Origin of the sequence: Chitinilyticum litopenaei DSM 21440, assembly GCF_000428145.1 — a bacterium.
Classification (GTDB): Bacteria; Pseudomonadota; Gammaproteobacteria; order Burkholderiales; family Chitinibacteraceae; genus Chitinilyticum; species Chitinilyticum litopenaei.
In genome coordinates, this window is the sequence record NZ_ATZJ01000001.1 from 226,795 (window position 1) to 406,285 (window position 179,491).

The following is a 179,491-nucleotide window of genomic DNA, read 5'->3' on the forward strand; positions in this document are numbered from 1 at the left end:
CGCGGCGCAAGCTGCAGTCTTAGGGTATGAGCTTGCGGCCATTTGGGGGAGTGGCTTCTGGCCTTATATGGATTTGGGTATGTGGGGCTGGCGCTCAGGCTGCCGCCGGATAAGCGCAATTTGCGCTAAGCCTGCGGACCGCGGCTTTGCCAGAATGCGCTGACCCTTTCCAAACAAGGCAGGAGAACGCGATGATCCGCAAATGCATGGTGGGCCTGATGCTGGCATTGGCCAGCACGCTGGCGCTGGCCGAGGCGCAATTCGTGCGCACACCCTATGTGCCGAACTGGGACCAGATCCCGCTGGAAGAACTGGCGCGCCAGGCCGGGAAATACCCGACCTTCCACCTCAACGCCGATACCGGCGAGAAAGTGGTTGCGCTGAGTTTCGACGACGGCCCGGGCAGCGAAATGCCGGCGCTGCTTGATGTGCTCAAGCGCGAGAACGTCAAGGTCACCTTCTTCTGGCTGGGCAAGCACATGGAAGCCATGCCGGACGTGGTGAAACGCGCCAAGGCCGATGGCCACGCCTTCGGCAACCATTCCTGGGATCATCCCAAGCTGAGCAAGATGACCGGTGACGATTACTGGCAGCTGCAGCTCAAGCCCACGCAGGACGTCTTCCAGAAGCTGATCGGCTACGAGCCGCTGATCATGCGCCCGCCGTACGGTTTTCTGACCGATGCCCAGGTGGAAAGCCTGGCCCGCCGCAAGATGCACGCCATTCTCTGGTCGGTCACCTCGGATGACTGGTTCCTGATCCACCAGAACAAGGCCGACCCGAAGGCGGCCGAGGATCAGATCGTCAAGCGCACGCTCGATTACGTGCACCCCGGCGCCATCGTGCTGATGCATGATGCGCCGAGCAATATGCGCAAGCCCACCGTGGCGGCGGCGGAACGCATCATCAAGCAGCTCAAGGCCGATGGCTACCGTTTTGCCACGGTGCCGGAGCTGCTGGCGGTGCCAAGCGGCAAGTGAGGCGCGTGCAGTCCGCGGACGTCAGATGTTGGGTATCGGGCCAGAGCCCTTCATTGAGAAGGGGTGTGGCTTGATACCCTGTGTGTTTTCTGGCCCGGGCTCAGGCTAGCGGACGCGCAGCGTCGAGTGCGCGGCAGGCTTCGTCGTGCAGTTCGGCGATCGCCTGCAGCTTGGCGTGTGGCTGCCCCCGGCCGTACTCGGCGAGAAAATGGCAGCTGGCATAGTCGCTGGCACGTGCCGTGTAGGCCTCCACCCAGGCCTGGCGCTGCGGCAGCGCTTCGCTGCGTACCGGCCAGACCCCGGGGCGGGGCTTCAGCGCGTCAGGCATGCCGATGCGCCAGGGTTTCGGGCTCAGTCGTGCGCGAAAGCAGCGCTGGTGCCGGCACATGCGCACATAGACCGGATCGGCGGCCACGGCGGCAAACAGCGCCTGTGTTTCCGTCTCGTCAGGCGCGAAGGGGCGGTGCATGACCAGCAGACGCAGCCCGGCGTAGCTGCGGTAGACGCGGATCAGCCAGTCCGGCCTGGTCGCGAGGAAGGCATCAATGCGGCGCAGCGCCTGCTGCTGCTCGCCACCTTGTGCTGCGCGGGCCAGCCGGGCGACGAGCCTCGCCAGCGGTGTTGCCGCGATCAGCGCCACCAGCAAGCCCAGCACATACACCCACTTGGCCTGCGCCAGATAACCGGCGAGGACGGCCAGCGCACACAGCGCGGCAAAGCTGGCCAGCTTGCCGGCGAAAGGGCTGTCTTCAGTGAAATCGATATCGACGAACAGCGCGTCGGGGGCATTGAGGCAGATCGCCCCGTAGCTGTTGCGAGTCAGCACCACGTCGTCGTGGCGGCCAACGATTTCCTCGCGGATCGGCACACCGTCGGCGCCGTTGTATGGCATTTTGCGCTCACGCAGGGCAATCGCTTCGCCGCTGACCAGCGCCGCCACCGCGGCCTCGACGCGTTGCTGCGCAATGCCGGCCGCATCGGCCTCGGACAGGTCGGACCAGCCAAAACGGTGCACGGTATGGTTGCGACCGTTGTGGCGCAGGGTTTGGCGGGCTTCTGCCCAGTAGGCGGGAACGATCATCGTGTCTCCGGCGCACGCGGCCAGGCAGGGTGAAGGGGATGCAAAACGGCTAGCCCGGCAGGAACGGGGGCCGTCTCATTCTATTGATCCGACCCTCTGATGTTTTCACTCGTAGGAGCGAGCTTGCTCGCGATAAGCAATGCTTCGCGAGCAAGCTCGCTCCTACGGAAATTCATACTTCTGAAGGCCGGATCAATAGCCTCTGCGCTTGGCTTCGCGCAGGCTGCGTTGGCGGGGCTGCGTAAAAACCAATCAAACCTCAACAGAGCCTGGCCTTTCACCAGACGGATGATTGCAACGCATGAGCGCTGCAATGAGTCATCAGAGCAAAGTTGCCTGGGTATTGCCTCAAACCCATTTATGAAAAAGGGCTGTAGGGCAATACCCAGCGTTTACTTTTTCCTGCCACCCTGTTGCGCTGCAGCCGGTTTCGGCGGTGCGCGGCGCGCGCCGGTTTCGCGAACGGCTGGCTTGCCGCCATTGCCGCGCGCGACAGGTCGCGCACGATCCGGCGTTCCCGGCCCGCCGCCGCCGCGGGCATTGCCGCGCGGCGCCTTCATGCTGCGCTCGGCGGCTGTTTCCGGCGGAATCAGGTGGTTCGGGCTGTGGCCGATCAGGTCGCGCCGGCCCATATTGATCAGCGCTTCACGCAGGATGGGCCAGTTGGCCGGGTCGTGGTAGCGCAGAAAGGCCTTGTGCAGCGTGCGCTGCTTCGCGGCCTTGACGATCGCCACCTTTTCGCTGGAGCGGCCCAGTTTCTTCAGCGGATTGCGCCCGGTGTGCCACATGGTGGTGGCCATCGCCATCGGCGTCGGCGTGAAGGCCTGCACCTGGTCGGGGCGGAAGTGGTTCTTCTTTAGCCACAGCGCCAGATTGAGCATGTCCTCGTCCGTCGTGCCCGGATGCGCGGCGATGAAGTAGGGGATCAGGTACTGCTTTTTCCCCGCCTTTTCCGAGTAGTAGTCGAAGAGTTTGCGGAATTTCTCGAAGGTGCCGATGCCCGGCTTCATCATTTTCGACAGCGGGCCGTCTTCGGTGTGCTCCGGCGCGATCTTCAGATAGCCGCTGACGTGGTATTTGGCCAACTCCTCGACATATTCGGGCGACTCGGCGGCGAGGTCGTAGCGCACGCCCGAGCCGATGGTGATCTTCTTCACGCCCGGCACCGCGCGCGCCTTGCGGTAGAGCTGGATCAGGCTCGAATGGTCGGTGTTGAGGTTCTCGCAGATGCCCGGATACACGCAGGACAGCCGGCGACAGGACGATTCGATCTTCGGGTCCTTGCAGGCGATCCGGTACATGTTCGCGGTCGGGCCGCCCAGATCGGTGATGTGGCCCTTGAAGCCGCGAGTCTTGTCGCGGATGTCCTCGATTTCCTGCAGGATGCTCTCGTGCGAGCGGCTCTGGATGATGCGGCCCTCGTGCTCGGTGATCGAGCAGAAGGTACAGCCGCCGAAGCAGCCGCGCATGATGTTCACCGAGAACTTGATCATCTCCCAGGCCGGGATGTGGGCGTCAGCGTAGGACGGGTGCGGGTTGCGCGCGTAAAACAGACCGAACACGTAATCCATTTCCGGCGTGGTGAGCGGAATCGGCGGCGGGTTCAGCCACACGTCGCGCTCACCGTGCTGCTGCACCATCGCGCGGGCGTTGCCGGGGTTGGATTCCAGATGCAGCGTGCGGCTGGCGTGTGCGTAGAGCACCGGGTCGTGCACGACGGCCTCGAAGGCCGGGATGCGGATGACGGTGGTCTTGCGGGCCTCGCGACGCAAGGCGACGCGATCGGCCAGCGGCAGGAATTTGATCGTCTGCACACCCTCAGATTTGGCCTTGCCCTCGGGTATGTCCTGCTGCATCTCGTAGGGGTTGAGATGCGGGTCGATGCGCCCCGGGGTATCGACGGTGGTCGAATCGAGTTCTTCCCAGTTGCCGGCCGGTTTCCAGCCGTGCGGCGCAAGAAAGGCCGTGCCGCGGATGTCGCGCATGTCCCTGAGCTTTTCACCGGCGGCGGCGCGCTGCGCGACCTCGACCAGCGCGCGCTCGGCGTTGCCGAACAGCAGGATGTCGGCCTTGCAGTACACCAGCGCCGACTGGCGCACGGTGTCGCTCCAGTAGTCGTACTGGGCGATGCGGCGCAAGGATGCCTCGATGCCGCCGACCATGATCTGCACGCCGGGATACGCCTCGCGGCAGCGCTGCGAGTAGATGTTCACCGCGCGATCGGGACGTTTGCCGGCGACGCCGCCGGGCGTGTAGGCGTCGTCCGAGCGCGGCTTCTTGTCCGCCGTGTACTGGTTGATCATCGAGTCCATATTGCCCGACGTGACGCCAAAGAACAGGCGCGGGCGGCCCAGGCTCTTGAAGGCTTCCGCGCTGTGCCAGTCCGGCTGCGCAAGGATGCCCACGCGCAGGCCCTGCGCTTCCAGTAGCCGCCCGACCAGCGCCATGCCAAAGCTTGGGTGGTCGATGTAGCAGTCACCCGTCACCAGAATGATGTCGCATTCGTCCCAGCCGAGCTTGTCCATCTCCGCACGGCTCATCGGCAGGAAGGGCGCGGGCGAACGCGGGCTGACGCCGGCAGGCAGCTGGAAAATCGGGGAGGGTGTGGCGGAAACGACGGAATTCATGGCGACGATGAGCAAGGCTAATCGGTGATTGTCGCAGAATTGGCGTCAAATGGCAAAAACCCCTTTTACATCATGGGGATATGGCCTCATGGTGGCGCCGGGCCCCTGATCTGCCCATGCTGGTGCGCGGTGGCTTCCGGACCGAGGCGGGCGCGCAGCAGTTGCCCGACCAGGTCTTCGCGCTTGATCTGCGCCAGTGCCCTGTCCAGCGCCGCACGCTGTTGCGGGTCAGGCAGCTGGCCGACATAGGCACCGGCCTGCAACTCGCCCAGTTCGGGCGCGGGCCAGCCCTGCAGGCCGGTGGACAGGCCCTGCTTCTGGGCGGCGAGAAAGATCACGCTGGGAAAGAGCAGCGCATCGATCCGCTTGGCCTGCAGCTTGCGCAGGGCCACCGGCAGATCCGGCGAATAATCGATGCGGTGGTTTTCGGCCAGCCTGGCGATCACCGTGCTGGCCTGCGGCGAGTAGCGCGCCGCACTGACCAGTCCCAGTGTTTTGGCGGGATTGTCCAGAAAGGCAGCCAGCGGCTGGCCGGCAGCCAGCGGCTGGCCGGCAGGCGCCGGGCTGCGCTCGACCCAGAACTGCGGCAGGCTGACCATATGGATGAAGTTGCCAACCCGGTCGCGCTCGGTCGCGCGCACCGCGCCCAGCACCAGCGGCAATTGCCGGCGCTCGAACAGGAACCAGACCCGGCGGGTCGGGTAATCGCTGATCGCGATGGTGCAGCCGCTGAGCTGGCCCAGCCGTTCGTGCAGGGCCGGCAGCTTTTGCGCGGGGCTGGCGGAGAGCAGCGCCCGCACGTCGGCGGTGGGGTAGGCGGCTTCGAGCCGGCAGGCCGCCTGGGCGTGCCCGGCAAGCAAGCCGGACAGCAAGATCGGCAGCAATGGTTGCACGGGCTTCACGGCCGGCCTGTCCTTTCCTGGATGACTGCTGTCCAGTATCGGCGATGCGGCCGGCATCCGGCAAACACGCTGTGCCGGGCAGGCAGCTATAAAGAAGGGCCGGCCTGCCTCGCCGGCGCCCTCCTGATGGATGCCCGCCATGCTGCGCCAGTTCGGTTTTGCCCTGCTTGTGATCGTGATTGGCCTGCTGCTGGCCGGCGCCACGGCACTGCTGATTCCCGAGGCGGAAACCGGCAAGGCCTGGTCACAGCTGCTGGTGCTGGTGGTGCCGCTGGCCTTGTGCGTGTTGCTGATGCGCTATCTGCCGCTGCAGCTGGAGGCAAAATTCCTGTGCTTCATCGTGCTGGCGCTGTTTCTGCTTGCCGCGCGCGGTTACTACGACGACTACGCGCGTGCCGGGCCGGACAGCTTCCGCCAGCATCTCGACTGGCTGCTGTAGGCGGGTGACGTCCGTGATTCAGACCCGCTGATCTGCCGGGGATTTACTGGCCACCCTGCAGCATGCGGAATTGCAGCTGGATGTCGTCCTGACCGTTGGCGAGGAACAATTCGCCATCCTGGATGGTGGCGCTGATGCGCATCGTGCGCTCGGCCAGCCGGCCCAGCGCGGCGAACTGCTCGCCATCGAGCGCGGCCACGTGCAGATTGGCAAAGCGGCAGACCTGGCCCTCGATCTTCTTCCACCAGGTGTCTTCCACGCGGTTGCCGTAGGTATACACCCAGACTTGTTCCGCGCGCTGGCAGGCATGCTTGATGCGCTTTTCGTCGGGCTGGCCCAGCTCGATCCACAGCTCGATGTCGTCGGTCAGCGTTTTCTGCCACAGCGCGGCGTCGTCCTCGTCGCTGATGCCGCGGCCGAATTCCAGCGTGTCGCTGGCATGCCGGGCGAAGGCAGCCAAACGCAGCATCATGCGTTCATCGGTTTCGGACGGATGGCGGGCGATGGTCAGGTGATGCGTGGCGTAATAGCCGCGATCCATGTCGGAAATGGTGAGTTCGGCCTTGTAGACCGTTGCTTTGAGGGCCATGGCGGCGGGGGTGTCGGGAAAAGCGCGCAGTGTAGCACGCCGGCTTGCCGTGCTTTCGCCGGTGGCCGCTCAGCGCCGGCCCAGCAGCACCGCCGCCCACGGCGTGCCGGGACGGTTCAGTCGCCAGATCACCGCGTCGAGCAGGTAATGCGTGAGCTGCGGCAGCGCCAGCAGCGGCACCAGCCAGACCAGCATGCCTTCGGCCGCCGGGCGCAGCCACAGATTGAGCATGCCGAAGAGGTCCGGATGATCGCGCCAGACGAGGCGATCCCACAGTGCTTCCTCCATCCAGCCCAGCGCCAGCATCAGCAGCACCAGCAGCAGTGCGCCGGCCGGCGTGAACAGCCCGGCCAGACGCGCCCAGCGGTAGCGATGCACCGGCGGCGCCAGCATTTCCTGCCGACGGCCATAGAGCCACACCAGCGCCAGATAGGGAATGCCGTGCGACAGCACATTGGTCGCGGTAAAGGCCAGATCGTTGTCGAAGGCGACGATGCCGACGCCCCAGCTCAGCGCGGTGCCGAACAGCCACAGCTGCTTGGGCCAGTTGATTCCGCCGCCGGCCCGCCACTGCCGCGCGCTGCGCCACAGGTGCAGGATGGCCAATACCCCATAGAGGATGCCCGTACAGCCAGCGAGCCAGCTGGCCTCAAGGCGCAATACATCACCTGCGACAAACCAGTGGAAACTGCGCCCCTCGCTATGCCAGACCAAGAGCGGCCACAGCGTCGCCAGATAGATCAGCGTCTTTTCCTGGCGCAGCACGCCGGGCGTCGCCGCCTCGCCGCGCCGGTAGAGCATGAAGAAACCGTACTGCTGGCGAACGAAATGGAAGATGGCCAGATAGGCGAGCGCGCGCCAGAACACCATGGCGCCGAAACTGTAGAGCAGGCAGCCGGCGGCAAAGCCCAGGATGGGCGTCCACACGTAGAGCGCGCGGCGCGCGGCGAATTCGCGCTCGTCCAGATAGGTGCGGAACACCGTCGACCACACATGGCCGACATCGACGCCGACGATCAGCAGCAGCCACAGCCAGTCCGGCATGCTCGCGAGCCGGCTGACCGTATCCGGCAGCGCCAGCACCAGCAAGACCGGCACGAACAGCGGCGCAATCATCCAGGCCAGATCGAAGCGGGGCGAGGCGAGCCAGCGGCTGGCGGGGGCTGTCTGGGTCATGGTGCGGGTGAAGGGTGGCTATGCCGGCATTCTGCCAGAGCCCGCCCCGTTCGCCGCCATTGCCATGGCGCTGTGTCGTGCGGCTGTCGTCAAAAGCCGCTACCATCCCCCGGATCATCCTTCCGTCAGGAGTAAGCGTTCATGGCACTCAGCATTGCAATCCAGCGTGTTGACGGTGACGTCGGGCGTTATGCTATCCCCGACCCGGCGCAGGCACGCCAGTGGCTGGCCGGTCTGGACCCGCGCCGCCTGTTTGCCCGCCCCAATCTGGTCATTGCCGACGCGCATTGTGTGAGCCTGATTGCCACCAGCACCATTGCCTGGCTGACCCTGCACGCCACACAGGGCGAAGAGGCCTACTGGCAGGGCGGTCAGCAGCAAGCCTACATGACTGCCTGCACCGCCCTGTTCGGCCGCTCCGCCTACCTGGCCGAGCTGGAAACTGCCCGCTTGCGCTGGCAGCAGGGCGAGCCGGAGTATGGCGAGTATGAGGCGCTGGGCGAGCTGCTCTTCCGTGACGGCCTGGAATATTACGTGCAGGTGTCCGGCAAGCATCTGGCGGCGGCCGAGCAGCAGATGCTGCTCAACAATTTCTTCGAATTTCCGGTGTTTCGCGCCAACGACCCGGCCGGCGGCTACACCCTGCTCAACCCGGAAACCCTTACCCGCGCGCGCTTTTACACCAGCCGCGCCACGCAGGGCCTGCCGCCACACACCATCCACGCCAGCGCCATCGAATCCGATCACGGCTCGATCTTCTGAACGGATGGCTCTGCACGCATGGCCTGATCTGTTGGCATGGCAAAGGGTATTGCTCTGCAGCCTTTTGGGATAAAGGGTTCTGGGTCAATACCCTTTGCTGACCTGCCTGGGCAGCCAGCCGCGTACTCCGTCGGTATCCCTGCTTCAGCAACGGCACTGCCGGGCCTGGCCGCTTACCGCCGGCCCGCCACCGCGTTGATCGCGCCCAGCACCGAGGCGCCGAACTGGCGGCTGCGCTCGCCATTCCAGCCCACGCCGATCAGCGGGCGATTGGCGGTGTCCTTGAACGGCATTTCGACGGTGTAGGCGAGGCAGTCGAAGGTGTGGCCCACCCAGTTGGTCGCCAACGTCAGTGTTTCCGGGCCGAACTTGCCGATTTCATAACCGTGCTCGGTCTGGAAATCCGGCGAGAACAGCAGCCAGGCTGCCTTGAAGGCTTCCTGCAGCTCGTGCTGCTTCTTCGAGAACGATTCGTTGCTCTCGCAGCCGGCGACGAAATTGTGCGGAATCGTCTCGTCGCCGTGGACGTCGAGAAAGAGGTCGACGCCGACGGCCTGCATGCGCTCGCGCACCCACAGCACCTCGGGGCTGCGCTCGAGGCTGGGATTGCCCCACTCGCGATTCAGGTTCGCGCCCAGTGCATTGGTGCGCAGATTGCCGCGCACGCTGCCGTCCGGGTTCATGTTCGGCACCACGTGGAACACGCAGGATTCCAGCAGGCTGCGACCGATGGCGTTCTGCTCGTCGAGCAGACTTTCCAGCAAGCCCTCGACAAACCATTCGGCCATGGTTTCGCCCGGATGCTGGCGCGCGATGATCCAGACGTTTTTCTTGCCCGGCGCCGGGCGGCCAATCTGCAATAGGTCGAGATCATGCCCATCGGGCGTCACGCCCAGCGGCGCCAGTTCGACCCACGGCGAAGCAGACAGTGCGCCGCCGATCAGCTCCAGATGGCGCTCCCAGCTGTAGGGTTCGAAATACGCGTACCACACCGCGTCCGTCTCCGGCGTGTGGCGGATGCTCAGCGTCTGGCCGTCGAAATCGGTCTCGACGCGAAACCACTCGGCGCGGTCGTAGCTTGCCACCGCGTAGTAATCGTCCCAGCCGTCCGGGTAGGCGCTCTGCCCGGCGTTTTCGATGTTCAGCACGCAATCGACACCGCGTGCGCCGGTGAGCCGGAAATGGAACCACTGCGCGAAATCGCTGGCGTTGTCCGGCCGCAGCTTCAGGCGGATATTGGCGGGATCGGAGCAATCGACAACGTCGATGGCGCCGGAATCGAAACGGGAGGAAATGCGCAGCATGGGTAGTTGCCAGAAAAGACAGGAATCCGCCAGCCTAAGCGGGCGTGCAAGCACTGTCCAGCGCAGGTGCCGCTGTTGGCGGATTTCAGCGCGCCAGCGCCAGCAGCGTGTCCACGCTCCAGTGGTCATCGGCATGGCTGCCGTAGTGGGCTGCGATGACCTTGCCCTCGCCGTTGAGCAGAAAATCGGCCGGCAAGCCGGCGATGCCGTTTTCAATTTTGCCTGGCAGGCGGCGTGTCAGCAGCAGGCCGCGCAGGCCTGCCAGCATGGCTTGCGGATGCAGGGCAGCCAGCCAGTGCGATTCGACGCCGAATTGCCGGTAGAGCCGCTTGTCCGGGTCGGCAATGCAATCGAAGGGCAGTTGCGCCTGATACTGGCGCATTTCGTCCGCACTTGAATGAAAGACCGCAAGCTGCCGGATGCCGGCGGCGCGAATGTCCGTGTTGCGCGCGGCCATGGCGTGCAGGTGCAGATTGCAAATCGGGCAGCCTGCAAAGCGGCGAAACTGCAGATGGGTAAAATGGCTGCCCGGATCGGGAAGCGCGACGCTTGCGCCGCTGATGGCGTGCAGTGCCAGCGGGGCGAGACGGGTTCCGGGGCTGAGTTTCATGGTTTTACCTGTGATGAGGGCGCAGCAAGCGTGTCGCTAACTCAGTGATCGTCTGCCAATTATTGATCCGGCCCTCTGATGTTTTTACTCGTAGGAGCGAGCTTGCTCGCGATCTGCAAGGCTTCGCGAGCAAGCTCGCTCCTACGGAAATTCAAACTTCCGAGGGCCGAATCAATAGATGCTATTTCGTTCTTGGATTGGCATTCACGTTTTGTCTCATTCCTCGCGACGCCGAACAAAACGACGGCCATCTGGCCGTCGTTTTGCGATGTCGCTTACCCCAGGCTCGCCGCCTCATCGCAGCCCAGCAGAATGTTGAGGTTCTGGATGGCGCTGCCCGAAGCGCCCTTGCCCAGATTGTCCAGCCGCGCGATCAGCACCAGTTCGTCGCCCGAAGCGCTGGCGTAGGGCAGCACTTCCAGCACATTGGTGTTCGACAGCGTCTGCGCCGGCAGGAAGCCGCCGCGCACCAGCACGTCCTGCGTGTTGAGCGGCTTGGCGTGGACGAAACGTTCGTCCTTGTACCAGCTGGCGTAGCAGTCGGCGATCTGCTGCGCGCTGCCGTTCAGCTGGCTGGCGTGCAGCGGCAGGGCGACCAGCATGCCGGTGGGGAAGTGGCCGACGCTGGGCAGGAACACCGGCCTGGTCTGCAGGCCGGACCACTTCTGGATTTCCGGCAGGTGCTTGTGCGACAGGCCCAGCGCGTAGAAGGCGAACGGGTCGCCCTGGCCGCTTTCCTGTACTTCGATCAGCGCCTTGCCGCCGCCCGAATAGCCGGACACACCCATCAGGTTGACCGCTGCATCTGCCGGCAGCAGGCCGGATTCGATGATGGGGCGCAGGAGTGCGATGCTGGCGGTGGCGTAGCAGCCGACGTTGGCGATGCGCTTGCTGGCGCGGATCTTGTCGCGCTGGCCCGGCGCCAGTTCGGCAAAGCCGTAGACCCAGTCGGGGTCGATGCGGTGCGCGGTGGACGCATCGATCACGGCGGTATTCGGGTTGTCTATCATGCCGACGGCTTCGATGGACGCATCGTCGGGCAGGCAGAGGATGACGACGTCGGCGGCGTTGAGCAGCTCGCGGCGGTGCTCGACCGAGCGGCGCAGCGCCAGCGGCAGGCTCAGCAGCTCGATGTCACTGCGGCCGCTAAGCCGTTCCACGATCTGCAGGCCGGTTGTGCCGTGTTCACCGTCGATAAAAATGCGCGCCATGCTGTTCATCCTCGAAAAGACTGGGGAAAACCCGAAGGGTAACGGCGCACGCGCGGCGGGGCAACCGTGACGGCGGCCTGCCGGCCGACCATCGGGCTTGCCGGCGCGCGCTTATTGCTGCTGCTTGCCGTGGGTGAGCAGCTTGCCGTTCACGAATTGCGCGCTGATGACAAGGCCGCCGTTCTGCCAGCTGGCGGTTTCACCCTCGATGCCGAGCAGGCTGCCCGCCTCGCTCTGGGTGGGTTCGCCCAGAATGGCCACCACCTCGTCGCGGCTCATGCCGCTTTTGATTTTCTGGTAGTTTTCAGCAGTGATCTTGCTGCAGGCGGCGAGCAGCAGGAAGGAGGCAATGAGCAGCAGGCGCTGGAAGGACATGGACGGCAGTCTCGCGAAATGGTTGTTGAAAATCGACGGTGCAGTGGCAGCGGGTGCCGGGCAAGCCGGCAATGGCCCTGAGCAGAAATCCGGTAATGAGTGTTGCGCAGGCGGCGCGCCGGCTCATCAGCGCGAGCCGGCCAGCGACCTCAGTTCAGTGGCGACCAGTCGCTTACCGGCACGAAGTCATCCTGGTCCGGGTGCTTTTCGAACACGCTGCCGACCGGCGAATCGAGCAGGGCAATGATGGTCGGGTCGTAATTGGCGACCACGTTCACATCGACTTCGCTGTGATTGTTCGGGTTGTTGAGGAATTGCTCGTCCTCGCAACCGGAAAAGAAGCGCCAGCCGGAGTCACCTTCCTTCACCGGCTGCTCGCGATACAGGAAGCCGACCGGATAACCCTCGATGGTGATTTCGTCGCTGACCATGCACAGGCCATGGCCGGTGGCGCGTTTCTTGAGCATGCGCTCGTCAAGCAGGTAGTCTTTCATTGGGTATTGCCTTGTAGCCTATTGAGAGTGAGGGTTGCAGGTCAATACCTGCTTGTGTAGTGCGGCGTGGCTCAGGGTGGCGTTGCCATGGCGAAGACCGGCAGGTACATGGCGACCGCGCCCAGCACGGGCACGCCCAGTACCAGCAGCAAGCCAGCGGTGCTGATCCAGCGCATGCGGCTGCGAAACGCCGGAGCATGTTCGCGCTTCAGCGTCAGCACGAGCGCCGGGATCAGCAGCAGCAGCGGAAGTAGAAAGCATAAGGGCGTGGCGTCGATGAACAGGCGGGTCAGCAGTGGCAAATCGCTACCGAAGCCAGCGAACAGCTCTCGAAACGCCGGAACGACCAGCTGCACGACGATGGCGGCCAGCAAAGCCGCGGCAAACAGCAGCCAGTTGCCGACCAGCAGCGCGCGGCTGCGGCCGCTGGCTTCACCGCCGGCGGCGTCCAGCCGGGCCCGGGATGGGGTATAGGGATCATGAGCTTGCATGGCCGCCAGTCTGGCGAGCTTTCGGTCCGGATGCAAGCCGGGCGCTGGCCATGCCGTCTGGCGCGAAAGGGACAAGGGCCAGTGCGGCAGTCGCCATGCCGGCGTGCTGCGCCGCAATGATGATTTTTCAGCGGGTATTGCCTTTTGGCCCTTTTCGATAATGGGCTGTATGGCAATACCCTTCGTGCTTGACGGTTGGCGCATTGCCTGCGGCGCCACCGTACTGGACAGCGTGGCAACAGCGTTTATAACGAGGACACCGGCTGTAGCGCTGCACCGCAACAGCAACGCCAGCCCGGTTTGCCCTTCACGGAGTGTTCCGCCATGTCTGCCTCGTCCACCGCATCCCGCCTGCTTGCCCTGCTGTGCACGGGCACCTTGCCTGCCCTGTTGCAGGCCGCCGACCCGGCCGAGCCGGCGCCACCGGTGGAGCGCAGCTTTGAAACCGAGTTTTCCGCCAATCAGTCCGATCCCTTTGGCGTTATTGCCACCGGCGAGCTGACCGGCCTGCTGGCCGATGAATTTCCGCTGTATACCCGCCTGCAGCTGGGCTCGAATTACCGCGAGCTGCTGGTGCGCGCCGGCATGCCGGTGTTTGGCCAGCAGGGCTTGCTGGTCTTTACCGGACGCGGCCTGCGGGCGCGGCAGGACTATCAGTTTGGCCCCGCGCTGGCCGAGGCCTGGACCAGCGAATCAACCTTTGGCATCGACCTCAGCGGCAAGCTCTTCGGCTTTACCGCCGGGGCGTATGGCGGTTACAGCAAGGCGCCGGCCAAGGATCTGGGCAGTGTGGTGGTGGTGGTCGATGCGGACGACGCCTACCGCGAATACCTGCAGCCGCGGCGATTGTCGGGAAACCGCGATCTGTCCGGGGGCCTGCTGTTCAGCGGCGTGGTCAATTCGGCGCTGCGCACCGGCCTGAGTGTCGGTGCGCAGCGGGTTGAGCGGCAATTCAGCAGTGGCACCCAGGTCAGCACCGGCGCCACGGCCAGCATGGGCGTGGACTGGCTGCTGGGTGGGGGCAGCATGCTCAATCTGAATGGCAGCATCAGCCGTGATGCCTACGATGCGAGCTTCCGCCTGTATTACCCGCTGATCCGCCAGGTTTCGGCCTTCGTGCAGTGCAATGGCAACCGCTATCGGCCCACCGGCGACACGCAGACCGCCTGCGGCGTGGGTTTGCAATACCGCTTTGGTGGCGCGCCGGCCATCACCGCCTTTGACACCGAAACGTCGAACACCTTCAGCCGCGACGAGCTGCTCGACCAGATTCGCCAGATTCCGGTGTACGCCACGCACATCGCGACGCCGGTACAGGTCGACAGCTCGGAAAGCCCGACGCTGCTGACCGAAATCAGCAAGGGCGGTCTGGACGGCAATAGCCGGATCGAACCGCAGTCGGGCGACATCATCGTCACCACCACGGACGGCCTGGCCTGCGGCAGCCCGGTACGCTTCAGTCGCAATCTGGCCGGCAGCGAGTCCGGCCTGCCGCTGAGCCTGATCAGCACCAATCCGTCAGCCACGCCCCAGGTCATCCGCTTTGATACGCAGGGCTTGCGCCCCTATCTGCAGGGCAGCTCGGCGAGCAGCCCGGCCACGCTGCGCGCCGTGTTCGAGCTGTGCACGGTGACGCTGACCGGCCATGGCGAGCAGCTGACCATCAGCAGCGTTTCCGCCAAACCGAATGCTGCCGATACTCCGCCCACGCTGCTGCCGCCGCTGTTGAGCGTCAATGGCACCGATAGCCTGACGGCCAGCAACCGCCTGGCCGATCCGGACGGCTTGCGCAATGTCGAATACCTGCTGTTCTCGGCCAGCGGCGCCTTGCTGGCCAGCAATACCAGCGGCAGCTTCACCGGCCTGGCCGCCAACACCCTGTACCAGGTGCAGACCCGTGCCGAAGCGCTGAACAAGGCCACCGGTGTTTACAGCCCGGTAGTCTCGCCGCTGGGCTCGGCGCAAACGCAAGCGGCCAGCCCGCCGCTGCTTGCCAATGTGCCCGACCAGAATGGCCAGGTGGGCAGCAGCTTCACCCTGAATCTGGCCAGCTATGTGACCCCGACCAATGGCGATGCCATCACGGCCTATACGCTGAACGGCCCGCTGCCGTCTGGCCTCTCCTTCAACGCCGCTACCGGCGTGCTCAGCGGCACGCCGACCGCAGTGGGCGTGGCGGCCTTGAGTTTCAGTGCGACGGACAAGGACGGGGTGTCGAACAGCGACAGTTTTGTCATCACCATCGTCGCCGCCCCTGAGCCGCCGCTGGTGGCGGACGTCCCCAACCAGAGCGGCCAGGCCGGTACGGCCCTGTCGCTGAATCTGGCCAGCTATGTGACCCCGACCAATGGCGATGCCATCTCGGCCTACACGCTGAGTGGCCCGCTGCCGGCCGGGCTGAATTTCAACAGCAGCAGCGGCATCCTGAGCGGCACGCCAAGCACGGCCGGCTCGGCCACGCTGAGTCTGAGCGCCAGCGACAAGGACGGCGTGTCGAACAGCGACAGTTTTGTACTGACGATTGCACCGCCGCCGGATACCCCTCCCATCGTAAGCGCCATTGCCAATCCTTTGTACAGTTCCGGAACGTTCTCGCTGAATCTGGCGCCGAATGTCATTCCAACCAATGGTGATCCGATTCTCAGTTATTCACTGAGTGGTGCTCTGCCTGCGGGGCTGAGTTTCAATACGGCGACAGGTCTGCTTTCCGGTGTGATTACCGAAACCTCCGGAGCCAACTTTACTGTCAGTTTTTCGGCTACCGATAAAGATGGGCAGTCGAATATCGTGAGTTTCACCCTGCTCAACGACGATTGATTCTGGCAGCGGTTGATCGGGTTGCAAGCAGGTAGGAATGGATTCGTGCTGCCCCCGTTCATGCAAACCGCGGAAAACCACTATCAGGCTGTTGGTGCGAACCGTTTCAATGTCGTAAAGCGGCATGTGCGAGTGTGATCAGCCCCAGGGCAGAGCGGCTTAGCGCTTGTGGCAGGATGGGGCTTTCCGTCTTGCCCTGGCGCAGCAGCTCGCAGAAATGTGCGGTTTCGTAATTGAGCCCGCTGCCCTGTGGCGCCATGGCCAGTTCTTCGCGGCGGCCATCGGCGTGCACCAGCGTGGCGCTGGCCGGGTTCCACCATTTCTCAAAGATGACGATGTGCCCGGCACTGCCGGCGATCAGCGCCTCGCCCGAGCCACTCGTATCCAGCCCGCAATAGAGCTGGCTGATGCCGCGCTCGTGCCGGCTTTGAATGCTGGCAAAGGTATCGACGCCCCCTGCTTCCTCCCCACCCAATCCACCCAGCCGGCCCAGCGTCTGCACGTCCTGCGCAGCACCCAGCCAGTCGCAGGCCAGAAACGCGGCGTAGATGCCGATGTCGAGCAGGCCGCCACCGGCTTGCGCGGGGTCGAGCACGGCATGGCCGGCCGGCACGTTCGGGTTGGCAAAGCCGGCGCGCACGAAACGCACCTCGCCAATCGCGCCCGCCGCGATGCGCTGGCGGATTTCGCGGTAGAGCGGGAAAAACGGCGGCTTCATCGCTTCCATATAGAGCACGCCGGTGTCGCGCGCGACAGCCAGAACAGTGTCCAGCTCGGCCACACTGGTCGCCGCCGGTTTTTCGCACAAAACCGCGCGGCCGGCCTGCAGCGCGGCGATGCTCAAGGCCGCGTGGCTGGGGTGCGGGGTGGCGATATAGACGGCGTCGATGTCGCTGGCGAGCAGTTCATCCAGCGAATCAAAAGCATGGGGTATGCCGTGAGAGCCATTGAAGGCCATGGCTTTGCTGCGGGTACGGTTATATGTACCTGTCGCCATTGCCGCCGGAACATGCTGCAGCCCGGCCATGAAGCGGCCGGCGATGCTGCCGGTGCCGATAATCCCAAAACGGACGGTGTGCAATTCAGCCATGGCTTGCCCCGAGAAAAAACGCCAGCTTAACCCGCCAGCGCCACAGCAGCACAGGCGGGTTTGACCGTAGCAAACGCTCAGGCGCGGCTGAAACGCACCAGTGCGAGGCTGCCCAGCAGGTTCGGCAGGAACTCGACCTGCTCGCCCTGATGCAGCACGATCTGTTCGTCGATGCGCATGCCGAGTTTGCCGAGCAGCTTGTCGAAATCGTTCACCGTGCAAAAGTGGATGTTCGGCGTGTTGTACCACTCGTAGGGAATGGTTTCCGACACCGGCATGCGGCCGGTGAGAATCTGCCAGCGGTTTTCCCAGAAGCCGAAATTGGGGAAGGTGACGATCCCTGAGCGACCCACGCGCAGCATTTCCTGCAGGATGCCTTCGATATTGTGCATGGCCTGGATGGTGAGCGAGAGCACCACCTCGTCAAAACGCCCGTCCTCGAACTGCGAGAGGCCGTATTCCATGTCGGACTGGATGACATTCAGGCCTTTTTCGACGCAGCGCACCACCTGTTCGACATCGCGTTCGACGCCGAAGCCGGTGATCTGCTTGTTGGCCGCCAGCCAGGCGAGCAGCGTGCCGTCACCGCAGCCCAGATCGAGCACATCGCTGTGCGGGGCGATCCAGTCGGCAATCAGTTTCAGATCGGGGCGCAAGGAAGTTACTCCGCTCATGCTGCGATCTCCTTGGCGATGTTGTTCAGATAGGCGCGCATCACGCCGAAGTAGGGTTCGTCGTCCATCAGGAAGGCATCATGGCCATGCCGCGATTCGATTTCGGCATACGACACGGGGCGCCTGGCATCGAGCAGCGCCTTGACGATTTCGCGCGAGCGTTCCGGCGAAAAGCGCCAGTCGCTGGTAAACGACACGACGAGGAATTTCGCCAGCGTGGTTTTCAGCGCAGCCACCAGATCACCGCCGAAATGCCGGCCCGGGTCGAAATAATCGAGCGCCTTGGTCATCAGCAGGTAGGTGTTCGCATCGAACATGCCGGAGAACTTGTCGCCCTGATAACGCAGGTAGGATTCGATCTCGAATTCGACATCGAAGCCGTACTTGTACTCGCCGCTACGCAGGTCACGGCCGAATTTCTCGCCCATGCCGTCGTCGCTGAGGTAGGTGATGTGGCCGAGCATGCGGGCGAGACGCAGGCCGCGCTTGGGCACCACGCCGTGCTCGTAGTAATCGCCGCCGTGGAATTCGGGGTCGGTCAGGATGGCCTGCCGTGCCACATCGTTGAAGGCAATGTTCTGTGCGGTGAGCTTGGGCGCCGAGGCGATCACCAGACAATGCCGCACGCGCTCGGGGTGGCTGATCGCCCAGCGCATCGCCTGCATGCCGCCGAGGCTGCCGCCGATCACGGCGGCGAATTGTCTGATGCCCAGCCGGTCGGCCAGCCGCGCCTGTGTTTCCACCCAGTCGCGCACCAGAACCAGCGGGAAGGCCGAGCCATAGGGCTTGCCGGTCTCGGGGTTGATCGACGATGGCCCGGTGGAGCCATGGCAGCCACCGAGGTTGTTCAGGCCGATCACAAAGAACTTGTCGGTGTCGATCGGTTTGCCGGGCCCGACCATATTGTCCCACCACCCTGCGGCCTTGTCGGATTCCGCATACTTGCCGGCGACATGATGGTGGCCGGACAGCGCGTGACAGATCAGGATGGCATTGGACGCATCGGCATTCAGCGTGCCGTAGGTTTCATACATCAGCTCGTACCGCGGCAGGGTCGCGCCGCTGGAAAGCGTGATGGGCTGATCGAACACCGCCTTCTGGGCGGTGACGATGCCGACGGAATTGGAGCGGGTCATGCTGGCAAGATCCTTTCATCCTGAGAGAGTTCGTCAAGTGCAGCCAATACCGAGATGCAACTGACGTCCCTGACATCGAGTGAGGCAGGCTGTAGCAATTTGTAAGCGACGCCCCAAGGGTGCCACACGGTTGCATCACTCTGGCCAAAAAAACAAACGATTGGTTTACCAAGTGCAGCGGCAATGTGCATGGCTCCGCCGTCCGAGCAGACAACCTGATCTGCTAGCGATAAAGCTGCGATCAATTCAGGAAGCGCATGCGTTGGATAAGCCAAGATAGGCAGTCCGCTGCATTTTGCCATGATTCGTGCTGCCTTGTTGTCATCGCCAGGATGCAGGGGGTTGTCTTCCTCGCCTGGCGACCAAAGCAACAGCAAGCGCTTACCGCTGGTAGCCAGTAAGTGAGCAAGCTCGATGAAATGCTCTTCGGGCCAGCGTTGTGAAGATTTTCTGGCGCTGATGTGAAGAGCGATGAGCTTTGCATCAGAAGGGGCCTTTCCGGCGCAAGCAGCCAGCAGGGCACTCTGAGCGTGATCCCGTGAGCTAGGGTTGGGAAGGATCATTGCCGCAGGAGGTGTGCCACTGATTTTGAGTGGAGCCAGCAAGCGAAAGTTGCAGCATGCTTCATGCTCAGGGATAGCTGGCACGGCAATTGGCTGATCCAGATTATCGCGATTATCGCCATGCAGATCGAAACCGATGATATTCTTGCACCCAATCATCCGGGCAGTTCTTGCCATCCGGGCAATACCACTACGCCCTGCCAGGATTGCCACATCGTATTTTTCACGCCTTAGCATCCAGATCTGTCGGAGGCGCTGCCAGTAAATGCCCAGCGAGCTTTCCCCTGATGCGCGGTGCTTCGCTTTCGAATAAATGAACACACGATCAATGAAAGGATGGTTCTCAATCAATGGTGCATTATAGCTATTAGCGAATAGATGGCAGATTGCAGAAGGGTAGTGCTTCTTTATTGCTTCGAATAATGGCGTCGTGCACACCAGGTCGCCAATATTGTCACGACGGATCAGAAGGATTTTCATGCTGACTTTCCGCTATTCCTGCTAGTGACATGTCCGGCAAGCAGCAGGCCCGCCAGCACAGCCATGGCTCGCCAGTTAATCGACTCGACCATGCCGTGTACCATGTATTTGGCAATCAGGCCGATACCTGCAGCAGTACAGAGTGCGCACTTCGTGGCAAGCGCTTGTCGCAGGGCAAGTAACGTGGCACCGTAGAAATAGGCCAGCAGTACTGCGCCGATGATGCCACCGGCAGCAAGGGTTTCCAGATAATTGTTGTGCGGCCCGAGGTTGATAATCCAGCTGAGTGTTTCCCTTGGTACCGACCCGAGTGATTTTTGCCATTCCATATCGGTATTTGCCAATTCGGCAACGCCCGAGTGAAATGTTTTTTTTCCGAACCCGATGCCATGAAGCGGCGACTGCTGCCAGAGTTTGATTGCCGGAGTCCAGGTATACAGAACCCGGTCGTTTGTATAAGTCAAATTATCTAGCCGCGCTTTGAGCGGATTGTTGGGGACACTTAATAGAATGGCAAAGCCTATTGCGCAGGAGGCAGCCATCAATCCAACTGTTTTGAGGTTCTTTATGTTTACCAGCAAGAGCAAGCCAAGTGAGGTGCCGAGGGCCAGCCAGACCCCGCGTGCAGCAGTGATGAACATCAGTATTGACAGCAGCAGTGCACCAAACCAGCCAGCCATACGGATTCGCCTGTCGTCGGCAATCTTGCCCGCCATCATCAGGAACGGGAAGCTGAGAAGCAACCGGCCCCCCCATTCCCGCAGTTTCGGATAGGCGGGTATCAGCACGTGATCGGCCAGCGATAGGCGATACCAATCTTGTGCATACCGGCCGATTGCCAGCAGTGCAAGCAGTACGATGAACAGACCGAAGCGCCGTTGACTGGCACGCTGCTGGAAAATCACCGCATAGGGTATGAACATCTGCAGCATGATGCCCATCTCGCCTCTCCAGTCGTTCAGAGCGAGCGCAATTTGCCCGGACCAAGTGGTGGACAGCAAATTCCAGCAGGCAAATAGGAGCAGGGCAGCAAACAGATGGCTTTTCAGTAACAGCAGTTCCCGCCAGCGGGTCAGCCACAGATAGGGCAACAAGGTGACGATGCTGAGCACCAGTCCACCGTTGTAGAGCGCGTTCGCGTGGGGTAAAGCAAGCCCGGCGATCCAGGCATACAGCGCGAATTCACACAGGCCGTGCAGAATACGCGTAGTTCTTGTGGTGATTGGCACTTCAGTTGCAGGATTCATAAATGTGGGCAAGGTGCTGGGCGACAAGCGGCCAGTCATGATGGTTTCGCGCGTAGTCGGCGGCTTGGTTGGCGACGCAGGCCAGCTCGTCGGGGGCGCTGAGTAACTCCCGGATTTGTGCTGCGAGAATGGCGGGACTGCGTGGTTCTTCCATCAGGAAACCGGTTTCGCCATGCCGGACAAATTCGGGCAGACCACCCTTGCGGGCAGCGAGTACCGGCACACCGGCTGCCATGCCTTCCAGACAGACCATGCCGAATGGTTCTTCAAATTCGGACGGAACGACGAGCAGGTCTGCCGCCGGATAATGGTGCGACATGTCCTCTGGCTGTACGACGCCGATCCAATGCACCCGGTTTGCCAGTGGAGCCAGCAATTCACTCACTCGGTGCGCATACTGGGCTCGGGTATTATTACCTGTCACACGTTCTCCGATGATGACCAGATGAAGTTCTGGCAGGGTAGCACTGAGCAATGTGAATGCTTGTGCCAGGAGGAGCAATCCCTTTTCCGGTGAGATGCGTCCGGCAAACAGCAGAATCCGGCTGTTTGCCGGAAGTTGCGTTCGCCATTCGGGTTGCGGTTGTTTGGTCAGAAAGGCCTGCCGGTCAATGCCGTTGGTCAGAACGCGGATTGGCATTTCTGGGAGTTTTTGCCGATACCAGCCGGCCAGATACTGACTGACCGTGACCAGGCAGCACGCCCGCAGATCTGGCGCTGTTTCCATCTCGTTGTGCATGTGCAGCAGGAGGGTGAAACCTGGCAAGTGGCGAGCCAATTCGGAGTGCAGTTTGGGTGAATTGTGGGTATGTACGATGTGTGCACCGATGCGTCGGCAGTAGCGGGCTGCCCGGACGGCGTAGCCGCAAGGGTCAAGGCGAGTCCATTTCTGGAAAATACGTTTGTAGACCGGTGAAAGAGTGATCCGGTAAAAATGTACACCATCGCGTATTTCATGCTCCGGCGCGCTGTCATTCTCGCCCGTGCAGATGATGTGCGGCATATACTGCCCGCTGGCAGCCAGTTGGCGGCAGACTTGCCACATCCACCATTCGACCGCCGCGCCTTTTTTCGGGGGTATGTGCTGGATAGGCTGAGCAATCATCACAATATTGCGCATACCTCTCACCCTTTTTCCGTCATGGCAGCTAGGTGATTGCTCAGCTTGCGTGCACGTGCGAGCCAGGTGTAATCAAGCACAAGTGCTCTGGCCTGTTCCGCCAGCACGCTGGCCAGTGAGGAATTCGTTTGCAGCTGGCGGATGGCTGTTGCCAGTGCACCGGGATTTTCTGCCTCGAACAGATAGCCGCTTAGCTTGTGCTGCAAAACCTCGCGAATCGAGGGCAGATCGGCCGCGATGACCGGTTTGCCCATGGCCATGTATTCGAACAGCTTCAGTGGCGAAGTGTACCGACTGCCAATGCTGGTTTTCGACAGCGGCAAAATGCAGACATCATGTTTGGCAATCAGCGCGAACCGCTCGGCAGGCGGGATAGGCCCCAGAAAGTGCACGCGATCCTGGCAGCCTAGCGCATTGCATTCCTGCCGCAGTTCGGCGATACGCGGCTCGTTGCCGCCTGCAATATTCAGCATGGCGCCTTCGACCTGCGACATTGCGGCAAGCAGGGTCGAGATACCTTTCCACGGATGCAGGCTGCCCAGATACAGCAGTTGCAGAGGCGAATGCGGCTGCCATGCTTCGTCGCGCCAGCAAGTATTGGCTGCCGTCAGATCGACACCGTCGGGCAAGACATGGCAGGCCCGTATCGGGCCATAAGTGGCAGCAATGTCGTCGCACAACATTGAGGTCAGACCGAAAACAGCACGAGCCTGGCGGTACACCCGCTGTTCCCGTTGACGCAGCTTGCGATATTTGTAGCGTTTGAGCAGACCCATCACAGGGTGTTCTTCCAGATAGGTCTGAGCGAATACCTCATGGGTTTCAAAAAACAGCGGAGTCTTGATGCCCCGCGACAGCAGCCAGTCCGCCAGCTTCAGGTTGCGAACATAGATGCCATCCACCGGGTGCTTCGCCAGCCAGCGCCAGACTTGCCAGAAGAAGAGTTTCTGGCTGTTGATCGGGAAATACCATTGACGGCGGTGATCACGCAGACCGTGGCGGGTTACACGCGGGTGCAGCGGCCTGGCCAGAATGGCTGCCGGATCAAGCATGGCGCGAGGAGTGACCAGTTCGACATCCAGTCCGGCTTCGGCAAAGGCGTCGACATTCTGCAGGATCTGCAGTGATTCAACGGTATGGCCGGGCACGCCTTGTGGATCAATGTAGGCTAGCCGCATCGTTGCTCCAGTATGGTCAGCAGGCGTTCGGCAGATTGCTGCCAGGTGTAACGGTCGACAATGCGCTTGCGTGCCCACCGGCCCATGCGTAGTGCCTGCTCGGGCTGCTGCTGCAAGGTCAGGATGGCATGAGCCAGTGCGCTGGCGCTGCCCGGAGTGACCAGCAGACCGGACTGTTCTTCATTGCCGATGACCTCGGGAATACCACCAATGTGGCTGCCGATCACCGGAATGCCACACGCCATCGCTTCGGCGATAGTGATGCCAAAGGCTTCGTCGCCAATGCTTGGAAAGACTCCTGCATCAGAGGCCGCATAATAGGCTGGCAGGTCGGCGTGTTTTACCGGGCCGTGGAAGATCACCTGTTCCTGCAGATTAAGGCGCGCGCTTAATGCTTTCAGTGACATTTCCGCGTCGCCGCTGCCGATGATCAGCAAGCGGATGTCTTTGCGCCCGGTTTGTGCCAGTGCCTCGATGGCAATCCGCAAGCCTTTCCAGCCGACCAGTCGCCCGGCAAAGGCCAGCAGGAAATCCTGTGAGGTGATACCTAGCTGTCGTCGCATTGCGGTGGAATCGCCCGGTTGGAAGTGTGCGATATCGACGCCGTTATAGATGACTTCCGGAAAGCGTTTGTAGTGATGCTGGATTTGCCAGGCATTGAAATGGCTGCAGGCCACCCAAGCCTCAATGCGTTTGGCCAGCAGTCGGTCGCCCCGAAAAAAATCGGTGCCACCACTCATGAAGCAGAAACGTGTCCGTGATCGTTTGGGCATCAGCCACGGCCAGAAAAAATCGAAGGGCTTGGTCAGAATCAGCCAGTCGAAGTCCAGCTCAGTCACTGTTTTGCGGGCATTTCTGGCCAGTGACAGGCGCTCGATGATGCGCCGGAAGCGACTCCCCAGATTCGGAACCTGCTCACGCGGGGTAAACGCAAACCGGTGAATGGTGATGGCTCTGCCGCCCAGATCCGGGGAAATGTTTCCTTTGCCGCCAAAGACATGCACGTCATGTCCCAGGTCATGCAACGCCATTGCCAGTTGCCAGACTGCCGTCTGCACACCGCCGAACGACACGGTTGCGGTGACATCGATAAAGCCGATTTTCATGCCAGTTGCCCTAGGGATTCGTCCAGCATCAGAAGCTGCAGTATTTTTTCCGCCTGCCGCTCGTTGCCGGCGAGGTAGTCTGCGGTAAAGCGTTCAACTGCAGCAGCATCGAGTAGCCCTTGGCTATGGCGATGCAGGCGCTCGCCGAGGCCCGCGTAGCGTTCGCGGAGGTCCTCTCTTAACCAATTGGCAAGCGGCGGGTTGAAGCCCTTTTTCTTGCCATGCAGCGGATTCAGTCCGTTGGGCAGATCGCGCAGAAGCGGAGCAAGTGCTGATTTGGGCGGTGTGGTAAAGCGATCTGTGTTTGGCAGCGCCAGAACCCGACGGACAAAATGATGGTCCAGCAAGGGAGCTCGCCCCTCCTGTCCGTGTGCCATGGTGACGAGGTCAGCCTTGCGCAGGATGTATTCCGGGAGATAATTGTCCAGATCAAGTTCAAGCAGCTGCTCCAGCGCAGAGCCTCTGATGGGTGTTTCGCGCCAGTAGTGCGCATCTGGAGCCACGGTTGGCAGCAGCGCGGCCCTTTGCTGCGGGGTAAATCCCGAGAAACGCAGGGAGTAGGACTCCAGCCAGCCCAGGCTGGCCTCAACTGCCAGCTTGTTGCGCCCGAGCACATCTGCATGCCAGGGAAAAGGAAGGCGCAAATTCCCGCGCCAGGCTTTGCGTAGATGCTGCCGGTAGCGTTTATACCCAGCGAACAGCTCATCACCACCATCTCCGCAGAGTACAACCTTGACTGTTTTGCTGGCTTCACGAGCCAGATACCACATTGGCAAGGCTGATGGGTCGGCAAATGGCTCGTCCAGTGAGGCGATAATGTCTGGAAAATCGGCCGCGATGCGGTTGGGAATGACAATGCGTTCGTTGCGCAGACCGTAGTGTCGGGCAATGGCCGCCGCACCGTCGGCTTCATCCATGGCGCTGTTGGCAAATGACGCCGTAAACGTACTGAGTGATTGATGTCCGGTGCTGGCCAACAGGCTGGCAATCAACGCGGAGTCCATGCCGCTGGAGAGAAACACCCCCAGTGGCCGGTCGGCAATCGTTCGCAAGTCGACTGCTTTTGTGAGCTCTGCCCGAAAATCACCCGGCTCAGGCTCACTGAACCAATATCGCCTTTTCTCCAGCGTGCGCTGACCCAGTGAGTACTTCAGGTAATGCCCGTTTTCCAGCCGCTTCAGGCCTGTGAAAATCGTGCGCGGGGCCGGGATGTAGCGGTGAGCCAGGTAGGCGGCGAGCCCCTCCGGGTCGATCTTGCGCTCTGGAAGAAATGGAAGCACCGCCCGGACCAGCGAACCAAAAGCCAGATCCCCATCTTGGCCGTGCCGGTAAAGCAGTGGCTTGAGCCCCATCCGGTCTCGTGCCAGCCACACGGTGCGTGTTCGCCAGTCCAGAATCGCCAGAGCAAACATGCCGCGCAGGCGTGGCAGCAGTGCTTCAAAGCCCCAGTGCTCATAAGCGTGCAGGATGAATTCGGTATCCGAGCGGGTTTGGAAGGTATAACCAGCCTGCAGGAGTTCGCGAGCGTCTTCTTCCCAGCCATAGACCTCACCGTTGTAGCAAATCCAGATCGAGCCATCGGCGTTGGCCATCGGCTGGTCGGCTTCCGGGCGGGGGTCGCGAATCGAGAGGCGCGTATGCAGCAGTCCGTGACAGGCAGAGTTTTCATCACTGCGCGAGCCATTATCCTGCCAGCCGACAAAGTGACGGGCATCGGGGCCGCGTTGTGCCAGAGCGGCAAATACGGCCTCCAGGGCGGAGGGTGCGAGTGGCGATTGACCAAAAAAGCCGGCAACTCCGCACATTATTGCACCCCTTTCGGCATGAGGAACTGGATTGCCTTCCAGACGTCTTCGACTGGAATGTCGGCCATGCGGGCTTCCCGGTTCAGGCTGTGGTCGGGATGTTCGATCACCCGGAGCGCGGGATGTTGCTGCGGAGCAAGATAGCGCCCGGGGTGTGCACTATGGTAGAGCGCCACCATCGGAATCTGGAGTGCGCCGGCCAGATGGGTCGGGCCGGTATCGACGCCGACATACAGGCCCAGCCTTGCCATCAGTGCGGCACTGTGCCGGAAGGGGTAGCTGCCAGCAATCGATATGACATGGTTATTCGGATATTGTTGCGCCAACCGGCTAGCCAGCTCCCGGCTTTCCGGACCACCTAGCAGCAGGATGGGCCAGTCAGGGTAGTGCTGTTGCAGCAGGTCGATCAGTGTTCTGAAATGCGCTATTGGCCAATCACGGTACGCCTTGGAAGGAAAGCTCTGTAGTTGCAGTCCGATGATTTGTCCGCTCTGCAGATGGTGTGTGGCCAGCCAGGCATCTGACCAAGAAAATTCCTGCGGCGATACCTGATAGCCCAGCCGCCAGTCGCTGATGGACAGGTCCAGCGCTTGTGCGAGCAGCGCGCGTTCTTGTGCAGCCGGCATCAGCTCGGCTGGTGGCGTAATCCAATGCAGATGCTTGGTCGATTTCTCTCTGCCGAAAGCATAGACGTCATGTGCGACCCGACGGGCAAAGCGAATCAAGGGCATGTCGTTGCCATAAACCAGCGCCGTATCGTACTGGCGCGGCAGCAGCCACCCACGCATTTGGGCGGCGCGTTTGCTGATCCCGGCCAGCCGGTCGATTTCTGGCAAGCCCTTCAGTATTTCCAGTCTTTTGGGGTGAGCCAGTACGTCCAGCGTGCAGTCTGGATAACGTTGCTTCAGGGCGCGGAGCACCGGCGTTGCCAGCAGGGAATCGCCGTAGCGGGCAACAATGATGACGAGAAAGCGCCGCTTCATCGGGAAATGGCATCCCTGAAAATGGTTTCCATGCGGTCAAGCATGTGTTCACTGCCGAAACGTTGCCTTGCCCGGGCCAGCCCGGCTTCTCCGAACTGTGTACGTCGCGTTGGGTCTGACATGAAGCGTGCCAGAGCAGCTTCGAGTTCAACGGCATTTTCAGGGGGCACCAGCACGCCGGTCACGCCGTCAATAACGGCCTCCGCAATGGCCCCCACCGGAGTGCTGACCACCGGCAATCCGCAGGCCATCGCCTGCATGATGCTTTGGGGCACCCCTTCGCTGCCGTAGGACGGCAAGGTAAACAGATCCATTGCTGACAGCCATTCGGGAACATTGTCCTGGTTGCCGCAGAAATGCACGTTCGTCCAGCCAGCCTCACTCACACGGCGCGCCAGATTGTTTCGCTGCGGGCCATCACCAACCAGCAGCAGCTGCCAATCAGGGAAGCGCTGGCACAGATTGCTCCAGGCATCGAGCAGATAACTATGGCCTTTCCAGTTGCGCAGGGTGGCCAGAATGCCCAGCGTTGGGCGCTCGGGTAGTCGCAGCTTGGCGCGCATGGCTTGCCGGTCATGCGGCTGGTAATAATCCAGATCAATGCCGGTTGGAACCGAGGTCATCCGGTCCAGAGGAAAGCCGTTATCCTGATGCAGTGTGCGGCGCAGTTGTTCGCCAGTGGTGGCAATATGGGCAGTGGCAGACAGGTAGAGCCAGTTGGTCCCCGGTCTGCGACCCACAGGCGTTGACACATGGCGCGTGCGCACCACCGGCGGCATTCCGTAAACCGTGAGGCCAGCCAGCGCGATCAGCCAGGCGTCGGTCGAGCTGTGCGTGTTGATCACGTCGAAATCCTGTGCGTGCCGGGCCAGATACTGGCGCATGGCCCACAGGCTCCACGGGCGCTTCTTGAAAATCGGCAGCTCGACCACCGGAATGCCACGCTGTTTGGCGGCTTTGGCGATGTTCGAATCCGGGCAGGCAAGAATGGTCGCGGCGTGGCCGCGCGCGATCATGCCGGCGGCTTCCGTCAGGATGCGGATTTCCTGGCCGCCCCAGCCGCAGGAGGATTCGGTGTGCAGGATGCGCAGCGCGCGCGGCTTCGCCGGAGTGTGGCTCATGCTTCGGATTCCGTAGTCAGCAGGCGCGCGTACAGGGCTTCCAGCTCCTGTCCCATGCGCTCCAGGGTAAAGGGTTTGGCGGTCGCACGCGCGTTGGCGCGCAGATTCGGCCAGTCTGCTTTGTGCGCCAGCCAGTCGCTGATTGCTGCTGCATAGCCGTCAACATCCAGCGCATCGCGGACCCAGCCGTTCTCGCCTTCCGCAATCCATTCCGCCGCGCCACACATCGTGCTGGTGAACACCGGCAGTCCGCAGGCCAGCGCTTCGACGCAGACATTCGGGAAGGGATCGTACAGCGTCGGCAAAATGAGCGCATCGGCGGCACCATAAACCGGCTTCACATCGTTGACCGCGCCGAGGAAACGCACACGTTCGCTCACGCCCAGTGCTGCTGCCTGCTGTTCGTAGCGCTTGCGAGCCTTGTCGTGCCCGGCAACAACAATGTATACATCTTCAGCCCTTGCAATAACTTGCAAGCAGACTGATACCCCCTTGCGCTCATAGCCGGATCCCACGTAGGCCAGCAGCGGCGCATGTTGCGGAATGCCCCAGGCCTGGCGCTGGATATAACGGTATTTTTCCGCCACCTTCGGGCTGAAGGCCCCGGTATCGACGCCGTTGTAGATCACGCACAGCTTCTCATCCGGCACATGGAAACCGCTGGAAATCTGCTGTTTCACCAGTTTCGAGTTGCAGATCACCATTTTGAGCTTCGGGTCGGCAAACATCGCGACTTCCGCCGCCAGAATGTGGCGGTGAAAGGGGCTGTAGCCGCGTAGCCGGTTGGCCAGCGGCGTCTGAGTACGGGCGTACTGTTCGAGCCACACGGCATGCACACCGTCGCCGGCGCGGAAAATGTCGCAGCCGGGAATGCGCTCGTGGCTTTGCACCAGATTGAAACGGTGGAATTGCTGCTGCGCCGCGCGGGCAAAGGCTTTTTCGCGCCAGGCTCGGCCCAGATGGAAGGGGCGCAGCTTTTCGCAGTGCCAGTTGCCACCGTCTTCCCAGCTGCGCGCCAGCAGCGTCACATCGAGTGCCTGCCGCTGGTTCAGCGCCTGCAGCGCACGGGTGACAAAGCGCTCGGCGCCGCCGTGCGGGTTGTATTTCTGCCGGACAATCGCGAGACGGATCATCGACCCACCTCCGCGAGCAGCTCATCCAGTGCTGCCAGTACACGTTCTGGCACGATGGCGGTGAGGCAATCGCTGACCTTGCCGCCGCCGCAACCGTCCTGGCCGCAGGGACGGCAGGGGAAATCGGCGGTGAGCAGGCGATGCGGCACCTGCCAGGGTCCCCATTCGATATTGCCGGACGGGCCGAACAGCGCCACCGTCGGGGTCTGCTGCGCAGCAGCCAGATGCATGGGCACCGAATCAACGCCGACAAACGCTTTCGCCGCGCCGATCAGCGCGCCGAGTTCTTTCAGGTTCAGCTGGCCTGAGAGATCGAGCGCCACCGGGCGTACGAGCGCGGCGTTCAGTTGTGCAACCCAGTCCATTTCCGCCTTGGCCGGCGCGGCCGACAGCACCACCTGCTCGCCACGCGCGGTCAGCGCATCAATCAGTGCCGCCATATGCGCTACTGGCCAGGTCTTGAACAGCCAGCGCGAGGTCGGGTGGATCAGGATGAAGCGTTTGGCTTCGACGCCGGCTGCGGCCAGTTTCTGTGCGACGCTGGCATCCGCCGCTTCACCGGCGACAAATTGCAGCGCCTTTTTGACTGGCTGAATGCCGATGCGGCGCAGTGCGTCGAGGTGCATTTCCACCGTGTGGCGGGTATTGCCGCGCGGAATCGGGAACAGGTGGGTAAAGGATTTCTTCCAGGCACGCTCGGCCCACTTGCTCTCGCGCTGCGCCTTCGGGGCGACCGACAGCGCCGGCTTCAGCCAGCGGGCTAGCCGCGCACCGTGCCAGTGATCGGTGAGATTCACGATCAGATCGTACTGGCTGCCTTTCAGCGTCTGGAACAGCGGCCACCAGCGCTTGAGTTGCGCCAGCGGGTTCAGCGTGCGCCAGTCGCGGCCGATGGTGTGCAATTGGCTCAGTCCCGGATGCAGGCTGAGCATCTCGCGCGTGTCGTGGTACACCAGTGCGTCGATCTCGGCCTCGGGGTATTGAGCTGCAAGTTCCGCGATTACTGGGCTGGCGAGCAATACGTCACCGTGGTGGCGCAGCTTGATCACCAGCGCGCGCTTCACCTGCGGGCGCGGCAGCGGGCTGGCGACGATGAGGCGCTCAGACACCGTAGAAATCCTTGAACCAGACCACAAAGCGGCGCAGGCCCTCGTCGATATTGATCGGATTCACTTCGCCGATGACGCGGGTGAGCGCCGTGGTGTCGGCGGCCGTTTCCAGCACGTCGCCGTCCTGCATCGGCAGGAAGCGCTTGTCAGCCTCGCGGCCAAGATGCTTTTCCAGCGTGCCGATGAAATCCATCAGGTTCACCGGATTGCTGCCGCCGATATTCAGGATGCGATACGGCGCCCAGCTGCTGCCGTTGGCCGGTTTTAACAGGTTGAAATTTGGGTTGTTCTGCGGCGGCAAGGGCAGCAAACGCACGATGCCTTCGACGATGTCGTCGATGTAGGTGAAGTCGCGGCGCATCTGGCCGTGGTTGAACACGTCGATGGTTTCGCCGCGCATGATCTTCTGCGCGAAGCTGAAATAGGCCATGTCCGGCCGGCCCCAGGGGCCGTAGACGGTAAAGAAGCGCAAGCCGGTCACCGGCAGGCCGTAGAGGTGCGCGTAGGCGTGCGCCATGCCTTCGTTGGCCTTCTTGGTCGCGGCGTAGAAGCTCACCGGATGGTCGGTCGGGTCGGTCTCGGCAAAGGGCAGCTTGCGGTTGCCGCCGTACACGCTCGACGAGCTGGCAAAAATCAGATGGCCGACCTTGCCATGGCGGCAGCCTTCGAGAATCTGGGTGAAGCCGGTGAGGTTGGACGCGCTGTACGCCAGCGGCTGCTGCAGCGAATAGCGCACACCGGCCTGCGCGGCAAGATGCACGACCGCGTCGAAACCGCCGTCGCGGATCAGCGTTTGCGTCGCGGTATCGGCCACGTCTTGCCGGATGAAACGGTAGTTGGCCTGACCCTCGAGCCGCGCCAGCCGCGCGGCTTTCAATGCCGGGTCATAGTAATCGTTGCAGTTGTCGATGCCCGTGATGCTGTGACCCAGCGCCAGCAGGCGCTCGCACAGGTGCATGCCAATAAAGCCGGCGCTGCCGGTCACCAGAATGTTCATGGGCTACCCTATCTCGGTAGGGCGGCTTGTGCCGCCCGCTGCAAATCGCCGATTATATCAGCTTGCTCTGTTGATACCGCGTTTGCCGAACTATGACCACCCCTACACTGGGCGTCGCCCTGATTACCAAAAATGCCGCGTTGCGGCTGGATGAATGCCTCGCCTCGCTCGGTTTTGCCGATGAGGTGGTGCTGCTCGATTCCGGCAGCACCGACGAGACGCTGTCGATCGCCGAGCGCCATGGCGTGAAGATTCACCAAAGCGCCGACTGGCCGGGTTTCGGCATCCAGAAAAACCGCGCGGTCGCACTGCTGGAAACCGACTGGATCTTCCTGATCGACGCCGACGAAGTGGTTTCCAGGGAACTCGCCGCCAGCATCGTCGCGGCGATCGGTAATCCGCAGGCCGACGTGTACGAGCTCAACCGCCTCTCCTCATTCTGCGGCCACTGGATGCGCCATTCCGGCTGGTATCCGGACTGGATCGCACGGCTGTTCAAGCGCGGCAGCGCGCGCTTTTCCGAGGATCTGGTGCACGAAAGCCTGCGCTTTGCCGGCCGCGCGGCGCGGCTGGATGGCGAGCTGCTGCACTACTCGTACGAGAGCTACAGCGACGTGCTCAGGAAACTCGAACACTACTCCAGCCTCGGCGCGCAGCAGCGCCTTGCGCGCGGCGAAAGCGCCAGCGTCGGCAAGGCGGTGACGCGCGGGCTGTGGGCCTTTCTGCGCACCTACTTCCTGCGGCTGGGTTTTCTCGATGGCAGGGCGGGGCTGATGGTGGCGATCTTCAATGCCGAGACGGTGTATTACCGCTTTCTGAAGATGCAGATAAGGTGACCGTGTGGCACAAGCGCGGTAGGTACGAATAGCGAAGCGTATTCGTACAACATCGCGCATCCGGAGGATTACGCTTTGCTAATCGCCCCTACTCCGGCTGTCGCCAAAGCTGCCCGTTGAACAGGCGCCGCTGATTAATTTGAACCGCGTTCCGGTGCGCAACCCCCTGCGGGATTTGCGCACCCTAGCTTGATTCATTGCAGGGTATTGACCTGTAGCCTTTTCAAACAAGGGGCTGCATAGCCATACCTCGCATTTTTCTTACTTGCCCTGCTTCAGCTCGGCTTCGATCTCGGCGATGCGGTTCTTGAGTTCGACAACGAAGATCGCCAGTTCGGCGGCGATGGCTTCCTGTACGTCGACATCGGGCGGCAGCTGCTTTTGCAGCTCGGCGGTCGATTCGGGCGCGGCCAGCGCCATCACCAGGCTCAGCAGCGTGGCGGTGTCTTCACGGTCGAAATACGGTGTCCAGACGTCTTCGGCAAACAGGTGCATGCCGATCACGAAACCGAGGCTCCAGCCGCTGCAATCCGGTTTGCCGTTTTCATCGAAATACAGCACCGGGTCGAATTGCTCGACGGCTTCCTCGGCATTCAGCGCCTCGGCGGTTTCGTTGTAAAGCCGCAGGATCAGTGCGGTGATGACTTCCGATTCGGCCTGTGACTGGAATTTCGGCGGTGCATCCGGACCGCTGACGCGCGGCATCCAGTTCTGCGGATGCAGCTGTACCGGCGAAATCAGGATGGCGGTCAGAAAGCCGTGCAGCATGCTGACATCCAGGCCGTCCTGGTCCTGGTGGCGGGCAAGGAACTGGTCGAGCTGATCGAGTTCGGCTTCGGTGAGGGCGGGGCTGGCGGTGTTGGTCATGCTGGCATTCCTGGGCGGGTGGCGCGCTTGCCACGAATCGCCACAGGATACCGGCAAAGTGCGGAGCCGGCCAATCGCGTGCAGGGCAGCCCCGCCATGCTTGCCGGATGCTTTGTCGCCAATGCTCGTCAATACCCGTATTGACTTGCGCTTGGCTTCGCGCCCGGCTAGTTGGCGGGGCTGCGTAAAAACTAATCAAATCTCAACAGAGCCTGGGCGTTGTCCGCAATGGCAAGCGCACAAATGGCATGGCGATTGCTTTCGTTTGCTGACCCAATTGCGACGGAGCTGGTCAATATGAGCTTTGCCATCAGCAACGAGCTGCCAGCCTGGCGGCGCTATTACAGGGCCCGGCCGGATGAGGCCTTTTTTGCCGGCTTTCAGCAAGCCCTGCAGCAGGCCGCGTCCGGCGATGTTGCCGCGGCCCGCGCTGCGCTGGGGCCGGTGCAGGCCTTGCACGACGACTCGGTGGGTCGGCCGGCCGAGCAGCAATTGCGCTTTGCCAGCCTGTTGAACAAGGCCTACCAGGCCAATGGCCTGCAGGCGGCAAAAGCCTACCTGCAAAACCTGCCGCCGGCGGATCTGGCCGTGCTGCAGGAGGCGCACAGTCTGGCGGAGCCGATCAATGTCGCGTCGCTCAGCGAGGAAGGTGCGGCCAACCTGCTCTTGCCGGCGGGCTATGGCGTCGATCTGGATGGTGACCAGTTCTTCGACGTTGGCCTGGCCCGCACCGGCAGCTTCCCGCCGCAGGACGCGCCGGCCGGATTCGTCCAGGCCTGGGAGCAGGCGACGACGGGGCTGGACGAGGGCGATCTGCTGCAGCATGTGTTTACGATGCAGCTGAGCTTCTCCAGCATCAATCTCGAAACCGGGCGCACCACGCTGCGAGCCGATCGTCCAAGCAGCGAGCTGGCCAGCTACCGGGACAGCGTCGGCAATATTCTGGCGATGCTCGAACGTGATCGCCATACCCTGCCGGCGGGCCAGTACGAGCGCGAGGCGCCGTTCTATCGCAGGCTGCAGGCCTTGCTGGCCGCGGCCTGAGGATTACTTGTCCTGCTTCACCGGGCGCTGCCAGTTGGCCAGCGTTACCTGCTTTGCGCGTGCAACGGTCAGCTGGCCGGCCGGCGCGTCCTTGCTGATCACCGAGCCCGCGCCGGTGGTTGCGCCGTCGCCCAGCGTCACCGGGGCGACGAGGCAGTTGTTCGAGCCGACGAAGACATCGTTGCCGATGACGGTCCGGAACTTGTTCACGCCGTCGTAATTGCAGGTGATGGTGCCCGCGCCGATATTGCTGCCGCTGCCGATGGTCGCATCGCCGATGTAGCTGAGGTGGTTGACCTTGCTGCCGCTGCCGACGCTGGCCTTTTTCACCTCGACGAAATTGCCGATGTGCACGCCGTCCGCCAGCTCGGCGCCGGGGCGCAGCCGCGCGTAGGGGCCGATCAGGCTGCCCGCGCCGACGCTGGCGTCTTCCAGATGGCAGAAGGGATGGATGATGGCGTTGTCGGCGATCATCACGTTTTTCAGCACGCAGTTCGCGCCGATCTGCACATTATTGCCCAGCGTCACCTCGCCTTCGAACACGCAGTTGACGTCGATGCTGACGTCCATGCCGTGCGTAAGTATGCCGCGCAGATCAAAGCGCGACAGATCACGCAGTGTGATCCCTGCCTTCATCAGCGCGACGGCCTGATTGTGCTGGTGGATGCGCTCAAGCGTTGCCAGCTGCAGCTTGTTGTTGACACCCTCGGCCTCCCAGTGATCCTGCGGGTGGACGGTGGCGATTTCGATGCCATCACGCACGGCCAGGGCGATCAGGTCGGTGGCGTAGTACTCGCCCTGCGCGTTGTCGTTCTTCAGCTCGGCCAGCCAGCCGGCCAGCTTCGCGGTGGGCAGGGCAAGGATGCCGGTGTTCATTTCGCGGATCGCCGCTTCTTCCGGCGTCGCATCCTTCTGCTCGACGATGTGCGTCACGCGGCCTTCAGCATTGCGGACAATGCGGCCGTAGCCGGTGGCGTCATCCAGTACGTCGGTGAGAATGCCGAGCTTGCCGCCGTCGACCGCCGCCAGCAGCGCCTTGAGCGTGGTCAGTCGTGTCAATGGCACGTCGCCGTAGAGCATCAGCGTGGTGTCGCCCTGCACATGCGGCAGCGCCTGCGCGAGCGCGTGGCCGGTGCCCAGCTGCTCGGCCTGCAGCGCCCAGGCGAGGTCATTCTGGCCGGCAAATTCCTGCAGCACCGCCTCGCCGCCGAAACCGTAGACAACGGTGAGCTGGCGCGGCGCGAGCTGGCGCGCGGTGTCGATCACATGACCCAGCAGCGGTTTGCCGGCGATGCGGTGCAGCACTTTCGGCAGGCTGGAGTACATGCGCGTGCCGCGGCCGGCGGCGAGGATGACGACGTCGAGACTCATGACGGAAAGAATCCGGAGGAATGAATGCGGCGCATTTTAGCGCAATTGCTGGCGATTCCGGGCGGGTGTAATACCTACACGAGTTGTGCGGCCATTGGGCAGCGTCAGTTTTCGCGCCTACAATGAAAGGCACTGATTTCATTGCCGAGCAAGAAGGGAAAACCATGACGATTTCAATGCGCGTCATTCTGATTGCCTGCCTCGTTTCCGCGCTGGGTCTGGTGGCCGTGCTGCTCACCAGCAACGCCGGCCTGGAGGCCTGGCTCATTGCCCTGGCCACGCTGGTGGCGCTGGCCGCACTGCTGGGCTGGCAGGTCGCCCGCGCCCTGCGCCCCTATGCCGCACTGGAGTCGGCACTGGACGAGCTGGGTCGCGGCAGCGGCAATCTGGACCTGCGCCTGCCCGATGCGGAGAACAACAAGCTGGCGCGCGATTTCAACGGTTTCCTGGCGATGATGCAGGGCATCTTTCGCGATGTGCAGCGCGAAATGGAAGGCCTGGCGCTGGGCCTGCACGAGCTGACCGCCGTCACGGGGCAGATGACCAAGGACACGCGCACGCAGTCCGATTATTCCTCCTCGTCGGCGGCGACCATCGAGGAAATCACCGTCAGCATCTCGCACATTGCCGGCAATGCCAGCGACATGGATGCGGTGGTCGGCGAAACCGAGCAGCTCTCGAGCGAAAGCGCGTCCAGCGTGGGCCGCGTGGCCGAAGAGGTCGAGCGCGTCGCCGATTCCATGCAACTGCTGGGCAAGACCATGGATGAGCTGTCGCGCAGCTCGCAGGAAATCAGCGGCATCGTCGGCGTGATCAAGGACATTGCCGACCAGACCAATCTGCTGGCGCTGAACGCCGCCATCGAAGCCGCACGCGCCGGCGAACAGGGCCGCGGCTTTGCCGTGGTGGCCGATGAAGTGCGCAAGCTGGCCGAGCGCACCAGCCAGGCTACCGTGGAAATTGCCCGTCGCATCGAAACCGTCGGCACCGAAACCGCCCATGCCATGACCAGCATGAAAAAGACGGCCGAGCAGGTCAGCGCCGGTGTCGAGCGCGCCAATGAGGCGCGCAGCGCGATTCTCGGCATCCGCGACCGCATGGGGCAGGTGGTGGGCCTGGTGCGCGAGATTGCCGGTGCCACGCGCGAGCAATCGGAAGCGACCACCTCGATTGCCCACACCGCCGAGCAGATCGACACGATGACGCAGGCCACCGATGCCGCGCTGAATCATGCCAGCAAGAGCCTGAAGGGCATCGACGAGCGTGCCGGCAAGCTGCTGGAAATCGTCGGCCGCTTCAAGCTGGCCGATGTGGAAGTGCTGCACTGGTGGACGGCCGCCGGCGAAGCTCGGGCCGTTTCGGAAATCAAGACCCGCCTCAATGCCATGGGCCACCACTGGATGGACGTGCATGGCGTGGGCGACCCGATGGCCTCGCTGAAAACGCGCGTCGACAGCGGCAATGCGCCGACTGCGGCGGCCATTGGCGGTGTGAAGATCCAGAACTGGGCGAAGATGGGCGTCTGCGCCGACCTGACCCCGCTGGCCTCCGAGCAGCAATGGTCGCGCATCCTGCCGGCAGTGCTCGACAAGATGATGCAGGCCGATGGCCGCTATGTTGCCGTGCCGCTGGGGGTGGCGCGCACCAACATGATGTGGGTGAATGCCACGCTGGTGAACCGCGTCGGCGTGCGCCAGGCGCCCAGCGACTGGAACAGTTTCTTCGCGCTGTGTGAAAAGCTCAAGCAGGCCGGCATTCCGGCCATCGCGCACAGCGAGCAGAGCTGGCAGGTCGCCACCGTGTTCGAGGCGCTGGCACTGGGCCTGGGCGGCGCGCAATTCTATCTGGCCGCCTTCAGCAAGCTCGACCCCTCGGCGCTGACCGGGCAGACGATGATCCGCGCGCTGGAAACGCTCAAGCAGCTCAAGCCCTACTGTACGGTGGATGCCGTCGGGCGCGACTGGAATCTGGCCACCGCCGATGTCATCACCGGACGCGCCGCCTTCCAGATCATGGGCGACTGGTCCAAGGCCGAGTTTGCGCAGGCCGGCAAGGTACAGGGACAGGATTACTACTGCTGGCCGACCCCGACGCCGAATGGCGAATACAGCTTCGCCGCCGATACGCTGACCATGTTCCGCCAGGCCAATGCCAAGCTCGAAGCCGCCCAGCGCGACTTTGCCTCGCTCTTGATGAGCAAGGAGGGCCAGGAGGCGTTCAACTTCCACAAGGGCAACATCCCGGCGCGCACCGATGCCGACCTGTCGCGCTTCGACGACTATGCCCGCCAGTCGGCGCGCGATTTTGCACAGGCCGCCGAGAAACAGGTGCTGGTGCCATCCTGGGCGCACAATATGGCCGTGCAGGACAATGTGCGCGGTGGCTGGTTCGACGTGATCGGCCAGTACTGGGGCAGCGAGATGAGCGCGACCGAAGCCGCCCGCCGCATGGCCGAGGTGGCCCGGCGCTAGAATCGCGGTTGTGGCGGCAAATTGTCATGAAAAAGCCAGCGGGTATATGCCCGCCGGCTTTTTTGTGCTTAGGTTTTCGGCCTATACCTGCCGCAAGAGTTGCTTGTGGCGGCGCTCGCTTTAGTGGGCGCGGTAGGGGCTGATGGTGAAGATCCGGCTCATCGGCTCGGCACTGCCGGAACCGAACCAGCGATCAAAGATCTTGGCCGCCTCACCGGCTTTTTCCATGTCGACCAGTGCAGCATCGACTGCCGCGCGCAATTCCTTTTCATTCTTGCGCAGGCCAACGCCGATGATTTTGACGCTCAGGGCAAAATCGGACACTTCGTACTGGTCGCGCACACTGATCGGCAGTCGGGCCTGAAAGCTTGCCAGTACCGGGCCGTCGGCCACTGCGCCATCGATCTTGTTTTCCAGCAGCGCCTTGACGATTTCCGGCTTGTCTTCAAACTCGCTCAGCTTGGCTTGCGGATAATTCTTGCGCAGCATCTTGGCCGTGCTGGACGTGGCCGTTGCACCGAGTCGGGCGCTTGCGAGGTCGGAGTCCTGTTTGAACCGTCCCTTTTTCGCCAGTACTTTGTCCTCAGTGACAAAGTAACCGATGCTGAAATCGATTTCCTTTTCGCGATCACGGGTACGTGTCAGATCGGCGACCACCATATCGACCTGCTCCTGCTTCAGTGCCGGAATCCGGTCGTCGGATTCAAGCGTGATGAAGGTGGGCTTGACGCCCAATCTGCGCGCGATGCCCTGCGCAAATTCAATATCGTAGCCGCGCAAGACACGGGTTTTCGGGTCCAGTTGTGAAAACGGCGGGGAAGAATCCTTTACCCCGATCAGGATCTCGCCTTTTTTCTTGATGGACTCGAGATCGTTGGTGTTCGCATTGGCGAGAGAGGTAATGGCAAGCAAGCTTGCCAGCAGCAATTGGCGCATGTTGGTGATCCAGGCTTGGGCGTGTGGGCAGTAAAGGGGCTGGCGCTGCCAGTCGAATTCGAAGGCTGCGCCATGCCGGCAAGAGGGAAACTGGGCAGAGCCTAGCGAGCAGCCCGGGGTTTTGCAGGGCTGCACCAGGCGGATTTCTGCTGCAAGCCTGTTCCCGAACTGGTCGGGAGCAGGCTCGTTGGACTACGGCTGCTAAGGCTTAGTCGTTCAGTTCCAGCTCGAAGCGGAAGAATTCGCTGGTGCCATTGTCATTGTCGCTGACCAGCACGCCTTCGATTTCATCGGTATCGGCTTCGGTTATTGCGATCGATTCAAGCTTGGTAATCACAGCCTGGCCCTTGCGGGTCAGCAGAACCGAGCTCGGGGCCAGGTCGATAGTCTGACCGGGCACGAAGCTGTCGAGCGGAATCAGGCCAACGAAGCTGCCCAGAATCGCGCCATCGTTATAGGCATCGCCGGTGGCTTCCACCGAAGCGGTGTAAACCAGGCTGTTTGCTTGCGGCCAGAAATCACCACCGGACAGCCCGGCTTCAAAGTTGCTGATGCGCGGCAGGCTGACCTTGAACACATCCAGCTTGCTGACTTGTTCCAGCTTGCCTTGCATGTAGGCAATGAATTCGGCCTGGTCCAGACGGAAAATCAGGTTGCTGCCCGAGTTGCCGCGGTTGAACACGTAAGCGTGGCCGCCGGCGGTGGCCAGACCTTCGATGTTCAGGGTTTCTTCGCCGCTGAAGCCGCTGGCTGCGTACAGTTGCGCGTACAGCGGCTTGAGGTTGCGTTCCAGCTTGGTCTGCTGGTCAGCCGACAGCATGTAGCCCCATTCGCGGACATCAGCCTTGCTGCCCGAGCCCAGCACGATGCGCCAGTATTGCTTGCCAATACGCACCTGGGTCATGGCTTCGTAGTCCGGCTTGATCTTTTTCGGGATGCGGCCGTTGGCCTCAACCGGGTAATCCTTGATCAGCTGCTTGCCAGTGATCTGGAATTGGCGGTTCAGCTCGAACAGCCACGGCGAATCATCGCCGACGGCAAACAGCGAGCGGCCGCGCGCGCTCAGGCCAGATGCGGAGGGCAGGTCGGCATTCAGAACCGCCGGACTGATCTCCAGTTTGGGAGACGCATAGGCGGAGGCCATCAGCACGGCAGTTAGTGCGGGCAGCAAAATCGGTTTCATCATGGCAGTACGCTCACAAAGGGTATGAACAGGGAAACATTGCGCACCTTGTTTGCTGCGTGAGGTTCATTCCTGATGAAATGCCCATCCGTCAGTCTGTTAGGTCAATATATTTCACTTTTGTTACATGAAAAGTCAAGTTTTCGGCGTGGTTTTTTGCTTGGTAGTCAGTGGTGTTGATGCCAGTCTTCCGAAAGACTGACGATGCTGTGCGCAAGGCCTACCGTACGGCGCTTGTGAAAGCGCGCAAGGCCGCAAGGCTGGCTGAATGATGGCAGCCTGGAAGACAAGTTCAGAGGCAGGCATGGATTTGCCTGGCTTGCCGGTAATCAGTGACCGGCAACGACCATATTGTCGCGGTGGATCAGTTCGGGCTCGTCGATATAGCCCAGCGCCGCTTCGATCTGCCCGGTGGGCAGACGCAGGATGCGCCGCGTTTCCGCCGCGCTGTAGTTGATCAGCCCACGGGCGATTTCGCGGCCGTCGGTGTCGACGCAGGCGACGACCTCGCCGCGCAGGAATTCACCCTCGACGGCGGTGACACCGATGGGCAGCAGGCTGGAGCCGGCCTGCTTGACCGCGCGGATCGCACCGGCATCGAGCACCACGCGCCCGGCGAGCTGCAGGTGATCGGCGATCCACTGCTTTTTTGCCGCCAGCGGCGAGGTGTCGGCGGTGAGCTGCGTGCCGATGCGCTCGCCCGCGGCCAGGCGGGTCAGCACGTTTGCCTCGCGGCCGCAGGCGATGATGGTTGCCGCGCCGCTGCGCGCCGCGCGTTTGGCGGCGACGATCTTGGTGTACATGCCGCCGGTGCCGACGCTCGACCCCGCGCCGCCGGCCATGATTTCCAGCTGCGGGTCGCCGGCGATGGCGTCCTGCACCAGCGTGGCGGCCGGATCGCGGCGCGGGTCGGCGGTGAAGAGGCCGGTCTGGTCGGTAAGGATGATCAGCGCGTCGCCTTCGATCAGGTTTGTCACCAGCGCACCCAGCGTGTCGTTGTCGCCGAACTTGATTTCGGCGGTGACCACGGTGTCGTTCTCGTTGATGATGGGAATGACGCCGAGATTGAGCAGCGTCAGCAGCGTCGAGCGCGCGTTCAGGTAACGGGTGCGGTCGCGCAGGTCTTCGTGCGTGAGCAGCACCTGCGCGGTATTCAGATTGTGCTGGCGAAACGCCTTTTCGTAGGCTTCGCACAGGCCCATCTGGCCCACGGCGGCGGCGGCCTGTTTTTCGTGGATGGCGGTGGGTTTTTGCGACCAGCCCAGCCGCGCCACGCCCTCGGCGACCGCGCCGGAGCTGACCAGCACCACCTGCTTGCCCTGCTGCATCAGCTGGGCGATTTCGCTGGCCCAGCGCGCCAGCGCGTGCGCATCCAGCCCCTTGCCGTCATTGGTGACGAGGCTGGAGCCGACCTTGACGACGATGCGGTGGGCGGACTGGATCAGGCTGGGCGACATGGCGGATTTCCGGCAAAACGGGGTAGGAGAAGGCGGCCCGCTTCGAGCAACGGGCGACACCTGGCTGGTCGATGGTGCGGGCATTATATCGCGACGCTTGCCGACCGACGGCATTGCCAATACATTCCCTTGTATTGGCTCAAAGCCCTCGTCCTGTATTGGCCGGGTGGCTATACCCGTGGGGCTGTTGCCGATCCCGACCGGGCTTGATGCCCGGCAAACCGCGTGTCGCAATTCTTTCCTACACTCGTGCGCATGGAAACCGTCAAAACCCTTCCCGAACTGCCGCTGACCGAAGTGCTTGATCTGGCGCTGCAGGCTGGCCTGCTGGTGCACCTCTCCGGCGGCGACACGGCGCGCGCGGCTTCGACCATGCACCGCAGCGCGCTGGCGCTGGGCGCGGTGCGCGCCGATACCGTGGTCTCCTCGCTGAACATCGGCCTGACCATCGAGCGCGGCACCGAGCGCGAAACGGCGTTTCGCCGCGCGCCGCATGTCGGCGCCAATTTCACCAACCTCAGCGACATCGAGCGCTGCCTCGAGGCGCTGGAAGACGGCCAGCTCTCCGCCGACGCCTTTCGTGAAGGCCTGGCAGCCATCGCCCGGCACAAGCCGCATTACCCGCGCTGGCTGATGGCCATTCTGATCGGCGTGTCCTGCGGCGCCTTTGCCGCGCTGTTTGGCGGCGACGCCGGCGCGGTGCTGATCACCACGCTGGGTGCGGGACTGGGGGTGGCGGTGCGCTTCGTGCTGCTGGCGCGCGGCTTCAAGCCCGTGCTGTTCGCGATTGCCGCCAGCTTTGTTGCACTGCTGGTCGTCGGTCTGCTGCAGCGTTTCACCGCGACGCCGGACGCCGCGCTGGCCGCCTCGGTACTGTTTCTGATTCCCGGCGTACCGCTGATCAATGGTGCATCCGACATGCTGGTCGCCAATTACCTGAACGGCATGGTGCGCCTGACCATGAGCGCGATGATCGTGCTGGGCATCGCCATCGGCGTCAGCGTCGCGCTGCGCTTTCTGAGCTGAGGGAATCGACATGCAAGCCTGGCTGATCGAATTGTGGGCGGCGCCGGCGGCGCTGGGTTTTGCCCTCTTGTTCAATGTACCGCCGCGCGCGCTGCTGGCCTGCGGCGTGCTGGCGATTGCCGGCCATGCCGCGCGCAAGCTGGCGATGGATTTCGGCGGCGCCGACATCGTGTTCGGCACGCTGATCGCCGCCTTGCTGATCGGTTTCGCGGCCGAGTGGTGGGGGCGCCGCCAGCGTGATGTGCCGCTGATGTACGCGATTTCGGCGGCGATCCCGATGATTCCGGGCACCTTCATGTACAAGGCTGTGCAGGGCCTGCTGGGTATCGCCAAGCTGCAAGCCAACGCCGCCGGCGAGGCCATCCTGGTCAGCGCCGGGGTCAACATCGTCAAGGCCAGCATGATCGTGCTGGCGCTGGCCTTCGGCATCGCCGCGCCGCACCTGCTGTGGCCCAAGCACCAGCATCATTGAAGGTGTGAGGTGTGAGGCAGGGCCGGATTGCCTGCTGCGCAAATCAGAAAAGCCGTCAGTTCATGACGGCTTTTTTGCGGGGTATGTCGTTGAAGCTTATTGCTGGAAATGGCTTTGTGGAGATAGGTTGTGGCGTATTTCCACCCCTCACTCAGAACGAGCAGGCCAGCCCGATCGAGTAGCCGTGCACATTGTTGCCGAACATATAGCGCGCGACCAGCCGCGTGCGGGTGATCCAGATGTTGTAGGCACTGGAGTCCAGCTCGATGCCGGCGCCGACCGAAGACAGGTAGTCAAAGCCCAGCACACCGGCCTGGTCGCCGAAGTAGCGCGAATGTGATGCTTCCAGCACATAGCGGAAGGGCTTGCCCAGCAGGCTCCAGTCGCTGATCGGCGCGCGCCAGCGCGCATAGACATTCGCCGTCGACGAATCGGCGCGGCCTGCCATCGATTTGCTGCCGGCGATGGTTTCCAGATGGATGTAGGAGTAGCGGAATTCGAGGTCGATGTCGTGCTCGGGGCTGACCTTTTCGTAATCCAGCATCAGCGCGCCACCCAGGCCGCCGACCGTCATCTGGCCGCCATCCAGAAAATCGGTATTGAGTTCGGTATTCTGGTCCAGCCACCACTTGCCGATGCGCAGGTCGCTGGCGACCGTGCCCAGCGAAATATTCAGAATCGGCCGGATCACCCATTCACCGCTGTCGCTGAGCGGAAAATCCCAGCCTATGCCGCCCTGCAGCGTGCCGGAGTTCCATTTCAGCGGGATTTCGCGCGCATCCTCGCCGCGACTGGCGACAAACACCGGGTCGTAGCGGCTGTAGCCGATGGCGCCTTCCAGATAGATCGGCGTTTCCTTGCTCATCGTCGCGCCGCCGCCGAGCTGGCTCATGTTCAGCGAGGGGTTGCCGCTTTGCGCGTTGCTGATCGACAGCGAGCTCGACGCCAGGTCGGGAATCGCCGAGTAGGACATCAGCGCCAGCACGCCGTCGGCATGTTGGCGCAGGTTCACATCCCGCAGCCGGTAATCGGCGGCCGCGCTGCTGGCGGCCAGCGGGCTCAGCAGGCAGGCCGCCAGCACGGTGCGGGCAGGAAAGAGGGCGGATGCGGGCTGGGCCATGATGCAATTCGGGCGGTCGATCACGGCGGCAAGGATAACACCGCTCAGCTGACGGCATCCTGCGCGCCATCCGGCTCGTTGGCCGCAAGACACACCCGGTTGCGGCCGGCATGCTTGGCCTTGTAGAGCGCCTTGTCCGCACGGTTGAGCAGGGTGTCGATCGGCTCGTCGGGCTGGCGCGCCGCCACGCCCAGGCTCACGGTGAAGCCGAAGGCCGCCTCGCCGCTGCCCAGCGTCTGCTGCGCCACGGCCTGACGCAGCCGTTCGGCGATCAGCGGTGCGGCAACCTGGTCGGTGTCGGGCAGCAGCAGCGCGAATTCCTCGCCGCCCATGCGCGCCAGCACGTCGATATTGCGCAACTGCCCGCGCAGCACATCGGCCAGCCGCACCAGCGCGCGGTCGCCCGCCTCGTGGCCGTGGGTGTCGTTGATGCGCTTGAAGAAATCGATGTCGAGCATCAGCAGCGCCAGCGGCTGGTGGTTGCGCGCGCTGCGTGCGACCTCCTGCGCGGCGCGCTCGAAAAAGGCGCGGCGGTTCATCAGGCCGGTCAGCGGATCGGTGCGCGCGGTGACTTCCAGCTGGGTGATCAGCTCGGTGTTGTCCTGCAGCACGCGCAGCAGCTGGTCATTGGCGCGGCTGAGCGAGGCCGTTACCGATTTTTCCTGGCTCAGGTCGGTGATCAGTTCGAAGAACACCTGTTCCTGCTCGCTGGCGCGGTTCAGCGCAATGATCAGCGAGCGCAGGTGGTAGGGATTGCCATGCGGGTGTGTACCGGAAAACTCGAAGCTGGCCGGATTGCCCTGTTCGGCCAGCGCCAGGTAGTAGCGCAGCTCCATGCCTGCGGGCAGCCAGTGCTGCGGACGGCGCTGGCCGACCAGGGTATCGGGCAGCTGGCCCAGCAGGCGCGCCAGTGAGGCGCTCACATAGGTGATGCGGCCCTGGCGGTCCATCGTGCACAGCAGGGCGTGATCCTGCAGTGCGCGCAGCCAGCTGTTCTGGCGGTTTTCCTGCTCCTTCAGCCGGCGCGCCAGCAGCAGTTCCTGGGAAATGTCCTGCATGAAACCCTGCAGGCCGATCAGCGCGCCGCTGCTGTCGTGCAGGCAGCGGCGCTGACAGCGCAGCCGGCGCAGCGAACCGTCGGGCAGGCAGAGGTCGAATTCGCTTTCGCTGTTGCCTGCGTGCGCCAGCGCCTGCAGGTCGTCGCGCAGCAGGCGCTGCGCATCCCAGGGGGGCAAGAGCGTGGTATCCTGCCGGCCCAGCAGCGCGGCGCCCGACTCTTGTCCCAGCAGGGCCGCCCAGGCCGGGCTGGAGGCGCGATAGCGCAGCTGCAGGTCTTTTTGCCAGGCGGCCAGCGGCAAATCGCCGATCCAGGCGGCCAGCTCGTTTTCGGAAGGCATCCGGTGCTTGTCCATGCGCAGTCCTAGCCGTTCAGTTCCACCACATAGTGGTAGTAATCGCTGCGGAAATAGGAATAGGTCAGCTCGATCAGCTGGCCGCTTTGCATGGCGCTCACCCGGGTCAGGCGCAGCATGGGCTGGCCGACCGGCAGCCCGCAGCGCGCGGCCATGGCGGCATCACAATTGATGGCTGTGATTTCCTCGACGGCGCGCGCCACATGCAGCTGCTGGGCTTCCATGTACTCGTAGAGCGAGGCGCCGACCTGCAGCGGATCGGGCAACAGGCTGTGCGGCAGCGTGGAGCGTTCGTAGCCGATCACGATGTCGTTGGCCGTACGGATGCGTTCCAGTCGCGCAACCTGCTGGCCGGTTTGCAGGTTCAGCCGCCATTGTTCGTCCAGATCGGGGGCGCAGACGCTACGCGCCAGCCAGCGCGAGCCCGGCACGAAACCGCGTGCGCGCAGCATGTCGGAAAGGCTGGCCAGCCGCGACACCGGCTGGTCGATCTTGGGGGTGATCACATCATGGCCGTCGGCATCGCGCATGATCCAGTGATCCGCGCGCAGCTGGTCGAGCGCCATGGCGGCGTCCGCCGTGCTGATGGCCAGCAGCTCGGCAAAGCGCTGCGCCTCGGGCAGCGGTTCACCCGGCTGCCAGTAGCCGGCGCAGACGGCGATGCGCAATTTCTGGAAAAACTGCAGGGCGAGGGATTGCGGCAGTTCGGGGTCGGGATTGAGCGCGAGCAGTTTGCGCTCGGCAGGAGACGAAGCAGTCATGGGCAACAACCGGGCCGGGAAACAATGCTTGCAGGATAGGAGACTGCGGTGACATTTGTTGTAAAGCTGCATGCAAAATCGCTGTTTGTCTGCTTGGCAAGACACTCCGCCGCGCCCGGCCGGCGCCGGACCGGGCGGGTACAATGCCGGCAATCGCAACTGGAGAAACGATCCGATGGCTGTGCGCATCTATCACAATCCGCGCTGCTCGAAGTCGCGCGAAACCCTGGCATTGCTGCAGGAGCAGGGCATTAGCCCCGAAATCATCGATTACCTGAAAACTCCGCCCGATGCGGCCACGCTGCGCGAGCTGCTGGCGCTGCTCGGCATGGGCCCGCGTGAACTGCTGCGCAGCAAGGAAGAGGAGTATCGGGCCCTGGCCCTTGATGCTGATGGGCTGGATGACGATACCCTCATTGCCGCCATGGTTGTCCACCCGCGTCTGATCGAGCGTCCCATCGTCGTGCTGGACGAGCGCGCCGTGCTTGCCCGCCCGCCCGAGCGCGTGCTGGCGCTGCTGGGTGCTGCGGCGTCCTGATCACCGAGAAGCTGCGCGGCCCAGGTTCTGTTGCTGTTCGATAATTTTTCCTGATCAGCAAGACTTCTCAGCAAAACCCAAATCAACCACAGAGAACACCGAGAACACCGAGAACACCCGGAGCACGTCCAGGCAATTCTCAGGGTTTTGCTTCCTCTGTGCCCTCTGTGCCTCTGTGGTTCAATAGGTTTTGTGTTTTGTGTTTTGTGGTTTGCTGAGAAGGGTTTCTAGGCTCTGTTGAGGTTTGATTAGTTTTTACGCCGCCCCGCCAGCTTGCCGGGGCGCCTGGCAACATTTCGCGACACTTTTACCGCAAACGCGCGCTCGCCAACCCTTTGTCATCGCCTTGGCCGATAATCGCGCTGATTTCATTCAGGGAGCTCGCCATGCCCAGTCAAATGCAAGCTTATTCCGTCCGTCTCGAATTCAGCGGCGAAGCGCTGGTGCACGCCAATCTGTCCGGCGCGGCCTTCGTCAATCACGACCTGTGGGTGGCCGGCGACGAGGCTGCCGGGCTGATGCGGCTCTCCAGGCTCGACCCGCTCGCCGGCGAAACACTGCGCTACGGCAATTCGCGCTATTTCGCGCTGGCCGACTACCTGGCGCTGCCCGACGCGGCCGACATCGAGGCCGATCTGGAAGGCATGGCGTTTCATGGCGGCTATCTGTGGCTGGTCGGCTCGCACGGCCTCAAGCGCAAGGCGCCCAAGGCCGGACGCACGATCGCCGAAAATCTCAAGCGGCTCGCCAGCGTGTCGCACGACGGCAACCGCTGCCTCTTGGCGCGCATCCCGGTCGTCGACGGCCCGCACGGCAGCGAGCTGGCGCGCCGCACCGCCGATGGCCGCACGGCGGCCATCCTCAGCGGCAACGACCGCGAAAACGAGCTGACCGCCCGGCTGGCCGACGACGTGCACCTGGGCGCCTATCTGGCGATACCGGGCAAGGACAACGGCTTCGACATCGAAGGGCTGGCCGTGCACGACGACCACCTGCTGCTGGGCCTGCGCGGCCCGGTGCTGCGCGGCTGGTCCGGCCTGCTGGAGGTGCGCCCGCGCGACAAGGACGGCGGCCTGCGTCTGGGCAAGCTCGGCGACAGGCACCGTTACCGCAAGCACTTCCTCAAGCTCAGCGGCCTGGGCGTGCGCGACCTGCTCTGGGATGGCGACGACCTCTTCATCCTCGCCGGGCCGACGATGGTGCTCGACGGCGAAATCCGCGTGTTCCGCTGGGACAACGCCGCCGCCGCGCTGGCCAGCGTACCCGACGATTGCCCGGAAATGCTGTGGGAAGACGGCCCGCGCGAGGTGCTGAGCTTGCCGCACGGCATCGGCACCGACCGCGCCGAGGCCATCGCCCGCCTGCCGCAGACGCTGTTGCCCGGCGCGGCGAAATGGCTGGTGCTCTACGACGCCCCGGCGCCGGCCCGCTGCCCGGCCGAGCACGTGGTGCTGGCCGACCTGCTGCAGCGCGATCCGGTGGTGAAAAAACCGGCGCGCAAACCGGTCAGTGCCTGATATACCCCATTGGTGATGCGGCTGGAGGGTATCTTGAGAAAGGGCTTCAGGCATATACCTGTATTGTCGATCATGCTGATTGCCCCGGCGCTGGCTGCCCCGGCGTCGTGGTGGCTGTGGCAAAGCAGTCGGGACGGCCAGACCTTCTGCGCGCAGACCAGCCCTGGCCCGGGCTGGCAGAAGGCCTCGGGGCCTTACGCCAATGCCCGCTGCGTCAAGGAGTGAGGCGCGGTCGCGAGGCTGTTAAGCCGCCCACTTGCACCGCGCACGGCGCGTAGGCATAGTGCAGGTTTCTTGCAAAACGATGACGGCCCGATGAGCACGCCCCTCCTTCTGCTGCACGCCACCGCCGGTGCCGGCCATACCCGCGCGGCGCAGGCCGTCGCCACCGCGCTCGAGCAGGCCGGCAGCCCCGGCCATCGCGTCGTCGACACGCTGCAATGCACGACGGCGTTTTTCCGCAAGATGTACGCCAAGGCCTATATCGACCTGGTGCAGACCGCGCCGGGGCTGTGGGGCCACCTCTATGAACGCTACGACGTGGTGAAGCCGCCCAGGAGCAAGACCGCGCGCTCGCGGCTGGCCTTCGACAAGGTCAACAGCCGCGCCTTCGGCAAGCTGCTCGCCGAGGCGCGCCCGCAAGCCATCCTGTGCACGCATTTCCTGCCGCTGGAGCTGCTGTCCGACCTCAGGGGGCGCGGCAAGCTCGATACGCCGGTGCACGCGGTGGTCACCGACGTCAGCCCGCACGCCTTCTGGGTTTACCCGCACATCGACGTTTACCACGTGGCCACGCCGGCCGGTGCGCGCGAGCTGGCCCGCAAGGGCATAGACGCGCAGCGCATCCGCGTGTCCGGCATTCCCATCGACCCGATTTTTGCGCAGCAGACGCCGGCAGCCACGCAGCGCGCCGCGCTGGGCCTGCCCGAACGAGCGACCGTGCTGCTGTTGTCCGGCGGCTTCGGCGTCGGCCCCCTGCTGGCCATGCTCGATTCCTTCGGCGCCGATGATGCCGGGCTCAGCGTCGTTGTCGTCGCCGGGCGCAATGCCGAGCTGGAAGCCGCGTGCCGCGCCAGGGCCGCGACGATGGCGACGCCGGTGACCGTCTATGGTTTTGTCAGCAATATCCACGAGCTGATGGACGCCGCCGACCTTGTCGTCACCAAGCCGGGCGGGCTGACCACCAACGAGATTCTCGCCAAGGGCAAGCCGATGGCGCTGGTCGCGCCGATTCCGGGGCAGGAGCAGCGCAACTGCGAATACCTGCTCGAAGAGGGGGCCGCGGTGCGGCTCTACGACGCCGGCGACGCCGCGTGGTTTTTCCGCACCCTGCTCGACGATCACGCCAGAATGGCCGCGATGCGCGCCGCCTGTGCGCGCATCGCCAGGCCGCAGGCCGCCGCCGACATTGCCGCTGCGCTGCTGGCCGCCTTGCGGATGCTGCCGGCATGAGGGCTTGCGCGATTGCCCTGCTGCTGGCCTGCGGCCTGGCACAGGCAGCCGGGCAGAACATCGTTGACGATGGCTGGGCCACCGCGGCCGGCTACTGGTTTTCCGGGCGGCTGACCGGGGACAATCATCAGCCGGCCAAGGCCGATTCCGGCAAGCTCGATACGCTGTACCGCAGCACGCGGCTGCTGTTCGCCAGCAGCGCCGAGGGCGAGGTGGGCTGGTCAGTCGGTGCGCTGGCCTGGAGCAGCCGGGCCGACGATCACGGCTACTGGGCGCTGGCGGCGAACCAGAAGCTCGCGCTGGCTCCGGGCTGGCACGAGATCGGCAGCAGCGTGCCGCCCAGCAGCAAGGCGGGCCTTTTGGTGCACGACGCGCGCAACCGCTACGGGCTGATTTCCGACCTTGACGACACCATCGTCGTCAGCGACGTGCCGAACAAATTGCGCTTGCTGAAGAACAGCCTCAGCGTGCCGCCCGAATCGCGCGAGGCCGTCGCCGGCATGGCCGGGCTGTACGCGCGGCTGGCTGCCGGCAATCCGAACCCGGAAGCGACGCCGCTGTTCTATCTGTCCGCGTCGCCGAAACAGCTCACCGACGGCATTCGCCGTTTCCTGGCCAAGAACCGCTTCCCGCGCGGCGTGCTGCTGCTGAAGGAAGTCGGCCACGAAAGTCGTGACCCGCTGAGCGACCAGGAAGCCTACAAGCTCGACCGCCTGCGCGCCATCTTCCGGGCCTTTCCAGACGTGCGTTTCGATCTGTTCGGCGACGACGGCGAGCGCGATCCGGAAATTTACGCGGCCATGCAGCGCGAATTCCCGCAGCAGGTCGGCAAGGTCTGGATCCGCCGCGTTAGCCCCGACCCGCAGCGCGCCCGCTACCCCGGCCAGCAGGACACGGCCGCCTTGCTGGCTGGCAAGCGGCCTGCCGCTGAGTGATGCCGGATCCGGCCGGAGGCCCGCAGGGGGCGTGAATGCCGGCTGGGCGCCTTGCTTCAGGCCAAAAACAGCACAAACGGGCAGCGCAAACAAAACGTCAACAGAGCCTAATGCTCCAGAAACGAATACGGCTGAAACTTCTGCTGCAGGTATTGGCCGTGGCTGAGCAGGCGGTCGGCATCCTGGCTGAAGATGCCGACGGAGATTTCCGCCAGTTCGTCCTGCAGCAGCGCCAGCTGCTCGTCGAGCAAATGGGCTGCGGTTTTGCCGTCACGCAGCGGGTGCTGGCTGGCAAAGCGCGGCGGCAGGGCGAGGTAATTGTGCAGGGTGGCCGGCAGATCGCGGGTGACGGCGTTGCTCAGTTCCAGCGCGGCAGTGCCGGCCTGCGGCATGGCCTGCAGGCGTGGCGCCAGTTCATGCAGCTGGGCACGGATGGCTTCCAGCCGCGCCATCGCCGGCCCGGGCAAGCGGGAGGCGCATTCGCGGCACAGCACATCCATCGCCTCATCCGGCGGCAAACCCTGCAGCCGTGCCGGCAGCGGCAGGGTCGCCCGTGGCAGCAGCAGCCAGCCGGACAGGTAGGCGCCGAGCGTCAGCGGCAACCACCAGTTGCGGACCACGCCGGCAAAGAACAAGGCCAGCACGCACAAGGCGGCGATGCTGCCCGCAATGTTGCGCGGGCTGTAAAGGAAGAGCATCAGCCTGGGCATCAGCCTCATTGGTAGCCCCGGATTTCCTTGAATGCCGCCTGCAGACCGTGCTTGTTGGCATCAAAAACGCGTCCGCCCGTCGGTTGGGTCAGTGCATCCAGCTCCTCGCTGCGCGCCTCGCCGTAGCGCACGGCAAAAATGCGGATGCGCTGCCGTTCCGGGGGCAGGGCGGCAAACCAGGCAAGGAATTCTTTGGCGCTGAGCCCCTCGTTATTTTTGCCGTCGGTCATCAAAAGCAGGGTGTAGGTCCGGTCGGGGTCGCGATGCTGGCGCACTAGCGCCGCCTCGTAAGCGGCCTTGGCCGCCGTATAGATGGCCGTGCCGCCGGTGGTCTGCAACTGGCCGGCATAGTCGGAAAAGGCCTGCAGCTGCCGGTCATTGCGCTGGCGATCCTTGCCCAGCTCCCACACTTGCTGGTCTTCGACGTGATCGGAAAAACGCACGAGGGCAATGCGTTCACGATCACGCAGCCGGGCATAGCGGCCGGTCAGGCTGCTGTCGGCGCCCGCCAGTCCCTGCAGCGACTTGCGCAGCTGCTCGATGCGTTCACCCTGCATCGAGCCGCTGACATCGACGATAAAGGTGGAGTCCGCCGGGCGGCGCACGGCATGCAGATAGGCATCAAGCAGCCCGTCGATCACTTCCAGCCTGGCGGGAAACGCCAGCTCGAAATAATCCGTCTTGCTGCCGGCGGCCTGGACCTCGGGATGCACCGGCTGGCGATAGGTGCTGGCCGTCATGGCCTGCTGGAATTCCTTGCCGCGCAGGTAGGCCACCAGCCTGTCATAGTCGGCGCGCCGCTCTTCGCGCAGCAGCATGAAGGGGTAATCCGCCGTGATGACGCCGTCCTTCGGATAGACCAGGGTCAGCGGCTCGCTCAGTTTGGGCGCCAGCGCCTGCAGTACCGAGGCGTAATTGACCAGCCCGTCCAGCCGTGCTTCCTCGCGCACATAGGTATCGGCCAGCCAGCCCGAGGAGCCGGCGGTGACGGTTTGCGCCCTGGCAAAGCGGGCCTGGGCGGCAAAGTCGATATCGGCCAGTTCGAGCGCTTCGCCCTTGCCGGCCAGCGCGCTGGCCAGCCCCAGTACGGCGGCAAAACCGGTGTTGGAGCTGGCCGGGCTGGTCATCGCCAGCCGCAGCCTGCCTTCGCCGCAGGCTCGCGCAATATCGGCCCAGCTGGGCGGCCGCGCCGCGTCGGCCCAGCCAAGCGTGCGGGCGACCGAGGTTTTGATGCCGATGACGACCGGAGACAGCATCGTGCGCTCGCTGGCGCGGATTCTGGCCTTGGCCGCTGGGGTAAGCAGCGCATACTTGTTGCTGGCCAGCCAGGCGAAATCATAGGCTTGCCCTTCATCCTGCAGCCGTTCGACCGCATCGAGCGTGCCGGCATAGTGCAGCTTCAGGCGGATGCCGGTCGCGGCTTCGATCTGCGGCAGCAGGGGCTCGATGTCCTTCAGTTCCGAGCCGGCCAGTACGGTGAGTTCGGCCGCGGCGGCGGCTTCCTGTGCCGCCTCCTTGCCATCCTTGCAAGCGCTCAGCAGCAAAACACCCGCCAGGGCCAGTACGCCCAGCCATTTACGCATAACGATGTCCTCAGAGCCTGACCGGGCCGGCCAGGTCGTTGCCGGCGGCCAGTGTCTGGCGCACCGCCTCGCCGCGCGCACGATCCACATAGACCTGGGCGCGGTCGATTTCCTGGCGGATCAGCTCATTGTTCTTGCCCATGACGCTGATCGCCTCGGAACGGAACTTGTCCATCGCATCCATCGCACTGAAGGTCTGGTCGAACATGGCCTGCAGGCTTTCGATGCCGATCAGCGGGTTGCTGGCAAATTCGCCGGTTTTCTGCACATGCGTATTGAGCGCCCGCCCGCTCTGGTCGATCAGCTCGCTGATGGTGCCCGAGACGCCCTGCAGCATGTTCATTACTTCGATCTGGTTGCCGGTGGCGCGTGCGACAGTCGTCGCAACCGCCAGCGCCGACATGCCGGTGGTGGCGACGCGGCTGCAGCCATTGGCCATTTCGCGGCCGGTTTTTTTCAGCACCTCCAGCGCCAGATAGCCGTTCACCGTCACGGCCATCTGCGTCTGCATGTCGGTCAGGTTCTGCCGGGCATAGAACAGCACTTCCTGCTCCAGCGCCCGGGCGCGTTGCGCATCGCTGGCCTGCAGCGTGCTCACCTGAGTGGCGATGCGCGTGTCCAGCTCGCGCGCGAAGTGGATGGCGGCGTTGAGCTTTTGCATGGCCTCCCACAGCTTTTGCTTGACCAGTTCGATTTCGGCCACGTCTTTCTGCATGTCGTCACGGGCGGCATGCACCTGCTGCAGCGCCGTGCCCAGCTGGCTGCTGGCCGACTGGAATTTGCGGAAATAGGCTTTCAGCTTGTTGCCGAAGGGAATCAGGCCAAGCAGCTTATTCTCGGACAGCAGATCGCCCTGCTTGCCCGGATTCAGCTCGTCGAGCTGGCTGCGCAGCTGGTTGATGGCCTTGAAGGCCGGGCTGTTTTCCACGCCAACGAAATTGCGCTCCATGAAACGGCCCGTCATCAGATTGGCCGACTGGGCGATTTCCTCGCGGCCAAGGTGGAAGGCTGCATCGAGGCGCTGGCGAAAGCCATCGCTGCTCACGTCTTCGGTCAGCAGGCTATCGACAAAGCGGCCGACCTGCTCCTCGACGCGTGCTTTCAGCTCGGCCGGCAGGGGCGCCATTTCCGGCGCACGTTCGGCCGGCACCGCCGCGATCAGCTCGGGCGGGGTCAGCACCAGCGGTTCCGGGGCCTTCAGGGGCGCCATGGTGGAAGCATTCGTCATTGCCCTGTTCCTTGCTCAAGTTCGAAATAGTGGGGTATGGCCATATGACCATTGCTGGTATTGGGTTGTGGTCGTATATCAGTCAGGGTATTGGCTGGCGCTTATTGCAACCCCTGCGCGATGCCATCAATCAGCTTTTCCATGGCCGCAAAACCGGGCGGATCAATCACATCGACCAGTGTGGCCGGCGCCTGCAGTTTTTTCTGCTGCATGAACGCGGTGAAATGCTGCGGAGATGCGCCCCGGTAACCATATTCCGCGGCGAGGCGCTGCAACTCGGCATCGTGCTGCAGCGCCTCGCCCACGCGGCTGCCGGCTTCGCTGAATGGCACCAGAACGTGCTTGGTGAACACGGTTGGCAGCGGGTAGAGCAGCACCATGTCCGGATTCGGCTGCGGCAGGCGTGACTGGTATTCGAGGAATTGCGATTCATACACCATCACCAGTGGCGCCTTGCCCATTCCCATGCCGGTGTAATCGTCAAAAGGCCCGGCGGAGCTGGCTTCCTGGAAGCCCTGCTTCAGAAACAGCGGGGTCAGGGCGGGCAGCAGGCGGGCAATGTCGTCATCGGCATGCACGACATTGCCGTCATTGAGCACATAGCTCGCCAGCGCGAGGTACATGGCGGCGGAATTCGACTTGCGCACATCGGTGGACGAAATCAGTACCGCGCGGCCGCTGTCATACACCGTGTTGCCGTGCAGCTCGCGCCAGCGCGTACCACTGCCGATCAGCCCCAGCAGTCGCTGCATGTCGATGATGAAGTAGCTGTTGTCACGCCTGGCCACCAGCTTGTTGGCTTCCAGCACCGGCAGCAGCTTTTGCCAGGATGCCACCGCCATCGGCGTAAAAAAGGGCGTGTAGGTCTTCTGCGCGCGCGCGACCTGCTGCAGCTGCAAAGCGGCCGGGCTGCCGGCCGGGTGGCCAAAGTCGAAACGCTTCAGTTCGGGGTGCGCGGCCATTTCCCGCGAACCGGCCTTCTGCACGTCCACCTGCAGGCCGAGGCGGGCAAAGGCGGCGACCACGCGCGGGTCGCGATAGAAGGTTTCCTTTTCCGAGCCGATCAGCCCGCGCACTTGGGTGAGCGCCGGTCCGGCGGCGGCCTCTTCGGCGCGTTTGTCAAAGGCCGACAGCAGAATGCCCGCCACCACCGCTACCCCGAGGATCAGCGCCAGGACGGGGCCCATGTATCGTTTCAATCTGCCCTTCTTCGCAAGTTTCTTGCTGATTGGTAATTTGACGGGAAGTATGAAATAAGAAACATCTCAAAATCATGACGTTTTCATGACGGTGAGTACGAGGCAGGTGATGCCATGGACGGCCAGCCGCAGTCGCCCACGCGGCAAGGCGCGGGCTCCGGCGCAAACGCTGCGCGGACAGGCGCTGCCCGCATGAGGCGCGGCCCCGACGGACTTGCTGCCCGCTGCCCGGCGGCCGACGCGGGTCGCTGTTGCTCCGATGCCGCAATGCCGCACCGCCGCTAGGCAAGCCGGCTGCCTTGTGCTGAAGTGAATGCACTGCTCAAGGGGTGAACATGGATGCGCTGATGGATGTGATCGTGGTGGGGGCCGGCATGGCCGGGGTGACCTATGCCCGTACCGTCCACGATGCCGGCTGGCAGGTGCTGCTGCTGGACAAATCGCGCGGTTTTGGCGGGCGCATGGCGACGCGGCGCAGCGGCGAAAATGCCTGGGATCATGGTGCGCAGTACTTCACCGCCACCCATCCCGATTTTCACACCCTGGTGACCGACTGGGTCGATGACGGCCTGGCGGCCATCTGGCAGGGGCGCATCGCCGTCTGGGATGGCGAAACGCTGGGCGATGCCGGGCCGATGATCCGCTACGTCGGCGTGCCGGGCATGACGGCCGTGTGCAAGGCCATGGCCGCGCCCTTGCCCCATCATCTGCATACCACGGTGACCGCGCTGCTGCCCGAGGGCGAGGGCTGGCGGGTGCTGGCCGAACACGGCGAATGGCGGGCACGGCGCGTGGTGCTGGCCATGCCGCCGGCGCAGGCCGCCGCGCTGTTGCCGCCGGGGCACGACTTGCTGCGACATGCTGCCAATGCCGACATGCTGCCGGCTTGGACCCTGCTGCTGAGTTTTGCCGCGCCGCTGCCGCTGCCGTTTTCCGGCCTCTTCATCAACCGCGAGCCGCTGGCCTGGCTGGCCGACAATGCCAGCAAGCCGGGCCGCCCGGCCGGGCTGGACTGGGTGCTGCATGCCTCGCCGACCTGGTCGGCCGCGCATCTGGATCTGCCGCATGAAACGGTGGCCGAATTGCTGGAGCAGGCGCTGCTCAAGCTCTGCGCGCAGCTGGCGCCCGGCCAGCCGGTGCCGGAGCGCCTGAGCATTGCCGCGCACCGCTGGCGCTACGCCCGCCCGGCGCAGGCCGCGCAGGATGCCTTTCGCGAAAGCGGCGATGGCCTGGCGCTGATCGGCGACTGGCTGCTGGGCGGCCGGGTGGAAGGGGCCTTCCTCTCCGGCCTGGCGCTGGCGCGCCGGCATTGCGGCATTCCGGTGGCGCTGACCGAAGTGTTCTGAAGGCCAGAAGCCGGGCCAGAGTCGCGAAAACCCAAACCCGACGCAGAGGCGCAGAGAAAAAACAGACGACTGTTTTCGTGCCTTTCCTCCGCGCCTCTGCGCCTCTGCGTTGAGATTTGTCTGGTTTCTGGCGACGCGTGCTGGTGCTTCTATGGGTATAGGGTTGTAGCCGTTCTGGTTGATTGGCTGCAGCTCCATGGGTTGCTGGGTATCAGTCCGGCAGCGGCATGCCGAAGGCGGCCTGGAACTGGCTGGCCAGTTCCTCGCGCGTGAAGGCGTGATTCTGGCAGCCGCGCTGGGCGATCTTCAGGCTGCCCAGCAGCGAGGCCAGCCGGCCGGTTGTCGGCCAGTCCCAGCCTTGCGTGATGCCGTACAGAAGGCCCGCGCGAAACGCGTCGCCGCAGCCGGTCGGGTCGACCAGCGCCGCAGCGGGCACGGCCGGAATGTCGTGGCGCACGCCGTCGGCGTAGATGTGCGAGCCCTCGGCGCCCAGCGTGACAATCAGCGCCTTCACACGGCCGGCGAGTTCGTCCAGCGTCAGGCCGGTTTTCTGCTGCAGCATGGCCGATTCGTAATCGTTCAGCGCCAGATAGTCGGCCTGGTCGATAAAGGTCAGCAGCTCTTCACCACCGAACATCGGCATGCCCTGGCCCGGATCGAAAATGAAGGGAATGCCCGCTGCGGCCAGCTGCGCCGCGTGCTGCAGCATGCCGTCACGGCCGTCCGGAGCGACGATGGCCAGCTCGACGGCCTCCTTGACGTCCGCCACGCGGTTGCGGTGGCTCTCGCCCATCGCCCCGGGGTGAAAGGCGGTGATCTGGCAATCGTCGAGGTCGGTGGTGATGAAGCACTGGCCGGTGTAGTGCTCGGGCAGCTCGCGAATGTGGTCGCGGCGGATGCCCAGCTGGTCCAGGCGTTGCGCATACGGTGCAAAATCGCTGCCGACCGTCGCCATGACGAGCGGCTCGCCGCCCAGCAGTTTTAGGCTATAGGCAATATTGCCGCCGCAGCCGCCGAACTCGCGTCGCATTTCCGGCACCAGAAAGGATACGGAAAGCACATGCAGCTGCTCGGGCAGGATATGATGACGGAAGCGGTCGGGGTAGACCATGATCGTGTCGTAGGCCATCGAGCCACAGATCAGGACGGACATCGGGTTCTCCTTGTGAATGACGCGATTATAACGGCCGGGCTGCCATCACCTGCGAACATTGTTTTCATGGCGCGCTGAGCGCTGTGAGCGGGCGGGGCTGCCGTTTTTTTCCTGTGCTTACCGATTGTGTCCTTTGCCGTGAACCTCCAGCTTGATCCCTTTACCCTCGCCGTGTTTGCCGTCGCCTGCGCCTGCCTGGGCTGGGGGGCGCTGCAGCTGCATGCCATGGAAAGCCGGCACGAGCGCGATGGCGCACTGCCCACGCTGGCCTGGGGCATGGCGCTGCAGGCGCTGGCCAGCGCCCTGCTGCTGGCCGCCGGTTTGTGGCGGCAGCCCTGGTGCACGGTGCTGGCGCTGCCGCTGTTCGCTACCGCGCTGCTGCTGTGGCTGGCCGGCGTGCGCCGCATTTCGCGCCGCGCGCCCCGACTGGACTGGCTGGCGCTGCTGGTGCCTCTGGCGCTGCTGGCCGGGCTTGCGCATGCGCTGCTCTTCCCCGAGCCGCACTGGGACTTGCTGATCGCCGCCGCCACGCAGCTGCTGCCCATCGTGCTGCTGATCCGCGAGTTGCGCCTGGGCCGCGTGGCCGGCGAAATGAACGTCGTGCGCCGCGCCACCATTGTCGTGCTCGCCCTGCACGGCCTTGCGCAGTTGCTGCTGGCCGGCGGTGCGCTCGCCGGGCAATTGCCGCTGGCGCCGCCCGGGCCCTTGCTGCTGTGGCTGGATTTGCTGGTTTTCAATGTCTGCCTGCCGCTGTGCCTGCTGCTGCTCAGCGCCAATCTGCTGCGCGCCCGCCTGGGCAGCCTGGTGCGCCATGACGCGCTTACCGGGCTCTTCAACCGGCGTGGCATGGAGGAAGCCGCCCAGCGCGATATCCGCCGTGCGCGCAAGCGCGAAGTGCGGCTGGGCCTGGTCGTTTTCGGTCTGGAGCGCTTCCGCATGGTCAACGAGCATTACGGTTTTGCCGCCGGCGACGCCGCCTTGCGCGCCTTTGCCCATGAGCTGAAGGCCGCTGCGCCCGCCGGCTCGTGCACCGGGCGCATCGGTGGCGAAGAGTTCTGCCTGCTGGTCGAGCTTGATGGCGCCAGCATTGCACCGCTGCTCAGCCGGCTCGACCCGCTGCTCTCGGGTGTCGATGTCGAATTTGGCGACGCCGCCATCCGCCTGCAGGCCACGCTCGGCTCCGCCGTGCTGGGCAGCGACGGCGACGATTTCGACCAGCTGCTGCAGACCGCCCGCGAACGCCTCGCCGAACGCCGCAAGCGCAACTCCGTCCCGCCGCCGCCCCGCGACGGTGGCCGCGACAACTATACGGTGAGCGAAGCCACCATCAACCAGCTGCAACTGGCCATGCCCCGCCCGGCGCTGCCCTGACCGCATTCCTGCCAGCCCGGGTGGCTGGCCGGGAAGGCTGCCTGACTTAAACAGCATTGGGTATTGCTGTGAAGCTCATTGCCAGGAAAGGTTCTGGGTATATACCCCTGTGGTGCCGCTGGATGGCGCCGACACATGACCACGCACCATGCATGCTCTGGCCTTGTCATTCCGTCACCCCGGCATCGCCAGCGTCCGGACAAGCCGCTTCCCTCGTACGCCTTGCCATCGCCTGTTCGGCGATCTCCAGCACTCCGGACAGCGCTGCTAAACTGTGTTCTTTTCTGACGCGGGCCTTTGCTTCCATGAGCCATTCTTCGTTTGCTTGCCTGTCTGCTCATGCCGGTATCCGGATGCTGCCGTGCGGAGGCGGGCGATGAGCGGCGGGGAGGGGGCTGGCCTGCAGCTGTGGCTGTGCGGGGCGCCGCGGCTTTTGCTGGGCGAGGCCGATATCAGCGCACAGCTGCGCTATCGCAAGGCCTGGGCCTTGCTGGCGATTCTGGCGTGCGCAGCGCCGGCCTGGCAGGCGCGCGGCACGCTGGCCAGCCTGCTGTGGCCCGATCTGCCGGATGCCGCTGCGCTGGGCAATCTGCGCCAGGTGTTGAGCAATCTCGCGCGGGTATTCAATAGTGCTGGCCAGCCACCCTGGCTGGACATCGAACGGCAGCGCCTGCGCCTGCGCGTGCCGGCGTGCGGCTGGCTGGATGTAACGGCGCTGCTGGCGCTGGGCGAGGAAGAAAACGGCGGTGACGCGGCGCGCTGGGCCAGGCTGGAGCGGGTGCTGCCCCAGTGTCTGGGCGAGCTGCTGGAAGGCAGCATGTCGGCCGAGGGCGAGGCCTTTGCCGCCTGGCTCGGCAGTGCGCGCTTGCGCTTGCAGCGCGCCCGGCTGGCGGCGATGCAGCGCCTGATCACGCAGCAACTGGCGGCAGGACGTGATGCCGCGGCGGTGCTGGTGGCGCGGCTGCGCTGGCAGATTGATCCCCTGGGCGAGGAAAGCGCGGCCAGCCTGATGCGCCTGCTGCTGCAGCTGGATGACCGCCGTGGTGCGGAACAGGTCGCGGCCGAGCTGGAGCGCAATCTGCGCAGCGAGCTGGGCCTGCGTCCCGGCGAGCAGATTCGCGCGCTGTTGCGCGCATCGACGCCGACTGCGTTGCCGCAGGCTGTCGTGCCGGCAAGCATTACCGTCGAGCAGCGCACGCTGCTGTTGCTGTTTGTGGCGCTGCCGTCGACCGACGCCAGCGATGCCGCTGACGCGGGATTGACCACCCTGCTGGCGGCTCGCGCCCTGCTTGATGGCTTGCAGGCTGGTCCGCTTCCCCTGCGCGGGCGCGGATTCTGGGTGGCGTTTGGCGAACAGGATGGTGCCGAGCAGATGCTGGCGCGGGCCCTGCAAGCGGTGCGTGAGCTGTTGCAGGCCCTGCCGCAGCGCTTGTGCCTGGGGCTGGCGATTGGTCCGGTCATCTGCCGCGTCCTGCCCGACGGTATCGACTGGTTTGGTGCGGCGCCCGAGCGTGCCTGGCTGCTGGCGCACCGTGCGCAGCCCGGCGAGGTGCTGGCCGATGCCGAGCTTGCGGCGCGTTTGCCGGATTGGCAGGCCATCGGCGCCGGTGTCTGGCGCTGGCAGGCGCCGGTCGCCGTGTCGCCGCTCGCCGGCAAGGCGCGCTTGCCCATGGTGGCGCGCCAGCAGCAGCTGGATTCTTTGCGCGCGGCCTGGGCGCAAGCCTGCGCGGGCGCACCCAGCTGGGTGGCGGTAGTGGGTGAGCCCGGCGTGGGCAAGACCAGGCTGGCGCAGGCGCTGATCGAAGCGCTGCCGGCACAGTCCGCGCTGGTGCTGCACCTGCAATGTTCGCACGGCCAGCAGCGCCAGCCGCTGGCGCCGCTGCGTCGCGCCCTGCTGCAGGCGCTGGGCGATACGGCATGCGGCGGCGAGGCGCTGGAAGCGCGCCTGCTGGCGCGCTGGCCCGGTCTGGCCGCACCGGAGCTGGCTGGCCCGGTCTGGTCAACCCTGCTGCATTTCCTGCAGGCCGAAGCCGATGAGCAGGCGCTGGCCGATGGCCGCAACGAGCTGTTCTGGGCCTTGTGCCTGATGGTCGATGCCCTGAGCAGCCAGCAGCCGCTGCTGCTGTGGATCGACGACCTGCACTGGGCCGATCTCGCCACGCGCGAGTGGTGGTCGCACTACGCCGGCTTGCTGGCGCAGCAGCCGGTGCTGCTGCTGAGCACGGCCCGGCATGATCAGCCGCTGGCGCATCTGGCCGGTCCGCCGCAGCGGATCGAGCTGGCGCCGCTGGCCGAGGCCGAGGCCGCCGCGCTGGCGCGCCTGCATGCGGCGCAGGCCGAACTGCCGCCGCCGGCCGTGGCGCAAATTGTCCGCGACAGCGGCGGGGTGCCATTGTTTGTCGAATTTCTGACGCGCCGCCATCTCGATGGCAGTACGTCGCCGGCGCATCCGGCGCACGGTCTGCTGACCCGCGAAATGGACCGCCTCGGCCCCTTCAAGGCCGTGCTGCAGAGCGCCGCAGTGTTGGGCCAGCGATTTTGCGAACGCGATCTGGCGCGCCTCTTGCCCAAGGATGAGCCTGCGCCGGTGCTGGAACTGGCGTGTCACTACCGCCTGCTGCGTCCGGTGGGTGAGGGCTGCTATGAATTTCGCCATGCCCTGATTCGCGATGCTGCGTATCAGGGGCTGCCGCCTGGCGCCGCCCAGCGCCTGCACGGCCAGCATGGCGACTGGCTGGCTACCCGCTCCGGCGCGCCGGCCGCCGAGGTTGCCGGCCATTTCGAGCAGGCCAGGCGCTGGCCCGAGGCCATACGCTGGTGGCAGCGCGCTGGCGAATTGGCGCTCAATGCCGAATTTGCCGGTGATGCACTGGTCTGCTTCCGCCGCGCGCAGGGCTTGCTGCCGCACTGGCCGCAAGCCGGCGCGGTGCTGGCGCGGCAGCTGGGCTTTGCCGTTGGCAAGGCGGCGCTGCTCAGCGAGGGTTATGGTTCGGAGCAAGGGCATCGCCAGTACGAGGCGCTGGTGCGCGATCTGGCCGACGAACCGCAGGCCGGCGAAGACCTCTTTCGCGCGCTCAGCGGCCTCTACATGGGCGGCAGCTCACTCGGGCGCACCGAGGGGCTGATCATCGCCGAGCGTCTGCGCCCGCTCGCCGATACCCCGGCCAAGCGGCTGATGCTGTGCTTTGCCATGGGCAATTCGCTGTTCTGGCGCGGCCGTTTCGCCGAGGCAAAAGGCTGGCAGCAGGAAGGCATTGCGCTGGCCGCCAGCCTGCCGGCCGACGAGCGCGCGCGCTATTGGGGCGAGGATCTGGGCATCCTGCTGCGTGCCTTCCTGTGCTGGAATGCCTGGTTTCTTGGCGAGCCGCAACTGGCCGCCAGCACGGCGGCGGACGGCATTGCCCTGGCACGCGCCGGCGGCAAGCCGCACGCGCTGTGCTTCATGCTGGCCTTTGCCGCTGCCGAACGCTGGAGCGCCGACGATGCCGCCGGGGCCGCCGCGCACGCGCTTGAAGGGTTGACGCTGGGACGTCATCATGGCTTTCCGCTCTGGCAGGGCATCCATGGCCTGTTTGCCCTGTGGAGTCAGGCCCGCTGCGGCCAGCTGGCCGATCTGGCACCGGTGCTGCAGGCCGCCGCACAGTTCAGCCAGGCCTACCAGGCCGGCACCACCACGGCCCGCTGGGTGGTGATGTCCATTCTGCTGCTGCTGGAGCGCCGTACCGAGTTGCTGGCCCTGCTGCCGCAAACGCGGGCCGGCATCGCCCAGTATGAGGATGAATACTGCCTGTCCGAAGTGCTGCTGATCGAAGCACTGCTCGCGCCCGCTGGCGAACTGGCCGCACGGCTGCAGGATGAAGCCATCGCCCTGGCGCACCGGCAGGGCGCACCCGGTCTGGTGCGACGCCTGCAATGGCTGGCCGGTCAGTTCGCTGCCCCTTGCCGTGCCGATCACCAGGCCGTGTCTGCCAGCTGATGGTGCCTCTCGCGCAGAGTCAAGCTGCAACCTGATTAGGTAGCCAGCTCAGCAACTCGTCATGCCGGCGAAGGCCGGCATCCAGAGCGACGCTCGAACAGGCATTGCAGCTGGATTCCCGCTTTCGCGGGAATGACGAATTGTACTTTGCTGAGATAGCTACCTAATTAGGAGTCGCACAAGGCCGGCAATAACGATCTGCTCACGATACGCCTGCACAATCCGCGCCGGGGTCAGTTGGCGGAAAGTTTGACGCAGGCTGTGCCCCGCATGAGTGTTTTCCTGCGAGGTGCGTGTGATCAATCTGCTGGAGCGTGGCGCTGGCCGGGCTGCGCTGCCGTGGCTGGCCGCCGGGATCTCCGGCGTGCTGCTGGCAATGGCCTTTCCGCGCTGGGAAGGCGTGTGGCTGGAGCCGCTGGCCTTTGTCGCGCTCTTGCCGGCATTCTGGGCGCTGGAGCACTCGCGCCGGAGCTTCTGTCTGGCGCTGGTGTTTGCACTGGCTTACCAGCTGACGCTGCTGTTGCCGCTGATGTTCCTGCTCGGGCCCTGGGTGGGCCTTTTGCTGCTGAGCAATCTGCCGGCCAGCTGGCTGCTGCTGGCAGCCTACGGGCCATGTTACCGCCGCTGGCAGCGCACCGGCGTGCTGGCAGTCTGGCTGCCGCTGGCCGTACTGGTCGAATACGCCTTCAGCACCTGGTGGCCGAGCAATGCGCCCTGGTGGGTCAGCGGCGCCATTCTGGCGCGGCTGGAGCTGCCCGCGCCACTGGTGGCCTGGACCGGTGTCTGGGGGCTGAGCGCCTGGGTACTGGCGCTGAATGTGCTGTTGCGGGCCTGCTGGGCGCAGCCCTCGCGCCGGGCCGGCACCGTGTGGCTGGCCGTGGCGCTGCTCCCGCTGCTGCTGGCCGCCCTGGTGCGTTCCGGTGGCGGCGTCGCACCGCCCGTGGCCAGCCTGCGCGTGGCCACCATCAATCCCGGCCTTGCCTTTGGCGGGGACGACGGTCGTTTGTCGGCTGCGCTGCAGCAGAGTACTGCCGCCATGCGGGCCCGGCCCGACCTGCTGGTCTGGCCCGAGGCGGTTTATCCCGGCGCCCTGCTGGATGAGCCGGCGGTCCGCAATCGCGTGCTGACCCGCGTCGCGCAATGGCATACGCCCGTACTGCTGGCCACGATGAGCCTCTTGCCCTATACGGTCGAATATCCGCCGCCGCCCTACGCGGCCCGCGAAGGAGATGCCGCCGCGCGAGTGTCCGGCGCAGCCATGCTCACCCCGCCGCTGGCGCAGCTGATTCTTGCCGAGGATCCGCAGGCAGGCTGGCCCATTCGCGTCGATGCCAAGCGACAGCTCGCGCCCTTTGTCGAATTCCTGCCCGGCGCCGACCTGTGGCCCGCCGGCGCAGCCTGGCTGAGCCGGCTCTGGGCCGGCGAGCCGGGTGACCGCTATCTGTGGCTGAGTGCCGGTAGTACGCCCCCGCAGCCGTTTCACCTGCAGCATCAGGGCAGGGTGCATGGCGTTGGTGCAGTCATCTGCTTTGAGCTGCTGTTTCCGGAAAACGTGGCCGAACAGGTGCGCAATGGCGCCCAGAGCCTGGTCTGGCTGACCAACGACGAAGCAGCACGGCACGGCCACTATGCCTACCAGTTTGCCTGGTTCGCCCGTCTGCGCGCGCTGGAAAACGGCCGCGATCTGGTCCGCGTGAATACCGATGGCGGCGATTTTGCCGTCGATGCCGGCGGGCGCATGACGGCGCTGTCCCCCCGCCAGGCTGGCGGGCATGCGGTCTACACGCTCGGCTTGCGCGATGACCTGACCTTTTACAGCCGTCATCCGCGCTGGCTGCCGCTGCTGTGCCTGCTGCTGCTGGCGGCTTCACTCGCGGTCTTGCGCTGGCGGTCGGGCGTCGCGGCAGTGGCTCGATTATCCGGTCCGCAAGGGCCTTACCCTGGAGAAGAAAAAGCATGAAGCGCTCAGTAAACCGCTCGGCTCGGTCCTGCCTGCTGATCCTGTGCCTGCTGGCCATGCCTTTTGCGGCGCAGGCTGCGGCAGGCAAGTATGTCTGCGAAAACGGCAAGGAAGTCTGGAAAAGCAACGCCGAGCTGGAAGCCATGGCCAAACCCAAGCCCAACCCGTGCACGTACACGCGCAATGCGCCCCGGTCCGCCCAGCGCACCCTGTCGCCGGCGCTGGCCTCCCCGCTTGCGCCGCAGGGGGTTCCCCGGGAAGTGCTGAATCTGCAGCTGGCGCCACCGTCCGGCCCGCGCCAGCCGTGAGCGGCAGTCCCTTTACCCTGACTCATCCATTGCCGGAGAAAGCCAACCATGATGACCATCCGATCCGTCCTGTGCCGCCGGCCGCGCCGCGCCGCCTTGCAGGGGCTGCTGGCCCTTGGACTCGTTGCCCAGCCCCTGGCCGCGCATGCCTTCATCGATTACTCGAAGCTCCGCGATTCGAAGGGATGCCTGCTCCTGGAGAGGGTTGAAAAACAGAAACGGTGTAACGAGCCGCGCATGCGGCCAGCCTCGCTGGCGCCCGTCCCGCAGGCCAGCCGCCAGTTCAGGGCGCCGGACAATGTCCCGCCCGAGGTGCTCAACCTGCAACTCGCTCCGCCGCCCGCCCGCCCGCAACCCTGATCTTTGTGAATCCTGATTAGAAAGCTGTCTCAGCAAGCATTCACCAACAACCCGTCATGCCGGCGAAGGCCGGCATCCAGACTGCAAACGTTTCGTTAAACCTTCTGGATTCCGGCTTTCGCCGGAATGACGGCAACAAAGCTGAAGAGTCTTGCTAATCAGGTTGTGAATTAAGCCTTCAAGGAATCCATCATGCTCAAACACACTGCACTGCTGGCCATGACCGGCCTCTTGCTGACCAGTTGCGGCGGCGGCGGCGATGCCCCGTCCGGCGCGCCGACCCCCACGCCGGTTCCGACACCGCTGCCCACACCCGTGCCCACGCCGTTGCCGGAACCCTCTCCGCTGCTGAAGCTTGGCGCCGAAAACCGCTTTGCCGCCCCCGCCGTGGCGGTGTACGCCCCGATCTCGGCGCTGTATGTCAGTGGCGATCTGGTGAAGCTGCCCTCAAAAGCCGCGGCGCCGGCCGCGCGTGCGCTGCTGCGCAGCAAGCAGGCCATGCAGAAGCGCGCAGCGGCCAGCGCCGAGCCTGCCGTGGAAGTCGAGGTCGAGAAATGCGCGGTCAGCGGCGAGATCGTCATTGAATACCGTGGCGATGTCGCGACCGTCTGGTTCAAGGCCTGCCGCGAAACCCAGGCCATCGAGGGCGGCGGCACCGCGCAGACCGAGCAGACCGGCTGGGCGCGCTACAGCTGGATCGATGCTGTCGGCTATGACGAAGCCTATGTGCTGGAGGAGCAGACCACCTTCGCGGTGGATGCTGGCCCGATGTTCAGTTATGTGGAGAAGGTGCAGACCCGGGCGCGGCTTTTCCAGAAGGGCGAGCGACTGAAGATCGAAGACATGGACTTCACGCGGGAAGACCGCGGCAGCTGGGCCGGCGTGGCGTATGACTACATCGAGGCGGCGCAGCGCCTGCGCTTCGAGATCGATCCGCTCGGCGGTGCGATCCTGCAGGGGCGGGTTGGCGGCTGGGGTACTCATTTCACGGGCGGGCCCATGCTCAACGGCATGCTCGACGTTGCCACGGCTCAGCCGTTGTTCTTCGATGCCGACGATTTCCCGGTTGCCGGGGAAATGCTGCTCAAGGGGGCGGTTGGCACCAGCGCCCGCGTTGCACTGACCCCGAGTGGCTACCGGCTGCGCCTGAATCAGGAGCCGGAAGTGTCGCTGCCCTGGGAGTAATTGATTGATGGGTATGTGGCCACAGCATTTTCTCTTAAAGGGTTTTGGCTATATACCCTGTTAATTCTTCAGTTTTCCCGATTGGCAAGAAGGCTCGGCAAGCGGTAAAAACGTCGCTCCCGCGCAAGCGGGAACCCGGCAATGCCGCGTGGATACGGCATGCCCGCCTTCGCGGGCATGCCATGCTGAGAAGTCTTGCTAATCAGGTCTGTTTGAATCAGGTCTGTTTGTGTCCCTGTTTTCGCAAGTCTGGGCAACACAAGTCTTGATTGGCAGTCTGGTTCAGGCCGCCGGGTTCGCCGGCGTGATGGCCTGAAGAGGATGTTTACTGCAGCACGCCGTTGATTTTCAGCGCCAGCTGCACGCGGTCGGCGACGGCCAGCTTGTCAAACGCCGCGCTCAGGTGCGCCTTTACCGTGCGTTCGGTAATCGCCAGCTGGCGGGCAATGTCCTTGTTGGCGGCACCGCGGGCGGCCAGCAGCGCCACTTCGCGTTCCCGCTCGGACAAGGGCGCGAGAATGGCGCCGCGATCGACCGGCCGGGGCGGCTGGATGGCCTGCACGGCCTGCAGCAAGCGCTGCACCAGCGTGCGTCCCGCCCAGATTTCGCCAGCGGCAACGACGGCGAGCACCTGCTCCAGCAGTGCCGCCGGCCCGGCCGCCTGGCAATAGCCGCGCACGCCGCAGCGCAGCAGGCGCAGGCCTTCCTCGTCGCCGGGGCAGGTGGTGGCGGCGATCAGCAGGGTTTCGCCGCTGCGCGCCTGCCACCAGGCATCGTCCTGCCCGCGCACGGCCGGGGCGTCCAGATCGGCCATCACGAGGTCGGGCGGCGTTTGCGGCCAGTCCGCGCCGCTGCGGATGGCATAGCCGGTGGCGATGCTTTGCCAGTGGGCCAAGAGGCCGGGATCGTGGCTGAGCAGGAACAGGGTGGGCATCGGGCTTCTCAGCGTTCGGTGAGTGCGCTGGATTTGGCGCGCAGTACGGGTTTCATCAGGTAGCCCAGAATGCTCTTCTTGCCGGTCAGGATGTCCACTTCGGCGACCATGCCCGGCTTGATCGGCAGGCGCTTGTCGGCGCGTTCCAGATAAGCCTTGTTGGTCTTGACCTGGATCACGTAAAAGGCATTGCCCTTGTCATCGGTCACGGTATCGGCGCCGACCTGCACCACCTCGGCCTCCAGCCCGCCGTACACGGCGAAATCGTAGGCGGTGAACTTGACCAGCGCGGGCTGGCCGGGGCGCAGGAAGGCGATGTCCTTGGGCAGGATCTTGGCTTCCAGCAGCAGGCTGTCGTCGGCCGGGACGATTTCGATGATGTCCTTGCCCGGCTGCACGACGCCGCCGACGGTATTGGCATGCAGGCGCTTGATGATGCCCTTCATCGGCGAGCGGATGTCGGATTGCTTCACGCGGTCGGCCAGCGCCACGCTGCCTTCCGACAGGCTGTTGAGCTTGCCCATGGTTTCGGCGAGTTCCGAGCGGGCCTGGTTGCGGAAGGTCAGCTCCACTTCCTGGATCTTGCGGCTGTATTCGCCGATCGAGGACTGGATGCGCGGCAACTGGGCTGCTGCCGAGTCGCGCTCGCCGCGAAAGCGCGCCAGATCACGCTCCAGGCGCAGCAGTTCAACCTCGGATACCGCGCCGCTCTTGAGCAGCGGGCGGGTGGCTTCCAGCTCGCGCATGGTCAGGTCGTAGCTTTGCGCGGCCTGATCGCGCCGCGCGCGCACTTCGTTCATTTCCTGGCTGCGCTGGGCGGCCTGCTGGCGCGTCACGCCGACCATGGCGTCGAGCTCGGCCATTTTTGACAGATACAGCGATTCTTCCTGGCTGGCGATTTCCGGCGCTTCGGTCAGCACTTCTTCCGGCAGCGTGAAGGGCTTGCCGGTGGAAATGGCTTCCAGGCGCACTGCCTTGGCGCGCAGCGACAGGTATTGCGCGCGGTTTTCCTTCAGCGACGATTCAAAGCGCGTCGGGTCGATTTTCAGCAGCAATTGCCCCTTTTCGACCTGCTGGCCCTCGCGCACGCTGATTTCCTGCACGATGCCGCCATCCAGGCTTTGCACCACCTGCAGCTGGCGCGACGGAATCACCTTGCCTTCGCCCTTGGTGACTTCATCGAGCTGGGCAAAGGCCGCCCAGATGATCAGCATCGCGATGGCCAGCAGCGAGCAGCGCACCAGGATGCGTGCGCCGCGCGGATTCTGCTCGGCAATCACCCAGTCGGCATCGGTGATGAAATCGTCTTCCTGCCCGCGCTGCTTTTCATTGCGCAGCAGCAGATAGCGGTCGAACCAGCCGCTGCTGCGGGTGACGAGCGCGTTCCAGCCGCGCGCGAATCGGTTGTCCTGCTTGATGCGGATGTCCATGTCAGCCTGCCCGTCCGATGCGACCCTGCTGCAGGGCTTCGACCACTTGCGATTTCGGGCCGTCCGCGACCACCTGGCCGTGATCGAGCACGATCAGCCGGTCCACCAGCTCCAGCAGCGAGGTGCGATGGGTCACCAGCACCACGGTCTTGCTGGCGATGTATTTGCGCAGCCGGCCCTTGAGGCGTTCCTCGCTCTGGTGATCCATGGCGCTCGACGGTTCGTCCAGCAGCAGCATGGGCGGATCGTTGAGCACCGCGCGCGCGATGGTGACGGCCTGGCGCTGGCCACCGGACAGCGACTCGCCGCGTTCGCTGATGGCCATGTCATAACCGCGCGGGTGCGCATCGGCAAACTCGTTGACGCCGGCCAGCTCGGCGGCGGCGATGATCATGCCGTCGTCGGCAAAGGGCGCGCCCAGGGCGATGTTCTGCTTGAGCGACCCGAAAAACAGGATGGGATCCTGCGGCACATGGCCGATGGCGCGGCGCAATTCGGCCGGGTCGATCTGGCGCGTATCGACGCCGTCGACCAGCACCGAGCCCTGGTCGGGATGGTAGAGGCCAAGAATCAGCTTTTCGATGGTGGTCTTGCCCGAGCCGACGCGGCCGATCAGCGCCACGCGCTCCCCGGCCTTGATGCGGAAGGAAATGCCGGCCAGCGCGGCATCGTCGCGCCCCGGATAGGCAAAGTGCACATCGCGGAATTCGATGTCGCCCCGGAAGGTCGCGCGGTGCAGGAAGGTGCTCTCGGCGGGCCGTTCGACGGGCATCTGCATGTGGCTTTCGATGCCCTCCAGCGAGCTGCGCGCATTCTGGTATTGCATCAGCAGGCCCGCGATCTGGCCCAGCGGCGCCATGGCGCGACCCGACAGCATCGACGCGGCGATGATGCCGCCCATGGACATCTTGCCCTCGGCCATCAGGTAGACACCGACGATGATCATGACGATGTAGACCAGCTGGGTAATCAGCTGGGCAAAATTGATGGTGGTGCTCGACAGCAGCCGCAGCTGCCCGCCCTTTTGCGCCAGGAACAGCGTGGCGCGTTCCCAGCGACGCTGGAATTCGCCCTCGGCGGTGGCGGTCTTGATCGTTTCGATGCCGGTGAGACTTTCCACCAGCGTGGCGTTGCGCTGCGCCGTGGCGCGCTGGCTTTCCTCGACCATCGCCGCCATCTTGGCCTGCGCCAGCAGCGAAAACACCACGATCAGCAGCATGCCCACCAGCGGCGGCAGCAGCAGCCAGGGCGAAATCCAGATCAGTACCAGCAGGAAGATCAGCACGAAGGGCAGGTCGACCAGCGTGGCCATCGAGGCCGAGGCGATGAAATCGCGCATGGATTCGAAGGCGCGCAGATTGGCGGCAAACGAGCCGACCGAGGCTGGCCGCGCGGCCATGCGCAGGCCCAGCACGCGCTCCATGATCAGCGTCGAGAGCGTGATGTCGATGCGCTTGGACGCCACGTCGAGAATGTAGCCGCGCGCCGTGCGCAGCACGAAATCGAAACCCAGCACCAGCAGCGCGCCCAGCGCCAGCACCCACAGCGTGTCGAAGGCCTGGTTGGGCACCACCCGGTCGTAGACATTCATCGAATACAGCGGCACGGCCAGCGCAAACAGATTGATCATCAGCGCGGCCAGCAGCGAATCGCGGTAGAGACGCCAGTTGTCGAACACCACGCCCCAGAACCAGTGGCGTGCACGCACCTTGCCCAGTTCCGGCGTGCGCGCATCGAAGCGGAAGCGCGGGCGCACATAGGCGACGATGCCGCTGTAGCAGGCCGCAAGCTGCTCGGGCGTGTATTCGACGGCCGATTCGGCGGCCTCGGGAAAGCGCAGCTGGTAGTTGCCGCTGGCCGCGCGGCCCAGCAGCACGCAGGCGCGCTGGTCGTTGAGCAGCAGGATGGCGGGCATCAGCCGCAGGTCGAGATCGTCCAGCTCGCGGCGCAGCACGCGGGCGGTAAGGCCGGCACGGCTGGCGGCGCGCGGCAGCAGCGAGGGGCTGAGGCGGTTCTCTTCCAGTGGCAGGCCGGCCGACAGTGCTTCGCGGGTCCAGGGTTCGCCATTGAGGCGGGTGATCTCCGCCAGGCAATCAAGCAGCGGATCAAAGTGGGCCTGATGCTCGCCGACATGCCAGTCGAAGGCCTGCGGGCGGTAAGTCGCTTCGTTGCTCATCCGGTGTGCTTCTCTTTTTTGTTGCCCAAGCTTAACTCGCCACCCTCAGCGCAGCAATCACCCTTGCACAATCAGGGCAAAACCTTGCAAGGATTGAGTAAGTTTTGCGGGTCCAGCGCCTGTTTCAGCTGCCGCATCAGCGCGATTTCCACCGGATCGCGGTATCTGGCCAGCAGGTGGCGCTTGAGTTGTCCCACGCCGTGCTCCGCGCTGAAGCTGCCCTGCCGGCGCGCCACCTGTGCGTAGACGATGGCATTGATGCGCTCTTCCTCGGCGTACACGGCATTGCTGTGGTCGGGCAGGAAGAGGTTGTAGTGCAGATTGCCGTCGCCCAGATGGCCAAAGGCAATGATGAGGATGTTCGGATACGCCGCCTGCAGCGCCGCACCGCATTCGTCGAGAAAATCCGGAATCGAGGAAATCGGCACGCTGATGTCGTGCTTGATGCTCACGCCTTCCAGCCGCTGCGCCTCGGGAATCGATTCGCGCAGTGCCCAGAAGGCCGCCGACTGGCTCGGGTTCTGTGCCAGCAACGCATCCTCGAAGCCCAGCGTGACGAGTGCCTCGACCAGACGCTCGGTCAGCGCGTCGCTGTCGCCGCCATCGGCCAGTTCGACCAGCACCATCCACTCCGGCGCGGGCTGGAAGGGTTGCGGCAGTTGCGGGCAGTGGCGCGCCAGCAGGGTCATGCACGGCGCCGAAATCAGCTCGAAGGAGGTGATGCGGTCGCCCACGCTGGCCTGCAGGCCGCGCAAGAGCTCCAGCGCCGCGCGCGGGTGGGCGACGTGTACCAGCGCCGTGGCATGCGCCGTCGGGCGCGGATAGAGGCGCAATACCGCACGCGTGATCACGCCCAGCGTGCCTTCCGAGCCGATGAACAGCTGCTTGAGGTCGTAACCGGTGTTGTCCTTCCGCAGGCCGCGCAGGCCATTCCAGACCGTGCCGTCGGCCAGCACCACTTCCAGCCCCAGCGTCAGGTCGCGCATATTGCCGTAGCGCAGCACATTGATGCCGCCGGCATTGGTCGCCAGCGCGCCGCCGATCTGGCAGCTGGCGGCGGCGGCCCAGTCGGCCGGAAACAGGCGGCCAGCGGCGCGTGCGGCCTGCTGCACGGCGGCCAGCGTGCTGCCGGCTGCCACGGTAATGGTGTTGTTGTCCGGATCAAGCTGTTCGATGCCGGTCATGCGCGACAGCGACAGCACGATGGCTCGGCCGCTGTCATCCGGGGTGGCCGCCCCGCACAGGCTGGTGTTGCCACCCTGTGGTACGACCGGAATGCGGTGCTGGTGGCACAGGGCGAGCGTGGCCGACACTTCGGCGGTGGTGCGCGGGCGAACCACCGCCAGCGCCTTGCCCTGATAGCGGCGGCGCTGGTCGAGCAGATACCCATCCATGGCGCTGCCGGTGAGTACGCCGGCGGCGTCGGTCAGCGCAGCCAGCGCGGCAAGAAAATCAGCAGACATGCGCGTGCCCCGTGAAGTCCTGGCATACCCTATTGGATATGCCCTTCGATTGATTGATTGCAAAAGGCTTCAGTTGTATACCTGCAGAATGCTTGTTGCACTGGCGTGTGGGTTTACAGCCAGAAATCGCTGCGGGCAATGTGCTTGCTCAGTACGCGCTGGAAATGGCCGGGGTCCTTGGCGAAGGTCAGCGCGCCGGCAGCCGGCTTGTGGAAATCGTACAGGCGCGACACCCAGAAACGCAGTGCGGCGGCGCGCAGCATGGCCGGCCAGGCGGCGAGCTCGGCCTCGCTGAACGGGCGCACGCTCTGATAGGCGGCCAGCAGCGCACGCGCGCGCTCGGCATCGATGTCGCCATCGGCCGTCACGCACCAGTCATTCAGCGTAATCGCCACGTCGTACAGCAGCGTGTCGTTGCAGGCGTAGTAAAAATCGATGAAGCCGCCGACATGGTCACCATTCATCAGCACATTGTCGCGGAACAGGTCGGCGTGGACGACGCCGCGCGGCAACTCGTTGCGCGACCACTCGGCCTGGAACAGCACTTCATCGTGCAACTGGCGCGCTTCGTCGTCAGGCATGTAGCCGTAAACCTCGGCGGCGGTGTGCGTCCACCAGTGCGGGCCGCGCGGATTGTCCATGTGGCCGCTGTAATTGCGCGCGGCGAGGTGCATCTGCGCCAGCATTTCGCCCACTTCGCCGCACTGGATCGCGTTCGGCTCCTCGACCACCACGCCGGGCAGGCAGTTCACCAGCAGCGTGGGACGGCCATTCAGTTCGTCGACATACTGTTCGTCGAAATTGGCAATCGGTGCCGCCACCGCGATGCCATGCTGCGCCAGATGCGCCATCAGCTTCACGTAGTAATCCAGCTCGTCGGTCATCAGGGTTTCAAACAGCGTGAGCACGTAGCGCCCGTGGCTGGTGGTGACGAAGTAATTGGTATTGGTGACGCCAGCGGCGATGCCCTTGAGTTCGACCAGCGTGCCCAGGGCATAGCGCTTCAGAAAGGGTTGCAGATCGGCTTCGGTTACGGTGGTAAAAACGGACATGCGATTTCCAGATTGGGCGAGGGCCCGGCATAGACGGGTGAGGGGTGAACAAGGCGGCGTTCCGGGCGGTCCCGGTCAGGTCTGCTGCAGGCCGCTGCAGGGCGCAGCGTGCCTGTTTGTTCAGGGCTTAATGGGTATTGGCTTGTAGCCTAATGGCAGTAAAGGTTCTGGATGTATACCCTTCTTACCATTCAAAAAGCACCCAGCGCGGTACGCTCAGTGCCGGAAGCGGCTCATCACGGCGGGTGAAGTTGCCGGCACCGGCTTCATCCACCAGATAGTAGGGCTTGCCGCTCTTGGGGGTAATCTTGACCATGTACAGCCGCCCCTTGAGGCGGTATTCGGTCAGCGTGCGGTTTTCCTCGGTCACGATGCGCACTTCCGGCTCCGCTTCCTGCGTGGCCGGCGCGGTGTTTTCCGGCATCGGCGGCGGCGCGGCCGGATCATCGGCTGCCAGCGCCGGCAGGCTCAGGGCAGCGAACAGGGCGGGGAGTAGCAGTCGGTTCATGGTGCGATCCTTTGGCGGTAGCGGCGCGGTGCACAGGCCACGCTCACGGCAAGCAGCAGACAAAAACAGCGGAACAATCACGACCCAGGCGGTAATATCCGGGTGCGGCTTGCGCTGCACACAATTCTTACAACGAAGTATAGAGGTTTTACGCATGGCCACGCTGCTGCTCATCGACGGATCGTCCTACCTGTATCGCGCTTTCCACGCGATCCGTGAGCTTTCGGCGCCGGACGGCACGCCGACCAATGCCATCTACGGCTTTGTGAACATGCTGAAAAAGCTGCGGGAAACCACGCCGGCCGATTATATCGCCTGCGTCTTCGATGCCAAAGGCAAAACCTTTCGCGACGACATCTACCCCGAATACAAGGCGCAGCGCCCGCCGATGCCGGACGAGCTGCGCGTGCAGATCGATCCCATCCACCAGGCGGTGGCGGCGTTCGGCCTGAAAATCCTGATGGTCGACGGCGTCGAGGCCGACGACGTGATCGGCACGCTGGCCATGGCCGCAGCCGAACAGGGCATCGAAACGATTCTGTCGACCGGCGACAAGGACATGGCGCAGTTGGTGAACCAGCATGTGCGTATCGAAAACTCCATGAGTGGCGAAGTGCTCGACGAAGCCGGCGTGTTCGAGAAATTCGGCGTGCGGCCCGACCAGATTGTCGATTACCTGACGCTGGTGGGTGATACGGTCGACAACGTTCCCGGCGTGCCCAAGTGCGGACCGAAAACGGCGGCAAAATGGCTGGCCGAATACGACACGCTGGCCGCGCTCGTGGCGCAGGCCGACACCGTGAAGGGCGTGGTCGGGCAGAACCTGCGCGACAGCCTGGCATGGCTGCCGACCGCGAAGACGCTGGTGACGATCAAGTGCGATGTCGATCTGGCGAGCGAGCTGCCCGACGGCATTGCCGATCTCGCGCCGCACAGCGAAGACTGGCCGACGCTGCTCAATCTGTTCAAGCGCTTCAATTTCAAGACCTGGACCCGCGAAGCCGAGGCCAGGCTGGCGACGCCCGCCAGCGCCGCCATGAGCAGCGGCGACCTGTTCGGCGATGTGAGCGAGGCCGATGTCGCCCCGGTCGAAACTCCGGCCGCCGCCCCGCCTGCTGGCCCGGTCGAGCGCCATTACGTCACCATCCAGGACGAAGCCACGCTGGCGCAATGGCTGGCGAAACTGCAGGCCTGCGAGCTGGTGGCGCTCGATACCGAAACCACCAGCCTGGATGCCATGCAGGCGCGGCTGGTCGGCATGTCGTTCGCGGTGGCCGATGGCGAGGCGGCCTATCTGCCGCTGGCGCATCGCGGCCCCGATTGTCCCATCCAGTTGCCCTTCGATGAGACCCTGGCCAGACTCAAGCCGTGGCTGGAGTCGGCCGCACACAAGAAGGTCGGCCAGAACCTCAAGTACGACCAGCATGTGTTCGCCAATCACGGCATTGCGCTGGCCGGCATCCAGGATGACACGCTGCTGATGTCCTACGTGCTCGCCAGCCACCTGCGCCACAATATGGACGACCAGGCCGAGCGCGAGCTGGGCGAAACGACGATCAAGTACGAAGAGGTGTGCGGCAAGGGCGCGAAGGCCATCGGCTTCGACGAGGTCGAAGTGACAAAGGCGGCAGAGTATGCGGCGGAAGACGCCGATATTACTCGGCGTCTGGCCTATACCCTGCTGCCGCGCATCACTGACCGGCTGGCCTATGTGTACCGCGACATCGAGCTGCCCAGCCGCGACGTGCTCTATGCGATGGAGCGCCACGGCGTACTGCTCGACTCGGCGCTGCTGGCGCGCCAGAGCCACGAAATCGGCCTGCGGCTGGTCGAGCTGGAGCAGGAGGCCTACACGCTGGCCGGCCAGCCCTTCAACCTTGCCAGCCCCAAGCAGATCGGCGAAATCTTCTTCGAGCAGCTCAAGCTGCCGGTGGTGAAGAAAACCCCCAAGGGCGCGCCATCGACCGACGAAGAGGTGCTGGAAGAGCTGGCGAAAGACTTCCCGCTGCCGCGCGTGCTGCTGGAGCACCGCGCGCTGTCGAAGCTGAAATCGACCTACACCGACAAGCTGCCGCAGATGGTCAACCCGGCCACCGGCCGCGTGCACACCAGCTACAACCAGACCGTCGCGGTGACGGGGCGGCTGAGCTCCAGCGACCCCAACCTGCAGAACATTCCGGTGCGCACCGCGGAAGGCCGGCGCATCCGCGAGGCCTTTATCGCGCCGCCGGGGCATGTGATCGTGTCGGCGGATTATTCGCAAATTGAATTGCGCATCATGGCCCACCTTTCCGAAGACGCGAACCTGATGCGCGCGTTTGCGGAGGGTATGGACGTGCATCGCGCCACCGCTGCCGAGGTATTCGGCTGCACGGTGGATGAGGTCACGAGCGAGCAGCGCCGCTACGCCAAGACCATCAATTTCGGCCTGATCTACGGCATGAGCCAGTTCGGTCTGGCCAGCCAGCTGGGCATCACCCGCGAGGCGGCGAAAACCTTTATCGAGCGCTATTTCCACCGCTTCCCCGGCGTGGCCGAATACATGGAAAACACGCGCAACACCGCGCGCGAGCAGGGCTATGTGGAAACCGTGTTCGGCCGGCGGCTGTGGCTGCCCGAGATCAAGTCGCCCAACCCGATGCGCCGCGCCGGCGCCGAGCGCGCGGCGATCAATGCGCCCATGCAGGGCACGGCGGCCGACCTGATCAAGCTGGCGATGATCGCCGTGCAGAACTGGCTGGTGAACGAGAAGCTCGCCAGCCGGCTGATCATGCAGGTGCACGACGAGCTGGTGATGGAAGTGCCCGAAGCCGAGCTGGACCTGGTGAAAGCCGAATTGCCGCGCCGCATGGCAGCGATTGCCGGGCTGAACGTGCCCTTGCTCGCCGAAGTGGGCGTGGGTGCCAACTGGGAAGAGGCGCACTGAGCAAACGACGCACCCGTGCGGCACACGCTCGCACGGGGCAGTCTTTTTAAACCATGGTGCGCCAAGTGCAAGCCCTGTCAGCCAGCCGGATCCCCGCTGACAGGCAGGGCCGGTTTTGCAAAAGCCGCGCGCCCCTGTTTGGCTGTGGCCTCGCGGCAAACGCGGGTCTGCAAGCCTGATTCATCAGTAAATGCTGCATTGCAAATAGCAGTTGTACGCCGGCCATGCTGTTCTACAGTGAAATCCTGACGAAAATTGAAAAACAAGTCAGGTTTTCAGGGCAAGGAGTTTGGCATGCAGCACGCTCTTCCACCTTATTCCCGATTGCTGGCCAGCATGCTTGCCGGCTTTGCCGTCCAGAATGCGGCCATGGCGTTTTCCGCCAGTGACATCCGCACGGTTTCCCACATCGGTCAGCCCTATGTCGGCCGCATTGCCTTGCAGCTGGGGCCCGATGAACAGCTCAGCGAGCGGTGCATCCGCGTGATTCCCGACGGCGGGGATCTGCCCAGCATCGGGCAGGCGCAGGTGCAGCTGATCGAGCGCGACGCCGGCGCGACGCTGGTGGTGCGCTCCTACAATGCCGTGGGCGAGCCGATGGTGGGCTTCCTCGTCGAGCTGGATTGCGGCCAGATTCAGTGGAGCCGGCAATTTACCGTTTTTCTTGACCCCGCCCCGGTTCCCGTCGAGGCGCCGACGACGGCTGTCAATGTCAGCCCGCCGGTGGTCACGCGTGGCGGGCGGCTGATGAAGGAAGACACCACGCTGGCCGAGCTGGCGGCGCGCCGCAATCAGCCCGGTACGGCGGCCTATCGCCGTGATCTGGCCCGCCTGCAAAAGGCCAATCCGGACATCGGCGATCCCGATGCCACGATTCCGGCTGGCAGCCGGGTGGTCATTCCGGCCCGGCCGCGTCCGGCTCCGGTCAGCAAGCCGGCGACCAGCACGGCCAGTGGTGTGCCCGCCGGCCCCAGCCTGACGCTCAGCGAGCCCGGCGTTGCTGCCGGCAAGCCGCGCCTGTCGGCTGCGCCGATCAAGGATGCCAATTACATCGCCGAGCTGGAGCGCAAGGTGGCGCTGATGGAAGAGCTACAGGGCAAGCTCGAGCTTGAGGTGGCCCAGCTGCAGACGCGACTGAATGCGCTGAACGCCAGTACCGCGGCACTGGCCAGCGCCACGGGCCAGCTGGCCGTCGCCAGCCAGGCGGCCTCGCCTGCCGCGCAGGCCGCCGCGCCCGTCAAGCCAACGGCAGAGACGGCGCCCAAGGCCACGCCACGGTATCAGGCGCCGGGTATGGGGCAACTGGGCTGGCTGGCACTGGGCGGCGTGGTGCTGGGCGGGCTGATCGGTTTCTGGGTCTGGCGCATGCGCCGGCGGCGCCGTGAAGACTGGGATGACGACCAGATCGCCTCCAGCTTTGCTGCTGCGCGCACGGCGGTGATGACGCAGCTCGCCATGCGCGCGGCCCGCAGCAAGGATGAAAGACTCACGCAGCAATCGCAGTTCCGTCACACCATCATGCTCAACGGTATCGAAGTTGCTGACGCCGATGTGTCGCTGATGGATCGCGCCACGCTGCTGATTTCGCAGGGCGAGATCGATGAGGCGATCGAGGTGTTGCAGGAGGCCATCAACGAGTCGCCCAAGGATGTCGAGCGCTGGCTGATGCTGTTCCGCCTGTTCCGCCAGCAGGCGATGAAGTCCGACTACGCCATCCTCGCGCGGCGCTTCCTCAACCAGCCGCACGACCACGACGACTGGGAGCTGGTGCGCAATATCGGTGCGCGGCTCGATCCGGAAAACCCGCTGTACGAGCGGCCCGCCAGGGAGGCGGCGCCCAAGGCCGAGCCGCCCAGGGCCGAGCCGGATCTCGCGCTGGATGCCGAGCGTGCCCTCGCTGCGGCTTCGGGTGAAACACCCCGGGCAGCAGCGGCTGCCGCAGAAAAGGATGCGGAACTGATGGACTTCTTCAGCCATCCCGACACGCATTTGCCCGAGAAAAAGCCCTATGGCGAAATCCAGCCACCGGAAGCCATCTCGCTGGACTTGCCGCCGCTGGAGCTCGACACGCCCGACAAACCGGCCGAAGGGCGCTCGCCCATCGACCAGCTGGTCGACAAGAAATCCGGCTGAGACCGTTTTCCCGGAGCCACAAGGCGGCCATGTTAAACTGGCCGCCTTTTCCTTTGCCTGCCGGAGCCCGCCGTGAGCCAGCCCATGCCGTCCCGAGTCGTGATCGCCACCCGTGAAAGCCCGCTGGCGCTGTGGCAGGCCAAACACGTGAAGGCCTGGCTGGAGCAGCGCTATCCGCAGCTGCAAGTCGAGCTGCTGGGGATGACCACGCAGGGCGATCGCATTCTCGATGTCACGCTGAACAAGATCGGCGGCAAGGGCCTGTTCGTCAAGGAACTGGAAGCCGCCCTGCAGGATGGTCGCGCCGATCTGGCCGTGCATTCGATGAAGGATGTGCCCATGGTGCTGCCCGAAGGTTTTGCGCTGGCCGCCATCGGCGAGCGTGAAGACCCGCGCGATGCCTTTGTCTCGAACCGGTATCAATCGGTCGACGAGTTGCCCGAAGGCAGCGTGGTCGGCACCGCCAGCCTGCGCCGCGAAGCCCAGCTGCGCGCCCGCCGGCCCGATCTCGTCATCAAGCCGCTGCGCGGCAATGTCGGCACCCGCCTGAAAAAGCTCGATGACGGCGAATTCGACGCCATCATCCTCGCCGCCGCCGGGCTCAAGCGCCTGGGGCTGGCTGAGCGCATCGCCAGCCTGATCAGCGTGGATGACAGCCTGCCCGCACCGGGCCAGGGCGCGCTGGGTCTGGAAGTGCGGGCCGACCGGGCCGATTTGCTGACGCTGCTCGCACCCTTCAATCACGCGCCGACGGCGGCCTGCGTCACGGCCGAGCGCACGCTGTCGCAACGCCTCAATGGTTCCTGCCAGGTGCCGCTGGCGGCGTATTGCACCGTCGAGGACGAACACTTTCTGCGCCTGCGCGGCCTGGTGGCCTGGCCCGATGGCAGCGCCAGCGTCTACGCCGAATCGAACGGCACGCTGAAATCCGCCGCGGCGCTTGGCGGCCAGGTGGCCGACCTGCTGCGCACCGAGGGGGCCACGCCGATTCTGCACGCCCTGGCGCAAGGCGCATGAGCCTCGCCACCCGCCGCATCTGGGTGACACGTCCGGCCGGGCAGGCAGCGGTGCTGAGCGCGCTGTTGCAGGAGGCCGGTGCGGAGGTGTTTGCGCTGCCGCTGCTGGAAATACACCCGCCCGAGAATGCGCAGCCCCTGCAGGCAGCGCTGGCGCAACTGGCCAGCTATGATCTGGCGATCGCGGTCAGCCCTTCGGCCATTTCGGCCGTGCTTGCCGCCTTGCCCGCGGGCTGGCCGGCCACACTGCCGCTGGCCGTGGTGGGGCCGGGCAGCCTGCGCAGCGCCCAGGCTGCCGGCATACATAACCTTGTATATCCGGAAACCAGCTTTGACAGCGAGGGCTTGCTGGCCATACCCCGCATGAATGCCGTGGCGGGCCAGCGCATTCTGCTGCTGCGCGGCAACGGCGGGCGTGACTTGCTGCCGGATACGCTGCGCGCACGCGGCGCCAGCGTCGAGGTCGTGCAGGCTTATCGCCGCGAGCCGCCGCAGCTGACGCCCGGCCAACTGCTGCTGGAACTGCAGCGCGGTTGTGACGCCATGCTGGTCACCAGTTCGGAAGCCGCGCAACACCTGTTCCGGCTGGGTGGAGCCGCAGCGCGGCAATCGTTACAATCGCAGCTGTATTGCGTGCCGCATGCGCGCATTGCCGAAGCGCTGCAGGCCGAAGGAGCCGGGCAGATCCTGCTGTCGGCGACCGGCGATGCGGCAATGGTCGCGACCCTGCAGCAACATTTTGCCTGAACGCTTCAAGCGGCAAGCACTGCCTTTTACTGACCCTGTTTGACGACTGGAACAACCATGACGCAGGAACAAGCAAGCGATTCCCTGGCTTCCGCCCTGAAACCGCCGGCGCGCCGCAAGGGCGTCTCGCCCGCCATCGTGCTGGGTGGCGCGACCTTGCTGGCGGTGGCCGCGCTGTGGTTCAACCAGCAGCACGAGCTCAACCGCCTGCGCGAAGCCGTGGCCAGCCAGCTTGCCAGCGGCGTGAGCCAGCAGGCCGAGCAGCAGAAACTGCTGAAAGCGCTGCAGGAGCAGCAAGCCCGCCTCCAGCAGCAATTGCAGCTGGTGGCCGGCCAGCAAACGGCCACGGCCGGCCAGCAAGCCAATCTGACCGCGATGTACGAAGCACTCACGCGCGGCGAAACGCAGCGCGGTCTGGCCGAGGTCGAGCAGACGCTGAATTTCGCCAGCCAGCAATTGCAGCTGGCCGGCAACGTCAATGCCGCGCTCACCGCGCTGACTGCCGTTGACCAGAAGCTCGCGCAGCTCAATCGCCCGGAGCTGATTGCGCTGCGCCAGGCCATCGCCCGCGATACGGCCGCGCTGAAAAGCCTGCCCTTTGTCGATCTGGTCGGCCTGAGCGCGCGGCTGGACAACCTGACCAATCAGGTTGACGTGCTGCCGCTGGCGCTCAACGACGCCCGCTCGGCCAGCATCCCGGCCCCGGCGGTCGGGCAGGCTTCGAAACTCGAGCGCTTTGGCGCCGAGGTCTGGCATGAACTCAGCCAGCTGATCCGCATCCGCCGCCTCGACCGCCCCGACGCCGTGCTGCTGTCGCCCGAGCAGGCCTTTTTCCTGCGCGAGAACATCAAGCTGCGCCTGCTCGACGCGCGCACCGCGCTGCTGATGCGCAATGATGCCGCCTACCGTGCCGACCTGGCCGCCGCCCAGCGCTATGCCGAGCAGTATTTCGACGGCCAGACCCCGGCCGCGCGGCAGTTCCGCAGCGAACTGGCCAGCCTGCAGCAGCAGAATGTCGTCATCGAGCTGCCCACGCTGGCTGCCAGCCTCGCCGCCGTGCAGAACGCCCGCCTCGCCAGTGAAAAGGTGACGCCGTGAAAGCCTTGTTGTGGGTGATTGGCCTGTTTGCCCTGGCCGTGGGTCTGACCCAGTTTGCCGAGCTCAACACCGGTTATGCGCTGCTGATCGTGCCGCCCTGGCGCATCGAACTGTCGCTGAACCTGATGATTGTGCTGCTGGTGGCGACCGTTGCCGTGCTCTATCTGCTGGTGCGCCTGCTCGTCGAGCTGGGCGGCCTGCCCGAGCGCGTCAAGCGCTACCGCCTGCGCCGTCGCCAGGAAGAAGCGCTGAGTCTGGAGCGCGGCGCGCGCCTGGCCTTTTTCGAGGGCCGCTACCAGCGCGCCGAACGGCTGGCCGGCGAAGCGCTCAAGCTGTGTGACGACCGGGAAACCTATGCGGTCAATGCCCTGCTGGCCGCCCGCGCAGCGCATGCCATTCGGGATTTCGAGCGCCGCGACGCACTCTTTGCCGCCCTGCAGCAGAAACTGGGCAGCGAGCACCTCGCCACCGCCATGACCATGGCCGAGCTGTATCTGGACGAACGCCGCTATGCCGACGCCGATGTCGCACTGGCGCGCGCGCGTGCGAATTCGCCCAAGCTCACCGCCGCGCTCAAGCTCGAGCTGCGTCTGCGCCAGCGCGAAGAAAAGCACGATGCCGTCATCCGTCTGGCCGAGCAGCTGCTCAAGAGCGAGGCCATCGATGATGATCAGGCGCTGCGCCTGAAACGCCAGGCGCATCTGCTGCAATTGCGCCAGCAGACGCTGACGCTGCGCGAGCTGAAGGACTGGTGGAAAAAGCTGCCGGCCAGCGAGCAGCTCGACGCCCTGCTGGTGGGCGAGCTGGCGCGTGCCTATGTGGCGCTGGGCGAAGGTCACGAAGCACGCCTGCTGATCGAAAAAGCCCTCACCGACGGCGAATGGTCGAGCGAGCTGGCGCTGATCTACGGCCAGCTGGAACTGGATGACCAGGAACAGGTCGGCCAGCTGCAAATGGCCGAAGCCTGGCTCAAGCAGCACCCCGATGACGCCGACCTGCTGCTGACGCTGGGGCGCCTGTGCCGCCGCCACTCCCTGTGGGGCAAGGCACAGAACTACCTCGAAGCCAGCATCGCCGTCGCGCCGTCCGCCGTCGCCCACGCCGAACTGGCCGCCATGCTCGAAGGACTGGAGCGCGACGACGCCGCCAACCGTCATTACCGCGCCAGCCTGAGCCTGGCCCTGCAAAAGGGTGAAATCGGTGTCTGACGGGTATCCAGCTATAGCCATTTCCCTGATTGGGCTATAGGGCTATCCATTGCCGGGTATGTTGCCGGTTACTGCTGATCCTGTACTTTTCGACCGCCAGCAAGGGCGCCCGGGCCAACCGCCCCGGCGCCCTTGCTGTTTTCTGATCAAGGGTTGCCTGCGCAAATCCCGAGCAGAAATGCATAGTTGGACTGCAGAGCGTGATTCTGGTCGTGGCTCATGATTCGTCATAACGCGAAAGAAACTGGAAGGACTAATCCTGCTGATTATCAGTCACGCCCCCCCGGGGCGCTGCCGTTAATCAGTGGGGTGCTAATAGTGAGAAAACACTCAGGACGTGCCAATCAGTAACAGAAAATCAGGGGTAAAAATTATTTTTTCAGTCAAAGGATTTTTATGATTATTGCAGATTCACAACTCGCTCTGTCTGATGATGATTTCAAGAAGTTGGGTGGTCTTGTGGGGGCTGATCTGCCTGCTTCTTTTATTCTGCACTATAAATTCAGTAATGGTGGTTATCCTGAAGAAAATCATGTGAAAGGCGAGGAGAGTGATTTTTCGTTTCAGGGATTTTTTCCGATCAGGTATGGGCAACAAACGGTAGAGACTATTCATGCAGATATTCTCGAATGGGGTGTTGTCGATAAGTTCATTCCATTCGGATTTGATGATGGTGGAAATGTGTTTTACATTTCACTTGAGCCCTGCTTTGCAGGTAATGTTCTCCTGCTGACAGCGGATTCACATGATGTATTCAAAGTGTGCAACAGCTTTGATTTTTTTCTAAATGCGCTTGAATTTAGAGATGCATGATTTGCTGCATGAAAATTTCATGCCGATCCCTGGCAATGTTGTTTTATGCACCAGCGTCGCCGTTTTTTGACTGTACCGCAGTATATCGGTGTGCCACGCGCAGGTGCGACGTGCCCGCAGCACGGCACGGCTCCGTGTTGTATCGCAGCTTTGCCAACGGCGCACCGCTACAGTTTTTGCAACATGGTTGCGCAACCAGGTTGCATTAACTATCCTGAGCGCCTTTGCCGGCTTTCGTCCGGCCCATGCCTCAGGAGCGCCGCATGACCGATACCCGCTTGCCCGTTACCGTGCTGTCCGGATTTCTGGGCGCCGGCAAGACCACCTTGCTGAACCACGTTCTCGCCAATCGCGCCGGCCTGCGCGTCGCCGTGATCGTCAACGACCTCTCCGAAGTCAATATCGACGGCGAGCTGATTCATCAGGGCGGTTTCCGGCGCGGCGAGGAAAAGCTGGTCGAAATGTCCAATGGCTGCATCTACTGTACCCTGCGCGAAGACCTGCTGGAGGAAGTGGCCAGGCTGGCGCGCGAAGGGCGCTTTGACTACCTGCTGATCGAATCCACCGGCATTGCCGAGCCCATGCCGGTGGCGGAAACCTTTACCTTCCGCGACGAAGCCGGGCAGTCGCTGGCCGATCTGGCGCGGCTCGATACCCTGGTTACCGTCGTGGATGCCCACAACTTCCTGCGTGATTACGCCAGCAGCGCAATGCTGGCCGAGCGCGGCGAAAGCCTCGGCGAGGAGGACGAGCGCACCGTGGTCGATCTGCTGATCGAGCAGGTGGAATTCTGCGATGTGCTGGTCATCAGCAAGCCCGATCTGGTCAGCGCCGACGAGCTGGCCCGGCTGCAGGGCATTCTCGCCGCACTCAATCCGCGCGCGCGCCAGCTGGTGGCGCAGGATGGCCGCATCGACCCGGCCGCCATTCTTGGCACCGGGCTGTTCGATTTCGACGCCGCGGCCAATGCGCCGGGCTGGCTGGCCGAACTACGCGGCGAGCATGTGCCGGAGACCGAGGAGTACGGCATCAGCAGTTTCGTCTGGGAAGCGCGCAAGCCGCTGCATCCGCAGCGTTTCTGGTCGCTGATCCAGCGCGACTGGCCGGGCGTGCTGCGCTCCAAGGGCTTTTTCTGGCTGGCCAGCCGCCCCGATTTTGCCGGCAGCTGGTCGCAGGCCGGCGGCGCCTGCCGCCATGGTGCTGCAGGCCTGTGGTGGGCTGCCGTAGCACCGGAAGAATGGCCGGACGACGACGCGCAGCAGGCCGAAATTGCCGAGCGCTGGGATACCGATTTTGGTGACCGCAAGCAGGAAATCGTCATCATCGGTTGCGGCATGGACGAAGCCGCCCTGCGCGCCGAGCTGGATGCCTGCCTGCTCACCGAGGCCGAGCTGAATCAGGGCGTGGCCTACTGGCAGCGGCTCACCGACCCCTTCCCGCACTGGGCAGTGGCCAGCGCGGAGCCGGCATGACCGCCACGCTGATCCGCAACGCCCGCCTGGTCAATGAAGGCCGCATCACTGCAGCGGATCTGCGCATCCGCCACGGCCGCATCGAGCGCATTGCCCCGCAGCTGGCCGCCTTGCCCGGCGAAACCCAGTTTGATGCCGCCGGCGCGTGGTTGCTGCCGGGCATGATCGACGACCAGGTGCATTTCCGCGACCCCGGCGCGCCGCACAAGGGCAGCATCGCCAGCGAATCGCGCGCAGCGGTCGCGGGGGGCATCACCAGTTTCATGGACATGCCCAATACCCAGCCGCCGACACTGACACTGGACGCGCTCGCTGCCAAAAAGGCGATTGCCGCCGCCGCGTCGGTGGCCAATTACGCCTTCCATTTCGGCGTCAGCCACGACAATCTCGACACCGTGGCGCGGCTCGATCCACGACTGGTGGCAGGCGTCAAAGTCTTCATGGGTGCCTCGACCGGCAATATGCTGGTGGATGACCCGGCCAGCCTGGAGCGTCTCTTTGCCAGCTGCCCGACCATCCTGCTGGCGCACTGCGAAGCCACACCGCGCATCCGCGCGCGCGAAGCAGACTGGCAGCGCCGCTATGGCACCGCGATTCCGGCCGATCAGCACCCGCTGATTCGTGATGAAGAAGCCTGCTGGCAGTCGTCCAGCCTGGCCGTCGCTCTGGCGAAACGGCATGGCACCAATCTGCATGTGCTGCACCTGACCACGGCGCGCGAGCTGGCCTTGTTCGAGCCGGGCCCGCTGGCGGGCAAGCGCATCACGGCCGAAGTCTGCGTGCACCACCTGCTGTTTGACGACAGCGACTATGCCCGCCTCGGCCACCTGATCAAATGCAATCCCGCCATCAAGAGCCGTGCCGATCGCGATGCCCTGCGTGAGGCGCTGCTGGCTGGCCGGCTGGACATCATCGGCACCGATCACGCGCCGCACACGCTGGCGGAAAAGCAGCGCGACTACCCGCAGGCGCCCTCCGGCCTGCCGCTGGTGCAGCATGCGCTGCCGGCGCTCTTCGAACTGGTGGCCGATGGCGTGCTGCCGCTGCCGCTGCTGGTCGAGAAAACCAGCCATGCCGTTGCTGAACGCTTTGCGATTGCCGAGCGCGGCTATCTGCGCGAAGGCTACTGGGCCGATCTGGCGCTGGTGGAGGCGCTGCCACAGCCACAGGCCGTAGCGGACGAGCCGGTGCTGGCGCACTGTGGCTGGACCCCCTTCAGGCACCACCGTTTCCGCCATCGCGTGCGCAGCACCTGGGTATCGGGCCAGCTGGCCTGGCATGACGGGGTGCTGCAGAGCGGCTGCCAGGGGATGGAGCTGGAAATTGCACGCTAGCGATCGGCAGCAATGCCGGTTCGGCTACCTGATTATTGATCCGGCCCTCAGAAGTTTGAATTTCCCTAGGAGCGAGCTTGCTCGCGAAGCGTTGCTGATCGCGAGCAAGCTCGCTCCTACGAGTGAAAACATCAGAGGGCGGGATCAATAGTCAGCCAGCTCAGCAACTCGTCATGCCGGCGTCCCACGGGGATTCCCTGCGGTCAAGGCCGGCATCCAGAGCACCGCTCGAACAGGCATTGCAGCTCGATTCCCGCTTTCGCGGGAATGACGAATTGTTCTTTGCTGAGGTAGCTACCCAATCAGGTCTGACTATGGGTATATGGCTGCGACCTTTTTTGCTGATTGGTTGCAGTCATATACCTGCTAGGTCGGCAATTTCAGACCCACGCTGGTGATCTTCCCGCCTTCAATTTCGTGCACGGTCAGCGTCACGCCGCCCAGTGCCACGTGCTCGCCGATGGTGGGGGCGCGGCGCAGACTGGCGGTGATCCAGTCGGCCAGCGTCTGCTCCGGATCACCCGGTATGGCGCAGCCGCAGAACATCGCCACATCGCCCAGCTGCGCATCGCCGTGCAGGTAGAATTCGCCGAAGAAGCGCCGTGCGCTGAGCTGGCTTTCGCTGCGCGAGGCGGCAAAGCGCTGGCCCAGTTCCGGCAGCGCCGGCTCGTCGGCGGCCAGCAGTACCAGATCCCCGGCCTGCAGCACCAGCCCTTCCTCCGGGTGCAGCAGCATGCCGCGCCGCCACACGCCCAGCGCCTCCGCCAGCCCCGCGCGCACCGGAATCGCGGTGCTGGGCAGGCCGGCGACTTCGGCATTCGGCGCCACGCGATACTGCACCAGCAGCCAGTCGTTGTATTCGCTGCCATGCACCGCATGCTGGGCCAGCGGGTCGGGGTGGCTGGGCACTTCCACCTTCAGGAGTCGCGCCAGCCAGGCAATCGTGCTGCCCTGGATCAGCAGCGAGCTGACGACCACCGCCAGCGCGGCATCGAACATCAGCATGGCGTGATCCACGCCGGCCATCAGCGGAAACACCGCCAGCACGATGGGCACCGCACCACGCAGCCCCACCCAGCTGACAAACAGCAGCTCGCGCCAGCGAAAGCGCAGCGGCCACAGGCACAGCAGCACGCTCAGCGGCCGCGCCACCAGCATCAGGAACAGCGCAATCGGCAGCAGCAGCGGCAGCTCGGTCACCACCCGCGACGGCGTCGCCAGCAGGCCCAGCAGCAGGAACATGCCAGCCTGCGCCAGCCAGGCCATGCCATCCATCACCTGCAGGCTGTGCTCGCGCGCTTGCAGGGGGCGGTTGCCGATCAGCATCCCGGCACAATACAGCGCCAGAAAGCCGCTGCCGCCCAGCTTGGCCGTCGCGCCAAACAGCGCCAGCGCGCTGCCCAGCAGCACCAGCGGATAAAGGCTTTCCGGCAGGTTCAGGCGGTTGACCAGCCGCCAGATCAGCCAGCCGCCGCCGCCGCCGCACACCAGACCGATGCCGAACTGGCGCAGGAATTCCAGCCCCATCGCCCCTGGCCCCATCTGCCCCGAGGTCAGCGTGGCGATCAGCACGATCACCAGAAAGATCGCCATCGGATCGTTGATCCCCGACTCGATTTCCAGTGTCGCGCCCACGCGCTCGTTGAGTTTCACGCCCGAGCTGCGCAACAGCGCGAACACCGCCGCCGCGTCGGTCGAGCCGACAATCGAACCCAGCAGAAACCCCAGCGGCAGCGACAGGCCCAGTATCCAGGCGGCAAAGACGCCGGTCAGCCCGGCCGTGACGGCCACGCCGAAGGTGGCCAGCAGCAGCGCCGGTTTCAGTGCCACGCGAAAGGTCGAGAAGCGCGTGCGCAGCCCGCCATCGAAGAGGATGACCGCCAGCGCCAGATTGCCAACGGTGAAGGACAGGCCGAAATCGTTGAACACCAGCCCGCCGGGGCCGCTGTCGCCGGCCAGCATGCCCACGCCCAGAAACACCAGCAGCAGCGGCGTGCCCAGTTTGGCGGTCAGCGAGGTGGCAATCATTGCCACCAGCAGCAGGACACCGAAGAGCAGGGCAAGGGCATTGACGTCGGTCATGGGAGCGGCACGCGGTAAATGGCGGAAGTCGGCAAAAGTGTCTGGAAGTATATCGCTGCAGCCCATGGCCCGTATGGGCTTCGGGTCGCTACATGGTGGTGTATTGGCGCGTCGTAGCGCGTCTGGCAAAAGCCGGCAAGTGGCACGCTCCATGCATGGTAGGGCTTTCCTTTCCCAGGAGGCAATCACCATGCACATCCTCAGCAGCCAGCTCACCCTTGCCGGCGAGCATCAGCTTGAACGCAGCGTCAGCAGCACACAAACGCTGCAGACGGCCAGTGACCCGTTTGCCGCATTCCTGCAGCAGCGCCTGCAGGCCATGACGGCCCCCGCGCCGGCCAGTTCCCCGCCCGGCGCCACCACCGCCGACAGCGAAGCGGCGCGCCGCCGCTGCTTCCAGTCGCTGATCGCCCTGCTGTTCGGCGACCGCACCCCGTGCGGCTGCGCAGACGCGGCCAGCCCGGCTGGCCAGACCAAGTCCGCACCCGCCGCGCCGGCGCAGCTGGCGCAGGGGCTGGCGGGACTGCGGCTGGAAACGACGACGACCATCAGCGAAAAGGAATCGTGCAGCTTCAGCGCCAGCGGCGCGGTCTGCCTGGCCGACGGCAGCCGCCGGGAGTTCGACCTCGATTACGCCTTCAGCCGCGAGCGCAGCTACACCAGCACCACGCGCGCCAGCCTCGGGCCACTGCAGGACCCGCTGGTGCTCGACCTCGGCCCGGCCGGCAGCGCACTGGCGGAACAAAGCCGCGAATTCGACCTCGACGCCGACGGCAAGACCGAGCGCGTGCACCTGCCCACCGGCTACGCCGCCGTGCTGTTTCTCGACGGCAATGGCAACGGCCGCGCCGACGACGGCAGCGAGCTGTTCGGCCCGCGCACCGGCAACGGCTTTGCCGAACTGGCGCAGCTTGATCGTGACGGCAACGGCTGGATCGACGAGGCCGACCCCGACTTTGCCCGGCTGAAACTGTGGCAGGCCGGCAGCGAGAAGGTGCAGACGCTGCGTGAGGCCGGTGTCGGCGCACTGGCGGTCGACCACGCGGCGACGCCGTTCGCGCTGTACGGTGACGGCGAATTGCGCGGCCAGCAGCGCGCCAGCAGCGTGTGGCTGGGGGAAAACGGCGGTGTGGGCAGCGTGCGCCAGGTTGATCTGGCGGTGAAGAAAGAGGACAAGGGCTAAGGCCATACGGCCCCGCTTTGAGATGAATGCCAGGCACGCCGGGGTGATGGGAAGGCTTTCGGCAAGCAGCCATTAATCGTGGTGGCTGGATGTGTATTGCCATGTAGCCCTTTTAGGGTATTGCCCTCTGGGCAATACCCCTCTTTTTCTGACTGCCTTGCCAGCGCGGTACTCCATCACACTGGCATCCCATGGGGGCCTGCGATCTAAGCCGGTGGGATGGTACCTTGCTGAGGCTGCCGGGCTCTGTGGAGGTGTGGCTTGGGCTCCGGCTGGCGAAAAAGTGCCTAGCCGGATGTCTGGGCAAAACGTCGTTTTGGCTGTGTTGGGCCTGACATGGCATTGCACCCTGATGCGTTAACTGCGCCTTCCTGGTTGGCAAGCGCTCGAAAGCCAGGCATTTCCAAACTTCAGCGGGCCGGATCAATAAACCACAAAAGAGATATTAAAAAGTCTCTGTCAACATCCAGCCTCAGCCAGCCGCCTCTGGAACAGATCCGGCAAGCCTTTGGCGTCATTTCCGACGTGTTCAAGACCGTCGCGAATTCACCGGGACCCTTGCAGAGCATGTGGGCTGCGTGCGGCGCTCTGGGGCAGGTTTCCTTGGGGGCCAAACTTGGTGAGCAGATTGTGGTGGCCATCGCCAGCCGGAGCCACAACGGTACTGCCTTGCCGCAGCTACTGTGCTTGGGCAGAAAGCCTGCGTGACACCCGCGGAGATGGCTCAGGCTGGTCGCTCAGAATTTCTTAGTGTAATTGATACTTATAAAATACAGATTGGCTGCGTCATACCCTCCATCCAATGCCGGACTGCTGACACGGGTGGATTCAGTTCGACCATATTCGAAGGCGGCCCCTATGGTGGATGCATTATCCAGCACATATTGGGCACCTACGCCGAGTCGCCACGTATCTCCTACTGGAAGAACCAGTTTGCCATCGCTCTGCGAAGAGTAGAAACTCGAATCGAAAGCCAGACCAGTATTTAAGCGCAACTGAGGGGTGTACTGATATTGCAGGCCAACTGCGGCATGCCAGGTATCCACCAGATGGCCGGCAAGCTCTGCTTCTGCTCCGGTCAGAATGACCTTGCTGTCGCCAAATGCGCTCCAGTCTTGCCACCCTACATTGCCCAGAATAGCCAGCTTCGGATCAAGCTGATGATATGCACTCACCATCACTTGCTGCGGTGCATTGATCTGCGCGGTCATGGGGCGTGTCAGCAGCGGAGTTTTCAGATCAACGTTGTATTCGAATGCGGTCTTGCTGGTATATGCAAGGCCGAAACGGGTTGACTGGCTTGGTTCGTAAAGAACACCGAGTTTGCCGTTGAAAGCCCAGTCGGTATCTTTGATCTCATCCGTGAGCCGGTCGCCAGATTGCGAAAAAATCCCGTAATTTGCACCAATACCGAGACCAAGTGACCATTGATCGTTCAGCTTGTATGCCAATGTTGGCTGAATTGTCATGCCGATGAGTGTGCTTTCACGCAGCAGGGCGCTTCCTGACCAGTCGCCGAATTTCAGTCCAAGACCAAAATTGCCATACAGGCCGATACCTATTTTCAGGCGCTCATCAATGCTATGGCTGTAAAAACCGCTGGCACCAGGAAACCAGCCAATCACCGGATTGTCTGGATCGCGGCCGTTTTGCCGATCCAGGTGGTAATTGACGTCGCCATACAAGGCCTGTAGCCCCAGGGAAAACTGATCGCCTTTCAGGCGCGTCATTCCGGCCGGATTGAACGCAATTGTTCCCGCATCCTGTGCACGGGCGGCTTGCCCGGCGCCAGCCAGGCCAATATCTTCTGTGCCAACCTCATATAGATACAACCCTCCTGCCATCGCGTTCGCGGCGATCATTGAGATTGAAAAGGCAGCTACTTTTAGCATTATGACTTCCCTTGGGCGTGCAAGGCGAATTCCGCAAAAATCCTGACTGAATGTTCGGCAAGAATTGAGAAAATCAATGCACATGATCTTGAAAATTTGCGTGCATGATGATCATGCACGCAATATATTGGCTTAACGTAATTGCAGTGTGACTTTCGGGATCTTGCCATTAAAGCGCGATTTGGCTTCTGCGCCGACGGCTTCCACTACCGGTGTAGCCAAATCAATGCCAACATCAGCGGTTTCTTCTGCTGAGAAAATAATGGGATGGGTTCGCGGAATATCGCCTTCGGCAACCTTGCTGCCATTCACAAACAAGATTGCCTTGCCACCCTTGCCCAAGCCTCCACCCGCATAGTCAAATTCAAGCCGAACTGCATGTTTGCCAGGCGGTAAAGCTTCAGGGGACTCAATAGCAGTTTTCTCCAGGCCAAGGAAATTGTAGGCATAGCCAACCTTGCCCTGATTGGCGTACATTGCCCAGCCGCCAAAACGGCCGCCTTGTACGATGATGGCGCCCTGCGCGCCAGACTCGGGTATTACGAGCTCGGCATCGATAGTAAACGACCGATTCTTTACGTTAGGAAAAGTGTTTTCCGTCATGAACACCATGCCTTCGCTCAGGGTGATTGAAGTGCGATCCCCCATCAGATCCGGACGGCCAGCCAGTTTCGGATTCACCCGTTCCACGCTGCGATCATCAATCGGCAGGACATGGTATTTTTTAGCTTCCTTCATGAACAGGGATTGAAGTTCGGCCAGTTTTTTCGGATTCGTTTTTGCCAGATCGTTGCTCAGACTGAAATCTGATCGCTCGTTGTATAGTTCCCACTGATCGTCCGCAAGAGACGCGCGCGGTTTGGTTTCCCAAGGCGCTTTATGCACAGTACCAGCAAGCCAGCCATCGTGATAAATGGCGCGATTGCCAAAAATTTCAAAGTACTGGGTGGTGTGGCGCTCTTTGGCTTTGGCATTATCGAAGGCATACATCATGCTCTTGCCTTCCATCGGAATCTGTTTCACACCATTGACCATTTTCGGCTCGGGCAGCTGGGTCGCTTCCAGAATCGTTGGCGCAACGTCCGTCACGTGAGTAAATTGCGAGCGGATTTCACCCTTGGCCTTGATCCCCTTTGGCCAGTGCATCACCATCGCATTGCGGGTGCCGCCGTAATTCGAAGCCACTTGTTTGGTCCAGGTATACGGGGTATCAAACGCCACAGCCCAGCCAGCGGCCATGTGCGGGTATGTTTCCGGCCCACCCCATTTGTCGACCAGCTTGACCATGTCCTCGACTTTTTCCGTTACGCCGTTGAAATAGGTCATTTCGCTATACATGCCATTCATGCCGCCTTCGGCACTCGCGCCATTATCGCCGACGATATATACAATCATCGTGTTGTCCAATTCACCGATCTCGGTCACGGCATCGACCAAACGTCCGACTTCATGGTCGGTCATTTCGAGGAAACCAGCGTAGACTTCAGCCTGACGGGTAAACAGGCGTTTCTCATCATCGTTCAGCGCTTCCCAATCTTTGATTGCCGCAGGTTTGGGAGCTAGCTTAGTGCCCGGTGGCACAATGCCTTTGGCGATCTGGCGTTTCAGTGTTTCTTCGCGCAAGACATCCCAGCCCTGATCGAACTTGCCTTTCCATCGATCTATCCATTCTTTGGGGGCGTGATGCGGGGCATGGGCAGCGCCTGGTGCGTAGTACATAAAGAAAGGTTTGTCAGGTGTGAGCGCCTGCTGTTGCTTCATCCATGTAATGGCGCGATTGGTCATATCGGTGGTGAAGTAATAATTCGGATCTGCGGGCAATTCTACTGGAATAGTCCCATCGACTAGACTGGGTGCCCAGTGATTTGTTTCGCCCCCGATAAAGCCATAAAATTTGTCGAAGCCCTGCCGAGTTGGCCAGCGATCAAATGGCCCGGAAATGCTGCCTTCCCAAGATGCGGTTTCGTGCCACTTGCCAAATGCTGCAGTGCTAAAGCCGTTCAAGCGCAGCATTTCGGCCACTGGCGCTACGCTATTTGGCACACGGCCAGTATTGCCTGGAAACGCAGTGGCGGTTTCCATAATTGAGCCAGTTTCAGCAGTATGATGGTTACGGCCAGTTTTGAGTGCCATGCGAGTGGGTGACGAGAGCGCGGTGGTATGGAACCGGTTAAAGCTCAGACCATGCTGTGCCAATTTATCCAGCGTAGGCATGTCGACAGGGCCACCAAAGGTGCTTGACGTGGCAAAGCCGACATCATCAAGCAAGATCACAATGACATTGGGCGCACCTTTAGGCGCAGTAATTTCAAAGCGCGCTGGTGCCTTGGCGTTGCGAGCATCAAGCTCCGTGTAAGTCGGGCGTGTGGGCTCTGCAATCGGTAATACCGTACGATCAAGTTTTGAATCTGTTGCCGCATGACTTGTACCGAATATTGTGGCAAGAACACCTACGAGCAGGGTTGGTGTGAATCTAGATGTAGTCATGACTGCCTCAAGTTGGTAAAAGTAAAAAGATTGTCTTCCTAAAACATGTGGCATGCAATGATCCCCATCATCCCTGTTGACCAAGATCCACAGCTTTCCCTGCCTGCACTGCCTGATGGTGATTCTTATGTTTTTCACACGATGATCAAGCCTGCCGGGGCACAGTGCAATCTGGACTGTGCATATTGCTTTTATCTGCATAAAGAGGACCTTTTGCAGCAGGATCACATGCCGCGCATGAGCGAATCCCTGTTGGAGGCCCATATCCGCCAATATCTTGCCGCACAGACTGGCCCGGAAGTCGTGTTTACCTGGCAAGGGGGGGAGCCAACGCTGATGGGGCTGGATTTCTTCCGTCGAGTAGTTGAGTTGCAGGCACGCCATCGTAAGCAGGGGCAGCGCATTGAGAATGATTTGCAAACCAATGGTGTCTTACTGGATGATGAATGGTGTGATTTTCTAAAACAGCACCGATTTCTGGTGGGTTTGTCGATTGATGGCCCTGCGGCACTGCATGATGCCTATCGCTATAGCAAGGGAGGTAAGCCAACATTTGATCGTGTCATGGCTGCCGTTGCACGTTTGCACAAGCACGACATCCGGTTTAATGCTTTGTGTGTGGTCAATCGTCAAAATGCGCGCAGGCCCATTGATGTTTACCGCTTTCTGCGTGATGAGGTTCGTCCCTATATCATTCAGTTTATACCTGCAGTTGAGCGAACGAATTTTAATGCTGTTGCACCAGGCTACTGGAACGCTGATGAATTGCCGTTGATGGGGGACACCAAGGCAAAACCAGGGCAGGTTGACTCTATTGTTACTGACTGGTCAGTTGACCCAGATGACTGGGGATATTTCCTGACACGTATCTGGGATGAATGGCTAAAGCGTGACGTCGGTCGCATCTTTGTTGACCAGTTTGAGAATGTGATCAGCCAGTTGTCGGGGGATGGTGCGCAGAAATGTGTAAGTGGGCAGTTTTGCGGCAAAGGACTTGCAATTGAGCATAATGGAGATGTCTACAGTTGTGACCACTTTGTATATCCAGAGTATCGGCTCGGGAATATCAGAAAAATCCATGAAGGTGACATGGCATTTTCCGAGCGCCAGAAAGATTTCGGGCTTGCAAAATATAAGACCTTGCCAAAATACTGCCGCGCCTGTCGCTATTTGTCCCTATGCTGGGGGGAGTGCCCTAAGAATCGTTTTATCAAAACGCCAGATGGTGAGCCAGGTCTGAACTATTTATGCGCTGGTTTGAAGAAATTTTACGGAAAAGTTCTGCTCGATTATCCAAGGGTCAGAGGCTGATGATTGATTGTGAAAAATGGGTTCATCAAATGGCCCAGTTTCTATCGCGCTGCCTTAAGAAACTTGCAAGTCAGCCCGCATGCCGGGCTGACTTAATTGGCGCCCAGTATAAATCCCAGGCTATTTCTGCAGCTCTCGCGTGAATTTTCCACCTCTTTCGGGATCTGCATGTTCGCTTCGGGATTAAGAATATCTCAATGCCAGCCTCCTTCAACCAGGCAAGCTGCCTCTGGGTTTGGACAAACCCTGTTTATTGCTCCGGCCCTCGGAAGTTTGAAATCGATTGGTTTTCAAACCGTTAGCGGCCAGGTATGAGCAGTTAAAACATCAGAGGGCCGGATCAATAGTGAGCATGAAGTTGGCGCGTGTACGTGTCTTGCAGATGGACTGATCCATCTTTTTTTGGTCGCCGACGGTGGCTTGTTTTTGTCCATTTGTGCTGAATCCGAAATGGCGATATTCGTTGGTTTTCAGCCACGCTTCCCGCGCTTTGATCGGGTGGCTGCAATCACTATATACATCCGGCAGGTGTTACTCCGATCCAGTATGGCATCGAAATGCAGGCTGTCCAGCTGGCAGCGCAATTTTTATGTAGGGGCTTGGCGGCGACCAGTCAATAGCCATGGCAAGCTCTGTGCCTGGGGTGTTCTCTGCTTTCATGCAGTGCTTTATGGCTGAGGAAACCTGAGCTTCGATGATCTGGTCCCCTTGAGCCAGATAACCGGCCTGCAATTTCCGCGACGGCAGTGAGCACGAACAGCGCTGTGAGCTTCAGCGCATTCCTGCGCTCAGGATGCCGGCGTGAAGAAGCGCCCGGCCAGTTCTTCCAGCCCCAGTTCGGCCAGCAAGGCAGTCAGCCGTTCGCTCGGCTGCTTTTTCGGTGCGCCCTTGTATTCGGCGATGATCAGCTCGTTCTTCATCGAGTGCTCCCAGCCGACCAGCTCGGTCACCGTCACCGCATAGCCGTGCGCCTCCAGCTGCAGGCAGCGCAGCACATTGGTGATCTGGCTGCCGAATTCGCGCGTGTGGATCGGGTGGCGCCAGATTTCCGACAAGGGCGCCGCGCCCATGCGCGCCTTGTTCTTTTTCAGCACGCTGGCGACCTCGGCCTGGCAGCAGGGCACCAGCACCATGTAGCGCGCCTTTTTCTGCAGCGCGAAATGGATGGCGTCATCGGTGGCGGTGTTGCAGGCGTGCAGCGCGGTCACCACGTCGACCTGCGCGGGCAGCTTGTCGGAGGTGATCGAGTCGGCGACGGAGAGATTGTAAAAGCGCATGCCGTGCTGGAATTGCAGCTTCTGCGCGAGCTTCATCGACGATTGCACCAGTTCGTCACGCGTTTCGATGCCGTAAATCTTGCCGGCGGGCGCACGATCCTTGAAGAACAGGTCGTAGATGATGAAGCCGAGGTAGGACTTGCCCGCGCCGTGATCGACCAGGGTGATGTCCTGCTTGCCAGCAGTCAGCTCGCTGAGCAGCGGCTCGATGAAATTGAACAGGTGGTACACCTGCTTGAGCTTGCGGCGGCTGTCCTGGTTCATCTTCCCCTCGCGGGTGAGGATGTGCAGCGCTTTCAGCAGTTCGACCGACTGGCCGGGGCGGATTTCGGGGTGATCGCTCATGGCGCGTCCGGTATGGCAAAACAAAGCCGCAATTATCCGCTAAAACCGGCCTGGCTACAGGCTGGCGTGCGTGCCGGCAATCGGCCGCCAGTCCGCAGGGATCAGGACAGGGCAAGCAGTTCGGCGCTGACCACGCCACCACCGCCCATGAACAGGCCGCCAAAAACCGCCATAAATGCCTTGTCGGCTTTTTCACCCTTGCTGAAATGCAGCTGGCAGGCCACCAGCAGTGCGGTAATGCCAATGCTGTACAGGCCGATTTCGAGTTGGCTCATGGTCGATTCACTCCGTAAATGATGAGGCCAGCACTGGAGTGTCGGCGGTGTATGAAGTTCCGTCGCCGTGGCAAGCTGGACCGCGTTACACGCCCGGCCGGCGTGCTGCGGTGGGCGGCGCCAGCGCCACATCCGGGTGGTCGGCGGCGTAGAGCTGGGTGCGCAGGCGCGGCAGCAGGAAGTCGATCAGCAGCCGGCTCTTGCGCGGCAGCGGGCGGCGGTAGGGGTGCACCAGATAAATCGGCGAAAAGTGGCCATGCCAGTCGGGCAGCACCGCCTGCAGCAGGCCAAGCTGCCGGTAGCGCTCGCCGACGAAGTGCGGCAACTGGCAGACGCCGTGCCCGGCAATCGCCGTCATCGCCAGCGCGGGGTTGTTGTCGCTGCAAAAGCGCACATCCAGCGGCACAGCGACTGCTTCACCGCCGCGATACAGCGTCCACAGCGGGTTGTGCTGGAAATCGTCGTTGATGAGCACGCGGTGCTGCTGCAGTACGGCCGGGCTGCCGATGGCCGGGTGCCGCGCCAGATAGGCGGGAGCTGCATACAGCCGCTCCATCGAGTAACCGACGGCGTGGGCTACCAACCGCTCGTCGCCGACGGTACGCGCGCGCAGGCAGAGGTCCAGCCCTTCCTGCACCGGGTCCTGCAGGCGGTTCAGCGCGTCCAGCCGAATCTGCAGGCCCGGATGCTGGCTGGCGAATTCGGCGAGCAGGTCGGCCAGCAGGTATTGCGCCATCGAGGGCGTGGTCGACAGGTGCAGCGCGCCCTGCAGCGTTTCCTGCACATCGGCCACATCGTCGCTGGCGCGGCCCAGCAGTTCGCGCAAGGCTTGCGCGTGCGGCAGCAGGCGCGCACCGGCGTCGGTGAGCGTCATGCGCCGTGTGGTGCGCAGCAGCAGCACGCTGCCCAGTTCCGCTTCCAGCTGGCGCAGTTGCTGGCTGACATGGCTTTTGGCGCAGCCGCGCTCGGCGGCGGCGGCGGTGAAGCTGCCCAGGCGCACCAGCGCTTCGAAGCTCAGCAGGGCATCGGGAGATAGGTTTGTTCTCATGTGAGAACAGTTTATTCGATTTCTGCCACTTATCGAGTGATTGTGCGCTGTATACCATGGAATCATCTGACGCACTGCAGCATCGAGAGCCATCATGTTGAACTGGATAAGTGAACTTGCCGCCTGGCTGATTCCCGAGCCGAACGCCGCGCCCCAGCCCCGCGACGATCTGTTTTCGCACGGCTGGCAATACCAGCAGCCACAGTGGTGGCAGGACGCGCCCGCCGAGGGTGATGACGCCGCCAGCCGCGAAACGCCGGGCCTGCATTGACCGGATTGGCAAGCCTTCCCGGCAAACAACAAGAACCTGCCTGATCAGGAAAATCTATTGCACCACAGAGACACAGAGGAAGCACAACCCTGAGGAATGCTCATCGCGTGCCCCAGCTTTTCTCTGCGTCTCTGTGCTTGATTCGGGTTTTATTGAGAAGCTCTCTTTCAGAACCCCTTTTTTCGTCATGCCCGCGCAGGCGGGCATCCAGAGCAAAGCTTGATTTCACACCCTCACCTGGATTTCCGCGTACGCGGGAATGACGCTTCTGAAGCGGAGACATAATCAGGCATTGAATTAGGGTATGTGCGCACAGCCCTTTTTCAGATTTGGCTGTGTCCCAATACCTGTTTTGGTATTGCCGATCTGCCCGGCCATGCGCGCATTTCTTGATCTGGATTAAAGCCCGTCCGCCCCATCCCCATAAACTGAGAATCATTGTTGTTTACATTCTCGGGGGCGCGCCATGCAACTGGCCGATCTCGGCGCCGGGCAAAGCGGCGTCATTGCGGGTCTGGGTCAAGGCGATCGCAGCTATCGCCAGCGCCTGCTGGCGATGGGCGTGATGCCCGGCACGCCGTTTGCCGTCGTGCGCGTCGCGCCGCTTGGCGATCCCTACGAAATTACCGTGCGCGGCTACACGCTGACCCTGCGCAAGCATGAGGCGGCGCTGCTCGAAGTCACCCTGACGGAGGCGGCATGAGCGGCGGCTTCAGCATTGCCCTGCTGGGCAACCCGAATTGCGGCAAGACCACGCTTTTCAACGCGCTGACCGGCAGCCGCCAGCAGGTCGGCAACTGGCCCGGCGTCACCGTCGAGCGCAAGAGCGGCTGGATGCGCGAAGGAACACTGCACGTTGAAGTCGTCGACCTGCCCGGCGTGTATTCGCTGAACGCCGCGCCCGACAGCTCGGCCGACGAGCAGGTGACGCGCGACTACATCCTTTCCGGCAGCGCGCGCTTCATCGTCAACATCGTCGACGCCAGCAACCTCGAGCGCAATCTCTACCTGACCACGCAATTGCTGGAGCTGGGCGTGCCCTGCCTGGTGGTGCTGAACATGGTCGACGTGGCCGAGCGCCAGGGCGTGGCCATCGACGCCGCGCAGCTGGCCGAACAGCTCGGCTGCCCGGTGCTGGCGATTTCCGCCAGCAAGAAGCGCGGGCTGGAGCAGCTGAAGAAAGCCATTTTCGCCCAGCAGGCCAGCAATCCCGGTTTGCGGCTCGATCTGCCGGAGAAAGTGAGGTATGCCGTCACGGCCATAGCCGATGCTTTGTCCGGTGTGCATACCCCGCAGAATCTGTCGCACGACTGGCTGGCGCTGAAGCTGCTCGAAGGCGACCATCTGGCCGAGACGCTGTGCCCGGCGCAACGCCAGCTGGTCGCCGACCACCAGGCCGCCCTGCTGGCCGAGTACGACCTCGACGCCGACATCCTGATCGCCGACGCGCGCTACCGTTTCGCCAGCCGGCTGTGCGCCGCCGTGCGCCGTGACCGCGGGCTGGTGTCGCGCCACGTCACCGAACAGATCGACCGCGTCGTGCTCAACCGCTGGCTGGGCCTGCCGGTGTTTCTCGGCATCATGTACCTGATGTTCCTCGCCACCATCCACGTCGGCTCGGCCTTTATCGACGTGTTCGACCAGAGCTTCGCCGCGCTGCTGGTCGATGAAGTCGGCAGCCTGCTCACCGCCTGGCATGCGCCGCAATGGCTGGTGGTGCTGCTGTCCACCGGCATGGGCGGCGGCATCCAGACGGTGGCGACCTTCATTCCGGTGGTCGGCTGCCTCTACCTCATCCTTTCCGCGCTGGAGGATTCCGGCTACATGGCGCGCGCGGCGTTTGTGATGGACCGCGCGATGCGCGCGCTGGGCCTGCCGGGCAAATCCTTCGTTCCCTTGCTGATCGGCTTCGGCTGCAATGTGCCGGCGATCATGGCGACGCGTACGCTGGAAACGCGCCGCGACCGCATCCTCACCGCGATGATGGCGCCCTTCATGTCCTGCGGCGCGCGCCTGCCGGTGTACGCGCTGTTCGCCGCGGCCTTCTTCCCGCGCAACGGCCAGACCATCGTCTTCATCCTTTACCTGATCGGCATCGCCGCCGCCGTGCTGACCGCCTTTTTGCTGCGCAAGAGCCTCCTGCCCGGCGACGGCGCGCCGCTGGTGATGGAGCTGCCGCTCTACCATCGCCCGACGCTGGGCACCGTGCTGCGCCGCAGTTGGGACCGCCTGCGCGATTTCGTCGTCAACGCCGGCCGCGTGATCGTGCCGATGGTGATGGTGCTGTCCATCCTCAACGCCGTGGGAACGGATGGCTCGTTTGGCCACGAGAACAGCGACAAATCGGTGCTCGCCAGCGTCGGCAAGACCATCGCGCCGGCCTTTGCGCCGCTGGGCATCGACGCCGACAACTGGCAGGCGGCCGTCGGGCTTTTTACCGGCGTGCTGGCGAAGGAAGCGGTGGTGGGCACGCTCAACACGCTGTACAGCCAGAGCGCCGGCGCCGCAGCCGATGAAGCGCCGCAGGCATTGACCGAGAAACTGGCTGACGCCTTTGCAACGGTTCCGGCCAATCTCGGCGCCATCGCCGACAAGCTGGGCGACCCGCTGGGAATCAGCATCGGCGACGTCAGCAATGCCGAGGAAGCGGCGAAGACGCTGGAAGCCAGCACCGGAACCTTTGGCGCGATGCAGCAGCACTTCCACGGCGCGAGCGGCGCGTTCGCCTTCCTCTTGCTGATCCTGCTCTACACACCCTGCCTGGCGGCGCTGGGCGCGATGAAGGTGGAGCTGGGCGCAGGCTGGGCAGCCTTTGCCGCCGGCTGGACGCTGTTCGTCGGCTACAGCGCGGCCACGCTGTTCTACCAGTTGAGCCATTGGTCGCAAGGCGCCGCGCACGCCGCGCTGATGCTGGGCGGGCTGGCGCTGGCCTGGCTGGCCGTGCTGCTGGCCGGCCGCCTCATCGGCCGTCACCCCCGCTGGCAGGCGGCCTGAGGAAAGTGAGGAGAAGCACATGGGACTGATCGAATTGCGTGACTACCTGCGCGGCCGCGGCGAGGTGTCCGCCGCCGAGATTGCGGCGCATTTTGGCGTGCAGATGTCTGCAGTCGAGCCGCTTGCCGGCGAATGGGCAAGGCGCGGCAAGCTCGCACAGTCGGGCAGCACTTGCAGCAAGGGCGGCGGCTGCTCGGGCTGCTGCAGCTCGCCCTCCGGCGCGTTTTACCGCTGGCTGGGCTGAGCGTCGGCGACGTCGCTGGCCTGGTCGGAAGCGGCATGATTCGCCAGCGCCACCGCGCCATTCACGCCCGCCGCGCCGACATCCCAGGCCACGCCGGCCGTGGTGGTCGCCACGCTCACCGCCGTTCCGGCCAGCCCCACCGCTGCGCCGCCGACCGCCACGGTGGTGGCGACGGCGCTGCAGGCGCTCAGTAGCGGGATGAGGACGAGAACGAGCAGGCGCAGGGGCATGGCGGGAATCCGGGGTGTGGGTGGCTGATAATAGGGGTATGTGGCTGAATCGTCTGTGAATGAAGGGCAGGAGATTGTTACCCTGTCGGGTAATGGAAAGTGTCATGCGCTTTTGTCACGGTACGGCCAGAGTTTAGCGCCTGCGGCGCGGGTGTTGATGCCGGGTGTGCCCGGCGGCACGTCAGGGGGCTCTACTGCACCCCACAAAGTCTGCGACTTTGCGGGGACCCCGCGCTTGCCAAGCCCCCCGACACCCCCAAGGCGCGCCCGGTGCCAGCAAGCCGGCATCGCGCGACGCTAGGCGGCAAAGCCGCCAGGCTCTGCGGTGACCGTCGCCCCGCTGCGCGGGGTGCCCTGCGATGCTCGTCTGCGGCAGCGGCGGGGGCAACTCGGGCTTCGCCCTCAAACACTCCCCCCGTCGAAACCCTGCCGCAGACTGCGCTTCTCGGCGACTGCGAGGGCATCCCGTACTATTGATCCGGCCCTCGGAAGTTTGAATTTCCGTAGGAGCGAGCTTGCTCGCGAAGCCTTGCTGATCGCGAGCAAGCTCGCTCCTACGAGTAAAAACATCAGAGGGCCGGATCAATAAAGGCATCGCGCTATACCCATGCAGTGATAAAGCTGTAGCCATTTTTTAAAAAGGCTACAGCTGCATACCCATCAAAAACAGTAGAAAGGCGCGGTGCTTTCCGGCCTAAGAACAAGCACTGCGGCCAATTAGCACGCCCCGTTGGCGCGGCGGAAACGCGCATCCAAACACCGCGCCGTAGGCGCTGAAATAGCTCCGAGCTTCCTTACCGCAAGCTCGCATATCGCCCAGACTCAATTTCCCAGATACCTCAACAGCCCCTGCGCCGCCGCGCGGCCGGTGGCGAAGCAGGCGGTGAGCAGATAGCCGCCGGTGGGCGCTTCCCAGTCCAGCATTTCGCCGGCGCAGAACACGCCGGGCAGCGCGCCCAGCATCCAGTTGTCGTCCAGCGCGGCAAAGCGCACGCCGCCGGCGCTGCTGATCGCTTCGTCGAGCGGGCGGGGGGCGAGCACCGGGATCGGCAGCGCCTTGATGGCCTTCGCCAGTTGCGTCGGGTCGTTCATCGCCTCCTTGCTGAGTAGTTCGCGCAGCAGGCCCAGCTTCACGCCGCCCAGATTCAGCTTGCTCTGCAGGAAGCTCGACAGCGATTTCGCGCCGCGCGGCGCGCCGACCTCGCGCAGCACTTTTTCGTATGGATAGGCGGGTAGCAGGTCCAGCGTCAATGTGGCCTTGCCTTCACGGGCAATACCCTCGCGCAGCGGGCGTGCAAAGGCATACACCAGATTGCCCTCGATGCCGCTGGCGCTGACCACGCATTCGCCGTTGCGCATCGGGCCGTCGTTGACGCTGGCGGCGACATTCTTCAGTGGGCTGCCGGCAAACTTATCGATAAAGAACTCGCTCCAGCCGCAATCGAAGCCGCAATTGGCCGGCGCCAGCGGCGCGACGTCCACGCCGCGTGCGGCGAGCAGGCCTTGCCAGGCCCCGTCCGAGCCCAGTTTTTTCCAGCTGCCGCCACCGAGCGCCAGCAGCGTGGCGTCGGTGGTGATGGCGATTTCGCCGTCCGGCGTCGCGAAGCGCAAGGCGCCTGCCGCGTCCCAGCCCAGCCAGCGGTGGCGCACGTGCAGGGTGACGCCGGCCGCCTTCAGCCGCGCCAGCCAGGCGCGCAGCAGCGGCGCGGCCTTCATGTCGCGCGGGAAGACCTTGCCCGAGCTGCCGACGAAGGTCTCGATGCCCAGCCCGTGTATCCAGGCGCGCAGCGTGTCCGGGTCGAAGGCGCGGATCGCGGCCTCCAGCGCCGCGCGGCCGTCGGCGCCGTAGCGGTCGAGCAAGGGTTCCAGCGGCTCGGAATGCGTGATGTTCATGCCGCCGACGCCGGCGAGCAGGAACTTGCGGCCCGGCGAGGGCATGGCGTCATAAACATCAACGTGCAGGCCGGCGGCGGCGAGCACTTCGGCGGCCATCAGGCCGGCGGGGCCGGCGCCGATGATGGCAATGCGGCGGGAAGGCGGGATCATGGGAGCTGGCCGGATACTAAAGCGGCATTCTAGCAGGCCGCCGGCAAACGCCTGCGTGCGGTTTGCCGGCGGCGGTCTTGCGGGCGGGGCTTGGCAGACTGGATGGGGCCATCGCCGCTTTCTTCGCGACTGCTGTCTGGCCGCAGCAGCTTGTCGCCAGCAGTGCTGACTACCTCCGCTTTCGCGGCCTATTACTGGCACACGCTGCCGACCAGGACAAACATCTTAGGGTGCGCAAATCCCGCAGGGGTTTGCGCACCGGAAACGATCCGCCCGAGCCGCAGCGCATGTTCAACGATCACTCCGCCTGCGCAAATCAGGATTTGCGCACCCTACTCGGCTGGTTTGCATCAGCAAGTATTGACATAAGATGTCCTTCCACTGCTAGAATACTTGCATTCACATTACAGGTCGGGGGCTGACGATGTTATGCATGCAGCGTTGTAGGGTGCCAGGCATCGCTTTGGCCAGTTTGCTGGCCGCTACGTCTTTGGTGCAGGCCGAGTCGCCTGAGTTGCAGCCAGTTACCCCGGAAAGCGTGGGGCTGGATTCGGAAAAACTCGCGAAAATGCTCGATTACCTGCGCTCTTCCGGTTTCGAGACCGAAAGTGTGCTCGTTGCCCGTCATGGCCAGCTGGTGCTGGCAGCGTATCACGCGCCGTTTCGTCCCGGCATGCCGCATCAGGTCAATTCGGTGACCAAGAGCGTTACCTCCACGCTGGTCGGTCTCGCCATCAGTGACGGCAAGCTCAAGCTCACTGACACCGTTGGCGATGTGTTGCCGCAGTATCGTGAGCTGCCGGGGGCAATAATCACGGTGGAGCAGTTGCTGCAGATGAAGACCGGCATGATCTGGATCGATGATGCCGGGAGCTCCGGTTCATCGACCTGGGAAACGAATCTGCAGCAGGGCGACTGGATTGCCGATTTCCTGCGCCAGCCGATGGATCCCGAGCAGCGTGGAACCTTCAACTACAATAGTGGCGGATCGGCTTTGCTGGCCGTGCTGGCGGAAAAGGCGGTCGGCCAGCCACTGCTGGATTATGGCCGCGAGCGGTTGTTCAAACCGCTGGGCATCGAGCAAATCCGCTGGGTGAGTACGCCGGATGGCACGGTGAACGGTGGCCGGGGTCTTTACATCGCACCGGCCGACATGCTGCGCTTTGGCGAACTCTTCCGGCAAAACGGTGAATGGCAGGGCCGGCAGATCATTCCGGCAGCCTGGGTACAGGATGCGACCAGTCCTAAACTGCCGGTCAGTGCAAACACTGGCAGCCCGTATTTCTACGGGTCGCATTGGTGGGTGGGCAAGGATCGCCTCTGGTTCAGCGCTCAGGGCTGGGGTGGGCAATACATCACGGTCTATCCACAGGATGACATCACGCTGGTCGTGACCTCACGGCGGCCCGATGCCGACCGTCATGCGGGCCCGATCGATTTCACCGCGCTGCGCGAATACTTTCTCACCCCCGCCGCGAATGGCTTGCCGGCCAAGCCGGCGGCGCAGGCAAACCTGCAAGCCAAGGTCGCTAGCTGGGCCAGTCCGACCGCGGTAAACCGCTTGCGCTCGCCACTGGAAAAACAGCTCAATGGCCGCAAGATCGATTTTTCCGGTGACTATTGGTTGTCCCAGTTGCAGCTGGAATTTCGCGGCGATGAACTGCTGCTCGGGGTAACTCCGCGTGATGGGGGCTACCGGCCCTGGCGCCAGCACGTCGGCCTGGACGGCAAGTGGCGCGACACGCCTCGCCCGGCCGAAAAAGACGCCAGCGTGCAAAGCGGCCCGGAATCGCTGATCAGTGGGCGTGCGCAGTGGCTGGATCGCAAGACGCTGTTGCTGGAAACACTTTGGCTGGATGAAAGCTGGTCATACAAGGTCCGGTTGCGGTTTTCAGGCAATAAGGTGCGTCTGGAGCGGGTGGATAGCCTGGAAACCGCGACCGGTACCTTGCGCTAGGATCGGGCAAAGGCACACCAGTCACGGCGATGCGCTCGGGGTGGCGGTTTTTCCCAGTCGTCACCTCGTGCGGCGCACTCTGTAGGGCGCAATCGCCGCAGGCATTGCGCCAAATGTGATGATGGGGGCAATAACTACCTTTCGGCGCATTGCCGCAACGCGGCGAATGCGCCCTACGCTGAACACAGCTACGTGCAGCCGGCCCGGATGACCTTGCGGAATTCGCGCCGGACTGCGCGCCTGAGTGGCGGTTTTTCCCAGTCGTCAGCGCGTGGCGGGCGGCGTAAGCTGGCGCTTTGTGTTTGCCGGCCCGCCCTCATGACTGCTCCCGCCCTTGTTTGCCGCCCCGTCGATTTCCGCCAGCCCGCCGATGCGGCGGCCTTTGTGGCGCTGCTGGATCATTACGCCAGCGACGCCATGGGCGGCGGTGCGGGCCTGTCCGATTTCGCCAAGGCCAATCTGGTGCCGCGTCTGGCGGTGCGTGACGATTTCTTTGCCTTCATCGTCTGGGCGGGCGACGGCCCGGTGGGGCTGATCAACCTGATCGAAGGCTTTTCGACCTTCGCGGCGCGCCCCTTGCTGAATGTGCACGATGTGGTGGTGCACGCCGACTGGCGCGGTCGCGGCGTGGTGGATGCGCTGTTTGCCGCGGCCGAGGCGCTGGCGGCGCAGCGCGATTGCTGCAAGCTGACGCTGGAAGTGCTCGAAGGCAATCCGCGCGCGGCAGCCGCTTACGCCCGCTGCGGCTTCAAGCCCTATGAGCTGGATCCGCAGTTCGGGCGGGCGGTGTTCATGGAGAAAAAGCTGGCCTGATCAATACCCCATTGGTGATTGCCGTGCAGCCCTTATGCTGAAGGGCGTGCACGGCAATACCCGGGTGCTTAAAAGCTGCGCATGCCCGAGGTGCCCAATTGGGATTCCCAGAACAGCGGGCTGGGGCGGCAGCTGTCGCCATTGCAGGCGCGGGTGCTCAGGAAGGTCGTTGTGCTGCGCTCGGGCAGGGTGATCGTTGCCGTGACGCCGGCTCCCCTGTCGCCGCGCCATTCCAGGAAGGTGTGGCCGGCGGGGAAGCGGCAGCTGCCGTCGTCGTTGCGCACCTGTGCCTGCAGGCTGAGCAGGTCTGGTTCGGGGGCAATCGGGCGCTGCGGATTGGGCACGAACTGCGCGCCACTCAGCGTGGCGATCAGCTGGCCATCCCGGCGGATTTCCAGCCGTTGCGGTGCCGTGGCGCTGCCGGTGTCGCTGCTGCGGCTGCGCACGCTTTGCACCGTGCATTGCGCATCGACGCTGTAGCGCACGATGTCGAAGGGCGCCTTGCTTTCGAAGGTGAGCTGGCTGGTGTAGTTGGTGCTGGGGCTGAATTTGCTGCCCAGGCGGATTTCGTAGCCGGCGGGGCGCTGGGCGTTGGGCGCAGCGCCCTGCAGCGTCCACGGCCCCCATTCCTCGCCGGGGGCGTTGCCCTGGGTCCACCATTTGGCCTGATACAGATTGCCGTTGTATGTGGCCTGGTCGCCGGTGTTGTAGACGCGCGTGCTGTCCCAGGCTTGCGGGCCACTGGCGGTCTGCTGCAGTTCCCACGGGCCGTAGGCATTGCCCGGCGCGTCGTTTTGCGTCCACCACTTGGCCTTGTAGACCTGGCCGTTGTAGCTGACGGTTTCGCCGCCGCTGTAGGTGCGCGCGCTGTCCCAGGCGGCAGGCAGCGGTGCGGCGCCGTTGACGCGCCCGATCTGCTCATCGTCCAGTGCCGGATAGCCGGCGGTGGCGCTGTAGCGCACGGCGATGCACCAGCTGTTGACGCCCGTCGGTGTTGGCGAGGGGATTACTGTCGGTGACGTGGAGGGGACTGTCGTCGGCACTGGCGTCGGCGTGGGCCAGTGCAACTGGCCACTGCTGTAACTTTCAAACGGAATCGGGCTGGGGCTGGGCGGGCCGGGTGTGTAGGTGCTGGCGGCTTCGAGTATGGGCAGCGGCTGGTCGATGCCGGCCGGCCGGGCCGGCAGTTGCGGGTGAGTCCCCGTGCAGGGGGCAGGGGTGGCAAAGGCTTCGCAGGCGAGCAGCAGCAGCGGCATGCAGAGCATGCCCGGTTTCAGTGTGGTCATTCCTCATCTTCCTGTGGTCTTGTGTGTGAGCCCGTCTGATGCGGGTGCTTCAGAGTGACACAGGCACAGCGCCGGGCAAGCTGCAGAAGCAGGCGCTGATGCGTGTGTCTGCATTGCGCGACAAGGGTTGGCGCGGCGCGTGGGGCGCAAAAAAACCGGGGCGGAAAACAGCCCCGGTTTTGCCTTCACTGCCGCGCAATCAGGCACAGCGTCGCCCAATTGTCGCGGCGATGGGCTTTGCCTGGCGCACCGGCCGTCCTACTGCCGCGTGCCCATGCGGGTATGCCACAGCAGCGTACTGGGGCGGCAGAGATTGCCATTGCACGCCCAGCTGCTCAGGTAATGGCCGGGCAGGTCGGGGCGCCAGTAACTGGCTTCGCCGCGCGCAATGCGTACCTTCACCGTCGTGCCGTAGCCCGAGTCCTGATACCAGTCCAGCACGGTCTGGCCGGGCTGGAACAGGCACTTCCCGTCCGGACCGAACATCGTCGGCAGTGCCGGTACCGGAATCGGCCGCGGCGGGTAGTTGCGGAAGTCACTGGCATAGACGCGCCCGATCGGCTTGCCGTCCATGCGCAGCTCCCAGTATTGCGGTGCGGCGTCGCTGCCGGTGCCAGTGCCGGGAATCGAGGTGGTAGTCACGGTGCAGCTTGCGGTGGCGATGTAGCGGACGGTGGTCACCGGGGCGTAGCTGCTGTAAGTCACTTCCAGCTGCGCTTCGCCATTGTTGCCGGTGACTTGCTGCACACTGGTATTGAAGGTGGCGGGGCGGCTGTTGCCTTGCGTGCGGTTGCCGGGCATGAAGTAGGACGGCAGCGGCACCACTTCAAAGGTATTGCCCGGCGTGCCCGACGGCACCGGCGTGCTGCTGGGAAGCGGGGTGGCGGTGGCGACGGGCGCCGTGCCGCGCAGTTCCCACGGGCCCCATTCCTCGCCGGGGGCGTTGCCCTGGGTCCACCACCTAGCCTGATACAGATTGCCGTTGTACGTGGCCTGGTCGCCGGTGTTGTAGACGCGCGTGCTGTCCCAGGCCTGCGGGCCGCTGGCGCTCTGCTGCAGCTCCCAGGGGCCGTAGGCATTGCCCGGTGCGTCGTTCTGCGTCCACCACTTGGCCTTGTAGGTCTGGCCGTTGTAGCTGACCAGCTCGCCGCCGCTGTAGGTGCGGGCCGCATCCCAGGCCGGCGCGCTGCTGCCGGTCTGGCCGCCGCTGCCGATCACCCGGTCGGTTTCGGCATCGTTGAGCGAAGGCATGTTTGCGGTGTTGCCGTAATAGCTGAAATTGCACAGCGGTGTCGGGTAGGCGGTGGGGGTGACCGAGCCCGTGGGTACGGGCGTGGGTTGCGCCGGGTAAGGGTAGGTGACCGGCAGTTTGCCGTCCGGGCCGGCCGGCAGGGCGGGCATCAGCGGGGTGGGGACCGGCGTGCAGGCCAGCGCCACGGCGCTGGTCGCCAGCCATCCGCCGAGCAGCAATGCTGCATTCAGCTTGGTGTTTTTCATTCCTCATCTTCCTTTTTTGTGGGTGCGTTGCCTCTGGCGGGCAACCCCTGCAGATTGGCAGAGCACATGCCAAGGTCAAGGAACAGAAGAAAGTGCTAATGCAGCTGTTTGCCGCGCACAACAGTGTCATGCGCGCCGGTCTGGCCGTGCCGCCCTTTCCGCCAAATCCGGCTTGTGTGTCGGTACGAATTCATAGGGTATTGCTGTGTGGCCTTTTGGGGTAAAGGGCTACGACTTGATACCCTGTGGTATTTGCCAGGGACCGGTTAGCTCGCATGCCAGTTGCCGCTTGGCTGGCGCGCGCAGCTGCTTGAGACGGTATTCCAGCCGCGAGGCGCTGCCGCGATCCGGGCAGCTCAGCACGGCCAGCAGGGCGCGCGGCGGGTGGCTGCGTGTGTAGCGGGCGCCAAGGCCGGCAGCGTGCATTTCGAAGCGTTTCCAGACATCGGTGCTGATGCCGGTGTAGATGCTGCCATCCGCGCATTCGAGCAGATATACAAACCAGGTCATGGGCGCACTATGCCATGCGGGCGGGCAGGGGCAAACCGGCCCGTTCCCGATGCGGCCTGGCCAAACAGCGCAGCTGGTCAGAATCTGTGGCGTGGTGTCGCTGTGTTGCGGGGGGGCTGTTTGTTGTGGCAGCAGCATTCGCTTTGCTGCGCCGCCGCAAAGCGCGGCCGGATTGCCTACACTGGAAGCCCTGCCGACCGCCGGATTGCGCCATGACCGTTTCTGCCACCCTGTCCGCCCAGAGCGCGCCCCCGCGTCTGCTCGCTCCCGCCGCACCGCGCCTGGTGGCGCAGGCCATCCTGGATGGCTTCAACCATCACTACCAGGTGTTTCGCGCGGTATGCCGGCGCGCCCAGGCGCATTTCGAGGCCGGCGACGCCGCCGCGCAGCGCGCGGCCGTGCGCGAGCGCATTGCGTTTTACGACACGCGCGTGGCGGAGGCGACCCAGCGCCTCAAGCAGGAATTCTGCGCCGACCATCTGCCCAATGAGGACTGGGCGCGCATCAAGACCGAATACATCGGCCTTCTGGCGGGCCACAAGCAGCCGGAGCTGGCCGAATCCTTCTTCAATTCGGTGTGTTGCCGCATCCTGCACCGCAGCTATTTCCACAACGATTACATTTTCTACCGCCCGGCGGTGTCGACCGAATATCTGGAGGCCGACCCGCCAACCTGGCGCTGCTATTACCCCACGCCGGCCTCGCTGTATGAGGTGCTGGCGCAGGCCGTCGGCGATTTCGGCTTCACGCTGCCCTTTGAAAACCTGCGCCGCGACCTGCGGCGCGTGGTGAGTGCCTTGCGCCGCCATCTTGGCCGCTTGCCGCGGCTCGGTTACGGCGCACACATCGAGGTGCTTGCCGCGCCGTTCTATCGCAGCAACGCGGCCTACCTGATCGGCCGGCTGCGCATTGGCGCGCTCGACCAGCCGTTTGCGCTGGCGCTGTACCGCAGCGGCGCGGGCGAGCTGTATGTCGATGCCGCGCTATTCGATCCCTTGCTGGTGCGCCAGCTGTTCTCGATGTCGCGCGCGTATTTTCTGGTGGACATGGAAGTGCCCTCGGCCGTCGTCGGCTTCCTGCACGACATCCTGCCGGACAAGTCGAGTGCCGAGCTGTACACGATGCTGGGGCTGGGCAAGCAGGGCAAGACGATGTTCTACCGCGAGCTGATGCACCACCTGCGCCATTCCAGCGACACCTTCCAGTTCGCGCCCGGCATCAAGGGCATGGTGATGATCGTGTTCGCGCTGCCCTCGTTTCCCTTCGTCTTCAAGGTGATCAAGGACGTGATCGCGCCGCCCAAGGAAGTCAGCCGCCAGCTGGTGCGCGAAAAATACCAGCTGGTAAAACAGCACGACCGGGTCGGGCGCATGGCCGATTCGCTGGAGTTTTCCGACGTCGCGCTGCCGCGCTCGCGTGTCGCGCCCGAGCTGCTCGACGAGCTGCAGCGGCTGGCGCCGAGCATGGTCGAGATCGACGGCGATTCGGTCATCATCCGCCACCTGTATATCGAATGCCGCATGCAGCCGCTGAACATCTGGCTCGATACGCACGAGGGGCAGGATCTGGAGGACAAGGTGCGCGATTACGGCAATGCACTCAGGGAGCTGGCGATCGCCAACATCTTCCCCGGCGACATGCTGTTCAAGAATTTCGGCATCACCCGGCTGGGGCGCGTGGTGTTCTACGACTACGACGAAATCGAGTACATGACCGACTGCGATTTCCGCCGCATTCCGCCGCCGCCGACGCCCGAATTCGAAATGAGCGGCGAGGCCTGGTACACCGGCAACAAGGGCGAGGTGTATCCGGAGGAATTCGGCACCTTCCTGCTCACGCACGCGCCGGTGCGCCGCGCCTTCATGAAATACCACGCCGACCTGCTCAGGCCCGAATTCTGGCAGCAGGCCAAGGCGCGCATCCAGGCCGGCGCCCATCAGGATTACTACCCCTACCCGCAGAACCTGCGCTTTCCCCGCTGAGCTTGCAAACCCGGGATTTGCTCAGTGGCCGGCAGGCTGCAAGCGCTTGACCGCGCTGGCCGGCGACCAGGCCAGTGGCGCGTTTTCTGGCTGGCGCTGGATTGCGCCGGCCAGCAGCTCGGCCAGGCGGTCGTGTTCGGGAGGAACCAGGTCGCAGGCGGTGTCGCCATACACGGTGGTCTGCAGCGGGCTGGCGCCGGCGGCCAGCAGGAGCAGCACGCAGCCGACATGCCCATTGGCGGCCGCCTTGTGCAGGGCTGTCCAGCCTTCTTCATTGCTGTTGCCCGGCTGGGCGCCATGGTTGAGCAGCAGGCGCAGGACGGCTTCATGCCCGGCGCTAGCGGCGAGCAGCAAGGGGGTGTTGTCGCGCAGGCTGCGTACGTCGGCCGCCACGCCGCTGACCAGCAGATGGCGGATCACCGCAACATGGCCGTGCAGCGCTGCCCAGTGCAGGGCCTGGTAGCCGTCGCGGTCCCGTGCGCCGATGTTGGCGCCCTGCTCGAGCAGGGTCAGCAGGGCCGCGACCCGGCCGCTGAAGGCCGCCTGGATTAGCGGTGTCCAGCCCTGTTCATCGCGGGCGTCCAGCAGCGCAGGATCTTGTGCCAGGCTGTGCTGCAGGCGGGCCAGATCGTCGTCGCGCACCGCCAGATGGGCGCTGCTTGCGCCCAGGCCGGCAGCCGCACCGTCACTCTCGCGCAAAGGAATGAAATCCCAGACATCGCCCGTGTCGCGCGGTTGCGTCAGCAGTTTGTAGCCCCAGGCGAGGTTCATCAGTTCGGCGCCAATGTCGGGTGGAAAACCCATGCGGTCGGGCTTGTCCATGATCAGCAGTTCGTCGAGGTAGTCGTTGAGTTCCGGGCTGCCCCAGAGGGCGACCAGCCGTTCCGCAATTCTGGGATAGCGGTCAGCGAGTGCTTGCGGATAGAGTTCTGCCAGCCCGGCGTGCTGCAAGAGCTGTTTGAGTTCGGCCATGTCCGGCTCCGCGAATATTCATGCAATGCATGAACTGTAACGGTTTAGCAGCCGGCAGGTCTGTTAACAACTACCAGCATCCACCAGGAGTAAAACCATGCAGTCGCGTATCAGCCTGATCACGCTTGGCGTCGCCGATTTGCCGCGCGCGCGCGCCTTTTATCAAGCCCTGGGCTTTCGTGAACGCCCGGAAAGCCAGGAGAGCGTGGCCTTCCTGCAGTTGGACAGCGGCGCCCTGCTGAGCCTGTACGGTCGCGCCGCGCTGGCCGAGGATGCCGGCCTGCCCGATGACGGCGGGGGTTTTCCGCGCTTCAGCCTGGCGCACAATGTCGCCTCGCCGGCTGAAGTCGATGCACTGCTCAGCGAGGCCGTGGCTGCGGGCGCCACGCTGGTCAAAGCTGGCCAGCAGGTATTCTGGGGTGGGTACAGTGGCTATTTTGCCGACCCGGACGGTTTTCTGTGGGAGGTGGCCCACAACCCCTTTCTCGACCTGACCGGGGTGTCGGCATGACGGCATTGCGGCGCATGACGGTGGATGATTTGCCCAAGGTGGCGCGCCTGTTCCGGCAGACCTTCAATGCTCCGCCATGGAATGACGAGTGGCGCGATGATGCGCATGCGCGCCGTTATCTGGCCGGCCTGCTGGCCAACCCGCAAGGGCGCTGCTGGGTGGCGCTGGACGGGGGCGAGCTGTGTGGTGCGCTGTTCGGTCACCGTCGTGACTGGTGGAGTGGCGACGAGTGCTTTATCGACGAGTGCTTTATCGTGCCGCAATGGCAGGGCAATGGCCTGGGACGCTGGCTGATCGAAGCGGTGAGCGCCGAGCTGATGGCCGAAGGCATCAGCCTGCTGTCGCTGCTGACGATACGCCAGCTGCCGGCGGCCGGTTTTTACCGGCATCTGGGTTTTCAGGCCCAGCCCGATTGCCATCTGTTCTGGAAGCAGCTGGCGGATCAAACCGGATAAACGCGCTGCGCAGAACAATCGCGCCACCCATCGTCGCGCGGATGAAGCATCCCGGCTGGCTGTCACTGTCATGAAAACAAGCAGAGCACCTTCGCAGGCCGGGTAAGCGTCCTCCGGCACAGCGCCAGCACCGCAAGGTGCTACGTTTTGCCGGCCTTTCGCGGCTGCAGGGCTGGGCGCGCGGGTGGGAGTGCACATGAACAAGGCCGTGCCCGCGGGCACGGCCTTGTTGTTGCGGTGGGCGCTGCTCAGGCGCTGAGCAGGCGGTAGCCGCATTCGCCGCAGAAGGCCGCCGCCAGATCATTGACGGTGCGGCATTGCGGACAGTCATGCGCCTTGTGCGCCGCGCCGGTTTCCGGCATCGGCGGCTCGACCGCGCTGGCTGCCGGCGCCGTGGTGCTGGCGGTCAGGGGCGGGAGGTCGGCCAAGGGCGCGGGCGGCGGTGCGCTGTCTGGCGCTTGCGCAAGCGGGTCGAGCGCGAGCGGTTCGAGCACCAGCGGTTCGAGCACCAGTGGGCTTGCGCTCACCGGGCTGGCGGCCTGCTTGGTTTCTGGCGGGATGGCGGCGGCAGGCGCAGGGGCTTGCACGGTAGCCGCATCCGGTGCTGTGCTGTCGGCCGGCGGGGCGGCGGGACTGGCATCGGCGGCGACTTCGGCAGGCGGGGTGGCCTCTGCCGGGGCTGCGGCCTCAGTCGAGGCCATTGCGGCGCTTGCCGCAGGTGCAGCGCTTGCGGTCGTGGCACCTGCTGCCACTGGCGCGGCTGCCGGCTTGGTCTTCACCTTGCTGCGCGGCGCGGCGTCTGCAGCTTGCGGCGCGGGCTCGCCTTCGGCACTCAGGCGCAGGGCGCGGGTATTGCGCTCGATCTGCACCAGCACCGGGATCAGCAGCGCCACGATAAAGGCGATCAGCGCGCCCAGCGCCAGTGTCACGCCGGAAATGCGCTCGGCCTGGGCGAGCTGCCGGGTGGTTTCGGTTTCGCTCAGATTGCGGCTGAAGCGGCTGAAATAGTACTCACTGAGCTGGTCGGCCGTGTTGTCGCTGGCCCGACCGGTTTTGCGGTAATGCTGCAGCCCCTCGGCCAGAAAGTCGTCCCAGCCATCCAGCAACTGGTCGCGACGGTTTTCCGGAATATTCACCAGCATGCGGATCACCTGCTCGGTGGTGATGCCGCGCACGGCATGGGTCTTGATGATTTCCAGAATCTGCTCGCCGTACTCGGTATTGAGCTTGACGATGATTTCCTGGCTGGCCACATCGCCCTGCAGGCGATCAAGCTGGCGCAACTCGCCTTCTTCCTGCTGCTGGCTGAAGTCCGGCACCTTGAAGGCGTCGCCGCTGCGTGAGGCCACATAGACCAGCGCACCGAGAAAACCCAGCAGGGCCAGAACGGCAAAGCCGATGGCGACCATCTGGCCGGCGCGCAGCAGCAAGAGGGTAAAGCCGGAGGCATGGGGGACGTGCGTTGTGCTCATGATGAGTCCGTAGTGATCAGAATATGGGGGACAGCCCGGCCGCCGGGGCCGGAGCAGCAAGGGGCGGGCGCTCAGGCGCCGCCGGGGCGACGGGTGTCTTCCTCGCGCTTGCACTCGGGCGCTTCCGGGCGCTCGAAGCAGAGCTTGGTGCGGCAGGCTTCCACCTTGAAGATATTGCTCTTGTTGGCGCACTCGGCGTAGCGCGCCGAGAAGGAGTTCTGCACTGGCGTAGCTGCTACCGGCGTGATCAGCGGAGTGGGTACCACTGTGGCAATGGGTGTGGCGGTCGGTTTGGGCACGCGGGTCGGTTTGCTGCTTGGCGAGGGGCGCGCCGTCACGGGTGGCTGGCTGGGCAGGGCGGAGACCACGGCCATGGCGCTGGCTGCCGGGCTGCTGGCCACGACGGCACTGCCGGCGGCGGCATGGCTGGCAAAGCCGGCCTTCGAGCCGCTGGGGCGCAGGATCTCGACGGGCGCGCTGGCAGCCGGAGCCGCCGCAGGCTGCGAGGCAGCCGGCGTGCTCAGCGTGCTGTAGGCAAAGTAGCTGCCGCCCAGCAACACCAGCAGGCCCATGCCCAGAGCGCCCAGCACCAGCACGCCGCTCTTGCCGGGCGATGCCGGCCGCGCCGTCGCAGCCTTGGCCGGCGTGGCCGGCACGGCGGTCGCGGCGGGGGGGATGGTTGCCGCAGCCCAGGGATCGGGCGTCTGCGCTGCCGCGGTCGCGGCCGGGCTGGCCTCCACGCTGCTTGCGGGGAGCATCTCCGCGCCTGGCTGTGTCACGGCAGCGGCCGTGGAGGGCGCACTCGCAGCCGTGACACTGGTGGCCGTCTGCAGCGGCTTGCCGCAGGCCAGACAGAATTTGCTGCCGGCCGGATTGCTGCTCTGGCAGGACGGGCAGGACAGGGTGAGCGCACAGCCGCACTGCTGGCAGAATTTGGCGTGGTCTTTATTGCTGTAATGGCATTGCGGGCACTGCGACATGATCGTGGGCGCGGAAGAATGGAACAATGCGCCACATTACAATAGCTTTCGACATGCTTATCAATGAGCTTGATCACAGCCGGGGCATTCTGTATTGAATTGGCGACGCCGGCAGTGCGCGCCTGTCATGCGGGCGGGAGGACGGGCTGGCACGCCACAGCACACAGCCATGGCCGGCGCCGTGCTGGATTTTTGCATGGGTATGAGTCTGCAGCCAATGGTGAGCATGAGCTGCATGGCAATACCTCGTGTCAATTGCTGGCACCCATCGCGCCGGGCCGGCCAGATGCCGAATCTGCCTGGGCAGATTCGGCCCGGCCAGCTGGTGCGTGGGTTCAGCGCGCAGCCGGGCTGGTGCGCGTCCAGAGTTCGGCCATGCGTTCAAGTTTGCGGATCAGGGTTTGCATTGCGGTTCTCCTTGGTGTGGTGCAGCCATTGTGCCGCCTGCCGGGCTGGCGCCGCTGCGTAAAACTACCCGCGCCGCCGGCCACAATTCCCGCGCGCTGCGGGTTGCTGCGGAAGTCCGGGGCGGATTTCGGGCACAATGGGCGCCGTCATTCATCGTGCCGCCAAGAGACGTTCATCATGCTGCAACTCGCGCTGCAAACCGAAACCCGCGCCAGCGGCCTGCCCACGGAAATCCAGCTGCGCCAGTGGGCCGAAGCCGCCCTGCAGGCCGGCGTAGCCAATGCCGAAATCACCTTCCGCATTGTCGATACCGACGAGGGCCGGCAGCTCAACCGTGACTACCGTGGCAAGGATTACGCCACCAATGTGCTGACTTTCACCTTTGACGACGACATGCCGGCACTGCCCGGCCTGCCCTTGCTGGGTGACATCGTGTTCTGTGCGCCGGTGGTCGAGCGTGAAGCCGCGGAACAGGGCATCAGCCTCGAAGCCCACTACGCACACCTGACGGTACACGGCGTGCTGCACCTGCAGGGCTTTGATCACCTGGACGACGACGAAGCCGAGGAAATGGAAGGGCTGGAAACGCACATCCTCGCCGGCCTCGGCTACGCCGACCCGTATGCGGCAGAGAAATAAGCCGGATATGGCATCAGTCTGGCGCGGAGCCTACATGCGATGCTCGCCTTCGCGCGCCTTCTTGATCACGCCCTCAAGCATGCGCTTGCTGTCTTCCTGGGCAGCCTTGTCCAGCGCGGCGCGTTCAGTTTCGCTTAATGGCGTTTGTGCGGCTTCGTGCTGCAGCTGCGCGTTTGCGGCGGGAACCCCGGCTGGCGCTGCGCTGGCCGCCAGATTCTGGCAATAGCTGACGGCTTCGGGCGAGTTGTTTGCCCAGGCCGTGACATCAAGGCGTGCATCCAGCCCCATCAGCAGTGCGCGGGTGGTCACCCGGTCATTCGCCAGGCAGGCGGCATAGGCAAATCGCGACTTGTTCCAGTCGGTGGGGTAGCGCTGAACCAGCGTTTCGAACGCCGGTTTCAGCTTTTCCCAGCGCAGCAGGCTGTTGCGAAACAGCTGGTTGTCGAAGTAGATCAGGCCCGAATAGATTTCCGCGTACAGCATCTGCCTATCGCTGGATTTGCGTGTGGCCCTCATGACCAATTCGTCCACTTGCGCGTAGCTGCCGCCCCATTTGGGGAGCAGGTCCACTGCGGCGATCTGGTAGAGCGGGGTGTAATCGGGGTAACGCCGGATGCCTTCATCCAGCAGCTCGGCAAGTTCACCGAACTTGTCCACGGCAGCCAGCCGGTTGGCCAGAATCATTTCCGTATACCACCACGGCGTATTGCGGACTTTTGCCGGCGCGGCGAGCAGCAGCTCGCGGGCATTGTTCGCATGGGTGCGGATACGTCGCCAGTTTTCCTCCGGCACATCCTTGGCCAGTTTGCTGCCACGCAATTCCCAGGCCTGCTGCATTTCGACCTTGGCGGCAAAAATCCATGCGGCACTGGAGTTGGGATAGGCCTTGCGCCAGCGGCCGGCCTTTTCCAGCTGGCGGCGGTAAGCGCTGTCGTTGTTGCGTGTCTGTTTCGCAAGATACTCAAGGCCATTGGCCAGCACGACCAGTGTAGGGGCGCCGTCGGGCGTGCGTACCCTGGGCGACAGGTAAGGGGTGTAGCTGGCTTCGGCGGCGGCAAAGTCTTCATTGACCAGCGCGAGTACCAGCCGCCCGGTCAGTGCGGTGCGTTCTTCGTTGGCGGTGAGCGCGCCGGCACTGGCGCTGCAGAGCAGCAAGACACCCGCGGCCATGAGGGATTTGAACATCGGCAGGACTCCTGGTGATTCTGGTGATTACAGCGTAATGCCGTCCTGCTTTTCCGCCGGATTGGCCCAGCGCTGGCACTTCTTGAGGTAGGACTGCCCGCCCGCGCTCCACGCATCCAGGCTCACCCTCGGGCCGAGTTCGGCCAGCAGCCTGCGCGCCACGGCCTGGTCGCCGGCGACACAGGCAAAGTAGGCGTAGCCGGATTTGTTCCAGTCGCTCGGATAACGGCGCAGCAGGTCGTCGAAGGCCGCGCGCATCAGTGGCCATTCCGCCTTGCCGTCGATGAAAAGCCTGCCGCGGTACTGGCTCCAGTCGGCGTACCAGTAAATGCGGGCATACATCGATTGCCCATCCTGCGCGCTGTTGCCGGCCTGTTTGGCAAACTGGGCCAGGGCCGCAGTATCCGCGCCGGCTTTGGACGTCAGATCGACGGTATGCTCGAAAAAAATCGGGTAATAAGCCGGATGGCGTCGCAGGCCCTCGGCAACCATCGCCGAATGCTCCTGTGCCGTATCGGAGGTGGCGAGGCGCTCGATATTGATCAGGCTTGAGTACCACCAAGGGGTATTGCGCACCGCTGCCGGCGCCTCCAGCCGAGTAGGGTGCGCAAATCCTGATTTGCGCACGCGGTGCGATCGTTGAACATGCGCCCCGGTTCGGGCGAACCGCTTCCGGTGCGCAAACCCCAGCGGGATTTGCACACCCTACCATCGGGTATTCCATCTCGATTTTCATGGGTATGCCACCGCATGCTTTTGCATGTAATGGCTATATCGGCATGCCGTTGCGGGTATTGGTTTATGGGGCCGTGGGGCGTGCGCAAATCCTGATTTGCGCACGCGGTGCGGTCGTTGAACATGCGCCCCGGTTCGGGTGAACCGCTTCCGGTGCGCAAACCCCTGCGGGATTTGCACACCCCACGATGTTTTTCCTTGCAGGTGGCGTGTGCCAATAATGGACCTTCCCTTCTCCGGGGCTGTCCATGTCGCGCTACCGCCGTTCACGCCTCGCCGGGGCAAGTTATTTCTTTACCGTGGTTACGTATCGCCGCCAGCGCATCCTCACCGATGCCGCCGTGCGGCGTGCCTTGCACGACGCGATTGTGCGGGTGCGGCAACGCTATCCGTTCGTCATTGATGCCTGGGTGCTGCTGCCCGATCATCTGCACGCAATCTGGACGCTGCCACCCGGCGATGCGGATTACGCCTTGCGCTGGCGCTGGATCAAGCGCCTGGTCACGCGCGCAGTGGCGGGTGACTATGCGCGCCCGGACTGGCGGACTGCCTCACACTGCGCGCGGCGCGAAGCGACGCTCTGGCAACGACGCTTCTGGGAGCATCAAATCCGTGACGCGGCCGATTACGCGGCGCATGTCGATTATGTGCATTTCAACCCGGTGAAACACGGCCTGGTGGCTGCTGCTGCGGACTGGCCGCATTCCACCTTTCACCGCTGGCTGGCGGCTGGTGCCTATCCGCCGGACTGGGGTGGCCGTTGAGCATGCACCACGGTTTGGGTGAACGGCTTCCGGTGCGCAAACCCCTGCGGGATTTGCACGTCCTGCTCGCTTTGAACATGTGCCTCGCTGCGGGTGCAATGTTTCGGTGCGCAAACCCCTTCGGGATTTGCACACCCTACCATCGGGTTTTTCATGAGGGGTATATGGTTTTATCCCCTTTTTTGATTTGGCTGTAAATGTATGGGTGGTTGGGTATTGCTTTTCGTGGCCGTCGGGGCGCGCATTGCAGCTGCGCGCCGGTCTGGCGTTCAGTCGTCCAGCAGCTGCTGGTACAGATACACCAGCACCCGCGCCAGTTCTTCCGCCGTTTGTTCCTGCGCGGTGTTGCCACCGTGGCCGCCGCCGTCGGTTTCCAGGAACAGCGCCGGCTGGCCGAGCGCGTGCAGCCTGGCGACCATCTTGCGCGCGTGCGCGGGGTGCACGCGGTCGTCCTGGCGGCTGGTGGTGAACAGCGCGCGCGGGTAAGGCGAAACGCTGGCCGGGGCGATGTGGTGGTAGGGCGAGTAGGCGGCGAGCGCGGCGCCCTCGGTTTCGTCGTCCGGGTCGCCGTATTCGTCGAGCCAGCTGGCGCCGGCGTGCAGCTCCGCGTAGCGCAGCATGTCGAGCAGCGGCACCTCGCAGACAACGGCGTTGAACAGCTCCGGGCGCTGCACGAGGCAGGTGCCGACCAGAAGGCCGCCGTTGCTGCCGCCTTCAATCCCCAGCCGTCGCGCGCTGGTGACGCCGCGCGCGATCAGATCCTCAGCGACCGCGATAAAGTCGTCGAAGCTGGTCTGGCGTTTTTCCTTCAGCGCGGCCTCGTGCCAGACCGGGCCGAATTCGCCACCGCCGCGGATATTGGCGAGCACGAAGGCACCGCCCTGTTCCAGCCACTGCTTGCCAAAATGATCCAGATAGTAGGGCATCATCGGCAGCGCAAAGCCGCCGTAGCCATAGAGTAGTGTCGGGGTATTGCCATCCAGCTCAATACCTGATTTGGCTACAAGGAAATACGGTATGGACGTACCGTCGCGGCTTGTCGCGTGGTGCTGGGTGACGGCAAAGGGGGCGGCGTCGAAGGCCGGCGGCTGCGCGCGCAGCAACTCGGGCGCGGCGTTGCTGGCGAGGTCGTAGCGGTACAGCCCGGCCGGGGTGAGGAAATTGCTGAAGTTGTAGACGAGCACGTCCGACTGCCAGGGCTGGTCGACGAATTCGATCACGCCGCTTTGCGGCAGCGGGTTGGCGAAGGCCTCCCACGCCTCGCCCGCGCGGCGGAAGGTCAGGAGCCGGCTCTGCACGTTCTTGGTGATGATCACCGCCAGCCCGTTCAGCGTGGCTTCCAGCATCACATAGCTTTGCTCTGGCGCAGGCGCAAACAGCAGCGTGGCGGCGCCCAGTTCGCCGGTATCGGCGTCGGCGCGAATGGCTACGAGGCTGCCAGCCGGATACCGGGTGCCCTGGTATTTCCAGTCCATGTCGAGCTTGAGCAGCAGTTCACCGTGGCTGAAGGCTTCCAGCTCGCAGCGCGGCGGCAATTTCAATTGGCTAATGTCGCCGGCGGCGTCGATGTGGAAATAGGCCTTCTGATAGAAACTGAGCGAGGCTTCGATGACGTCGAACGGCGTCTGGTCGGCATCGAGAAAGCGCCAGGCCGACACCATCATCGCATCGGGCTCCAGCGCCAAGAGCGACAGCGCGTCGCCCCAGTCCTGCCCGCGCTGCAAGAGCACCGCCTCGCGCGAATAGCCGGATTCGGTCAGCTGGTCGTCGTCCCAGGCCGGGCAGACGAACACCGAATCGGGGTCGCGCCAGGCGATGTCGCTCTTGCCCAGCGGAAAGTGAAAGCCATCGGCGACAAAGGCGCGCGCTTCCACGTCGTATTCGCGGCAGACGGTGGCATCGGAGCCGCCCGGCGACAGCGTGAGCAGGCAGCGCTCCGGGGCGAGCGTGCAGTGATCGACACCGTCGAGATACCAGTCGACCTGCTCGGCGGCCGCCAGGGCATCAATGTCCAGCACGATGTCCCACGCGGTCTGCGCGGCGCGATAACTGTCCCATGTCGTGCGGCGGTACACGCCGCGCGGGTTCTCGGCGCTCTGGTGAAAGTGATACAGCCAGCCGCCGTGTTCAGAACAATACGGAATCTGCCGCGTGTCGCGCAGCGTCGCGAGGATGTCGGCCGCCAGCGGCGCCATGCGCGGATCGGTGTCGAGCGCCGCGCGGGTCAGCGCGTTCTGTTCGGCGACCCAGGCGAGCGCGGCGGGTGAGTCGAGGTCTTCGAGGTGGCGGAAAGGATCGGTCACGGCGGCATCGCTGGCGGCAAAAGCGCGATTATCCGGCAGATTGCTGCCGGCAGGCCAATCACTTGGGGCGTCGGCGGGACATCAGCGGCGGTGTGCGCGTGCGTCTTGCCGCGCGGGGGACTTGTCCTGCAGGGCCGGGCACTGCACGCCGGGGGCGGGGCCGGCTGCGGCCTCGACAGGCTGGGTCGGCTCCGGCTTGCGCCACAGCCAGCTGCCGACCGCCAGCAGGATCAGTGCGACGGGGATGACGACAGGCCAGCGCCAGGCGGTGAGTACGCCGCACAGCAGCCAGCCCAGCAGCATGCCGGAACACGCCCAGCGCTTGCCCTTGCGGCTGATTTCGCCGCGCAACAGCCAGGCCTGCAGGTGCGGGCCGGCGCCGGGCATGGCGAAGAGCCGGGCCTGCAGCGCGGGCGAGGCGTGGCCGAAGGCCCAGGCGGCGATGATCCAGAAAATGGTGGTCGGCAGCACCGGCAGGAAGGCGCCGATCAGGCCCAGCACAAAGGCGGCGTGGCCCAGCGCCATCAGCGCATAGCGCAGCGGGCGGGATAACTGGCGGGCAGCGGGAAGCGGCATGGCGGCGCTCCGGAACAACCGGGGATTGCAGTATGGGCCAGTGCCGGCCGGCTTGCCAGCGCTGCCCGGTCAGCACGCCGGCCGGGCGGCTGACAGAGGCTGCCCACGATTTTCGCGCCAGCGCGCACGGCAAATCGCGAGCCGCTGCGAATCGTGCCGGATGACGGCACGTTGCCTGCAGCTGGGCGGCAAAGCGGTGCTTTGCCGCCCGTGCGTGCGCGGCGTGCAACACAATCGGCATGGTCTTCGGTTATTATTGCGGTTCCCCGACAACCGGATGTAAGCCCGCCCCCATGGACGATTCCTCTCCGCAGCAGCAGAAAGCCAGCTGGCTCGAACGCCTGACCCACTTTCTGCTGCGTGAACCGGAAAACCGTGGCGAACTGATCGAAGTTCTCCACTCTGCCTTTGAACGCCATCTGCTCGACAGCGATGCCCTTGCGATGATCGAAGGGGTGCTCAATGTCGGCGACATGCAGGTGCGCGACGTGATGGTGCCGCGCGCCCAGATGGACGTGATCGACATCGACACCCCCCCCTCCGAATTCATTCCCTATGTGATCGAGACCGCGCACTCGCGTTTTCCCGTCGTCGATGGCGACAAGGACAACGTGATCGGCATCCTGCTGGCGAAGGACCTGCTGCGCTATTACGCGCTGGATGCCGATTTCAACATGCGCGACATGCTGCGCCCGGTGGTGTTCATTCCCGAGGCCAAGCGCCTGAATGTGCTGCTGAAGGAGTTCCGCATCAACCGCAACCACATGGCCATCGTGGTTGACGAATACGGCGGCGTGGCGGGGCTGGTGACCATCGAGGACGTGATCGAGCAGATTGTCGGCGACATCGAGGACGAGTACGACGACGACGAGGAAGACAGCATCGTGCCCGACCGGCGCGGCCGCTGGCGCGTGAAGGGCGATACCGAAATCGCTGATCTGAACGCGGCGCTGGAAGCCAGATTCGCCGACGACACCTTCGACACCGTGGCGGGTCTGGTGATCGACCAGTTTGGCCGCGTGCCCAAGCGCGGGGAAACCATTGCCTTTGAGGGCTACCAGTTCCAGGTGCTGCGTGCCGACAGTCGCCGCGTGCATTCGCTGCTGGTCGAGCGCCTGCCCGAGCGGCAGACGCGCATGCCCGACGAGGTGGAAGACTGATGTCCGGGCGACGCTGGCTGCCACGGCGCACCTGGCAGCTGGCACAGTGCCTGCTGCCGGTGGGCGCGCTGGGCGTGTTTGCCCTGGCGCCGCTGCGGCTCGTCCCGCTGGCCTGGCTGGCGCTGGCCGCGCTGTTCGCCGGCTGGCGCCATGCCGGCGCTCCCGGCCGCGCAGCCCTGCTCGGCTTCGGTTGGGGTCTGGGGTATTTCCTTGCGACCATTCACTGGGTTTACATCAGCCTGCATACCTATGGGGGCATGATGGCCTGGCTGGCGGCCCTGTGCACGCTGCTGTTTGCCGCCTATCTGGCGCTGTTTCCGGCGCTGGCCGGCGCACTCGCCGGCTGGCTGCAGCAGCGCCGCCCCGGGTGGGTCTCGCTGGTGCTGGGCATGCCGCTGGCCTTTGTGCTCACCGAGGCGTTGCGCGGCTGGCTGTTTACCGGCTTTCCCTGGGCCGGCATCGGCTACAGCCAGCTGCCGCTGCTGGCTGGCTGGCTGCCGCTGCTGGGCAGTCATGGCCTGACCCTGCTGCTGGCGCTGGCGGTTGCGGCGACGCTGTGGCGCTGGCGCAGCGGCCTGCTGCTGGCGGGCGTCATCCTGCTGGCGGGCTGGGGCCTGGGCCGCGTGGCGTGGACGACAGCGCTGGGGGCGCCGGTCACGGTGAGTGTGCTGCAGGGCAATATCGCGCAGGACATCAAGTGGACGCGCGACAGCTATTTCCTCAGCCTGCGCACTTACCGCGATCTGCTGCAGCAGGCGCAGGGCCGGCTGGTGGTGATGCCGGAAACGGCCATCCCGTCTTTTCTGAGCCAGACGCCGCCCGAGTACCTGCACTTGCTGCGCCAGCTGTCGCAGGCCGACAACAAGGAGGTATTGCTGGGCATCGCACTGGATACCGAGCGCGCCGGGGAATACTACAACGGGGTAATCCGGCTGGATCAGCCCCTGGCGACGCAGTACCGCAAGAGCCATCTGGTGCCCTTTGGCGAATTCACCCCGGCGCCCTGGCTGTTTGGCTGGATGTACCGCTTCATGAGCATCCCGCTGGACGGCTTTTCCTCCGGTGTCGATCCGCAGCCGCCGTTTGCGCTGGCCGGCGGGCAGATTGCTGCGAACATCTGCTACGAGGACATCTTCGGCCACGAATTCCGCGTCAATGCGGCCAACGCCACGCTGCTGGCGAATTTCTCCAACCTCGCCTGGTTCGACGGCTCCTGGGCCGCCGAGCAGCAGCTGCAGATGGCGCAGGCGCGCGTGCTGGAAAACGGCCGCGAGCTGATTCGCGCGACCAATACCGGGGTCACCGCCGTGGTCGGCATTGACGGCCGCGTGCGCGCCCGCCTGCCCGAGCGGACGCGCGGCGTGCTCGAAAGCCGCGTCACGCATTACACTGGCGCCACGCCCTACCAGCGTTTCGGCGACTGGCCCGTGTGGCTGGCCTTATTGATCATGATGGGGGTATGCCTTGCCAGCCCTCTCCATAGAAAGCATGAAGACTGATACCCTCAAGAAAATCGCCCTCTTGCCACTGCTGCTGTCCGGCTTGTGCATGGCCGCCGTGCCGCAGCAGGCCCAATCGCGCAAGCCGGCGCTTGACCAGCCGGCCGGCACGCCGGCCATGCCCAGCGCAGCACCGCAGCGCGTGCTGGCCGTCGGCGACTCGCTGATGGGCGGCGTGGCGCAGATGCTGGCCTGGCGCATCAAGCGTGACGGGCGCCGGGAATTGCAGCTGCTGGATCGCCACAAGCTCAGCAGCGGGCTGGTGAACCGCAAGTTTTACGACTGGCCGGCGCAGCTGGAACGCCTGCTGGCCGAGCACAAGCCGGCCACCGTGCTGATCATGCTCGGCGGCAACGATGCCGGCATGAACATCCGCGACAATGGCCGCACGCTGAGCTTTGGCGGTGATGCCTGGCAGGATGCCTACCGCCAGCGCGTGAGCGCGATGATCGATCTGGCCAAGTCGCGCGGCGCGCGCGTGGTCTGGCTGGGCCTGCCGCCGATGGAAAAGGCCGACTACAACGCGCAGATCCAGCTGCAGAACAGGGTGTATGCGCAAGCCGCGCGCGAAGCCGGCATTCCCTATATCGACAGCGCCAGCCTCTTGGGCGACGACAAGGGCGGCTATGTCGCCACATTGTCCGAGAAGGGCAAGACGGTGAACCTGCGTGCGAAGGACGGCGTCCACCTTGCGCCGCGCGGCGGCGACATCCTCGCCCGCGCCGCGCTGGCCAAGCTGCCGCCCGAACAGGTGGCCGCAGTCAGCCCCTGACGGCTGGCTGGTCTCGGCCCGAGCCGCTCAGCCCAGCCGGCTGGCTGCCAGCAGGGCCGGCACATCGCCCTTGCGTTGCGAGCCGGCGTCGTCCATCACCACGAACAGCGCGCGCAGTTCCAGCGTGCGCCCGACAGGGCTGAGCACGATCTGGCCTTCGCTGGTTTCGCAGGCCAGCGCCGTGCCGATGCCGGCGTCGGCCAGCGCGATCAGCACATCGCGCCAGGCATAGCGGCCGCTCACCGCGATGCGCTCGCACTCCTCGCCCTCGCTGGAAAACAGCCCTTCGAGCACCACCTCGGCGCCCGGCGCCAGCACGGCGCGGGCGATGGCTTCCGGGTAGCCGTGCATCACGCGCACCACGCCGCTGGCGCCAAAGCGTTTCATGCGTTCGCGGTTCGGTTCCTTCACGCATTCGGCGACGATCAGCCCCTGCATGCCCTGGCTGCGCAGCCGGTCTATCGTGTCGAGCGTGTAGGAATCCGAGTCGGCGTCGGTGCTGTTGGCGGCAACCAGGATGACGGCGTGCGCAGCGCTGGCGCCTGCCGCGGTCAGATTGGTCTGGCTGGTGCCCACGCCGTTGATCCAGCGCACCTTGCGGTCGACCAGCTCGGAGGGAAACTGCTCGAAGCGGTTGCTGATCACCACGATGGGGCGGTTTTCCCAGTCGCGGTGGCGGCGCAGTTCGTCGATCAGGCGTTCGAGGTAGCGCACCGGGTTGTTGGCCGGCGCGCCGATGATGATCACGTGCTCGTGCATGGTGTGGTAGCTCCATTTGCCGTGCAGGCGGCGCTGGAAGTGGGACGACAGCAGCTGGAAGAATTCGCCGACCAGATTGCCGAGGATGAAGATCGAGCCGCCGTAGAGCAGGATGATCGTGCACCAGCGCCCAGCGTCGGTCTTGGGGAAGAGGTCGCCGTAGCCGACGGTGACGACGGTGGTCAGCGTCAGCCACAGCGCGTCGAACCAGCGCAGCTTCTCGATGTAGTGGATCAGCGTGGTGTGCGTGACCAGCAGCGTGAGCAGCCAGACCGTCCAGAACAGCACGCGCTGCGGCAGGCGGTGCTGCTGGAAGAGGCGGCCGCGCCGCAGCAGCCATTGGAATAGGGGCATCTCCGCCCTCCGGATTCGGAAACCGATGCGCGCATTATGGGCAGCGCGGACGGCACCGCGCCATGCTCATGGCATGGCCGGCCTTGAGGGTAGGCGCGACGGATGGGGCGGCTTTATGGGTATGTAGACATGGCCCTTTCTGGTAAAGGGCTGTGGCGGCATGGCCTATTGGGTATCCGGCTTGGCGCTGCTTGCTGCCCTGCTGCCTTTCGGCAACAGGACGATGCGCGTGCCGGCCAGCGCATCCTGCAGCAGCTGTCTGTCCCTGGCGATAAAGGCCCAGCACCAGGGCAGCAGCACCAGGCCGGTGGCGAGCCATGCCAGCGGTAGCCAGCCAGCGTCGTGACGCGCCAGCAGCCAGGCCGGCAGCACCAGCACATAGCACAGTGCAGCCACCACATAGCGGATCAGGCACTGGCGCAGGCTGGGCGCCTGGCCGTGGCGATCCTGCAGCTGGCAGCGCCAGGTGCGCATGGCCAGCGTCTGGCCGCTCTTGCGCCAGCAGAAGACGAAATAGAGGCCGGTGAGCCCGAACAGCCAGCCGAAATGCAGCGCCTGCGCCAGCCAGGACTGGCTCAGTGCCGTCACCGGCTGGCCGGTGAGCAGCTGGAACAGGCCGTTGAAGATGCCGGCGAGCACCAGCAGCAGTGCGCCGGTCAGCAGCATTTCGTAAATCAGTGCGGTAAAGCGGCGCAGCCAGCTGGCTGCGGGCAGGGTCGGAGTCGGAGAGTTCATGCCGGTTCGGTCGGGTTGCTCGGGGCTGGGCGGAATGGTCGGGTTGATCAATCAGGGGCGTGGCGCTGCGGTGGCGGGTGACCGGCCGGTCTGGAGGCGCCATGCCGGTGCCGGCGCACCTCGCGCAGGATGCGCTCGCGTTCCTCGGGCGGCAAGGCCATCAGCCGTTCGTAATTGGCGCGCGCGCGTTCGCGCTGCTCGGGCGTCAGCTCGGCCCAGCGCTGGATGCGTTCGCGTATTCTGGCCTGTTTTTCGGGCGGCATGTCCGGATAGCGCGTGGCCATGTGCGCCAGCTTGTCCTGGCGTTCTCCCGGCAGGCTGGCCCACTGGCTTTCCAGCGGCGCCAGCAAGGCCTTTTGCGCGGGGTCGAGGGCCTGCCAGCTGGTGGCTGCCAGCGCGGCGGGCGCCAGCAGTGTCAAGGCAAGCAGCAGACTCAGACGGGGCTGGGCGGGCATGCGCATCATGGCCTCGGCGAGCTCTGGCGCAACTGCTGTTCCAGTGCATCCGACAGCAGCAGGTCGGGATCGGCGTCGCTGCTGAGCAGCTCCGTTTCCCAGTTCTGCTCCTGGATGCGCTGCTGCCATTGCCAGCTGCCCAACAGTGCGGCGAGCAGCAGCAGGGCTGCGGCCCAGCGCCAGGGATGTTCATGCCACTGCCGGGCCAGCACCTGTCCCAGCACCGGCGTGCGCGGGACGCTGCTGGCGGCCAGCGCCTGCTGGCGGGCCCGGGCCAGACGCGCGGTGACGGCCGGGGGCAGTGCGCGCGCATCCAACTGCTGGCAGGCCTTGCGTGCCAGGGCTTCCGGTGCGGGTTCGTGCACGGATTTGTTCATAAGCTCACTCCATGGCGGTCGAGCCAGGCGGACAGGGCCGCGCAGGCGCGCGAGCAGTGGGTTTTCACGCTGCCTTCCGAACAGCCCATGACGCTGGCGGTTTCGGCCGTATCCAGTTCTTCCCAGTAACGCAGGATGAAGGCTTCGCGTTGACGCGGCGGCAGTTGCGCCAGGCCTGCTTCGATCAGCGCCATCGTGCGGTGCTGCGCGCTTTCTTCTTCGGGTGTGGCCGGCGACGGCGCGGCGTGCGGCAGCCAGTCCAGCGGATCACCATCGCTGTCGCCGTCGCGCTCGGCCGGGCGAAAGCTTGAAAACAGCGAAGTCCACAGATTGCGTACCTTTTGCCGCCGGTAATGGTCGCGGATGGCATTTTGCAGGATGCGCTGGAACAGCAGCGGCAGCTCGCCCGCCGGGCGCGCCGCATAGGATTCGACCAGACGCAGCATCGCGTCCTGCACCAGATCGAGCGCCTGTGCCTCGTCGCGGGTCGCGAAGCGCGCCTGCTTGAAGGCGCGCTGCTCGATGCCGGCCAGAAAGGCGGAAAGCTCATCCTGCGACGCCAACGGCTACTCCCTTGTTGTGCTTCGGGTTTTCGGTGTGCGGCGGATACTAGCAAACACCTATTGCGAGTGCGAGCAAAAACTTGCCAAGCCGGCCGGCATCCGTTAACTTGCGGGGTTCAACATCCATTCCAGATGAAGCGTTGCGCCCCTTATTCGGGGGCGTCGCGCACCGAAAGGCACCGCCCGCGCATTAACCGCAGTCGTCCTTCTTCGGGCCACAAGCCCGAGCCAAGGCGGCCAGCCCGGTAAAAATCAAGAGTCTGCGGCACTTGCCGACTGCCTGAAGTCACCGCTTCGCCGTGTTACCGCACGGCGGACTTGCCGGTTCGCTTGCCAGCGTTCCGGTTTCCCGACTGACTGGCTAAGCAGGTCGACAGATTCACAGTTCTGGATGGCAGAGGAGCTCAGTTTTGCCCTTTTTGTCATAACCCCGTGGTGAGGTGACCTATGGAAATTTCCGGTGCGGAAATTGTCACGCGCTGTCTGCAGGAAGAAGGCGTCGAATTCGTCTTCGGCTATCCTGGCGGCGCGGTACTTGAAATCTACGATGCAATTCACAAGCAGGACTTCTTCAAGCATGTGCTGGTTCGCCATGAACAGGCCGCCGTGCATGCCGCTGACGCGTATTCGCGTTCCAGCAACAAGGTCGGCGTTGCCCTGCTGACTTCCGGCCCCGGCGCCACCAACGGCATCACCGGCATTGCCACCGCCTATATGGATTCGATCCCGCTGATCGTGATCTCGGGCCAGGTGGGTACGCCGATGATCGGCTCGGACGCCTTCCAGGAAGTCGACATGGTCGGCTGCTCGCGCCCGATCGTGAAGCACAACTTCCTGGTGAAGGATGTGCGCGACATCGCCGCAACCTTCAAGAAAGCCTTCCACATCGCCACGACCGGCCGTCCGGGCCCCGTGGTGATCGACATCCCCAAGGATGTCACCATTCACAAGACCAAGTTCGAATACCCGCAATCGGTATCGATCCGCAGCTACAACCCGCCGGTCAAGGGCCATCCTGGCCAGATCAAGAAGGCGGCCCAGCTGCTGGCCGATGCCAAGCGCCCCTTCGTCTACGTTGGCGGCGGCGCGGTACTGGGCAATGCCAGCGCGGAAGTCACCGAGCTGGTCAAGCTGCTGAACCTGCCGTGCACCAATACCCTGATGGGTCTGGGCGCGCTGGATGGCACCGACGCCAACTTCGTCGGCATGCTCGGCATGCACGGCACCTACGAAGCCAACCTCGCGATGCAGTATTGCGACGTGCTGATCGCCATCGGCGCGCGCTTTGACGACCGCGTGATTTCGGTGCCGAACCAGTTCCTGTCGCAAGCCAAGAAGATCGTTCACATCGACATCGACCCGTCGTCGATCGCCAAGCGCGTGAAGGTGGACGTACCCATCGTTGGCGACGTGAAGAGCGTGGTCAGCGATCTGGTTGCACTGCTGAAGGAAACCGGCCAGCGTCCGAACGACAAGGCCCTGGCTGCCTGGTGGGATCAGGTCAACGAATGGCGCAAGCCCAATTCGCTGCTGTACACGCAGGATTCCGAAATCATCAAGCCGCAATTCGTGGTGCAAAAGCTGTGGGAAGTCACCGATGGTCAGGCCATCGTGACTTCGGACGTCGGTCAGCACCAGATGTTCGCCGCGCAGTATTACAAGTTCCGCCGTCCGCGCCAGTGGATCAATTCCGGCGGCCTGGGCACCATGGGCTTTGGCCTGCCTGCCGCCATGGGCGCGCAAATGGCCAACCCTTATGCGCAGGTGGCCTGCATTACCGGTGAAGCATCGATCCAGATGAACATCCAGGAATTGTCGACCTGCAAGCAGTACCACATCCCGGTGAAGATCATCAATCTGAACAACCGCTACCTGGGCATGGTTCGCCAGTGGCAGGAATTCTTCTACGGCAACCGATACTCCGAGTCCTATATGGATGCGCTGCCAGACTTTGTAAAGCTTGCAGAAGCATACGGTCATATCGGCATGAAGATCGAGAAGCCGGCCGATGTCGAGCCGGCGCTGCGCGAAGCCTTCAGCGAAAAGCTGAAGGATAGGCTGGTATTCCTCGATTTCATCACCGACCAGAAGGCCAATGTCTTCCCGATGGTGCAAAACGGCAAGGGCCTGAACCAGATGGATCTGCCGGAGCACATGCGCGGCATGCAGCAGGTGCCGTTCGAAAACAACCGTGACTACGGCAACCTGTGCTGAGGAGGAAACGAACATGCGACACATTCTTTCCATCCTGATTGAAAACGAAGCCGGCGCGCTCTCGCGCGTTACCGGGCTGTTTTCCGCACGCGGCTACAACATCGACTCGCTGACGGTGCAAACCACCGAAGACGTCACCATGAGCCGCATGACCATCGTCACGCACGGCTCCGACGACATCATCGAGCAGATCACCAAGCAGCTCAACAAGCTGGTGGAAGTGGTGAAGGTGATCGACCTGAACGAGGCCGATCACATCGAGCGCGAACTCATGCTGATCAAGGTGCGCGCCACCGGCAAGGAGCGCGACGAAATGAAGCGCATGGCGGACATCTTCCGCGGGCGCATCATCGATGTCACCGAAAAGAGCTACACCATCGAGCTGACCGGCCCCGGTGAAAAGCTGGACGCCTTCATCAAGGCGCTGGACCCGGCCGTGATTCTCGAAACCGTACGCACCGGCGCTTCCGGCATCGGCCGCGGCGAACGCATTCTCAAGATCTGAAATCGAGTGAGGAGTGAGGTGTGAGGAGCAAGGGGAAACCCGCCTCACCCCTCACCCCTCACCCCTCACACCTCAAGGAGTTTTACCCATGGCACTGAACGTTTACTACGACAAAGATTGTGATATCTCGATCATCCGCGGCAAGAAGGTCGCCATCATCGGCTACGGCTCGCAAGGCCATGCCCACGCCTGCAACCTGAAGGATTCCGGCGTTGACGTCACCGTTGGCCTGCGCACCGGTTCCGCCACCGTAAAGAAGGCTGAAGCCCACGGCCTGAAGGTTACCGACGTGAAGACCGCCGTTGCCGGCGCTGACGTGGTGATGATCCTGACTCCGGACGAATTCCAGTCCAAGCTGTACAAGGAAGAAATCGAGCCGAACATCAAGCAGGGCGCGACCCTGGCGTTTGCTCACGGCTTCTCCATCCATTACAACCAGGTTGTGCCGCGCAAGGACCTGGACGTGATCATGATCGCTCCGAAGGCTCCGGGCCACACCGTACGCTCCGAATTCGTGCGTGGCGGCGGCGTTCCCGACCTGATCGCGATCTTCCAGGACGCGTCCGGCACCGCCAAGCAAACCGCCCTGTCCTACGCTTCCGGCGTGGGTGGCGGCCGCACCGGCATCATCGAAACCACCTTCAAGGACGAGACCGAAACCGATCTGTTCGGCGAGCAGGCCGTTCTGTGCGGTGGCGCCGTCGAGCTGGTGAAGATGGGCTTCGAAACGCTGGTTGAAGCCGGTTACGAGCCGGAAATGGCCTACTTCGAATGTCTGCACGAACTGAAGCTGATCGTTGACCTGATGTTCGAAGGCGGCATCGCCAACATGAACTACTCGATCTCCAACAACGCCGAGTACGGTGAATACGTGACCGGCCCGCGCGTGATCAACGAAGAATCCCGCAAGGCCATGCGCCAGGCGCTGAAGGACATCCAGACCGGCGAATACGCCAAGCAGTTCATTCTGGAAGGCCAGACCAACTACGCTTCCATGACCGCAGCGCGCCGCAACAACGCCGCGCACGGCATCGAAGTCGTTGGCGCCAAGCTGCGTGCAATGATGCCGTGGATCCAGGCCAACAAGATCGTTGACCAGTCCAAGAACTAAGCGTCCTTGTGCTGCCGTACCCCTGTGTGCGGTGACCAGACAAAACCGGCCTCTGGCCGGTTTTGTTTTTGCGGTGGCGTGGTGCCGGAAGCCGTGCGCGAGTTACTTTCCGCCTTGGACAGGCTGCTGCCGGATTTCTTGCTGCGCTCGGGGGTATCCTGTAAATTCTGCAGGCCGTCATCCGACGGCTTTGCTTTTCTGGCGATGCGATATCTAGGTTCTGTTGACGTTTTGTTTGTGTTCCCGCTGAAGCGATTTTTGCGCCGAATCAAGGCGTTGCGAGCGCCGCATAACGGGTTATGTCAGCGAAGCAACAACGCAGAGTCGGCGCAAAAAGTGTCCAGCCGGATGTGTTATCAAAAAGCCGGTTTGGCTGTTTTTGGCCTGACCCTGCGTTGCAAAGCCCTCACATAGAATGACTATGCATCGGACTTCACGCCTTGTTTTAGGCCAAAAACAGCACAAACGGGCAGTGCAAACAAAGCGTCAACAAAACCTGAAACAACACTGGCGCTGGTTTTTGCTGCTGCCGGCGGCAATCCTGTGCGCGCTGGCCGTTCACCATCTGTACCACCACGACCCGGAAATTTACGGCGGGCCGTTTCTGCCGTGCATTTTCTACGAGCTGACCGGGTTTTACTGTCCGGGCTGCGGCGCCACGCGCGCCGTGTATGCGCTGCTGCACCTCGATCCCGCGCGCGCCTTGCGCAAGAATGCCTTGCTGGTGCTGGTCGGCCTGCCGCTGCTGGCCTTTACGCTGCTCAACCATCTGGGGCCGCGCCGCCTGCTGGCGCTGCGCGCGGAGGGCCGGCTGTGGGCGGCGTTTGGCGTGCTGGCACTGCTGTTTGCCGTGCTGCGCAATATTCCGCAGGCGCCATTCAATCTGCTGGCGCCGCATTGAAAGTGATTATTCTGGCTGGTATATGCCGCCAACCTTTTTAAAATAATGGCTGTAAAGCAATAGGGAGTAATGTATGGCATTTTGCCAGCAGTGTGGCGCCGATAATCGGCAGGAAGCCCGTTTCTGTGTGCAATGTGGCGCAACACTGACCGCACCGTCGCCAGCGGTGGCGGCGCACGATCCCTATGCGGCCTCGCCGGCCACCGTTACCGCCGCGCGCAATGCGTCGAAAACCTCGACGCTGGCCATCATCAGCCTGATTGCCGGCATTGTGCAGGTGCTGTGCTGCTTTGTGGGCGGACTGGTGGCGGTGATCTGCGGGCATCTGGCGCGCAGCGAAATCCGCAAGAGCGAAGGCAGCATTGACGGCGACGGTCTGGCACTGGCCGGGCTGATTCTCGGCTATATCGGCATCGCCTTCAGCGTGATTTATTTTGTCGGTGTCTTTGCCCTCGCTTTCTTTGCCGGGCTGAAGTAACGCAAAAGCCGCGCGCGCTCGGTTACACTGCAGTCATGAGTGACGCTGCCCGCTATCGTTTATCCCGCCTCTACAAGGTGCTGACCCACATCGACGACCGGCTCGGCGAGAATCTCTCGCTGGGTGAGCTGGCCGGTGTGGCCTGTTATTCGCCTTATCATTTCGACCGGGTGTTCCTGCGCTATCGTGGCGTTTCGCCCGCCGAGCATGTGCGCCGCCGCCGCCTGATGCGTGCCGCGCACCGGCTGCGGCATGAGCCGGATTGTCCGATCGGCGAAATCGCCTACGAGTGCGGCTACAGCAACCAGGCCAATTTCTCGCGCGCCTTCCAGCAGCATTTCGGCATGAGTCCGCGCGCCTGGCGCAAGGGTGGCTGGCGCAGCTACATGCTGCAGCAGGTGGCGGCTTTTTCCGATGCCGACCGCGCCAACGAGGCCGAGCTGGAAACGCTGCAGTTTCGCGAGCCGGGCCTGCGCGAAGGGGTGGCCGCGCGCATCCAGGTGCGCAAGCTGCCAGCCCAGCGCACCGTGTCGCGCCAACTGGTGGGCCTGCTCTCGCAGGACCTCAGCGCGGCCTGCCAGCAGTTTGTCGGCGAATGTGCCGAAGCGGGCCTGCTGGGCGAGGCGCCGGTGTTTGTCGGCAGTTTTCTGGAAGACCCCGGTTTTACCGGCCGTGCGCATTTCATCTATGAATTCGGCCTGCTCAGCGCCGCGCCGCTGATTCCGATGTCGCACGAATACCTGCTGCCCGGCGGTTACTACGCGTGTCTGGACTGGCAGGGCACCATGCCGTGGATGCGCTGGATGTATGAAGACTGGCTGGATCGCCATCCCGACTGGACGATGGACAGCCGTCGCCCGCATCTGGAATATCACCGCCAGGGTGACGACGGAGTGCGTCAGGGCACGCTGGCCATCCCGCTGATGCGCAAGACTTGATCCATTGCCGCTTTCTACGGGGTATCGGGCTGTAGCCTTTCAGGGTTAAGGGCTGTGGGGTTATCCATGGTGATGTATTGACCGGTTTGTGCCATTTTCCCGCACACGCCGCCTTGTTGCTGTTTTAACTGTCAGCATGCTGGCAAAATATCGCCATGCCATGTAATTGGCCCTTCCCAAGCTCTGACAGGAAATCCCCATGTATTGTCCTCATTGTGGCCAGCCGCACGGCAATGGCCGGTTTTGCCAGCATTGCGGCGGCAAATTGCCCGCCGAACTGCAAAGCGGCCTGTCCCTCACGCCGTCCGATTCACAGCCGGCGCCCGCTGCCGATCCCTACGCCGCCTCGGCTGCCAGCCTGCAGACCGTGAGCCTTGCTGCCGAAGATCCGCGCGACCATTTCGGCTATGCCGGTTTCTGGGAGCGCTTTGCCGCGCACTTCATCGACAATCTGCTGATTGGCATCGTGGCCTATGGCTTGGTGATAGTCATCTTCATGCTGGTTGGCCTGGGGGCCGTCACGCAGGGCGGCGAGGCCATGAGTGCCCTGGGTGTGCTCGCCATGCTGCTTACCTGGGTGATCCTGATCGTCGTGCCCTGGCTGTACTTTGCCAAGATGGAATCCGGCGAGCGGCGCGCCACGCTGGGCAAGCGTGCGCTGGGCCTGGCGGTGCAGCGCGACGATGGCGAGGCCATCGGTTTCGGGCGGGCAAGCGGGCGCTACTTCGCCAAGATGATTTCGGCCATGGTGCTGATGATCGGCTATCTGATCCAGCCATTTACCGCGCGCAAGCAGGCGCTGCACGACATGATGAGCGACGTGGTCGTGGTGCGCACGCGCGAGCGCAGCGGCGGGGCGCTCTGGGTGGTCGTTGGCGTGGTGGTGCTCTTCGTGCTGGTGGCCGTGATCGGCATTCTGGCGGCGATTGCCATCCCGGCCTACTCGGAATACCAGAAGAAGGCCTTGCTGCGCGGTGCGGAAGTCCAGCTGCGCGCGGCCAGCACCATGGTTGGCGAGTATTATCTCAGCAACGATGGCAAGCTGCCGGCCAGCCTGGCTGCCGCCGGCTATACCGCCAGCGGCACGGAAGGCGTGGCGCTCGAATTCGATGCGGACAACGGCGTGATTGCCGCGACCTTCAGCAAGGCCCGCCTGCAGGATGCGAAGCTGGAGTTTGTGCCCAGTCTGGACGACGAGGGCAATGTGCAATGGCAGTGCGAGTACAGCGGCCTGAGCGAAACCGAGGCGCCGAAAGATTGCCTTGACGCAGTGACTGCCCAGCAGCAGCGCGATGCCAGGGCGGCGGCAGACGCCGAGGCCGAAGCGGCGGCTGCCGCTGCCGAGCCGGAAACCGATTACGCGGAGGAAGCTCCCGTCAACGAAGGCGAACGGCCCGCCGTCAGCGAATAAGACTCAGCGACTAAGGCATCCGGCCGGCGTCGCCCTTTCAGGAGAGGGGCGGTGCTGGCCGGAGCTGCCGGCGGTGTGCGCAGAACGCAAAAAAGCCAAGGTTTTCACCTTGGCTTTTTCAGTATCCTGGTCGGAGTGAGAGGATTCGAACCTCCGGCCTCTACGTCCCGAACGTAGCGCTCTACCAGGCTAAGCTACACTCCGATTTCTCGTCTTGCGACTTGAGGGCTGCATTATGGTAACGCGGCCTCTGGCTGTCAAGCAAAATTCATGATTTTTTATGACAGCCAGTCGATTCAATCAGTTATGGCGGTCGATGGCGATGCGGGCAAGGCTGTGCAGCGCCCGGGTGAAGTCATTGTCCGGCAGGCTGGCCAGGCAGGCGACGGCCAGCGCCGCTTCGCTTTCCGCCACGCTGCGCGCATAGCCCAGCGCGCCGCTGCCTTGCACGGCGGCGAGCACGGCGTCGAAATGGTCGCGGCTGGCTTCAAGCAGCGCGGTGCGCACCGTTGCTGCGGCGGCAGCTTCGCCATGCCGCATGACGTGAATCAGCGGCAGCGTCGGCTTGCCCTCGGCCAGGTCGTCGCCGAGATTCTTGCCGATTTCCTCGGTCTGGCCGGTGTAGTCCAGCACATCGTCGATGATCTGGAAGGCGGTGCCCAGATGCATGCCGTAGCGGGCCAGCGCGTCTTCCGTTGCCGGGTCGGCGCCATTGATGATGGCGCCCAGTCTGGCGGCAGCCTCGAAGAGCTTGGCGGTCTTGTAGCGGATCACCTGCAGGTAGCCGGCTTCGTCGATATCGACATTGCCGATGTTCATCAGCTGCAGCACTTCACCCTCGGCGATGACATTGGTCGCGTCGGCCACCACCGAGAGGATGCGCATCGAGTCGCAGCTGACCATCATCTGGAAGGCGCGGCTGTAGAGGAAATCGCCGACCAGCACGCTGGCGGCGTTACCGAACAGCGCATTGGCCGTGTCGCGACCGCGCCTGAGGCTGGATTCATCGACCACATCGTCATGCAGCAGCGTGGCGGTGTGGATGAACTCGATGACGGCCGCCAGTTCGCGGTGGCTGGAGCCCTGATAACCGAGCGCGCGCGCGGTCAGCAGCACCAGCACCGGGCGCAGGCGTTTGCCGCCCGAGCCGACGATGTATTCGGCGATCTGCCGCACCAGCAGCACGTCCGAATGCAGCCGGTTGCGGATCAGCTGATCCACGGCGGGCATTTCATCGGCAAGCACGGTTTTGACGAACTCCATCGACACGGCGGATCCTCGCTGGCCTGCCGCAGCGCGGACAGGGACATTTGACAAAGGGTGCAATTTTAGCAGAAACGCCGTGGCGGCGCGTGCTCGCCGGCGCTCCGGGCAGGGGGTACGCGCCATAAGTGCTTGACGGCAATGGAACATGCGGGTAAATTTGCCGGCTTCCCGTATTCGGGAGAACGCTTGTCGCGAGTTCGGCAAGTGATTTTGGGTGACTCTTAACGGAGCTTGTTATGTATGCAGTCGTAAAAACCGGTGGCAAGCAGTACAAAGTTGCTGTCGGCGAAAAACTTAAAGTAGAACAGATTGCTGCAGACATCGACAGCCAGATCGTACTGAATGAAGTATTGATGGTGGCAGACGGTGACGCAGTAGTGATTGGTACTCCGGTAGTAGCCGGCGCCGCCATCAAGGCAACCGTGGTATCCCACGGCCGTGGTGACAAGGTACGCATCTTCAAGATGCGTCGCCGCAAGCACTACATGAAGCGTCAGGGCCATCGCCAGAACTACACCGAAATCCGCATCGACGCGATCGAAAAGTAATCTTCAGGAGCTAAGAACATGGCACACAAGAAAGCTGGCGGTAGTTCCCGCAACGGCCGCGATTCGGAAGCCAAACGCCTGGGTATCAAGGTATACGGCGGTGAGCTGATTCCGGCAGGTTCCATCATCGTGCGTCAGCGCGGCACCGAGTTCCACGCAGGTGAGAACGTTGGCATGGGCAAGGATCACACCCTGTTCGCCAAGGTGGATGGTTATGTGAGCTACGCCGTCAAGGGCGCGCTGAAGCGTCGCACCGTGACCGTAACTCCGTACACCGGCGAAGAAGCGTAAGTCGCGCTTTTCCCGGTTCGCGAGAAGCCCTGTCTTTCGAGATGGGGCTTTTTAGTTTTGCAATTCGGAAAATGCGCAGCCGCGTTACCCGATGACGTCGCTGCGGCGGCATGGGGTAAACCGGCTGGGCCGACCCTGGAGACATCATGAAATTTATCGACGAAGCACGCATCGAAGTGATCGCCGGCAAGGGCGGCAACGGCTCGGCCAGCATGCGCCGCGAAAAATACATCCCGCGCGGCGGCCCCGATGGTGGCGACGGCGGCAAGGGCGGCTCGGTCTGGGCCGTGGCCGACGAGGGCATCAACACCCTGGTCGAGTACCGCTTCGTGAAGAAATACAAGGCTGCCGATGGTGAATCGGGCAAGGGCTCGGACCGTTATGGCGCCGGTGGCGAGGACATCGAGCTGCGCATGCCGGTGGGTACCGTCATTACCGACAACGAAACCGGCGAGCTGGTGGCCGACCTGACGAAGAACGGCGAACGTGTCTGCATTGCCAAGGGCGGCAACGGCGGTTTCGGCAACCTGCACTTCAAGTCCTCGACCAACCGCGCGCCGCGCCAGACCACCCCGGGGCTGGAGGGGGAACGCCGCGAGCTGAAGCTGGAACTGAAGGTACTGGCCGACATTGGCCTGCTGGGCATGCCCAACGCCGGCAAGTCCACCTTCATCCGCGCGGTTTCCGCCGCCAAGCCCAAGGTGGCCGATTATCCCTTCACCACGCTGCATCCCAATCTGGGCGTGGTGCGCATCGATGATTCGCGCAGCTTTGTGATCGCCGACATTCCGGGCCTGATCGAGGGTGCATCGGAAGGCGCTGGCCTTGGCCACCGCTTCCTGAAGCACCTGCAGCGCACCGGCATTCTGCTGCACCTGGTCGATCTGGCGCCGTTTGACGAGGGCGTCGATCCGGTCGCCGAGGCCAAGGCGATCGTCGAAGAGCTGCGCAAGTACGACGAAGAGCTGTACAACAAGCCGCGCTGGCTGGTGCTCAACAAGCTGGACATGATTCCGGAAGACGAGCGCGCCGCGCGCATCGCCGCCTTCCTCGAGGGCTACGGCTGGCAGGCGGGCGACGACAGCGAATACGCGGCTTTCGATCCGGCCCGCCCGCGCCTGTTCACCATTTCCGGCATGACCGGCGAAGGCTGCCGCGAGCTGACCTACGCGATCGCCGATTATCTGGACGCGGCCAAGGCCAGGCTGCGCGAAGAGGAGGAGGCACGCAAGGCGCAGGAAGAAGCCGAACTGGCCGCGCGCCGCAAGCTGGTGTTCGAGGATGAAGTCGAGGACGACGAAGCCGGCGAGCCTGGCGACGAGTAAGTTCTGCAATCAACAAAAAAGGCCTGCGCAAGCAGGCTTTTTTGTTGGGTGGCATCCGCTCCGGTTACAATCCAATGCTTACTGCCTTGTTGGAATTGCCATGCTGCACCAGTTGCTGCTTGATTACCTCGTCCCATGCTGCCTGTTCGGCGCGGCCTTTGGCGTGCTGGCGTACTACTACTATCTGAACAAGCTGCACGATGTGGTGCGTGAATGCTATCCCGGCTTGCTGGAGTATGATCCGCACGATTACCGGGTCAATCTGGACCAGCCTTTCCAGGCTTTGAAGGATGTGCCGCCCATTCTCAAAAGCGGCGTCTGGAGGCAATTCCCGGAGCCGTCGCACATCGCCCTGTGCCATAGGGCCCGCATTGCCGACCGCACCTGGATGATCAGTGTCGCGGGCTTGCTGCTGCCCTTTTTCATCTGATCACGGCGGGGGTGGATACGGCTGGATGTATTGCCGTGCAGCCCCTTTTTTTTCAGGCTTTTCTCTGTATACCTGTTGTTCAGCGCACGCTCGGCGCTGCCATGGTGTCGATGATCGCCTCGCGCAGCGACTGCAGCAGCGCGTCGACGTCCTCCGCCCGTGTCGCCCACGAGCAGACGAAGCGCGCGCCGTTTTCATTGATGAAGCCGTAGAACACCCAGCCCTTCGCCTTCAGCCGCTCCTGCACGCGGCCGTCGATTCTGGCGAACACCGCGTTGGCCTCCACCGGGAACAGCAGCTCGATGCCCGGAATCTGCCGCAGGCCGTCGGCCAGTCGCGTCGCCATCGCATTGGCGTGCGCGGCGTGCTGCAGCCACACGCCATCTTTCAGCATGCCCGCCCACGGCGCCGACAGGTAGCGCATTTTGGAGGCCAGCTGCCCGGCCTGCTTGCAGCGGTAGGCAAAATCTTCGGCCAGCGCCGGCTCGAAGAACACGATGGCTTCGCCAACCGGCATGCCCTGCTTGGTGCCGCCCAGCGACATCACTTCCACGCCGGCCCGCCAGCTCAGCTCGGCCGGCGAGCAGTTCAGGCTGGCCAGCGCATTGGCGAAGCGCGCGCCGTCCATGTGCACATGCAGGCCGAGATGCCGGGCGTGCGCGCTGACTTCGCGCAGCTCGGCCGGCGTGTAGACGGTGCCGCTTTCGGTCGATTGTGTCAGCGTCACCACCTTGGGCTTGGGGTAGTGGATGTCGCTGCGCCGCGCGACCAGGCGGTCGATTTCATTGGCGTCGAGCTTGCCGTTGGCGCCGCGCCCCAGCAGCAGCTTGGTGCCGTTGGAGAAAAACTCCGGCCCGCCGCACTCGTCGGTTTCCACATGTGCCTGCTCGTGGCAGATCACGCTGTGATAGCTCTGGCACAGTGACGCCAGCGCCAGCGAATTGGCCGCCGTGCCGTTGAAAACGAAAAACACCTCGGCCTGCGGGCATTCGAAGGCCTGGCGGATCGCATCGGCCGCCTGCGCCGTCCAGTCATCCTGGCCGTAGGAGGCCTGGCAGGCATCGTTGGCTGCCAGTAGTGCGGCAAGGGCTTCGGGGCAGATGCCGGCGGTATTGTCGCTGGCAAAGTCATAACGCATGCGTTTCTCCTGTGCAGCCGGGTCGGCCCAATGACACTCATTGCGCATTATAGGGAGCAATCAGGCGGCGGCGGATCGGGGGAAACCGCAGTGCGATGACCTTATACTTAGGGGTATCTTCCCCTGGCCCTTCATTGAAAAAGGCTAGGGCTGTATGACTTTATGGGTATGGGCTTTGCGCCGCCACATGCTGCCGATAATCACGGCGATGGGCAGCAGGGCCGGGCCGCAAGCGCTGGCCAATTGATAAGGCAATCCACCTTCGCGCAGCAGCGCCGCGGCCAGTGCGGGGTCAAGCCAGTCCGCCAGCACGGAGTACAAAAATACACCGGACAGCGGCAAGATCAACAGGAGCATGCCGGGTCGGTAGCGTGCGGCCACGCCGGCCAGCAGAGTTGGTAACAAATTGACGGGTGACAATATGGCAATCGGCAGCACTTTATCGATGACCTCGGCCTGCGCGCTTGCGGGTAACAGGCTGGCCAGCAGGAATGCCCAGCCATGCCGGGTAACCTGCGGGCGACCAGACTCGGGCCGGATCACAGGCTAACCTGCTGGTAGCAGACCATTACCGCCCGGAAAAGCAGCAATGCGAGCACGAAGCTGACCAGCGCTGCACCGCGTTTCAGCCAGCCGGAGGGCTCGGGTGGATCGCCAAAGTCATTGCTTAAACGTTCACCACTCATGAAGCACAAAACCGGCAGCACGATGATGCCAATAAAGGGAATGATCAGATAGCGGCTCCACTTGCCCGGGCAATTCAGATCCTGCAAGCGACGCGGCGTGAACCGGTAAAACGCCACGCCGACCGGAATGCCGAATACCCAGAATGCATAGTCCAGCCATTCGCGCGCAAAGTGGCCGCCAACGATGCCGTATTGCAATAACAAGAGCATGGCGGAACACCATGCAGCCACGGCCAGCGACATGCCGAGCAGAAAACTGGCTGCGCCGATGCGTCGACAAACTGCTTTGTTTGACATTTCTGTTTATGACGGCGAAAGAAAACGGGAAGTTTAGCACCGACGCCTTGCTGCTTGCCTGCCTTTGCGGTGACCTGATTATGTCTCTCCTTCAGAAACCCTTTTTTCGTCATGCCCGCGAAGGCGGGCAACCAGAGCAACGCTTGATTTCACACCGTCATCTGGATTCCCGCGTACGCGGGAATGACGATTCTGAAGCAGAGACATAATCAGGTGCGGTGATACCAGCAAGAATCTGGCGCGGCTTTGTCACGATGTGGGCCGGAGCAGGCTCAGAAGCGCTCGCCCATGCCGACATAGCGCCACTTGCCCGGCTCCAGCGCGCCCAGGGCAAAGCGGCCGATGCGGATGCGCTTGACGCCGGTGAGTTCCAGCCCGGCGGCTTCGGCCAGCTCGCCCAGCCAGACCGGGGGCGGATTGCGCAGGACGATGCGCAGCTGCTTGTCGCCCTGGCGGGTGGCCTTGAAGGCGCTCAGCGGTTTTTCGCGGTGCCGGGCGACATTGTTAAGGCGCTCGATCTGCTCGTTGCTGAGCTCGTCGGCGACCCAGACCAGGTATTCGAGTTCGCAATCCTTGCCGATGCGCTGCGCCAGGTTCTTGTCCTGCGTCAGGACCAGCAGGCCGGTGGCGGCTTCGGCCAGCGGCACCGGCAGGTGCTGGTTGTCCAGATGGCGGCGCAGCGGGTAGATGCCGCTGTGGTCATTGGGCGAGTGGCGGGCCTTGGTCAGCAGCGGGCGCGCGCCTTCCAGCCAGTTGTCGCCTTCCACTTCGAAGCCGGCCGGCTTGTAAATGATGATGGTGACCCGGTCGGGCTGGGCGCGCTGTACTTCGGCGGAGAGCGTCACCTTCTGGCCGGGCTGCACGCGGCTGCCCAGCTCGTCGACCACGACGCCGTCGACCAGCACGCGGCCGGATTCGATCAGGCGGTCGGCCTCGCTGCGCGAGCAAAGACCGAGTTCGGCCATGTATTTGGATAAGCGGATGGATTCGGTTGTCATGGCGGTCTGGCTGAGGGTTGGGAATGTCACCACGGCGGCCCGCAGTGGCGCAGGATGAACAGGGCCTGATCGCTGGTGGCGCAGCCGGCTTGTCCATCGTCACCAAGCCCGGGCAAAACCCGGAGCAATCTGGTCTATGCAAAATCAGTGAATGGCAGTTTCGCTGCGTTTTCCGGCCCTGCCGTAAAAAACGCCCGGGCAGGCGGTGCGCGGCAGCCTGCCAGCAGCGTGATTATACCTCCCGGCAAGGCCAGTGCCGTTCACTTGCGCCGCGATAAATGCCAAACCCGATGCATGGGGGCGGGGAAGGCCGGCCGCTGTGCGTGTGGCGTGCCGCCTGGCCAGCTTTTCGGAAGGGTGCTGCTGATCCGGCCGCCAGGCTCAACCTGCGGCAGGTCAGCCGTCCGTCCTTGCCGCATGGGCAAAGAGCTGCTGCCTGGCCTGATCGGTAACGGCAATCACGGCCGGATGCCGCAGCTTGCGCTGTACGGTGATCGCGTAAAACTGTTCCTTGAGCTCACCGATTTCCCCGCGCGCTGCGACCTGGTATTCCGTGGCGATGGTGGCTGCCAGCACGGTGGGTACGACAAAAAAACCGGCGCCAGCCTTGCCGAAGGCCTTGAGCAGCGCGCCGTCGTCGCATTCCGCCACCACGCGCGGCCGCAGGCGCGAGCGCTCCAGCCAGGCTTCCAGCCGGGGGCGGATCGCGGCGTCCGGGCCGGGCAGCAGCAGCGGCGCCCCCTGCAGCGCCGCCGGAAAGTCGCCGTCCCAGTTGTGGCACAGCTCGGCCGTGCCCATCAGCGTCAGCGTGCTTTCGCCCAGCAGGTGATTGAAGCCGCGGATATTGGCGTCCGCCGGCAGCGGGCGGTCGGCGAGTACCAGATCAAGCTTGTGCGTGGCGAGATCGCCCAGCAGATTGAGCAGCTGGCCTTCCCGGCAGATCAGCCGCACCGGCTGCGCAGGCTGTTCCAGCTGCAGGGCCGGGCGCAGCAGCTGGAAGGCCACCGTTTTCGGCACCATGTCGCCGATGCCGACGCGGAATTCCTGGATGGCGCCTTGCGGGCCATGCGCAATTGCATCCTGCAGCTCTTCGCCCAGGCTGAACATCTCGTCGGCGTAGCTCTGCACCAGCCGGCCCATGTCGGTGAGCACCAGCTGGCGGCCTTCGCGCCGGAACAGCGGGTGGCCGATCTGCTCTTCCAGTGTGCGCAGCTGGCCGCTGATGGCCTGCGGCGTCAGGCACAGCCGCTCGCTGGCCCGGATGACACCACCGGATTTGGCGACAATCCAGAAGTAATGCAAGAGCTTGTAATTGAAGGGCTTCATTATTCAAAAGCTCCAAAAAACTGAATATAGAAACAAGAATATACGAATTTTATTTCTCGCGTGACGGCCATACAGTTAGTCCGTAACCCTTAGCCATATGACAAGGAGCTTCCGGTGAAAATCGAGATCAAGTGTCAGGATCAGTGCCTGGACGCGACGCTGCAGCGACAGATCGTGCGCCAGATCGAGTTCGGCCTCGGGCTGGTTGCCCCGCATGTGCGCAAGGTGACCGTGCGGCTGGCCGCCATCCCCGGGCAGCGCAGCGGCAATGGCACGCACTGCCAGCTGCAGATCGGCCTGCAACACTGGCCGGATCTGCTGATCGACGATGTGGCCGGCGATGTGCTGTTTGCCATCCATCGCAGTACCGACCGTGCCTGCCGCTCGGTGCGCCGGCTGCTGCGCCAGCAGCACGATTACCCGCGTGCCCTGCAGGTGCAGTACTGAGCGCCTTAACCGCATTTCCGACCACAAGGAGAATCCCGATGCGTCGCTACCCTGTAAACAGCAATGAAGCCATGAGCCGCCTGATCGCGCTTGCCCTGCTGGCCGATGGCGGACTGGACCGGTCCGAGCTTGCCGCACTGGCCGATTGCCGCGTGCTGCAGCGGCTGGGCATCAGCGAATCCCTGTTTCACCGGGTCACGCAGGAGCTGTGCGATGACCTGCTGCTCTACGCCGTTGGTCAGGAATACGGCCATCTGGAGCTGGGCCCGGAATGGATCGACCCGCTGCTGGCCGAGGTTGACGATCCGGCGCTGCAGGTCAGCGTGCTGCGCGCCATGCTCAGCGTGGTCGATGCCGACGGCTGGCTGGCCGATGGCGAAGCGGTGCTGATCGCCCGTGCCATGGCGCTGTGGCATTACGATCTTTTTGCGATGCGCGCCCGGGCGCCGCGTCACCATGCTGTCCACCACCCTTTCTGAAAACCGGGGGCCGTCTGGCCCCTCCAAGGATGACGCATCATGAATGCACTGATGGAAATCTGGCTGGGTCAGCCGGTCTGGCTGTGGCTGGCCTTTATCGGCATCGTACTGGCCTTGCTGGTATTTGATCTGGGTGTGCTGCACAAGGACGACCACGAAATCGGCGTGGCGGAAAGCCTGAAGCTGTCGGCCTTCTACATCACGGCCGGCCTGGCGTTCGGCGGCTGGGTCTGGTGGTATCTCGGCGCGACGTCGGGCATGCAGTACTTCACCGGTTTTCTGATCGAGAAAAGCCTGTCGCTCGACAATGTGTTCGTGATTTCGCTGATCTTCACCTACTTCGCCGTGCCGCGCATCTACCAGCATCGCGTGCTGTTCTGGGGCATTCTCGGTGTGATCGTGCTGCGCGCCATCATGATCGGCCTGGGCGCCACGCTGGTCGCGCAGTATTACTGGACGCTCTATATCTTTGGCGTCTTCCTGATCCTGACCGGCGTGAAGATGCTGTTTGCCGGCGACTCACCCACCGATCTCGCCAGCAACCCGGCGCTGCGCTTCCTGCGCCGCCACATGCGGGTGACGCCCGAGCTGCATGCCCAGCGTTTCTTCGTGCAGGCGCCGGCTGCGGACGGCAGCGGGCGGCTGGTGTGGTGGGCAACGCCGCTGTTTCTGGCGCTGTGCATGGTCGAGCTGGTCGATCTGGTGTTTGCGGTGGACAGTGTGCCGGCGATCTTTGCCATCACCACCGACCCTTTCATTGTGTACACCTCGAACATCTTCGCGATTCTGGGTCTGCGTGCGCTCTACTTTGCGCTGGCGGCGGTGATCCACCGCTTCCATTACCTGAAGTACGCGCTGGCGCTGGTGCTGGTCTTTATCGGTTCGAAGATTTTCCTGGGTGACTTCGTGTTTGATGGCAAGGTGCCCGCGCCGCTGTCGCTGGCGGTGACCTTTGGCCTGCTGGCTGCCGGTGTGCTGTACTCGCTCTGGAAAACCCGCAGGGATTGATCCTGGTCGCCGTGCTCCGCTGCCGCGGGGCACGGCAAGCCGCTGCGGATTCCCGTTCAGGCGCGGCGGTCCAGGGTCTGGCACCCCGCCAGCGGTTTGCCGGCCAGCGTCTTGTACAGGCTCCCCAGCCAGGGATGGCGGCCGCAGGCCGCGTGCAGGTCGAAGTCCGCCTGCCTACGCCAGCGCGGATCGCTCAGTGGCAGCTCGTCAAGCTCGGCCAGCCCCCAGTGGCCGCGGTCCTTGCCATCTTCCCGGTGCGCGGCCAGGCGCTGCGCGAAGGGGCTTAACCAGTCGAACACCAGGCGCACGGCCGGTGCGGCCGCGCTCCAGTTGCTCAACTCGCCCAGCAGGCTGAGCACTTCCTGGCGGCGCAGCTGCAGCAACAGGCCTTCGGCACGAATCAGCACGGCGCGGCCGGCGGGGGTGGGCAGCTGGCGCGTCCAGCCCGCGCGGCGCACATCGCAGCTGACCAGCATGCGGCCATCGCGTGCCTGCAGCACCCGTGCCTTCAGTGCGGTGACATCGGGCAAGTCGACATCGACCCAGTCAAAGGCCGGCCTGCCCGCAGGTGCCAGCCGGGCATGGGCGGTGTCCAGCCCGGCGCCGAGATTGATGCACAGGGTGGCGGGATGCCGGGCAAGAAAATCGAGCATCTGGCCATCGAGCCAGGCGCTGCGCAGGCAGCAGCGGCGCAGTGTCGGCACTTCGCGCGCCCAGCCTGGCCACAGCGCGCGCCAGCGGTAGGCCAGGCGTTCGGAAAGCGGATCGCGGAAATCCAGTTCCGGGCAAAGTTGCGCCGCGTGCGCGCGGGCCAGCAAGGGCAACAGCAGTGTCTTGCCGGGATGGTGGGCGGAGACGGTCATGGCGGGGCCCGAAGCGTTTTGATAAATAAATGATAATAATTATCATTTATTCATGCAAGAGGGCAGATGCCATCGGTGTGCGAGATCGGGGGGCAATACAGACGGAACATCATTCAACGCTGAGACGCAGAGGAAAGGCAAGCATGCCTGCCGGTTTGCTCTGTGTCTCCGCATTGGATTTGGGTTATTTGCCTGATTATGTGTTTTCTTCAGGAAGCAAGATTTTCAGCGCCTGCGGCGCGATGTGTTGCATGCCGGGGGTGCCCGGCTGCACGTCAGGGGGCTTGTCTTGCCAAGCCCCCCGACACCCCCAAGGCGCGCCCGGCGCCAGCAAGCCGGCATCGCGCGGCGCTAGGCGGCAAAGCCGCCTAGCTCTGCGGTGACAGCCGCCCCGCTGCGCGGGGTGCCTTGCGATGCTCGTTTTTCCGGGGGCGCGGGACAACTCGCCCTGCGGGCTCAGACACGTCCCGCGCCTGATCCTCCCCCTGCGGGGAAACCTGCGCTTCTCAGCGGCTTTCAGGGCAGAGCGTACTAATCGCCGCTTGTGTTACTCAGGCTTCCTGAAGGAGAGACATAATCAGGTTCATTTATGGTCCAGGATCTACATCCGCTGCGCGACCGGCTTGCCGGCCAGCACGCGCTTTTGCCCGTAGAGGCGCATCATGGCTTCGTACAGCGCCACGCCGCTGCTTTCGTAACCCTCGGGCGACAGATGCACCAGATCGGGGCGTGCCAGTGGCGGGTTTTGGCGGGCCCAGAGCTGGATGGCGCAATTGCCGCCCATGGCGGCGGCCCAGTCCCAGTACAGCAGGCGCTCCTGGCTGGCCACTTCGCGCTGGATCTGCTGCACGGTTTGCAGATTGGGGGCCAGGCCATACTGCGGGCAGCCGCCATTGCTGGTCTTGCCGCTTTTCTTGGCCGAGCTGGGCGCCCCCACCAGCAGGATGGCGGCGTCGGGCACGCTGCGCTTCAGCAGCCGCACCGCCGCCCGCAATTCGGCGCGGTAGGTGACGGCAACAAAATTCGGATCGAAGGCCTCGTTGGTGCCATAGGCGAGCACGATCAGGTCGGGCTTGCGCCACTTCAGCTGTGCCTGCAGCAGCTGCGGGTTCCAGTTGTGCAGTACGCGCACCTGGGCGCCGACGATGCCCAGGCTGTCGTAGCTGATCCCGGGATTGAGCCGGTCGAGCACGATGCCACCCAGTTCGCCACCGCCATCATCCGCGCTCAGGCGGATCGGCTGCGCGGCCCAGGGGCTGAACATCACGTTGCGTTCCGTCCAGCCGGCCTGCGCCGGGGGCGGCAGCTCGCGCGTATCGCCATTGGGCAGCGTCACCGTCCAGCTGCCGCCGGCGGGCGAGGCGCGCGTCCACAGTGACAGTCGCCACAGCCCTTCGGCCAGCGGCGCTTTCGGGGCGATTTCCAGCGCCGCGCCGGGGGCCGCGCGATTGGTGATGCCGCCGACGGGAAAGTCGCCGGGATTGTAGGTGCTGCGACTGATCTGCGTCTGCCACTCGCCCTTCATCCGCTGCAGCACCAGCGCCGAGCGCTGGTTGTTCACATGGCCGGGTGTCAGCCAGCCATAGCCGGCGTCGCCAAAGCGTGCCTGCAGCCGCTCGCGGATCGCGTGCGTGAAATACTCGCCGGCGGTATGCGAATCGCCCAGCTGCAGGATGCGCACGGTGTCGCTGCCGCGGCCGCTTTCCAGCGCGGCCAGCTGGCTCCAGACGCGGCGGACATTGGCATCGCCATAGTCCTCGATGTCCGGGCCGCCAGCCCAAACCACCGGCGTCACCGCGCCGGCCAGCAGCAGGGTCAGCAGGATGCGGGCTGTCATGGTGCCGCCTGCGGCAGCTGGAATTGCGCCAGGATGGCGTCGGCAATCCGCGTCTGGCCGGAACGGGTGAAATGCACGCCATCATCGGCGCGCATGGCGACCTTGCGGTCGCCCTCGATGCGGTATTTGTCGTAGCTCGTCGTGCCATTGCCGATCACCGGCAAGGTTGACAGATACGTGGCCTGGTTTTCCCTTGCAGCCTTTTCAAACAATTGGTTCAGGGTCGATACCCCACTGTTTATCTTTTCCTTGCCCATGGGCGGCGCGCCCACCCAGACCACTTCGATGCGATTGCCGCGCGCATACTGCAGGATGTCGCTGATGCGCGCCGCGTACTGCTGCTGCCAGCGTTCGGTGCCGAAGCGCTCGTACTTGCCGTCGAGAATCATGTCCCAGGTGTCATTCGCGCCAAGGAAGACCACCAGCGTGGTGATGCCGTGCTGCGGCGCCAGCGTCTTTACCGTTTTCGGCCAGTCGAAATAGCTCGGGTAAGTCAGCCCGGTACTTTGCCGGCTGGCATCGATACTGGCGATGCCGTAGTCGCGCTGCAGCTTGCGGATGGCGTGCGGCGCCACGCCCTGCATCATCGAGTCGCCGATGAAGAGCACCTTGTCCTGTGCCGTCAGCACGATGCGGCCATCGCTGGTGCGGCGGCCGCCATACACCGGCGGCGCCAGCGGCCTGCCTTCGGCAAAGCGCACCATGTTTGACGCCAGCGCCTGGCGGCCCACGTTCGATATCAGCTGGTTGAAGCTGTGGCTCATCGCCAGCGAAGGCAGCTGCGGTTGCTGCGGAGCCGGCGGCATGCCGTGCAGCAGGATGTTGCCCGCGGCGACCATGCGTTCGCTGAAGGCGTCCAGTCCGCTGCTGATCGACGCCAGCGGCTCCTGCATGCCCTGATCCAGCTCGGTGCCCATCTGCCCGAGCGGGCTTTGCGAGAAGGGCGCAAGGCCGCTTTCGCGATGGCGTGTCTGCTGCCAGTAGGTGTCCAGCGCCGTATGGCGCAGCCAGACGATCAGCAGCACGGTGCCGATCAGCGTGAACAGCACCTGGCGCGGACTGGGTTGCGGCGGAGCGGAGGTCAGCACCGGGGCTGGCGAAATCAGCAAGGGAAGCGTGCGCATGTCAGTACTGGTAATAGATGAAGGCCGGCACGCCGCTGGGGGCGAGCAGGATGATGCATTGCACAAGGCTGGCCAGCGGCAGTGGTTTGACATACCAGGGCATGCGCCGCAAGCGCGCCAGCAGCAAGGCGCGCAGCGCATTGCTGTAGCGCCAGAAGGCAAAGCACAGGCCGGCAAAGACAAAGCCGCCAACCACATTCAGCTGCAGCATGGGTTTGAAATTGCCCAGGCCGGCGAGATAGTGCAGCGCATCGCTGGCGCTGTCGGCGCGGAAAAATACCCAGGCCAGGCAGACGAAATGAAAGGTGATGACGAGCGCCAGCCAGGGCGGCAGCTGCGGCAGGCGCTGGTGGCGCGCGCGCAATGCCTCCCAGCCGTTTTGCGCGACCATGCCGCCGCCGTGCAGCGCGCCCCACACCAGATACTTGATGCTGGCGCCATGCCACAGGCCGCTGATCACCATCGCCGCGAACAGGTTGAGCTGCGTGCGCCACCAGCCGTGGCGGCTGCCGCCCAGCGGAATGTAGACGAAATCGCGGATCCAGCCCGACAGCGTCATGTGCCAGCGCCGCCAGAATTCGCGCAGCGACACGGCCAGATAGGGCTGGTTGAAGTTTTGCGGCAGGCGGTAGCCAAGCAGCAGCGCCAGCGCGATGACCAGCTCGGTATAGCCGCTGAAGTCGAAATAGATCTGCAGCGCGTAGGCATACATGCCCAGCAGCAGTTCCAGGCCGTGGTAGGCATCCGGATTGGCGAACAGCGGATTGACCCAGGCGTCGGCCAGCCAGCTCGCCAGCCAGATCTTCTTCGCCAGTGCCGACAGGATCAGCAGCAGCGCCAGATCGGCCTCCAGCACATGGCGCTGTTCGCCGGACTGCAGCTGGCGCAGCAGCCCTTCGGGGCGGCAGATCGGCCCGGCCAGCAGCGAAGGAAAGAAGGACAGGTAAAGCAGGGTGTCGAAGGGGCTCGCCGGTTTTTCACCATCGCGGCCGACGGCGACGAGGTAGGCGATCGCCTGGAAGGTATAGAAGGAAATGCCGACCGGCAGCAGGATGTCGAGCGGCGGCAAGACCCAGCCCAGACTGAGCCCGTCCATGACGGCCTGTACCTGGTCGCGGAAAAAGTCGTAGTACTTGAAGGCAGCCAGATTGCCGACGGACAGCACGATGCCGGCAATCAGCCAGTGCCGCCGCTTGGCCGGGGTCGTGGCAATGCGCTGCGCGCAAAGTGTGACCAGCGCGCCATAGACCAGCAGGATGGCGGCGAAGCGCCAGTCCAGCAGCGCGTAAAAGCCGAAACTGCCCAGCAGCAGTACCGTCTTCTGGGCGTGCACCCAGCGCTGCAGCCCCCAGTAGACCAGCAGGAACAGCAGAAAAACGATTGCGAATTCGGGGGAAAGGTAACTCATGAGGGGCAACGTCCAGCGCGGGAAGCTATTGTAGCCTTTGCCCATGCGGCGTGCAGCTGGGATGTGGGCGGCGCAACACCGCTGGTCGCGGCGCCACGACAATTGGTTGCTGACATAAGGCTGAAGAAATTATGATGCCGGCCTTTGGTCTTGCAATCCGTGCAAGCAAATTCCGCATCCCCTACCCAGGAGTTCGTCCCCATGCGCACCACCCTCCGCGCCGCCACCCTCGCCACCACCGCCTTCCTGCTCGCCAATGGCGCCCACGCCTTTGGCCTGGACAAGCTGGTCAAGGGCGCCGAAGTCGGCCAGCAGGCCCTGCAGGCCGCAACCCTCTCCGATGCCGACGTCAAGGCCGTTGCCGATGCCGCCTGCAAGGAAAGCGACGCCGAAAGCAAGATTGCCAGCGACAAGAGCAAGTACGGCAAGCGCATGGCCGCGATTGCCAAGAAAATGGGCAATGACATCAAGGGCCAGCCGGTGACCTACAAGGTCTACGAAGACAGCGAGGTGAATGCCTGGGCGATGGCCAACGGCTGCATCCGTGTCTACAGCGGCCTGATGGATCTGATGAGCGACGACGAAGTGATCGGCGTGATCGGCCACGAGCTGGGCCACGTCGCACTGGGTCACAGCAAGAAGGCCATGCAGATGGCCTACGCTACCGCCGCGGCCCGCAATGCCGCCGGCAGCTTTGGCGGCAAGGGCGTCAGCGACCTGAGCAAATCCGACCTCGGTGCCATTACCGAAAACCTGATCAATGCACAGTTCTCGCAATCGCAGGAACTCGATTCCGACAATTTCGCCTACGACCTGCTGACCGAGAAAAAACTCAACCGCGCAGCGCTGGCCAGCGCATTCCGCAAGCTGGAAAAGCTCGATGGCGGCCAGCACAGCATCATGAGCTCGCACCCGGCCTCCGCCGACCGCGCGAAGAACATCGACACCCGCCTGGCATCGGGCAAGTAAATCCGCCCATGGGTATTCCTGATTATGTCTTTCCTTCAGGAAGCCTGAGTAACACAAGCGTTGATTAGCACGCTCTGCCCTGAAAGCCGCTGAGAAGCGCAGGTTTTCCGGGATCAGGCGCGGGACGTGTTTGAGCCCGCAGGGCGAGTTGTCCCGCGCCCCCGGAAAAACGAGCATCGCAAGGCACCCCGCGCAGCGGGGCGGCTGATCGGGCGCGCCTTGGGGGTGTCGGGGGGCTTGGCAAGACAAGCCCCCTGACGTGCCGCCGGGCACCCCCGGCATCAATACATCGCGCCGCAGGCGCTGAAAACCATTCTTCCTGAAGAAAAGACCATAATCAGGCTGGTGTTGAGGCAAGGGCCGCTTGGGAGCGGCCCTTGCTGTTTCTACACTGCAGCATTTGCAAAGGAGTGTGCCATGTCCATCCGTTTGAACTGCCTGTTGCTGCTGCTGGCAAGTGGTTTGGCGCAGGCCGTGCCGTTTTGCCTGTATCCACTGCCGGTTAGCGAGGGCAAGCCGGCGCGCATGATCAATCTGACCGTGGTGCAGTATGTCGATCTAACCGACAGGGAGCTGAAGATCAGCTTTGGCGGCGGCAATCTCGGCAGCGGTCATGAAGTGAGCATCCCGCTGAAAAACCGCCGCGAGGGCGAGGCGCTGCTGGCGGCGATGGCCGATGCGTCCCGTCGCTGCGACCAGCCACCGGCCCAGCCCTGATGCCTCAGTAGCTGGCCGGAATCTGGCTGGGTATGTGCATGTAGCCCTTTTTGGGAAAGGGTTCCATTGCTATCCCTTGTGGTGTATTTCGGCAGCTCTGCCGGGCGGCGGATTTCGTCAGCGCCAGCGCTCCGTCAATGGGCGGGCGTGGAGGCCGGGTGCCTGCCTGTCGGCAAGGCCCGCAATGCTGCGGCACGTTCCTCCCCTCAGCGATCCGCGTTCCGGGCGGCTATCTGGGGTAAAATCGCGCTCCCGACGCCCGACCCGAATTCATGTCCGACCACAACGACCTTGCTGACCTGCTCGCGCCGGGGCTTGCCCCCGCCGACATTCCCGCGCTGAATGCCCTGATGGGCGCACGCGGCCTGCTGTCGGCCTTCATCACGCTGTTCCGTGGTGGCGAGGACGAGGTGCTGTTGCGCATTCTGGTGCTGCGCGAGATCGGCCTCAGGGCCGCCGCGCCGCGCTGGTCCAGCCAGGAGCTGCTCAACCATTTCGCCTACCTGAATGCCACCAAGCTCGAAACCGTGCTCAAGCGCTTCAGCAAGGATGGCCTCCTGGTGTGGGACAGCGACGATCAGCTCTACAGCCTGTCGACCACCGGCCGCGTCGTGCTGGCTGCCATTTCCAGCCTCACCCAGTTTGCCGAGGAAGACGCCGAGCTGGGTTACCTCACCGCGCAGGTGGCGGCCGGGCAGGCCGTTGGCGATGTGGCACCCGACGCGCTGCAGCACCTGCTGGCGCGCCTCAACGAATTGCATGCCGATTTCGAGGCCGCGCTCGAATCGCAATCCGAATTCCAGATCAAGGCCGCGCGCAAGCAGCTCGACAGCGTCTGGCGCTGGGTCGAAAAGGGCACCGAAATCATCCGCAGCGTGCTCGAAGACGAACATACCGGCTATGCCGAGCATCAGGTGGCGCAGGCGATCGCGCTGGCGCAGGCGCGCATGCTGCGCCTCACCAGCGTGTTCCACCGCCGCCTGAACGAACTCGCCGCGCAACGCGTGCACCTGGGCGAATCGGGGCTGACGTCCAGCAATATCGCCGACTGGCTGCGCAACCAGAGCCAGGACACGCTGGCCAATCTGGGGCGTGATCTGCTGAGCTTCCACCCCGAGCCCAGCTGCGTGGTGTCCGACGTGCTGCTCGACATCACCGAATTCGAGCTGCTGGAGCGCGAGCGCGACAGCCACGAGCTGATGGCGCTGCCGGCCTCGCAGGCGGCCCAGGAGGTCGGCGAAGTGGAGGCCGAACAGCTGCTCGCCGCCGATGCCTTTTATGATGATTTGCAGGGTATTGCCTCGGAGGTCAATATCTCCAAGGCTGTGCTGGCAGATACCTATGAAGAAACTGTTTACCGCCTCTCGCTGCTGTCGCTGCTGGGCGACGCCGAAGTGGCGCTGGAAAACTCGGTGGTCGCCGACATCGTGCGCCTGCCCTTCGCGCTGGAACTCGATGCCAGCGTCGAAACCCTCGATCACCCCGCCGTCGCCGCGATGACCCGCGGCCGGCTGCGACCGCTGTGAGACCCCCATGGATCAGGCACTGAACATCCTGCTGGCGAAGCTGCTGGCGCAGCGTTTCATCCCGCGCACCGACCCGCTGGCGCGTCGCGCGCTGGTCGACGAAACCTTCCGCGAAGGGCTGGAGCGCCGGCTGGACGACTGCGGCATGCAGTTGCTGGAGAACCCCTACGCGCAGTACATCGCCATTGGCCTGAAACCCGAGATGGAAGACTGGGTGTTCGGCGAGGGCGAGAACTGGCTGTCGAACAATATGGGCCTGCCGCGCGATGCGATTGCGCTGCTGGTGGTGGTCTGGGCGCTGATCATCCTGCCCAAGCGCGAGCGCCAGATCGCGCGCGCCGTGCAGGTCGGCGACACGCAATCGGACCTGTTCGGCGCGGACAAGCCGATCACGCACGGCGAGGAAGTCTCCAGCGGCGTGCCGGAAGACGCGATCTACGCCGACTTCGGCAAGAAGCTCGGCGGCAAGGCGCGCTTTGCGATGAATCTTGGGCAACTGGCCAAGCTGGGCTTCGTCGTGCGCCGCAACAAGATGATTTACGAGGGCCCGCTGCTGGATCTGATGCTCGATTACGCCAAGCTCGCCCCGCGCATCATCAATGGCGCGCTGGCCGACGTGCTGCAGCTGTCCGGCACGCAGCTGGCGCTGGACACTGGCGACGGTGACTGATTGCAAACACCTCAACGCAGAGGCGCAGAGACGCAGAGATAAAAATGTTCCCTGATCAGGTCGCCAGCTCGGCAATTCGTCATGCCGGCGTAGGCCGGCATCCAGAGTGACGCTCGAACAGGCATTGCAACTGGATTCCGGCTTCCGCCGGAATGACGAATTGCACTTTCTGAAGTTGCTGCCAAATCAGGTAAAAATTTGAAAGGTATGTGCATGAAGCCTGTTTGGATAAATGGCTCTGACGATATACCCCTGTATTCTCTGCATCTCTGTGCCTCTGCGTTAAAACGAATTTAGCCATCCCTGGCGAAGTAGACAAAAGCATGTTCCAGATTCGCGAACTTGAAATGATCCACTGGGATTTCTGGCAGGCCATCAAGGTGCCGCTGGATTCGCAGATCGTCACCATCGTCGGCCCGAACGGCTCCGGCAAGACCACGCTGCTCGATGCGCTGCGCACCCTGCTGGCGCTGAAGTGCTCGGGGCGGCGCGACTACAAGCGCTATGTGCGCAACAACCGCGCGCAGTACGCCTGGTTGCGCGGCGTGGTGAACAACCCGCAGCGCGCCGGCGGCGGGCTGTTTCCCTATCTGTTTTTTCCGGCCACCAGCGACGTGGTCACGCTGTTCTGCCGCATCAAGAAGCAGGGCGGCGACTGGGTGCGCCAGTATGCGATTGCCGAGGGCGACGTGCAGCTCGTCGACGGCGTGGAAAGCCAGCTTTCCTGGCTGGGCGTGAACGAATACCGCCGCAGGCTTGAAGCCGCGGGCCTGACTCCGGCGATCGCCGAGGTGCTGGCGCTGGAGCAGGGCGATACCGACAAGCTGTGCGAATACTCGCCGAAAGCCTTGCTCGATCTGGTGTTCCAGGTGTTCGGCGACAAGCAGGTGCTCGATTACTACCAGGAAGCCAAGCTGAGGCTGAAGGAAGCCGAGGATGAGCTGGGCAAGATGGAGCAGCAGCTCACCACGCTGGGGCTGGAGGTCGAACGCCTGCGGCTGCGCGCCAACAGTTTTGTCGAATGGCAGAGCCTGCACGCCGATGTGATCCGGCTGGAGCAGGACGTGATTCCGGCGCTGCGCTATGTCGAGCAATGGGACAGCCTGCGTGGCTACATCAACCAGTTCCGCGGCGCGCGGCGGTCCCTGCGCGAAAAGCAGAACGAGCTGGACGAGCTGGATCGGCAGTTCCACGCGCTGGATGCGCTGCTCTCCAGCGCGCACGGTGGCGAGCAGGCCGCCAAGGCGGAATACGATGAGGCCTTCACGGCGTTTCAGGCCGCGCGCGATGTGGCGCGCGATACCGAAAAGCTGCTGAAGGAAGCCGAGCGTCTGCGCGCGCTGGCGGCCAGTGAACACGGCAGCGACGCCGTTGCACTCGCCGACCAGCTGGCGGCACTGAAGGAGCAGGAGTCCCAGCTCAAGCTGGCGCTGCGCGACATGAAGACCGAGCGCGAGCAATTGTCCGAAACGCAGTTCGCCCTGCAGCAGGGCCGCGCGCCGTCGCCGGATTTCGTGCGCAGCCTGCGCGCCGCGCTGGACGAGGCCGGCATTGGCCACCACATGCTGACCGAGCTGGTCGAGGTGCGCGATTCCAGCTGGCAGGAGGCCATCGAGGCGCTGCTGGCGCCGTACCGCCACATCGTGCTGCTCAGCCGCGACGCGGACAAGCGCCGCGCGTGGGAAATCGGCCAGCAGCTGCGCTACCGCCACTTTATCGTCCCGGATGTCGAACCTGCGCCGCGCGCCAATGCCGGCTCGGTGCTGGAAATCGTCGACTTCCGCGGCCCGGTGCCGGCCTGGCTGACCGGCCTGCTCAACCGCACGCAGCGCGTGCGCTCGGTCGAGGCTGGCGCGCATGTCGATGGCGACTGGATCACCCGCGAGGGTTTCCACAAGGAGCGGCGCGGTGCGCGCGACATCAGCGTGCGCCCCGGCGACCATGCCTTTGGCGAAGCCGCGCGCCTGTCGCGCCTGACCGCGACCAGCCGCCGCCTGAAAGAGCTGAACGAGGAAATCCTCGACGAAGAAACCCGCCTGCAGGGCATCGCCGGCGAAATCAGCACGTTGCAGAAGCAGCTGATGGGCATGCAGGCCGTGGTGCAGCTGGCCGCACGGCAGGAAGAATTCGCGCTGGCCGCTGCGCGCTGGCCGGACGACGAGGCGCGTGCCCAGCAGGCCGGCGCCGCCTTCGCCGCCGCGCAGGCCGCGTGGGAAACCGCGCGCGCGCAGCAGGCCGACGAGCGCGTGCAGCACGGCCGGCTGGCCGACCAGCGCGAACGGCTGGCGAAGGTGGTGGCGCAGCAGCTCGAACAACTCACGCGCCAGCGCGACGAACAGAGCCGGCTGATGCGCAATCTGCGCGGTGCGAAGAAAGAACTGCCCGATGCGCTGGCGAGCGCCAGTGCGTTGCGCGAGCTGAAGGACAAGTTCAACAGCGTGCAGGCCGTGCGCTACCTGATCGAGCAGGAAAGGCAGCGGCTGGACGGCGGCGACTGGGAAACCGATCCCGCCATCCTCGCGCGCCGTGACAAGCTCGCCAACGACTACGCGCTGCTGGAGCGCGACGCGCTGCAGCACCGGCAGGATGCCGAACGCACCGGCCAGCTCACCGACGAAGCGCGCGGCGCCTACATCAACAAGCTGCGCGCCACCGTGCGCGCCTACGGCAAGAATCTCGCCAAGCTCGGCGAGCTGTCGGGCATCCACGTCGAAACCGAATTGCCGCACCTGGACAACGACGACCTGACACTGGCGCAGGCCGGCCTCACCGTGCGCTTCAACTTCGACCAGAAGGGCATGATGGGCCTGAACGACGGCGAGGCTTCGGGCGGCCAGCAGGTGATGAAGTCGCTGATTTTGCTAATTGGCCTGATGATGGACGAGAGCAATCCGTCCGGCTTCGTGTTCATCGACGAACCCTTTGCCCACCTCGACATCTTCAACATCGACCGCGTGGGCGGCTTCCTGAAAGCCACCGAGGCGCAATACCTGATCACCACGCCGCTGACGCACAACACCAATGTCTACGGGCCTTCCGAGCTGACGCTGACCACGCGCAAGAAACAGCCGGGCGAGACCTGGGCGCCGGTGATCATGCAGACCCGCCGGCGCGTGGCGGCGTGATGCTGCGACAGTTGATCCCCTTTTATTCGTTAGTAATTGCACAAGGAAATCCACAATGTGGCAAGCGTTTCTCGATACTCTGGATGCGCCAGAAACGATTGAGTATGGTGCGTACCAACGCGAAACCAAACCAGGGACCCCGCTTTGGCGCCGTCCTACCCGTGGAAAGAGGTTTGAAAATCTTTTCTCAGCGCTCTTTGGAGAGCAAGGGGCTAGGCGTGAATGCCTTGGCCGGGCTTCATACGCAAAGCGCTACGCGCAGAATGAAGAGCTTGCAATGCCTTACGTAGCTGCTTGGGTCCGCGGCTCCCCCCATGCCTTGCTAGTTCGCAGCAGCGCACCACATCCCGAAGTAACTATTGTAGAAAGTGCGCAAGTCGATCAGATCAACGCACAAAGCGAAGAAGAACTTACAAACTATCTATCTGACTTGTTTGGCAGAGGTGCTCACGAGTTTGGGGTTCGCTTACTCAAGGACCAGGAAGTATCTTTGCCATGAAAACGAGGGCTAGCCTTTTTATCGAGAGGACGGCGCCCGACAAGCCGGGCGCCGCCTCTATTGTCAAACGTTATGCCTGATGTGGTTCAACATACCCGTTGCTGAAAACGCAGCAGGCTGGCGGGTCGTACTGTGCACGGCCTATGAGGAAACGCCGTTGTGAGTGAAGTGCTGCCGCTGCTGGCATTGAAACTCGTGCTGGTTCCTGCCCTGATGGGCGGCATCAGCCTTGCCGCGCGGCGCTGGGGCAATGATGTTGCCGGTTTTCTGTCGGCGTTTCCGGTGGTTGCCGGGCCGATTCTGCTCTTGCTAGCGCTGGAGCATGGTGTGCAATTCGCCGCGCAGGCGGCGCGCGGCACCCTGGCCGCCGTGCTGGCGGTGATGGCCTTCGCGCTGGTGTATGTGTGGATGGCAAGACGGCGGGGGCCGCTGCCTGCCGCCACTGCGGCATTTGTGGTCTATGCGCTGGCGATAGTTCTGCTTTACCGGCTGGCCATGCCGGATAGCGTGCTTGTCCTTCTGGTGATTGCCGCCCTGTTGCTGGCGCCGCGGTTCGTCCGCTATTCCGGGGCTGCGCCCAGCGGCCTTGGCAGGCGCGCGATTGTGCTGCGCATGCTGGCGAGCGCCGGACTGGTCCTGCTCGTGACCTCGCTGTCCGCAACGCTGGGCGCGGGCTTGAGCGGCCTGTTCGCGATGTTTCCGGTAATGGCCGCCGTTTTGCTGATCGGCACGCATCTGCAACAGGATGCCGCGCAGCTTGCGGCCTGCCTGCGCGGCATGGTGCTGGGCTGGCCGGCTTTTGCCCTGTTCTGTCTGCTGCTCTGGCAGACCCTGCCCGCGCTGGGTGTACTGGCCGGATTCGCGCTGGCTTTCGGCGCGGCAGCTGCCTTGCAGTCTGTTCTTGGGTATGTTGCCAGAGCCCTTTAAGTCATTGATCTTTGGCTATATACATGCGGTTTTTTGTCGGGAAGGCGAACGACTGGTCTTGCTCCTTTTCTGCCTTTGCGCCCTCCGCACCGTTTTCCACGACAGTGGCGAACGGCCCTCTTGCCTCGCGCCGGCGACGCGCCTACTCTCATGGGCACAACAAGCAATACCCTTCGATGTTGCGACCAAGGATGAGGATGCCCATGAAACCCCTGCTTTTGCCCCTGCTGCTTGCGGCCGCGTTTTCGGCCGCGCATGCCGAACCGCTGTTTTCCGAAGACTTTGAAAGCGGCGATCTGAACGCCAAATGGGTCGGCCAGAATGGCGACGGCTCCGTACGCATGAATGTCACCCTTGTCGAGGACCCGCTGCGCCCGGGCAACAAGGTCGCACGTTTCGACAAGCCGGTGTTTGGTGGCGACATCTTTACCAAGCAGACCTTCCCGGAAGGCAAGTACATCATCAAGTTCGACTACCTGGGCATGTGCGGCAGCAACTGCGGCGGCACGGTGGGCACCACCACCGATTTTCCCGGCCAGGACAAGTGGATCGCCGGCACGGCGGCTTCGGGTTTTCCCAACCGCATCAAGGACACCAAGAAGTGGGAAAGCTACGAGTTGTGAATTCCGCCTGCGCGAGCCCATGCACCTGACCATCGAGCAGTGGGTGAATTCGAATGGCGCCGGTGGCGACATCTATTTCGACAATGTGCAGATCCTGCCGGTTGGCGGTGATGCCAAGGCAGAAGCCAAGCCCGCGGCTGCCGTGAATCTGGGCGAGCTCGCGCCGGCGCCGGCCAAGCCGCAATGGGTGGGTTATTACACCAGCTGGGCCAAGGGCGACAATTTCTGGGTCAAGGATCTGGAAGCCAATGGCGCGGCCAAGAAGCTCACCGTCATCAATTACGCCTTCGCCAATGTGGTGAACAACAAGTGCGTGATCGGCCAGCCCGATGACGATTACCTGAAGCCGATTCCTGCCGAAGCCACGCTGGATGGCAAGGAAGACAAGGGTGACAAGGGCCTCTTTGGCCACTGGAACCAGCTCAAGCAGCTCAAGAAGGCCAATCCCAACCTCAAGGTGGTGATCAGTCTGGGCGGCTGGACCTGGTCGAAGTTCTTCTCGGACGCCGCGCTGCCGGCCAACCGCGAAGCCTTCGTGAAATCCTGCGTCGACCAGTTCATCAAGGGCGACGTGGCCGGCGCCGACGGCAAGGTGGTTCCGGGCCTGGCCAAGGGTGTGTTCGACGGCATCGATGTGGACTGGGAATATCCGGGCAGCCAGGGTGATGCCGGCAATATCGTGCGTGCCGAAGACACCCAGAACTTCACCGCCCTGCTGCAGGAGTTCCGCAAGCAGCTCAACGCGGTGGACAAGAACCTGCTGCTGACCATCGCCGCGCCGGCGCCGTCGAGCAAGACCGCCACCATCGAGCTGAACAAGATCCACGCGCCGCTGAACTGGATCAACATCATGACCTATGACTTCTCGGGCGGCTGGTCCAGCGTCACCGGGCATACCGCCAACCTGATGGGTACCAAGAAGGACAGCGGCTCGGTGGATGGCGCGGTCAAGGATTACCTGGAAGCCGGCGTGCCGGCCAACAAGATCGTCGTTGGCGTGCCCTTCTACGGTTACGGCTGGGAAGTGGCCAAGACCGACAACAACGGCATGTACCAGCCGGTCAAGGCCAAGGCCAAGGGCAAGTTCGAGGCCGGCACCGACAAGTACGATCTGGTCAAGGCCAAGCCGGGCAAGGTCTTCCGCGACGATGCGACCAAGTCGGCGTGGAAGTTCGACGGCAAGGAAGTCTGGACCTTTGACGATGCCGAAACCATGAAGCTCAAGACCGACTTCGTGAAGAAGAACAAGCTTGCGGGCCTGATGGTGTGGGAACTCTCGGGCGACAGGACCGGCGAGCTGACCAAGCTGATTACCGACGAACTGGCCAAATAAGCCGCTGCGTTCGGAGCTATAACAACGGGAGCTGCGGCTCCCGTTGTTGTTTCCGGCGCAGCCCGGATCGATGACGAGCGTCGCCCCCTTTTTCACGGGAGGAATGCGATGAATACCCGGCTCTTGATCAATGGTCAGTTCCTGTCTGGCGAAGGCGCGGTCGAGGATATTCTCGACCCGGCGAGCGGCGAGCTCATCGCGCGCATCAACGCGGCCTCGCCCGAACAGATCCAGGCTGCGGTTGCCGCCGCCGGCGCGGCGTTTGCCGGCTGGGCGGCGACGGTGGCGAAGGACCGTGCGGCGCTGCTCTTGCAGCTGGCCGCCGCCATCGAGGCGCATGCCGCCGAATTCGCGCGGCTGGAGTCACTCAATTGCGGCAAGCCCTATCTGTTCGCGCTCAATGACGAAATTCCGGCCGTCGCCGACGTGTTCCGCTTCTTTGCCGGCGCCGTGCGTGCCCAGCAGGGCATGCTGGCCGGCGAATACCTGCCGGGACACACCAGCCTGGTTCGCCGCGATCCGCTGGGCGTTGTCGCCAGCATCGCGCCGTGGAACTACCCGCTGATGATGGCCGCGTGGAAAATCGCGCCGGCGATTGCTGCCGGCAATACCGTCGTCATCAAGCCGTCCGAGCAGACGCCGCTGACGACGCTGAAGCTGGCCGAGCTGATTACCGACCTCCTGCCGCCCGGCGTAGTCAATGTGGTGCTCGGGCGCGGCGACACGGTCGGCGCGGCGCTGATCAGCCAGCCGGCGGTGCGGATGATTTCGCTGACCGGCGACGTGTCCACCGGCAGCCGCATCCTCGAGGCCGCCGCGAAAACGGTCAAGCGCACGCACCTGGAGCTGGGTGGCAAGGCGCCGGTGATTGTTTTTGATGACGCCGATCTCGACGAGGTCGTCGCGGCAATCCGCACCTTCGGCTATTACAACGCCGGGCAGGATTGCACGGCGGCCTGCCGCATCTACGCCGGGCCGAAGATCTATGAAAAACTGGTCGCCGACCTGTCCTGCGCGGTGTCATCGATCAAGTACGGCGACCAGCATATGGATGGCGTCGAAATGGGGCCGCTGATTTCCGAGCGCCAGCGCAGCCGCGTCGCCGGTTTTGTCGAGCGGGCGGCCGAGTTGCCGCATGTGGAGGTCACCGCCGGCGGCAAGTCCGCCGGTGCGCGCGGCTTTTTCTACGAGCCGACTGTCGTTGCCGGCGCGCGCCAGGACGACGAGATCGTCCGCCGCGAGGTCTTTGGCCCGGTGGTGTCGGTGACACGCTTTGACGACGTCGCGCAGGCGCTGGCCTGGGCCAACGATTCCGACTACGGGCTGGCCAGCTCGGTGTGGACGCGCGACGTCGGCCGCGCCATGCAGCTTGCCGCCGGCCTGCAGTACGGCTGCACCTGGATCAACACGCATTTCATGCTGGTCAGCGAAATGCCGCATGGCGGCATGAAGCGCTCCGGCTACGGCAAGGACATGTCGATGTACGCGCTCGAAGACTACAGCTGCGTGCGGCATGTGATGGTCAAGCACTGAGGATGAGGCCTGTCTTGGAGAAGGCCAAACCCAAGGCAGAGACGCAGAGGAAAGGCAATCCTGATAGGTGGCTACCCCGGCAATTACAATTCGTCATTCCCGCGTCCCACCGGTATGGCGAGTTGCTGAGCTGGCTAGCTGATCAGGAAGAGGATTGATGGGTATAAGGCTGTAGCCATTTCCCTTGTTTGCTTGTGTTGATATACCCATGCTTGGGGGGTGTCATGAGCGATAACCAGAACCTGCTCGCCCGCAAGAGCGCCGCGACGCCGCGCGGCGTCGGCGTGATGGCGCCGTTTTTCGTGGCGCGCGCCAGCAACGCCGAGCTGTGGGACGTCGAAGGCCGGCGCTTCATCGATTTTGCCGGTGGCATTGCCGTACTGAATACCGGCCACTGCCACCCGAAGGTCTGCGCCGCGGTGCGCGCGCAGCTCGACGCCTTCACGCACAGCTGCTACCAGGTGGTGCCGTACGAATCGTATATCGCGCTCGCCGAGCGGCTGAACGCGCTCACGCCCGGCAGCCATGCCAAGAAAACGGCGTTTTTCTCGACCGGCGCCGAAGCGGTGGAAAATGCGGTCAAGATCGCGCGCGCCGCGACCGGGCGCAGCGCCGTCATCGCGTTTTCCGGCGGTTTTCACGGCCGCACGATGATGGGGATGGCGCTGACCGGCAAGGTCGCACCGTACAAGACCGGTTTCGGGCCCTTCCCGGCCGAGGTCTACCACGCGCCGTTTCCGAACGCGCTGCACGGCGTCGGTGTCGAGCCGGCGCTCAAGGCGCTGCACGAGCTGTTCAAGGCCGATGTCGATCCGCAACGCGTCGCCGCGATCATTGTCGAGCCGGTGCAGGGCGAGGGCGGGTTTTATGTTGCGCCACCGGAATTCATGCGCGCCCTGCGCGGCCTGTGCGACGAGCACGGCATCGTGCTGATCGCCGACGAAATCCAGACCGGCTTCGCGCGCACCGGGCGCTGGTTTGCAATGGATCATTACGACGTGCTGCCCGACCTGATGACGCTGGCCAAATCGCTGGCCGGCGGCTACCCGCTGTCCGCCGTCACCGGCCGCGCCGAGCTGATGGACGCGCCGAACCCCGGCGGCTTGGGCGGCACCTACGCCGGTAACCCGCTGGCGATCGCCGCCGCCCACGCGGTGCTCGACGTGATCGCAGAAGAAGGCCTGAATGCGCGCGCCAATGCACTTGGCGAACGCTTGAAGGCCAGGCTTCATGAGCTTGAGACAACCATCCCGCAGATGGCCGACATCCGCGGCCCGGGCGCGATGGTCGCGGTGGAGTTCATCGACCCGGCCAGCGGCCGCCCCGACGCCGATTTCGCCAAGGCGGTGCAGGCGCGAGCGCTGGCGCGCGGGCTGATCCTGCTCAGCTGCGGGACTTACGGCAACGTGCTACGGTTCCTGTTTCCGCTGACCATAGGCGACGAGACGTTCGCCGAGGGGCTGGCGATCCTCGAATCCGCGCTGCGCGGCTGATGTTTATATTCACCACAGAGGCACAGAGAAAAGCCAACCTGATTAGGTAGCGACCTCAGTAAAGAACAATTCGCCATTCCCGCGAAAGCGGGAATCTAGCTGCAATGCCTGTTCAAGCGGCGCTCTGAATGCCGGCTTTCGCCGGCATGACGAGTTGCTGAGCTGGCTACCTAATCAGGAAAGCCAAAGCCTTTATCTGCTCCGTGATGTTCTCTGTGACTCTGTGTCTCTGTGGTTCAAGAAATTTCAGGATGAACGATGTTGAAACTCGCTGACGATTCCCTGCTGCGCGATGCCTGCCTGATCGGCGGGCGGTGGCTGCCTGCCGACAGCGGCGCCGTGCTTGCCGTTCGCAATCCGGCGACTGGCGAGCAGATCGCCAGCGTGCCGAAAATGGGCGCCGCGGAAACGCGTCGCGCGATTAACGAAGCCGACGCGGCGCTGCCGGCCTGGCGCGCGCGCTCGGCCAAGGAGCGATCGGCGGTGCTGCGGCGCTGGTTCGAACTGCTGATGCAGCACCAGGACGACCTGGCGCGCATCATGACTGCCGAGCAGGGCAAGCCGCTGGCCGAGGCCAGGGGCGAGATCGCCTATGCGGCCAGCTTTGTCGAATGGTTTGCCGAGGAAGCCAAGCGGCTCGACGGCCATGTGCTGCAGCATCCGCAAGCCGACAAGCGCATTCTCGTCTTGCGCCAGGCCGTCGGTGTCACGGCAGCGATTACCCCGTGGAATTTCCCGGCGGCGATGATCACGCGCAAGGCTGCTCCCGCGCTCGCCGCCGGCTGCACGATGGTCGTCAAGCCGGCCAGCCAGACGCCACTGACCGCGCTGGCGCTGGCCGAGCTGGCCATGCGCGCCGGCATTCCGGCCGGCGTGTTCAATGTCGTGACCGGCGCGGCCAGCGAGATTGGCGGCGAGCTGGCGGGCAATGCCACGGTGCGCAAACTGAGTTTCACCGGCAGCACCGAGGTCGGTCGTACGCTGATGGCGCAGTGCGCGGGAACGATCAAGAAGCTGTCACTCGAATTGGGCGGCAATGCGCCCTTCATCGTGTTCGACGACGCGGATCTCGACGCGGCGGTCGAGGGGGCGCTGATCGCCAAGTTCCGCAACGCCGGGCAGACCTGCGTGTGCGCCAACCGCATCCTGGTGCAGGATGGCGTGTATGACCAGTTTGCCGAAAAGCTGGCCGCGGCGATGCACGGTTTGCGCGTCGGACCTGGCACCGACGCGGGCGTGACCATCGGCCCGCTGATCGACGCCAAGGCGCTGGCCAAGGTCGAGGAGCACGTCGCGGATGCGCAATCACTGGGTGCGGCGGTCGCATTGGGCGGCGCGCGCCATGCGCTGGGCGGCAGTTTTTTCCAGCCCACCTTGCTGACCGGCGTGACGCCGGCGATGAAGGTCGCCCGCGAGGAAACCTTCGGACCGATCGCGCCGCTGTTCCGTTTCCATACGGAGCTTGAGGCGATCGCGCTGGCGAACGCCACCGAATTCGGCCTGGCCGCCTACTTCTACAGTCGCGACATCGGCCGCATCTTCCGCGTCGCCGAGGCGCTGGAATCCGGCATGGTCGGCATCAATACCGGACTGATTTCCAACGAGGTCGGGCCGTTTGGCGGCGTCAAGCAATCGGGCCTGGGCCGCGAAGGCTCGCGTTTCGGCATCGACGAGTATGTCGAACTGAAATACCTGTGCATTGCCGGGCTATGAATGTATACGGCCACAGCTCTTTCCGTGAAAAGGCTGTGGCTGTATCGGTGTCAGGGTATGTGTGAGGTTGATTGCTGCTTCGTGGACCAACGCACAACAATTACTTGGCGCTGGCAGGCCAGTTTTTCCCGGGTATATCTAGGTCGAAAAATTCGACCATGCCCCGATCTTGTAGGGTAACAAACAGTCGCCTGCCATCTACCCCGCCAAAAGCAACGTTGGTTGGGCGCTTTCCTTTCAAGGCAATGGTGTTGATCAGCTTTCCTTCGGGTGAAACAACGGCAATTTCACCTGCGCCAAAGCGGGCAATGTATAAATTGCCCTTGTTGTCGGAGCGCATCCCGTCCAGGCCGTGATCCTTGAATTCGATCAGCAGTTGCTTGTTTTTAATCAGGCCGCTTTCCGTGTCGATATCATACTTCCAGACCTTGCGTTGCACACTTTCATTGACATAAAGGTGGGCGTCGTTTACCGATACCTCTATGCCATTGGTGGTGCCCATGCCCTCTTCAAGCAAAACGACTTTCGCATCCGTACTGACCATCCAGATGCGGCCAGTGTTGTTTTTCCAGTTTGGGTCGCTGGCATAAATCACTCCATTGCCGGTGATGGCAAGATCATTAGGCTGATTCATCCTGCTTTCATGCGCGTAAATGGCAACTGATTTGTCAGCGGGAGTCACCCGCAAGATATTATGGCCTGTGTAGTCGGCTAGATACATTAGCCCTTTTCTATCAAAGACAATGCCATTGGCGACGCTGCCCTTGGGCAGTTTCAGAAACAGTGCAGGCGAGTCTTTTCCAGAAATGATGCCAATCGTGCCTTCCTCGGCAAAATTGACGGCGTAGAGATTGCCTGCCGCATCCACTGCCGGCCCTTCTATGCCTGCTGTGAAGGTGTTTTCCTTGATGTAATCCGCGGCGTGAGTGTGCAGACTGGTAAACAACAGTCCGGCGACAAGGCTTTGAATGAGATTGCTTCTCTGCATGAGGTTTCCTCTCCGTGAGTTGCTTCCGGGCCAATTGGACTTATTTCGCCGCCGGCAGTAGCGCCGTACCGATCTGGTTCAGCAGCGTTTCCTTGCGGTCGCCCGACAGCTCCCAGATCATCGCGCCGCCCAGCTTTTTCGCCTTCAGGTAGTCGAGCTTGATGGCCAGCGACTGCTTGTCTTCGTAGCTGACGAATTCGCCGTTCTTCGGGTTGAACAGGTAGGGCACCTTGCTCACGTCGTTCCAGTAGCGCGTGAAGCCATCCTGGTTGACCAGCTTTTTCTCGATGTGGCTGTAATCGAGGTTGCCGTCTTCCCAGCTGCCGCGGCCCTTGCCGGCGCAATCCTGGTATTCGCCGTTCTTTTCCGGCTTGCAGCCCTTCCAGCTGTAGCCATAGAAGGGAATGCCCAGCACGATCTTGTCCGACGGCACGCCTTCCTTGATCAGCATGTCGACGACGGTGCTGATGTTGTTGCTCGGCAGCGCGCCTTCGCGCGTGTAGGCCGGGTCGTTGTACAGCGGCGCGAGATGGCCGGAGAACTTGTTCCAGCCGCCGTTGTAGTCGTAGGCCATCAGGTTCATGAAGTCGACGACCTTGGCGACCTTGCCCATTTCGGTGTTCTTGATCCAGCGCTCGCCCGGGCCGATGGCGGTGGTAAGCAGGTAGCTGCGCTTGTCCGCCACGCCGGCCTTGTCCAGCGCCTCGCGCAGCGCGGTCATCAGCAGCGTGTAGTTCTGCTTGTCTTCGGGGCGCTCGATATTGCCGGCATTGCCGCCGGTAACCGGGAACTCCCAGTCGATGTCCACGCCGTCGAACTGGTAATCGCGGATGAATTCGACCGCGCTGTCGGCGAACTTCTTGCGGCTTTCCGCGGTGAGCGCGACGTCGGAGAAATGCTTGGACCAGGTCCAGCCGCCGACCGAAATCAGCGTCTTCAGCTTGGGGTTTTTCTTTTTCAGGCTGCGCAGCTGGCGGAAGTTGTTCTTGCCGCTGGTGTCGACGTTGCCGTCGCCGACCACCACCTTGCCGTTCTCGATATTGGCGAAGGCGAAGTTGATGTGCGTGAGCTTGTGCGGGTCGACATCCTCGGGCATGTAGGCGCGGCCATAGGCGCCCCAGGAAATCGTGTAGCCGACAATCTTGTAGTCCGGGTCGGCGGCGTGCGCCGGCAGGGCCAGCGCGGCCAGCAGTCCGGTGCCGAGCAGCGTGCTCAGGATGGCTTTCTTCATGGGTATCTTCCTCCAGGGTCTGTTATTGTTTGGCTCTGGCGGCATGGCCGCCAGAGTATGTGTGCTGCGTGCCTGATTGGCCAGACTTCTCAAAACCCAAATCAACCACAGAGGCACAGAGATCACAGAGAAAAGCGGGAGCACGTCTTATGCTCTTCAGGGCTTGTCCTTCTCTGTGGCCTCTGTGTCGCTGTGGTTCAAAAGGGTCTTGTTGTTTGCCGAGAAGGGTTACTGATCGGGACTGCTTACTTGGCCAGCGCGGCGTTCAGCGGCTTGAGCAGTTCGGCGTCCATGTCGTGCGCGTATTCCCAGATCATGATGCCGCCGAGCTTGTGCTCCCTGGCGTAGGCGGCCTTGGCGGCCAGGCTCTCGGCGTCTTCGTAGGTGATCATCTCGTCGCCGTTGTACAGCCACGGCGCCTTGGCGACGTCGTCCCAGTAGCGCGTGTAGCCGCTGGCCATCAGCTTCTTGATGTCCGGCCAGCTGATGCCGTCTTCATACGCGCCGCTGGCGAATTTCTGGAACAGGCCGTTGTCCTTGTTCTCCACGCCCTTCCAGGCGCGACCGTAAAACGCCGTGCCCAGCAGCAGCTTTTCCGGCTTGATGCCGTAGTTCAGGTAGATCTTCATGCCCTGGTCGGCGCTCCAGCCGCCCCAGGCCGGATCGTCCGGGCGCTGGTAGAGGTTGGCGTGGTGGCCGGTCTGCTTGCTCCAGGTGCCGGCGAGGTCATAGGCCATCACCTTCAGGAAATCGACGGTCTTGACGATGCGGATGATGTCGTTTTTCTGACCGAACCACGGCGTGGCCGGTACGGCGACCGAGAGTTCGTAGCGTTTCTTGGTCTTCTTGCCGAGCTTGTCGAGCGCGGCGCGGGTTTCTTCCAGCAAGGCCGGGTAGTTGGCGCGGTCGCGCGGGTGGACCATGATGGGCAGCTGCCAGTCCGGGCCGACCGGGTATTCCCAGTCGATGTCGACGCCGTCGAGCTTTTGCTTGTCGACGATCTTGATGATGTTGTTGATGAACTGGGCGCGGGTCTTCTTTTCCTTGGCCAGTTGCGAGAAGCCATCGGCGCCCCAGCCGCCGACCGACAGGTTGATCTTCATGTGCGGGCAGTTGCTCTGCAGCTTGGCGACTTCGCCCCACATGGTCTTGAAGGCGGGAATGGTGCCGGTCTTGGTCGAATTCGGCCGGTCTTCCAGATCGGGGATATAAACCTCGGTGAGGTTGCGGATCAGGCCAAAGCTGAGGTTGAGCTTGGTCAGCTGTTCGCACCGGATCTGCTCGGCGCTCCAGCGGCGGCCGGCATCCATGTCGGCGGGCGTCGAGCCGATCGGCCAGGTGCGGATGTAGGCGACGACCTGCTTGTCGTGCGATTTCACCGTCGGCTCGGCATCCGCCGCCACGGCCGCGTTGATCATGCCGCCCATGAGCCCGGCGGCGCTCAGCAAACCCAGTACAGTCGATTTCATGACGATTCCTGCAACTTTGTGAAAGACCGCTCCAGTGTAGAGAAAACCCGGGCGTGCTTGCGGCAATTCGCGTGTCTTGCCGGCGGGCTGTTGGCCGGATGCGACGCCGCCGTTGATACGTCCCGCAACAAGCGGGCGTGGCCATTGGCGGTACACTGCCGGTTTTGGCAGATCGTGCCCGATGCGCGCCCGCAGGCCCTTTGCCGTGAATGGCGGAAAAGGGCAGCAAGCGCACCGGTCGGGCTGTGCAACGACCTGTGATCCAGCCAGCTATTCCGGAGATTGACCTTGCTGCAAACCTTCCAGTTTTTCGCCCCCTGTCCGCGCGGACTTGAAACCCTTCTCGCCAGCGAAATCACCCGCCTGGGTGCGCGAGATGTGAAGGTGGCCGATGGCGGCGTGGGGTTTGCCGGCGCACCGCTGATGATGTATCGCGTCAATCTGCACTCGCGGCTGGCCAGCCGCGTGCTGTGGAAACTGGCCGAGCGGCCGTATCGCAGCGAGGAGGACATCTACCAGCTGGCGCGCGGTGTCGAGTGGCCGGCGCTGTTTGCACTGGAAAACACCATCAAGGTGGGTGTCACCGCGATCAAGTCGCCGCTGAAAAGCCCCGATTTCGCCGCGCTGAAGGTCAAGGATGCGGTCTGCGATGCGTTCCGCGCCAAGACCGGCGCGCGCCCGAGCGTGGAAACGCATGCGCCGGACATGCGCATCCAGCTCTTTCTGACCGACCGCATGGCAACGCTGTATCTGGATACCTCGGGCGAGCCGCTGTTCAAGCGCGGGTATCGCAAGGAAACCGGTACGGCGCCGCTGCGCGAGAATCTGGCGGCCGGCATCGTGCAGTTGTCGGGCTGGCGTCCGGACGAGCCGCTGCTCGATCCGATGTGCGGCTCGGGCACCATCCTGATCGAGGCGGCGATGCTGGCGCGCAATGTCGCGCCGGGGCTCAAGCGGGCGTTTGCCTTCCAGAAATTCCGCGATTTCGCTCCGGCGATCTGGCAGAAACTGCTGGATGAGGCGCAGGCCGCACAAACGGCCCAGCCGCTGGAAATCTATGGCCGCGACATCGACAGCCGCGCGCTGTATCACGCCGAAAGCAATCTGCAGGCCGCCGGGCTTGCCGATGCCGTGCGCCTGCAGCTGGGCGATTATCTCGATGCAGCTGCGCCGGCCGAGCATGGCGTGCTGCTGACCAATCCGCCCTATGGCGTGCGTCTGGAGGAGCAGCAGCATCTGATGTCGCTGTATCCGCAGTGGGGCGATGTGCTGAAACAGGAATTCGCCGGCTGGCGCGCGTATTTCTTCACTGGTGACATGCAGCTGGCCAAGACGATCCGGCTCAAGGCCAGCAAGCGCACACCGCTCTACAATGGCGCGCTGGATTGCCGGCTGTTCGAGTTCGTGATGGTGCACGGCGGCAACCGCGACTGATCGATTCCGGGGGGGCGCAGCCGGGGTTTCAGTTCGTAGTGACCGGGTTGCTTTCCGGGGGTATTGCCGTGTGGCCATTTGGCTGATTGGGCTTAGGCTACATACTCTGGGGCTGTTTGTCCTGTTCGCCGTAAAGCACCACCAGATTGTCACCCAGGGTGTGCGCGCGCTCCAGCGTGGCTTCCGAAGCCAGCAGCAGGTCGTCGAAGGTGTCGGTTTCCCGGCTCAACTCGCACACTGCGATGCTCAGTGACACCGGCACGGGATGGATGCCGACCATGCAGCCGGCCTCCGCCACGCGTTTGCGGATGCGTTCGGCGACCACGGCCGCGCCGCCCAGCGAGGTATCCGGCAGCAGCAGCGCCAGTTCCTCGGCCTGGTAGCGCCCGGCCAGATCGAAGTCGCGGATCGACAGGCGAATCTGCATCGCCACATATTGCAGCGCCGCATCGCCGCCTTCCTGGCCGAATTGCCGGTTGATGTCGCGCAGGCGGTCCACATCCATCAGCAGCATCGACACCGGTTTTTGCGCGCGCTGCGCGCGGTTGACCTCGCGCTGCGAGAGGTCGAGGAACTGCTGGCGGTTGAAGAAGCCGGTCAGCGGGTCGCGCACGCGCTCCTTGGCCAGCGCATGTTCGGCATCACGCAGGCGCAGCCAGAGGATTACGCAGGCAATCAGGGCGATGGTCAGCAGCAGGGACAGTATCGGCATCGTGTTTTACTCCTTGCCCGGACGGTGCGAGGCGCCGGCAAGATGATGTCAATCCGCTGCGCATGACCGGTGCCGGCGTGTTTTGAGCATAGCAGTCCGGGCACGGGCTGCTGCCGAATCGGCTAGAATCGGCGGATGACCTTTTCTGCTCCCGCATCCATTGCGCTGGTGCGCCTCTCAGCGCTGGGCGACCTGTTTCTGTTGCTGCCGGCGGTGCAGACGCTGTGTGAACAGCTGCCGCAGACCCGCCTGACCTGGCTGATCGAGCGCCGGTTTCTGCCGGTGGCCCGGCATCTGGCCGACCGGGTCGAGCTCTATCCCGTCGATGGCCCGAAAACGCTGGCGGAATACCGGCGCATCCGCCGCGATTTTTCCGGCCGGCGCTTCGATGTGCTGCTGGCCATGCAGGCCAAGCTGCGCAGCAATCTGCTTTATCCCCTGATCCATGCCGAACGCAAGATCGGCTTTGATGCGCGGCGCGCCCGGGATGGGCACCGCTGTTTTGTCAGCGAGCAGATTCCGGCCGCCGACGAGCATCTGGCTGACGGTTTCCTGGCCTTCGTGCGCCAGCTGGGCATCACCGGCCAGAGCACGCACTGGGCTCCGCCGCTGACGGATGCGGCGCAGGCCTGGCGCCACGCCCTGCTGGGCGATGAACCCTATCTGGTCATTAATCCGTCCGCGAGCAAGGCCGAGCGCGACTGGCCGCTGGCGCGCCTGCGCGAGCTTGTGCTGCGCCTGCCGGAAACCGGCTGGCAGGGGCGCGTGGTGGTGACCGGCGGCAATCCGCAGCAGTCGGCCGAGCTGGCAGGCCTGAGCCCGGGCGGCCTGAGTCTGGCCGGCAAGACCGATCTGCCGCAGCTCTTTGCCCTGCTGGCTGGTGCGCGCCTGCTGATCAGCCCGGACAGCGGCCCCGTGCACATCGCCAGCGCCTATGAGGTGCCCGTGATCGGGCTGTATGCGGTTGCACGTCTTGCCCTGAGTGGCCCCTGGCAACAAGGGGCATACAGTATCGACGTCTGGCCGCAGGCCGTGCGCGAGCTGCTCGGGCGCGATCCGGCCACGGCCGATTGGCATCTGCGCGTGCATGATTCGCGCGCCATGGCGCTGATCACGGTGGATCAGGTGCTGGCGCAACTGCGCCGTGTGCTGGCGGATGTGGGCTGATGGTGCGCGCACTGTATCGGCTGGCACTGTGGCTGGCCTTTCCGCTGATCTGGCTCTATCTGCTCAAGCGCTCCCGCAAGCAGCCGGCCTATCGCCAGCATTGGGCCGAGCGCCTGGGTTTTTATGGCGCGCAGCCCGCTGTGGCGCGGCGCTACTGGATTCATGCCGTGTCGGTCGGGGAAATGCGTGCGGCGGCACCGGTGATTGCCGGCCTGCGCGAACGCGACCCGGATGCCGAAATCCTGCTGACGTGCATGACGCCCACCGGCCGCGCAACGGCGGACGAGGTATTGGGCGGCAAGGGTTATGTGGTTTACCTTCCCTATGATTACCCCGGTGCAGTATCACGCTTCTTGCGCCACTGGCGTCCGGCCTTCGGCCTGATCATGGAAACCGAGCTCTGGCCCAATCTGCTGCATGGCTGCGCCGATGCCGGCATTCCGCTGTACCTTGGCAATGCGCGCTTGTCCGCGCGTTCTGCGGCTGGCTACCAGCGCATCGCCCCGCTGATCCGTCCCGCGCTGGCGCGACTGGCCGGCGTGCTGGCGCAGGATGAGGCCGATGCACAACGGCTGGCCGCACTTGGCGCGCGCGCCGTGCAGGTTGTCGGCAGCGTGAAATTCGACATGCCGGTGAATCCGGCCCTGCAACTGCAGGGCCGGCGCTGGCGCGCGCTGTTTGGTGATCGGCCGGTGCTGCTGCTGGCATCCAGCCGTGAGGGCGAGGAAGCGCTGGTGCTTGATGCGCTGCAGGGCTGCGGCTGGCCAGCCGGTTTGCTATTGATCGTCGTGCCGCGCCACCCGCAGCGCTTTGATGCCGTGGCCGCCCTGCTGGCAGAGCGTGGCCTGCCCGCCGTGCGGCGCAGCCAATGGGATGGCCATTCCGCCATTCCGGCTGCCACTGCGGTCTTGCTCGGCGACAGCATGGGCGAGATGGGAGCCTGGTATGCGGCAGCCGGTGCACAGGCCGAGCCGGTGCTGATGGGCGGATCATTGTTGCCCTTCGGCAGCCAGAACCTGATCGAGGCCTGTGCGCAAGGGGCGCCCGTGGTGCTGGGGCCTTCCACGTTCAATTTTGCCGCCGTCGCCGCCGCCGCGGTCACGGCCGGAGCTGCCTGCCAGGTGCAGGGAATACCGGAAGCGCTGGATCGCGCCATGCGGCTGCTGGCCGATGCGCCGGCCCGCCGGCAAATGGGGGCCGCCGGTCTGGCTTTTGCCGCAGCACATCGCGGCGCCACTGCACGGCTGTTGGCGGCTTTGCCGGTCGCGTAGTGATTTAAAGCAGACAACAACAGAGCCTAACTCCGCTGTGCCAGAACATGCAGCAGCAAGCCGGCAATGATCAGCGCACTGCCTCCCGCCAGTGCCGCCGGCACCGCTTCCTGGTTGACCGCGTGCCCCAGCCACAGTGCCGTGGCCGGAGTGAGCAGTGAAATCAGCGCAACGGAAATCGGCCGGCAGCGCTGGATCAGCCGGTAATACACACTGAAGCCCAGTGCCGAGCCGACGATGCCCAGGTAGACAATGGCGCCCAGCGCGCTGGCGGGAACTGCTTGCGACGGCAACGTGGCGCCAGACCCCAGCCAGGCCAGCCCGGTCACGCCCATGCAAACCAGCAAGGCGCAGGCATTGATCGCCAGTGCCGATTGCCCGGTGGAATGCCGTTTCAGCAATACCGCGCCGCCGGCTTGCAGCGCGACAGCCAGCAAAACCACGCTCGCAGGCCAGAGTGCCTGCGGGCCGGCAGACAATTGCCCGGCAAACACCACAAGCAGTCCCGCCATCCCCAGCGCAATGGCGGCCAGTTCGATCCTTCCCAATCTTTCCTGTAGCCAGAGACGGGCGAACAGTGCCGTCATCAGGGGGATCAGGCCGAAGAGCACGGCTACCAGTCCGGATGAAAGCGCTTGTGATGCCCAGTAAGTGCACAACATGGAGGCCGCCGAGGTGCCGCCCGCGATGCCGGCACTGCGCCATAGCGCTCGCCCCGGCCAAGCAGACTGGCGCCATAGGTAGAGCAGTCCCCAGGCCACGGTGGCGCCAAGCAGAAAGCGCAGCGTAACGGCCAGCGTGAAGGGCATGCCGCTCACACTCCATTTGATCGCTAGTGGCGTCGTAGACCAGAGTACGGTCAGAAACAGGGCGGAAAGCAGATTCATGGCGCAAGAATAATCGGGATTCGCCCTGGCGTGGCGCTGTTGACCCCGGCGCGCTTGTACTGGATCAAGCCTGGTCCGATTAATCCGACTAAAATAGTCGGACTAATCGCCGCAGGAGTCAGAAGCCATGATAAAGAACGCACTGAGCCAGCCCGGGCCAGGTTTTGATGATCCCCTGGCGATGCTTTATGCCTGTCATGACCGGGTGCGGCACTATGCACGGCTCGTACCCAGGCTGGCCGCGCACCTTGCCATCCGGGGCTGTGATGCTGAAGCGCAGCAGGCTGCCAGCGGCATCCTGCGCTACTTCAATGTGGCCGCGCCCCTGCATCACCAGGATGAAGAGGATGATCTTTTTCCAGCCCTGCAGTGCTGTGCTGATGCAAGACTGGCGGCCAGCATGTCGCGCCTGCAGGCCGAACATGATGGCCTGGCCTTGCTGTGGTCCCGCTTGCGGGTGCAGCTTGAGGACATACAGCAGGGGGAGGCTGGTCTTGATGCTGAACTGGCGCAGGCGTTCGCGCGCCGCTATTGCGAACATGCCGCTGCCGAGGAGCAGGAAATCTATGAACGGGCGCGCGGTTTGCTCAATCAGGAGCAGCTGAGCGCCATGGGTGAGCGCATGGCGCAGCGACGGAAAACGTCATGAGAGGAGCGTTGACAGGGAGTGCGGGGAGTAAGTTCGGTCGGGGCTGTTGGAAGAAGGCGTCGCAGCCAGTTGTCTCGATTGTTGCAAATCAGTGACTTATCGAACTGCCTGGTGATTTTCTGTGGCGGGGTGTTGACGGGTTCGGGTTCGGGTCGTATAGTTCGGCCTCTCTGCTGCTGACGCAGCGAAAGAAACGAAGCGAAACGACAAGTTTAGCGAAGTTTGCAGCGTCAGGGCAACGATCTTTAACAATCTACAGCCGATGAGTGTGAGTGCTTGGTTTGACCAGCACTCGCGCTTAAGACAGAAGTAACAAGTACACACTTGTTGATTCTGAGTTTTAAGCAAGCGAGCGCAATTAAGTAGTAACAGTGATTAAACGAAAGAGTTTGATCCTGGCTCAGATTGAACGCTGGCGGCATGCTTTACACATGC

160 protein-coding genes and 1 tRNA gene (1 of these 161 cut by a window edge) are annotated in these 179,491 nt (G+C 63.7%); 78 read left to right on the forward strand and 83 right to left on the reverse strand.

The window, feature by feature from the left end; translation table 11 throughout:
• Nucleotides 1-23, forward strand: the final stretch of a protein-coding gene (locus C515_RS0101135; protein WP_028454023.1) for a biotin/lipoyl-containing protein. 451 nt of this gene lie to the left of the window's left edge; 23 of the gene's 474 nt are visible here — the last part of the coding sequence; its start codon lies off the left edge, out of view; the stop codon is at nt 21-23.
• Nucleotides 24-191: 168 nt separating this feature from the next.
• Complete coding sequence (locus tag C515_RS18960; RefSeq protein ID WP_051304493.1) at nt 192-980, forward strand: polysaccharide deacetylase family protein; 789 nt, start codon at nt 192-194, stop codon at nt 978-980.
• 100 nt (nt 981-1,080) lie between these two features.
• Here C515_RS18960 and C515_RS0101145 read toward each other — a convergent pair whose 3' ends face one another.
• From C515_RS0101145 to C515_RS0101155, 3 genes are all read right to left on the reverse strand, one after another.
• Nucleotides 1,081-2,061: a hypothetical protein gene (locus C515_RS0101145; RefSeq protein ID WP_028454024.1), complete on the reverse strand. Its 981-nt coding sequence runs from the start codon at nt 2,059-2,061 to the stop codon at nt 1,081-1,083.
• 392 nt (nt 2,062-2,453) lie between these two features.
• Nucleotides 2,454-4,688 (reverse strand): YgiQ family radical SAM protein, encoded by a 2,235-nt coding sequence (locus tag C515_RS18965; protein ID WP_081686676.1) that lies wholly within the window; start codon nt 4,686-4,688, stop codon nt 2,454-2,456.
• Between the two features lie 86 nt (nt 4,689-4,774).
• Nucleotides 4,775-5,590, reverse strand: coding sequence for a type 2 periplasmic-binding domain-containing protein (locus tag C515_RS0101155; protein ID WP_144290291.1), 816 nt, complete (start codon nt 5,588-5,590; stop codon nt 4,775-4,777).
• Nucleotides 5,591-5,729: 139 nt separating this feature from the next.
• On the opposite strand from C515_RS0101155, the gene C515_RS23385 reads away from it, so the two are divergent.
• The gene (locus C515_RS23385) at nt 5,730-6,029 is read left to right on the forward strand and encodes a hypothetical protein (RefSeq protein ID WP_028454026.1); all 300 of its coding nucleotides are present in this window, start codon (nt 5,730-5,732) and stop codon (nt 6,027-6,029) included.
• 43 nt (nt 6,030-6,072) lie between these two features.
• Here C515_RS23385 and C515_RS0101165 read toward each other — a convergent pair whose 3' ends face one another.
• Both C515_RS0101165 and C515_RS18970 read right to left on the reverse strand, forming a co-directional pair.
• Entirely contained in the window at nt 6,073-6,618 is a 546-nt protein-coding gene (locus tag C515_RS0101165) for a YaeQ family protein (protein WP_028454027.1), read from the reverse strand.
• 69 nt (nt 6,619-6,687) lie between these two features.
• On the reverse strand, nt 6,688-7,794 hold the full coding sequence (locus C515_RS18970; protein ID WP_051304494.1) for a hypothetical protein: 1,107 nt from the start codon (nt 7,792-7,794) through the stop codon (nt 6,688-6,690).
• A gap of 141 nt (nt 7,795-7,935) precedes the next feature.
• Between C515_RS18970 and C515_RS0101175 the strand changes: the two genes are divergently transcribed.
• Complete coding sequence (locus C515_RS0101175; protein WP_028454028.1) at nt 7,936-8,556, forward strand: hypothetical protein; 621 nt, start codon at nt 7,936-7,938, stop codon at nt 8,554-8,556.
• Nucleotides 8,557-8,729: 173 nt separating this feature from the next.
• Here the strand turns inward: C515_RS0101175 and C515_RS0101180 are convergent, their stop codons facing one another.
• The 6 genes from C515_RS0101180 to C515_RS0101205 form a co-directional block, all read right to left on the reverse strand.
• Complete coding sequence (locus C515_RS0101180) at nt 8,730-9,860, reverse strand: M14 family metallopeptidase (RefSeq protein WP_028454029.1); 1,131 nt, start codon at nt 9,858-9,860, stop codon at nt 8,730-8,732.
• 85 nt (nt 9,861-9,945) lie between these two features.
• The gene (locus C515_RS0101185) at nt 9,946-10,470 is read right to left on the reverse strand and encodes a peroxiredoxin-like family protein (protein ID WP_028454030.1); all 525 of its coding nucleotides are present in this window, start codon (nt 10,468-10,470) and stop codon (nt 9,946-9,948) included.
• 275 nt (nt 10,471-10,745) lie between these two features.
• Nucleotides 10,746-11,681 carry an N-acetyl-gamma-glutamyl-phosphate reductase gene (gene argC, locus C515_RS0101190; RefSeq protein WP_211233952.1) on the reverse strand — a complete coding sequence of 312 codons (936 nt, stop codon included), beginning with the start codon at nt 11,679-11,681 and terminating at the stop codon, nt 10,746-10,748.
• Nucleotides 11,682-11,792: 111 nt separating this feature from the next.
• Entirely contained in the window at nt 11,793-12,056 is a 264-nt protein-coding gene (gene bamE / locus C515_RS0101195; protein WP_028454032.1) for an outer membrane protein assembly factor BamE domain-containing protein, read from the reverse strand.
• A 149-nt stretch (nt 12,057-12,205) separates the two neighbouring features.
• The gene (locus tag C515_RS0101200) at nt 12,206-12,550 is read right to left on the reverse strand and encodes a DUF2185 domain-containing protein (protein ID WP_043647608.1); all 345 of its coding nucleotides are present in this window, start codon (nt 12,548-12,550) and stop codon (nt 12,206-12,208) included.
• Between the two features lie 71 nt (nt 12,551-12,621).
• Nucleotides 12,622-13,041, reverse strand: coding sequence for a hypothetical protein (locus C515_RS0101205; RefSeq protein WP_028454034.1), 420 nt, complete (start codon nt 13,039-13,041; stop codon nt 12,622-12,624).
• 324 nt (nt 13,042-13,365) lie between these two features.
• Here C515_RS0101205 and C515_RS0101210 point away from each other — a divergent pair, with 324 nt between their 5' ends.
• Entirely contained in the window at nt 13,366-15,858 is a 2,493-nt protein-coding gene (locus tag C515_RS0101210; protein ID WP_028454035.1) for a putative Ig domain-containing protein, read from the forward strand.
• Between the two features lie 106 nt (nt 15,859-15,964).
• Here C515_RS0101210 and C515_RS0101215 read toward each other — a convergent pair whose 3' ends face one another.
• From C515_RS0101215 to C515_RS0101290, 14 genes are all read right to left on the reverse strand, one after another.
• Nucleotides 15,965-16,948 (reverse strand): Gfo/Idh/MocA family protein, encoded by a 984-nt coding sequence (locus C515_RS0101215; protein ID WP_028454036.1) that lies wholly within the window; start codon nt 16,946-16,948, stop codon nt 15,965-15,967.
• Between the two features lie 77 nt (nt 16,949-17,025).
• Nucleotides 17,026-17,622, reverse strand: a complete 597-nt coding sequence (gene metW, locus C515_RS0101220; RefSeq protein ID WP_028454037.1) for a methionine biosynthesis protein MetW — start codon at nt 17,620-17,622, stop codon at nt 17,026-17,028.
• On the reverse strand, nt 17,619-18,758 hold the full coding sequence (gene metX / locus C515_RS0101225) for a homoserine O-succinyltransferase MetX (RefSeq protein WP_028454038.1): 1,140 nt from the start codon (nt 18,756-18,758) through the stop codon (nt 17,619-17,621). Before metX ends, metW begins: the two co-directional genes overlap by 4 nt.
• The gene (locus tag C515_RS22875; RefSeq protein ID WP_081686678.1) at nt 18,755-19,801 is read right to left on the reverse strand and encodes a glycosyltransferase family 9 protein; all 1,047 of its coding nucleotides are present in this window, start codon (nt 19,799-19,801) and stop codon (nt 18,755-18,757) included. The genes metX and C515_RS22875 overlap by 4 nt, the downstream gene beginning before the upstream one ends.
• Nucleotides 19,798-21,087, reverse strand: a complete 1,290-nt coding sequence (locus C515_RS0101235) for an O-antigen ligase family protein (protein ID WP_081686679.1) — start codon at nt 21,085-21,087, stop codon at nt 19,798-19,800. The genes C515_RS22875 and C515_RS0101235 overlap by 4 nt, the downstream gene beginning before the upstream one ends.
• Nucleotides 21,032-22,168: a glycosyltransferase gene (locus tag C515_RS22880; RefSeq protein ID WP_081686680.1), complete on the reverse strand. Its 1,137-nt coding sequence runs from the start codon at nt 22,166-22,168 to the stop codon at nt 21,032-21,034. The genes C515_RS0101235 and C515_RS22880 overlap by 56 nt, the downstream gene beginning before the upstream one ends.
• 5 nt (nt 22,169-22,173) lie before the next feature.
• On the reverse strand, nt 22,174-23,346 hold the full coding sequence (locus tag C515_RS0101255; protein ID WP_028454043.1) for a glycosyltransferase family 4 protein: 1,173 nt from the start codon (nt 23,344-23,346) through the stop codon (nt 22,174-22,176).
• Nucleotides 23,337-24,452 (reverse strand): glycosyltransferase family 4 protein, encoded by a 1,116-nt coding sequence (locus tag C515_RS0101260; RefSeq protein ID WP_028454044.1) that lies wholly within the window; start codon nt 24,450-24,452, stop codon nt 23,337-23,339. The genes C515_RS0101255 and C515_RS0101260 overlap by 10 nt, the downstream gene beginning before the upstream one ends.
• On the reverse strand, nt 24,449-26,257 hold the full coding sequence (gene asnB, locus C515_RS0101265; protein WP_028454045.1) for an asparagine synthase (glutamine-hydrolyzing): 1,809 nt from the start codon (nt 26,255-26,257) through the stop codon (nt 24,449-24,451). Before asnB ends, C515_RS0101260 begins: the two co-directional genes overlap by 4 nt.
• Nucleotides 26,257-27,240, reverse strand: coding sequence for a glycosyltransferase family 9 protein (locus C515_RS0101270; RefSeq protein ID WP_028454046.1), 984 nt, complete (start codon nt 27,238-27,240; stop codon nt 26,257-26,259). The genes asnB and C515_RS0101270 overlap by 1 nt, the downstream gene beginning before the upstream one ends.
• Nucleotides 27,237-28,361 carry a glycosyltransferase family 4 protein gene (locus C515_RS0101275; protein ID WP_043647610.1) on the reverse strand — a complete coding sequence of 375 codons (1,125 nt, stop codon included), beginning with the start codon at nt 28,359-28,361 and terminating at the stop codon, nt 27,237-27,239. Before C515_RS0101275 ends, C515_RS0101270 begins: the two co-directional genes overlap by 4 nt.
• Entirely contained in the window at nt 28,358-29,494 is a 1,137-nt protein-coding gene (locus C515_RS0101280; protein WP_043647612.1) for a glycosyltransferase family 4 protein, read from the reverse strand. Before C515_RS0101280 ends, C515_RS0101275 begins: the two co-directional genes overlap by 4 nt.
• The gene (gene rfaQ / locus C515_RS0101285) at nt 29,491-30,603 is read right to left on the reverse strand and encodes a putative lipopolysaccharide heptosyltransferase III (protein ID WP_245574968.1); all 1,113 of its coding nucleotides are present in this window, start codon (nt 30,601-30,603) and stop codon (nt 29,491-29,493) included. Before rfaQ ends, C515_RS0101280 begins: the two co-directional genes overlap by 4 nt.
• Entirely contained in the window at nt 30,596-31,600 is a 1,005-nt protein-coding gene (locus C515_RS0101290; RefSeq protein WP_028454050.1) for an NAD-dependent epimerase, read from the reverse strand. The genes rfaQ and C515_RS0101290 overlap by 8 nt, the downstream gene beginning before the upstream one ends.
• Before the next feature lie 92 nt (nt 31,601-31,692).
• Here C515_RS0101290 and C515_RS0101295 point away from each other — a divergent pair, with 92 nt between their 5' ends.
• Nucleotides 31,693-32,436, forward strand: coding sequence for a glycosyltransferase family 2 protein (locus C515_RS0101295; RefSeq protein WP_028454051.1), 744 nt, complete (start codon nt 31,693-31,695; stop codon nt 32,434-32,436).
• Nucleotides 32,437-32,697: 261 nt separating this feature from the next.
• Here the strand turns inward: C515_RS0101295 and C515_RS22120 are convergent, their stop codons facing one another.
• Nucleotides 32,698-33,303: a UPF0149 family protein gene (locus tag C515_RS22120; protein ID WP_051304495.1), complete on the reverse strand. Its 606-nt coding sequence runs from the start codon at nt 33,301-33,303 to the stop codon at nt 32,698-32,700.
• Between the two features lie 297 nt (nt 33,304-33,600).
• Between C515_RS22120 and C515_RS22125 the strand changes: the two genes are divergently transcribed.
• Entirely contained in the window at nt 33,601-34,347 is a 747-nt protein-coding gene (locus C515_RS22125; protein WP_051304496.1) for a hypothetical protein, read from the forward strand.
• A gap of 3 nt (nt 34,348-34,350) precedes the next feature.
• On the opposite strand, the gene glmU is transcribed toward C515_RS22125, so the two are convergent.
• Entirely contained in the window at nt 34,351-35,718 is a 1,368-nt protein-coding gene (gene glmU / locus C515_RS0101310) for a bifunctional UDP-N-acetylglucosamine diphosphorylase/glucosamine-1-phosphate N-acetyltransferase GlmU (protein WP_043647614.1), read from the reverse strand.
• A 164-nt stretch (nt 35,719-35,882) separates the two neighbouring features.
• Between glmU and C515_RS22130 the strand changes: the two genes are divergently transcribed.
• Nucleotides 35,883-38,189: an extracellular solute-binding protein gene (locus tag C515_RS22130; RefSeq protein WP_158380758.1), complete on the forward strand. Its 2,307-nt coding sequence runs from the start codon at nt 35,883-35,885 to the stop codon at nt 38,187-38,189.
• 120 nt (nt 38,190-38,309) lie between these two features.
• Here the strand turns inward: C515_RS22130 and C515_RS0101320 are convergent, their stop codons facing one another.
• The 3 genes from C515_RS0101320 to proB all read right to left on the reverse strand — a co-directional run bounded on the left by C515_RS0101320 (nt 38,310) and on the right by proB (nt 41,765).
• Nucleotides 38,310-39,125 carry a transporter substrate-binding domain-containing protein gene (locus tag C515_RS0101320; protein ID WP_028454053.1) on the reverse strand — a complete coding sequence of 272 codons (816 nt, stop codon included), beginning with the start codon at nt 39,123-39,125 and terminating at the stop codon, nt 38,310-38,312.
• A gap of 208 nt (nt 39,126-39,333) precedes the next feature.
• Entirely contained in the window at nt 39,334-40,311 is a 978-nt protein-coding gene (locus C515_RS0101325) for a DUF6929 family protein (protein ID WP_211233953.1), read from the reverse strand.
• Between the two features lie 326 nt (nt 40,312-40,637).
• On the reverse strand, nt 40,638-41,765 hold the full coding sequence (gene proB / locus C515_RS0101330; RefSeq protein ID WP_028454055.1) for a glutamate 5-kinase: 1,128 nt from the start codon (nt 41,763-41,765) through the stop codon (nt 40,638-40,640).
• Between the two features lie 225 nt (nt 41,766-41,990).
• Here proB and C515_RS0101335 point away from each other — a divergent pair, with 225 nt between their 5' ends.
• Entirely contained in the window at nt 41,991-42,791 is an 801-nt protein-coding gene (locus tag C515_RS0101335; protein WP_043647616.1) for a threonine/serine exporter family protein, read from the forward strand.
• Nucleotides 42,792-42,801: 10 nt separating this feature from the next.
• Nucleotides 42,802-43,263, forward strand: a complete 462-nt coding sequence (locus C515_RS0101340; RefSeq protein WP_028454057.1) for a threonine/serine exporter family protein — start codon at nt 42,802-42,804, stop codon at nt 43,261-43,263.
• A 151-nt stretch (nt 43,264-43,414) separates the two neighbouring features.
• Here C515_RS0101340 and C515_RS0101345 read toward each other — a convergent pair whose 3' ends face one another.
• From C515_RS0101345 to C515_RS0101355, 3 genes are read right to left on the reverse strand one after another with little or no spacing between them, the layout of a single operon-like run.
• Nucleotides 43,415-44,383, reverse strand: a complete 969-nt coding sequence (locus C515_RS0101345) for an autotransporter domain-containing protein (RefSeq protein WP_051304533.1) — start codon at nt 44,381-44,383, stop codon at nt 43,415-43,417.
• Nucleotides 44,384-44,427: 44 nt separating this feature from the next.
• Complete coding sequence (locus C515_RS22135; RefSeq protein WP_051304498.1) at nt 44,428-45,795, reverse strand: GGDEF domain-containing protein; 1,368 nt, start codon at nt 45,793-45,795, stop codon at nt 44,428-44,430.
• A gap of 8 nt (nt 45,796-45,803) precedes the next feature.
• Entirely contained in the window at nt 45,804-46,556 is a 753-nt protein-coding gene (locus C515_RS0101355) for a GntR family transcriptional regulator (protein WP_028454059.1), read from the reverse strand.
• A gap of 175 nt (nt 46,557-46,731) precedes the next feature.
• On the opposite strand from C515_RS0101355, the gene arsC reads away from it, so the two are divergent.
• The 5 genes from arsC to C515_RS22145 all read left to right on the forward strand — a co-directional run bounded on the left by arsC (nt 46,732) and on the right by C515_RS22145 (nt 50,998).
• Nucleotides 46,732-47,094, forward strand: a complete 363-nt coding sequence (gene arsC / locus C515_RS0101360) for an arsenate reductase (glutaredoxin) (protein ID WP_028454060.1) — start codon at nt 46,732-46,734, stop codon at nt 47,092-47,094.
• Between the two features lie 386 nt (nt 47,095-47,480).
• The gene (locus C515_RS0101365; protein ID WP_028454061.1) at nt 47,481-48,611 is read left to right on the forward strand and encodes a DUF3616 domain-containing protein; all 1,131 of its coding nucleotides are present in this window, start codon (nt 47,481-47,483) and stop codon (nt 48,609-48,611) included.
• Nucleotides 48,612-48,683: 72 nt separating this feature from the next.
• Complete coding sequence (locus C515_RS24250; protein WP_169719571.1) at nt 48,684-48,836, forward strand: hypothetical protein; 153 nt, start codon at nt 48,684-48,686, stop codon at nt 48,834-48,836.
• 90 nt (nt 48,837-48,926) lie between these two features.
• Nucleotides 48,927-50,063: an MGDG synthase family glycosyltransferase gene (locus C515_RS0101375; RefSeq protein WP_028454062.1), complete on the forward strand. Its 1,137-nt coding sequence runs from the start codon at nt 48,927-48,929 to the stop codon at nt 50,061-50,063.
• Nucleotides 50,060-50,998: a phosphatase domain-containing protein gene (locus C515_RS22145; RefSeq protein ID WP_028454063.1), complete on the forward strand. Its 939-nt coding sequence runs from the start codon at nt 50,060-50,062 to the stop codon at nt 50,996-50,998. The genes C515_RS0101375 and C515_RS22145 overlap by 4 nt, the downstream gene beginning before the upstream one ends.
• Nucleotides 50,999-51,105: 107 nt before the next feature.
• Here C515_RS22145 and C515_RS22150 read toward each other — a convergent pair whose 3' ends face one another.
• The 4 genes from C515_RS22150 to C515_RS0101400 all read right to left on the reverse strand — a co-directional run bounded on the left by C515_RS22150 (nt 51,106) and on the right by C515_RS0101400 (nt 55,706).
• Nucleotides 51,106-51,717 carry a hypothetical protein gene (locus C515_RS22150; protein ID WP_051304500.1) on the reverse strand — a complete coding sequence of 204 codons (612 nt, stop codon included), beginning with the start codon at nt 51,715-51,717 and terminating at the stop codon, nt 51,106-51,108.
• Nucleotides 51,714-53,291 carry a substrate-binding and VWA domain-containing protein gene (locus C515_RS0101390; RefSeq protein ID WP_028454064.1) on the reverse strand — a complete coding sequence of 526 codons (1,578 nt, stop codon included), beginning with the start codon at nt 53,289-53,291 and terminating at the stop codon, nt 51,714-51,716. Before C515_RS0101390 ends, C515_RS22150 begins: the two co-directional genes overlap by 4 nt.
• A gap of 10 nt (nt 53,292-53,301) precedes the next feature.
• Nucleotides 53,302-54,519, reverse strand: coding sequence for a toxic anion resistance protein (locus C515_RS0101395; RefSeq protein ID WP_211233954.1), 1,218 nt, complete (start codon nt 54,517-54,519; stop codon nt 53,302-53,304).
• Between the two features lie 101 nt (nt 54,520-54,620).
• Nucleotides 54,621-55,706, reverse strand: coding sequence for a hypothetical protein (locus tag C515_RS0101400; protein WP_043647618.1), 1,086 nt, complete (start codon nt 55,704-55,706; stop codon nt 54,621-54,623).
• A gap of 347 nt (nt 55,707-56,053) precedes the next feature.
• Between C515_RS0101400 and C515_RS19005 the strand changes: the two genes are divergently transcribed.
• A complete protein-coding gene (locus C515_RS19005) occupies nt 56,054-57,064 on the forward strand; it encodes an NAD(P)/FAD-dependent oxidoreductase (protein WP_051304501.1) in 1,011 nt (336 codons plus the stop codon).
• A 211-nt stretch (nt 57,065-57,275) separates the two neighbouring features.
• Here the strand turns inward: C515_RS19005 and C515_RS0101410 are convergent, their stop codons facing one another.
• Nucleotides 57,276-58,217, reverse strand: a complete 942-nt coding sequence (locus C515_RS0101410; RefSeq protein WP_028454067.1) for a carbohydrate kinase family protein — start codon at nt 58,215-58,217, stop codon at nt 57,276-57,278.
• Between the two features lie 138 nt (nt 58,218-58,355).
• On the opposite strand from C515_RS0101410, the gene C515_RS22155 reads away from it, so the two are divergent.
• From C515_RS22155 to C515_RS0101440, 6 genes are all read left to right on the forward strand, one after another.
• Nucleotides 58,356-59,588, forward strand: a complete 1,233-nt coding sequence (locus C515_RS22155; protein ID WP_144290292.1) for a GGDEF domain-containing protein — start codon at nt 58,356-58,358, stop codon at nt 59,586-59,588.
• A 376-nt stretch (nt 59,589-59,964) separates the two neighbouring features.
• Nucleotides 59,965-63,564, forward strand: coding sequence for an ATP-binding protein (locus C515_RS0101420; RefSeq protein WP_028454069.1), 3,600 nt, complete (start codon nt 59,965-59,967; stop codon nt 63,562-63,564).
• Between the two features lie 289 nt (nt 63,565-63,853).
• Nucleotides 63,854-65,524, forward strand: a complete 1,671-nt coding sequence (locus C515_RS0101425) for a hypothetical protein (RefSeq protein WP_158380759.1) — start codon at nt 63,854-63,856, stop codon at nt 65,522-65,524.
• A complete protein-coding gene (locus C515_RS0101430; RefSeq protein ID WP_028454071.1) occupies nt 65,521-65,832 on the forward strand; it encodes a hypothetical protein in 312 nt (103 codons plus the stop codon). Before C515_RS0101425 ends, C515_RS0101430 begins: the two co-directional genes overlap by 4 nt.
• Before the next feature lie 48 nt (nt 65,833-65,880).
• Complete coding sequence (locus tag C515_RS0101435) at nt 65,881-66,192, forward strand: hypothetical protein (RefSeq protein WP_028454072.1); 312 nt, start codon at nt 65,881-65,883, stop codon at nt 66,190-66,192.
• Nucleotides 66,193-66,384: 192 nt separating this feature from the next.
• Nucleotides 66,385-67,377, forward strand: a complete 993-nt coding sequence (locus tag C515_RS0101440; RefSeq protein WP_028454073.1) for a hypothetical protein — start codon at nt 66,385-66,387, stop codon at nt 67,375-67,377.
• A gap of 325 nt (nt 67,378-67,702) precedes the next feature.
• On the opposite strand, the gene C515_RS0101445 is transcribed toward C515_RS0101440, so the two are convergent.
• The 6 genes from C515_RS0101445 to C515_RS0101470 form a co-directional block, all read right to left on the reverse strand.
• A complete protein-coding gene (locus C515_RS0101445) occupies nt 67,703-68,311 on the reverse strand; it encodes a response regulator transcription factor (protein WP_043647620.1) in 609 nt (202 codons plus the stop codon).
• 8 nt (nt 68,312-68,319) lie between these two features.
• Nucleotides 68,320-69,741, reverse strand: coding sequence for an HlyD family type I secretion periplasmic adaptor subunit (locus C515_RS0101450; protein ID WP_028454075.1), 1,422 nt, complete (start codon nt 69,739-69,741; stop codon nt 68,320-68,322).
• A gap of 1 nt (nt 69,742) precedes the next feature.
• The gene (locus tag C515_RS0101455; RefSeq protein WP_051304502.1) at nt 69,743-71,917 is read right to left on the reverse strand and encodes a type I secretion system permease/ATPase; all 2,175 of its coding nucleotides are present in this window, start codon (nt 71,915-71,917) and stop codon (nt 69,743-69,745) included.
• Between the two features lie 71 nt (nt 71,918-71,988).
• The gene (locus C515_RS0101460) at nt 71,989-73,380 is read right to left on the reverse strand and encodes an FAD-binding oxidoreductase (RefSeq protein ID WP_028454077.1); all 1,392 of its coding nucleotides are present in this window, start codon (nt 73,378-73,380) and stop codon (nt 71,989-71,991) included.
• 113 nt (nt 73,381-73,493) lie between these two features.
• Nucleotides 73,494-74,432, reverse strand: coding sequence for a homoserine kinase (locus C515_RS0101465; RefSeq protein ID WP_028454078.1), 939 nt, complete (start codon nt 74,430-74,432; stop codon nt 73,494-73,496).
• A gap of 184 nt (nt 74,433-74,616) precedes the next feature.
• A complete protein-coding gene (locus C515_RS0101470) occupies nt 74,617-74,940 on the reverse strand; it encodes a DUF2782 domain-containing protein (RefSeq protein WP_028454079.1) in 324 nt (107 codons plus the stop codon).
• 154 nt (nt 74,941-75,094) lie between these two features.
• Between C515_RS0101470 and polA the strand changes: the two genes are divergently transcribed.
• The 9 genes from polA (at nt 75,095) to C515_RS0101515 (ending at nt 87,687) form a co-directional block, all read left to right on the forward strand.
• The gene (gene polA, locus C515_RS0101475) at nt 75,095-77,866 is read left to right on the forward strand and encodes a DNA polymerase I (protein WP_028454080.1); all 2,772 of its coding nucleotides are present in this window, start codon (nt 75,095-75,097) and stop codon (nt 77,864-77,866) included.
• A gap of 294 nt (nt 77,867-78,160) precedes the next feature.
• The gene (locus C515_RS0101480; RefSeq protein WP_144290294.1) at nt 78,161-79,999 is read left to right on the forward strand and encodes a type IV pilus assembly protein FimV; all 1,839 of its coding nucleotides are present in this window, start codon (nt 78,161-78,163) and stop codon (nt 79,997-79,999) included.
• Between the two features lie 84 nt (nt 80,000-80,083).
• On the forward strand, nt 80,084-81,016 hold the full coding sequence (gene hemC / locus C515_RS0101485; protein WP_043647622.1) for a hydroxymethylbilane synthase: 933 nt from the start codon (nt 80,084-80,086) through the stop codon (nt 81,014-81,016).
• Entirely contained in the window at nt 81,013-81,762 is a 750-nt protein-coding gene (locus C515_RS0101490) for a uroporphyrinogen-III synthase (protein ID WP_028454083.1), read from the forward strand. The genes hemC and C515_RS0101490 overlap by 4 nt, the downstream gene beginning before the upstream one ends.
• 57 nt (nt 81,763-81,819) lie before the next feature.
• A complete protein-coding gene (locus tag C515_RS0101495) occupies nt 81,820-82,860 on the forward strand; it encodes a uroporphyrinogen-III C-methyltransferase (protein WP_028454084.1) in 1,041 nt (346 codons plus the stop codon).
• The gene (locus C515_RS0101500) at nt 82,857-84,068 is read left to right on the forward strand and encodes a heme biosynthesis HemY N-terminal domain-containing protein (RefSeq protein WP_028454085.1); all 1,212 of its coding nucleotides are present in this window, start codon (nt 82,857-82,859) and stop codon (nt 84,066-84,068) included. Before C515_RS0101495 ends, C515_RS0101500 begins: the two co-directional genes overlap by 4 nt.
• Nucleotides 84,069-84,464: 396 nt before the next feature.
• Nucleotides 84,465-84,881: an SMI1/KNR4 family protein gene (locus C515_RS22885; protein WP_081686683.1), complete on the forward strand. Its 417-nt coding sequence runs from the start codon at nt 84,465-84,467 to the stop codon at nt 84,879-84,881.
• Nucleotides 84,882-85,144: 263 nt separating this feature from the next.
• The gene (gene zigA / locus C515_RS0101510; RefSeq protein ID WP_028454087.1) at nt 85,145-86,353 is read left to right on the forward strand and encodes a zinc metallochaperone GTPase ZigA; all 1,209 of its coding nucleotides are present in this window, start codon (nt 85,145-85,147) and stop codon (nt 86,351-86,353) included.
• Entirely contained in the window at nt 86,350-87,687 is a 1,338-nt protein-coding gene (locus C515_RS0101515; protein WP_028454088.1) for a dihydroorotase, read from the forward strand. Before zigA ends, C515_RS0101515 begins: the two co-directional genes overlap by 4 nt.
• Before the next feature lie 366 nt (nt 87,688-88,053).
• On the opposite strand, the gene C515_RS0101520 is transcribed toward C515_RS0101515, so the two are convergent.
• On the reverse strand, nt 88,054-89,769 hold the full coding sequence (locus C515_RS0101520) for a potassium/proton antiporter (protein ID WP_028454089.1): 1,716 nt from the start codon (nt 89,767-89,769) through the stop codon (nt 88,054-88,056).
• A 190-nt stretch (nt 89,770-89,959) separates the two neighbouring features.
• Here C515_RS0101520 and C515_RS19015 point away from each other — a divergent pair, with 190 nt between their 5' ends.
• Nucleotides 89,960-90,952, forward strand: a complete 993-nt coding sequence (locus C515_RS19015; protein WP_051304503.1) for an SPM autocatalytic domain-containing protein — start codon at nt 89,960-89,962, stop codon at nt 90,950-90,952.
• 737 nt (nt 90,953-91,689) lie between these two features.
• On the opposite strand, the gene C515_RS0101530 is transcribed toward C515_RS19015, so the two are convergent.
• Both C515_RS0101530 and C515_RS0101535 read right to left on the reverse strand, forming a co-directional pair.
• Nucleotides 91,690-92,844 (reverse strand): OmpP1/FadL family transporter, encoded by a 1,155-nt coding sequence (locus C515_RS0101530; protein WP_043647626.1) that lies wholly within the window; start codon nt 92,842-92,844, stop codon nt 91,690-91,692.
• Nucleotides 92,845-92,976: 132 nt separating this feature from the next.
• Nucleotides 92,977-95,331, reverse strand: a complete 2,355-nt coding sequence (locus tag C515_RS0101535; protein WP_028454091.1) for an arylsulfatase — start codon at nt 95,329-95,331, stop codon at nt 92,977-92,979.
• Nucleotides 95,332-95,388: 57 nt separating this feature from the next.
• Between C515_RS0101535 and C515_RS0101540 the strand changes: the two genes are divergently transcribed.
• Nucleotides 95,389-96,642, forward strand: coding sequence for an anaerobic sulfatase maturase (locus tag C515_RS0101540; protein WP_028454092.1), 1,254 nt, complete (start codon nt 95,389-95,391; stop codon nt 96,640-96,642).
• 788 nt (nt 96,643-97,430) lie between these two features.
• On the opposite strand, the gene C515_RS0101545 is transcribed toward C515_RS0101540, so the two are convergent.
• The 3 genes from C515_RS0101545 to C515_RS19020 all read right to left on the reverse strand — a co-directional run bounded on the left by C515_RS0101545 (nt 97,431) and on the right by C515_RS19020 (nt 99,587).
• The gene (locus C515_RS0101545; RefSeq protein WP_028454093.1) at nt 97,431-98,264 is read right to left on the reverse strand and encodes a class I SAM-dependent methyltransferase; all 834 of its coding nucleotides are present in this window, start codon (nt 98,262-98,264) and stop codon (nt 97,431-97,433) included.
• A gap of 101 nt (nt 98,265-98,365) precedes the next feature.
• Nucleotides 98,366-98,539: a hypothetical protein gene (locus C515_RS23950; protein WP_158380760.1), complete on the reverse strand. Its 174-nt coding sequence runs from the start codon at nt 98,537-98,539 to the stop codon at nt 98,366-98,368.
• An 85-nt stretch (nt 98,540-98,624) separates the two neighbouring features.
• Nucleotides 98,625-99,587 (reverse strand): LysR family transcriptional regulator, encoded by a 963-nt coding sequence (locus C515_RS19020; protein ID WP_051304505.1) that lies wholly within the window; start codon nt 99,585-99,587, stop codon nt 98,625-98,627.
• A gap of 94 nt (nt 99,588-99,681) precedes the next feature.
• Here C515_RS19020 and C515_RS23955 point away from each other — a divergent pair, with 94 nt between their 5' ends.
• The 4 genes from C515_RS23955 (at nt 99,682) to C515_RS19025 (ending at nt 103,096) form a co-directional block, all read left to right on the forward strand.
• On the forward strand, nt 99,682-99,858 hold the full coding sequence (locus C515_RS23955) for a hypothetical protein (RefSeq protein ID WP_158380761.1): 177 nt from the start codon (nt 99,682-99,684) through the stop codon (nt 99,856-99,858).
• A 466-nt stretch (nt 99,859-100,324) separates the two neighbouring features.
• The gene (locus C515_RS0101565) at nt 100,325-100,561 is read left to right on the forward strand and encodes a FeoA family protein (RefSeq protein WP_028454094.1); all 237 of its coding nucleotides are present in this window, start codon (nt 100,325-100,327) and stop codon (nt 100,559-100,561) included.
• On the forward strand, nt 100,558-102,852 hold the full coding sequence (gene feoB, locus C515_RS0101570; protein ID WP_028454095.1) for a Fe(2+) transporter permease subunit FeoB: 2,295 nt from the start codon (nt 100,558-100,560) through the stop codon (nt 102,850-102,852). Before C515_RS0101565 ends, feoB begins: the two co-directional genes overlap by 4 nt.
• 19 nt (nt 102,853-102,871) lie before the next feature.
• A complete protein-coding gene (locus tag C515_RS19025) occupies nt 102,872-103,096 on the forward strand; it encodes a FeoC-like transcriptional regulator (RefSeq protein ID WP_051304506.1) in 225 nt (74 codons plus the stop codon).
• Here the strand turns inward: C515_RS19025 and C515_RS0101580 are convergent.
• Complete coding sequence (locus tag C515_RS0101580; RefSeq protein ID WP_028454096.1) at nt 103,078-103,326, reverse strand: hypothetical protein; 249 nt, start codon at nt 103,324-103,326, stop codon at nt 103,078-103,080. The genes C515_RS19025 and C515_RS0101580 overlap by 19 nt on opposite strands.
• A gap of 822 nt (nt 103,327-104,148) precedes the next feature.
• Nucleotides 104,149-105,372 (reverse strand): TIGR03862 family flavoprotein, encoded by a 1,224-nt coding sequence (locus C515_RS0101585; RefSeq protein ID WP_028454097.1) that lies wholly within the window; start codon nt 105,370-105,372, stop codon nt 104,149-104,151.
• Nucleotides 105,373-105,835: 463 nt separating this feature from the next.
• Between C515_RS0101585 and C515_RS0101590 the strand changes: the two genes are divergently transcribed.
• Together C515_RS0101590 and C515_RS0101595 are read left to right on the forward strand one after the other, a co-directional pair.
• Nucleotides 105,836-107,329: a serine hydrolase domain-containing protein gene (locus C515_RS0101590; protein WP_028454098.1), complete on the forward strand. Its 1,494-nt coding sequence runs from the start codon at nt 105,836-105,838 to the stop codon at nt 107,327-107,329.
• 318 nt (nt 107,330-107,647) lie between these two features.
• A complete protein-coding gene (locus tag C515_RS0101595; RefSeq protein WP_028454099.1) occupies nt 107,648-108,142 on the forward strand; it encodes a GNAT family N-acetyltransferase in 495 nt (164 codons plus the stop codon).
• Nucleotides 108,143-108,210: 68 nt separating this feature from the next.
• Here the strand turns inward: C515_RS0101595 and C515_RS22160 are convergent, their stop codons facing one another.
• The 3 genes from C515_RS22160 to C515_RS19040 form a co-directional block, all read right to left on the reverse strand.
• Nucleotides 108,211-109,428 carry a carbohydrate-binding protein gene (locus C515_RS22160; protein WP_051304507.1) on the reverse strand — a complete coding sequence of 406 codons (1,218 nt, stop codon included), beginning with the start codon at nt 109,426-109,428 and terminating at the stop codon, nt 108,211-108,213.
• A 258-nt stretch (nt 109,429-109,686) separates the two neighbouring features.
• A complete protein-coding gene (locus C515_RS22165; RefSeq protein ID WP_028454100.1) occupies nt 109,687-110,925 on the reverse strand; it encodes a carbohydrate-binding protein in 1,239 nt (412 codons plus the stop codon).
• A gap of 228 nt (nt 110,926-111,153) precedes the next feature.
• Complete coding sequence (locus C515_RS19040) at nt 111,154-111,435, reverse strand: GIY-YIG nuclease family protein (protein ID WP_051304508.1); 282 nt, start codon at nt 111,433-111,435, stop codon at nt 111,154-111,156.
• A gap of 212 nt (nt 111,436-111,647) precedes the next feature.
• Here C515_RS19040 and aceK point away from each other — a divergent pair, with 212 nt between their 5' ends.
• A complete protein-coding gene (gene aceK / locus C515_RS0101615) occupies nt 111,648-113,417 on the forward strand; it encodes a bifunctional isocitrate dehydrogenase kinase/phosphatase (RefSeq protein WP_051304509.1) in 1,770 nt (589 codons plus the stop codon).
• Nucleotides 113,418-113,438: 21 nt separating this feature from the next.
• Here aceK and C515_RS22170 read toward each other — a convergent pair whose 3' ends face one another.
• Nucleotides 113,439-114,389 (reverse strand): ankyrin repeat domain-containing protein, encoded by a 951-nt coding sequence (locus C515_RS22170; RefSeq protein WP_051304510.1) that lies wholly within the window; start codon nt 114,387-114,389, stop codon nt 113,439-113,441.
• Nucleotides 114,390-114,486: 97 nt separating this feature from the next.
• On the opposite strand from C515_RS22170, the gene C515_RS0101625 reads away from it, so the two are divergent.
• Nucleotides 114,487-114,900 (forward strand): VOC family protein, encoded by a 414-nt coding sequence (locus C515_RS0101625; RefSeq protein WP_028454102.1) that lies wholly within the window; start codon nt 114,487-114,489, stop codon nt 114,898-114,900.
• A complete protein-coding gene (locus tag C515_RS0101630) occupies nt 114,897-115,355 on the forward strand; it encodes a GNAT family N-acetyltransferase (RefSeq protein ID WP_081686686.1) in 459 nt (152 codons plus the stop codon). Before C515_RS0101625 ends, C515_RS0101630 begins: the two co-directional genes overlap by 4 nt.
• A 248-nt stretch (nt 115,356-115,603) precedes the next feature.
• Here C515_RS0101630 and C515_RS24735 read toward each other — a convergent pair whose 3' ends face one another.
• Both C515_RS24735 and C515_RS0101640 read right to left on the reverse strand, forming a co-directional pair.
• Nucleotides 115,604-116,827, reverse strand: coding sequence for a zinc ribbon domain-containing protein (locus C515_RS24735; protein WP_051304511.1), 1,224 nt, complete (start codon nt 116,825-116,827; stop codon nt 115,604-115,606).
• A gap of 71 nt (nt 116,828-116,898) precedes the next feature.
• Nucleotides 116,899-117,834 (reverse strand): double zinc ribbon domain-containing protein, encoded by a 936-nt coding sequence (locus tag C515_RS0101640; RefSeq protein ID WP_158380762.1) that lies wholly within the window; start codon nt 117,832-117,834, stop codon nt 116,899-116,901.
• A 558-nt stretch (nt 117,835-118,392) separates the two neighbouring features.
• Between C515_RS0101640 and ybeY the strand changes: the two genes are divergently transcribed.
• Nucleotides 118,393-118,854 carry an rRNA maturation RNase YbeY gene (gene ybeY / locus C515_RS0101645; RefSeq protein ID WP_028454105.1) on the forward strand — a complete coding sequence of 154 codons (462 nt, stop codon included), beginning with the start codon at nt 118,393-118,395 and terminating at the stop codon, nt 118,852-118,854.
• A 30-nt stretch (nt 118,855-118,884) separates the two neighbouring features.
• On the opposite strand, the gene C515_RS0101650 is transcribed toward ybeY, so the two are convergent.
• Together C515_RS0101650 and C515_RS19055 are read right to left on the reverse strand one after the other, a co-directional pair.
• A complete protein-coding gene (locus C515_RS0101650; protein WP_028454106.1) occupies nt 118,885-120,039 on the reverse strand; it encodes a DUF4034 domain-containing protein in 1,155 nt (384 codons plus the stop codon).
• 27 nt (nt 120,040-120,066) lie between these two features.
• On the reverse strand, nt 120,067-120,666 hold the full coding sequence (locus C515_RS19055) for a hypothetical protein (protein ID WP_211233955.1): 600 nt from the start codon (nt 120,664-120,666) through the stop codon (nt 120,067-120,069).
• A gap of 356 nt (nt 120,667-121,022) precedes the next feature.
• On the opposite strand from C515_RS19055, the gene C515_RS0101660 reads away from it, so the two are divergent.
• Nucleotides 121,023-121,538, forward strand: coding sequence for an REP-associated tyrosine transposase (locus tag C515_RS0101660; protein ID WP_028454107.1), 516 nt, complete (start codon nt 121,023-121,025; stop codon nt 121,536-121,538).
• A gap of 269 nt (nt 121,539-121,807) precedes the next feature.
• On the opposite strand, the gene C515_RS0101665 is transcribed toward C515_RS0101660, so the two are convergent.
• Complete coding sequence (locus C515_RS0101665) at nt 121,808-123,841, reverse strand: prolyl oligopeptidase family serine peptidase (RefSeq protein ID WP_028454108.1); 2,034 nt, start codon at nt 123,839-123,841, stop codon at nt 121,808-121,810.
• 81 nt (nt 123,842-123,922) lie between these two features.
• Nucleotides 123,923-124,417 (reverse strand): YbaN family protein, encoded by a 495-nt coding sequence (locus C515_RS19060; RefSeq protein ID WP_051304513.1) that lies wholly within the window; start codon nt 124,415-124,417, stop codon nt 123,923-123,925.
• Nucleotides 124,418-124,710: 293 nt separating this feature from the next.
• Between C515_RS19060 and C515_RS0101675 the strand changes: the two genes are divergently transcribed.
• Genes C515_RS0101675 through C515_RS19065 form a run of 3 tightly spaced genes read left to right on the forward strand, consistent with a single transcriptional unit; the run spans nt 124,711 to nt 127,848 of the window.
• Entirely contained in the window at nt 124,711-125,577 is an 867-nt protein-coding gene (locus C515_RS0101675; RefSeq protein ID WP_028454109.1) for a CorC family transporter, read from the forward strand.
• Nucleotides 125,577-127,076, forward strand: a complete 1,500-nt coding sequence (gene lnt, locus C515_RS0101680; protein ID WP_028454110.1) for an apolipoprotein N-acyltransferase — start codon at nt 125,577-125,579, stop codon at nt 127,074-127,076. Before C515_RS0101675 ends, lnt begins: the two co-directional genes overlap by 1 nt.
• A complete protein-coding gene (locus tag C515_RS19065) occupies nt 127,066-127,848 on the forward strand; it encodes an SGNH/GDSL hydrolase family protein (protein ID WP_051304514.1) in 783 nt (260 codons plus the stop codon). The genes lnt and C515_RS19065 overlap by 11 nt, the downstream gene beginning before the upstream one ends.
• Before the next feature lie 27 nt (nt 127,849-127,875).
• Here the strand turns inward: C515_RS19065 and C515_RS0101690 are convergent, their stop codons facing one another.
• The 5 genes from C515_RS0101690 to C515_RS0101710 all read right to left on the reverse strand — a co-directional run bounded on the left by C515_RS0101690 (nt 127,876) and on the right by C515_RS0101710 (nt 131,091).
• Nucleotides 127,876-128,961, reverse strand: a complete 1,086-nt coding sequence (locus C515_RS0101690) for a potassium channel family protein (RefSeq protein ID WP_028454111.1) — start codon at nt 128,959-128,961, stop codon at nt 127,876-127,878.
• A gap of 165 nt (nt 128,962-129,126) precedes the next feature.
• Nucleotides 129,127-129,696 (reverse strand): RDD family protein, encoded by a 570-nt coding sequence (locus C515_RS0101695; RefSeq protein ID WP_144290296.1) that lies wholly within the window; start codon nt 129,694-129,696, stop codon nt 129,127-129,129.
• A 47-nt stretch (nt 129,697-129,743) separates the two neighbouring features.
• On the reverse strand, nt 129,744-130,151 hold the full coding sequence (locus tag C515_RS19070) for a DUF3106 domain-containing protein (RefSeq protein ID WP_158380763.1): 408 nt from the start codon (nt 130,149-130,151) through the stop codon (nt 129,744-129,746).
• 5 nt (nt 130,152-130,156) lie between these two features.
• Entirely contained in the window at nt 130,157-130,528 is a 372-nt protein-coding gene (locus C515_RS23960; protein WP_028454113.1) for a DUF3619 family protein, read from the reverse strand.
• Nucleotides 130,525-131,091 carry an RNA polymerase sigma factor gene (locus tag C515_RS0101710; RefSeq protein ID WP_028454114.1) on the reverse strand — a complete coding sequence of 189 codons (567 nt, stop codon included), beginning with the start codon at nt 131,089-131,091 and terminating at the stop codon, nt 130,525-130,527. The genes C515_RS23960 and C515_RS0101710 overlap by 4 nt, the downstream gene beginning before the upstream one ends.
• A 447-nt stretch (nt 131,092-131,538) precedes the next feature.
• Here C515_RS0101710 and ilvB point away from each other — a divergent pair, with 447 nt between their 5' ends.
• The 8 genes from ilvB (at nt 131,539) to C515_RS22180 (ending at nt 138,649) form a co-directional block, all read left to right on the forward strand.
• Nucleotides 131,539-133,305: a biosynthetic-type acetolactate synthase large subunit gene (gene ilvB, locus C515_RS0101715; RefSeq protein WP_028454115.1), complete on the forward strand. Its 1,767-nt coding sequence runs from the start codon at nt 131,539-131,541 to the stop codon at nt 133,303-133,305.
• 13 nt (nt 133,306-133,318) lie between these two features.
• A complete protein-coding gene (ilvN, locus tag C515_RS0101720; protein WP_028454116.1) occupies nt 133,319-133,810 on the forward strand; it encodes an acetolactate synthase small subunit in 492 nt (163 codons plus the stop codon).
• 94 nt (nt 133,811-133,904) lie between these two features.
• Nucleotides 133,905-134,921: a ketol-acid reductoisomerase gene (gene ilvC, locus C515_RS0101725; RefSeq protein WP_028454117.1), complete on the forward strand. Its 1,017-nt coding sequence runs from the start codon at nt 133,905-133,907 to the stop codon at nt 134,919-134,921.
• A gap of 81 nt (nt 134,922-135,002) precedes the next feature.
• Nucleotides 135,003-135,335: a hypothetical protein gene (locus tag C515_RS23390; RefSeq protein WP_144290297.1), complete on the forward strand. Its 333-nt coding sequence runs from the start codon at nt 135,003-135,005 to the stop codon at nt 135,333-135,335.
• A gap of 58 nt (nt 135,336-135,393) precedes the next feature.
• Nucleotides 135,394-135,822: a DUF2752 domain-containing protein gene (locus C515_RS19075; RefSeq protein ID WP_211233956.1), complete on the forward strand. Its 429-nt coding sequence runs from the start codon at nt 135,394-135,396 to the stop codon at nt 135,820-135,822.
• Nucleotides 135,823-135,895: 73 nt separating this feature from the next.
• Nucleotides 135,896-136,300, forward strand: a complete 405-nt coding sequence (locus C515_RS22890; protein ID WP_081686689.1) for a DUF4190 domain-containing protein — start codon at nt 135,896-135,898, stop codon at nt 136,298-136,300.
• A gap of 35 nt (nt 136,301-136,335) precedes the next feature.
• Complete coding sequence (locus C515_RS0101740) at nt 136,336-137,238, forward strand: helix-turn-helix domain-containing protein (RefSeq protein ID WP_028454119.1); 903 nt, start codon at nt 136,336-136,338, stop codon at nt 137,236-137,238.
• Between the two features lie 199 nt (nt 137,239-137,437).
• Nucleotides 137,438-138,649 carry an RDD family protein gene (locus tag C515_RS22180; protein ID WP_051304518.1) on the forward strand — a complete coding sequence of 404 codons (1,212 nt, stop codon included), beginning with the start codon at nt 137,438-137,440 and terminating at the stop codon, nt 138,647-138,649.
• 127 nt (nt 138,650-138,776) lie between these two features.
• Here C515_RS22180 and C515_RS0101750 read toward each other — a convergent pair.
• Both C515_RS0101750 and ispB read right to left on the reverse strand, forming a co-directional pair.
• Nucleotides 138,777-138,853: transfer RNA gene (locus C515_RS0101750), tRNA-Pro, on the reverse strand.
• A gap of 96 nt (nt 138,854-138,949) precedes the next feature.
• Nucleotides 138,950-139,912, reverse strand: coding sequence for an octaprenyl diphosphate synthase (ispB, locus tag C515_RS0101755; protein ID WP_051304519.1), 963 nt, complete (start codon nt 139,910-139,912; stop codon nt 138,950-138,952).
• A 239-nt stretch (nt 139,913-140,151) separates the two neighbouring features.
• On the opposite strand from ispB, the gene rplU reads away from it, so the two are divergent.
• The 4 genes from rplU to C515_RS0101775 all read left to right on the forward strand — a co-directional run bounded on the left by rplU (nt 140,152) and on the right by C515_RS0101775 (nt 142,509).
• Nucleotides 140,152-140,463, forward strand: a complete 312-nt coding sequence (rplU, locus tag C515_RS0101760; RefSeq protein WP_028454121.1) for a 50S ribosomal protein L21 — start codon at nt 140,152-140,154, stop codon at nt 140,461-140,463.
• An 18-nt stretch (nt 140,464-140,481) separates the two neighbouring features.
• Entirely contained in the window at nt 140,482-140,754 is a 273-nt protein-coding gene (gene rpmA, locus C515_RS0101765; protein WP_028454122.1) for a 50S ribosomal protein L27, read from the forward strand.
• A 146-nt stretch (nt 140,755-140,900) separates the two neighbouring features.
• Complete coding sequence (gene obgE, locus C515_RS19085; RefSeq protein WP_051304520.1) at nt 140,901-142,079, forward strand: GTPase ObgE; 1,179 nt, start codon at nt 140,901-140,903, stop codon at nt 142,077-142,079.
• 100 nt (nt 142,080-142,179) lie between these two features.
• Nucleotides 142,180-142,509, forward strand: coding sequence for a hypothetical protein (locus C515_RS0101775; RefSeq protein ID WP_028454123.1), 330 nt, complete (start codon nt 142,180-142,182; stop codon nt 142,507-142,509).
• Between the two features lie 79 nt (nt 142,510-142,588).
• Here C515_RS0101775 and C515_RS0101780 read toward each other — a convergent pair whose 3' ends face one another.
• The 5 genes from C515_RS0101780 to nhaR form a co-directional block, all read right to left on the reverse strand.
• On the reverse strand, nt 142,589-143,647 hold the full coding sequence (locus tag C515_RS0101780; RefSeq protein WP_028454124.1) for a threonine aldolase family protein: 1,059 nt from the start codon (nt 143,645-143,647) through the stop codon (nt 142,589-142,591).
• Nucleotides 143,648-143,791: 144 nt separating this feature from the next.
• A complete protein-coding gene (locus C515_RS0101785; protein WP_028454125.1) occupies nt 143,792-144,190 on the reverse strand; it encodes a hypothetical protein in 399 nt (132 codons plus the stop codon).
• A complete protein-coding gene (locus C515_RS0101790; RefSeq protein ID WP_081686690.1) occupies nt 144,187-144,630 on the reverse strand; it encodes a DUF805 domain-containing protein in 444 nt (147 codons plus the stop codon). Before C515_RS0101790 ends, C515_RS0101785 begins: the two co-directional genes overlap by 4 nt.
• A 272-nt stretch (nt 144,631-144,902) precedes the next feature.
• Nucleotides 144,903-145,628 carry a pseudouridine synthase gene (locus C515_RS0101795; RefSeq protein WP_043647629.1) on the reverse strand — a complete coding sequence of 242 codons (726 nt, stop codon included), beginning with the start codon at nt 145,626-145,628 and terminating at the stop codon, nt 144,903-144,905.
• Between the two features lie 396 nt (nt 145,629-146,024).
• On the reverse strand, nt 146,025-146,954 hold the full coding sequence (gene nhaR, locus C515_RS0101800) for a transcriptional activator NhaR (RefSeq protein ID WP_028454128.1): 930 nt from the start codon (nt 146,952-146,954) through the stop codon (nt 146,025-146,027).
• A 114-nt stretch (nt 146,955-147,068) separates the two neighbouring features.
• Here nhaR and C515_RS0101805 point away from each other — a divergent pair, with 114 nt between their 5' ends.
• Genes C515_RS0101805 through C515_RS0101815 form a run of 3 tightly spaced genes read left to right on the forward strand, consistent with a single transcriptional unit; the run spans nt 147,069 to nt 148,888 of the window.
• Nucleotides 147,069-147,401, forward strand: coding sequence for a hypothetical protein (locus C515_RS0101805; RefSeq protein WP_028454129.1), 333 nt, complete (start codon nt 147,069-147,071; stop codon nt 147,399-147,401).
• Nucleotides 147,402-147,439: 38 nt separating this feature from the next.
• Entirely contained in the window at nt 147,440-147,880 is a 441-nt protein-coding gene (locus tag C515_RS19090) for a hypothetical protein (protein WP_051279279.1), read from the forward strand.
• Between the two features lie 39 nt (nt 147,881-147,919).
• Nucleotides 147,920-148,888 (forward strand): TerC family protein, encoded by a 969-nt coding sequence (locus tag C515_RS0101815; protein WP_028454130.1) that lies wholly within the window; start codon nt 147,920-147,922, stop codon nt 148,886-148,888.
• A 56-nt stretch (nt 148,889-148,944) separates the two neighbouring features.
• Here the strand turns inward: C515_RS0101815 and C515_RS22185 are convergent, their stop codons facing one another.
• From C515_RS22185 to C515_RS0101835, 4 genes are all read right to left on the reverse strand, one after another.
• Nucleotides 148,945-149,751 (reverse strand): class I SAM-dependent methyltransferase, encoded by an 807-nt coding sequence (locus C515_RS22185; RefSeq protein WP_028454131.1) that lies wholly within the window; start codon nt 149,749-149,751, stop codon nt 148,945-148,947.
• 601 nt (nt 149,752-150,352) lie between these two features.
• Nucleotides 150,353-151,588 (reverse strand): SGNH/GDSL hydrolase family protein, encoded by a 1,236-nt coding sequence (locus C515_RS0101825; protein WP_028454132.1) that lies wholly within the window; start codon nt 151,586-151,588, stop codon nt 150,353-150,355.
• Nucleotides 151,585-152,712, reverse strand: a complete 1,128-nt coding sequence (locus C515_RS0101830) for an SGNH/GDSL hydrolase family protein (protein WP_028454133.1) — start codon at nt 152,710-152,712, stop codon at nt 151,585-151,587. Before C515_RS0101830 ends, C515_RS0101825 begins: the two co-directional genes overlap by 4 nt.
• A 1-nt stretch (nt 152,713) precedes the next feature.
• Nucleotides 152,714-154,120, reverse strand: a complete 1,407-nt coding sequence (locus tag C515_RS0101835) for an MBOAT family O-acyltransferase (protein WP_028454134.1) — start codon at nt 154,118-154,120, stop codon at nt 152,714-152,716.
• Nucleotides 154,121-154,321: 201 nt separating this feature from the next.
• Here C515_RS0101835 and C515_RS0101840 point away from each other — a divergent pair, with 201 nt between their 5' ends.
• From C515_RS0101840 to gabD, 12 genes are all read left to right on the forward strand, one after another.
• Nucleotides 154,322-155,089, forward strand: a complete 768-nt coding sequence (locus C515_RS0101840; protein WP_028454135.1) for a M48 family metalloprotease — start codon at nt 154,322-154,324, stop codon at nt 155,087-155,089.
• 417 nt (nt 155,090-155,506) lie between these two features.
• Nucleotides 155,507-155,806: a hypothetical protein gene (locus C515_RS0101845; protein WP_028454136.1), complete on the forward strand. Its 300-nt coding sequence runs from the start codon at nt 155,507-155,509 to the stop codon at nt 155,804-155,806.
• Between the two features lie 272 nt (nt 155,807-156,078).
• Nucleotides 156,079-157,332, forward strand: coding sequence for a hypothetical protein (locus C515_RS0101850; protein ID WP_028454137.1), 1,254 nt, complete (start codon nt 156,079-156,081; stop codon nt 157,330-157,332).
• 7 nt (nt 157,333-157,339) lie between these two features.
• Nucleotides 157,340-158,002 (forward strand): hypothetical protein, encoded by a 663-nt coding sequence (locus C515_RS19100; protein WP_051304521.1) that lies wholly within the window; start codon nt 157,340-157,342, stop codon nt 158,000-158,002.
• Between the two features lie 323 nt (nt 158,003-158,325).
• On the forward strand, nt 158,326-161,127 hold the full coding sequence (locus C515_RS0101860) for an ATP-binding protein (RefSeq protein ID WP_028454138.1): 2,802 nt from the start codon (nt 158,326-158,328) through the stop codon (nt 161,125-161,127).
• 55 nt (nt 161,128-161,182) lie between these two features.
• The gene (locus tag C515_RS23395) at nt 161,183-161,626 is read left to right on the forward strand and encodes a hypothetical protein (protein ID WP_144290299.1); all 444 of its coding nucleotides are present in this window, start codon (nt 161,183-161,185) and stop codon (nt 161,624-161,626) included.
• Nucleotides 161,627-161,785: 159 nt separating this feature from the next.
• Complete coding sequence (locus C515_RS19105) at nt 161,786-162,553, forward strand: hypothetical protein (RefSeq protein WP_051304522.1); 768 nt, start codon at nt 161,786-161,788, stop codon at nt 162,551-162,553.
• 203 nt (nt 162,554-162,756) lie between these two features.
• Entirely contained in the window at nt 162,757-163,176 is a 420-nt protein-coding gene (locus C515_RS23965; protein ID WP_028454139.1) for a hypothetical protein, read from the forward strand.
• Nucleotides 163,177-163,195: 19 nt separating this feature from the next.
• Nucleotides 163,196-164,509 (forward strand): glycoside hydrolase family 18 protein, encoded by a 1,314-nt coding sequence (locus tag C515_RS19110; RefSeq protein ID WP_051304523.1) that lies wholly within the window; start codon nt 163,196-163,198, stop codon nt 164,507-164,509.
• Nucleotides 164,510-164,617: 108 nt separating this feature from the next.
• Nucleotides 164,618-166,042, forward strand: a complete 1,425-nt coding sequence (locus C515_RS0101880) for a gamma-aminobutyraldehyde dehydrogenase (protein ID WP_028454140.1) — start codon at nt 164,618-164,620, stop codon at nt 166,040-166,042.
• Between the two features lie 224 nt (nt 166,043-166,266).
• Complete coding sequence (locus C515_RS0101885; protein ID WP_028454141.1) at nt 166,267-167,535, forward strand: 4-aminobutyrate--2-oxoglutarate transaminase; 1,269 nt, start codon at nt 166,267-166,269, stop codon at nt 167,533-167,535.
• A 258-nt stretch (nt 167,536-167,793) separates the two neighbouring features.
• A complete protein-coding gene (gene gabD, locus C515_RS0101890; protein ID WP_144290300.1) occupies nt 167,794-169,248 on the forward strand; it encodes an NADP-dependent succinate-semialdehyde dehydrogenase in 1,455 nt (484 codons plus the stop codon).
• A 100-nt stretch (nt 169,249-169,348) separates the two neighbouring features.
• Here the strand turns inward: gabD and C515_RS0101895 are convergent, their stop codons facing one another.
• The 3 genes from C515_RS0101895 to C515_RS19120 form a co-directional block, all read right to left on the reverse strand.
• Nucleotides 169,349-170,236, reverse strand: coding sequence for an SMP-30/gluconolactonase/LRE family protein (locus C515_RS0101895; protein ID WP_028454143.1), 888 nt, complete (start codon nt 170,234-170,236; stop codon nt 169,349-169,351).
• Between the two features lie 40 nt (nt 170,237-170,276).
• Nucleotides 170,277-171,467, reverse strand: a complete 1,191-nt coding sequence (locus C515_RS19115; protein ID WP_043647631.1) for a glycoside hydrolase family 18 protein — start codon at nt 171,465-171,467, stop codon at nt 170,277-170,279.
• 245 nt (nt 171,468-171,712) lie between these two features.
• Nucleotides 171,713-172,936, reverse strand: a complete 1,224-nt coding sequence (locus tag C515_RS19120) for a glycoside hydrolase family 18 protein (RefSeq protein ID WP_051304524.1) — start codon at nt 172,934-172,936, stop codon at nt 171,713-171,715.
• 288 nt (nt 172,937-173,224) lie between these two features.
• On the opposite strand from C515_RS19120, the gene C515_RS0101910 reads away from it, so the two are divergent.
• On the forward strand, nt 173,225-174,370 hold the full coding sequence (locus C515_RS0101910) for a THUMP domain-containing class I SAM-dependent RNA methyltransferase (RefSeq protein WP_245574969.1): 1,146 nt from the start codon (nt 173,225-173,227) through the stop codon (nt 174,368-174,370).
• Nucleotides 174,371-174,467: 97 nt separating this feature from the next.
• Here the strand turns inward: C515_RS0101910 and C515_RS19125 are convergent, their stop codons facing one another.
• Complete coding sequence (locus C515_RS19125) at nt 174,468-175,082, reverse strand: GGDEF domain-containing protein (RefSeq protein WP_028454145.1); 615 nt, start codon at nt 175,080-175,082, stop codon at nt 174,468-174,470.
• A gap of 135 nt (nt 175,083-175,217) precedes the next feature.
• Between C515_RS19125 and C515_RS0101920 the strand changes: the two genes are divergently transcribed.
• The gene (locus C515_RS0101920) at nt 175,218-176,249 is read left to right on the forward strand and encodes a glycosyltransferase family 9 protein (protein ID WP_028454146.1); all 1,032 of its coding nucleotides are present in this window, start codon (nt 175,218-175,220) and stop codon (nt 176,247-176,249) included.
• Nucleotides 176,249-177,520, forward strand: a complete 1,272-nt coding sequence (waaA, locus tag C515_RS0101925) for a lipid IV(A) 3-deoxy-D-manno-octulosonic acid transferase (protein WP_028454147.1) — start codon at nt 176,249-176,251, stop codon at nt 177,518-177,520. Before C515_RS0101920 ends, waaA begins: the two co-directional genes overlap by 1 nt.
• Before the next feature lie 26 nt (nt 177,521-177,546).
• On the opposite strand, the gene C515_RS0101930 is transcribed toward waaA, so the two are convergent.
• A complete protein-coding gene (locus tag C515_RS0101930) occupies nt 177,547-178,407 on the reverse strand; it encodes a DMT family transporter (protein ID WP_028454148.1) in 861 nt (286 codons plus the stop codon).
• 127 nt (nt 178,408-178,534) lie between these two features.
• On the opposite strand from C515_RS0101930, the gene C515_RS22895 reads away from it, so the two are divergent.
• The gene (locus tag C515_RS22895) at nt 178,535-179,056 is read left to right on the forward strand and encodes a hemerythrin domain-containing protein (RefSeq protein WP_028454149.1); all 522 of its coding nucleotides are present in this window, start codon (nt 178,535-178,537) and stop codon (nt 179,054-179,056) included.
• Nucleotides 179,057-179,491: the final 435 nt, after the last annotated feature.

Bases quoted from the DNA above. Each gene is read 5' to 3' on its own strand.
- C515_RS0101835 (WP_028454134.1), bottom strand. From the start codon at position 154,120: ATGAGTTACCTTTCCCCCGAATTCGCAATCGTTTTTCTGCTGTTCCTG.
- C515_RS0101625 (WP_028454102.1), top strand. From the start codon at position 114,487: ATGCAGTCGCGTATCAGCCTGATCACGCTTGGCGTCGCCGATTTGCCG.
- C515_RS19125 (WP_028454145.1), bottom strand. From the start codon at position 175,082: ATGCCGATACTGTCCCTGCTGCTGACCATCGCCCTGATTGCCTGCGTA.
- C515_RS0101515 (WP_028454088.1), top strand. From the start codon at position 86,350: ATGACCGCCACGCTGATCCGCAACGCCCGCCTGGTCAATGAAGGCCGC.
- C515_RS22145 (WP_028454063.1), top strand. From the start codon at position 50,060: ATGAGGGCTTGCGCGATTGCCCTGCTGCTGGCCTGCGGCCTGGCACAG.
- C515_RS23955 (WP_158380761.1), top strand. From the start codon at position 99,682: ATGTTGAACTGGATAAGTGAACTTGCCGCCTGGCTGATTCCCGAGCCG.
- C515_RS0101345 (WP_051304533.1), bottom strand. From the start codon at position 44,383: ATGGCCCAGCCCGCATCCGCCCTCTTTCCTGCCCGCACCGTGCTGGCG.
- C515_RS0101795 (WP_043647629.1), bottom strand. From the start codon at position 145,628: ATGACAACCGAATCCATCCGCTTATCCAAATACATGGCCGAACTCGGT.
- ybeY (WP_028454105.1), top strand. From the start codon at position 118,393: ATGCTGCAACTCGCGCTGCAAACCGAAACCCGCGCCAGCGGCCTGCCC.
- C515_RS0101780 (WP_028454124.1), bottom strand. From the start codon at position 143,647: ATGCGTTATGACTTTGCCAGCGACAATACCGCCGGCATCTGCCCCGAA.
- C515_RS0101490 (WP_028454083.1), top strand. From the start codon at position 81,013: ATGAGCCTCGCCACCCGCCGCATCTGGGTGACACGTCCGGCCGGGCAG.
- C515_RS0101845 (WP_028454136.1), top strand. From the start codon at position 155,507: ATGTCCATCCGTTTGAACTGCCTGTTGCTGCTGCTGGCAAGTGGTTTG.
- argC (WP_211233952.1), bottom strand. From the start codon at position 11,681: ATGGCGCGCATTTTTATCGACGGTGAACACGGCACAACCGGCCTGCAG.
- C515_RS0101650 (WP_028454106.1), bottom strand. From the start codon at position 120,039: ATGTTCAAATCCCTCATGGCCGCGGGTGTCTTGCTGCTCTGCAGCGCC.
- C515_RS22170 (WP_051304510.1), bottom strand. From the start codon at position 114,389: ATGGCCGAACTCAAACAGCTCTTGCAGCACGCCGGGCTGGCAGAACTC.
- C515_RS0101825 (WP_028454132.1), bottom strand. From the start codon at position 151,588: ATGACAGCCCGCATCCTGCTGACCCTGCTGCTGGCCGGCGCGGTGACG.
- C515_RS0101470 (WP_028454079.1), bottom strand. From the start codon at position 74,940: ATGAACCGACTGCTACTCCCCGCCCTGTTCGCTGCCCTGAGCCTGCCG.
- C515_RS0101895 (WP_028454143.1), bottom strand. From the start codon at position 170,236: ATGCAGAGAAGCAATCTCATTCAAAGCCTTGTCGCCGGACTGTTGTTT.
- C515_RS0101540 (WP_028454092.1), top strand. From the start codon at position 95,389: ATGATCCCCATCATCCCTGTTGACCAAGATCCACAGCTTTCCCTGCCT.
- C515_RS19020 (WP_051304505.1), bottom strand. From the start codon at position 99,587: ATGAGAACAAACCTATCTCCCGATGCCCTGCTGAGCTTCGAAGCGCTG.
- C515_RS0101375 (WP_028454062.1), top strand. From the start codon at position 48,927: ATGAGCACGCCCCTCCTTCTGCTGCACGCCACCGCCGGTGCCGGCCAT.
- C515_RS0101465 (WP_028454078.1), bottom strand. From the start codon at position 74,432: ATGTCCGTTTTTACCACCGTAACCGAAGCCGATCTGCAACCCTTTCTG.
- C515_RS0101395 (WP_211233954.1), bottom strand. From the start codon at position 54,519: ATGACGAATGCTTCCACCATGGCGCCCCTGAAGGCCCCGGAACCGCTG.
- C515_RS0101450 (WP_028454075.1), bottom strand. From the start codon at position 69,741: ATGGACATCCGCATCAAGCAGGACAACCGATTCGCGCGCGGCTGGAAC.
- gabD (WP_144290300.1), top strand. From the start codon at position 167,794: ATGTTGAAACTCGCTGACGATTCCCTGCTGCGCGATGCCTGCCTGATC.
- C515_RS23385 (WP_028454026.1), top strand. From the start codon at position 5,730: ATGCTGCGCCAGTTCGGTTTTGCCCTGCTTGTGATCGTGATTGGCCTG.
- proB (WP_028454055.1), bottom strand. From the start codon at position 41,765: ATGTCGCCCAGCCTGATCCAGTCCGCCCACCGCATCGTCGTCAAGGTC.
- C515_RS0101675 (WP_028454109.1), top strand. From the start codon at position 124,711: ATGGACGATTCCTCTCCGCAGCAGCAGAAAGCCAGCTGGCTCGAACGC.
- C515_RS0101430 (WP_028454071.1), top strand. From the start codon at position 65,521: ATGAAGCGCTCAGTAAACCGCTCGGCTCGGTCCTGCCTGCTGATCCTG.
- C515_RS0101145 (WP_028454024.1), bottom strand. From the start codon at position 2,061: ATGATCGTTCCCGCCTACTGGGCAGAAGCCCGCCAAACCCTGCGCCAC.
- C515_RS22160 (WP_051304507.1), bottom strand. From the start codon at position 109,428: ATGACCACACTGAAACCGGGCATGCTCTGCATGCCGCTGCTGCTGCTC.
- C515_RS0101270 (WP_028454046.1), bottom strand. From the start codon at position 27,240: ATGAAGCGGCGCTTTCTCGTCATCATTGTTGCCCGCTACGGCGATTCC.
- C515_RS0101445 (WP_043647620.1), bottom strand. From the start codon at position 68,311: ATGCCCACCCTGTTCCTGCTCAGCCACGATCCCGGCCTCTTGGCCCAC.
- C515_RS22180 (WP_051304518.1), top strand. From the start codon at position 137,438: ATGTATTGTCCTCATTGTGGCCAGCCGCACGGCAATGGCCGGTTTTGC.
- ilvN (WP_028454116.1), top strand. From the start codon at position 133,319: ATGCGACACATTCTTTCCATCCTGATTGAAAACGAAGCCGGCGCGCTC.
- C515_RS19065 (WP_051304514.1), top strand. From the start codon at position 127,066: ATGAAGACTGATACCCTCAAGAAAATCGCCCTCTTGCCACTGCTGCTG.
- C515_RS19120 (WP_051304524.1), bottom strand. From the start codon at position 172,936: ATGAAATCGACTGTACTGGGTTTGCTGAGCGCCGCCGGGCTCATGGGC.
- C515_RS0101290 (WP_028454050.1), bottom strand. From the start codon at position 31,600: ATGAACATTCTGGTGACCGGCAGCGCCGGCTTTATTGGCATGCACCTG.
- C515_RS18965 (WP_081686676.1), bottom strand. From the start codon at position 4,688: ATGAATTCCGTCGTTTCCGCCACACCCTCCCCGATTTTCCAGCTGCCT.
- C515_RS0101495 (WP_028454084.1), top strand. From the start codon at position 81,820: ATGACGCAGGAACAAGCAAGCGATTCCCTGGCTTCCGCCCTGAAACCG.
- metX (WP_028454038.1), bottom strand. From the start codon at position 18,758: ATGACCCGCTCCAATTCCGTCGGCATCGTCACCGCCCAGAAGGCGGTG.
- C515_RS0101690 (WP_028454111.1), bottom strand. From the start codon at position 128,961: ATGCCCCTATTCCAATGGCTGCTGCGGCGCGGCCGCCTCTTCCAGCAG.
- C515_RS0101815 (WP_028454130.1), top strand. From the start codon at position 147,920: ATGAATGCACTGATGGAAATCTGGCTGGGTCAGCCGGTCTGGCTGTGG.
- C515_RS23950 (WP_158380760.1), bottom strand. From the start codon at position 98,539: ATGAGCCAACTCGAAATCGGCCTGTACAGCATTGGCATTACCGCACTG.
- C515_RS0101260 (WP_028454044.1), bottom strand. From the start codon at position 24,452: ATGAAAATCGGCTTTATCGATGTCACCGCAACCGTGTCGTTCGGCGGT.
- C515_RS19115 (WP_043647631.1), bottom strand. From the start codon at position 171,467: ATGAAGAAAGCCATCCTGAGCACGCTGCTCGGCACCGGACTGCTGGCC.
- C515_RS22895 (WP_028454149.1), top strand. From the start codon at position 178,535: ATGATAAAGAACGCACTGAGCCAGCCCGGGCCAGGTTTTGATGATCCC.
- C515_RS22150 (WP_051304500.1), bottom strand. From the start codon at position 51,717: ATGAGGCTGATGCCCAGGCTGATGCTCTTCCTTTACAGCCCGCGCAAC.
- C515_RS0101850 (WP_028454137.1), top strand. From the start codon at position 156,079: ATGTCCGACCACAACGACCTTGCTGACCTGCTCGCGCCGGGGCTTGCC.
- C515_RS0101530 (WP_043647626.1), bottom strand. From the start codon at position 92,844: ATGCTAAAAGTAGCTGCCTTTTCAATCTCAATGATCGCCGCGAACGCG.
- C515_RS0101480 (WP_144290294.1), top strand. From the start codon at position 78,161: ATGCAGCACGCTCTTCCACCTTATTCCCGATTGCTGGCCAGCATGCTT.
- C515_RS22120 (WP_051304495.1), bottom strand. From the start codon at position 33,303: ATGACCAACACCGCCAGCCCCGCCCTCACCGAAGCCGAACTCGATCAG.
- C515_RS24250 (WP_169719571.1), top strand. From the start codon at position 48,684: ATGCTGATTGCCCCGGCGCTGGCTGCCCCGGCGTCGTGGTGGCTGTGG.
- C515_RS19100 (WP_051304521.1), top strand. From the start codon at position 157,340: ATGGATCAGGCACTGAACATCCTGCTGGCGAAGCTGCTGGCGCAGCGT.
- C515_RS0101205 (WP_028454034.1), bottom strand. From the start codon at position 13,041: ATGCAAGCTCATGATCCCTATACCCCATCCCGGGCCCGGCTGGACGCC.
- C515_RS19040 (WP_051304508.1), bottom strand. From the start codon at position 111,435: ATGACCTGGTTTGTATATCTGCTCGAATGCGCGGATGGCAGCATCTAC.
- C515_RS0101775 (WP_028454123.1), top strand. From the start codon at position 142,180: ATGCTGCACCAGTTGCTGCTTGATTACCTCGTCCCATGCTGCCTGTTC.
- C515_RS0101400 (WP_043647618.1), bottom strand. From the start codon at position 55,706: ATGGGCCCCGTCCTGGCGCTGATCCTCGGGGTAGCGGTGGTGGCGGGC.
- C515_RS18970 (WP_051304494.1), bottom strand. From the start codon at position 7,794: ATGACCCAGACAGCCCCCGCCAGCCGCTGGCTCGCCTCGCCCCGCTTC.
- C515_RS0101410 (WP_028454067.1), bottom strand. From the start codon at position 58,217: ATGTCCGTCCTGATCTGTGGCTCGATGGCCTACGACACGATCATGGTC.
- C515_RS0101455 (WP_051304502.1), bottom strand. From the start codon at position 71,917: ATGAGCAACGAAGCGACTTACCGCCCGCAGGCCTTCGACTGGCATGTC.
- C515_RS0101660 (WP_028454107.1), top strand. From the start codon at position 121,023: ATGTCGCGCTACCGCCGTTCACGCCTCGCCGGGGCAAGTTATTTCTTT.
- C515_RS19025 (WP_051304506.1), top strand. From the start codon at position 102,872: ATGGGACTGATCGAATTGCGTGACTACCTGCGCGGCCGCGGCGAGGTG.
- glmU (WP_043647614.1), bottom strand. From the start codon at position 35,718: ATGAGTCTCGACGTCGTCATCCTCGCCGCCGGCCGCGGCACGCGCATG.
- C515_RS0101235 (WP_081686679.1), bottom strand. From the start codon at position 21,087: ATGACTGGCCGCTTGTCGCCCAGCACCTTGCCCACATTTATGAATCCT.
- C515_RS19060 (WP_051304513.1), bottom strand. From the start codon at position 124,417: ATGCCGCTTCCCGCTGCCCGCCAGTTATCCCGCCCGCTGCGCTATGCG.
- C515_RS22890 (WP_081686689.1), top strand. From the start codon at position 135,896: ATGGCATTTTGCCAGCAGTGTGGCGCCGATAATCGGCAGGAAGCCCGT.
- C515_RS19110 (WP_051304523.1), top strand. From the start codon at position 163,196: ATGCACCTGACCATCGAGCAGTGGGTGAATTCGAATGGCGCCGGTGGC.
- C515_RS22875 (WP_081686678.1), bottom strand. From the start codon at position 19,801: ATGAAAATCCTTCTGATCCGTCGTGACAATATTGGCGACCTGGTGTGC.
- metW (WP_028454037.1), bottom strand. From the start codon at position 17,622: ATGAGCGGAGTAACTTCCTTGCGCCCCGATCTGAAACTGATTGCCGAC.
- C515_RS22185 (WP_028454131.1), bottom strand. From the start codon at position 149,751: ATGACCGTCTCCGCCCACCATCCCGGCAAGACACTGCTGTTGCCCTTG.
- obgE (WP_051304520.1), top strand. From the start codon at position 140,901: ATGAAATTTATCGACGAAGCACGCATCGAAGTGATCGCCGGCAAGGGC.
- C515_RS0101165 (WP_028454027.1), bottom strand. From the start codon at position 6,618: ATGGCCCTCAAAGCAACGGTCTACAAGGCCGAACTCACCATTTCCGAC.
- C515_RS23960 (WP_028454113.1), bottom strand. From the start codon at position 130,528: ATGAACAAATCCGTGCACGAACCCGCACCGGAAGCCCTGGCACGCAAG.
- C515_RS0101440 (WP_028454073.1), top strand. From the start codon at position 66,385: ATGCTCAAACACACTGCACTGCTGGCCATGACCGGCCTCTTGCTGACC.
- C515_RS19090 (WP_051279279.1), top strand. From the start codon at position 147,440: ATGCGTCGCTACCCTGTAAACAGCAATGAAGCCATGAGCCGCCTGATC.
- C515_RS0101790 (WP_081686690.1), bottom strand. From the start codon at position 144,630: ATGTCAAACAAAGCAGTTTGTCGACGCATCGGCGCAGCCAGTTTTCTG.
- C515_RS0101200 (WP_043647608.1), bottom strand. From the start codon at position 12,550: ATGAAAGACTACCTGCTTGACGAGCGCATGCTCAAGAAACGCGCCACC.
- rplU (WP_028454121.1), top strand. From the start codon at position 140,152: ATGTATGCAGTCGTAAAAACCGGTGGCAAGCAGTACAAAGTTGCTGTC.
- ilvB (WP_028454115.1), top strand. From the start codon at position 131,539: ATGGAAATTTCCGGTGCGGAAATTGTCACGCGCTGTCTGCAGGAAGAA.
- C515_RS0101885 (WP_028454141.1), top strand. From the start codon at position 166,267: ATGAGCGATAACCAGAACCTGCTCGCCCGCAAGAGCGCCGCGACGCCG.
- C515_RS0101320 (WP_028454053.1), bottom strand. From the start codon at position 39,125: ATGCGCCAATTGCTGCTGGCAAGCTTGCTTGCCATTACCTCTCTCGCC.
- zigA (WP_028454087.1), top strand. From the start codon at position 85,145: ATGACCGATACCCGCTTGCCCGTTACCGTGCTGTCCGGATTTCTGGGC.
- C515_RS23965 (WP_028454139.1), top strand. From the start codon at position 162,757: ATGAAACCCCTGCTTTTGCCCCTGCTGCTTGCGGCCGCGTTTTCGGCC.
- C515_RS0101355 (WP_028454059.1), bottom strand. From the start codon at position 46,556: ATGACTGCTTCGTCTCCTGCCGAGCGCAAACTGCTCGCGCTCAATCCC.
- C515_RS0101695 (WP_144290296.1), bottom strand. From the start codon at position 129,696: ATGAACTCTCCGACTCCGACCCTGCCCGCAGCCAGCTGGCTGCGCCGC.
- C515_RS22135 (WP_051304498.1), bottom strand. From the start codon at position 45,795: ATGGACAAGCACCGGATGCCTTCCGAAAACGAGCTGGCCGCCTGGATC.
- hemC (WP_043647622.1), top strand. From the start codon at position 80,084: ATGCCGTCCCGAGTCGTGATCGCCACCCGTGAAAGCCCGCTGGCGCTG.
- C515_RS0101295 (WP_028454051.1), top strand. From the start codon at position 31,693: ATGACCACCCCTACACTGGGCGTCGCCCTGATTACCAAAAATGCCGCG.
- C515_RS0101920 (WP_028454146.1), top strand. From the start codon at position 175,218: ATGACCTTTTCTGCTCCCGCATCCATTGCGCTGGTGCGCCTCTCAGCG.
- waaA (WP_028454147.1), top strand. From the start codon at position 176,249: ATGGTGCGCGCACTGTATCGGCTGGCACTGTGGCTGGCCTTTCCGCTG.
- rpmA (WP_028454122.1), top strand. From the start codon at position 140,482: ATGGCACACAAGAAAGCTGGCGGTAGTTCCCGCAACGGCCGCGATTCG.
- feoB (WP_028454095.1), top strand. From the start codon at position 100,558: ATGAGCGGCGGCTTCAGCATTGCCCTGCTGGGCAACCCGAATTGCGGC.
- C515_RS0101595 (WP_028454099.1), top strand. From the start codon at position 107,648: ATGACTGCTCCCGCCCTTGTTTGCCGCCCCGTCGATTTCCGCCAGCCC.
- C515_RS0101830 (WP_028454133.1), bottom strand. From the start codon at position 152,712: ATGCGCACGCTTCCCTTGCTGATTTCGCCAGCCCCGGTGCTGACCTCC.
- C515_RS0101280 (WP_043647612.1), bottom strand. From the start codon at position 29,494: ATGATCCGTCTCGCGATTGTCCGGCAGAAATACAACCCGCACGGCGGC.
- C515_RS0101630 (WP_081686686.1), top strand. From the start codon at position 114,897: ATGACGGCATTGCGGCGCATGACGGTGGATGATTTGCCCAAGGTGGCG.
- C515_RS22165 (WP_028454100.1), bottom strand. From the start codon at position 110,925: ATGAAAAACACCAAGCTGAATGCAGCATTGCTGCTCGGCGGATGGCTG.
- C515_RS0101185 (WP_028454030.1), bottom strand. From the start codon at position 10,470: ATGAAACTCAGCCCCGGAACCCGTCTCGCCCCGCTGGCACTGCACGCC.
- C515_RS0101180 (WP_028454029.1), bottom strand. From the start codon at position 9,860: ATGCTGCGCATTTCCTCCCGTTTCGATTCCGGCGCCATCGACGTTGTC.
- C515_RS0101585 (WP_028454097.1), bottom strand. From the start codon at position 105,372: ATGATCCCGCCTTCCCGCCGCATTGCCATCATCGGCGCCGGCCCCGCC.
- C515_RS0101740 (WP_028454119.1), top strand. From the start codon at position 136,336: ATGAGTGACGCTGCCCGCTATCGTTTATCCCGCCTCTACAAGGTGCTG.
- C515_RS0101460 (WP_028454077.1), bottom strand. From the start codon at position 73,380: ATGTCTGCTGATTTTCTTGCCGCGCTGGCTGCGCTGACCGACGCCGCC.
- C515_RS0101390 (WP_028454064.1), bottom strand. From the start codon at position 53,291: ATGCGTAAATGGCTGGGCGTACTGGCCCTGGCGGGTGTTTTGCTGCTG.
- C515_RS0101215 (WP_028454036.1), bottom strand. From the start codon at position 16,948: ATGGCTGAATTGCACACCGTCCGTTTTGGGATTATCGGCACCGGCAGC.
- C515_RS0101840 (WP_028454135.1), top strand. From the start codon at position 154,322: ATGCGCACCACCCTCCGCGCCGCCACCCTCGCCACCACCGCCTTCCTG.
- lnt (WP_028454110.1), top strand. From the start codon at position 125,577: ATGTCCGGGCGACGCTGGCTGCCACGGCGCACCTGGCAGCTGGCACAG.
- C515_RS0101535 (WP_028454091.1), bottom strand. From the start codon at position 95,331: ATGACTACATCTAGATTCACACCAACCCTGCTCGTAGGTGTTCTTGCC.
- C515_RS0101565 (WP_028454094.1), top strand. From the start codon at position 100,325: ATGCAACTGGCCGATCTCGGCGCCGGGCAAAGCGGCGTCATTGCGGGT.
- C515_RS18960 (WP_051304493.1), top strand. From the start codon at position 192: ATGATCCGCAAATGCATGGTGGGCCTGATGCTGGCATTGGCCAGCACG.
- polA (WP_028454080.1), top strand. From the start codon at position 75,095: ATGGCCACGCTGCTGCTCATCGACGGATCGTCCTACCTGTATCGCGCT.
- C515_RS0101420 (WP_028454069.1), top strand. From the start codon at position 59,965: ATGAGCGGCGGGGAGGGGGCTGGCCTGCAGCTGTGGCTGTGCGGGGCG.
- C515_RS19070 (WP_158380763.1), bottom strand. From the start codon at position 130,151: ATGCCCGCCCAGCCCCGTCTGAGTCTGCTGCTTGCCTTGACACTGCTG.
- C515_RS0101275 (WP_043647610.1), bottom strand. From the start codon at position 28,361: ATGAGCCACACTCCGGCGAAGCCGCGCGCGCTGCGCATCCTGCACACC.
- C515_RS0101860 (WP_028454138.1), top strand. From the start codon at position 158,326: ATGTTCCAGATTCGCGAACTTGAAATGATCCACTGGGATTTCTGGCAG.
- bamE (WP_028454032.1), bottom strand. From the start codon at position 12,056: ATGTCCTTCCAGCGCCTGCTGCTCATTGCCTCCTTCCTGCTGCTCGCC.
- C515_RS0101520 (WP_028454089.1), bottom strand. From the start codon at position 89,769: ATGACCGACGTCAATGCCCTTGCCCTGCTCTTCGGTGTCCTGCTGCTG.
- C515_RS23395 (WP_144290299.1), top strand. From the start codon at position 161,183: ATGTGGCAAGCGTTTCTCGATACTCTGGATGCGCCAGAAACGATTGAG.
- C515_RS0101435 (WP_028454072.1), top strand. From the start codon at position 65,881: ATGATGACCATCCGATCCGTCCTGTGCCGCCGGCCGCGCCGCGCCGCC.
- nhaR (WP_028454128.1), bottom strand. From the start codon at position 146,954: ATGAAGCCCTTCAATTACAAGCTCTTGCATTACTTCTGGATTGTCGCC.
- C515_RS22125 (WP_051304496.1), top strand. From the start codon at position 33,601: ATGAGCTTTGCCATCAGCAACGAGCTGCCAGCCTGGCGGCGCTATTAC.
- C515_RS24735 (WP_051304511.1), bottom strand. From the start codon at position 116,827: ATGAGCACAACGCACGTCCCCCATGCCTCCGGCTTTACCCTCTTGCTG.
- arsC (WP_028454060.1), top strand. From the start codon at position 46,732: ATGGCTGTGCGCATCTATCACAATCCGCGCTGCTCGAAGTCGCGCGAA.
- C515_RS0101325 (WP_211233953.1), bottom strand. From the start codon at position 40,311: ATGATGAAACCGATTTTGCTGCCCGCACTAACTGCCGTGCTGATGGCC.
- C515_RS22880 (WP_081686680.1), bottom strand. From the start codon at position 22,168: ATGCGCAATATTGTGATGATTGCTCAGCCTATCCAGCACATACCCCCG.
- C515_RS0101255 (WP_028454043.1), bottom strand. From the start codon at position 23,346: ATGCGGCTAGCCTACATTGATCCACAAGGCGTGCCCGGCCATACCGTT.
- C515_RS0101580 (WP_028454096.1), bottom strand. From the start codon at position 103,326: ATGCCCCTGCGCCTGCTCGTTCTCGTCCTCATCCCGCTACTGAGCGCC.
- C515_RS0101930 (WP_028454148.1), bottom strand. From the start codon at position 178,407: ATGAATCTGCTTTCCGCCCTGTTTCTGACCGTACTCTGGTCTACGACG.
- aceK (WP_051304509.1), top strand. From the start codon at position 111,648: ATGACCGTTTCTGCCACCCTGTCCGCCCAGAGCGCGCCCCCGCGTCTG.
- C515_RS0101880 (WP_028454140.1), top strand. From the start codon at position 164,618: ATGAATACCCGGCTCTTGATCAATGGTCAGTTCCTGTCTGGCGAAGGC.
- C515_RS0101545 (WP_028454093.1), bottom strand. From the start codon at position 98,264: ATGAGCGATCACCCCGAAATCCGCCCCGGCCAGTCGGTCGAACTGCTG.
- C515_RS19015 (WP_051304503.1), top strand. From the start codon at position 89,960: ATGCACATCCTCAGCAGCCAGCTCACCCTTGCCGGCGAGCATCAGCTT.
- C515_RS0101210 (WP_028454035.1), top strand. From the start codon at position 13,366: ATGTCTGCCTCGTCCACCGCATCCCGCCTGCTTGCCCTGCTGTGCACG.
- C515_RS19005 (WP_051304501.1), top strand. From the start codon at position 56,054: ATGGATGCGCTGATGGATGTGATCGTGGTGGGGGCCGGCATGGCCGGG.
- asnB (WP_028454045.1), bottom strand. From the start codon at position 26,257: ATGTGCGGAGTTGCCGGCTTTTTTGGTCAATCGCCACTCGCACCCTCC.
- C515_RS0101340 (WP_028454057.1), top strand. From the start codon at position 42,802: ATGCAAGCCTGGCTGATCGAATTGTGGGCGGCGCCGGCGGCGCTGGGT.
- ispB (WP_051304519.1), bottom strand. From the start codon at position 139,912: ATGGAGTTCGTCAAAACCGTGCTTGCCGATGAAATGCCCGCCGTGGAT.
- C515_RS0101365 (WP_028454061.1), top strand. From the start codon at position 47,481: ATGCCCAGTCAAATGCAAGCTTATTCCGTCCGTCTCGAATTCAGCGGC.
- C515_RS22130 (WP_158380758.1), top strand. From the start codon at position 35,883: ATGACGATTTCAATGCGCGTCATTCTGATTGCCTGCCTCGTTTCCGCG.
- C515_RS22885 (WP_081686683.1), top strand. From the start codon at position 84,465: ATGATTATTGCAGATTCACAACTCGCTCTGTCTGATGATGATTTCAAG.
- C515_RS0101175 (WP_028454028.1), top strand. From the start codon at position 7,936: ATGGCACTCAGCATTGCAATCCAGCGTGTTGACGGTGACGTCGGGCGT.